Raw genomic sequence first — 226,563 nt, forward strand, 5'->3', positions numbered from 1 at the left:
AGCGGACCACCAGCACCACCCGGCAGCGCGCCGGCGGCTCGACCGGCAGACCGGTCAGCGCCTCCGACGGGGCGCCCGCGGCCGTCGCCACCAGGGCGTCCAGGAACCGGGCCCGCTCGCGGGGGTCCCGGCACCGGGTGTGCAACTGCTCCCCCTGGTCGACCACCAGCACCGGATCCCCGCCGGACGGCCCGGAACCGCCGCGCGCCGCCTCCCCGACCCGCTGCCCGAGCCGGGCGAGCGCGAGCGCGAACGCCTCCATCGGCCGGTCGCCGGGTGACAGCAGCGCCACCGGCGCCCCGGTACCGGGCACCGGCCGGACCGCCGCCCCGCCCCGGCCGGACGCGGCCGCCTGGCCCGGGAGCCCGCCGGACCCAGGGCCACCGGCGCGGACCGCCCCGGCGCCGGACCCGGCCGGCACCCCGAGCCGGGCCAGCAGGCCGGCCCTGACCAGCGAAGACTTGCCCACGCCGGACGGACCGGTGACGACCACCAGCCGCCGTTCGTCGAGCAGCCCCACCAGGCGGTCGAGCAGCACCTCGCGCCCGAAGAACCGCTCGACGTCGGCCGCCTCGAACGCCGCCGCGCCCGGATAGGGGGCCCGCCCGGCGTCCTGGGCGCGCCGGCGGGCGGCCGTGTCGGCGGCGATCTCGGCGGCGAGCAGCTGCCAGCGGTGCTGCCACTCCCGCACGTCCCCGCCGCAGGCCTGCACGTAGGCGAGGGTGACGGCGAGACTGGGCAGCCGGCGGCCTCCCGCGGCCACCGACAGACTGGCCGCCGAACAGTGCGCCCGAACGGCGAGTTGACGGTACGGCGGGCTCCCGGCCCGCTCCCGCAGGGCTCGCAGATCACCCGCGAACCGCAGCAGCGGTCCGTCCCCAGGGTCCAGTGGACTCTCCCGACGCGGCACTACGGCCCCCTTCTCCGTTGAAGCGGTGTCCTGACCACATTTGCGCGCCCACGCGTCTCACGCGTGTCTCCTGTCCATCCCCCGTGATTCATCATGCACAGGGCGGTTGGCGCCGAACAATGGTGCCTGCGGGTCGGTTGTTCCGAGTTGATGTTCAATGTCCAGCCCTGCGGCGCCGAACAATGGCGGTGGGATAGAACCGGGACCCGCAGCCTTCGCTGACTTCGGAGACATCCATGAAGTTCACGCGGTACTGCCGTTCCCTCCTGTCCACACCCGCGATGGCGGTGGAGCGGTACACCAAGAGCCACCAGTCCGGGGCCGACATCGCCATGGTCGACCTGGAGGATTCGGTCCCACCCACCCGGAAGGAGGAGGCCCGCCGGCTGGCCGAGGAGTTCTTCACCCTCCCGTCCACCAAGCTCGCGCGCAGCGCGGTCCGCATCAACACCCTTTCCGGGCCCGACGGTCTGCGCGACCTGATCGCCATCACCCGGTACCGGGTCAAGCCGGACATCGTGCTGATCCCGATGGTGGAGTCCGCCCGGGACGTCGAGATCGCGGCCGGCGCGCTCGGCGCGGACTGCCCGGACACGGCGTTCCTCGCCGTCGTGGAGACGCCGCTGGGCATCGAGAACGCCACCGCCATCGCGGCCGCCGGGCACCGGCTGCGCGGGCTGGTCTTCGGATCGGCCGACTACGCCTTCGCGGTCGGTGCCAGCCGTTCCTGGGCGGCCCTGGCGCACGCCCGCGCCCGGGTGGTCAACAGTGCCCGAGCCGCCGGGGTGGAGGCGATGGACGCCCCGTTCTTCGCCGTCGCCGACCTGGCCGGGCTGCGGCAGGAGGCCGGGCTGGCCCGGGACTTCGGCTTCAGCGGAAAGATCGCCGTGCACCCGAGCCAGCTCCCGCTGATCAACGAGACCTTCAGCCCCGGCGAGGAACTGCTCGCGCACGCCCGCCGGGTGGTCGCGGCGGGCCTGGAGAACGGCCGCTCGGTCACCGTGGTGGACGGGGTGATGGTCGGCATGCCGTTCTTCGAGGCCTCGCAGCGGCTGATCGAGGAGTTCGACCCGCCCCGGCCGGACGGCCCGCTCCGACCGGACGACTCACCCTGACCGCACGACGCGCCCCGACCGGGCGGCCCGCCCCGACCCCACGACGCGCCCCGACCGGGCGGACGCCCCCGGCCGGGCCCCGCTCACCGCACCATCCGCAGGACCGCGCCGAGCGCGGCCGACACCCGAGCCACCCGAACCACCCGACGGAGAAGTGACGATGACCGAAGAATCGATCCTGGGCCCGCGCCGCTACCGCAACGCCGAGGCCATGCTCGCCACCGCCGACCCGGTCTGGCAGGCGGCCGCCGCCCACGGCCTGATCGGCATCACGGTGGACTCGGAGTCCAACAACCGGCTGATCGTCCGCGAGACCGGCCACGAGTTCGCCAACATGGTCTCCTGCGCCTACCTGGGCCTGAACAACCACCCGACCGTCGCGGCCGGCGCGGTGGACGCGCTCGCCGAGTCCCGCAGCACGTGGCTGGTCACCTCCACCACCCGGATCCGGCACAACCTGCTGGTGCGCCTGGAGGAGGAGCTCGGCGAGCTGTTCGGCGCGCACATCCTGCCCGGCGCGTCCTGCACCTCGCTCACCGCCGGCATCCTGCCGCTGATCGCCTCCGGCCACCTGGACGGCACCTGTCAGGGCGGCGGCGGCCCCCGGGTGATGGTCTTCGACCGCTTCTGCCACTTCTGCATGGCGTACGTGAAGCCGATCTGCGCCGACGAGTCGATGGTGCTGACCTGCCCGCACAACGACCTGAACTACCTCGAGGACATCTGCCGCAAGTACCCACGGGTCGCCTACGTGGCCGACGGCGCCTACTCCATGGGCGGCGCCGCGGCCCTCGACGGCCTGCTCGAACTCCAGGACCGCTACGGGCTTTTCCTCTACATCGACGACTCCCACTCGCTCTCCATCATGGGCGAGCGCGGTGAGGGCTTCGTCCGCTCCCGGCTGGAGATGAACCCGCTCACGGTGATCGTGGCGAGCCTCGGCAAGGGCTTCGGCACCGGCGGCGGCGTCGCGATGCTCGGCAACCGCCAGCAGTTCGAGTTCCTGCACCGGCACGCCGGACCGGTCGGGTGGTCGCAGAACGTCGCGCTGCCGCTGGTCGGCGCCTCACTGGGCGCCGCGTCCATCCACCGCTCTCCCGAACTGGCCGATCTCCAGGCCCGGTTGAACCGCAACATCGACCTCTTCGACGAGCTGCTGCCGACCACCTTCGCGGGCAACGGCCTGCCGGTGCGCCGGGTCGACGTCGGCGACGCCGACCAGGCCGTCAAGCTGTCCGCCCAGCTCTTCGAGCGCGGCTTCTACAGCTCGGCGGTCTTCTTCCCGATCGTGCCCAAGGGCGAGGCCGGCCTGCGCCTGATGATGCGCGCCGACATGGACGAGCGGCTGATCCGCGAGTTCGCCGGCCACGTCAAGGAACTCACCGCCGACCTCTAGAACCCGGGAGACCCACCATGGACGGATCCGAGTTCGCCGGGTACCGGCGGATCGGCGAGCACCGCTACCGCGAGGTGGTCGGGCGCTACTACGAGGAGTTCACGGTCGGCGAGGTGGTCGAGCACCGCCCCGGGCGGACCGTCACCGAGCTGGACAACGTCCTGATGAGCATGCTGAGCATGAACGACGCCCCGCTGCACATCGACGCCGCCTACAGCGAGCACACGCCGTGGAAGCGCCCGATCGTCTCCAGCCTGGTGACGCTCAGCATCGTCGGCGGGATGACCGCCCGCTCCACCAGCGGGCGCACCATCGCCAACCTCGGCTGGGAGAACATCCGCATGACCAACCCGGTGTTCACCGGCGACACCCTCTACGCGGAGACCGAGACCCTCGCCACCCGGCTCTCCGGCAGCCGTCCCGGACAGGGCATCGTCAGCTGCCGCACCACCGGGACGAAGTCGACCGGCGAGGTCGTGGTGGTCTTCGAGCGCAGCTTCCTGGTGCCGCTGCGCGGCCACGGCCTGGACGAGGTCGCCGGGTACTGAGCCCCGCAGGGCGACGGGCCGGGCCTTCCGCTCGCGGTCGGACGCGGTAGGACGCGGTCGGACGCAGAGGCGTCGGGCCCGGCACGGAGCTCCGTGCCGGGCCCGGCCCGCGGCGACCCGGCGGACGCGCCGCCGAGCCCTCAGCCCTCCCGGTGCACGTTTACCAGCACCTTGCCCATCGTCTCCCGCGCGGCCAGCGCCCGGTGCGCCCCGGCGACACCGGTCAGCGGCACCGTGCGGTCGATCCGCGCCACCAGGCGCCCCTGCTCGGCGAGCCCGAACAGCCGCTCGGCGATGCCGGCGAACAGCACCCGGTCCGCCAGGACGTGCTCGAGCCAGAACGCCAGCACCCCCGCCGAGCGGTCCGCCAGCTCGTCCACCGCGAAGCTCTCCTCCGGGCCGCCCCGCGCACCGACGGACAGCACCCGGCCGAACGGCGCCAGCCGGTCGAAGCCGGTGCGCAGCAGCGGCCCGCCGACCAGGTCCACGAACAGGTCCACCCCGCCCGACTCGGCGAGCTGCTCGGGCAGCCCGGGGTCCGCCGGGTCCAGGGCCCGGTCCGCGCCCAGCGAGCGGACGAACTCCCGCTTGGCCGGCGTGGAGGCGAGACCGACGACCCGGCCCGCCCCCAGCTCCTTCGCGAGCTGCACCACCAGGTGCCCGACCCCGCCGGCCGCCGCCGTCACGGCGACGGTCTCGCCCGGGCGCAGCCGGCCCAGCAGGGTCAGCGCGCCGTAGGCCGTCGCGCCCTGTTCCAGCAGGGCCAGCGCCTGCGCGTCCCCGACGGCGTCCGGCACCTCGACGGTGAACGCCTCCTCGACGCGGGCGACGCGGGCGTACCCGCCGCCCTCGCGCAGCAGTGCGGCGACCCGCCGGCCGTCCCGGCGCCGCCGGCCCACCACGTCCGCGCCGAGCACCGCCGGCAGCGGGTACCGCGCGTACTCGCCGGTGCGGCAGTGCAGGTCGGCGTAGTTGAGCCCGGCCAGGGTGACGTCGACCAGCGCCTGACCGGGGCCGGCCACCGGTTCCGGCAGGGTCTCGGTGCGGAACTCCTCGGGCCCGCCGTAGCGGTGGATCACCGCCGCACGCATCCCACCGGGGGCCGCGGGGCGTGCGTCGTGCCCGTCGTGCTCATCGTGCTCGCCGCTCGCGGTGCTCTCGGCGCTCCCTGGGCTCACGGGGCCGTCGGGGCTCACCCGGTCCACGCGGTCCGCCCCGTCCACCCCGTCCACCCCGTCCACCCGGCTCACGCCGCGAACAGCGCGAGCAGCCGCGCCTCGAGGGTGCGGGCGGCCTCCGGGTCCTCGGCGATCACGCAGTACATCACCGAGCCGTCCGCCGGGGAGAAGTCGCAGCTGTACACCACGCCGGTGCCGGTCCGCGCGTCGAAGGCCAGCCCGGCGTCCCCGATCGCGGCCACCGCCCCGGCGAAGGACGGCACCTTCAGGCCCGCCAGCTCCAGCAGGTAGCGCGAGCCGCGGTGCTCCGGGCGCAGCAGGCGGCCGACGTAGGCGTCGTGCAGGTGGCTGGAGCCGGTGAGCCGCCCGTTGGTCTCGTGGAAGTAGATCTCGCCCTTGGGCGTCAGCACGGCGTCCGCGCTGACCGTGCCCCGGTAGCCGATCGTCCGCAGCGACTCGCACAACCGGGCTCCCTGGTCGACCAGTTCGGCCAGCGTCGCGGGGTCCGGGGTGACCGGCGGGGTGATCTCGCCGATCACCACCGGCTGCATCACCATCTCGCCGCAGCCGGCCAGCACCACGGCCTCGTCGTCGAGGTCGAACTGGGCGTACAGCGGCGCGGAGTCGGCGAAGAACCGTTCCACCACGACCCGCTGCCCGCGCCCGCCGGTGAGCCACTCCCAGCGCTGCGCGACGTAGCCGGCCACCGCGGCCCGGTCCGGCAGCGGCACGACCCGCTCCGCGCCCGCCGGGTCGACCCGTTCGTCCCGGCTGAGGATCTCGTTGCCGAAGCCGCCCGCCTGGTACTCGACCTTCACCATCACGCTGTGCCCCTGCGCCAGCAGGCCCTCGACGGCGGCCTCGACCTCGGCCGGCGAGCCGGCGACCGTCCCGGGCGGGATCGGCACCCCGGCGCCGGCGGCCAGCGCCCGGAACCCGGCCTTGCTGTTGACGATGGCGTTGCCGCCCTGCAGGGCGAAGGCCTGCCCCGGCATCGCGTGCGCCGCGCCGAGCGCCGCCGCCAGCTCGGCCACGGCCCCGTTCGGAGAGATCGCCAGCACCCGGTCGAGGGTGCGCCCGTCCAGGGCCCGGCGCAGCTCGGCCCGGAAGTCCGGGTGGGTCAGGCGGTCCGTGGTGAGCACCTGGTCCCCCTGGGCGCCCGGCGGCGGCACCACGAAGGTCAGGCTCCCGGCGCGCACGCCGGTCAGCCCCGTGACGTACGCCAGGTACTCGGGGTCGGGCCCCCAGGGCAGCACCAGCACGTCGCCGTCCTCGGCCCACCAGAGCATCCGCTGGGCCCCGCAACCGGCGAACAGCTGCTCCAGCCGCTCCATCCCGGTGAGGTCGCCGACCATTTCCTCGGTGCGGTTGTTCGCGATGCAGAGCGTCGTCATCTGGTGAACTCTCCCGGGGTTCGGCGCTGTTGCGGCCCTGGTCCGTCGCACGTCACGGGTGGGGCGTGCGCTACAGATGTAGCGCACCGGGGTTGTTCTGGTTCGGCCCTCGGTCATTGAACAAAAACGCCGAACAACCGGGCCGCCCCTCCCCGGGCCGATTCCGGCGCGGGCGTCTGCACGTCGGTCGGGAGGTTGACGATCGCCCCGATCACGTGGGACCACTCATGGCTCGCAGCGGTCGGCGGACCATGACGTCGGTTCGGGCCAGCCGCGGGTTCCATCCGGGAGGACCGCTCAGCGGTGTCTGGAAAGCCACCCGAAGCGCCACCGTCTGCCACCGTCCGGAGCGCGCGGCGTTGGGGGACGAGGCTCCGCTGTCAGGGCTCGCGCTCCGTGCACCAGAGCCAGCCGGGCCGCCTGCTCCGGCCGGCCGAGAGCCGTGTAAGCCGATACCAGGTTGTCGACCACCTGGGCCCGGATGGCGTCGTTGCCGGCCTCCGCGGCGCAGTCGGCGGCCTCGCACAGAATCTCAACTGCCTGATCGTGATGACCAAAGCTCCAAGTGGCACAACCGTACACGTTCAGCGTCGCAGCCAGACCCACCAGATTCCCGTGCTTGCGGAAGTGCTCACTCGCCCGGTGAAGGTAGAGGGGGGCTGCCGGATTGCCCAGAGTGAACATGGCCGAACCGCGACACAGCAGTGCCTCGGCCTCCGAGACCTCGTCCCTCACCACCCGATCGAAACAGTCCGCGGCCTCCGCACTGAACTTCTCTGCTTCCTCATACCGTCCCAACCGCAACAAGACCTCACCGAGGTCCTTCAGAGCGTGGGCCCTATTGGTCATCCCTCCGCCGCCTTCCTCCTTCAACCGGTCCACGGTGTTCCGAAGGATCCGGGCGGCTTCCTCGTACTGGCCCTGATCCGCCAGAATCGCGGCGAGGTGGCTCAGTGCGGCGTTCTCCCGGAATTTCTCGCGCGCCTTGCGGAGCGACTTCACGGCGCGACGTGCCGCGACGGCTGCTTCCTCCAGACGCCCCTCCTGCTGTAAGGCGAGGGCAAGAAGATCGAGTGCGATGCCGGTGGTGTCCACCTCGCCGAGTGACTTCCCGGCCCGAACTGCCCGTTCCAGGAGTTCGGTCCACTGGGGCAGGACTCGACGAAGCCGAAGGTAGCCGCCCAACGCGACCGGCAGGATCAGGGAGAGCCCAGCGTGTCTGTCCGCGTTGGCACGGACGGCCGCGGCCAACAGGTTGAGGTACTCATCGTCCAGCCAGGCAATGCCCCGGTCCGGTGCGCCCAGGAAGCGTGTAAACGGGCCGTCGTTACTGGTCGCGACGGTGTCATTGAGGTTGAGCGCGGCCGCCAGGGCCGTTTCCACGTAGTAGGAGTTCAGCCGGTTCCGCGCCTCGGAGAGTTCTCCAGCGGGAGCGTTGACGGCTCGTTCCTCCGCGAAGAGCCGGACCAGGTCGTGGAAGGCCCAGCGACCCCACCGTGGAGCCTCGATCAGGTGCGCCCGGGCAAGCGACTCGAGCGTCCGGTCAGCTCGCGTGCCCGCCAGTTGCCCGGCCGCCTCAGTGGATATGTCCGGGCCCGGATTGAGCGCCAACAGCCCGAACAGCCGGGCCTGTTCGCGGTCCAAGCGCTGGTACGAGAGGTCGAAGGCGGCCCTGACAGTGCGCTCGTCGCGCGCCAGCGCGTTGAGTCGCTGGTGGGCCTCGGCGAGTTGGGCGGCGAACTCCGCGAGTGGCCTGTCGGAGATATCGGCCAGCAGGGCCGCCGAGATCCAGAGTGCAAGCGGCAGGTAGCCGCACAGGTCGGCGATCCTTTCGGCCGAGGCACGGTCACCGTCCACCCTCCGGTCGACCGGTTTGATCTCCTGCAGGACACGACGGATCAGCTCGACCGCCGAATCCGTGTCGAGTGGCCGCAGGTGCAGACGTGTCCCGCTGAGCACCAGCTTGTGCCGTGAGGTAACCAATGCGCCATGGTAGTCGTCGTTGGGCAGCAGCGGACCGACCTGGTCATCGTCCGAGGCGTCGTCCACCACGACCAGCAGGCGCCGTTCCTGTTCGGCGTAGGCCGCTAGCACCGAGCGGTAGAGCCTGGTCAACTCCTGTTCGCTCTTCGGGTCCTTCGAGATGTGCTCGTCCGGAATGCTCAGCGCATGGAGCAACTGCACCAGCGCCTGGTGGGTCGAAACCCGGTGATGGTCGTCGTAGCCGTGCAGTTCGACGAAGAGCACTCCACCGGAGAACAGGCCCTTGTCCTTCCAGGCCCGCCACGCGGCCTCCACTGCCAACGCGGTCTTGCCTACCCCGGGCATCCCGACGATCGACGTCACCGGAACGCGTTGCAACTCTTGGACGACCTCAGCAAGTTCGTCACTTCGCCCGGAGAACAGCTGGCCACGCCTGGGCAGCCCCTGCAGCGAAGGGGTGATCACACGCGGAAGGGTGATCTTCACTCGCCGACCCTGCACGACCGTACCGAAGAAGATCCCGCCACTGATGTGGTTGTCCATGAGTACTCCCTCCCCGACGCCCACGCTAGGCCAACGGGCAGGCGGTACGTGGCCATTTCGCGAGTACCCCGGCACGGTCGGCGGAGCCCAGGTGCTCCGTCCGTGAGGTCGGGGCTCTCGGATTCACCCCGCTCGACGGCTTCATGGTGCTGCGGCCCGGCGCGGGCGGGTGGTAGCGCTGAGCCGCGCCGCGGCGGGCGACGGCCCGTCCGGCGGATCCTGCCGGTCGCGGTGGTCCGCTGCTCCTATCGTCGGGGCGTGACGATCCGTCCGCAGGGTCGCCGGAGAGGAGTGGATCGACGATGTGGCCGCGGGTGAACGGCATGCGTTCGATGGAGCTGGGTACGCCGGACGGGATGCGGGTCGAGCTGAACGCGCTGGTGCTGGAGGGGAGGAAGACGACCACCACCGGGCTGCTGGCGGACTACGCCGCGCAGGCCGAGGACCTGGAGCACCCTGGTGAGCGGCTGGCGCTGCTGGACGTCCGGGGGCGGCTCGTCGCCGTCATCGAGATCACCGGCATCGAGGTGACGTCCTTCGCGGCGGTGGCCTGGGAGCACGCCCGGGCCGAGGGCGAGGGCTTCACCTCGCTGGACGACTGGCGCGCCGGTCACCGCCGCTACTGGGGCCGCCTGGGCAGCGTGGTCGAGGACGACACCGAGGTGGTCTGTCTGGCCTTCCGGCTGGTCGACGGCGACAAATGTTGATTCTTCAACTATGATCAAGGGGCACCGACCAGGCGGTCAGCCGCACCCGAGGAGGAACCATGGAGCAGTCCGTCAACGACAACGCCGCGCAGTCCCGGTTCGAGATCACCGACGACGGCGAGCTCGCCGGCTTCGCCGAGTACCACCGCTCCGGCGACGAGATCGCCTTCATCCACACCGAGATCGACCCCCGCTTCGAGGGCCGCGGACTCGGCAGCCGACTCGCCCGCGCCGCCCTCGACGCCGCCCGCGACCAGCAGCTCGCCGTCCTGCCCTACTGCCCCTTCATCCGCGGGTGGATCACCAAGCACCCCGAGTACGCCGACCTCGTCCCCGCCACCCACCGCGCCCGCTTCGGCCTCTGACCGCCGCCCGGCCCCTGCGCCCGGGGCTCAGGCGGGCGGCAGGGACCTGGCCAGGTCCTCGGCCTCGCGCAACTGCTCGACGCCCAGCCGCCGGAGGTCCCGGAGCAGCAGGGCGGTGTCCCGGACGGCCTCGCCCGGCGCCGGCGCGTCCTCGGGCAGCGGGAGGCCGAGGAGCGCGGCGAGGTCCGCCGCGGGCAGGGCCAGGACGACCGCGAGGTCGGCGACGAGGTCCGGGGTCAACTCGGTCTGGTCGGCGGCGATCCGGCCGTAGACGGTGGCCATCCGGGACCGCCCGGTCAGCAGCTGGACGGCCTTCGCCGTGCCGTTCCAGCCGAGGTTGCGGGTGGCGACCATCCGCATCAGTACGTTCCCCGGCGTGTGCCGGTACGGCACGGAGGCGGGCAGGCCCTCGATCCGTCCGCGCTGCCGGGCGGACGGCAACCCCGCCACGTGGGAACGGAGTTCGGCCCGCGCCTCGGGCGGCAGCGCGAGGGCGAAGCGCATCACGCCGGTGATCGACGTGGTGGCCATGCCGCCGGCCGGGGCGAGGTCCTCCGGCAGCGGGAGGGCGGCGAGCTCGAAGAGGTCGGCGGCGTCCAGGCCGAGCGCGGGCGCGAGCCGGCGCAGCAGCACCGGATCGGGCCCGGCGCCGGCGAGGAGCGCGGCCACCTCGGGCTCGGCGGCCCCGGCCTGCCCGGCCAGGTCGGCGGGCGCCAGACCGCGGTGGTCCAGCAGGCGGGCCAGCAGGGTGGCGAAGCCGGGGAACTCGATCACGGCCGCCAGCATAGGCGCCCCGCCGGCGCCGCCCGGACACGACCGGGGGCGGACCGGGGCGGGTGCCGGCCCCACGGGGCACCACGGCCGCGCCCTCCCGTCCGCGGCACCCCGGCGGTCGGCACCCGGCACCCGGGACCCGGCGATCGGCACCCCGGCGGTCGGCACCCGGTAGCACGTTCGGGTGGGCCCGGCGCGCCGGGACGGCGACGGGTCGGGAGGATGGGGGGATGGCGCGCAGGAGGTCGGCATGAGCAGCAGGCAGGCACGGGCCACGCTCCTCGCCCGGATCGCGGTGCTCGCGGCGGTCGCGGCCCTGGTCGTGCTCGTCGCGACACCGGCCGGGGGTCTGGTCGTGCTGGCGACCGGCGTGGTGGGGCTGGCCCTGGCGGCGGTGGGCGTGTGGTGGGCGGTCGCGCACCGGCGGGCGCTGCGGATGCTCGGTCTGGTGCTGGCCGTCGCCGCGCCGCTCTGCGTGTTCGCCCTCTACACGGCGCACGGCCTGTGGCTCGACGCCTTCGGCGGGCTGGTGCTGTGGGGCGCCGCGCTGCTCTGCGCGCGGGGCGTGATGCGCGAGGTGCGGCCCGCGCACGGCATGCGGACCCGGGAGAGCCCGCCGCCGGCGCACCCGGTGCTGATCATGAACCCGAAGTCCGGCGGCGGCAAGGTCGGCCGCTTCGACCTGGTGCGGAAGGCGGAGGCGCTCGGTGCACGGGTGGTGCTCCTGGACACCGCGCAGCACCAGGACGTCGCCGCGCTGGCCCGCCGGGCGGTCGCCGACGGGGCGGACCTGCTGGGCGTCGCGGGCGGCGACGGCACCCAGGCGCTGGTGGCCGACGTCGCGGCGGAGCGCGGAGTGCCGTTCATGGTGGTCTCCGCCGGCACCCGCAACCACTTCGCGATGGACCTGCTCCTCGACCGCGACGACCCGTCGACCTGCCTCGACGCGCTGACGGACGGGGTCGAGCTGACGGTGGACCTCGGCCGGGTGGCGGACCGGCCCTTCGTCAACACCGTCTCGTTCGGGGTCTACGCACAGATCGTGCAGAGCCCGGAGTACCGCGACGCCAAGGCGAGCACCGCACTGGGCGCGCTGCCCGACCTGCTGCTCGGCAGCACCGGGCCGCGGCTGGCGGCCGTCGCCGGCGGCACCCGGCTGGACAACCCGCAGGCACTGCTGGTGAGCAACAACCCGTACGCGGGCGCGGACCCCCTCGGCGCGGGCCGCCGGCCCCGGCTCGACGGCGGGGCGCTGGGCGTCCTCGGCCTGCGGGTGGACGGCGCCGCCCAGGCCGCGGACCTCGCGCTGCGCGGGGCCCGGTCCCCGGCGGTGAGCCTGCTGACGGCCGGGCGGGTCACCGTCACCGCCGACGCCGCGACCGTCCCGGTGGGCGTCGACGGGGAGGCGGTGGTGCTGCCGACCCCGGTGGTCTGCGAGATCCGCCCCGGCGCCCTGCGCGTACGGGTGCCGCGGCACCGCCCCGGGGCCCCGCCGCCCGCCGCCCCCGCGGACTGGCGGCTGATCCTCCGCCTCGCGCTCGGACGCCGGACGGGGATCCAGGCCGGGGTGTAGGGCGTGTCTTTCGGATCACGCCAGGCGATCGCCGCCGGGGCACGCACCTCGCCGGCTTCTCGTCAGTCGCCGATGCTCCGCATGGACTCCCTCCTCGGCGCCGCCGATGCACGCACCCCAACGACGCCCGCTGATCCGACGTGATCCGAAAGACACGCCCTAGACCCCGCGGGCAGGGCGCGCCGCCTCACGGCGTCACGGCGCGGTACGGCACGAAGCTGCTGGTGTGCTCGTCGACCGCCAGCGGCCGCCCGATGGCGGGCGCGGCGCGCTGCGGGCAGGCCGGGCGTTCGCAGACCTTGCAGCCCAGGCCGATCGGGGTCGCGGCGCTCTCGTCGGTGAGGTCGAGGCCGGTCGAGTAGACCAGCCGGGAGGCGTGCCGGATCTCGCAGCCGAGGCCGATGGCGAAGGTCTTGCCGGGCCGGCCCCAGCCCGCGGGCGAGCGGGTGACGGCCCGGGCCGTCCACAGGTAGCGCCGGCCGTCGGGCATCGCGGCGACCTGGACGTGTACCCGGCCGGGCGCCGCGAAGGCCTCGTAGACGTTCCACAGCGGGCAGGTGCCGCCGGTGCGGGAGAAGTGGAAGGGCGTCGCGGACTGCCGCTTCGAGACGTTCCCGGCCCGGTCGACCCGGACGAAGGAGAACGGCACCCCGCGCAGCCGCGGCCGCTGGAGGGTGCTGAGCCGGTGGCAGACGGTCTCGTAGCCGACCCCGAAGTGGTCGGCGAGGTGCTCGATGTCGTACCGGGCCGACTCCGCCTCGGCGTGGAAGGCGGCGTACGGCAGGACCAGCGCGGCGGCGAAGTAGTTGGCCAGGCCGATCCGGGTGAGCGACCAGGCGGTGGAGGCCTCCGGGCTGTCCTGGGCGGCCAGTTCGGACAGCAGCGGGTCGTGTTCCAGGTAGGCGAGCTGGGTGGCCATCCGGAAGGCCTGCTGGCCGGGGCGCAGCCGGTCCGACAGCCGCAGGATCCGGGCGTCCGGGTCGTACTGGTGGAGCTGCTCGCCGCCGGTGGCGATCCGTACGCCGTGCCCGCCGGCCAGTCGCTCTGCCAGCACCTCCCGCACGCCGCCGCGCCGCAGCCGGATCCCGGCCGCCAACTCCTCCGCGGCGACGTCGAGTTCGTGGACGTAGTTCTGGCGGCGGTAGAAGAACTCGCGGACCTGCTCGTGCGGCGTCAGCCCGTCGGGCGCCGGGCCGCGCTCCCCCGCGAGGACGGCGAGCTGCTCGGCGACGGCCCGGCGGCCGCGCCCCAGGTCCGTCAACAGCCGTGCCACGGAGGGCAGTCGGGCGGCCAGTTCGTCGAGGTCCCCGGCGGTGACCCGCCCGGCCGTGAGCTCCTCCCCCAGGGCGTCGCGGAGTTCCGCGGTGAGCCGGGCGCTGTCCGGTGGGGCGAAGTAGCCGACCTCGACGCCGAACGCCTCGGTGAGCCGCAGCAGGACGGGGACGGTGAGCGGGCGGGCGTCGTGCTCCAGCTGGTTGAGGTAGCTGGGCGACAGGTCGATCAGCCGGGCCGTCGCGGCCTGGCTGAGTCCGCGCTCCTCCCGCAGCCGGCGGAGCCGGGCGCCGGCGAAGGCCTTTCCCATGGTGCCGCTCTCCCTCCACGAACCCGCCCGCCGACCGCGTGGGGCGCGGACCGGGTGGGGGCAGCCTAGCCCGGGAGCCTCCGCCCGGGCCTTCGCAGACTTCGCGGATTCGCCGTGGAAGGTTCGCAGAACGTGGCACCCGTCCAGCGGTGACGGCCGCGGCGCGAGCTGCCAGAGTCGGTGGTGCGGCCGGGAGGCGCACAGGACAGCGGTGAACGGCCAGGTCAGCCTGGTTCCCGCCGCTGTCCGGGCGACCACGTCCCGCGGTGTCACACCGCCGCCCGGCACCACCCGGCCGCCCACCCACCCCGTGCGGTGAGGTGCCTCACACCCTTCGCAACGAGCACTCTCGGGAGCAGACCATGACGACGTCCGTCCGGCAGCAGCAGGAGCAGCAGGCGGCGGCGCTGACCGCCCGGTGGGCGTCCGACCCGCGGTGGGCCGGCATCGAGCGCACCTACACGGCGGCCGACGTGGTGCGCCTGTCGGGCACCGTCCGCGAGGAGCACACGCTGGCCCGGCGCGGCGCCGAGCGCCTGTGGAAGCAGCTGCACGAGCAGGACTACGTCCACGCGCTCGGCGCGCTGACCGGCGGTCAGGCCGTGCAGATGGTGAAGGCCGGGCTGCAGGCGATCTACCTGTCCGGATGGCAGGTCGCGGCCGACGCCAACCAGGCCGGGCAGACCTACCCCGACCAGAGCCTCTACCCGGCCGACTCGGTGCCGCAGGTGGTGCGCAGGATCAACAACGCGCTGCTGCGCGCCGACGGGATCGACGCCGCCGAGGGCAACGACGGCCCGGACTGGCTGGTGCCGATCGTCGCCGACGCGGAGGCCGGGTTCGGCGGCCCGCTGAACGCCTTCGAGCTCACCAAGGGCATGATCGAGTCCGGCGCCGCCGGCATCCACTACGAGGACCAGCTCGCCTCCGAGAAGAAGTGCGGCCACCTCGGCGGCAAGGTGCTCGTGCCCACCGCCCAGCACGTCCGCACCCTCAACTCGGCCCGGCTGGCCGCGGACATCGCCGACGTGCCCACCGTCATCGTGGCCCGCACCGACGCCCTCGCCGCCAACCTGCTCACCAGCGACGTGGACGAGCGCGACGCCCGCTTCTGCACCGGCGAGCGGACCGCCGAGGGCTTCTACCGGGTCGAGCCCGGCATGGCGCCGGTGATCTCCCGCGGCCTCGCCTTCGCCCCGTACGCGGACCTCATCTGGGTGGAGACCGGCACCCCGGACCTCGCCCAGGCCCGCGAGTTCGCCGAGGCGCTCAAGGCCGAGTACCCGGACAAGATGCTGGCCTACAACTGCTCGCCGTCCTTCAACTGGAAGGCGGCCCTGGACGACGACCAGATCGCCAAGTTCCAGCGGGAGCTGGGCGCGATGGGCTACCGCTTCCAGTTCATCACGCTGGCCGGCTTCCACGCGCTCAACCACTCGATGTTCCAGCTCGCCCGCGGCTACGCCGAACACGGCATGACGGCCTACGTCGACCTGCAGGAGGCCGAGTTCGCGGCCGTGCCGGACGGCTACACCGCGGTCAAGCACCAGCGCGAGGTCGGCACCGGGTACTTCGACCTGGTGTCCACCGCGCTCAACCCGAACGCCGAGACCCTCGCGCTGACCGGCTCCACCGAGGCCGAGCAGTTCCACTGAGCCACCCCGGTGGTCCCGTTGGGGACGGGCCGCCTTCCACCCCCCGCCCGGGGCCTCGTTGAGGGACGAGGCCCCGGGCCCACCTTCCTGGAGAACCGGATGAGCCTGCCCAGCCGCATCGAGATCCTCGGCGCCCACGAGGACCGCTTCGAGGAGGTCCTCACCCCCGAGGCGCTCGCCTTCCTCGCCCGCCTGCACGACCGGTTCGCCGGCCGCCGCGCCGAACTGCTCGCCGAGCGCGGGCGCCGCGCCGCCGCGCTGGCCGCCGGCGGCACCCTGGACTTCCTCCCCGAGACCCGCGCCGTCCGCGAGGACCTCGGCTGGCGGGTGGCCGGCGCCGGGCCCGGCCTCGAAGACCGCCGGGTGGAGATCACCGGCCCGCCCGAGCGCCGGATGACCGTCAACGCGCTCAACTCCGGCGCGAAGGTGTGGCTGGCCGACTTCGAGGACGCCACCTCGCCCACCTGGCACAACCTGGTCTCCGGGCAGCTCAACCTGATCGACGCGATCGAGCGCCGGATCGACGAGACCACCCCCGACGGCCGGCGGTACCGGATCGGCGCCGCGCCCGCCACCATCGTGGTCCGCCCGCGCGGCTGGCACCTGGACGAGCAGCACCTGCTGATCGACGGCCGCCCCGCGGTCGGCGCCCTGGTCGACTTCGGCCTCTACCTCTTCCACTGCGGAAAGCGGCAGATCGAGCGCGGCAGCGGCCCCTACTTCTACCTGCCGAAGCTGGAGAACCACGTCGAAGCCCGGCTCTGGAACGACGTCTTCACCCTCGCCCAGGCCGAGTTGGGCATCCCGCACGGGACGGTCCGGGCCACCGTCCTGATCGAGACCATCACCGCCGCCTTCGAGATGGACGAGATCCTCCACGAACTGCGCGAGCACGCCGCCGGGTTGAACGCCGGCCGGTGGGACTACCTGTTCAGCCTGATCAAGAACTTCGCCCAGCACGGCCCGCGCTACGTCCTGCCCGACCGCGCCACCCTCACCATGACCCAGCCGTTCATGCGCGCCTACACCGACCTGCTGGTGCGCACCTGCCACCGGCGCGGCGCCCACGCCATCGGCGGCATGGCCGCCGCGATCCCCCAGCGCGACCCCGCCGCCAACGAGACGGCGCTGACCAAGGTCCGCGCCGACAAGGAGCGCGAGGCCGGGGACGGCTTCGACGGCTCCTGGGTCGCCCACCCCGGCCTGGTCGACACCTGCCGGAGCGCCTTCGACGCCGTCCTCGGCGACCGCCCGAACCAGCTCGACCGCACCCGCGAGGACGTCGAGGTCAGCGCCGCCGACCTGCTCGGCGTCCAGCGGCTCACGGCCGGCCTGCCCACCGAACAGGGCCTGCGCTCCAACGTCGCCGTCGCCCTGCGCTACCTGGTCGCCTGGCTGAACGGCTCCGGCGCCGTCGCCGTGTTCGGGCTGATGGAGGACGTCGCCACCGCCGAGATCGCCCGCTGCCAGCTCTGGCAGTGGCAGCACCACTGCACCCGCCTCACCGGCGGCTCCCTCGCCACCCCCGACCTGGTGCGGCGGCTCATCGACCGGGAGCGCAGCACGCTGCTCGCCGAGGGCGCCGACCCGGCGCCGGTGGACGACGCCGTGCGGATCCTGGAGGAGACCGCCCTCGGCGCCGAGCTGCCGCCCTTCCTCACCACCGACGCCTACGCCCGCCACCTCGTCCGAATCCGCACGGCGGCCTGAACCGCCCCAGCACGGAGGCACTGACATGAACGAGATCCGACGGGTCGCCGTGGTCGGCGCCGGGCAGATGGGCTCCGGCATCGCCGAGGTCCTCGCCCGCGCCGGGCTCGACACCATCGTCTGTGAGAACGGCCCGGCCGCACTGCGCGCCGCCCGCACCCGCATCGACCGCTCCCTGCACCGCGCCGTCGACCGCGGCCGGATCAGCGAGCAGCAGCGCACCGACGCCTGGGCGCACCTGCTGTTCGCCGACGACCTGGAGACCCTGGCCGACCGTCAGCTGGTCATCGAGGCGGTCGTCGAGCACGAGGACGTCAAGGCCGAGGTGCTCCACACCCTGGACAAGGTCCTCGTCGACGAGGGCGCCGTCCTGGCCACCAACACCTCCGCCATCCCGGTCACCCGGCTGGGCATCACCACCGGGCGGGCCTCCCACGTCCTGGGCCTGCACTTCTTCAACCCGGCGCCGGTGATGCCGCTCGTCGAGCTGGTCACCTCCCTGCACACCGACCCCGCCGTGGTCGGCCGGGTGGAGGCCTTCGCCACGGACGTCCTCGGCAAGCGCATCGTCCACTCCCGGGACCGCGCCGGCTTCGTCGTCAACGCCCTGCTGGTGCCCTACCTGCTCTCCGCGATCCGCATGGCCGAGGCCGGGCACGCCAGCCCCGAGGACATCGACGCCGGCATGGTGCACGGCTGCGCCCACCCCATGGGCCCCCTCGCCCTCGCCGACCTGATCGGCCTGGACACCGTCGAGGCGATCGCCCGCTCCATGTACGAGGAGTACAAGGAGCCGCTGTACGCGCCGCCGCCGCTGCTCTCCCGCATGGTCGAGGCCGGTCTGCTCGGCCGCAAGACCGGCCGCGGGTTCCACACCCATCGGGCCGCCTGACCGGCCCGCACGCCCACCGCCCCGGGAAACGCGCCGCCCGCGCGTCCCCGGGGCGTCCGGCCGTTCCGGAGCACCGGCTCGGCCGTCTCAGGAGGGCGGCACCCCGGCGGGCGCCCCGGCCGGAGTCCCGGGGGCGGCCGGGGCCTCGAAGCGCACGGTGGGTTCGAAGTTGGCGCGGCGGGCGGCGCGGCGGAAGACGGTCAGGACGGCCGGGCCGACGACGAGGACGGCGGTGAAGGTGGTCACGGCGCGGCCGGTGTCCCAGCCGAGCGAGGTGGCCAGGTCGAACAGCAGGTAGCGGTGCCACTGCTCGGTGAAGGGCAGGCCCGGCAGGTAGGCGATGGAGCTGTTCGGGTCGGTGGAGAACGGCCAGAAGGAGAGGTTGAGCAGGAACCCGAACAGGTAGCCGGAGAAGGCCCCGTACGCGGCCAGCACCGGGACCTCCCAGCGCCGCCGGGCCCTCGGCAGCAGTCCGGCGAGCATGCCGACGAAGGCGCAGCCGAACATCTGGTACGGCATCCAGGGGCCGACCCCGCCGGTGAGCAGGGCGGAGGCGAACAGCGAGGTGCAGCCGAGGGTGAAGCCGAAGCCGGGGCCGAAGACCCGGCCGGCCAGGACGAGCACGAAGAACACCGTCTCCACGCCGGCCGTCCCGGCGCCGAGCGGGCGCAGCCCGGCGTTGACGGCGGACAGCACGCCGAGCATGGCGAGCGCCTTGGCGTCGATGCCGCCGGCCGAGATCTCGGCGATGACGACGGCGAGCACCAGCACGAGCAGGGCGCCGAAGATGAGCGGCGGCGCGTAGGTGGAGCCGAACGTTCCGGGGGCGACGACGAACGGCCAGGTGAAGGCGACCAGGCCGATGAAGGCGGCCAGGGCGATGACGATCCGGGCCCGGCCGGGGATCCGCAGGGCGGTCATCGGGCGGACTCCGCGGGTGCGAGCGCCTCGGCGACCTGACGTGTCGTCAGATAGACCAGGGGCGCCAGGATCTTGGCGGTCTGGGGGGCGAAGGTGGGAGAGGCGACGATGACCTCGGCGGTCGGTCCGTCGGCGACGACCTCGCCCTCCGCCATCACCACGACGCGGTCGGCGGCGCGGGCGACGAACTCGACGTCGTGGGTGGAGACGACGACGGTCCGCCCCTCGGCGGCGAGGGCGTCCACGATGCCGGTGAGCGCCTCCTTCGCCTGGTAGTCCAGCCCCCGGGTGGGTTCGTCCAGCAGCACCACCCGCGGTGCGGCGGCCAGTTGGATCGCCAGGACGAGCGCCAGCTTCTGCCCCTCCGACAGGTCCCTGGGGTGGGTCTCGTCCGGGATCCCCGGGGCCAGGCGGTCGAGGATCCGCCGCGCGGTCGGCCCGCCCGCGCCATCGGCCTCGAGGTCGCTCTGGGCGAGCTCCTGGGCGACCGTCTCCAGGTAGAGCAGGTCGGTGGGGGTCTGCGGGACGAGTCCGACCAACTGCCGGGCCCGGGCCGCGGACAGGCGCTTGGGGTCCTCGGCCTTCCCGCCCCCGGCTCCGGCGACCCGGACGCTGCCGCCCTGGCGGGGGCCGGAGCCCTGCAGGGCCCACAGGAGGGAGGACTTGCCGGAGCCGTTGCGGCCCATCAGCGCCGTCACCTCGCCCGCGCGCAGCGTCAGGTCGACCTCCCGCACGGCGGCCACCGGACCGTACCGGACGACGACCCCGCGGGCTTCCAGAACCGGCTCCCCCGCCACCGCTGCCCGGCGCGGCGGGGGAACCGGTCGATCGGTGAGCCGCTCGCGCAGCGGCGCGGCGGCTCGGCGGGCGTCCCGCACCGACAGCGGCAGCGGCCGCCAGCCGGCCAGTCGGCCGAGGTCGACGACGGGCGGCGCGATCGCCGTCGCCCGGAACACCTCGGCGGGCGGGCCGTGCACGACGGTGCCGTCGCCGGGCAGGTAGGCGACCCGGTCGGCGTACTGGACGACCCGTTCCAGGCGGTGCTCGGCGAGCAGGACGGTGACGCCGAGGTCGTGCACCAGCCGGGTGATCGCGGCGAGCACCTCCTCGGCGGCGGTCGGGTCCAGCGCGGAGGTCGGTTCGTCCAGCACCAGGACGCGCGGGTGCGCGGTGAGCACGGAGCCGATGGCGACGCGCTGCTGCTGCCCGCCGGACAGCTCGTACAGGGCGCGGTGGCGCAGGTCGGCCAGACCGAGCAGGTCGAGGGTCTCCTCGACGCGTTTGCGCATGACCTCCGGCGGAATCGCCAACTGCTCCATGACGTAGGCGAGTTCCTCCTCCACCGTGTCGGTGGTGAAGCCGGCCAGCGGATCCTGCCCGACCACACCGACCACGTCGGCGAGTTCGCGCGGCGGGTGGTGCGCGGTGTCCCGGCCGTCCACCGTGACCCGGCCGCGCAGGGTGCCGCCGGTGAAGTGCGGCACGAGACCGTTGACGGCGCCGAGCAGGGTGGACTTGCCGGCGCCGGTGCGCCCGACCACCAGGCAGAGCTCGCCCTCCGGGACGTGCAGGTCGACGTCGCGCAGGACGGGCTCGCTCCCGCCGTCGTACACCACGCCGACCTGGTCGAATCGGATCACGTGCTCACCTCGGGGGTCGTGCGGTCGGTACCGGTGCCGCGGGTGGTGCCGGCCCCGCGCCGGTCGCCGGCCGGCTCGGGCGTCCGGCCGGGCGGCGGCGAGACGATCCCGGCGGCGCCCGCCAGCAGCAGGGCGAGCACCGGGACGAGCGGCAGCGTCGGCCAGGTCAGCGGGTAGAGGGAGGGGTTGAGGTCGGTGGCGTCGTAGCCCACCGTGGCGAACAGCAGGACGGCGGCCGTCACCCCGCAGCCGGCGACGCCCCATTCGGCGGCCCGCCACCGATCCGGCCGGTACGTGGTGCGCCGCACCCGCCGGCCGCCGAGCAGCAGGCCGGCCACGCAGAGAACGGCACCCGCGAGGAAGGCCGGCAGCCCGAGCGCGGCGGGAGCCGTGCCGTCCAGGAGCCCGTACACCCCGGCGCACAGGCCGCACATGCCGAGCAGCATCAGGGCGCCGGTGAGCCGGCGGGAGCGGCGCGAGGCCGTGCCGGAGCGCCCGTAGCCGCGCGAGTCCATGGCCGCGGCCAGACTGAGCGAGCGTTCCAGCGCGTCCTCCAGGACCGGCACGACGATGCTGCGCAACGCGCGGACGCCCTTGGTCCGTCCGGCGCGCAGGCGCCGCGCCCGGGCGACGCGTTGGACGCTCTGCACCAGCTGCGGCGCGACGCTCAGCGAGACCGTCACGGCGACGCCCAGCTCGTAGAGGGCGCCCGGCAGCACCCGCAGGGCCCGCTTGGGGTTGGCGAGGGTGTTCGCCGCGCCGATGCAGCAGATCAGGCAGGCCAGCCGCAGCCCGTCGAAGGCCGCCGAGAGCGTCGCCTCCAGCGAGACCGGGCCGCCGATCTCGATGCCCGCGTACCAGGCGGGCGTGGGGATGTGCGGCAGCGAGAAGAGCAGGTGGTCGTGCGGGGTGATGCCGGTGGCGAAGACGCACCGGAAGACCACCCGGATCGCCACCACCGTCAGGGCCACCCACAGGTAGTAGGTGAACCCGCGGGCCCACGGGGCCTCGGTGCGGCGGGCGGTCACCACGTAGCCGAGCACGGCGAGGACGAGCAGGAGCAGCAGCGGGTTGGTGGTGCGGCTGGCCGCCGTCGCCAGGGCCAGCGCCCACGCCCACCACGCCAGCGGGTGCAGGTTCCGCGGGGCGCGCCGGCCGCCCGGGCCCGGCCCGCGGACGGCGGGCGGGGCCGCGACGCGTTCGTCGAGCACGGTCACGCGATCACTCGGCCCGTCGGCGGCGGCGCCGTGCGGTGACCACCGTCGCCACGCCCAGGGCCACGACGAGGACGGATCCGACCACGGCGGGGAGCATCGAGCCGGAGTCGTGCGGGGCGTCGGCCACCGGGTCGGCGTTCACCACGCCGCCGGGCACGGCGGGGGTGGCCGTCGGTGCGGCCACCGCGGGCTCCACGGCCGGCGGGGCCGACCGGTCGGTCGGGGTGTCCGTCGGTGCCGGGGTGGACGGCTCGACCGGCACCGGCGTGGCGGGCACCGGCACCGGCTCGGGGGCGCCCGGCGGGGTGATGCCGTCCTGCGGGGTACCGGCCGTGCCACCCGTCGGGGGTGTGGCGGGCGCGGGCGGACGGGCCCCGCCCGCCGGGGGCCGGGCGGGGGCCGGGGCACGGCCGGTGCCGCCGGTCCCGCCGGTACCGCCGGTGGCCCCGGTGCTGCCGGTGGCCCCGGTGCTTCCCGAAGCCGCAGCGGCGCCGCCACCGCCGGTCGCACCGCCGGCACCCGTCGACCCGCCGCCGGAGCCGCCCGAAGCGCCCGAGGCACCCGAGCCGCCCGCGGCACCGGAACCACCGCTCGACCCGCCCGCGGCGCCGCCGGAAGCACCCGCGGAGCCCTGGCCCGGGTCGGCCGGCTGCCCACCCGGGTCGGCGCTGTGCGCCCGGACGGTGTCCGGCGAGAAGCTCGGACGCCCCTCGGTGCCCTCGATGTCGGTGCCACCGAAGATCCACAGGTCGACGCTGCCCGGCTTCGGGTGGTAGCTCATCGCGCCGAGCTGGCTGTAGGACCACTCGTTCTGGCCCGGATCGGCGTGCCAGTACGACCAGTAGGCGGTGGCCGGCGGCGTGAGGACACACTTCTCCTGGTCCGGGGTCGGGAACTGCTTGCCGCCCTGGTAGCCGCTGTAGCCGATCCGGCAGATGAACGCCGGGCCGTCGTGCCCGGTGCCGGCGGTCTTCCAGCCGCCCTGGTTGAGCAGGGCGTACCCGGTGGTGGGGGTGCTCCCGCAGGAGCGCAACAGCGGGCCGCCCCACCTGCTGAAGTCCACGGCGAGCACGACGCCGGAGGTGGTGGTGCACTGGTCCATCGGCAACGGCGCCGCGGCGGCCGGGGCGGTGTCCACGGCGACGCCGCCGAGGGCGAGGGCCGCGGTCAGCGCCGTCGCCGCGAACAGCCGGCCGAGGCGGGCGCCCGGTCCCCCGGTCATCGGTGACGTCCAGGGGCCGCGGTCCGGCGGCGGCGGGCGACGAGGACGGCGGCGGCGCCGAGCGCGGTCAGCGCACCGGCCCCTGCCGTCAGCGTCAGCGCCTGGCTACCGGTGCCGGCCAGGCTGCCGGAGCCGGTCGACACCGGCACGCCCCCGGACGGGGCGACACCGGCACCCGCCGGGGCGTCGACGCCTCCGGCCGGACGGACGGTCGGGCCGCCGCCGGCCGCGGGGGTGTCGGTGACCGGGGCCGGTGCGGTCGTGGTCGGCGAGCCTGTCGGGGTGCCGGCCGGGGTGGTCGGCGTGCCCGTCGGGGTTCCGGTGGGGGTTCCGGTGGGCGTGCCCGTCGGCGTACCGGTCGGGGTTCCGGTGGGCGTGCCCGTCGGCGTACCGGTCGGCGTCCCCGTCGGCGTCCCCGTGGGAGTTCCGGTCGGCGTCCCCGTCGGCGTCCCCGTGGGAGTTCCGGTCGGCGTCCCCGTCGGCGTCGGCGTCGGTGTGCCCCCGAGGGGGCGGCTCAGCGTGCCGAAGGAGATCCCGGTGGCGCCGCCGACCACCTGGGTCGAGGCACGGACGTCCGAACCCTGCTGCCCGGCGGAGGCGACGTTGAACCCGCCGTCGCCGTTCTGCTGACCGGCGAGGAAGTCGAGCGCCTTGGCGATCTGCGCACCGTAGTCGGCCTTGCGCAGCGTCATGCCCTGGACGGCCAGCGCGGCCGAGTTGGTCGAGTCACCGGCCGCACCGGGGAAGCCACCGTCGGGCAACTGCCGCGCGGCGAGCCACCCGAGGCCCTTGTCGACCGCCTGCGCTGCGGCGTCGTCGCCGGGGACGAGCGCGAGGGCCATGGCGGCGATCGCCGTGCTGTCGACGTCGGAGTCGCCGGTGGCCGGGATCAGGCTCGGCCAGGAGCCGTCCGGGTGCTGGAGGCCCTTCAGGTAGGCGACCGCGGGGGCGGCGTTGGCGGCGTCCCCGGCGCGGAGCTGGGCCATGACGGCGAGCGCCTGGGAGAAGACGGAGGTGGCGTAGCCGTAGTTCCCGGCGGCGTCGCAGCCGGTGTTGGTGTCGGCCTTGGTGCACACCATCGCGGCGAGGGCGGCGATCAGGTCGTGGCCGCCGAAGTTCCGCGGGTCACGGCCGACGACCTCGGCGAGCAGCGCCTCCTTGCCGATCGACCCGCCGCCGGCGTACTCGGTGCCGATCGCGGTCCAGTCGTCGACGGTGCGCTCGCTGGCGTCCTTGCCCCGCTGGTCCAGGAAGTCGACGATCCGGCGCAGCGCGGCGTCGTCGGTGCCGGTGGCGGCGAGCGCGTAGGCGCCGTCGATGGTGAGTCCGAAGTCGGCGAAGGCCGGGAAGCCCTCGTAGTAGTGACCGTCGATCAGGCGGGACGGGTCGGCGAGGTAGGCGGCGCCCCTGGCGACGTCCGGCGTCCGGCCCGCGGCGGGGACGGCCGCCCCGGCGAGCGAGACGGCGGGCCGGCCGACAAGCGCCGTGCCGCAGGCGGTGACCGCGAGTGCTGCGGCGGCCAGCAGGGACGTGGTGCCCCGGCTCCTGTGGCGCGTACGACTGCTGCTGACCCTCACCGGCGTCTCCCTGGTCGGTCGACGCGGGGCGCAACGGCGCAGCCGACGGCTGCCGGTGGAGCGCGTGGCCGTCGGAACTGCGTCGTAGTCCGCGACGACGCGAGTGCTCTCTGAACAGACCCCGGTTCAGGCATTCCGGCTCATCCGCCCTGGGCGGATCTACGGTTGCGGGTCAGCGCCGGAGTTGGACCGGCTTCCCCTGAGGACCGAGGTGAAAAACCGGTTCATCAGACCACGTCAGCGGAGTGGGAGTCAACGGCCCGTCAGATGGTCCGCTCACCCTGACGGGACGGGCCGCGCGGATCAGGACGGCCGGGTGCCTCCTGCCGCACCGCAGGGCGTGCCGGAGCTGCCGGCACCCCTCCCCGCGGGGCTCCGGGGTGCCGGCAGGTGCCTCCGGACGTCAGGGCGCCGTGATGCCCGGCTGGGCGCCGGCGCCGAAGGACCAGCCCTCGACGTCGCCGGGGGCCGGGTTGTAGCTGCCCGCGCCCAGGCTGCTGTACGACCAGGGCCCGCCGTGCTGGGCGTGCCAGTAGGACCAGTAGGCGCTGCCGGTCGGGTTGGTGCAGGTAGCCGGCAGCGCGTTGATCTTGCAGACGAAGCCGGGGAACCGCGGGTGGAAGGCGTACGTGAATCCGGCGCCGGTCAGCGCGGCGAGCCCGGTGGCCGGATCGCCGGGTGCGCAGCCGGTCTCGACGCCGCCGCCGACGGCGGTGAAGTCGACCACGACGGTGACGCCGGTGGTGCCGCTGCAGGCGGCCGCGTGGGCCGCGGGGGCCTGGACGGCGGAGGCGCCGAGCAGGCCGGCGGTGAGGGCCGCGGCCGCGGCGATCGAGCCGAGCGCGCGGCGGGCCGGTCTGGCCGGGGTGAGGGTGTCGGTCATCGGAACTCTCCTCGTGGGCTCAGGGGTTCGGTGGCTCAGGAGTTCGGTGGCTCAGCGGGCGGCGGGCGCCGGGCAGGCCAGGGTCGGGGCGGCCGGACGCGCGCCGGCGGCGGAGAGGGTGGCCAGCGGGGTGCCGGCGAGGCCGAGCGCGGCCTGCGCGGTGGCCCGGGCGCCGTTGGCCGGGTCGAATCCGGTCGCGTCGTAGGCGACGGCGCCGCGGACCGCCGGGTCGGCGGAGCAGCCCTGCTGGAACTTCACCAGCCGGCTCCAGCCCTTGAGGCCGGCGCCGAGGCGTCCGCCGGCCAGCAGCGCCTGGGTGGCCAGGCCCGTGGTGTTGGCGTTGGAGGCGGTCGCCCCGGCGGCCGCGAAGCCGCCGTCGGCGTTCTGGTGGGCGGTGAGCCAGCCGAGGCCGGCGTTCGCCTTGGCGGTGCGGCCGGTGGCGGCGAGGGCCTGGGCGGCCAGCGCGGTGGCGTCCGGGTCGCTGGTGCAGGTGGTCTGGCCGAAGGAGACCGGGTAACCGCCGTCCGCGCACTGGCTGTTCGCCAGGAAGTCGACGGCCGCGGCGGGGGCGCCGCCGGGGGTGCGGTGCAGGGCGATCAGGGCGAGCGACTGGCCGAAGGCGTTGCTGTAGTCGCCCCACTGGGAGCGGTCGGAGAAGCGGCCCTCGGCGGTCTGCAGGGAGCGCAGCCGGGCCGGCAGGTCGACGCCTCCGAAGGCGGTCGGGTTCGCGCCGCGGACCTCGGCGGCGAGCAGCAGCTTGGCGGTGGCACCGGCGTAGGCCTCGGTGGTGCCGTCGCCGAGGTAGCCGCCGAGGATCTCGGGCTTGGCCAGCCAGGCGGTGGCCCGGGCGGCGGCCTCGTCGGAGCCGTGGGAGGCGGCGAAGGCCAGCACGGCGTCGACGGTCAGGCCCTGGTCGGGGTAGGCGGTGCCGTTGAACACGGACTCGAAGTGGTCGCCGTCGACGAGCTGGCGGGCCAGCCAGCCGCCCGCGGCGGCGTCGGGGCGGATCGTCGGGGCCGCGGTCGCGGCGGGTGCGGCGGCGGGCGCGGCCTGGGCGGCGGTGGCCGCCGGGAGCGCGGTGGCGAGGGCGAGGGCGGGTATCGCGAGCAGACCGAGAGTGCGGCGGAGGGCGGGCATGGCTGCCTTTCCGGGCCTGGACGCAGGGGCCCGGAGGGCGCCGGCGGCACGCCGGGCAGCCCTCGGAGCTCCGGCCCGCAGACCACGACGGGAGGAGGGGGTGACACACCTCCGCCGCCGGGTACTCGGGCTCGCCGCCGACGGGACGTCGGCGGCCTACCGTTGCGGGTCAGCGCCGGATTCGAACCGGACTTCCCCCGTCGGCGGAGTCACAACATGACGGCCCATCATGGCGAAGACGCGAAGATCCGGTCAAGGGACGGTGCGCCACGTCACGGTTCCGGCACCGGAACACGGCACCGCGGGCCGCGCGCAAGGTGCCGGAACCGTACGGGTCAGCGGTGGCGGAACTCCGGCAGGCGCTTCTCGGCGAAGGCGGCCATGCCCTCCTTCTGGTCGGCCGTCGCGAACGTCGCGTGGAACAGCCGCCGTTCGAAGCGCACGCCCTCGGCCAGGGTGGTCTCGAAGGCGCGGTTGACGCTCTCCTTGAGCATCGCCACCGCCGGGGCGGACATCGCCGCGACGGCCTCGGCGGTGGCCAGCGCCTCGGTCAGCAGCTGGTCCGCGGGGACGATCCGGGAGACCAGGCCGGCCCGCTCGGCCTCCTCGGCGCCCATCATCCGGCCGGTCAGGCACAGCTCCATCGCCTTGGCCTTGCCGACGGCCCGGGTGAGCCGCTGCGAGCCGCCTATGCCCGGGATCACCCCGAGCTTGATCTCCGGCTGCCCGAACTTCGCGGTGTCGGCCGCCAGCAGGACGTCGCAGAGCATCGCCAGCTCGCAGCCGCCGCCCAGCGCGTACCCGGCGACGGCCGCGACGACGGGCTTGCGCAGGGCTCCGAAGCGGTCCCACGCGGCGAACCAGTCGCCGAGGTAGGCGTCCACGAAGTCCAGGGACTGCATCTCCTTGATGTCGGCGCCGGCCGCGAAGGCCTTCTCCGAGCCGGTGACCACCAGCGCGCCGACCTCCCGGTCGCGGTCGAACTCCTCCGCGGCCGCCACGACTTCGTTCATCAGCGTGGTGTTGAGGGCGTTCAGCGCCTTGGGGCGGTCGAGCGTGATCACGCCCACCCGGCCCCTGCGCTCGACCAGGATCGTCTCGAACGTCATGCGTCGTCCTTCCTGAGGGTCGTGATGATGGCCGAGAAGTCCAGCCCGGCGCCCACCTCCTCGGCGAACGCCGCGTACAACTCGGCTGCCCTGCCGCCCAGTTCGGCGGGGACGTCGGAGGATGTCGCCGCCGCGGCCGCGAGTCCGAGGTCCTTGGCCATCAGGGCGGCGGCGAAGCCTCCGGCGTACCCGCGGTTGGCCGGGCTGGCCGGGACGGGCCCGGGGACGGGGCAGTTGCTGGTCAGTGCCCAGCACTGCCCGGAGGCGGCGGAGGCCACGTCGAACAGGGCCTGGTGGCTGAGCCCGAGGCTCTCCCCGAGCACGAAGGCCTCGCTGACCGCGATCATCGAGATGCCGAGGATCATGTTGTTGCAGATCTTCGCGGCCTGCCCCGCCCCGGACGTCCCGCAGTGCACGACCCGGCGGCCCATGGCGGCGAGCACCGGCTCGGCCTCGGCGAAGTCGGGCCCGTCCGCGCCGACCATGAAGGTCAGGCTCGCGGCCTCGGCGCCGGGCACGCCGCCGGAGACCGGCGCGTCGACGGCCCGGTGCCCCGCGACCCGGGCGAGGTCGGCGGCGACCCGGGCGTCCCCGACCGCGATGGTGGAGCAGTCGACGAACAGCGCTCCCGCTGCCGCCTCCGTCAACTCGCCGTAGGAATCGAGGACATGGCGTCCGGTCGGCAGCATGGTGAGCACCACCTCGGCCTCGCCGACCGCTTCGGCGGCGGAAACCGCGATCTTCACTCCCCGGGCCGCAGCCCGTTCCCGGGCCTCCGCCGAGAGGTCGTAGCCGGTCACCCGGTGTCCGGCGGCGACGAGGTTGGCGGCCATCGGGCCGCCCATGTTGCCCAGTCCGACGAATCCGATGCGGTGGGTCACCAGCGCTCCAGGGGTGTGGTGGCGGCGAGGCCGAGTTCTCCGTCGCCGAGCGGGGCGAAGTAGCGGGCCACGGTGGCGGGTTCGACGGCTCCCAGGGAGGCCGGCGTCCAGCGCGGTGACCGGTCCTTGTCGATCACCTGGGCCCGGATCCCCTCGGCGAGGTCCGGAGTGGCGAGCGCCGCGCAGGAGGTCCGGTACTCCTGGTCGAGCACGGCCTCCAGCGGGCCCAGGGCGCGGGCCCGGCGCAGGGCCGCCAGGGTGGCCTTGACCACCGTCGGGGAGTTGGCGGCGATGCGCTCGGCGGCCTTCTCGGCCTCGGGTTCACCGCTGTCGCCCAGCCGCGCGAGGATCTCCTCGACGGTGCCCGCCGCGTAGCAGCTGTCGATCCACGCCCGCCGGCCGTCCAGCAGACCGGCCGGCGTGGGCTCGACATGCCGTTCCAGGGCCTCGTGGACGGGCAGTTCGGCGAGGTCGTCGAGCAGCACGGGCAGCCGCTCGGCGGGGACGTAGTGGTCGGCGAGCCCGCAGAGCAGCGCGTCGGCGGCACCGACGGAGCCCGCGGTGAGGGCGAGGTGGGTGCCCAGCTCGCCCGGCGCGAGGGCGAGCAGGTAGGTGCCGCCGACGTCGGGGACGACGCCGATGCCGGCCTCCGGCATGGCGACGCGCGTGTTCCCGGTGACGATCCGGACGCTCCCGTGGGCGGAGACGCCGACGCCGCGGCTTCCCTGACACCGCGGACCTGCCGTCGACCATATAGTCGGACGTCCTAGTAAGTCCAGGTCCCGTGACGAACCGTCACCGCGCCCTCCCCCGACCGGCGCAGGACGACGCGCAGCCCGCCCCCCGTGCGGGGAGCGGGCTGCGGGTCGGCGGCGCGGGCGCTACCGGGCGGCGACGGCCTGGGCCGGGGCCTTCACCGCGGCGGGCTCGGGCTCGAGCACGCGCTTGGCGAGCTCGCCGAAGACCAGCCCGAAGGAGGTCCACAGCACGAGCTGGATGGCGAGCGCCGCGAGGCGGAACTGCCAGAGCAGGGTGGCCGGGAACTCCTCGGGCACCTCGTTGATCACCGGCAGGAGGGCGTAGGCCAGGCCGACGGCGACGACGAAGCCGCCCCCGGCCGCGACCGCGGCGTACCAGTTGCCCAGGCGCGGGGCCAGGCGCTTGCCGATGATGACCGCCGCGACCGCGAGCAGGACGCTGAGCACCATCATCAGGAAGTACAGGACGGTGCGCTTGCCGATGGTGTCGGGGTTGCCGATGGACGGCGGGTTGGCCGGGTACTTGAGGAACGGCACCACGTACACGGTCACCAGCGCGGCGAGCGAGACGACCAGCGCCGTCGCCCGGGCGCCGAAGCGGCCGATCCGCCCGAGGGCGAAGCAGTACGCGAGGGCGGCGATGCCGCCCATGGCCACGGCGAACAGCAGGATGCCGGTGGCCAGACCCGCCGTGGACTGCAGGGAGCGGCTGACCACCTCCATGCCGTGCTCGGCGGAGTGCGCCTCCTCGAACTCGATGGCGGCGTCCACCTTGGACTCACCGAGCAGGTAGGCGGTGACGAGCGCGAGAACGCCGGCCGCGAGGCCGGCGATCATCCCGCGCACGAGCAGGGTTCTGACGGTTGCGGAGTTCACTGTGCGGTCTTCCCCGTCCTCAGTGGCAGGGGAAGCCGAGCAGGTGACGACCGTCGTGCACCCATTCGTGGACGTCCTCGCCGGAGATCAGCGAGGTGGCACCCTGCTCGGCACCGACGAAGTAGATCGCCAGCAGCATCAGGACACCGAAGAAGACCGCCCAGGGCAGGACGGCCCGGACGGGAATGGTGGCGAGGCCACCCTCCTCGGGAGAGGAAATCGGGGAAGCGACGGACGAAGCCATGGCTGGGAACCTCCTGGGGGAAAGTACGCGTCCCGGTCGTTGGAGCATCGACGACGGCTCGGGGTCTGACTCACCCGGCCCGCGCACCCCGGGGGGAGCGCACGGAACCGTTCCGGCATACAGTGGCGCGACCGTGCCGGAGTCTCACCGGCTTCCTCGCACCGTCGTCACATCGCCGAGGACCGTACCGCCTGGTGACGGACCGGCCAAGGGCGTGCGTGGGGCGCGAATTCCGGCCACGTACGCCCCGCACCGGCGGGTGGCCCGAAACCGACTGCCAGGCAGAGGAGTTGGCGTTCACCGTGGAGCGGAGCGGCAGGCGATGACGGTACGAGTGACCTTGGTCTCACCCGCGATGAGCAGCGCGGTCCGCGAGGCGCGGTTCGACGACGACGCACCCCTGGACGCCTCCGGACTCGCCGCCGCCCGGTCCGCGGCGGGCACCCTGCCGGCGCCGGGCACGGCCCTCAGCTCGCCGTCGGCGCGCTGCCGGCAGACCGCCGCCGCCCTCGGCCTCACCGCCGCCCCGCACGAGGCGCTGCGCGGCTGCGCCATGGGCTCCTGGCGCGGGCTGCGCCTGGACGAGGTCGCCGCCGAGCGCCCCGAGCAGGTCGCCGCCTGGCTGGCCGACCCCGCTGCCGCCCCGCACGGCGGGGAGTCGCTGCAGCAGCTGGGCGGGCGTGTCGGCGGATGGCTCGACGGCCTGGCCGCGGAGAGCGGCCGGGTGGTGGCCGTGGTGGAACCGGACGTGGTCCGGGCGGCCGTGGTGCACGCCCTCGATCTGCCCGCGCCGGTGTTCTGGCGCCTCGACGTCCCGCCGCTGGCGTTCACGGTGATCACCGGACGCGCCGGGCGGTGGAACCTGCGGCTGGGCGGGGCGACGGCCGGGGGCTGACCGGGGCCGGGCGCCCCCGGGGCACCGGACCGGCGGGGCCGGGCCGGCCGAGCCGTCGGATGAGCCCGGGGAGGCGGGGACGCAGGGACTCGGGCACGCGGGGCGCGGTGGTGGGACGGGGGCGCACCAGGGCCGCCTCACCACCCCTCGCACTCCTGTGCGCCCGATGGAGCGTGACCGTGGGGCTGGGCGGGCGGGCGGTGCTCTGGGACCGTGTGGGCTCCGAGGACGGCAGGCGGGGACGGGGGCGCGGGATGGCACGCGGCTGGCTGGTGACGGGGTGTTCGTCCGGGCTGGGACGGGCGGTGGCGGAGGCCGCGGCCGCCGCCGGGGACACGGTGATCGCGGGCGTCCGCAGACCGGAGGCGCTGGCGGACCTGGCCGACAGGTACCCGGACCGGATCGTGCCGGTCGTCCTGGACGTCCGGGAGCCGGCGCACTGCGAGGCCGCCGTCGGCGCCGCGGTGGAGCTGCTCGACGGGCTGGACGTCCTGGTCAACAACGCCGGCAACGGCCTGTTCGGCGCGGTGGAGGAGGTCGGCGACGCGGAACTTCGGGACCAGCTGGAGACGCTGGTCGTCGGCCCGTGGCGGCTGGCCCGGCTCGCCCTGCCGGTGATGCGCGGCCAGGGCGGCGGCCACATCGTCAACGTCTCCTCACTGGCCGGGCGGATGGCCTTCCCCGGGCTCGCCGCGTACGTCACCGGCAAGTACGCGCTGGAGGGCATGACGCAGGCCCTGGCCGTCGAGGCGGCGCCGTTCGGGATCCGGGTCACCGCGGTGGAGCCCGGCGGCTACGCCACCCGTTACGGCTCCTCGCTCACCGACGCCGCCGACCGCTCCGCGCACTACCGCGAGCTCACCGAGCCGATGCGCGACCAGCTCCGGGTGCTCGCCGAACTCCCCGGCGTCGGGCGGCCCGAGGACTTCGCGAGGCTGCTGCTGCGGATCGTCGCCGAGCCCGGCCCGCTGCCGGTGCGGATACCCGTCGGCCCGGACAGCCTCGCGTTCGTGTCGGCGGCCGGGGAGGCCGCGGCGGCCGAGCTCGAGGCGGTCCGGACGCTGCTGCGGGAGCCGTCGGCGCCGCACTGAACCGGCGCCGCACTGAGCCGGGGCCGCACTGAGCCGGGGCCGCACTGAGCCGGCGCGAGGCCGGGTGCCCATCGGGTGCGGGTGTCGGCCCGTGCCGGTCAGTGGCCGCCCTTGGGCTCGGTGCAGCCGCCCTCCAGGTAGGGCCCGTGGGCCTCGATCGTGGGGGGCGTGGTGAGCACCCCGGTCACGCACGGGCCGGCCTCCGGGATCCAGAGCGAGAAGCCGAGGGAGCCGCCGTCGGTGGACACGTTGGTCTCCTCGGCCCGGTAGCCGAGGCCCTCCAGCAGCGCCCGCAGGCCGGCCCGGTCGAGGCCGGCCGTCCGTCCGTCACGCCGGAGGGCGTCCGCGATCCGGGCCCGGTGCGCCTCGCCCCGGCACCTGCCGTCGGCGAGCAGCGTCGCGGTCGTCCTGAAGCCGTGGTTCTCCGCGTACTTGTCGGCCCAGGGGTCGCGCGCTCCGGTGGGCGGGGCGATCGGCGTGGGCAGCGGGGTGGCGGCCACGCCCGCGCACTCCGCCGCGACCTGCGGGAAGAGCCGGTCGTGCCGGGCCCGGGCCTCCGCCGGACCGGGCGGCGGGGTGGGGGTGGGCGAGGGCGTCCCGGTGGCGGTCCCGCCGGCGGCGGAGGTCACGGAGGTGGCCGCGTTCCCGGGCGAGCCGCCCGCGTGCACCGAGCCGCACGCGGCCGACGCCAACGCCACGGCCACCGCCGCCGCGCCCGTCCCGAACCGGACTCCCGCCCCTGCGCGCCGCATCGGCGTTCCCCCTCGCCCCTCGGTCTCCCCGGCCGGGCCGTGCGTCCGCACACCGGCCGGGTCGATTGTCGTACACCGCCGCCGCGGGGTCTCCTGCGGGTCAGCCCGCGAAGGCGCCCGCGGGCCCGAACGCCAGGTCGGCGAAGTGCTCGGCGATCCGGCGGTGGCCGGCCGGGTCGGGGTGCAGCCCGTCGGGCAGCGGGTGCTCGTCGTGGTCGGCCCGGCCGTAGAGCGAACGTCCGTCCAGGTAGTGGAGGTTGGGATCGGCACCCGCCTCGGTGCGGGCTGCGGCGAGACGGGCGAGCTCGGTGCGGATCACCTCGAGCGTCAGGCGGCCCGCGGCGGTCTCGGCCGGGTCGCCGGTGGCCCGGAAGCGCAGCGCGCCGGTGCTGAAGTCCGGGGCCAGCGGGCCCGGGGTCTCCTCGTGGGTCGGGCAGAACACCGGCGAGACCAGCAGCAGCGGGGTGGTCGGGTGGCCCTCGCGGACGGTGTCGAGGAAGCCGTGGACGGCGGGGCCGAAGGCGCGCAGCCGCATCGCGTCGGCGTTGACGAGGTTGATGCCGATCTTGAGGCTGATCAGGTCGGCGGGGGTGTCGCGGATGGCCCGGGCGGTGAACGGGTCGAGCAGGGCGCCGCCGCCGAAGCCGAGGTTGACCAGGTCGACTCCCGCCCCGGCCGCCACCATGGCGGGCCAGGTGCCGGTCGGGTGGGCGGCGTTGGAGCCGTGGCTGATCGAACTGCCGTGGTGCAGCCAGCGCCGCCGGGTGGTCTCCGGCTCCGGGGTGACGGGGGCGTCGGTGTCCAGGGCGATCAGTTCGGTGGTCTCGGTGTGCGGCAGCCAGATCTCGACGGTCTTGTCACGACCGGGCAGACCGGTGAACTCGGCGGCGCCGGGCGGGCCCTGGCGCAGCTCCACGCGGCCGGTGGCCAGGTCGACGGTGCGCAGGTTCCCGCCGGCGGCGGTGGCCTGGGCCGCGAGGCGACCGTCCACGAGGAGGTCGTACACGCCGTCCGGCGGGGTCGGCACGCCCGGGTAGGCGCGCTTGGTCGGGACGGTGTGCAGGGTGATCGCGGTGGCGCGGGTGCGGAACACCAGCCGGACGCCGGAGGGCTGGGACTCGGCCATCGCGAGCTGGTCGTCGGGGATCTGCCGGCGGGCCCGGGCGGGCAGGCGGTGCGGCAGCAGCCCGCGCCCGGTGTGCTCGACGTCGAGGTGGCCGCGGAGCAGCTCCTCGGTGACGGGGGTCGTGGTGGTGGCGGTGGTGCGGGGGGCGCTCATGGCCGTTTCCTCGGTGCTGTTCACAGGGCCCGGCGCTCACGGGGCGTCAGGCGTTCGGGTGGGCGGGGCGTTCACCGCGTCCCGGGGCTCGCCGGATCCCGACGCTCGCCGGATCCGGCGCTCGCGGGGTCCGGCGTTCACGAGGTCCGCGGGGCGCCGCCCGAGCGCAGCAGGGCGTCGAGGGAGTCGATGATCCAGTCCCAGGACTGCTGCGCGTCGACGGCGGTGTGGCTGAATCCGCCGGCCGCCTCGAGGCTGATGTAGCCGTGGAAGACGCTGCCGAGCATGCGCACGGCGTGGGTCTGCTCGGGTTCGGCGAGGTCGTAACCGCGCAGCAGCGCCCGGGCCATCTGGGCGTGCCGGACACCGGCGCTGGCGGCGGCGGTCGCGGCGTCCAGGCGCAGCCGGGTGGCGTCGTAGCGGCCGGGGTGCCGGGCCGCGTAGTCGCGGTAGGCGTCGGCGAAGGCCGCGAGGGCGTCCCGGCCGGCCCGGCCGGCGAGGGCGTCGGCGACGAGGTCGGCCAGCTCCTCGAGCGCGTACAGGGCGATCCGGGTCTTGAGGTCCTGGGAGCTCTTGAGGTGCGAGTAGAGGCTGGCGGTCTGGACGGAGAAGCGCCGGGCCAGGGCCGCGACGGTCACCTGCTCGAAGCCGACCTCGTCGGCGAGCTCCGCGCCCGCGACGACCAACCGCTGTGTGCTGAGTCCTGCTCGTGCCATGGCGTTCCTCCCGTACCGGCTGAACCCAGTATGGAATTACCTACACCATTTAGGCAAATGGCTTCGCCGCGCCAAGCCGCCGGCCTTCCACCGGATGTCGGTGGTGGCGGGCGACGGGCCGCGGCGACCACCGGCGCCCGCGGGCCGCCGCGGCGGGCCGGGCCGCCCTCAACCCGCCAGGATCACCGTCTCCGCCGGGCCAGAGAAGCCGGGCTGCTGCGCCGGGGCGCCGCTGGCGGCCAGCCGGCGGTGCTCCTGCGGGCTGATGCCGCGCACCCGCTTGAACGCCGCGGACAGGGCGAAGGCGTTGCTGTAGCCGACCTTGCGGGCCGCGAAGGCGATGGTGCACTCGGGTTCGCGCAGCAGGTCGGCGGCGACGGCCAGGCGCCAGCCCGCCAGGTAGGCCATGGGCGGTTCGCCGACCAGGGCGGTGAACCGGCGGGCCAGACCCGCCCGCGAGACCCCGACCTTCTGCGCCAGGTCGGCGACCGTCCAGGCGGTGGCGGGGTCGTCGTGCATCAGCCGCAGCACCGGCCCGACCACCGGGTCATGCTGGGCCCGGTACCAGGCGGGGGCGCCGGAATCGGGGGCGGCGAGCCAGGCCCGCAGGACGGAGACGACCAGGAGGTCGAGGATGCGGTCCAGGACGAGCTCCTGGCCGGGCTCGTTGCGCCCTATCTCGGCGGAGAGCAGGTGGACAAGGGTGTCGTCCGCGCCGGTGCCGACCGGCCGGACCAGCAGCGCGGGCAGGCAGCCGAGCAGGCGCTGGCCGATCTCGTGCTCGGCCTGGTAGGTGCCGGACAGCACCACCGAGGAGGCCTGGTCGCCCTCCCGGCCCTGTCCCCAGGTGCGGACGCCCAGCGACATCACCTCGGAGACGTCCACCCCGTCGCGGGTGCAGACCTGGCCCGGCCCGACGATCACGTCCACCGGGGTGTCGGGGTCGTCCGCCACGGTGTACGGCTCCGGGCCGCGCACGATGGCCACGTCGCCCGGGTGCAGCAGCAGGGGCGTGCCGCGCTCGGGCAGGATCCAGGCTTCGCCGCGGACCATCGTCACCACCGACAGCGGCGCCCGGTCCTCGATCCGCAGCGACCACGGCGGGGTGAGGATCGAGCGCAGCAGGAACGCGCCGCGGGCCTTGGGCCCGTCGAGGAGACCTGTCAGAGTGTCCATGCCGCCAAGTGTAGACGGAGGGACATTATTTGACGGCTCGTCATTTGAGAGAGTCTTGAGCGATCGAGGTGGCCCGGGCGCCCCGGATGCCGGATGATCGGTACACGGGGGACGGACCGACAAGCAGATGCAGTGCAGAGACAGTGAGGGGCTACGAAGATGGAACTGGCACGCACACTCGTACTGGTGGCGGCCACCGTCACCTGCGGCCTGACCGCCGGGCTGTTCTACGCCTACTCGTGCTCGGTCATGCCCGCGCTCGCGCAGGTCGAGGACCGCACGTTCATCGAGGTGATGCAGCGTGTCAACGTGGCGATCCTGAACGGCTGGTTCGTCCTCGGCTTCGTCGGCGCCCTCCTCACCACCGGGGCCGCGGTCGCCCTGCACCTGCCCTCGGACGGCCACCACGCGCTGCCCGCCACGGTGGCCGCGCTCGTCCTGTACGTGGCGGCGATCGGCGTCACCCGTTCGGTGAACATCCCGCTGAACGACGAGCTCGAAGCAGCCGGCGACCCCCGGCGGATCGCCGACCCGGCCGCCGTCCGCAGCCGCTTCGAGGCCCGCTGGGCGCGCTTCAACGTGCTGCGCACCCTGCTGTGCACCGCCGCACTGGCCTGCCTCGGCTGGGCGCTGATCCTGCACGGCCAGGCCTGACGCACCCGCCGCACGCGGCGCCGGCCCGGGACTCCGTCCGCCCGGGCCGGCGCCGCGTCGTGCCGTGTGCCCCGGCGGTGGTGCGCCGGGCACCGTGACCGTCCGCCGCCACCCTCCGCACGCCGCACGGAACCTGCCTCCCGCCACCCGCCTCCCGCCGGGGCCGCCGCCACCCTCCGGGGTCAGCCGCAGAGGGTGGCGAAGCCGTAGCCGCGGGCCTTCAGGGTGGACAGGATGTCCGGCAGCGCGGCCGCGGTCTGGCTGCGGTCCCCGCCCCCGTCGTGCAGCAGGATCACCGAGCCCGGGCGGACGGTGCCCAGCACCCGCGACCGGATGGCCGCCGCGCCCGGCCGGGACCAGTCCGCCGGGTCCACCGACCAGAGCACCACCTGCTTGCCGAGCGCGGCCGCCCGCGAGCGCACCGTGCCGTTGACCGCGCCGTACGGCGGGCGCAGGCAGGTCGGGGTGCGGCCGGTCTGCGCCCGGATCGCCTTGTCGGTGTCGGCCACCTGGGCGCTGACGGCCGCCCCGGAGAGCCTGCGCAGGTCCGGGTGCGACCAGGAGTGGTTCTGCACGCTGTGGCCCTGCCGGGCGACCTGCCGGGTGAGCCCCGGGTTGGCGGCGACGTTCTGCCCGATCTCGAAGAAGGTCGCGCGCACGCCGTAGCGCGAGAGGATCCCGAGGATCCTCGGCGTGTAGGCGGGGCTGGGGCCGTCGTCGAAGGTCAGGTACACGACCTTGCCGCCCTGTCCGCCCGCCGCCTCCGCCGGAGCGGCCGGCACCGCGACCGCCGCCGCGGCCGTCAGGGCGGCGGCCAGCACGCCGACCGCCGTCCGGACTCGTCCAACTGCCGTGCGCCTGCCGGTACGTGCTGCCATGCCCGCCCCCTGCCGTCGGAACTCCGCTGCCTGCCTGCGTGCAGTCTGCGCCCGACCGGCGCACCGGCGCGACCGCCCGGGGGCGGATCCGGCCAGCCGACCGGCGGGTCGACCGGCCGGCGGGCACGGCGCACCCGCGGCGCGCGGCACGACCGACGGGCCCCGGCGCGCGCCGCACCGCCCCCGGTGCGGCGCGTGCCACCGGGGGCGGCGCGGCGGGCCCTGCCCGGGGCGGGGCCTTCCGGCCCCGACCCCCTGACAGGACACGGTCGTTCAGCGCTCGGAACGCCCGTGCAGGACCAGCGCCCGGGCCAGCGCACCCAGCCCCGCCGTGCAGAGCAGCGTGCGGACCATGTTGGTGGCCACCCAGGTGCCCTCGAACTTGGCGCGCACCGCGGCGAAGTCGCTGATCTGCGACGGGTCACCGGCCGCCGCGAGCTGGTTGTTGAGCGGGATGTTGACGCCCATCGTCACCATCAGCGCCACCACGTACAGCAGCGTGGCGGCGCCCGCCCACAGCGCCGCCTGGCGCCGGCCGGCCTTGTGCTGCAGCCAGGCCGCCACGCCCGTCGCCACGAAGGCGCCGACGAAGACCAGGCCGAACATGCCGTTCTCGATCGACTTGTTGATGTGCTGCATCGCCGTCACGTACGTCCGGTCGTCGCCGGCCGCCAGGCCCGGCATCACGGACACGTCGAAGGCGAAGAAGAGGCCCGCCATCAGGCCCATGGCGACGGTCGCGCCCACGAGGACGGGCCCGGCTGCCTTGCTCCGCACGGCGGGGGCGGCCTGGGCCGCGGCACCCGCGCCGAGGCCGCCGAAGGCCGGTGGAGCGGTGGAGGAAGTGGTCGCGGTCTGGTTCGAGCGCATCGGTAATCCTTCGGTTCTCTCCCCGGCCCCCGCCCTGCGCGGGGGCCACCCCGGTCCCGGGCCGCGACCTCCGCCACCCCGCCCGGTTCCGGCCCGGGTGGGTGGTCAGGAGGCCGGCGAGGCCCGGTACCGACGATCAACGGACATGACGGGCAGGCGGATCGGCCGCTGCCGCCGGCTCACACGTCCCAGACTCCGGTGGCGGCGGCCTCCCGCGCGTAGTCCGCGAAGTCCCGCGGCTCCCGCCCCAGCGCCCGCCGCACCCCGTCCCCCAACGAGGCGTTGCGCCCGTCCAGGATCACCGAGAACAGCTCCGCGAAGTCCTCCGGCAACCCCGCCTGCGCCAACACCCCCCGGTACGCCGCCTCCGACACCGCCTCGAACCGCACCACCCGACCCGTCGCCCGCGACAACTCCCCCGCCACCTCCGCGAACGACAGCAACCGCGGCCCCGTCAACTCGTACACCTGCCCCGCGTGCCCCGCCCGCGTCAACGCCGCCACCGCCACCTCCGCGATGTCCTCCACGTCCACGAACGGCTCCACCGCACCCCCCACCGGCAACGCCAACACCCCCGCCCGCACCGGCTCCAGGAAGAAGCTCTCACTGAAGTTCTGGTCGAACCACGCACACCGCACCACCGTCCACGCGGCCCCCGACTCCATCACCGCCTTCTCCCCCGCCTCCGCGGCCTCCTCACCACGCCCCGACAGCAACACCAGCCGACCCACCCCACGCGACGCCGCCAACCGCGCGAACGCCCCCACCGCCTCCACCGCACCCGGGAACGCCAGATCCGGGTAGTACGTCAGATACGCCGCACTCACCCCCTCCAACGCCCCCTCCCACGTCCCCTCGTCATGCCAGTCGAACGCCACCGCCCCCGACCGCGACCCCACCCGCACCCCGTACCCCAGCGCCGACAACCGCTCCGCCACCCGCCGACCCGTCTTACCCGTACCACCCACCACCAGCACCACACCGGCATCGACCGGAAGGTCCACAACATCCTTGGCAACCACGGTGACCACTCCCCTCGGAGACGTCGAATCAACCTGCGGACCCGGGCCCGTCCGTGCGTCCCGTGCGTCCGTCCTCGTGTCCACCAGTCAATTCCACCGCGGGCCGGCGAGCCATAGCCCCCGCACTCACGTCCATGCGCGAGCGTCTACGTCCCTTCCGCAGCCCCGAAGTCCGAGGCCACCGCCCCTCCGCCACCCACCAGAACACAGCCGACCCGCCACGAACCACCGTGTTCCACCCGCTCTCCAGCGGCCCTCTAGCGCCCGCACAACGCCCCCACACACCGCCGCGCGCGGCCGCGACCGGCGGGCCCCGGCGCCGACTCCGGGCAGCCCGGGCGGACTCGGCGCGAACCCGGTGCCGCGGCCACGCGCTCCGGCCACGAACGGTCGACGCCCCACCGCGGCAGGTGGGCCCGGCGGCGGCACCGGGCCCACGACCCTTCCTCCCGTCGAGGTAAAGCCCTTCCGGGGGCGGGCCGTCGGCGAACGCCGGCGGTCAGTGGTGGGCCAGGACGGCGAGGTCCGCGCCGAAGCCGACGGCGAGCCGCCCGTCCGGGGCGACGGCCAGCCCGCGGATCCCGGCGGGGAAGGCGTACCCGCCGATCTGCCGGCCCGTGCCGGCGTCCCACACCCGCACGGTCCCGTCGTCCCCTCCCGCCGCGACGACGGGGCGGCCGTCCAGCAGGCCCACCGCCCCCGCCCGCACGTCACCGCCGGGCACCGCGAAGGACGGGCCCGCCGGCTCGCCCGTGGCCACGTCCCACAGCCGGACCGCCTCCGTCCTGCGCCCGGTCAGCAGGACGGAGCGGCCCCCGAGCGACTCCAGGGCCATGGCCCCGGACTGCTTCGGCCGCTCCCCGACCCACCGGCTCTCCACCAGGTCCCACACCCGCCCTTCCCAGGTGACGCCGACGAAGCGCCCCTCCACCACGGCGAAGAAGGTGATGGACGGGCTGGTGTACTCGCTCGTCGACCGCCCGTGCAGCGGTTCCCGGGTGGCGAGGTCCCAGATCCGCACCGTCTCCACGGAATCGCGGGCCAGGAGGGCGGGCCGCCCGTCCACCGCGCCCACCGCCAGCAGCCCCACCGCGGTGTCCCCGGCGGCGAGCGGCTCCCCCGGCTCCCCGCCGTCCAGGTCCCAGCACCGCACCCGGGCGTCCGCACCGCCGCTGAGGACGACGGGGCGGCCGTCCACGACGGCCGTGGTGACCGCGTGCACGGGGCCCGCGTGACCGGTCGACCAGGCACCCGCCCGCTGGTCGCCGTCGAGGTCCCAGACCCGGACCGATCGGTCCTCACCGCCGGTAAGGGCGAGGTGGCGCCCCTTCGCCACCGCCGTCGCCACTCCCCGCACCGCGCCCTGGTGGCCGATCAGCGGCAGGCGCAGGTGCGTGCGGGCAGACAGGTCCCAGACCTGGACCGGCCCCCTGCCCTCGAAGGCCACCACGGCGGCGGGGCGGCTCCCGAGCGTCGTCACGGCCGCCGCCGCCACGTACGCCGGGCCGGGCTCGCCCACCGGCTCGCCCGTGGCCAGGTCCCGGACGGCGGAGTCGAAGGTGGTGGCGCTGACGGCCAGCGGGACGGCGGCCTCAGGGTCCGTCGCCAGCAGGTGCGTCCTGGCGTTGAGCTCCATGGTGACGCAGCGGCGGTACCCCCCGCCGTCGCCCTCGTCGTCCTCGTCGTCCGCGTGGTCCTCCCGGTCACCCTCGGGCGCCTCGACGTGGTCGCCGCCGGCGCTCAACTCCCGCCCGGACAGCAGGTCCCACCGCCGGACGACCCCCTCGTCGTGACCGGTGACGGCGACGGGGCGGCCCTCCAGCACCGCCAGGGCCAGCGCGTGCACGCTTCCGGTCCGCACGGTCAGGAGCGCACCGCCGCCGGTGCGGTCGGCCAGGTCCCACACCCGCAGCATTCGGTCGGTGCCGCCGCTCACCACGACCGGCCGGCCGTCGACCAGTCCGGTGGCGAGCGCGTTCACCCACGAGTCGTCCGCGCCCCGGTGGGTGGCGACCAGTTCGCCCCCGGCGAGGTCCCAGACCAGGACCGTCCCCCGGGAGTGGCCGGTGACCGCCACGGGGCGGCCGTCCACCACCGCCGTGGCCAGCGCGCGGACCGCGCCCATGGAGCCGGTCGTGACCGCCCCGGCCTTCCCGCCGGTCACCACGTCCCACCAGGCCAGCGTGCCGTCCTCGCAGCCGACGACGGCGAGGGCTCGATCCGCCGCGACCACGCCCGCCACCGCGACCACCCCGGCCGGCGCGGGCACCGCGTACCGCAACCGGGAGTCCAGATCGGTACCGGTCGCCCACCGCACGCCCCAGGCCTCGCCGGGCCCGCCGGGCTCCCCGCCGGCCGTCACCGCGGCCAGGCTCCTCGCCAACTCCCGTCGTCCGTACCGGGCGGCGTCCAGCGCCAGCAGCTGCCGCCGCACCCGCGCCCCGGACTCCCGGTGCACGTGCCCAGACGCCCGGTACACGGCGGCGGCCGCCAGCTCCTCCGGCCCGACGGCCCCGTCCAGCGCCGCCACCACCTGCTCCGGATCGCCGTTCACCAACCACCCCGGATCGGCCAACCGCCCACCCGTAGCCCCGCCTTCACGGCCCGCGCCGTCCCCCGGAAAGTCATCGGTCATGCCCCGCACCCTACGGCCCGGCCCCGGGCCGCGCCCTGGCCGCACCCGGCCGCACCCGGGCCGCCCGAGGGAGGTAAAAGCAAAAGATTTGCTTTAAGAGCCCAGCGGACCCTACAGTCCACTAACGCAAACATTTCGCTTTTGTGGCGAGAGGGCTCCGCTGCTCCCGCCTCGACCGAAAGGAACGACCCGCCATGTCCACCGCCGGACTCACACCGCCGGAGGCGGCCCGCTGGGCCGCCCTCGCCGGTCTCCCGCTCGCCGCCGACCGGCACACCGCCGTCGCGACCACCGCGAACCACATCCGGTCCGTCGTCGCCGTCCTGCGCGAGCTGGACTTCGAGGACACCCCGCCCGCCGCCGCCTACCGCGCGGAAGGAGGAGGCCGCCGTGCAGCCGTATGAGCTCTCCCTCACCGCCGCCTCGGACGCGATCCGCTCCCGGCGGCTGTCCCCCGTCGAGCTGGTGGAATCGGTCCTCGCCCGCGTCGACCAGGTCGAGCCGCAGCTCGGCGCCTACGTCGCCGTCACCGCGGACCGGGCGCGCCGGGCCGCCCGCGCGGCCGAGCACGAGGTGGCGCACGGCCGGTACCGGGGGCCGCTGCACGGCGTCCCGATGGGGCTCAAGGACCTGATCGACATCGCGGGAACGCCCACCACCGCCAGCTCCCGGGTCCGTGCCGGCCACCGTGCCCGGGCCGACAGCGCGGTCGCCGCCCGGCTGGCGGACGCCGGCGCGGTCCTGGTCGGCAAGACGCACACCCACGAGTTCGCGTACGGCCTCACCACCCCGCAGACCCGCAACGCCCGGGCCCACGACCGGATCGCCGGCGGTTCGAGCGGCGGGTCCGCGGTGGCCGTCGCCTCGGGAACCGCGACCTTCGCCCTGGGCACCGACACCGGCGGGTCGATCCGGGTGCCCGCCGCGCTCAACGGGGTCGTCGGCCTCAAGCCGACCTACGGGCTGGTGCCCCGACACGGCGTCACGTCGCTGTCCTGGTCGTTGGACCACGTCGGCCCGATCACCCGCACCGTCGAGGACGCCGCCACCGTCCTGACCGCCCTCGCCGGGCACGACCCGCGCGACCCGGCCTCGCTGGACGTGCCCGCCGCGGACTACCGGCCGGCGGACGACCCGGACCTGACGGGCCTGCGCATCGGCCTGCCCCGGACCCACTACTTCGACCACGTCGACCCGGAGGTGGAGAGCGCCGTCCGGCACGCCGTCGGGCACCTGGAGGCCCTCGGCGCGCGGCTGGTCGAGGTCGACGTCCCGATGACCCGCTACCTCCAGGCGACCCAGTGGGGCCTGATGGTGCCCGAGGCCACCGCCTACCACGAACGCACCCTGCGCACGGTGCCCGAGCTCTACCAGGCCGACGTCCGCGTCCTCCTGGAGGCCGGCGAGCTGCTGACCGCCGGGGACTACCTGCGGGCCCAGCGCTCCCGGACCCTGATGCGGCAGGAGTGGGCCCGCCTGTGGGAGACGGTGGACGTGATCGCCGCCCCGGCCGTCCCGCTGACCGCGGTGCGGGCGGGTGAGGAGACGGTCACCTGGCCGGACGGCACCACCGAAGGCGTCTCCGACGCCCTGGTGCGCCTCTCGGCACCCGCCAACATCACCGGGGTACCGGCCCTGACCGTCCCGGCCGGCCAGGACGCGGCGGACCTGCCGATCGGCCTGCAACTCCTCGGCCGCCCCCTCGGGGAGCACACCCTCCTGCGCGTCGGCCACGCCTTCGAGCGCACCCGCCCCACCCCCGCCCCGACACCGGCGGCCTGAACGCACGGCGGCGTCGGCCGCTCCGGCGCCGGGCGCCCGCCGCCCGGTGCCGTCCGCGTCAGGCCGGCAGCCAGGACGGCCACCACGGCGGGACGTTGCTGTCCGGGCAGAGCCCCGAATCGCCGTGGTACCCGCTCGGCGTCCCGAGCAGCGCGAAGCACCCGTCCGTCAGCACCGCGAGCGAGAGCAGCACCAGAGCCGCCGGAACGACCCCCCGCCAGACGAGGGGCCACCCGGCCGTCAGCCGCCTCGCACCCGCCCAGGCCGCCACCGCCCCGGCCAGGAAGAGCAGTTCCATCGCCGGCCACTCGACGGTCGAGAACGCGAACCGGTGCTGCGGCTCCCAGGCCGCGTCGCAGAAGCTCCGCGCCGACACCACGAGGACGGCCGCCCCGTACCCACCGGCCAGCCCCAGGACCACGACCCCGACCACCGCGGCCCCCCGCAGCACCCACGGCCCCCGAACCCCCGGCGCCGGCCCGGACCTTGCGCTCACAGGAACACTCATACGCCCGCAGACGCTCCCCACCGCCCTGGCGGTTCTTCCCGCCCCACCATCCGCATGCCGAAGAGGAGAACCCAAGGAGAACCTGCGCCACGCCGCGCCCGGGCCGAGTCCGGCGCCGACCGGCCGCGGGGCGGCTTCCGGTGGGAGCCGGATAGCCCACGAAGGACTCCGGTGGCAAGGGCGGACCCTACAACCGCGGCGGGGATCCTCCGTCGTGCTCTGGCACGGGCGGCGGTCGGCGGGGCGAAATACGATCACCGACGACGCACACCCCGGGCACGGTCACGGGGTCGCCGGCCGCGCCCCGCGTGCGGCCCACGGCGCCCCGTCATGCGCCCGGACGTCGCCCGTCCCGGGCGAGCAGGTCGGCCACCGGCGCCCCGCCGGCGGCCCGGCGGGCCTGTTCGATCGGCACGGCCGCACCCCACTGGAGAGGGCACCACCGCGTGAGCATGCAGCAGATCACCCCGAAGCAGCGGGGCTACCTGATCGTCAACTCCCACCCCACCGGCAGCGCGGCCGGTGTCGAGGAGCTCTGGGGGTCCATCGCCCCGGCCGCTCCCGCCGGGCGGGCACCGGTCGTCCTGGTGCTCGGTTCGAGCGCCGGGTACGGGCTGGCCATCCTGGTGGCGGGGCTGCGGCGTCTCGGCGTCCGCGGTGTCGGTGTCGGCTTCGAGGCGGCCGCCAACGAGCGGCGCACCGCGACCGCCGGCTGGTACCGCACCGCCGCGACCGCCGGGCTGGTCGAGCAGGCCGGCGGCGACTTCACCTTCGTCAACGCCGACGCCTACGCGGACGCCACCCGGGCGGAGGTGCTCGGGGTGCTGGCCGAGCACTACGGCCCGGTCGACTACCTCGTCTACTCGCTCGCCTCGCCGCGGCGCACGGACCCGGCGACCGGTGAGGTCCACCACTCGGTGATCAAGCCCGTCGGCGCGGCCTACACCTCCCCCTCGCTGCTCTTCCCGGACGGCCTCCCCGAGGTCGGAGCGGTCGACCTCGCCCCGGCCGACGAGGCGGAGCGCGCCGCGACGGTGAAGGTGATGGGAGGTGAGGACTGGCGGCTCTGGGTGCAGGCCCTCGCCGACGCGGACCTCCTGGCCGAGGGCTTCACCACCGCCGCGCTGTCCTACGTCGGCTCGGAGATCACCGCGCCGGTGTACCGGCAGGGCACCATCGGCGCCGCCAAGGAACACCTGGAGGACACCGCCGGGCGGCTGCAGCGCGACGTGCTGGGCGACCGGGGCCGGGCGTTCACCGTCGTCGCCGGGGCGGCCGTCACCCAGGCGTCCACCGCCATCCCGTCCATCGCCCTCTACACCTCCCTGCTGCGCAGCGTGCTCGGTGCGGACGGCTGGCGGACGACCGCCGACCAGGCCGTGGACCTGTGGGAGCAGCTGAGCGGGGCGAAGGCGCCGGTGCTGGACGAGCGGGGCCGGATCCGGCTGGACGGCTGGGAGCTCGACGCCGACGTGCAGGACGGGGTGCGGAAGCTGTGGGCCGACCCCGCGGCGGCGCTGGCCGCCGATCCGGACGCCCCGGCCTGGTTCTACAACCAGTTCCGGCAGCTGTACGGCTGGGACGTGCCCGGCGTCGACTACTCCGTCGAGGCGGAGGCGGTCGTCCCCTGGCCCGCCCGGCGGCGTTAGGACCTCGGCCGGGGTGGGCCGACATCAGCACCCGCCCCGGCCCACCCGAGCCCACCCAGGCCCACCCGAGCCCGCCCAGGGCCGCCCAGGCCCGCCGCGGCCGGACGAGCCCCGGGTCACAGCCTCACGGCCCCGGGTCACAGCCTCGCGTGGGCGCCGATGTCGGCGCGGAAGGCCTCGACCATCGCGGCGGTGACCGTCGGGCGGCTGGCGCCGATGGCGGCGAGGTGGTCGGCGGTGGTCGCCCCCGGGACGGCGTCGTCCCGTTCGAAGGCGGTCTGTGCCGCCATGCGCGCGGCGTGCTCGATGTCGGCGGGTGAGAAGCGGTCGCTCGCGGCGACCAGCGCGGGGACGTCCACGTCGGCGCGGTCGGTGTCGAGCGCGTAGCGCGACCAGATGGCGGCGCGGGCGTCCGGGTCGGGCGGGCCGATCGGGATGACGTAGTCGAAGCGGCCGGTGCGCAGGAAGGCCGGGTCGAGCGAGCGGACGGAGTTGGTGGCGCAGACCAGCAGGCGGCCGTCGCGTTCGCGGAAGCCCGGGATGAGCTTGAGCAGTTCGTTGGTCACCCCGTGCATCGCGCCGGCCTGCCCGGCCTCGCCGCGGACGGGGGCGATCTCCTCGACCTCGTCGATGAAGACCAGCACCCGTTCCAGCTCGCCGATGCGCGCGAACGCGCTGCGCAGGGCGGCGGCGAGGTTGCCTTCGTCGGCGAGGCGGGAGGGCAGCAGTTCGACGAACGGCCAGCCCAGGCGGGAGGCGATGGCCCGGGCGAAGGTGGTCTTGCCGGTGCCGGGCGGGCCGAAGAGGGTGATCGCGCGCGGGGGCCGGACGCCGTGGCGGGCCGCGCGCTCGGGTTCGGCGAGGGGGAGCACGATCCGGCGTTCGATGAGCTCCTTCTCGGCGGTCATCCCGGCGACGCGCTCCCACAGGTCTCCGCCCAGGAGCCGGCCGCCGAGTTCGTCGAGGGTGCCGGCCGCGGGGCCGGCGGCGGGTTCGGTCTTCTCGAAGTAGGCGGCGGCGGGCCGTCGTTGGTAGCCGGCGTTGTGCAGTCCTTCGCCGAGCAGTTCGTCCTCGGGCAGCACGTAGGCGATGCGCCGGACGCGGGCCTCGACCAGCCGTCGCTCCAGTTCGCGCAGGAGTGCGCTGGCCAGGCCCCGGCCGCGCCAGGGCGGGGCGATCGCCACGCGCATCACCCAGGCCCGCTCGCCCGTCCCGGCCAGCTGGGCGAGGGCGGCCCCGATCGGCGTGCCGTCGTGGACGGCGACGACGGCGGGCTGGCGCGCGGTGAGCGCGGTGATGCACTCGGCGAGCGAGAAGACGGATTCCTGCCCGAGGGCGGCGGTGCTGTCGATCAGGTGGACGACGGCGGCCAGGTCGTCCTCGCGGTAGTCGTGGATCAGCCAGTTCACGTGCGGCGCTCCCTGCGGCGTCCGGTGGTGCGGGTTGCGGCGAAGGTAGGCGGGCCCGGGCGGGCCCGTCGTGCGCCGCCCGGGACAACACGGTGTGGACGAACCGTACGGGGAGGCGTCTTGCGTTCGGGTGCGGTGGACCCCGTCCGCCGCACCCGGGCGGACCGCGGGCGACGCTCCCGTCAGCTCGCCTTCGGCCCGTCCTGGAACACCGCCTTGACGAGCTTGTCCATCACCTTCGGGAACACCTCCGCCGGGTTCAGCTCGGCGTCCCCGGTCGTCACCCCGGCGGTCAGCGTCCTGCTGCCGTCGGGGCTGCTGTACATCAGCGCGCCGTACCCGCCCGGGGCGCCGCCGTTGTGGTGGTAGACGGTGCCGCCGGTGTCCGGGCCCAGGTCCTGGACGAACAGCCCGAGGCCGTAGCCGAGCGGCCCGTGCGGCGTGCGCATCTCGGCCAGCAGCGGCGCCGGCAGCAGCGTGCCGCCGTTCAGCGCGGAGATGAAGGTCTGGAGGTCCCGGGTGGTCGAGTACATGCCGCCGGCGCCGAACAGGAGGGAGAGGTTCTGGCGGGAGACGTCGGCGACCTTCCACTCCTCGCCGTCCTGGTAACGGTAGTAGCCGTGGGCGTGCGGCTCCGGGAGGTCCGTGACGTCGCCCGACAGCACGGTGTCCCGCAGTCCGAGCGGCCCGAGGATCCGCCGCTGCATCTCCTCGCCGTAGGGGCGGCCCGCGAGCCGCTCGATCAGCAGCGCGGCCAGCGTGTAGTTGGTGTTGGAGTAGCTGAAGCCCGCCCCCGGCTCGAACCGCGCAGGCTTGGAGAGGGCGAGCGCTATCAGCTCCTGCGGCCGGTAGCTGCGCAACCGGGTGTCCACCCACTCCTTGCCGGTGGCGGGGACGCCCAGCACGATCGTGCCGTCCTCGTAGTACTCGCCGGTGTAGTTGAACAGCCCGCTGGTGTGCTGCAGCAGCATCCGGACCGTGATCCGCCCGTCCAGCCCGAACTCGGACAGGTGGTCGGCCACCGGGTCGTCCAGGCCGATCCTCCCCTCGGCCACCAGCTGCAGCACCGCGGTCGCGGTGAAGGTCTTGACGACGCTGCCCGTCCAGAACCGGCCGTCCGTCGGCGGTTCGGCACTCTCGCCGAGCTCGCGCACCCCGGCGCTGCCGACCCACTCGCCGCGCTCGTCGTGCACCCTCAGCTGCACCCCGGCGAAGCCGGCGTCGACCGCTTCCTGGATCGCCTGCTGCAGTTCGGGGCGGGGGTCGATCGTCTGCATGATGCTTCTCCCGTGCTTTGCGCTTCGTGTTTCTGACAACGGAAAAGCTACGTTGCTTTCCAGATGCCAACAACCCACTCGTTGCGCAAAACTGACATACACGCAAGTCATAGCCGTGAAATCGTTGCAGAGGCTCTAAATCTAACGCAACGACAGCTGGCGATTCATTGCAATGGATGAAGACTGAACGCTCTGCGTGAAGCGGGCCCTCCCACTCCGGGGCCGAACAGCCCTCCGGCTCCCGGCGCGAGCGCCGGGAGCCGGAGGGCTGTTGCCGCGGTGCCGCCGCTACCGCGACCTCCTCCTGAACACCACGAGTCCGAGGCCGAGAGCCGCGGTGACCAGCGCGATGACGGCCAGCCGGGTCCCGTCGGTGGTCGTCCCCGTCCCGGGCAGCGGTCCCGGGTGCGGGGACGTGCTGGGGTGCGCCGGGTGTGAACCGGAGTGGGAGTGCGTCGGAGTCGGGTGGGGCGAGGGGCTGGGCGACGGGCTCGGCGACGGGCTCGGCGAGTGCGAGTGCGTCGGCGACGGGCTCGGCGAATGTGAGTGCGTCGGCGACGGCGACGGGCTCGGCGACGGCGACGGCGACGGCGACGGACTCGGCGACGGCGGGTTCACGGGGAACTCGTTGGTGAAGGTCACCGCCCCCTGGTCACCCACCTGGACCGTTCCCGCGGGTGTCCCCGGGTCGGTGTCCTCGACGGTGACGACGGCGTTCGCCGGCGGGTCGACCTCGGTCACCGTGCACCGCGCCCCGGCGGGCACCCCGATGGTGCGGTGTCCGTCCGCGTCGAGGGTGAACCGGGCGTCCTCCGGCGGCAGGGTGACGGGCAGTTCCCGGCCGTCGGCGTCGAGGAGCACGCAGGTGACCGCGAAGGCGTACGGGCCGGAGCCGGTGCCCTTCACCTTCTTGTCGACGGTCAACCGGGCCCGGCGGAAGGTGTTGACGGCGGTGACGGCGACGGTCCGGCCGGTGCCGATGACGACCGCCGTGTCCGGCGAGTGGTGGTCGACGACGTGCGTCGTGGCTCCGCCGGTGCGGCTCTCGGTGGCCCAGCAGCGGGCCCCGGCCGGCAACGGGTACCCGAGGTCGTCGATCTCGCGCTCGCCCGCGCCGTCGAGCGTGTACGGGCGCCGGTCCACGAGGGTGCGGACGGAGCCGTTCCCGGAGGCGACGGTGCAGGTCAGGAGCAGGGTGAAGCTGCGGTCCCGGGCGAACTCGGCCGCGTCGCCGGTGACCTGCTTGACCAGCTTGAGGCCGCCGGTGGTGAAGGTGTTGGTCGCGGTGACGGTGATGTCGGGGTTCGCGGTGGTGACGACCGCCGCGTCGGCGAAGCCGCCGTGGTCGACCGCGGCATCGGTCGCACCCGCCTTGTCCGGCTCCTCCGCCCAACAGCGCGCCCCGATGGGCAGGTCCGGGATGCGGATGCTCCCGCCCGCCTTGAGGTCGTAGCGCTTGCGGACGACGAAGGCGACGGCCGGTGCGCCGTCGGTCCCCTCCGCCTCGCGGACGCAGGTGACGCGGAGGCTGAAGACGGCGTCCCGCACGTACGGGGCGTCGGCAGGGGCGCCGGTGACCTCCTTGGTGACGGTCAGGGTGCCGAGCGAGAAGGTGTTGGTGACGTCGACGACCACGGTGTCGACCGGGCCGCCGCCGGGCCGGACGGTCACCGGGCCGACCGGGGGCGGAGTGCTGTCGGCACCCGCGGTGTCGGTCTCGGTGACGGTGCACTCGGCGCCGGCGGGCAGGTCGTCGACGGTCCCGGTGAGGCCGGGGGCCTTGAGGGCCAGGCCGCGGACGACCGCGTCCGGCTTCCCGTCGAAGGAGCAGGCGATGCGGAAGCGGAACGTGCGGTCGGCGTACCGGGTGCCGGGGCCGTCCAGCTTCTTGGTGACGCGCAGGGATCCGGTCGGGAAGTCGTTGGTGACGGTGAGGCCGGCGGCCTTGCCGGGGACGGAGTCGACGACGGCGGTGCCGGTGCCGCCGCCCGCGGAGTCGGTGGCGCTGACGGTGACGGTGGTGGCGCCGCCGGCGGCGGGTTCGGTGGCGGTGCAGCGCGCTCCGCCGGGGACGTGGTCGAGGGACTGGAGGCCCTCGCCCGCGAAGACCAGGTCCTTGGGGAAGCCCGTCAGGGGCTGTCCGGCGAGGGTGCAGTCGACCCGGACGGTGAAGGGGCCCTTGCCGACGTCCTTGGCGGCCGCACCGGTGACGGCCTTGCGGATCCGCAGGCTCGCGGTGCGGTACTCGTTGCTGATGACCAGGTGCTGCCCCTCCTGGTCGGGGGTGGCCGGGGTGATCACCACCTGCTGGGCGTTGGCCTCGCCGAGGCTGGGGCTGGTGGCTCCGGCGGGGTCGGTCTCCCAGACCCGGCAGGTCGCTCCGGCGGGCACGCCGACCAGCGCCATGGGCGTGTACGGGGTGATGTCCCAGGTGCCTTCGCGGACGGTCCGGGCCGGGCCGCCCTCGGGGGTGACGGTGCACCGGTAGGCGAGGGTGTAGGGGCCGGGCGGCAGGCCCTCGGGCAGGCCGGTGACGGCCTTGTCGACGCGCAGGTTGCCGAAGCGCATGCCGATGCCGACCTTGGGCGGCTCCGTGGTGGGGAGGTCCTCGGGGGCGCCGTCGCGCACGACGGTCTCGGAGTGCGCGAAGGAGTTCCAGGCGATCGACGGGTCGTGCGGCTGGGTGAGGTCGACCGGCGCGGACATCGGCAGGCTGATGAACACCTCCGCGCCGGGCTTGAGCAGCGGGTCGAAGCCGATGCCCAGCTCGATCCCGGTGGCGTCGGGGGTGAACGCGTCCTGCCAGTTGCCGGGCTCGCACGCACGGCCGGGCGTCCGGACGGTGGCGCCGCAGGGGCTGGTCACGGTGGAGTACCGGGTGGTGAGGGCGCCGGGGCCGGTGAGGACGGGGGCGCCGGCGAGGGCCGGGCGGGGCTGCCACTCGGTGCCGCGCTGCTGGTCGCCGAGGAGGACCCCGGTGTCGCCCTGGTGCGGGAGGACGTCGAGCAGCCTGATCCGTTCGGCCGGCTCGGTCCCGGTGTTGACCGCGTGGATCAGGTATTCGTACTTCTGGCCGGGCAGCACGAGCGCGGTGCAGGGGTACTGGGTGTAGGTCCGACCGCCCTGCCGGAGGACGGGGCAGCCGGGTGAGTCGGTGGCCGCGTAGCTGCGGGTGGCCGCGTTGTAGAAGCCGAGGCCGGGATCGCCGGTGACCCACTTGGCGGCTTCGAACGCGGTGCCGGCCAGGGTGCTGATCTCGGCGCGGGACGTGCAGTAGGTGCCCGGCCCGAAGTCGGCGGTGTCGTCGACCGCCTTGCCGTCGCGGTCGGAGTCGTGTCGGCAGTCGAGGTCGGGCCGGGCTCTGGAGCCGGCCCCGGCGGTGTTCTGGACGACGGTGTCGCCCGGGACGCCGGGGGCGAGCCGAACCTGGAAGGTGATCCTGATCTCGGCGCCGGGGAGCAGCGTGAATCCGCTGAAGTCCCAGACGGCCTTGGTGATGCGGCCGGTGGCGTCGCGCTGCGGCTGGTAGGCGGGTGCGGGGGGCGGGTTGGTGCCCGGTCCGCTCGCGGTGATCCGGAAGGGCAGTCCACCGGCGCCGGCGTAGGTCTCGTCGAAGCGCAGCAGCGCGGGGACGGGGTCGGCGACGACCGGGTCGGGCAGCGGGCCGGTGCCGGTGTTGCGGACGGTGATGGTGAAGGGCGCGCTCTCGCCGGGGCCGATCCGGCTGTCGGGGGTCTTGGTGACGGCGATCCTGGCCGTGCCCTCCTCGAGGGTGAGGGTGGCGGTGCTGTCGCCGAAGGGGAAGAGGGTGCCGGGCTGCTGGAGGCTGCTCTCGCCGGCGGCGCGGGCCGTGTCCCGGAGGGTCCCGGGCACCTGGGTGGCCGGGTCGGAGCGCAGGGTCGCGCGGGCGGCGACCTTGAGGCAGACGGTGGCCTGCGGGCAGGGGCCGTCGGGGTGGTAGCCGGCGCCGGGGGTGAGCACGTGGCCGCCGCCGGATCCGGTGAAGGTGAAGCGCAGGCCCCTGACGTCGCCGGCGTCGACGCCGGCGGGCAGGGCGGGTGTGGTGTCGCCGGTCGGGGTGCCGGTGGTCCAGCCGGCGGCGGGTGTGTCGCAGGCGGCGGTGCAGGCGTCCACCCGGACGCGGTCCGCGCCGGGCGGGAAGCTCACTCCGGCGATCCGCAGGAGGTCGACGGCGTCGAAGAAGTCCGCGTCGGTGTCGGTGACGACGAGCTGCCGGAGGTTGGTGTTGCCGGTGTTCTCGGCGCGGATCCTGAGGTCGACCTCCGGCCGGGGGACGCCGGGCAGGGTGCGGGCGACGGTGGAGGGGGCGAGGCTCTTCTGGACGGATCCGCCGGTGCGGGCGGGGGCGGTGGTGGTGTCCTCGTGGGTGCAGGCGGGGCCGCCGACCGGGTTGCCGCCGCTGGTGATCTGCATGCAGTTGCGGAAGCTCCGGCCGTCCGGCACGCCGTCGCGGCGTACGACGGTCACGGTGACGATCAGTCGGCCGTGCGGGGCCAGGTCACCGTCCACACGGGCGCGGACGCCCCGGGCGCGGTCCAGCAGGGCCCGGTCGGCGGCGTCGTACGGGACCCACCCGCGGGCGGTGGGGTCGTACACCTCCAGCTGGACGGGCAGTCCGTAGGGGTAGCGGTAGGAGACGGTCAGGTCGGTGAGCCCGGCGGCGTCGAAGACGGTGCCGCTCGCGGTGGGGTCGGCCGGGTCGGTGATCGCCGGCCGGGCCATCGGGCCGTTGCCCTCGTTCGCCAGGTCGAGGGTGAAGGTCACCGGCTGGCCGGGCGGCAGGTCGTTCTGGCTGGCCGTCTTGGACTGGCGGACGTCCGTCCTCGGGTCCTCGACCGGCAGGGACCGGCAGGCGGTGGAGGTCCCTTCCCCGGCCCCGTTCACGGGGTTGCCCGCGGTGGCGTCCACGCAGTTGCGCACGCCGTCCCTGGTGTCGTCGGCGGTGACCCGGTCGTTCAGCGTGCCGTGCAGGGCCAGGCCGGCGGCCGCGTTCGGCGCGATGGTGCCCAGGCCGGTGGCGTCGGTGCCGGTGAAGGTGGCCGACACCCGGCTCGGGGGGCTGCCGGGCGGGCACCCGGTGGCGGGGAGGTCCTGGGTGGTCGGCGGCTGGGCGAGGCTGACGGCGGCGGGCGTGCTGCCGTCCCGGCAGGTCACCCGCACCGTGGCGGCGCTCGCGCCGGCGGGGAAGGTCACCCGCAGCCTGCCGACGTCCACCTTGTCGAACGCGCTCGGGGTGTGCGTCGAGGGCTCGGTGACGGTGATGGAGGCGACCGGGAAGGAGGCGGTGTTGCGGCCGGTGGCGAGCACGGTGACGGGGGCCCGGGTGCCCAGGACGGCGCTGCCGTCGGCGGTGAAGTCACCGTCGGTGTCGGAGAAGAACTCCTTGCCCGCCTCGACGGTGGCGATGTTGGGCAGGATGTCGTAGTCGGCGCAGGCCTGTTCACCCGTCACCTTCCCGGCGACCGGGTCCTCGGCCGTGGTGGTGGCGCAGTTGCGGACGCTCTGGCGGGTGGTGGGCGCGAGCGGCTGACCGGTCGAGCGGACGGTGTCCCGCAGCTTCAGGTGCAGCGGCACCTCCCCGCCCTCCCGGTCGTACGGGAGCGGTGTGCCGCCGGAGCCGGTGAACTCCAGCCGCACCCCGGTCACCGAGCCGGCCGGGGCCTGACCCGGCAGCTGGAGGTCGGGGCCCGCGGTGGGCGGCCCGGCCAGGTACTCGTCCGCCGCGCACGGCGAGCCGACGGGCTTGGTGCACACCAGGACCCGCACCCGGTCGGCACCGGCCGGGAACCGGGTCACCGGCCCGACGCCGGTGAGGTCGAAGTGGTCGAACGTGGCCGGGGTGTCGTCCTCGACGGTGAGCCGGGACACCGCCGCCGAGGTGGACGATCCGTTGCGCACCCCGAGCGTGACGGTGCTGTCGGCGCGCGACTGCGCCACGGCGGACCCGTCGGCCCACTTCTTGCTCGTGACCGGCCGCACGACCCGCGGGATCCGCACCGTGACGTCGGCGCCGTCCTCGGCCGGGGAGGCGTTGTCGGCCTTGATCGTCGCCGTGTTCCGGACGGTCGCGCCGTCCTGCAGGGTGGTCTCCTTCGGCACCCGCATCCCGATCGGGAGGTTGCGGCTGGCGCCGGCGGGCAGCCCGGTGCTGCCGGCCGGCGCTGGCGGGCTCGGCAGCGGTTCGGCGAAGGTGATGGTCAGCTTCCGCGTCGAGGCGTCGTAGACGACCGTGCGGGTGTCGGTGGTCCTCGGCAGCGAGGTGATGTCGAACTCCGCCGGCAGGACGTCCTCGATCACCGGGTTGACGCAGGAGGTGGTGAGCGAGGAGCAGCTCGCCGTGAGCTCGTAGGAGAACACCCCGCCGGCCTCCACCGGCATCGTCGCGCCCGTCACCCGCTTCTGGATCCCGACCACCGCGTCACCCGCGGCCCGCGCGGCGCCCGCCCTCTCCCCGCCCGACGGCCGCCCGCTCGGCGGGGGCCCGGCGGACGCCCCACCCGCCAGGGTGACGGCGAGGAGCCCGCCGATCGCTGATGGAACGACCACTGGCCAGAGCCTGGCGAAAGCCGGTCGAACGAACATGGGACCCCTCATCGGCGGTGGCACGACTCACACGGACGGGGCACATGATGTAACGGTCCAGTGACATGATGTGACTAATGCACGCGTGTCGCGCCCTTGATCAACCGATCAGCCGCCCACCCTCAGCCATCCGGCACCCCGCCCGCGACGCCCGCCACTCCCCTGAGCCACCCCCGGTGGCACCGCCCCCGAGAACCACCCGAGACACCCTCACCGCGGGAAGGCCCTGCCCGCCCCTCCCCCGTCCTGTCTCATCCCGCGCGTTCCGGACCAGCATCCGGGGCGGACAGCACGTCGAGCGCGTGGCCGATCGCCTCGCGCAGGGCGTCGTGTTCGGGGCCGAGCGCGCTCGCCGGGTCGCGCCAGTTCTCCGCGGGGTACCGCCACACCGGGTGGCGCACGAGGTCCGGGCTCTCCCATTCGAACCGGGGCCACACATGCGCGTGCAGGAAGCCGTCGGTGTTGCCGAGGATCTCCAGGTTCACGCGCCGGAACTCCGGGTCCAGCCGCCGGCAGGCCCGCTCCACGGCCTCACCCAGCCGGTCCATGTCCGCGAGGAAGGCCAGCCTCTTGCTCCGCGGCAGTTCGGACAGGCGCTGCACGTCGGGCTCGTCCACCAGGAGAACCGAATACCCCGGCAGGAACTGCACGTCACCGATCACCGCGAACCCGGCGTCGAGCCGCCGCAGCACGGTGGGGTTCGTGCCGTTCAGCGCACTGCCGATCCTGTCGTCCCGCCAACTCTCGACCATGACGGAAGACCCTAATCCGCGCGTGGCCGGAGAGGACCCGGCCGGTCGGCTCGCGATGCTCGCCGCCGCCGTACGGGTCGAGTGCTGAACGCCGAGTGCCGAGCAGAAGTGGCGTGCAGCGCCGACCGGGGCGGCGGCCCGGGCGTCGTTCCCACCGAAGGGCTCCGTTTCGGTCCGGCCCGTCAGCCTGCCGCCACCGATGCCGCAGGAGCGGCCCGGACGGGCGTGGTGCGCAGGTTGACGAGGCGCAGCCCGCCCGGCTGGCGGGCGGGGGGGCGGCGCGAGGGCGCCGGACGGCGTGAGGGCGGCGGACGGCCGGGGGATCGCCGTCGTCGGCCAGGACGTCCTGCGGCGCGACGTGCTGCGGGAGCGCGACGTCGCGGGTGGGGCGAACGTCGGCCTGATCGACCTGGTCGCCCGTCACGCCCTCGACCACGGCTTCCACGTCGTCGTCGAGGGCATCCTCGCCGCCGACCGCTACGGCCCCATGCTGGCCCGGCTCGTCGCCCCCCGGCGCCGGGGGGCTTGCGCCTGGGGCGCGCGGAGCTCGGGCAGATCGCGCGGAGCCCGTGGTGGTGCCGGCACCGGTGATCTCGGAGAACCGCGTGCGTTCGGTGTCAGAGTTTGAACATCGTGGCGTAGGGCTGGGCAATGCGTTCCTGCCGCGATCCGAAGTCGACGAGCACCGCGATGGCGCTGTCGCCTTCGACACCGATCGCCCGGCCGAGGCCGTACGTGTCGTGGGTGACGCGGTCACCGACGGCGAAGTGCTTGCGCGGTGCTTCAATCGGGGCTTTGAAGGGGCTGGCGGGCAGGACACGGCGGACTGCTGGAGATTTCTTCATCCCCCGCAGTATGCGCCGAAAATCGCGGGAGCGTGCCTTCTTCGCCCACTCGATTCCGGAGTGCCTCCGGCCGGCCGGTGGGCGTGGCACGTCGCTTTCGCGGGCCCGCCGCGCCGGGGGGAAGGACCGGCGCCTACGCGGCTCGCCCTCCCCGGGGAGCGACCGACCGGTGCCCGAAGGTGGCGGATGATATTCCCAACTAGGTTGCCAGGTAGTCACTTTGAAAGCACTACTACCTAGTGACCAGCGCCTCCCGGCAAGGGCGGCCGCAGAACCGGGGTCGGAACATCCACCCACGGCGGGCCCGGGCCTGCTAGAGTCGTTGTAGTTGCAGTAGTGGTTCCCATGAACTTTGTGTGCGCCTGCTGATGTATTCGCAGGCGCATTTTTGTGTCCCGGCTCTTCCCCGGGTGGGTGCTCATCGCGGCGACTCGGAGCGCGCACTGTGCGCGCTCCGGACAGCCCCTCTAAGGAGATTTCTTTATGGCTAATGGCACTGTGAAGTGGTTCAACGCGGAAAAGGGCTTCGGCTTCATCGAGCAGGAGGGCGGCGGCGCCGACGTCTTCGCCCACTACTCGAACATCAACGCCAACGGCTTCCGTGAGCTGCTCGAGGGCCAGAAGGTCGAGTTCGACGTCACGCAGGGCCAGAAGGGCCCGCAGGCCGAGAACATTCGCCCGCTGTAGTACTTCTGCCACGGCACCCGCCTGGTAGCGAGGGGCCCGCACCGCGTACACGATGCCCGGTGCGGGCCCCTCGGCATTGCTCCGCCCTGCACGTCCCCGGCCTTTCAGGCCCCTTGGCTCCGCCACCGGCGGCCATCCCCACGCGAGACGAGCAGCGCCGCGTCCGGACCGCCGCCCCTGCCGTGACATCCCACGGTTCGAGGATCTCCGTTCCCGCCCCGGCGGTGAGCGCCGACCCGAAGTGACGTGCCGAACGGGTTTCACCGTCCACGCCCCGCGCTCCACACTCTTCGGCCCGTTCCTCGCGACCTCCTGCCGGCGCCCCGCGCCGCGGATCCGCCTCGCGACGTGCCACCCCCAGGAGGTTTCCCGTGAACCGCTCCCACCGCTCCCAGTACCAGAACGCCGACTTCCGTTCCTCGGCCTCCTCCCGATCCGCCGGCGCCGCCTACGGCTCCCGCTCCCGCGGCGGCTCCTTCTACGGGGACCGGCCGTCCGGTGGCGGCCGGAGCAGTCGTCAGGGCGGCGCCCCCCAGGGCGAGTTCTCGATGCCGGTGAGCACCACCCCGGCGTTGCCCGCAGTCGAATCGTTCGACGAGCTGGACATGCCCGAGGCCCTGCAGTCGGTACTGATCCGCCAGGGCGTCACCACGCCGTTCCCGATCCAGGCCGCGACACTGCCGAACTCGCTGGCCGGACGTGACGTCCTCGGACGCGGACGAACTGGATCCGGCAAGACCATCGCGTTCGGTCTCGCGGTCCTGGCCCGCGTCGCCGGCCATCGCGCCGAGCCTCGCCGCCCGCTGGCCCTGGTGCTGGTCCCCACCCGCGAGCTCGCGCAGCAGGTGACCGACGCCCTCACTCCGTTCGCGCACGCCGTGCGGTTGCGGATGGCGGCCGTGGTGGGCGGGATGTCGATCAGCCGCCAGGCTCAGGCGCTCAACCGCGGGGCGGAGGTCGTGGTGGCCACCCCCGGCCGGCTCAAGGACCTGATCCAGCGCGGCGACTGCCGGCTCGACGGCGTCGGCGTCACCGTACTCGACGAGGCCGACCAGATGGCCGACATGGGCTTCCTGCCCCAGGTCACCGAACTCCTCGAACAGGTCGCCGCGGACGGGCAGACGATGCTGTTCTCCGCCACCCTGGACCGCAACGTCGACCGCCTGGTGCGGCGCTTCCTGAAGGACCCGGTCACGCACTCGGTGGACCCGTCCGCGGCTGCGGTCAGCACCATGGAGCACCACGTGCTCCAGGTGCAGAACTTCGACAAGAACGCCACGATCGCCCACATCGCCTCCCGCGAGGGCGGGGTGATCATGTTCACCGACACCAAGCACGGCGCGGACAGCCTGGTCGAGGACCTGCTCGCGAACGGGGTCAAGGCCGCGGCCCTGCACGGCGGCAAGTCCCAGCCCCAGCGCACCCGCACCCTGGAACAGTTCCGCACCGGCCAGGTGACCGCGCTGATCGCCACCAACGTCGCCGCCCGCGGCATCCACGTCGACGGGCTCGACCTCGTCGTCAACCTCGACCCGCCGAGCGACCACAAGGACTACCTGCACCGCGGCGGCCGCACCGCCCGGGCCGGCGAGTCCGGCACCGTCGTCACCCTCGTCCTGCCCAACCAGCGCCGCGCGACGGCCCGCCTGATGGCCACCGCCGGCATCACCCCCGTCACCACCAGGGTCACCGCCGGCGACGAGGAGCTCGCCCGCATCACCGGCGCCCGCGTCCCCACCGGCGTGCCCGTCGCCATCCCCGACCCGGTCGTCGAACGCCCCCGCCGCAACGCGGCCACGAACCGCGGCCACCGCGGACGCCCCGCCCCCACCGGCGGCGAGACTCGCGCCAACGGTGCGAGCCGCGGCGCCCGGGGCTCCTCCGGCCGCCGCCGGACACCCAGGCGCATCGCCCTCGCGGCCTAGCGGCTTGTCTGACGATTCGCGTCGCATCAGCACGCGGCGGGAAGTGTCAGACAAGCCCTGGCGGACAGGCCCGGGCCGGACCGCTCCCGCGGTTCGGCCCCGGCGGACCAGGCGGCCGTCCCGCCGCCCGTACCCCGACCACCGCCGGCCCCGGCGAGAACGACACGACACCACGGAGCCCCCATGGCCCTCACCCTCCAACGCCCCGCGACCACCACCACGGTCCACGACCTCATGACCGACCCCGAGCTCCAGATCAGCGACGACGTCATGCTCGACATGGCGATCCACATCCTCGACGGCTCCGGCGCCGACCACCTCCTGGTGCGCGACGACGACGGCCGCTGCGCCGGGCTGCTGACCCGCCGGCACCTCGCCCCCTTCCAGGTCCGCACCCGGTCCACCGAGCGCACCCCGGTCCGTGGCATCACCTTCGACCGTGCCCCGTTCGCCACCGGCGACATGCTCGCCGCCACCGCGGCCTCCGCCATGCGCGCCCGCGGTCTGGCCGTGTGGCCGGTGGTCGACCCCGACGGCCACGCAATCGGCCTGCTGAGCTTCTAGACCGGCGGCCCGGGCGCGCCGGGACGACCGGGCGGCACGGGATCCTGGAATCGCGTGCCGCCCCGGCTGGTGTGCCGGTCGGCCCGGGCGGTCCCGGCCGAGTGACGCGGGTGCGGCCGGCCGGGCACTGCCGACGACGGCGGGCCGCACCCGCGGACGGCTACAGGGTGCGGGCGAGGCGGTCGGTGAGCAGACGGGTGAAGCGGGCCGGGTCGGGCAGGTCGCCGCCTTCGGCGAGCAGGGCGCTGCCGTGGAGGAGTTCTGCGGTGTCCGCGAGCGCCGGGTCGTCGGGGTTCGCCTGGTGGGCCTGGTGCAGGGCGGTGACGAGCGGGTGGCCTGGGTTGAGTTCGAGGATGCGCTTGACCTGGGGGAGGTCCTGGCCCATGGCCCGGTACATCCTCTCCAGGGTCGGGGTGAGATCGTGGGCGTCGCCGACGAGGCACGCGGCCGAGGTGGTCAGGCGGGTGGAGAGGCGGACCTGCTTGACGTGGTCGGCCAGGGCGGTCCGGAGCCACGCGAGCAGAGCGGCGAAGTCCTGTTCGCGCTGGGCCTTCTGCGCCTTCGCCTCCTCGCCGCCGTCGCCGTCGGCTTCGTCGTCGAGGTCGACCTGACCCTTGGCGATGGACTGGAAGCGGTGGCCGTCGAAGGCGGGGATCTGGTCGGTCCAGACCTCGTCGACGGGGTCGGTGAGGATGAGGACCTCGTAACCCTTGGCGGTGAAGGCCTCCATGTGCGGGGAGTTCTCCGCCATGGCGCGGTTCTCGCCGGTCAGGTAGTAGATCGCGTCCTGGCCGTCCTTCATCCGCGCGACGTACTCGCGCAGCGTGGTCGTCTTCTCCACGTCGTGGGTGGAGGCGGCCGAGACGAGTTCGAGGAGGGTGTCGGTGTTGTCGCGGTCCTCGAGCAGGCCTTCCTTGAGGACCCGGCCGAACTGCTCCCACACCTTCGTGTAGGTCTCGCTGTCCTTGGTCTGCATGGTCTTGATGGCGGCGAGGACCTTCTTGACCAGGCGCCGGCGTACCGCGGTGATCTGGCGGTCGTGCTGCAGGATCTCACGGGAGACGTTCAGCGACAGGTCGTGGGCGTCCACGACACCCTTGACGAAGCGCAGGTAGTTCGGCATCAGCGCGTCGCAGTCGTCCATGATGAACACGCGCTTGACGTACAGCTGCACCCCGCGCTTGGTGTCGCGGGAGAACAGGTCGAACGGGGCGTGGGCGGGGATGAACAGCAGCGCCTCGTACTCGAACGTGCCCTCGGCGCGCATGTGGATGGTCTCGGCCGGGTCCTGCCAGTCGTGGCTGATCTGCCGGTAGAACTCGTGGTACTCGCCCTCCGTCACCTCCGAGCGCGGGCGTGCCCACAGGGCCTTCATCGAGTTCAGCGTCTCCGGCTCCCCCGCGGCCTCGTCCCCGGAGGCGGACTCGGCAGCGCCCTCGGCCTCGCCCGTGGCGCCGACGGGCTCGGGGGCCATGCGGATGGGCCAGCGGATGAAGTCCGAGTACTGCTTGACGACCTGGCGGATCTTCCACGCCGCGAGGTAGTCGCCGAGACCGTCCTCGCCGTCCGCCGGCTTGAGGTGCAACGTGACCGAGGTTCCCACCGGCAGACCGTCCGCCGGCGCGATGGTGTAGGTGCCTTCTCCGTCGGACTCCCACACGGTGCCCTGATCGGTGCCGGCTCGGCGGGTGTGGAGGGTGACCTTGTCGGCGACCATGAAGGCCGAGTAGAAACCGACGCCGAACTGCCCGATCAGGTGCTGCGCGGCGTCCGCGTCCTTGGCCTCCTTGATCTTGGCCAGCAGGCTCGCGGTGCCGGACTTGGCGATGGTGCCGATCAGGTCGACGACGTCCTCGCGGGTCATGCCGATGCCGTTGTCCCGCACCGTCAGGGTGCGGGCCGCCGCGTCGACCTCCAGCGTGATGTGCAGGTCGGAGGTGTCGGCTTCGAGGTCGGTGTCGGTGAGGGATTCCAGGCGGAGCTTGTCCAGGGCGTCTGAGGCGTTGGAGATCAGCTCCCGCAGGAAGATGTCCTTGTTCGAGTAGATCGAGTGGATCACCAGCTGCAGCAGCTGGCGTGTCTCCGCCTGGAACTCCAGCGTCTCGGTCGGGCTGGCCACGGGAGGCGTCTCCTTCAGTCGAAAGGCTATCGGGCAGTGAGGGGTTCGAGTCTGGTTGTCGGGCCGTGCGGGCGTGCCGCGCGGCCGGCCGCGGGCATCTCCTCGGTGGCGGCGCCAGCGGGGCAGGGCCGCCGGCATCGGTGACGGTCCACCACCGTTGCCAGCCAGGGGACACGGGGGCCGCACGGCGTCGACTCGCTCAGGCCCCGACCTGGCCGGCGCCGTCACGCACCGGCCGGGGCGTGCGGCGGTGCCGACCGCTGTCGGCGCGCAGTCGGTCGGTGCGGACGGTGAGCTCATCGAGGCGGCCGGCGATGGCCGGGTGGGCCGCTTCCAGGAAGGGCCGGGTCGCAGCGAGCGGGGCGAGCAGGTGGACGGCGTCGTTGTCGCCGAGCGCGTCGAGCAGTCGTTCCATGACGGGCGCCGCCGAGGCGTTGAGGCCGTCCAGAGCGCCGATCTGTCCGGCGAGACGGCGCAGGTCCGCCGCGTTGTCGCGGGCCCAGGTGGTCACCGCGCGGTCGGCGGCGCGCTGATCGCGTGTGGCCTGGACGCGCTGCTCCCCGGTGCTGCCGGCCTCGGTGCCGGCGTCGGCGTCGGGGCGCATGCGCAGGTAGCGGCGTTCGGCGGCCTGGCGGCTCTGGACGCCCATCGGTTCGGCGAGGTCGGCCCAGGTGGCGCCGGCGCCGCGGGCGGTCTCGATCAGACCGGTCTCCCAGCCGGCGAGTTCCTCGCGAAGATGGCGCAGCAGCAGGAGCGCGGACAGGGCCTGGGCCGGGTCCTGGTGGCCTGCGTCGTCCGGGGGCGCGTGGCGGGCGGTTCGGGCGGCGGCGTCCATCGCGCCCAGCGCGGCGGCGGCGGCCAGGAACGAGGCCGGCCCCACCCTGGCGGCGCCGACGTCCGGAGTGTCCATGTCGTCACTCTTTCGCTGACTTGATGTGTGTCATCGTCCGGATGACAGATTACAACATCCGGTGCCGCGCCACACCGGTGAGAACCACCCGGAAGGCTCGACCTGCCCGGCGCCCTGCCGGAGACCGGCGAGGCCGACCACCTGTGCCGGGTCCCCAGAAGCGAGAACGCGCTGGGCAGGGGATCGAAGCGCAATCGATGCGGCACCGCTGCGACTACGCCCCTGGGCTCATCTGGCCGAGTCTGCAGAACGGGCCGCACGGTGCGCGCCCACCGGTTCCTCCCGAGATGGAGCACACCATGAAACTGCACGATGAACTGCCGGTCGACCACCGACTGTCCCAGGTCTACCGCGTCGGGGCCGGTCTGTGTGGTGCGGCCCTCCTCGTGTTCGGCTGCCTCGGATTCGCGGACGGGCTGTCCTTCTTCAGCACCTCCGGGGAGACCGTCGCGGGCTTGTCCAGCAACGGTCTGCTCAGCCTCGTGTCGGTGGTGACGGCCGTCGTACTCGTCGGCGGTGCGGCCGTCGGCGGGAACACTGCTTCCACGATCAACATCACCGTGGGCGCGCTGTTCGTCCTCAGCGGCTTCGTCAACCTGGCACTGCTGGACTCGTCGGCCAACGTCCTGGCCTTCCGCATCCAGAACGTGCTGTTCAGCTTCGCGATGGGACTGGTGATCGCCACCTTCGGCATGTACGGGCGGGTGAGCGGCAGGCTGCCGCTCGACAACCCCTACTGGCGCCACCGCCACGCGCGGTCGACTGCTCGCAACCGGCCTGCGGGGGTACCCGGCGTGGTGGCGCGCTCCGGCCTTCCCGGGCGGCCGGCGTGAGCGGACCGCTCCCGCACCCGGGTGTTCGCCGATCAGCCCGGGCCGCGCTTCCCCGCCCCGGGGAAGGGCGGCCCGGGTTCGGACGCCCGGTGCTACTGATCGAGGCCCGCCCGGTGCTGCGCGCCGGCGGGTCGTGGAGCCGCCGCCGTACGCCGCCTCCCTCGGCGGGAGCTCACCCATCGCCTTCCCGACCTGCACCGGCCGGGTCCGTGCGGCACGTGGCCCGGTAGGCGTCCGCGAGGGATGCCGCCACGGCGTCGATACCGAACCGCTCCCGCACCGTCGCAGCCCCGGCTGCCGCCATGGCCGCGAGCTCGGCCGTCGGGGTGAGGACGAACGAGCGCAGGCCCTCGGCAAGCGCGTCCGCCGATTCAGTGGCCAGCAGCCGCCCGTTGACTCCGTCGTGCAGATAGTGGGAGGCCCCGCCGCGCCGGGGGGCGGCCACGGGCAGACCGGCTTCCATGGCCTCGAGCACGGCAAGGCCGAACTCCTCCTTCGCGCTGGGGCACACGTAGAGCGCCGATCCCGGTCCGCGCCGTGCCAACGCCTTCTCCAGGAGACGGACACGCCGGTTGGGCAGGGCGGGCCACAGTGCCGCCCGGCTTCGTGCGACCGGGTCCGCGGCCAGGAGTTCGGTGACCCTGGTGCTGACCGCCGTTTCGATGGTGGTCGGGTCGGTAGGCGACCCACCGACCAGCAACAGGGTCGTGCGGTGGTGCAGGCCGGCGAGCAGCCAGGCCTGCACCAGCCGCTCCTGCTGTTTGACGGGGTGAAGCCGCCCCACGCAGAGCAGGAGGGGGAGCTCACGATCGGTGGCGTCCAGGCCGCCGCCGTTGCCACCGCCGCGGAACAGGCGTGCGAGCATGCTGTGTCCGGTCGCGGCGTCGTCAGGAGCGGGCCTGAACGGCGCAATGCCCTCGGGCTGGACATGGACCGACCTTCCGTCCAACTGCGGGAAGTGTTCCGATAGTTCCTTCACTCCGTTCCGCCCGGGCATGGCGACCAGCAGGTCGGCGCGGTCCACGAGGCGGTCGGCGACGAAGATCCGGTGCATGTCCAGGCGCAGCGTGCGGCCTGCATCAGTGGTCTGCTCAGGGGCCAGGCCGGCGTGCCGTTCGTCCATCGTCCGGTGCGGATCGGGGGTGACCGTGAAGGCGAGCTTGGCGCCGTAGCGGCGTGTGGCCTGGGCGATGGCGAGGGAGGCGTCGTCGGCGAACCTGACGTGAGTGATGTCCGGTCGGGCGCCCGGGAGTTCGAAGACTCGGGTCGTCCACCATGCCAGTGCGGGCTGATGTGCGGCTGCGTTCTGCGGGTCGAGTGCCTCCGGTGAGTCCACGGGCAGTCGCACAAGCAGGTGCGCCGCGCTCAAGCGGCTCACCTGTTCCGAGCATTGGGCTTCCGAGGGCTGGGCGGCCGTCAGGGTGAGGACCCGTGCCGCGCGCGCGTGGGTCGTCAGGGCTTCGCCCAGAGCGGTCAGCAGCACGCTCATGCCACCGCTGAGTCCGGCACCGGGTTCCTCCAGGCGGCCCAGCAGCATCGACTGCGCGACGACCGGATAGGCCGTGAAGGGCTTCGTCAGCGAGTCGAACGCCGCCCTGAACCGCTGTCCCGCCGACGACCCGGGGCGGGCCCGCTCGTGGCATGCGGCGAGGAGCAGTTGCTCGTAGGCGTCCAGGCCGATGTCCGAACCCGGCAGCACGAGGTCCCCGTCCGGCACTCCCGAAAGGTAGCGCCAGAGCGCATGCCTCTGGAGCCGTCCGGTGGGCTGCAGTCCGGCGGCCTCCCTCGCGGAGAGGGGGCGGAGGCTGTTCGCGTCCGCCACATCGAGCAGGAAGGCGGTTCCGGCGGGACCGGGAGTCGCGAGCAGCCGTCGGCGGATCTCGGCGCTGGCGCTGAGGCCGCCGTCGGGATCGCAGCTGCGTTCCCATGCCTCGGCGAGAGCGGTCCGTTCCCACGGTTCCAGGTCCGGGATTGCGCCTGCGGCGGCCAGCACCCTGGTCGGCATCGCGCGCTCGCGCCTGGCCAATCGCCTGAGCCGTGCCGCACGGCGGTCCGAGTGGGACAGGAGTGAGTCCGGACGGGCCCGGGTTCCCCCGTACTCGGCCCGCGCCAGGCGTCCGAGCAGATCACCACCGGTGACGGCGCCCACGCCCTGGGTCCAGTGGAACCGCCGCCAGGCGGCGAGAGCCCCGGCGCCCGCGGCACCGGGCCGTCGCGCTGCGGCGGCCGGACCAGGCGTGACTTGGTGTGTCATCGGTCTTCCTCCCATACCTCCGAACGGTCACCGGCACGTTCGGAGGCAGGTAGTGGAACGGATTGGACACGGTGCGTCGGGTCCCGGCACCACGGCATCCGCCCTGCGCCGCACGGCCCGGCCGCGTCGTCCATCCGTGGCTCTCAGGGGATTCCTGGCATCATCGGAAGCCGCACGCGATCCGAAGCCCTTGACGGAGGACACCATGGCCCGCGTCGCCGTGATCAGCCCGCCTTTCCACTCCCATGCTCGGCCGCTCGCCGCGCTCGGTGCCTCACTGGCCCACCACGGCGCACGCGTCGACTTCGCCTGCACCCGTGCCTTCGACGACCTCGCCACCCGGAGCGGGCTCGGTTTCACCGAACTCGCCGTCACCCGCAACGCCAACCACGGCATCGCCGAATCCACCCGCCAGGACGACGCCGAGGCCCAGCGCCTTCGCGAATTCCTGGACGCGACGTTCGACGGGCCGACGGCAACCCTCCTCACCCAGGCGCGCCACCGCGGCGACGACATGCTCGCCGAACCCGAACGCGTCCTGCGCGACCTCGCGGCCCTTGACGCACAGCTGCGCCCGGACTGGTACCTCGTCGACCAGCTCTCCTACTCCGCAACCCTCGCCCTGCACTGCCTCGGCCTGCCCTACGCCACCTTCTGCCCCGGCCACCCCAGCTATCTGCCGGCCCCCGACGCCTACTTCGGGCTGCCGTACGCGTGGCCCGAAACGCTCCGGCCCGCTCCCGCCGATCTCGACCGACTGCGCGCCGCGGTCGCGGCCAACGACGCCGCCTTCACCGCCGTCTTCAAGGCGATCGCCCGCCTCCACGCTCCCGGCAGGCCCGAGCCCGACCGGGCCTTCACCCTGTGCTCACCGCACGCGGTCGTGTTCAACTACCCACATCTGCCCTGGCTTCCCCCCGCCCCGCGAGGCCCCAAGGCCTTGTACGCCGGCCACCTGCTGCCGCACCGCGGCACCGCGGTGCCGGACGCGCCGTGGCGGGCCGTGCTAGCGCGCATGACCGCAGACGGGCGCCCCGTGGTGCTGGTGGCGCTGGGCACCTTCCTGTCCGCCCGCCACGACGTCCTGGCTACCGTCACGGCAGGAATCCTCCGCCACACCTCGGCCTCCGTCATCGTCGCCGCCGGCAACCGCGTCGCCGATGTCACGGGCCACGCGTTGCTGCACGACGCCCCGCCCGAACGGCTGCACGTGGCCCCGGTCATCCCGCAGCAGGAACTGCTCTCCCATGCCGCCGCCATGGTCCACCACGGAGGCAACAACTCCTTCACCGAATCCGTGCACGCCGGCGTCCCCGCACTCGTCCTGCCCTTCTCCAGCGATCAGTTCGCCATCGCCCACGACGCCGAGCGCGCCGACCTCGGCCGCTGCCTCGACCCCAACACGCTCACCCCGGAATCCGCCGGATCCGCAGTCGCGGACCTCCTCGCCGGAGGCGTCAGCGGGGCCGCCGAACTCAGCAAGCGCATCCGCGCCCGTGGCCCCGACTGGACCGCAGCCGCGCTCCTGACACACATGCCCGCAAGCCGCTGAACACACGGCTCGGGCACCGCGGGCGAGCGAAACGCTGCGAGTGGCGACCGGCTGCAGCCGACGGACGCTGGAACTGCACCGACGGGTCGAAGGAGCCACCACCGTGAACGGACCCGGCTGCGGGCGGGCCGGCTGCGGGCGGGCCGGCTGCGCCCGCGGCAGCTGTCTGGGCGATCGTGCTCGCGCTCGTCCTCCGCCGGCTCGCCTCGCGCACCGTTCCTGCGGGCGGGTTCGGGCGCCTCGCGGACGCGGTGACGCTCCCGATCCCCCGGGTGCCGGCGGGAGCATGACCAACAGGGGTGCGCGATGGTCGCCGGGCCGCTCGCCGCACACCGCGAAGGCCCTGGATCGGCCGGCCACGCGGGTCGGCCCCGGTACCTGCTGCCGTGGTCGCGACGTCATCGCGGGCCCAGGTCAACGTCGTCCACGTCACGGATCCGTCCCGGCGGGCGGCCACGACGGGGGAGGTGTGCGGAGGTGTTCTGAAACAGCGTCAGGGCAGGTCAGCGGTGGTTTGCGGGACGGCGTGGCGGGTGGCGGCGCGGGTGGTTCCCGGCCGTACATGTCACAGCACTGTCCTGGCCGCGGCCCGGGCGGAACGGTTCGCCCGGCGGAACGGTCCCGATCTTCGGAAACCCGCTCACACCGAGCACCGAGCACCGCCCGCCCCACCTGGAGGAAACACCGTGCGCGTCCACAAGCTCGCCTTCGCCACCCTGGCCGTCACCGCCGCCCTCTCGCTCACCGCCTGCCAGAACGACGAGCCGGGCACCGCCCAGGGCGCCCCGACCACCGCCCCGGCCGCGACCACCGGTGCCGCCCCCGGCGGCGCTCCGGCCCCCAACGGCCCGGCCTCCAACGCTCCGGCCCCCAACGGCCCTGCCTCCAACGCCCCTGCGCCGAGCGGACCGGGAAAGACCGCCACGCCGCCCGCCGCCGCACCGGCCGGCTCCACCGCGGCCGGGGGTCCCGCCAAGTGCCGGACCGCGGACCTGACCCTCACCGCCACGGACCACACCATCACCGGCGACCCCGCCAACACCGTCGTCGTCGAGCTGAAGAACCACAGCGGCAAGGACTGCACGCTCTCCGGATACGCGGGCGTCGACCTGAAGACCTCCGCCGGCACCCTGTCCGCGAAGCGCTCCGGCGAACCGGTCGTCGCGGGCACCGTGAAGAACGGCAAGTCGACCTACTTCGGCATCACCTACCCGGCCAACACCACGGGCGGCTCCGGCGTCCGGATCACCGGCCTGGTGGTGACCCCGCCGGACGAGACCCAGTCGGTCACCCTGCCCTGGCCCGGCGCCGGCTCGCTCCCCGTCACCGACACCGCCGGATCCCCGGTGAAGATCGGCCCGATGGGAAGCGCCGGCCAGGGCGAGTGACCACGGGCGACCGGCCCCACCCGAAGGCGCAGCGCCGTCCGGCGACAGCCCGCCACGGCAGCCCGCCACGGCAGCGCGACACGGCAGCGCGCGGCGCCACCGGGAGCAGGCGCCCGGACGGCGGCCGGGGCAGGATGTCGAGAACGCCCCACCGGCTCCGTCCCGGGGACATCGGTGGCCACCACCGGCTGCACGAGGGAGAAGGAGGAACCGGCATGGCGGTTCAGCGGATGGACAACGTCGGCATCGTCGTCGAGGACATGGACGCCGCCGTCGCGTTCTTCGTGGAACTCGGTCTGGAACTGGAGGGCAGGGGGGAGGTCGAGGGCCTCTTCGCCGACCAGTGCACCGGACTCGACGGCGTCCACTGCGAGATCGCGATGGTCCGGACCCCGGACGGCCACAGCCGGCTCGAGCTCGCGAAGTACCGCAGCCCCGCCGCGACCAGCCCCGGACCACGCAACCGGCCGCACAACGTCCTGGGCACCCACCGCGTCATGTTCGCCGTCGACGACATCGAGGACACCGTCGCCCGCCTGCGGCCGCACGGCGCCGAACTCGTCGGCGAGATCGCCCGGTTCGAGGACAGCTACCTGCTCTGCTACCTCCGCGGCCCCGAGGGCATCATCGTCGGCCTGGCCGAACAACTCCACTGAGCAGCCGCGACCGGCCCACCCGACCGCCGAGCGGGACGCCGACGGCCACGCCCGGGGTGCGTCCCGGACCGAAGGCCGTGCACGCACAGGTCAGACGGCATGCGCCACCAGGCATCAGCGCACGCGCGAACCCGCGCACGATGATCCGGCACACCGGAACACGCCCGGAGGGCGCCTCGGCGTTCCCCGGGACATCATCACCAAGGAACCGCGTTGAAGAAGAACACTGCCGCGCTGCTGTCACTCTCGGCGGCCACCGCTCTCCTGGTCTCCCTCGCGGGCACCGCGTCCGCGGCGCCCGCCCTCACCGGCACACCCGCCGCAGGGAGCCGGCCGCAGTCCGCCGCCCGCGCCGCAGCACTCCAGAGCTGGCCCATCATCGACTGGGACATCACCGACATCACCTCCGGCGCGGGCCAACACGCAGCCCGCTACTGGAACCTGATCGACGCGATCCACCGCAACACCTACGGCGACGCGACCGGCGCCGACAGCGGACTCGTCCAGCAGACCACCCGCAACGAGAACCGGCTGATCCAGATCCGCGTGATGAACGGCGGGGCCCACCTCGTCTCCGTCTACCTGTGGGCCGACAACCTCTACATCGCCGGCTTCTACTCCCCCGGCGCCAACCAGCACTGGGCCTTCCAGGACGGCCGCCAGCAGCAGTTCCAGACCGACCTCGGCATCACCGCACGCCTCATGCCGCGCACCGGCAACTACAACGGCATCACCGGCGGCAGCACCCGCGAGAACCTCTACCTGGGCGCCACGAACATCTTCGACGCGCTCTACGGACTCCACAACGTCGGCCAGTGGAGCGAGACGACCATCGACCGGGGCATGCTGATGGCGATCACCATCTTCTCGGAAGCCGCCCGGTTCGGCCCGATCTTCAACCGGGTCTACGGGAACATCAACGGCTGGACCAACTACCAGCTGAGCGTGGACTACCGGGACATGGAGAACCAGTGGGGCAGGCTCTCCCAGGCCGCCCACGCCTGGCGTCAGGGCCGCGCCGCCTCCGTGCGGCTGATCGGCAACAACGTCACGAGCTTCGACCAACTGCGGCGCGTGGTCGGCTTCGTCGAGCTCCACGGCTCGGAGGCACTCCTGTAGCAACGGCCGGCTCGCCGGGGCACCGGGGCCGCCCGGACGGCAGGCCGCTGCGCCGGTGGACGGGCGGCACCGGGAAGCAGTGGGGCGCGCCGGGCAGCGGCCATGGGCCGACCGGGTGACCTGCCCGTACCGCTCCCCCGCCCTCCTCGTTCAACCCCGATATCCGCCGCGACCGACCCGGCGGTCCCACCCACGGGGAACACGAAGGAGGGCCGGATGCACCCGGTCATCACCAGGGCCTGCGCACTCGCCACCGCGGCCGCGGCCGTCCTGCTCGCGACCGCCGCCCCGGCCGGCGCGGCCACCGGGCGGCGCAGCAGCGACGCCTGCACCCACAACTGGTCCGGTCCGCAGGTCTGCATCGCCATCGACGGACACGACGACTGGGCGCGGCGCCTGACGGTCACCTGGACCAACCCGGGCGCCACCGCCAGGTCCACGGCACTGCTCCACGAGGGCGACCGGCAGGTCGAGGTCCACGAGCGGATGACCGGCACCGCCCGGGGCGGGAGGATCACCGCCGAGTGGACCGACATCGAGGTCGCCTGGGGCCACCTGTGCGGGTCGTTCACCGACACCCCGAACGTGTGGGCCTGCGTCGACATCCACTCCGGCGGCGTCTACTCCCGCTGAACCCCTGCCCCGTTAGCCCCGGCGCTCCGCCCGTCCGAGTACCGCCCCGTGGAGGCGCAGCACCACGGCCCTGGGCTACAGCGCCTGGTCGGGGGCCGCCAGGAGTACGCACTGCTCGAAGTTCATGCAGCCGCACGCCATGCAGTCCGCGACCGCCCGGCGCAACGCCTGTGTCTGGCTGATGTGTTCGTCGAGCTCGGGGAGTTTGCGGGCGGCGAGTTCGCGCCACTGGCGGGTGACGCCGGGTGAGGTGTCGCCGTTCAACAGCTCGGCGATCTCGGCGAGGGTGAAGCCGGCCCGCTGCGCCATCCGGATCAGCGCGACGCGCCGGACCGTGCTGGTCGGCCAGACCCGCCGGCCCGCCTCGCGACGGGCGCCCGGCAGCAGTCCGCGCTCCTCCCAGTAGCGCAGCGCGGACGCCCGCACCTGTGCCGTCCGGGCCAGTTCGCCGATCCCCAGATACCTCACGCCGACGCTCCATCGAACCGGGTTGACTTCACGCGCGCTTGAAGCACGAGTGTGACGTGCATGTTCTCATCTCCGGGGCGCCTGCTGCCCGGCGCCTACCGCCCGTTGTTCGCCGTCCGCCCGTTCCGCCGGCTGTTGCCCGTGTTCGCACTGTCGGACCTGGGGGACGGCATGAGCACCGTCGCCGTCGCCTGGCTGGCGCTCTCACTCGCCCCGCCCGGTGGGCAGGGCACGCTGGTCGGGGTCAGCGTCGCCGCGTACACGCTGCCGGGTGCGCTCGGCGCGCTGGTGCTGGGCCGCTGGCTGCGGCGGCTGCCGGCGCAGCGGCTGCTGGTCGCCGACGCCGTCCTGCGGGCACTACTGCTGGGCGCGATCCCGATCGCGCACCTGGCCGGGGTGCTCGGCCCGACCGGCTACGTCGTGCTGCTCGGCGCCTCGTCGCTCTTCCACGCCTGGGGCAAGGCGGGCAAGTACGCGCTGTTCACCCCGCTGCTGGACGACGGCCTGCGGCTGGCAGCGAACAGCGTGCTGAGCACCAGTCTCTCGAGTGCGACCGTCCTCGGCCCCGCGCTGGCGGGCCTGCTGGCGGGCACGGTGTCACCGGCGTGGATCATCGGACTTGATGCCGCCACCTTCGCCGTGCTCGCGGTGCAGGCCGGCCGGATCGCCCTGCCGACGGTGCCGACCGGAGCCGGCAGGACGGCCGGGGCAAGCAGGACGGCCGGGACTCCCGGCACGGCCGGTGCCGGTGCCGCGCGGCAGGGGCTGGCGGTGCTGCGGCACCACCCCGAGCTGCTGGGACTGCTGGTGCTGACGTGGCTGTTCAACTTCGCCTACGGGCCGGTCGAGGTCGCGCTGCCGCTGTTCGTCGGGCACTCCCTGGACGACGGCGCGGGCCTGCTCGGTGCCTACTGGGCAGTGTTCGGCGCCGGAGCCGTCCTCGGGGCGCTCGGCGCGGGAGCGGCCAGGAGGCTGCCGCTGTGGCCGACCATGATCGCCATCGTCGCGGGGCACGGCGTCGGACTGTTGCCCTTCGCGGCCGCGCACACCGCCGTGCCGTCCCTGATCGGCTTCGCCGCCGCGGGGATCGTCTACGGGCCGTACTCGGCACTGTCCCTCGCGTTGCTGCAGGACAGGACGCCGAGCGGCTCGCTCACCACCGTGCTCGCCGCCCGCAGCGCGGTGCTCATCACGGCCTCGCCGCTGGGTGCCACGCTCGGCGGACTGCTCCTCGACCGGGTGTCCGCGCCGGTCGTGCTGTGCGGCTGCGGCGTCGCCATGATCCTCATAGCCGCCCTCGCCGCCACTTTCCGCGCCTTCCACCACTTCCGCCCAGTGCGGCGGACCCTGCACCCGTGTACAGGCGAACACCACCTGGCCATCCCCCTCGACGACCCTCCGAAGAGCCCCACGGACCCCGCGGACCCCGCGGAGCAGCACCGGAGCGGTATGCCCGCGCCCGGACGGTGAGATGCCCGCGAGCACGACCCGGGCGAGGGCCGCCGGGCCCGACCGGCGACCGGATGCCGGGACGGATGCAGTCATCCGGCTGATCCTCCACCCCTCCCCCGGGACCACGGTTCACCGTCGGATGACGGATGCCCGGCCCGCGGCTGCCGGGGACAGTGGAGACGTTCCGCGAGCAGACACACCATCACCACACCACCGGAGTCATCACCGTGAACAACCTGTCCGGCAAGCTCATCCAGACGGCCGGCGCCCTGGGCCTCGCCGTGGCCGCGCTGACCACCCTCTCGGTCTCCCCGGCGGCGGCGGGCACCGCCGCCACGGCCGGCTGCACCAAGGCCTTCCGGTTCGACAACGTCCAGGTCGAGGTGGACAACTGCTCCGACGGATGGGTGTGGATCAAGGTCGGTGACGGCACCTACTACAAGGGATCCGTCCGCGCCACCGACGAGTTCGGCTCCGAGAAGACCGAGCTGGCGGTGGACCAGGGCAAGGACGTCGCGACGAAGTACATCGGGAAGATCAAGAGCATCAAGATCTGTGGCACCAAGTACCTCGGCTGGGCCCCGCCCCGCCCGTTCTGGACCTACTGCAGCAACCAGATCAACGTCTACTGAGCAGCACCCCGGGCTGCCGGACCGCATGGTCCGGCAGCCCGGGACCCTCGGCGCAGCAGGCGCGGCGCAGCACCTTCCGCCCCCTCGTCGCCACGGCCCTTCCGGCACCACCAACACACCCAAGGACGGTGGTTCACGCATGTTCACCTCGAAGACGATGCTCCGCGGCGCGGCCGCAGCGGCGACCGCGGTCGCGGCCCTGATCGGCCTCGGCGCCGGACCGGCGCAGGCCGCCGGCTGGCCGCCGCTCCAGCCGGGCGCACACCTGTACACCGGCACCGGAGGGAGCGGGACGGCCACCACGGTCGACCTGGGTGACCTCGGCACCTGCCACACCCTGTCGGCGCCCGCCCGCTCGGTCCAGATCGCCGACGGCTCCGCCTCCGTGACGCTGTACCCGGGCCCGGGCTGCACGGGTGCGGTCCCGTGGGCCACCGGCTCGCTGGCCCAGTCCAACCTGCCCTGGGCGATGCTGAGTTACCGGGTGGTCCCGGCCTGACACAGGCCGCGGCGGCTTCGGACGTGCAGGCGGTCGGCCGCCAGGAGGCCGGCAGCCCGGCGGCGGCGAGCCGTTGCTCCGCCACCGCCGGGCGCGCCGCGGCGGCCTCCCGCTCCGGCGATCAGCGGTGCTCGAACCCGGTGACCATGGCCTGCAGGCCCGCGTCGAACCACCGCTGGTAGTAGTCGAGCTCGGCCTGGTCCTGCGCCGCTTCGGCCCCGTCGCCCTCACCCCCCTCGGCCCGCTCCCCCTCCGCGCCCGGGCGCGCTCCCACCTGCGCCAGGGCGTGGCCCAGCGTGTAGACGCCGACGGACTGGATGCGGATCAGCGCCTCGTCCTGCGCGACGCCGGCGGCGGTGAAGCGCTCGAGCAGCACGGCCAGGACCGGGACGGCCGTGTCCGGGTCGACCGGGTGGGTGGCCAGGAGGGGCACCGCGTTCGGGTGTTCCAGCAGCATGCGGCGGTAGGCGGCCGCGAATCCGGTCAGTGCCCCGCTCCAGGTCGGCCCGGCGTCCAGGTCGGCCAGCGCGGTGGCGAACAGGTGGTTGACCACCGCGGACAGGATGGCGTCACGGCCCGGGAGGTGGCGGTACAGCGACATCGCCGCCACCCCGAGGTGCGAGCCGATCCGCCGCATCGTCAGCGCGTCCAGCCCCTCGCGGTCGAGCACCTGGATCGCCGCGGCGGTGATCTGGTCCACGCTGATCTGCGCGGGGCGGCCTCCCCGGCCGGGTCGTGATGCCTGGTTCATGCCCTCAGCGTGACAGAGTCACCCGGCCAGGGTGACGGCGAGGGTGCTGGCCGTCATCGCCAGGGTGAGGACACCGACCACCATGTGCTGGACGTCGGGCACCACCGCGCGCCCCTGCGTGGGCAGGACCTTCAGCGTGCGGGCGTAGTCCCGGGCGTAGGAGTCCCGCTGCGCCGCCGTGCTGATCCCCGCGTAGGGCAGCCACCAGCTGGCCACGTGGCCGACGGTGACCAGCAGGCACAGCACCAGGGCCGCGATCCGCGAGGCCTGGTGGTCCAGCGCGACGCCGCCGGCGATGAGCAGCGGGATCGGGTAGTTGACGGCCGCGTCGCCGAGCCTCTCGCGGCGGTTGTCCCCTCTCAGGTCGTTGAGCGGGAACATCGGCACCCACTCGGTGAGCATCAGCCAGGCCAGCCAGACCAGCGGCATCGTGACGGCGATCGTGTGCATGGACATCCCCCTGCGGGTCGAGGCGTTCGCGTGCGGCTGCAGCATTTGAGTACAACGTAAGCTTACGTGGTAAGCATACATGCGGGAGATCGCACCCCACCGCCCCAGCAGCCCACCGGCCCCTCCGACGCCGGTGTCCGAAGATCGGGCTAGGGTGGTCGGGACCGCGATCCGACACGCCACGGGGGGACCATGACCACGCTCGCCAACCGGCCGAACAGCGCCGTGATCGTCATCGACATGCAGAACGGCGTCGTGGCGGAGGCCCACGACCGCGACCGGGTCATCGCCACCATCGCCGCCCTGGTCGACAAGGCGCGCACGGCCGGCGTGGACGTCGTCTGGGTCCAGCACAACAGCGACGAGCTGCCCCGGGGCAGCGAAGCCTGGCGGTACGTGCCCGGGCTCGTGCGGCGGGACACCGAGGCCCTGGTGCACAAGACGTACGGCGACTCCTTCGAGGAGACCGACCTGGAGTCCGTGCTCGCCGAGCGCGGCGTCGGCCGGCTCCTCGTCTCGGGGGCGCAGACCGACGCGTGCATCCGCTCGACGCTGCACGGCGCCATCGCCCGCGGCTACGACACCACGCTGGTCGCCGACGCCCACACCACCACCGACCTGAGCCGGTTCGGCGCCCCCTCCCCCGACCAGGTCATCGCCCACACCAACCTGTACTGGCAGTACCACACGGCCCCCGGCCGGACGGCGGGCACCGTCACCACCGCCGACGTCACCTTCACCACCGCCTCCCCCGCCTGACGAGCGCCGGAGCCGGCCCCCGGCAACCCGGCGAGCCGGCCTGGCCCCGGGCGCCAGGCCGGCTCGCCTGGCTCCGGCGCCCGGACCGGCGTGCCGCCGCCCGACGTCACCCTCCACGGGCGGCGCGACGTCGGTCGACGGTGACGGAGAGCTGCGACGTCGGCCGGGCTTGCTCCCCCCTCCCCGGATCGGCGCGAGCTCGACGATCCGGCGGGGGATCGGAGAGCCGACACCCGGGCCCGGTGCCGCAGGCCGTCAGCTCGCGGCCTGCTCCGCGGGGAAGTCGGTGCTGAGAGTGACCTCCCGCCAGCCGTCGAAGGCGGCCCCGAGCGCGTCGAGCTTGGCGGTGGCGATGTCGTAGGCGGCCTTGCCCAGCAGCAGGCGCAGCGGCGGCTGTTCGGCCGTGACCGCGTCGATGACCGCCCGGGCGGCACGGGCCGGATCCCCGGGCTGGTGACCGTGGGTGGCCAGGGTGCCGGCGCGCCGCGCGCCCGCGGTGGGGGCGTAGTCGTCGATGGCGGTGGCGGACTGGCGCATCGACGGCCCGGACCGGTCGGTGCGGAACGCGGCGGGCTCGACGATCGTCACCTTGATGCCCAGGGGGGCGACTTCCGCGGCGAGCGCCTCGGAGAGGCCTTCCACGGCGAACTTGGTGGCGTGGTAGTAGCCGGTCGCGCCGAAGCCGACCAGGCCGCCGAGCGAGGAGATGTTCACGATGTGGCCGGCGCGGCGGGCGCGCATGCCCGGCAGGACGGCCCTGGTGGTGTCGACCACTCCGAAGACGTCGGTGTCGAACAGGGCGCGGACCTCCTCGTCCTCGCCCTCCTCGACGGCGGCGAGGTAGCCGTAGCCGGCGTTGTTGACCAGGACGTCGATCCGTCCGAAGGCGGCCTGCGCCCGGGCGACCGCCGTCGCGATCTGCCCGGGGGCGGTGACGTCCAGCGGCAGCGCGAGGGCGCGTTCGCCGTGCCCTCGGACCGCCTCGGCGACCTGGCGGGGATCCCGGACGGTGACCACACGGCCGGATGCCCTGGTCGGCGGTCCGGCAGTGCCCGTCGGACGGCCGGCCGGGTGTCAGCGGGAATAGAGCGCGATGCCGTTGGGGACGCGGCGTTCCTGTCCGTGGTCGAGGGAGTTGCGGACGTCGACCCGCCCGGTCGCGTGGTCGCGCGTGACGAGGGTGCTGGAGGCACCGCCGTCGAGGTAGACGCCCTCCTCGCAGGCCAAGGTCCCGAGCAGGTCGGCGAGTTCGGCGAGTGTGAGTCCGGTGGACGTCCCCTCCCGGCCGTCGGTGACCACCAGGTACAGCCGGCGGCCGCCGTCGGCGATGCCTGCGGCCGTCCGGGGTTGCACGGTGGCGGTGTCCAGGTCGGGCAGGAGGCGCCCGCCCCTGAGCAGCGGGTAGGCGCCCAGGGCGAAGACGAAGGGGACGCGACTGGTGGAGGCCAGCCGGTACTCCACCGTCACGGGGGTGCCCGGGGCGAGGGCCTTCAGTGCCCCGGCACCGGCCTCGCGTCCCAGCAGCACCTCCGATCCGGATGCGATCGGCCCCTCGCCCGGGGCCTCGGCCGTGGCGTCGACCCGACCATGACTGACCGTCAGTTCGAAGGTGTCGTGGGTGCAGGGCGCCGCGCGGTCGTGGTCGCGGCCGCACGCGGCACGGGCGCGTGGGGTGCTGCCCCACTGCGGGGTGAACACGCCGATGGAGCCTTCGGGGAGCGCGTACTGGTTGAGGCCGCCCAGCGGTACCGGGCCGGCGGGGGTTCGCAGGACCCCGTCGAGGGTCAGGCGTGCGGTGCGGGCCCGACCGTCCACGCCGACCCCGATCACCTCCTGGCCGGTGGCCCCCGACGGCAGGGCCCCACCGAACCGCTGGCCTTCGGGGACGGCCGCCTTCAGCGGTCGACCGTCGAGCACGGCCGCCCCCACCGCGGCTCCGGTGGCCGGGATGCCGGGGTGCTGCTCCTCGGTGATGTCGAAGAAGTCCCCGTTGACCGCGGCGACCGCCCCCTGACGCTCGGCCATCGAGGACACCGGAGCCCGGTCGGCCACCGCGCCGGGATACAGCAGCCCGACCCGTACCCGCGGGTCGTCCAGGTCCACGCTCAGCACGTGGACCCTGGTGGCGCCGTGCCCGGTGGCGAAGGAGAAGGCCCGGTAGTCGATCCCCGGGGCGACGTCCTCGACCACACCACCCGGCGACGGATCCGCGGCGCGCGCGGGACGGCCCGCCCCCACGGTCAGGACGAGCAGGACGACGGCGGCGACGGCACGGACCCGGTTCACGCCCCCACGGTCCCGTCCGGGCGTCCCGGGGCAGGGCAGGCACAGCACGAGCCCGACGGACGTCACCTGGACGGCGCCCGGTGTGCCGGGGCGGCCGCCGAAGGCGCGTCAGGGGGTCGCGCCATCCGGGGCACCCTCGGCCGGGCCCGAGCAGGCCGCTCCGCCGGGGCGATCGGTCAGCGGCCCGGATCCGAGGGGCTCCCCATCGTCGCGGGGACACCGTCCGGCAACCGCACCGCGTTCGTGCACGGATACCCGGCCACGACGTGCTTGGCGTACTTCAGTGCTATGCCGAGGACGGCCCGGCCGACCTTCTCGGACGCCGGGTCGGTGAGTTCGCCGGCCCTGACCGTGATCGCCACGTACGGCTGGCCCATGCGCACACTGTCCGGGTTGTCGCACCGGAACCCCAGCGACACCCGCTCTGGCCAGACCCACCCCTGCACATCCGCGCCGAAGTCGAGCCGGCTCGGCCCGTCGCGGCGGCGCGACGCATCCGGGCCCAGGGTGTCGGTCATGACGGCCTGGTCGATCGACAGCACCTGGATCCACACCAGGTCCTCGGCCGTCTGCTGCCCCACGTCGCACTGGTGCGCCTCGCGGGCGGGGTGGAGCTCGGTGTGGTCATCGTCCGACTGGTACTGCTCCATCAGCTTCCCGTGCACGTGATCCGCCAGGGGCAGGAGGTCCGCGCGGGTGAGCACCGACCAGCAGGCGCCGGCCGGCAGCTCCACGGGCGCGGGCTCCGATCGCCACCATGCGACTCCCGCCCCGACCCCGCCGAGCACCACGGCCACCCCTCCTGCGGCGAGCCACCGCCGCCGGCGCCGCCCGCCCTCAGCCATTGACAGCCCGCATGAACAGCCCCGAACTGTCGGCCGCCCCCACCCTCACCTGGTTCGCAGCCGCCGTGGGAAGAGCCACGGATTCACCCGTCGCTCGAAATCCAGATCAACCATCCGAACCCCCCAGTTGCGCGGTCTGCCTGTCATGAAGCCCCCGGTCGACCCCGATCATCAGGGCGACTCTCCAGCAGCGTACTGATGGATCCCTGTCAATCACGTGAGTTGAGCAAGCCTTGAGGATGGACGCCTTCGCGGGGAGGGCGAAGCGTACGGGCTTGCTCGCACGCATTCGCCCAGCCCGGCTGCCACCACCGCAAGCCTGAACGGGCACGCCGCTCGTCCGGATGCCGTACCGCGACGTCGGCGTCAGAGTGTCAGTGCCACCCGCTAGCGTCAGGCCGGGCGTGGGAGACACCCCCGCCCACCGCAGGCCCCCGGACCCGCAGGCTCGAAGACCCGCAGGAGGAGGACCACCATGGCCACCTTCACGCTCGTTCCCGGTGCCGACGGCCATGCCTGGTTCTGGCACCGGCTGGTGCCCGAACTCCGGGCGCGCGGGCACGACGCCATCACGATGGACCTGCCGGGCGAGGACTCCGCGGGGCTGGAGGAATGCGCGCAGGCCGTCGTCTCCGCCGTGGAGCAGCACGGCGGCCTCACCGGGCCGCTGGTGGTGGTGGCGCAGTCGCTGGCGGGCTTCTCGGCCCCGCTGGTGTGCGGGCGGCTGCCGGTGCCCGTCGCCCAGTTGGTGCTGCTCAACGCCATGGTCCCGGTGCCCGGGGAGACCGCCGGGCAGTGGTGGGAGAACACCGGCCAGGCCGCGGCCAGGTCCGCCCACGCGGCCGCCACGGGCCGCGGTGCCGATCCCGCGTTCGACATGCAGGCCGACTTCTTCCACGACGTCCCGGCCGAGGTGACAGCGGAGGCGCTCTCGCTCGGCGGCTCGGCTCCGCCCGCCGCGCTGTTCGCGCAGCCGTGGCCGCTGACGCACTGGCCGCAGGTGCCGACCAGGTTCCTCCAGGGGCGGGACGACCGCTTCTTCCCCCTGGAGTTCCAGCGCAGGATCGTCCGTGAGCGGCTCGGCCTGGAGGTCGAGGAGGTCCCCGGCGGCCACCTGGCCGCACTCAGCCGGCCCCGGGAACTGGCCGACGCGCTGCTGCGCGCCCGGCCCGCGTAGCGGCGAGGTCGTCGCGGCTCCACGCGGCCCGGTCCGGCCGCTACTCCCAGTCGGTTCCGCGCTGGACGAAGCCCTCATCTGCCCCTTGGCCCGGTTCTGCGACGACACGCCCCAGCCACGACGACGTGTAGCGCGGGGGCGATCCCCGTCGTGACCCAGACGTCCCCCCCACCTCGACACGGCGCCGACCTGAACGCCATGGTGTGATCGAAAACGAGGTGACCGCCACCCGCCCCGGTGGCGGTCACCCTGCTCGGCAAGACCCTGCGGCACACCATCGATGTACTGCCCGCCTGGGCAGACGTGCAGCTGCCCGCCACACCGTCGACGAGCGGGAGGACGCCGGCGCCCGAGCCGCGCCCCGCCCACCCCGGGGCGGACCGCGTCACGGCTTGGCGGTCCCCCGCGACGCTCGACGCCGGCGCCGTCAGTCGGTCGGCACCTTGGCCAGGGCCGCCCGGACCGTGGCGGCCAGGTCGGGGACGTGCACACCCAAGTCACGGAGGTGGCGGGCGGTCCGTGTCACCGGCAGGTCGACGCGCCGGGCGATCCGGACGAGTTGGGCGAGCCGCATGGGCGACTCGGTCAGGTCGGGCAGCCGCTGGTCGTCGACGGTCAGCAGGCGCAGGGCCTCCCGCTGGGTCAGGTCCGCGGGGACGTCGTCATGGGACACGCGCAGTCCGTAGGACCGCAGCCGGACCACCAGCTCCCGGGGGCGCCGGCCGAGGTCCCTGGCGGCGAGGAGCAGGACGAAGAACGGGATCTCGTCGTCCGGGCCGAACCGGAACCACCAGACGTCGTCCATGTCGTCCGACGTGCTATGGAGCACGTCGTCGTAGCGGAACAGTTCGCGGTCGAGCTCGGTCGGCCGTCGGGGCAGGACCATGGTCCTGACGTGGTACGCGGCCAGCTTGTCGGTCAGGGCCCGAAGACTCAGGCCCTGGGTCTGAGCCACCTCCAAGAGCTGGTGGAAGCTGGGCGCGCTGTCCGTTCGAAACGGCGACCAGTCGACCTCCCAGCGGCCTGAGAGCAGCTCGAAGTCGTCCGGCGACTCCTGACAGGCTGCCCGGGGCGGGAGGGCGAATCCGAGCCGCTGGTACTCGGCGCGCACCTCTTCGGCGGACAGGTCCAGCCATCCCTGGGCTGCCACCAGTTGCCAGGGAGGCAGCGGTCCGACGGCGCTCGCCCAGGGCCACCGGCCGTCGTGATCCCGGCTGAGCCAGTTGACGTACGTCTGGTCGACCCCGTCGGGGAACTCGAACGGCTCCACGGCCAGGCCGTAGTGTTCGAGTCGCCGCCGTACCTCGGCCGGGCTCAGCCCCGTCCGCAGAGCGGCCTGGGCCACGTGTCCGGGAGGCACGGGACCGTCCATCCAGACGGCCCGGTGGTCGGCGATCTCGCCGTCCCGGTGGAGCAGCCGGAGATCGACCTCGTCGGGCACGCCCTCCGGCAGCCCGTCCGGCACGGAGGGGAGACCGTAGACCCGCAGCTGCTCGGCCGCCTGCCCCGGAGTCACTCCGAGTGCAGCTCCGATCTCCAGCAGGTCACCGACCGTCGCGAACGAGCGGCGATGGCCGTACCTCCCGTCGAGCCACGTCATGTCCGAGGTGTCCTGCCCGTCCAGGGCGGCGGTGTCGGCACCGATGACGAGGTCATCGACTCCGAACAGCCGTCGCCGCTGCGCCGGGCCGGCCGGATCGCAGCCGAGGCGCCGCGCTACCGCGAACACGTCGGAGCGCCTGGTGTGCCCGAACGCACCGCGGTTGCCGGTGAGCGCTTCCAGATCGGATGGGCGAGCCCTGACGACCTGGCGCGGCTCCTCCAGCTCCGGCACGAGCTCGGCCAGTTCACGTGCCAGGTCGGTGCCCCCATGGGCCAGCATGCGCCAAAGCAGGATGTGGTCCGGGAGAGAGAGGAGCGCGCCGTCCGTCAAACGTGTCGTGCGACGGTTCGCCGCCAGCAGGCTGTCGAGAATGGCCTGGTCCCAGGGAAAGCAGCCGGCCGTCGCGGGAAGCGGAGGCCGGCCGCGGTCCCCGAGTCCGCGGCCGGCCTCGAACGCCGCCTCCGCCACGAGGTCCGCCGTTCGCGGGCTGCTCTTTGCCACCTCCCGCATCCATTCCAGGGTGAGGAACCGCGCCCCGCTCGCGACCAGGTCCGGCGCCGCCGCCACGAGCAACGCCTCCACGTGGGCCGCCACGTCGTCCAGGACGGTGAGACGGTCGGTGCTTAGGTGGCGTGGCGCGTGGTCTCCGCTCAGGTTCACCACGACGCCCCGGAGCCCCGACAGCACACCGACGTTCCGGCCCGCCTCGGTCCGGAGGCCGTCCACCAGCAACATGCCCTCGGCCTCGCACCAGATCACCTGCACGCCGGGTGGACTGTCCGCCCACTCCACCAACTCCTCGCGGTCCCGGCCGATCGTCCTGCCCGTGTCCCGGGGGGCGAGGACACCGGGCTCCCACGCCTTCCGTCGCCCGCCGTGCTCAGCCGTCGTGGCGAACTCGGCGATGCGCAGGACGCCGTCCAGGGCGTCCAGGGCCGACCAGGCGCGGCGCCTCTCCCGCAGGTACAGCCGTACCCGAGTGCCCGGCCGCGTGCCCCGTTCCTCCTGCTCGACGATCCGGAACAGGTGGTTCGGCCCGAGGATATGGGCCTCGACCAACGGGCCGGGCACGCTGTCCAGTCCCATCCGGCAGGACGTCACGCGGATCTCGTCCGCGAGCATGAAGTAGGACAGCACCCCGATTCCGAACCGGCTGTTGGGGTGGAGCCGCACCGGGGGTCGCACCCGCTCCCAGGCTTCCTGCTCGAGCAGGAAGTCGGGCTGTTCAGCGAAACGGTCGCCGGCATGGGAGAACACGCCGCGCAGCTCCGCCTCGCCCATGCCGATGCCGTCGTCCGTGCACTCGAGGTAGTCACGGCCGTCCTCGTCCACCCCCTGGACGAAGTCGATCCGCCCTTCGTACGGGTGGAAGGGCCGGCCGGACCGCTCCAGGTACTGGGTCCTGGCACGCCGGTAGCGGCACGCGTCGAGGGCGTTCTGGTAGAGCTCGCGCACCGCCAGGCCGTGGTCCTTGTAGAGCTGGGTGCCGATCAGCAGACCGCGCACCCGGCGGTCGTTGAGCCGGAACCGAGCACCGCTGGTGAAGGTTCCCGGCGCCGGGACGACACCGTCGGCGGAGATCCGCGCGGGCAGCGGCGGCATCGGCTGGGTGACCCTCTCGGGTACGGCACGCCCGACGGCGAGGAGCAGGCCGTCCAGCCGTTCCGCGTGCTCGCGCAGGGCCTCGACCACCGCCTCGTGTTCGCAGACCGCTTTGAGGACGGGCAGTTCGGGCGAGCCGCCCCATGCCATCGCGCGCACGGTCCGCCGCACCCCGTCCAGGTCCACCGCGTTCGGGACGCCGATGTGCTCGACCACCGTCTCGGGGAGGACGACGGGCTCGACCGCGGCGCCGTACGCGACGGCCAGTAGCAGGCTCGCGCGCCGCTCCCGGATCCGCTGCCGTCCCGGGCCCGGCAGCAGCTCGTCGGCTTCGAGCTGACCGAGGTGCTCGGGGTGACAGATGTCCGCGCCGATCCGCAGGCCGGCGAGGAGCCGGGCCAGCCGTCGCGCGCTCAGCACCTCGGTCAGTGGACCGCCCTCCCCGGCGAGTTCGGCGGCCAGACCGGCGAGGACGTCCGCCCCCTTCCCCTCCTCGGCGAGCCAGCGGTGGTACAGCCACCAGCCGATCACCGGTGCGGCTTCCGGCCGCAGGTCGGCACGGCTGAGCAGGAGGTCGTGGCCGCCCAGGGACGACTGGTATCCGGCGCGCGGCCCGGACGCTCCGGGCCGGGGGCGCAGGTCGGCCGGGTCTGCCTCCAACCGGGAAGCCGTCATTAGGAGTTGATGGGCCTGGTAGAGGTAGGGCAGCAGAACGAGCAGGCCGGCCTCGGCGGGGTAGAGGTCCAGCGCGCCATCGGGCTCCCCAAGCAACCATTCCACCCGGTCCGCGAACCGCGGCGCGAACTCGGGATCGGCCCACGGGTCGTCGGCGATCCGCTGCTCGGCGGTGTCGCGCAGGGCGGCCAGCCGCCCCGCCAACCGGGCCGCGTGCCGGCGGTGGGGCTCGGCGTCACGCGGCGCAGTGTGAGCCCAGACACCCGACTCCCACACAGCCCTGGTCCACGGTTCAGTCGGCGGAACGGGCTCTGCGGGCGCCTGCACCGTGACCGAGGCCGCCTGGATCACCGGCGCCTCGTACGTCCCCCCGTTGATCGTGTTCGTGACCACGTGCCGATCCACCCGCTGTCCTCCCCAGTCACTGCGTGGGCAAAGTGTAGGGGTCGGGCCGTACCAGGGTCGTGCGGTGCGGGGATCGGCGACACCGGGAACCGGTCGGACAGGACGCGACATCACTGCCGCTTCCACCGGCCCCGACCACGACGAGGCGGCCCGGGCCCTCGCCACAGCGCTCATCCGGCCAGAGTGTTCCACACGACAGGATGTCAGGCCGGCTCCGCGGCCTGGCGCAGGAGCACCGTCGACGAGACCGCGGCGGCGTACCAGGTGTTCGCCGTCTCGTCCGCGGCCGGGGCCCAGGCGGCCACCACCGGGAGTGCGCAGTGGTCGCCGGCCTCCAGGGGTGGCAGCGTCCAGGAGAGGTCGTGGTGGCGGGCGAAGTCGACGCCCCACCCGTTGAACGCGTTGGCGTGCACCTCGTCGATCAGCGCCGCCCACCGCCGGGGCGCCTCGCCCGTTTCGGCCGACCAGCAGATCGCCTCCTCGTCGTTGCCGCCGACGGTGAGGCGGGTCGTCTCGTCGTCCACCGTGATCGCGGCCAGGCCCTGGCCGCCGTCCCAGCCCGCGTCGGCGGTCTCCGGGAGCCGCAGGGGCAGCCCCGCCGAGAACCGCACCCGCCGGAGCGGCCGGACGGCGTCGATCCGCCAGACCGCCGCACGGCAGCCGGTCAGCGGGCCCCAGGCCTCGGGGTCGAGCCGGGCGTCGTACGGGGTCAGCAGCAGCTCGACGCGCGCCGCGGGGCGGGTCCAGCGGGCGACGCTGCGGCCTCCCGCCAGGTCGAACCGTTCGTCGGGCAGTGGCGGGAGGCCGTCGTCGCCGATGGCCGTGGCGAAGGTCAGCGGGCCGAACGGCGTGTCGACGGACGGCCGGTCGGACGGCCGCACGCGGGTGCGGGGAACGGTGGGGAGCAGCACCGCGCCAGCCTAGGGGGCCCCGGCACGGGCTGCGCGCCACTACCCCGCCGGGGTCCCGCCGGTCCTCGCCCGGCTCCGCTGCGGCGGCAGGCAGGGCCCGCTGCGCGGCGCCGACTCGGCCAGGTGCCGTCGGACGGAGCCCATGAGGCCCGCGGCCTCCCGCAGGTGCAGCGCCTCCATGGACGGGGCCCCGGGGCACGGCCGGCTCGACCACCGGTGGGCCGCTTCGAGGGACCGCAGTGCCTGCGCCAGCAGGTCTCCGCATCCGCGCATCGAGGTGACCTGGGCCAGCTCCCGGACGGTGCGGCCGAGCAGGATGCCCAGGTCCTCGGCGTCCGGCCACGCCCCGTCGCTGAAGTCGTGGCCCCAGAACGAGAGCTGCGAGGCGCACGCGCCGAGATAGACCGAGGACCTCTCCTGCCAGAAGGGTGAACGCGACACGGGTGGCGGAGACTGGTCCGGGGCTGTCAGCACCCGGACATGATCGACCCAACTGCGCTACCCCGCAGGCGAATCCGCGAATCCTGTAGACGTCCTGATACACACGCGCCCCGCCGACCACCACGCGAGGGGCCGGTGAGGGAGAAGTGTCGCGTGTGGTGCTTCGGGTCGCCGCGGTGCCCATCGGCAGCGGTTCCGGAGCCGAGCCGCCCGAGTCGCCCGCTTCAGGGCTTCGGTCCGCCGTTGTCACCGTCGTCCGACGGCGCACCGCCCGCGCTCCCCCGCGAGCGGTGCCGCCGCAGGAACCAGACCAGCAGGGCGACGGCGACGATCCCGGCGATCGCGATGGCGGCGACCCGGCCGACGGTGCCCTCGACCCTGGTGTAGGCGGCTCCGGCGAAGTAGCCCAACAGGGTGAAGCCGACACCCCACGCGACACCGCCGAGGGCGTTGTAGAACAGGAACCGGCGGTACGGCATCCGGGACATCCCGGCCAGCGAGGGCACCAGCGGGCGGAAGAAGGCGACGAAGCGGCCGACGAAGACGGCCGCCGGCCCGCGCCTGCGGATCAGGTCCTGCGCCGTGCCGACCCGCTCGACGTGGCGCCGCAGCGGGCGGGTGCGGAGGATGGTCGGGCCGAGGTGGCGGCCGATCTCGTAGCCGACGGTGTCGCCGAGGACGGCCGCGCAGACCACGACGAGGACCATCCAGGCGAGGGAGACGCTGCCCCGGTGGGCGAGGAAGCCGCCGAGGACGGCGGCGGTCTCGCCGGGGATGAAGAAGCTGAAGAACAGGGCGTCCTCGGCGAGGACCATGCCGCCGATGGCCGCGTACACGACCGGACCGGACAGGCTGCGCAGCCAGTCGGTGATCGCGTGCATCGGCCACACCTCGTCGGCGATCGTGCCTGTTTCCGCCCCAATGTAACGCTTGCCCCCGTGTCACCTCCGCCAGAACAGGTGGTGCGTCACCCCGCTCGGGCTGGGGACGACGTCCAGGTGGAAGCGGTCGAGCAGCTCGTCGGGGGACTCCCAGAGACGTACGCCGGATCCGAGCTTCACCGGCGAGACCGCCACGTGCAGGGTGTCGACGAGGTCGGCGTCGAGGAACTCCCGGATGGTGGTGGCCCCGCCGCCGAGCCGGACGTCCTTGCCCTGGGCGGCCTCCCGCGCCCGTTCCAGGACGGTGGCCGGGTCGCCGTCGACGAAGTGGAACGTGGTGTCGCCGAGCGTCAGCGAGGGGCGCTCGTGGTGGGTCAGGACGAACACCGGGGTGCGGAACGGGGGCTCGTCGCCCCACCAGCCCTGCCACTCGTGGTCCTGCCAGGGGCCGCGCTGGGGACCGAACTTGTTGCGGCCCATGATCTCGGCGCCGATGTTGCGGGCGTAGTCCCGGGTGAGGTAGTCGTCGAGGCCGCGACTGCCCCCGGGGTCGGTGCGCATGGGCCAGCTCGCCGTGGCGCCGGCCCAGGAGAAGAGCCGCCCGGGGTCGACGTGGCCGAACGGCCGCTCCAGGGTCTGGTCCTCACCGGCGCCGATCCCGTCGCTGGAGACGTTGAAGTTCTGGACTCTGAGCAGTTGAGCCACGTGGTGCTCCTCCTGTGTCGTCGACGGCACGGTCGGGATCCGCCGTCCCGCCGAGTGTTGCACCCCCCACTGACAATGGCGGACGCACCGTCAGACCGGCGGCCCGGCCGACGCGTTCAGGCCCCGTCCCAGGTCCGGCAGGCCGGTTCGTGCCAGGTCCTCCGCACGACCTGGCCGGCCCGGGTGAGGTGCTCGCTGGACCAGGTCCGGCAGCATCCCGCTCCGCTCCGCCGGGGCGGCGCCGACGGCTTCTGGACGCGCAGCGGGACTGGGGCCGCAGGCCCGGCGGCGGGGGTGTGGACGGCGGCGGCGGTGTGTGCGGCGGGGGTGCGCACGGGGGCGGTCGGACGGTGCTGCCGGCGCCGGGAGTGCCTGGCCGAAGGAGTCGTCATGCCGGAGGCTCTGCCCCGTACCCTGCCCCGCCGAACCAGTCCACCACCCGGACGGCCCAACGCCGGCACCGGCCACCGGCCGCTGACCTGCTGGTTCGCCCGACCCTACGCCGCCGCCGCCGGCCGCGGACCCGGCGTGCGCACGGCGGCTGCACGCCCCCCGCCGCGCGGTGGATCCCGCCTCCGTCACCGGGGATCCACCGCGCACGGCCACACCGCCGGGCCCCGCGCCGTCACCGCGTCCGCAGGTTCAGAACGAGGTCGCGCGGCAGGCCGTGGGTGTCGTGGAGGTAGTGGAGGTCGTCCTCGGTCAGCGGGCCGCGGAAGCGGGGTCGGGAGAGCACCTGGCGGCCGCGTTCCAGGAGACGGCCGAACCGGCGCTCCTCGTCGAGCAGGACCTGGCGCACCTGCTCCGGGTCGACGTCCTGGCGGAAGCGGTCCAGGGTGTGCCGGACCAGTTCGACCGGCAGGTCGCCGAGGCCGCGCTGCGGGTCGTCCCGGCGGAGCACGGTGAGCACCCGGCGCACCAGTCGGCGCAGCACGTAGCCGCGGCCGGTGTTGGTCGGGCGGACGCCGTCGCCGATGACGACGACGGCCGAGCGCAGGTGGTCGCAGACCAGCCGCAGTGACGGTTCGTCCAGCCGCCACACGGTGGGGACGTGGTGGCGCCAGGGGTCGAAGACGTCGCACTCGAAGACCGACGACCGGCCCTGCAGCAGCGAGGAGAGCCGTTCCAGGCCGAGTCCGGTGTCGATGTTGCGCTGGGGCAGCGGCACGAGCGTGCCGTCCTCGAGGCGCCGGTGGCGCATCATCACGTGGTTCCACACCTCCACCCAGCGGTCGTCCTGGGTGGGCGTCGACCGCGGCGGGGTGTCGCCGGTCCACAGGAAGATCTCCGAGTCCGGGCCGCAGGGGCCGGTCGGCCCGTTGGACCACCAGTTGTCCTCGACGGTGAGCTCGACGGGCACGCCGCGGTCCTGCCACAGCTCCAGCGAGCCGGTGTCCGGACCGACCTGGTCGTCGCCTCCGAAGACGGTGACGTGGAGCAGGCCGGGATCGATGCCGAAGCCGTCGGTGAGCAGCCCGTAGCCCCAGTCGAGGCTCTGCGGGCCCTCGTAGTCGCCGAGGGACCAGGTGCCGAGCATCTCGAAGACGGTCAGGTGGGTGCGGTCGCCGACCTCGTCGAGGTCCGTGGTGCGCAGGCAGCGCTGGACGTTGACGAGCCGACTGCCGAGCGGGTGCGGGCGCCCCTCCAGGTGGGGCGTGAGGGGGTGCATGCCGGAGGTGGTGAACAGCACCGGGTCGCCGGGCGGGGGCAGCAGGGTCGAGCCCGTGATCCGGTGGTGGCCGCGCTCCTCGTAGTACTCGATGAAGGTGCGGACGAGTCGGTCGGTGTTCATGGGGGTGGCTCCTTCGCGTGGGCCGTGGTGGGGCGCCGGAGGACTGGTCCACGCGATCATCGGGGCCGAGGAGGGAACGCCTCGGGGCCACCACCGGCGGACCGTGTCCGGTCGCCGGGGGGTGAGGGGTACGTCAGGCGGCGGCAACCGGCGAGCTGGTCGCTCGCGCGGTAGCGGTGTTCGGGCCGGTGACGTTCATGGGACCGAGGGTAACGCGCTCCGCTCCCCCGGTGCACCCGGTTTTCCGCCCAGCACTCCCGGAGCCCCCGGAAGGCCGCTCCTCGCCTCGCGCCGACGCCCGGCCCGGGGCGAGGACGCGCCGCGCCGCCGTCACCGCCGGTACGGGCTCGGCTCCCAGGCCTTGCCGCCGATCGGGTAGACGTACTGCGGCCGGCCCTTGATCGCGCTGGTGTGGAACGGCGTGCCGTGGCCCAGGTCGACGGGAAAGGTCCCCTTCCGGTTGCCGCTGGTCCACTCCAGTTCCAGGTACCAGGTCACGTCGTGGGCGGTGGTCTCGGCGGTGACCTCGATGACCTCCGGGTCGCCCTCGCTGACCTTGACCGGCAGGCCCTTGCTGCCCTCGGTGACGACCGGACGGGGGCGGGCCGCGTCCAGGTCGAGGTCGTAGGAGTGGACTTCGACCCCGCCGCCGCAGCCCTCGCCCATGGAGTAGGCGTTCCAGGCGAGCGGGGCCGCGCTCCGGACGATCCGGACGTTGAGGGCCGTCAGCACCACGGTGTCCTTGCCGGTGCCCTGCACGGTGAGGTTGATCGCCTGGTAGTGGCCGGGAACGGCACCGACCCCGGCGGCCCAGCCCTTCACGTCCTGCACGGCGGGCGGCCGGGGGACCTCGGACGGCGGGCGGTTCACCACGTACTGGTCGCAGGCGGAGTCCCAGCCGGCCGGCGCGACCGAGACGGTGATCGGGGCCGGGTCGGTCCCGCCGGCCGGCCCCGACGGGAGCACGTCGGCACCGACGGCGGGCGGCGGGGAGCCGGGGGCGGACGGCACGTCGTGGACGCCCGGGGTCGAGGGTCCGGCGGAGGGCGTGACGCCCTCGGCCCGGGCCGGCGGCGTGGCGGCGTCGGTGTGCGCCTTCAGACCGGCGGCGACGGCTCCGACGGTGGCCAGCACCGCGGTGGCCGTCACCGCGGCGAGCACGCCCCGGTGACGGACGTGCCAGCGGCGCGGTACGACGGGGCCGCGGCCCGGGTCCGCACCGACGACGGCCGGGGCGTCGACGGGCTCGGTGCCGGAGGCGGGCTCGACCTCCCCCACGCCTCCCCTGCCCGCGGCCGCCTCCGCGGGCTCTGCCGCTGTGACCACTCCCGTCGTCGCCCCCGCGTCCGCCTCCCGGGCCGCCGGGCCCTCGTCCGCGTCCACCGCCGCCGGCACGGGGGCGGCGCTGGGCGCCCTGTTCCCCCGCATCGCATCGGCGACGACCCAGAGGCGGTACAGCTCGACGAGTTCGGCCGGCGTCGCCTTGCACAGCCGCGCGAGCTGGTCCAGCGGGGCGAACTCCGTCGGCGTCACATCGCCGTTGCAGTAGCGGTGGAGCGTCGAGGTGCTCAGGTGCAGCTTCTTCGCCAGCACGCCGTAGCTGAGCCCCGACCGACTCTTCAGCTCCTGGAGCAGCTGCGCCGGCCCGTTCGTCTCCCTCAACTCCGCGATCCCCTCTGGCACTGTTCCCCCGCCTCGCTCTTGATCCCCGGGAGGGAAGTACGCCGTGTACGGTCCGGCGGTTCCCGCTCCGGTGCCCGCGCGGGCGGCGGACCAGCGCGCCGGGGGCGTGTCCGTCACCCGTCACGCCGCCCGTTCGTCCCACGGACGCGTCCCAGGAAGGTTACGACCTCCCAGGTCACGGGAGGTAACGGCGGTCCGGTGTCCCTGATCGACCGTCCCCGGTCGCGGCCGGGGCGAGCCGGCGGAGAAGCTCTCGACGGGCGCCGGGAGGAAGCTGCCGTGCGCGCTCTCGGGGCGCCCGCCTGCGAACACGTTCGGCCGGAGGACCCGAGGGCACTCCTCGGGTCCTCCGGCCGAACGGCCGACTCAGCGCGTCGACTCAGCCCGTCGACTCAGCGCGTCGACTCAGCGCGTCGGCTCAGCACACAGACTCAGCACGTAAAGCTCAGCGCACAGACTCACCACGCCGGCTCAGCGCCGCCGGCCCGCGTAGGCGGGCGACACCAGCGCGATCAGCACCGCCGCCACGCCGACCTGCAGCAGGTGCCGGATCCAGTCGATGCCGCCGGTGTGCCGCACCCCGAAGTAGGACGCCGCGGCATTGCCGAGCACGGCACCCGCGGCGCCGACGAGGACGGTCAGCCACAGCGGGACGGGCTGACGGCCCGGCAGCACGAGCTTCGCCAGCAGACCCACCACCAGGCCTGCGACCAGGGCCCACAGGATCGTCACGGTCTTCTCCCCTCGTTCGACTCCGACCCGATCGGACTACCGTGTGCCCCCGCCCCCGGACTTCATGCCTGCCCGCGTGCCGCGCCGCCGTCGGGCGGGCCGGCCCTCCCCGGCGGCCGAGGGTCACGGGACTCAGGTCGCCGTCTGGTCGGGCCTGGTCAGGTCTCCGGCTGGTCGGGCCTGGTCAGGTTGACGCCGTTGCGGGGGTCGAAGACGTGCATGCGGGAGGCGTCGATCCGCAGGTCCAGCCGGGCGCCCTCGGCCGCGCGGGTGGCGGGGTTCAGCCGGGCGACGACGTGGTGCTCGCTCATCCCGGTGTCGGCCCGGCCCGAGTCGGCGGCGAGCTCGGCGAGTTCCTCGGCGTGGGCGGGCCCGCCGGTCTCGGCGAAGTGCACGAACACGTCGGAGCCGACGGACTCGCGCACGTCCACGGTGACGGTGAAGTGCGGGCCCGCACCGTGGTCGTCGACGAGGTCGGCGTCCTCGAAGTCCTCGGGGCGGATCCCCACGATGACGTCCCGCGGCGCGTCCGCCCGTTCCAGGACGCGGCGCGTGCGGTCGTCCAGGGGGAGGTCGCCGAGGGAGGTGCGCAGGGCGCCCTGTTCGACGGTCGCGGCGAGGAAGTTCATGCCGGGCGAGCCGATGAAGCCGGCGACGAAGAGGTTCGCCGGCGCGTCGTAGAGGTGCTGCGGCTCGCCGACCTGCTGGACGACGCCGGCGCGCATGACGACCACCCGGTCGCCGAGGGTCATGGCCTCGACCTGGTCGTGGGTGACGTAGACGGTGGTGGTGCCCAGGCGTCGCTGGAGGGCGGCGATCTGGGTGCGCATCTGGACCCGGAGCTTGGCGTCGAGGTTGGACAGCGGCTCGTCCATCAGGAACACCTTGGGGTCCCGGACGATGGCCCGGCCCATCGCGACCCGCTGGCGCTGGCCGCCGGAGAGGTTGGCCGGACGGCGCTCGAGGTGCTGGGTCAGGTCGAGGATGCCGGCGGCCTCCTCGACCTTGGCCGCGATGGTCGCCTTGTCGACCTTGGCGAGGCGCAGCGCGAAGCCCATGTTCTCCCGGACGGTCATGTGCGGGTAGAGCGCGTAGCTCTGGAACACCATGGCGATGTCGCGGTCCTTGGGGGCGCGGTCGTTGACGACCTGTCCGCCGATCCGCAGGGTGCCCTCGGTGATGTCCTCCAGCCCGGCGATCATGTTCAGGGTGGTGGACTTTCCGCAGCCGGACGGTCCGACCAGGATGACGAACTCCCCGTCGGCGATGGTGAGGTCGAAGTGGTGGACGGCGAGCGCGCCGTCGGGGTAGCGCTTGGTGATGCCGTCGAGGACGATCTCGGCCACGGTCCGCCTTCCTGGTCCGCCCGGTGGGGCGGTCTCATCCCTTGACTGCGCCGGCGGTGAGGCCGGCGACGATACGGCGCTGGAACAGCAGGACGAAGATCACGATCGGGATGGTGATGACCACCGCCGCGGCGGCGATGGATCCGGTCGGCTGCTGGAACTGCGAGCTGCCGGTGAAGAAGGCGATGGCGGCCGGGACGGTCCTGGCCGAGGTCGTCGAGGTCAGCGAGATCGCGAACAGGAAGTCGTTCCAGCAGAAGATGAAGACGAGGATGCCCGTGGTGAACACGCCGGGCGCCGCCAGCGGGGCGATCACCAGCCGGAAGGCCTGCCACGGGGTGGCGCCGTCCACCTTGGCCGCCTTCTCCAGGTCCCAGGGAATCTCCCGGAAGAACGCCGACAGCGTGTAGATCGCCAGCGGCAGCGAGAAGGTCATGTACGGGATGATCAGGCCCGCCCAGGTGTCGAAGATCCCCAGCACGCGCTCGATGTTGAACAGCGGCGAGACCAGCGAGATCGGCGGGAACATGGCGATCAGCAGCGAGACGCCGATCAGCAGCCGTTTGCCGGGGAAGCGCAGCCGCGCCACCGCGTAGGCGGCCATGGTGCCGAGGACGACCGCGATGGTCGTGGCGATCACCGAGATGCCGATCGAGTTGATCAGGGCGCGGGTGAACTCGGACGTCTGGAAGATGCCCCGGTAGTTCTCCCAGGTCCACTCGCGCGGGATGAAGTCGCCGTCGGTGAGCGTGCTCGGCGTCTTGAAGGAGAGCGCCACGATCCACCACACCGGGAACAGCGCGTACAGGACGACGATCAGGTTGGCGACGCCCCAGCTCGACAGGGTGCGGGTGTGGCTGCTCATCTGCGCTCCGGTTCGCCGCCCGGCGCGGCGGCGCCGAAGACCTTGATGAAGACGACGGCGATGACCACCACGCAGAGGAAGATCAGGACCGAGATCGCCGACCCGATGCCCAAGTTCAGAGCCGTGAAGAGGTTGTCGTAGCCGAGGATCGACACCGAACCGGTGTCGTTGGAGCCGCCGGTCAGCACGTAGATGTTGTCGAAGACGCGGAACGCGTCCAGGGTGCGGAAGAGCAGGGCGACCAGGATCGCCGGCTTCATCAGGGGCAGGATCACCAGGCGCAGCCGCTGCCAGAACGTCGCGCCGTCGACCATGGCGGCCCGGACGGTCTCCTCGGGGACCAGCGCCAGGCCCGCGAGCAGCAGCAGGGCCATGAACGGCGTGGTCTTCCACACCTCCGCCAGGATGATCAGGCCGATCGCCTGCCACTGGTCGGTCAGCGGGGCGCTGCCCTCCGGCAGGAGTGCGGCGAGGTAGCCGACACCGGGCGTCCAGGCGTACTGCCAGGAGTAGGCGGCGACCACGGTGACGATGCCGTACGGGATCAGCACCGCCGTCCGGACGGTCCCGCGGCCGAACACCGTACGGTGCATCACCAGGGCGAGGGCCATGCCGAGCACCAGCTCGATCACCACCGAGACCGCGGTGATCAGCACCGTCACCCACAGCGCCTGCCACCAGAACGGCGAGCTGAGCACCGCACCGTAGTTGGACAGCCCCACCCAGTGGGCCTGCTGAGGGAAGCGCAGGTCGTAGCGCTGGAGGGAGAGGTAGACCGCGTAGGCGATCGGGTAGGCGGTGACCGCCAGCATCACGACGGCGGCGGGCGCGCACAGCAGCAGTCCCAGCCGGCGCTCCTGGCGGGCGCCCTCGGAGTGCCCCGCGCTCTTCTTCTTCCCGGCCTGGTCGCCGAGTGCGGTGGCAGGTGTCACGGGATCAGCCCCTTGGAGCCGAGGGCGGCCTCGATCTGCCCGCGGAGGTCGGCCACGCTGCTCTCCGGGCGGATGTCGGCGGGCGGTGAGAGGGTGTGCGAGATGGCGATGGACACGTTCTGGTAGGCGGGGGTCTGCGGCCGGACGCTGGCGTTGTCCAGCGCGGTCAGCACGTCGGCCGCGAACGGGTAGCTCTCGGTGAGCTCGGCCGCCTGGTAGAGGCTGCGCAGCGACGGCGGCAGGCCGCCCTTCAGCGCGTTGGTGAGCTGGTTCTCCCGGTCCCGCAGGCACAGGGTGGCCTCGAACGCGAGGTCCGGGTGCCGGCTGTACGCGCCGACGGCCAGGTCGATGCCGCCGATCGTGACGGTCGCCGGCCGGCCGGGCAGCACCGACGGGTAGGGCGCCCAGCGGAAGTGCTGGAACAACTCGGGCTGGTTGCTCTTCATGGACGGGTAGACGAACGGGTAGTTGAGCTCGAACGCGGCCGTCCCCGACTCCATCGCCAGCCGGTTCTGGTCCTCCATCTGGTTGGGCAGCGAGGGGTCGGCGGCCGCCGAGGTCGCGGTGTCGTGCATCACCTGTGCGGCCTGCACCGCCGGCGGACCGAGCGAGGGGGCCTGCGCGTCCGGGGTGAGGATCGACCCGCCCGCGCTGGTGATCAGGGTGTTGAACCAGACCGTCAGGCCCTCGTACTGCGCGCCCTGGATCTCCACGTAGTGCGGCTTGCCCTGCTTCGCCAGCGCGTCCGCCTGCGCCAGCATCTCCGCCCAGGTCTTCGGCGGGTCGGGGACCAGGTCGTCCCGGTACCAGAGCAGTTGGGTGTTCGAGTTGTACGGCGCCGCGAACAGCCGCCCCTGCCAGGTCGCGGTCCGCACCGCCGCCGCGAGGGTGTCCGCGGTGGCCCGGTCCTTCATCGCCCCGGTCCACTCCCGGATCCAGCCCGCCTGCGCGAACTCCGCCGGCCAGGTCACGTCCAGCCCCAGGACGTCCACCTCGGCGTCGTGCGCGGCCATCCGGCGCACCAGTTGCTGCCGCTGCCCGTCGGCGCCGCGCGGCAGCTTGTTGTACTTGATGCTGTACCGGCCGCCGGACTGCTGACCGCAGCGGTCGGCGGCCTGCTGCAACGCCCCCGAGTCGTCGGGGAAGTTGTACCAGTTCAGCGTGACCGGGCCGCCCTGCGCGCTGCTCCCGCAGCCCACCAGGCCCGACGCGAACACCAACAGGCCCGCGGCGGCGGTGAGCCACCGTGAGCGGAAGCTGCGGATACCCGGCATCACTCTCCCGGAACGGGGACGAACGGGACGGGACGGACCGCACCACGGTAGCCCGGCACGGCTCCGCCCGACCCCGCCCTCCGGCCCGCCACGCCGCGAGGTCCAGCCGAACGGCCCCGTCCACCGACCACGGGTCCCGGCCGGTCGGACCCGGTCGCGGGGCCGGTCAGACCTGGTCGCGGGGCTCGGCGACGGGGGCGGCGACGGGGGCGGGGTCTGCGGGTGCCGCGGCGGGAGGGGTGTCGTCGTCCGTGCCGAGGCGGTCGAGGAGGCGGAGCCCGTCCTCGGCGGGGCTCCCGGGGGGCGCGGACAGCACCACCACCTCCATGCCCGACTCGTCCGGGAGCGTGAAGTTCTCCTGGTGCAGTTCCAGCAGACCGACCAGCGGGTGCCGGTACGCCTTTCGCCCGTGGGTGCGGGCCCGCACGTCGGCGCGGGCCCAGAGGCGGCGGAAGCGCTCGCTGCCCATGGCCAGCTCGCCGACGAGCGAGGCCAGGCGGGGGTCGTCGGGGTACTTGCCGACGGCCAGGCGCAGGTGCCCCACCACGTCGAGGGTGCAGTTCTCCCAGTCCGCGTAGAGACCGTGCTCCGCCTCGTCGAGGAAGATGTGCCGGGCGATGTTGAGGCCCGGCATCGGCCGGCCGAAGAGGAGCCCGGCGAGCCGGTTCCCGGCGAGGGCGTCCAGGCGGTGGTCCATGATCAGCGCGGGTGCGCCGGTGACCAGACCGAGGACGCGCAGCAGCTCCGGCCGGACCCGGCCGCCCGGCGTCCTCGCCCGGCGGCGGCGCTGCCGGGCCAGCCGGTGGAGGTGTTCGCGCTCGGTCTCGTCGAGGTCGAGGACCCGGGCCAGCGCGTCGAGGACCTGCTCGGACGGCTGGGTCGCGCGGCCCTGCTCCAGGCGCACGTAGTAGTCCACGCTCACTCCGGACAGGTGCGCGACCTCCTCGCGGCGCAGCCCCTCCACCCGGCGGCGGCTGTCGACGGGGATGCCGACGGCCGCCGGGTCGACCCGGGAACGCCTGGTCCGAAGGAAACCCGCAAGATCGTCCATGCCCCGAGTATGGCGGCGGCCGCGCCCCGTGAGGGTGGTCCTGCCAGTACCAGGAAGTCCGGTCCTACGGAAGTCGCGGCCCTGAACACCGGGCCGCGGGGCGCCCAGAATCGGGGCATCCGATCCGAAGGAGTTCCCGTGAAGACGCTGATCGTCCACGCCCACCCGGAGCCGAAGTCGCTCAACGGCTCGCTGAAGGACCTCGCGGTGTCCACCCTGGAGACCGCCGGGCACGAGGTGCGCGTCAGCGACCTGTACGCCATGAACTGGAAGGCGGTGGTGGACGCCGCGGACTACGGCCCCGAAGCCTCGAACCCCTTGAAGGTCCCGCTGGACTCCGGCCGCGCCTTCGAGCGGGGAACGCTCGGCCCGGACGTCCGCGCCGAGCAGGAGAAGCTGCTCTGGGCCGACACGATCGTCTTCCAGTTCCCGCTGTGGTGGTACACGATGCCCGCGATCCTCAAGGGCTGGGTGGACCGGGTGTTCACCTACCGCTTCGCGTACGGCGTCGGCGAACACAGCGCCACCAAGTACGGCGAGCGCTTCGGCGAGGGCACCCTCGCGGGCCGGCGGGCCCTGCTGTCGGTGACCGTCGGCGGCCCGCAGTCCCACTACGGCGCCCGCGGGATCAACGGCCCCGTCGACGACCTGCTGTTCCCGTTCCAGCACGGCATCCTCTACTACCCGGGCATCGAGGTGCTGCCGCCGTTCGTCGTGTACGGCGCCGACCGGATCACCGACGAGGACTACCCGGCCGTCGCCGGGGCCTGGGAGCAGCGGTTGCTCACCCTGGAGTCGACCGAGCCGATCGCGTACCGGCCGCAGAACTTCGGCGACTACGAGATCCCCTCGCTGCACCTGAAGGAGGGCCTGGAGCCCGCGGGCCGCACGGGCTTCGGCCTGCACGTGCGCGGCTGACCGCCGCCCCGGCCCGGAGCGGCGGCGCGCGCCGGGCGGGGCGTCAGCCGATCAGGGCGGCGGCCTGCTCGCGCGCCTGGCGGAGCCAGTCGGCGCGTTCGGCGGCGGGCGCGTCGGTGACGGTGCGGAACACCGTCCGCCGGACGTCGGTGACGCCGACGTACGGCAGCACGCAGGCCGCCCACACCCGCTCGAGCGGGTCGCCGAACTCGTCGCGCTCCCGGGCCTCGGGCGTGTCCGAGGTGTTCAGCACCAGGGCCCGCCCGGCCCGCAGGAGCCCGGCCGGTTCGCCGTCGGCCGTGCCGAGCTTGTAGGCGACGCCGGGGGCCAGCACCCGCTGCACCCAGCCGACCAGGACGGCGGGCGGCATGCCCCACCAGTTGGGGTGGATCAGCACGAGGCCGTCCAGGGTGGCCACCTCGGCCCGGTGCAGGGCGAGCACGGGGTCGGCGGACGGGTCCGCCGCGTCCACCGTGCCGGTCTCCTCGGCGGTCAGCAGCGGCGGGAAGCCCTCCGCGTGGAGGTCGTGGGCCCGCACCTCGCAGCCGCGCCCCCGCAGTTCGTCCACCACCGCCTCGTACAGCGCGTGGTTGAAACTGCCCGGCCGCGGATGCGCCAGGTAGACCCCGATCGTGCTCATGGCCCGTCCCCCTCCGAGTGGTCGCCGACCGCGATCGTACGTCGTGCGCGCGGCGGGGCCCCGGCGCGGGCCGCCCCGCCGCCCACGGGCGATCCACGGGACGCCCGCGGAACGCCCCGCTCCGGACCAGGGGTGCTCCGCGGCGCCTGCCTGCGGGTGAACGGGACGGCGGGGCCCGGCGCGTCGTCCGGGGCCGGCCGCGGCCGAGGGGATAACGGCGGGGACGGGTCGGCGCGGTGCTGACCGAGAACCTGCCGGGAGCGGCCATGAGCACGATCATCGGGACCTGGAACCTGGAGAACTTCTGCCGCCCCCTACCGGCCGGCAGCCCGCCCGGCGCGGGCACGTGCGCGGCCAAGGACCAGGCGACGTACGACGCCAAGGTCGAGGCCCTGGCCGGCGTCATCACCGAGATCGGCCCGGACCTGCTGGGGGTGCAGGAGGTGGGCGGCCAGGAGCCGCTGGACGACCTGGTGGCCCAGCTGCCGGGCACCTGGCACACCTCCCTGTCGGACCACCCCGACCCGCGCGGCATCCGGGTCGGCGTCATCAGCCGCTTCCCCCTGCTGGACGTCCGGCAGCGCAAGGACTTCCCCGGCCACCTCCGCCCCGTCCAGGTCGAGGACGACGGCGTGCCCGGCAACGAGACCGGCGAGATGGGCCGGGGCGCCCTGGCCGTACGGGTGGAACCCGCCCCGGGCCGGAGCCTCCAGGTGGCCGTCTGCCATCTCAAGTCGAAGCTGCTGACCTTCCCCGACGGGCAGCACAGCACCGCCGACGAGCGCCTGCGGGCCCGCTACGAGGCCTACGCGCTCTTCCGCCGCACCGCCGAGGCCGTCACCGTGCGCGCCCTGGCCGACGAGCTGCTCCAGGGCGACGGCCGGACCCACGACGTCGTCGTGCTGGGCGACCTCAACGACGAGTGGCAGGCCGCCACCACCCAGATCCTCTACGGGCCGCCCGGCTCCCAGCTGGGCACCGGCGGCTTCGACCGCCCCGACCGGGGCGACGCCGAGCGCCTGTGGAACCTCGCCCCCAGGATCCTCGAACAGGGCGGGTTCTCCCGCGTCTTCGAGGGCCAGCACGAGCTCATCGACCACGTCCTGATCAGCCACTCGTTGCTGGCGGGGTTCCGGACGGTGTCCACCGGTGGCGGCAAGCTGCCCAACGTCCTGGAGGCCCGGCCGGCCGCGCCGCACGACAGGCCCTCCGACCACTCACCGGTGGTGGCGGCCTTCGACCTGTAGCGGCGGCGGGGCCGGGGAGAGCGCGGCGGGGGAGGCCGGTCGGTGCCGGACTCCCCCGCCGGGGGTGACGGAGCGGCGTGCGGCCCGGACGGCGGGGTCCGTGCCGCGGAGCGCCGCCCGCGCCGTCAGCCCTGCTTGATCGCGGAGATGTCGAACTCCAGGACGACCTTGTCGCCGACCAGGACGCCGCCGCCCTCCAGGGCCGCGTTCCAGGTCACCCCGAACTCCTTGCGGGAGATGGTCACCGAGCCCTCCAGGCCGACCCGCAGGTTGCCGTACGGGTCGACGGCGTTGCCCGTGTACTCGAAGTCGATGGAGACCGGGCGGGTGACGTCCTTGATGGTGAGGTCGCCGGTGACCCGGTACTCGGTGTCCGAGTGCCGCTCGACCGCGGTGCTGCGGAAGGTGATGTCGGGGAAGGCGGGGGCGTCGAGGAAGTCGTTGGTGCGCAGGTGCTGGTCGCGCTGTTCGACTCCGGTGTCGATGCTCTCGGCCTTGATCACCACCTGGCCGGTCGAGCGGGACGGGTCGGAGCCGTCCAGGTGGGCCGTGCCCTCGAACTGGTGGAACGCACCGCGGACCTTGGTCACCATGGCGTGGCGGGCGACGAAGCCGATCCGGGTGTGGGTGGGGTCGAGGACGTAGTCCCCGGTGAGCGCGGCGAGGCCGGCGGTCGTGGTCACGATGTCTCCGTAGGGCCTGGATCCCGACGGCGGTCCCGCCCGGATCGGTCCCGGGTCACGCTAGGGCGTGATCCGTTCGCGGCCCCGCCGAACGCGCGGTGCGCCGCCGGAGTGCACCCTGACCGGTGACCCCACGAGCACCCGCGGCGATCGTCCGACCGGATGATGTTCGGCCCACACGCCGTCACCGTGCCCCGGACAGCCCGGACCACGACTCCGGCGTCCCTACGATTCCGCCGTGAGCGCCCCGGCGTCCGTGCCCGGGGCCTGCGGCCCGCGCGCCGCGGGCCGCGGGCCGGCGTCGGGCCCGGTCCGACAGCCCGGGGCCGCCTCCTCGACCCGGGGTTCCACGACCCCAGAAACGGCGGAACGCATGAGACCGACGATCCGAGGCCGGCCTGCCCGGCGCCGGCCTCACCCCCGAGAACCCGCTCGCCGGGCTGAACCAGATCGCCCGGCAGGTGCACGACGCGGGCATCACCCGGGTCGACGGCGACGTGATCGTCGACCCCCGGCTGTTCACTCCCCCGGCACTCGACCCGCAGCCCACCCCGATGATCATCAACGACAACCTCATCGACCTGCTCACCACCCCGACGGCCGCCGGGCAGCCCGCCCAGCTGATGTGGCGCCCGCAGGTGGCGCCGTACCAGGTCAGCTCCACCGTCCGGACGGTGGAGGCCGGCGGCCCGACCGACGTCCAGGTCTCCGCCTCCCCCGACGGCACCCGGATCGCCCTCTCCGGCACGATCGCCGCAGACGCCCAGCCCCTGCTGCGGGTCTCGAACATCCAGGACCCGAACGCCTTCGCCCGCACCGCGCTGATCGAGGCGCTCGCCCGCGCCGGCGTCACCGTCACCGCCGACCCGACCGGCCCCAACCCGCAGGACGCCCTGCCCGCCGACTACACCGGCGACCCGCAGGTCGCCGCCTTCGTCTCCCCGCCGTACAGCCAGTACGCCAAGCTGATCCTGAAGATCAGCCACAACCTCGGCGCCAACCTGGCCCTGTGCAACATGGCCGTCGTCCATGGCAGCCGCAACTGCTTCGACGCCTTCGGGATCGAGCACGGCTTCCTCACCGACGTCGCGCACCTCGACCCCAAGCAGTTCCAGCTCGCCGACGGGCGCGGCGGCGTGGCATCGGACCGGGCCACCCCGATCGGCCTGGACCAGCTCCTGGCCTACTGGCTCGGCACCCCCGACGCGGACGCCTTCCGGCCGTCCCCGCCGATCCTGGGGGTCGACGGCAGCAACGACATCTCCTGCACCACCGACTGCCCGGCCAAGGGCAAGGTCTTCGCCAAGCCGGGCACCACCCTGGGGATCGACGAGCTCAACCAGCAGATCGCGGTCGGTGCCCAGGAGGAGGCCGGCTACCTGCAGACGGACGACGGCTGCCTGCACCTCTTCTACATCGGTGTCACCGGCGCGGCCAGCCCGGACATCCCGAGCTTCATCGGGATCTTCGACGACGTCAACCAGATCTCCGCGCTGCTGCAGGAGCAGGCCTCGGCCGCCGAGCACCGGGCCCGCTGACGGTCGGACCGCCGGACCGGACGGGCACCGGGCTGCGAGCCCGTCCGGTCCGGCGCACGCCGCTCAGCGCTTGGTGCCGTCCACGATGACGGGCGTGCCGTTGGCTCCGCAGGGGCTGGCGTAGACGGGGTTCTTCTCGGCCGCGGCCTTGAAGGCGTCGATGCACTGGCTCAGCAGGATCTTGTCGGTGAGCGAGTTGGCGATCGCGGCGTTGGCGGCGGCGGTGCTGTCCGCCTCGATCTTGCGCTTGTCGGCCTCGGCCTTGGCCGTGCGCACGGCCGCCTCCGCCTGGGCGGTGGCCTGGTCCTGCTGGATCTTCTGGTCGATGGCCTTCTGCAGGCCGTCGCTCGGGCGGACGTTGCGCAGGTTGACGCCGTTGACGAGGATGCCGCGCGGGGCCAGCCGGGCGGTGATCAGCTTGTCGATCTCGGAGCTGATCGCCTCCCGCTGGGAGGAGTAGCCCTCGACGCTGGTGTGGCGGGCGAAGACGTTGCGGACGATCTCCCGGCTGTCCGGGTAGACCAGGCGCTGCTGGACGGCCTCGGCACTGCCGGCCAGCCGGAACAGCTCCGCAGTGTGCTCCGGGTCGATCGACCACTTGACGGTGAGGTCGGCGTACAGCACGCCGCCCTCGGAGGAGCGGACCTCGACGGTGGAGTCACCGGTCAGGTCGAGGTCGGCGGGGCGGGTCGAGAAGGTGGTCACGTCGGTCAGCGGCGACTTGAAGTGGAGCCCGGGCTGCCAGGTGCGGCCGACCTTGCCGAGGCTGGTGGGCACCGCGACCTCGGTCGGCTCGACCACGTGCACGAAGGTCGTGAGCCCCAGCAGCAGCCCGAGGACGCCGGTGAGGATGCCGCCGAGGGCGACCGGCCAGGAGCCGATCCTGCGCCACCGCAGGATGAGCAGGCTGATGCCGACGGCCAGGAGCAGCAGGGACAGGATGAGCATGGTGGGGTCTCTCGGGCTGGAGTGATCGGGGCGGACGGCCGCAGCCTAGGGAGCCGTCACCCACCATGACGCCGCTTCAGATGATGTTCATACGATCGACTCCGCGCGTTGGCCGGAGGGGTTCGGCCGGGGAGGCGCAGTCGGAGGGATTCAGCCGGAGGGGTGCGCCGGAGGGGTGCGGCCGCCGGGACTCGGCCGGGCCCGGGCCTGGCGCTCGGACCGCGGAACCCCCGCGGCGCCCGCGACCTCAGCCGTCGGCGAGGCGCTGGATGGCCGCAGCCAGCCAGGCCCGCAGGTCGTCGGGGTCGCCGAGGTCGGAGCGCAGGATCCGGCGGCGGGTGGAGACGCCGAGGACGAAGGCGTCGATCGCCGCGGCCCGGCGGCCCGCCTCCGCGTCGTCCAGACCACTGTCACGCAGGTAACGGTGCAACGGCTCCAGGGAGTTGGCGTCGAGGAAGGCGGCCAGCGCCTCCGCCGCCGCCGGTCGTTCACCGGAGGCGCGGTGCAGCACGAGCAGCGGGTCCTCCCCGGCGGCGCCGAACCAGCGCCGGACGATGTTCGCCGCGAGGCGCTCGCCGAGCCCGGACCGGTCGCCGTCGAAGGAGTCGGGGACCGGGATCCCCACCTCGGTCGCCGCCAGGAACAAGCCGTCCTTGCCGCCGCTCCACTCCCGGGCCGCGGACGTGGCCGCGGTGATCTGGGAGGCGCGGCGGCTGACCACCCCCCAGCTCGCGGAGGTCCGGCTCACCTCCCGTCGGCTGGCCGGGCGCTGACCCGCGGACCTGCCCGGGGCCGGGGGACGACGGCGACGGCCGCGGGAGGTGGTGGGGAAGCGGAGGGCAGGGGCGCGGGGCTTCGCGCCGGCGCACGCCCCCTCGGTGTGACCGCCGACCAGCCGGGGCCGCGGGGACGGGGAGAACCCGGGGCCCCGGCTGTGGGAGGCACCGGCCGTCATGGGGGGGACGCGGCCGGTCTGCTCGGCAGCCGATCGAGGGGGTGAAGGGGCTGCCGTGACGGGAATGCTAGACCCCCTGCGCCCTCCGGAAAAGGCCTTTTGACCTGCGATTTTCCGGCCGCGGACATGCCAGGCGATCCATCGCCCGGCCGGGTGGTGCGCCTGGCGGATAATGGCGGGGCACGGCCCGGCTGCGCCGGCGCACGACCCATCGATCGAGAGGCAGCGGACGGATGACCCTGGAGGAAGGCCGACGCGTCAGGCTGGCCGAGGACATCGGGATCGGCGAGGCGTTCGCCGCCGGCCCCGGGGAGGCCGGGGAGAGCGGCGAGACCGGGGGCGTCGTCGGGTTCCTGTCGCTGGGCGCCGGGATCGAGGGCACCGTCGAGCGGGTGGACGGGGAACTCCCGGAGAGCCACGAGGTCCTCGAGTACCAGCGGCTCAGGTCGCTGTTCGAGGACTACGGGCACACCATGCCGGCCGCGAGCCGGGAACGGCTGGAGGCACAGATCGCCGTCCTGGAGCCGGAATGGGCCGCCCACCGGGAGCGGGGCAGGCGGGTGACCGTGCGGGTCCGGTGGGACAACGGCTTCGTCCTCGACGGCGCGCACCAGGACGTCCTCACCCCGCTGTGAGGCAGCACGGCCCCATCGGCGGGGCCGCGGCCCGCGGGCGGGCGCCCGGTCGCGGTCTCAGCCGCTCAGCGCGGTGCGCAGCCCGTCGAGCCGGGCGGCGGCGCGGGCGGCCCAGCCGTCGCGAAGGTGCAGCGGCACGCTGACCGTGACCCCGCTCTGCACCGGGTCCCGGATCTCCACCACGAACGGGTCGGCGGCGTACAGCCGCAGGTAGGCGCTGCGGCCGGCCTGGGGCCAGTCGGTGGCGGAGCCGCCCGGCAGGGCACCGCTCTCCTCGGCCGCGGCGCGGGTGGCCAGGAAGTCGGCGAGGTCCGCGAGGTCGGCCCCGGTGAGGGGCAGTGGCAGCTGTGCGGTGACGAAGCCGGTCCTGATGACGATCTCGGCCTCGTGCCAGCCGTCGCGGCGTCCGCGGCCCGGCCTGTCCTCCAGCTCCACCGTCACGCTCTGCGTGCGGTCCGCGAACCTGATCACCTCGGCCGCCATCTGCGCCCCCTTCGTCCGGACCCGGTCGGGCCGTGCGGCCGGCCCGGTACCGGCATCCTGCCAGGTGCCTCCGACACGGTGCCGCGTGGTCCGTCGGAGGCACCCAGGGCCCCGGTTCCGAGGTCCCGCGTCCGGCGCGGGCGGCGGGTTTGCCGAGCGCCGGGCGAGGTACCTCTGCTGGGTCCGCCCCGGGGGCGCTCGGTCTCCGGGGCTCCTGCTCCGCCGCGGGCGCTCGTCCCGGCGGGACGCTCCCCCACTCACCCGGCCGACAGACGGAGATCGTATGAACGCCAGCCCCGCAAGCGTCGTCGAGGCGGCGTTCCGCTGCTACCGGTCGCAGGACCGGGAGGCCGCCCTGCCGCTGTACGCCGACGACTTCACGTTCACCAGCCCGCAGGACGACCGCATCGACAGGGCCGCGTTCTTCCGGCAGTGCTTCCCCACCGCCGACCGGTTCACGGAGCAGCGGCTGCTGCACGTCACCCCCGCCGACGGGGAGCTCGTCTTCGTCCAGTACGAGTACGAGCTCGCCGACGGCGGACGGTACCGCAACGTCGAGGCGATCACCGTGCGGGACGGCCTGATCCGGGAGGTGCAGGTCTTCTTCGGCGGCAGGGTCTGAACGGCAGGGGTCTCGGCCACGGTGTCGGTCACGGTCCCGGTCTCAGGCCCCGGTCTCAGGCCGCGTCCGCCGGGGGTTGCGGGAGGCGGGCCTCGATCGCCTCGAGGACCGGGCGGTAGGCCTCCTCGGCGGCCCTCATCCGGGTCAGGCACTCGGCGAACAGCCGCCGGGAGCGGGCCTTCCGGTTGGGCATCAGGTCGTAGCGGCGCAGCCGCACCGAGCGGAGGTCCACCATGAGGCCGCTCCTGCAGCGCACGCCGTGGGCGTGGCGCACGACGTCCTCGGCCTCGCGCAGCAACGCCCGGTAGGCGTCGTGGGCCGTCTTCCAGCGGGCGGCCTCCTCCGGGGTGCCGGGCACCTCGACGCCGCGCAGCACCGGGTCGTCGACGTCGTACAGGGTGAACTCGAGCCCCTCGGGCGCCTGGGCCCAGGAGATGACCCGCCACGGCCACGGGATCAGGGTGTAGGTGCGGTGGTGTACGCGTATCACGTGGGCCCCCCGGGGTCTGCGCGCGCCGGCGCCGGGCGCGGTCTGCGCCCGGCGACAGCGTAGAGGCCCGCGGCTCGGCCCGGGCCCGATCACTCGACCAGGCGCAGCCAGGCCTCCGCGAGGGCGGCGTGGCCCGCGGGCGTCGGGTGGACGCCGTCCGCGGCCCAGTGCTCCGGCTCGGTCGTGGTGGCGAGTTCGGCGAACATGCCGTCGGCGGCGAGCAGACGGGCGCCGTACCGGCGGGCGAGCCGGCGGACGGCCTGGATCTTCGGGTCCAGGTCGGCGCGCCACGCGTCGCGCTGCTCCTCCCCGATCCGCACGGCGTCTCCGCCGGGACCTTCACCGGCCTCGACGACGGCCCGGATCGGCAGCAGGAACGGTTCGACGAGGATCAGCCGGGTGCCCGCCTCGGCGAGCGGTGCGAGGAGGCGGTCGTAGTCCGCCTCGAAGCGCTCCGCCGGGATCACGAAGCCCTTCGGGTCGAAGGTGTGCCAGCCCATGTCGTTGACCCCGACCAGGACCGACAGCACGTCCGGGCGCGCGTCGAGCACGTCCCTGCGCCAGCGGGCCTGCAGGTCCATCACCTTGTCGCCCGCGTTCGCGGTGTTCAGCCAGGTCACCGGGCGGTCGGGGTGCCGGTGCCCCCAGGCTCCGGCGACCAGCAGCGGGTAACCGTAGCCGAGGCCGTCCTCGCTCTCGCGGCGTCGGCAGTCGGTGATGGAGTCTCCGGTGAACATCACGGTGCTTCCCGGTCGGATGGCGATCGTCATGCGCGCTCTCCTTCGGTTCGGGGGTGCGGGGGTTCGGGGGTGCGGGCGGTCGGCCTCGGACGGAACCGGGGCGGGGCCCCCGGAGAACATGCCGGACCTCGCCGTCACGGCACCGACGGCCACCGTCACGGCACCGACGCCCGCCGTCACGGCGCTGGCAGTCCCCGGCGGAGCGCCGTCGCCGGACCGACGGCCGTCGGCGGACGCCCGTGCCCGTCACCGCGCCGACGGGCCGCGGTCGGCGCCCTGCACGGACTCAGACCGGAAGGGTGGCGCGCAGGCGCTTCCTGTCGGGTTTGCCCACCGGGGTGAGCGGGATCTCGGGCACCACGTGCAGGGCCTCCGGGGCGTAGATCCGGCCCTTGTGGGCGGTGACGAAGGCGCTGACCTCCGCCAGCTCCGGGTGCCGTCCGGCGGCGGGGACGACCGCGGCGTGGACGTGTTCGGCCTGCTGGGCGTCGCGGACGCCGAAGACGGCGCACTGGGCGATGGACGGGTGGGTGACGAGCAGGTCCTCCAGCTCGGAGGGGTAGACGTGCCCGCCGACCACGATGATCTTGTCGGAGAGGCGGTCGGCCAGGTAGAGGTAGCCGTCCTGGTCGAGGTAGCCGATGTCGCCGGTGTTCAGCCAGCCGTCGCGCAGCACCTCGGCGGTGAGGTCCGGCCGCTTCCAGTACCCCGCCATCAGGGTGCGCGAGCGGACGTGGATCCCGCCCTGCTCACCGGTCGGCAGCTCGGCGCCGTCGGCGGAGCGGATCACCACCTCGACGCCCGGCACCGGGCGGCCGACGGAGATCTGACCGCCGTGCCCGACCCGGTCGTGCTCCTGCGGGCCGAGCACCGCGATGTTCTGCGCCTCCGACATCCCGTAGCCGCTCGCCAGGATCGGCCCGAACACCTTGAGCGCCTCCCTGATCCGGCTCGGCGAGGAGGCGCAGCCGCCGTACAGGACGCGCTGCAGGCTGGACAGGTCGGTGCGGGCGATCGCCGGGTGGTCCAGCAGCCGGTAGAGCAGCGGCGGCAGGACCCACAGATCGGTGATGCGCTCGCGCTCGACCGCGGCCAGCACCTCGCCGGGGTCGAAGGAGCGGTGGATGAACACCCTTCCGCCGTGGTGCAGGGTCAGGTCGGAGAGCACGCCGGCGAAGTGGGCGAGGGAGGTGGCCGCGAGGAGGCGGGGCTCGTCGCCCTCCGGGCCGAAGGGGACGTCGAAGGCCCTGCGGTAGGAGCCGTGCAGGCTGAGGATGCCCTTCGGGACGCCGGTGGTGCCTCCGGTGTGGCGGATGCCGAGGTGGTCGTCCGGGCCGATCCGTACGGCCGGCGGCTCGGCGGGGTGGCGGGCGGAGGCGGCGATCACGTCCTCGCCGATCACGGCCGTGGCGGTCGCGGCCCCGGCGGTCGACGTGGAGGTGGTCGCGGCCCCGGCGGTCGGCGCCGGTCCCGGGCCCAGGGTGAGGACGGTCGGCACGTCGACGAGGGCGAGCAACTCGGGCGCGTCCGCGTACCGTTCGGCGTCCACGAGGAGGACGGTGGTGTCGACGCTGGTGACGATCCGGGCGAGGACCGGCACGCTCATGCCGTCGTACAGGTTGACCGTCCGGGCGCCCGCGATGCCGACCGCGTACCGGGCGCTGAGCGCCTCGGGGGTGTTGCCCGTGAGGAGCGAGACGGTGACGCCCCGGGTGACGCCCCGGGCGACCAGTTCCTGCGCGAGGCGGTAGGTGGCGGCGGCGAACTCGCCGGCGGTGATCGTGACGCCGTCGGCGGTGGTGACGGCCGGCCGGTCGGGGTCGCGGGAGAGGGAGCGGAGGATCAAGGCGGGGGCGCTGATGAACTCCGCGTCGTTCATGGCCACTTCTTCTTTGTAGTTTGCAACCATGTCGACAGGCTAACCCCATCTCCCGCGCGGCGCCGCCATGTTCGGGTCAGAGCGGCACGGGTGGGCCGGCCGGGCCGGCCGGGCCGCGCCGGGCCGCGCCGGGTGGCGCACCGGCCGGGCCCGGCCCCGGTCTCAGTGCTCGTTCTTGATGACGAAGAAGGAACCGCGGATGGTCCCGGCGAGCTTCGACTTCTGGCGCGCGAACTTGAACCGGGAGGCGAGCTCCTCCGGGACCTCCATCCCGTCCGAGAGCTTGAACCCGACCGCGCGCTTCCCGCCGTCGTCGAGGGTGTACATCACGTTGACCGACAGGCCGCTCTCGTAGAAGACGTAGGCCATCCGGATGCCCGCGACCTCGAACCCGGTGGCCTCCAGGGGCGTGGACGCGATGACGATCTCGCGCTCCTCCCGGAGGATCCGGTGCACCCACTCGACGACGTCCGCGGCCTCGGCCGCGGGCTCCACCGTGAAGACGTGGTCGTACTTGGTCTTGAAGTAGCGGGCCTCGTTCGCCCGCAGACCGGCGAGAGCCTCCGCGACGGGCGACGACTCCAGACCGACGGTCGACACGGTGGTGAAATCCACGGCGTAGGTCATGGCGGATCCCTTCTCTTGGGCGTGGACGGACGACGGGGCCTCCGGCCGTGCGCCGGACACGGAGGCCGGGATCGCGCCCCCGCCGCGGCGCGCCGCGGCACGACGGCTCAGTGGGCTCGACGGGCTCGGCAAGCACGACGGATCGACGGGCTCGGCGGGCTCGGCGGGCTCGACGGCTCACCCGGGCGGGGGTGCCGTGCGGTGATCCTATGCGGCATCGGCGGGGCCGGCAGGCCGCCGGACGGGGCGTCGCCCGCCTTTCCTCCCCGCGGCTGCCCGCTCCCCCGAGCTCAGCGCCGGGCCAGCGCCAGCACGCTCAGGCCGAACATCAGGACGCCCAGCGGGAGGTGCACCGACGGGACGTGCGCCACCCCGAGCACGACCTGCACGGAGGCCAGGGCCAGGAACCCGGACGCCTGCCAGACGGGCCGCGGCGAGCCGCCGCCCGGCTTCCAGGCCAGCACCGCCGCGAGCACGTACAGCATCGACGCCCCGTACATCACCCGGGCGCCGACGCCGTGCAGCGTCTCCCCGTAGGACGAGGTGAGCAGCAGCCCGGCGGACACCGCCTGGAGGAAGATGGTCAGGGTCTGCAGGGTGACGGCGAAGCGCAGGAACGGGAAGCTGCGCTGTTCTGTCGCCTGGACGGCCATGTCACGGTCCCCTCTTCCCGCCCGCGGGCGGGAGATCGGTAAGGTCTCACCGGTCCGACGAGACGGGCCTGCGAAAGGTCAGACGGGGAGGCGGTCCGGCATGGGGACGACGGGGACGGGCACCGATCCGGTCGCCGGCGAACGGCGGCAACTGATCAACGTCGCCTACCGGCTGCTCGGCTCGCTCACCGAGGCCGAGGACGCCGTCCAGGACGCCTACGCGCGCTGGTACGCCCTGCCGCGGAGCCGGCGGCAGGAGATCCGCTCCCCCGGCGCCTGGCTGTCGACGGTGACCGGCCGCATCTGCCTGGACGTCCTCGGCTCCGCGCGCGCCCGGCGGGAGCGCTACGTCGGCACCTGGCTGCCCGAGCCGCTGCCCGACCTCCGCGAGTGGGACCACCGGCAGACCGCCGACCCCGCCGAGCAGCTGGTCCTGGACGAGTCGGTGGCCATGGCCTTCCTCGTCGTCCTGGAGTCGATGACACCCGCCGAACGGGTGGCGTTCGTCCTGCACGACGTCTTCCGCTACCCCTTCGCCGAGATCGCCGCCGTCCTCGACCGAACCCCGGCGGCCTGCAAGCAACTGGCGTCCTCCGCCAGGCGGCGGGCGGGCGCCACCCGCACCACGGGCGCGGCCGGGCCCACCGGGGCCGGGCGGGGCGACGCGGTACCGGGCGACGTCGTACGGGGCGTCAAGGCGGCCTGGGAGAGCAGGGACATCCCGGCCCTCGTCGACCTCCTCGACCCGGCCGCCGTCATGACCGCCGACGGCGGCGGCATGGTGGGCACCGCCCTGCACCCGATCGAGGGCGGCGCGTGCATCGCCCGGTACATGGTCGCCATCGCCGACCGGGCCCCCGGCCTCGAACTCCTCGAACGGACGGTCAACGGCGCGCCGGGCCTGGTCGCCCACCGCGCCGGCGCCGTCCTCACCGTCGCGGCGTTCGACGTCACGCACCACCGGGTGACCCGGATCTGGGTCGTCCGCAACCCGGAGAAGCTCCGCCCCTGGGCGAGGAACGGCTAGGCAGAGCGGGGGCCCGGACACCGGACCCGTCCAGCGCCCAGTGGTCCAGGGCTCCCCCCGAACCGGCCGGGCCCGATCCTGCGCCGAACCCCCACCGTTTATCGACCGTGTAGTCGGGTCCGCCATGCTCCCGCCCGGCAGCTCGATCCCGAGGGGGCACCTTGTACTACCACTGTGACCGTTGCGGGTACATCCACCGCCACACCGGCGCCCTGGACCAGCACGGCCAGCCGTGCCGCGCCTGCGGCTCCGGCCACCTGCGCCGGGGGCACCCGGACCGCGGCTACCGCCTGACGGACAGCTTCCACGCCGAGCCGTTCAACCTCCCCGTCCCCGCCTACCAACCGGTCCTCACCGGGCAGATGGGCACGCCGGGCGACTTCAACTACTTCTCCGGCGTCGCGGGCCAGTCCTTCCTCCAGTTCGTCCGCCAGCGCACCTGCTACGTCGGCCGGCTCACCAACCTCTCGGTGCCGCGGGCGAACCAGTTCGGCTGGCTGTCGCCGTACACCGGCAACAAGCACAACCGCTCGCACTTCACGCAGTTGGTGCTCGCGCACGTCGCCCGCGCCAAGTTCGCCGACAACAAGGGCCGGCTGCCCCGGCTGATCGAGCCGTTCGTCGGATCCGGGCAGATCTTCCTCAACTCCTCCTGCTGGGGCCAGGCGATCAACGACGGCATACCGCTGTTCCGGTCCGTCCTGGCGGGCGACCTCAACCACTACGTGGTCGTCGCGTACCGGCTGATGCAGCAGTACGGCTCCTCCTTCGTCACGCGCTACGTCAAGCAGGCGGTGATCTGGGACTGCAACGACCAGGCCCTGATCTACCACCAGCTGATCACCGACCTCCACGAGGGCAAGGCGGTGCTCCGCGACCCCGACGCGGACCCCGCGCACGTGCTGAAGACCGTCTTCAAGTACATCTGGCTGGTCAACCGCTGCGTGCACGGCACCAAGCTCACCGACACCGGCGGCCTGGTCGGCACCCCCCGCGGCCTCTCCGAGGACCAGCTCGACGAGCTGCGCGAGCGGGAGCGGGCACGGCTCGGTGCGGTGGTCGCCCAGGTGCTGGCCGTCGACTTCTCGGTCGAGTGGCAGGACTTCCGGCTGACCTGCGCGGAGGCGGAGCCGACCGACGTCGTCGTGATGGACTGCCCGTTCCCGGCGTTCACCACCCTGGTGCCCCCGCTCGGCCACCCCTCGCCGGAGACCTTCCACGCGCAGGCCGCGCACACCTACGGGGTCGGGGACGACGGCGCCGCGCTCCAGAAGGCCATCCTGGAGGCCGCGGCGGCCCTGGTGGCGAAGGGCACGACCGTCATCCTCTGCAACTTCGCGAACCCGGGCCTGATCCGGGCGTACTCCGAGCTGGTCCAGAACGGCGTGGCGACCGAGGACCTCAAGTACTTCACCTACACCTACCGTTCGCCCAGCACCACCAGCGAGGCGTACCAGCTGACCATCCTCCCCGGCCTCGGGAACGCCAACGTCACCCGCGTCCCCACCACCCTGCTGCCCGCCTGGCTGGCCTGCGGCGGCGACGACGTGGCGCAGCAGGAGTTCTTCGTCCCGCGGCAGCGCGTCCTCACCGCCGCGGACCGGGCCTACCAGGACGCACACGACGCGTCCGAGGAGGAACGCCAGAACGAGGGCTCGGACTACGAGATGAGCCTGGAGGACTAGGGTCTCATTCCGGCCCGGGTTCCGTCCGGGTGGTCATGTGCGGAGCCGGATGACGAGGGGTGCTGCGGTGCCGGTGCCGGGGTAGACGTAGCAGGGTGCACCGTCCGGCGCATGCCTCGGCGGGGCCGGGGCAGGAGCATGCCGTCGCCGACCGCCGCCACCGCGTGCGCCGGGGCGTCCCTGCGCGAGCGGGCTCGGGCGGCGTGGACTCCGGTCCCGCCGTCCGAGCCCGCTCGCCGGAACCGTGCTTCGAACCGTGAACACTGCGAGGAACCATGACGGCCTTCCCCTTCTCCCTCTCCTGGCTCGTGGCCGTACTGCTCCTGCTGCTCTTCGTCCAACGCTTCCGCGGTGACCAGCGCCGTTTCGGGAACGGAGTCCTGCTGGGCCTGTGCACGCTGGTCCTGCTGGTCGGCGCGGCCCTCGAGCTCGACCGCCTCCCCCGCCCGGTGGCCCGGGCGGTGACGGGCGGCATCGTCGTCGGCGCGGTGCTGAGCGCGGTGGTCGTCTCCGGGCTCCTGCTGGCGACCGGTGTCCGGATGGTCCGCGCCGAAGGCGGCCGGCTGGCGAACCTGCTCTCCCTCCTGGCCGGGTCGGCGATCCTGGCGGCCCTCGGACTCCTGGTGGCGTGCGCCCGCGCCGAGGACGGCCCCTTCCGCGCCGTGGCCACCGCGGCCCTGCTGGTGGCCGGCTACCTGTCGTTCCTCCTCGTCTGCTTCGTCGGGTACGCGCTCCTCTACCAGCGGGTGGCGACGCACCGCCCGGTCGACTTCGTGGTCGTGCTCGGGGCCGGGCTGACGAACGGATCCACCGTCCCGCCGCTGCTGGCGGCGCGGCTGGACCGGGCCCTGGCCCTCGTCCGCTCGCAGGCGGCGCGCGGGCGGACGCCCGTCCTCCTGGTCTCCGGCGGCAAGGGCTCGGACGAGCGGCTCTCGGAGGCCGAGGCGATGGCGGAGTACCTGACGGCGCGCGGCGTACCGGGCGAGCGCATCGTGCAGGAACGCTCGTCGACGAACACCCGGGAGAACCTGGAGTTCAGCCGGGCCATGATGGAACGGCTCCGGCCCGGCTACCGCTGCGTCGTCGTCACCAATGACTTCCACGCGCTGCGGGCCGCCATCACCGCGCGCCGTGCCGGGGTGCGGGGCGAGGCCGCCAGCGCCCCCACGGCGGCCTACTACTGGCCCAATGCGACGCTGCGGGAGTTCGCCGCCGTCCTGACCGCCTACCCCGTCACGAACCTGGCGGTCTGCGCGGTACTCGCCGTCGCCGGGGCGCGGGCCGCCTGGAGCTGACCGGCGCCGACACCGGACCGCCCGTCCCGGGCCCCTGCCCGGACCTCGTACGGCCGCACGGCGGTACCCGGATGCGCACGCGGCGGCGGCTCCCTTCACCGGGCGCACCCGTCCGGCCTCCCGCCTACCCGCGGCGGAGGGAGCCCACCACCGCGGACAGGTCCCGGTCGGCGATCGACGGGTCCGCCAGGAGCACCGCGCGGGCCGCCGACAGGACCGGACCGCCGCCCGCCAGGGCGAGGTCCTTGGCGGCCAGGCGGACCGGGAAGTCCGCGTCCGTGCTGAGCGCCCGGGCCACCACCCCCGCGAGCGGCCCGGCTGCCAGCACCCCCTGCGCCAGCTCCTGCGGCACGCCCAACTCCTCGGCCACCGAAAGGACTTCGGCGACAACCGTGACCGAGGCGACGATCGCGCCGATCACCACCACCTTCAACGCCGCGCCCGACCCCGGCCCGCCGCAGCGCCGCACCCGGCCCAGCAGCTCCAGGACGGGCTGCGCGACGTCGAGGTCGGCGTCCGTGCCGCCCGCGAACACCACCAGGTCGCCCGTCGCCGCCGGGCCCACGCTGCCGACCACCGGCGCGTCCACCAGTCCGACGCCGTCGGGGAGTCCTGCACGCAGCCCGGCGGTGGCGTCCGGGCCGATCGAGGACATGTCGATCCACAGCGTGCCCGGCGCCAGCTCCGGCACGAACCGCCCGGCCACGTCGGCGACGGCCTGCGGGTCGGACAGCATGGTGACGACGACGTCCGCGCCCCGCACCGCCGCTGCGGGCGTGGCGGCCTCGACGAGGCCGTCGGCACGGCCGGGGGAACGGTTCCAGACGGTCAACGGGTGTCCGGCGGCGGCGAGTCGGCGGGCCATCGGCAGGCCCATCCGGCCCAGCCCCAGAAAAGCGATCTTCTTCATGGCCACCACGCTAGGCAGTCACCACCCAGGCGACAAACGAATGTCTCGCATGGTACCCATGCCGGATGGACATGGCTTGGCTGGACGTCTTCCGCACCGTCGCACACCTCGGCTCCTTCACCGCCGCCGGTGAGCGGCTGGGCTTCACCCAGTCCGCGATCTCCCGCCAGATCGCCACCCTGGAAGCCGAGTTGGGCACTCCGCTGTTCGACCGCCTGCCCCGCGGCGTACGGCTCACCGAACACGGCCACGCCCTGCTGCCGCACGCCGAAGCCCTGTTGGACCGCCTCGACAGCACCCGGCGGGACCTGGCCGCGCTCACCGAACTCACCGCCGGACGACTCCGGGTGGGCGCCTTCGACAGCGCCAACGCGGCCCTCGTCCCCGGCGCCCTGGCCGCGTTCCGCACCGCGCACCCGCAGGTGGCGATCAGCCTCACCGAAGGCCTTTCGGCGCACCTGCTCGACCTGCTCGGCACCGGCACGATCGACCTCGCGGTCGTCGCCTCGTACGCGGAGGACGCCTACGACCGCGAACGGTTCGAGCTGCAACCGCTGCTGGCGGATCCCGTACTGGTCGCACTCCCCCGGGGCCACCGCCTCGCCCGCCGACGGCGCCTGCGCCTGGTCGAACTCGCCGACGAGTCCTGGATCGCCGCCAGCCGTCACGCCGAGTCCACCCTCCTCGCGGCGTGCCTGCGCAGCGGCTTCCAGCCCCGGATCGAGTACGCCGTCGCCGCCTGGACCGCCAAACTCGGCCTGGTCGCCGCCGGGCTTGGCCCGACGCTGATCCCCTCCCTCGCCGCCCGGGCCGCCCGCGCCGACCTCGCCCTCGTCCCCCTCCACCCCGACGACACGCCCGTCCGGCACGTCTACACGGCCACCCGGCGCGGGCAGCGCCCACCGCCCGCGGCGGCGGCCTTCGCGGACCTCCTGCGGGCGGCGGCGGAGGCACGGCAGTAGCGGAGCTCCCGGCCGGCGGCGTTTCGCGAGGTCGGGCTTGGCCTGCACGGGGCGGGCTGAGACGATCGGCGGAGCCGTGTCGACCGACACGACGGAGACGGGAAGAAACATGATCAGTCTCGTACTGGTGGGCGCCCTGGTGCTCGCCGTCGGCGGGTGCGTGTGCGTGGTGTGGGCGGAGCGCGGCGGGCCGCCGTGGGTCCGGACCGTGGCGACCGTGACCCTCGCCGCTGGCGAGTTGGTGCGCCTGGTCGGCCGGAACCGGCGGCGGAGCATCAGGCGGAACACCAACAGTGGCGGCGGTGACTAAGGCTGTGGCTGAGGGGCGCTGAGGCGGACCGGACCCGCGCGCCCGGGGAACGCCGGCGCCGGGGGCCATCCCGGGGATCCCGCGTGGCGTGTCGGGCGGCGCACCGCGCGGCACCGACGGGGCGGCGAGGTCAGAATGAGGCATGCGAGCAAGCCCCGACCCGGCCGGTCCGCCGCCGGTGGCACCCGGTCAGGCCGCCGAGCGCGGCGAGCACTGGTGGCCTGTGGCGTCGGCCGTCACCGCCACCGCGCTCCTCCATGTGGCCCTGCCCACGACGTACCGGCTGGACCCCGTCTGGGTGGTCCCGGTGGTCATGTTCACCCTGCTGGTGACACTGATCGTCGGCGACCCGGGGAGGATCGACCGTCAGAAGGTCTGGCTGCGGGTGGTCACCGAGACCATGATCGCCTTCGTCACCGGCTCGAACCTGTACGCCGGGGTCCACCTGGTCTCCGACATCCTGACCAACAACAAGCTGTTCGCCAACAACGCCACCGGCCTGCTGGCCACCGGCGGCGTGACCTGGGCGACCAACGTGATCGCCTTCGCGCTCTGGTACTGGGACCTGGACCGCGGCGGCGCCGCCGCCCGCGCCCACCGGCCCTCGACGAAACCGGCGTTCGTGTTCCCCGAGATGCAGCACACGGGCCACGCGCCGGCCGACTGGGTGCCGCGCTTCGTCGACTACCTGTCGCTGTCGTTCTGGACGGCGACCGCGTTCAGCCCGACCGACGTCTCCGCGATCAAGCCGTGGGCCAAACTGCTGATGATGGTGGAGGCCGCGACCTCCCTGATCGTGGCCACCCTGGTGATCGCCCGCGCGATCAACATCCTGCAGTGAGCGGGACGCGGCCCCGGCGACGGAGGCCGGGGCCGTCGGCCCGCGAGCCGACCTGCCGGCCGGACTCCGGCACCTCAGGGCAGCAGGAGCCCCCAGTAGCCCGCCCACGGGACGAACACCGCGCTGGACAGCAGGAGCAGGCCGAGCCGGGCCCGACAGCCGGACGACAGGGCGCGGTGCCCGCGCAGGCCACCGACCGCGGCGAGGCCGGACGCGCCGACGGCGAAGACGGCGCACAGCTGCAGGGCCGCCCAGACGACGGGGCGGCCGAGCAGCACCGGCCCGGTCAACTGTGCGGCGGTGACCGCCAGGAACAGCAGGTAGCCGAGCGCGCCCACGGTGGCCGCCGATCCAGCCAGCGCCCCCACCCAGGCCCCCTCCGAGCGCCCCCAGAGACCGACCCGGGACGGCTGGACGCCCGGACGGGAGCGCAGCGCCGCGACGGCGGCGAGGGCGTCGTCCGCGAGCTTCCCGTAGTCCCGGCGGGTGGTCGAGTAGCCGGCGGTGCGCTTGTCGTAGACCAGCGTCGTGACGCCGCGCCGCGCGTACGCCGCCGCGGCGTCCTCCAGGTCGGTCACCGTACCGGGGCCGGCTCCGCCGACCATCACGAGGCCCGGCCCACCGGTGCCGGAGGGTGCGGGCGGGGCCAGCACGACCCCGTGCAGCACGGTGCCGTCGGCGCTCGCGAACGAGACCTCCGACCGCGCCGGATCACCCGCCCCGGCTGCCGCGACCGCCGGGGCCGCCGGGGCCGCCGGGGCCGCCGGGGCCGCGGACGGTGCAGCGACGGCTGTGGGTGCCAGGAGCGCCAGGAGCGCCGCCAGCAACCCGAGTAGCGGGAGCAGCGCCCGCAACGGGAGCAGCGGGAGTGCCGACGGCCCGGTGGCTCCGACTCTCCGGTGTCCTTCCCTCGTCCGAACCGCCCGCGCGTGGATCCCCGTACCTGTCACCCTGTCCTCCAGCACCGTGTCCGGGCCCCCATGGCCGGTGTGTCAGTGCTCCGATCCTTCTCCCGCACGGGGCCGACGGGCATGGCGACGGCACCCGGATCCGGGGTGGGGACAACCTCCGTAGCGTGGTGCCGAAGCCGCGCGGTCAGCGGGCAGTCGCGGTCAGGGGGCGGCCGCCGTCAGCGGGCGGCCGCCGTCAGCGGGCGGCCGCCGTCAGGGGGCGACCGCCGTCAGGGGGCTGCGAAGAGGCGGGGGAAGGCTGGGGCCAGCCAGGGGCGGCGGCCCCAGGCGAGGACCTTGCCGCGGGTGAGGGCGGCGGTGGCGGTGTAACGGCCGAGGGCGATCAGGAGGAAGGCGACCGGCTCGGTGAGGATCGTGCAGTCCGGCCGGCGCGGCGGCTCCTGGGTGACCACGGCCGCGCCGTCGGTGAAGGTCACCGCGAATCCGCGCAGGCCGCGGATCCGCAGCCGGTAGCAGGCGTTGTGACCGGCCGCGGTGCGGGCGTCCGTGACCCGGGGCATGGCGGTGCGCAGGAACGGCAGGGCCAGCTCGACCCGGTGCCGGTCGATCGGGTGCGGCCGCCCGAGGGCGACGGCGATGTCGTAGAGGTGGCCGAGCATGTGGGTCAGCAGGTAGGCGCCGAGGGTGTCCAGGTCCATCGGGCCGAGCGGGGTCCGCACCGGCTCGGTGCCGGCGCGGGGGCCGGCCGCCGCCGTGAACTCCCGTGCCCACCGGGCGATCTGTGCGCCGAGCAGGTCCGGGTCCCGCTCCGGGCGGGCGGCCAGCGAGGCCTCGTTCGCCGCGGCCAGCGAGCCCGGGGTGCCGTCCCCGTAAGGGCGTTCCTCGCCGGCGGCCAGGGCGGCCATCAGCTCGTTGGCCATCGCGAGGTGGGCGGCGGCCTCGGCGACCGTCCACTCGGCACCGGGTATCGGGGTGTCGCCGCGGCAGCCGGCGAGCAGGGCGACGGTCTCGTCGCCGACCGCGGTGAGCGCCTCGAAGAGCGCGACGCGCGCGTCGCCGGGGCGGCGGCCGGGGCCGTGGGGCGGGAGCGGGAGGGTCATGGTGGTGAAGACTGACCGACTCCGGCGGCCCTGTCCAGAGCCGTGGCGGGGCGGGGCGGCCGTGCGTCGTCGCTGCTCCGCGTGCGGGACACCGGCCGGTGTCCCGACGCCCGTCAGACGTCGTCGAAGGACTCGTCCTCGTCGCCGCTCACCACGTACTCGGTCTGGGCCTCCTGGCGGAGCTGCTCGCGCCGGGCGTGGCGGACGTCGTCCTCGTCCTCCTCCATGGCGAAGACGCCGGTGTCCCGGAAGAACTCCTCGTTCAGCGCGTCGTCGCCGCCGGCGCGCACCCAGTCGGCCAGGATCCGCTGCGGGCTCAGCGCGACCGCCGGGTTGCCGCGGCCCGGCAGGAGGGTCAGCTGGTAGGCCTCGCTGGTCGTGGTGGGCGAGCGGTAGGTGTACGTGTAGTGGCGGGCCTCGGCGCCGTCCGGGAGGCGGCCGAGGAGTCTCGCGTAGGCCTGCACCAGGCCGGGGTTGGCGAAGTTGCAGACCAGGACGGTCGTGCCGCGCTCGACGAGTTCGCGGACGGCGGCGACGATGCTGGTCTGGAACGCGGCTCCGTCGTTCCCGGTGCCGTAGGTGGCGGCGGACTGGGAGCCGAAGGTCTCGGGGCTGGCCAGGAAGCCGGGCGGGACGGAGTTGCTGAACTTGGGGAACGGGCAGTCCAGGAAGACGACGTCCTCACGGCCGGCGAGGTCGCACGTCGTCCGGAAGTCGCGGCAGGCGAAGTCCTCGATGCCGGCGGTGCCGCAGAGTTCGGCGATCGCGGTGAGCGTGGCCGTCTCGCGGGCGCGGATGGCGGCGAGGCGCCGGCCCGCCTCAGGGTTGAACGTGCCCTGCACGCCGCCGCCTTCGGAGAGCTTGGTCCCGCGGGTGCAGCGGTTGACCAGCCAGATGTAGGCGCTGACGGACCGCCGGGCGGAGACCGGGTAGGCGTCGGTCTCGGCGATCTCCCGCCGGCCGTTGGCCTCCAGGTGGTCCAGCAGGCGGCGGTAGGTGTCCGCCGGCGCCTCGTCCCACCGGGCCGCGCGCTCGCCGTACTCCCTGACGAAGTCGCCGCCGTGCTCCACCAGCGCCCGGTAGGCGCCGAGCACGTACGGGTTGAGGTCGCCGGCGACGACCGAACGGAACAGCCGCATACCGTCGTTGAGGCCGGGGCCGAAGGCGGTGGCGTTGAGGAAGACCTGCCCGGAACCGACGAACGGCTCGATCAGCCGCGGGAACCTCCCGCCGTTGTCGGTGAACTTGGCCCGGGCGACGCGGGCGATCACGAGCTGGGTGAAGTGCGCCCGGTTGTGCATGTTGCCGGTGTACGGGGACAGCCAGGCGAAGCGCCCCGGTTCGGGCATCCAGAGGTTGGTCATCCGGCCCACGTAGCAGCTGTTGGCACGGACGAACGCCTCGTACGCCCGGCCGTTCCCGGCGGCGAAGTAGTGGAAGCTCGTCGGGTCGTCCATCTCGCCCGTCCCGAACGGGACGTACGGGACCTGCATGTCGCGCGGGACGGGGACGCCCTGGACGACGGTGAAGCCGCGCGCCGGGACGCCGTTGCGCATCCGGCCGTGGACGCAGACGGCGCACGGGACGCCGTCCTGGTTCATCGCCCCGGTGTAGTCGCGCTCGAAGCCGCAGCGGTCGCAGTGGATGTGCATGATCCCCCTCAGGAGTCCGAACCCCGGTCATGCGTGGGAGACGACCCGAGGGTCCGTCTTCGGACCCGCGTCCGCGGGGCGACGGGGGTCCGAGGACCGACCCTAGAAGCCGCGCGCGCGGAGCGGAACGGGTATCACGGCACCGGCCGGGTGGACGGGGGCCAACGGCTCCCGCGTGCGCGGAAGGGCGCGCGCCGGGGCATACTCCAGCCTGTTGTCACGAGCCGTGGGGGGACTGTGCAGGAACGTTCGACCGGTCCGAGGTCGGGTCAGCCGTGGGACGGCGCGGAGGACGCCCGGCTGCTGGAGGGGGCGCGGCAGGGCCTGGGCCTCGACGGACTCGCCGCCCGGCACGGCCGCACCGTCGGCGCGATCCGCGCTCGGCTGGCCCGGCACGTGCCGCTCGCCGGGGCCACCGACGAGGAGCTGCTGCGGTGGGTGAGGTCCTCCTCCCCCGGGCCGGACGCCGCCGGCGCGGGCCGGGGCGGCGAACCGGGCGGCACGGACAGGGACCGCGAGCCCGGCGGCACGGACTGGAACCGCGGGCCCGGCGGCACGGACCGGGACCCCGGGCCCGGGCACGACGCGCCCGCCGCACCGGACCGGCCGGATCCCGCCGCGGCCGAGGTCCTCGCCCAGTGGCAGCAGCTGACCGGGCACGCCCTCGCCCCCGAGCGCCGGGCCGTCTTCCTCGCCCGCCCGGCGCTCGCAACGCTCGCCGTCGTCGACGAGGCGGTCCGCCTGGACGCCGGACGGCGCCTGTGGCGGGAGACCGGTCAACTGCTCCTGGAAGACTGGTCGTTGGAGTGCCGATGCCCGGGCGCCGCCACGCTCGACCCGCCGTGGAGCGCCGTCGCCGGGCACGACGAGGACACCGCACTGATCCTGCGCGAGCTGCTGGCCGCGGCCGTCGACGAGATCCCCGGGGAACGCGACCGCCGGATCCTGGCCCGCCGGTTCGGCGTGGGCGACCACGAGGCCCAGAGCCTCGGGCAGATCGGTGCCGCCCACGGGCTCTCCCGCGAGCGCGTCCGCCAGCTGCAGAACAGGGCCGTGCGCGCGATGGCCCGCAGCACCGCTCCCGCCATCGCCCGGCTCCGCGCCCTCCTCGCCGGGCTCGGACGGCTGGACGGACCCCTTCCCGAGGACGACGGTCCGTCCGGTGCCGAGCGGATGCTCGACCTGGCGCAGGTCCTGGTGCCGTCCTTGGCACCGCGCCAGGCCGTCGCCCTGCTGGCCGCCCTGGCCGGGGTCCGCAGGGCACCCGCCGACGACCTCGCGGCGCGGGCCGTGGCAGTCCGTGCGCTGCGCCACGACGCACAGCGCCGCGAGGCCACCCTGCAGAAGCGCGTCGAACGGGCCTTCGCCCGGTGGGAGCGCCTCGCGGAGTTCGTGCGGTGGTTCGGCGCACCCGGGAGCGCTCCCCCGCGCAGCGAGCTGACCGCACTGCGCCAGGCCCACGACGAGGACCCGCGCTCCGGTTCCTGGCACTGCCCCAAGCTCGGCCGGGACGTCGCGTACGAGTCGGATCCCGAGCTCCAGTTGATCCAACTCCTCTCCCACGCACCGCAGATCGCCTACTACCAGGAGCAGCCGCTGGCCATCGGCTACGACTTCGACGGGCGCGCCCGCACCTACTTCCCCGACCTGCTCGTCGCCACCGCCGACGGGCGCTGCGTCCTGGTCGAGGTCAAGGCGCTCTTCGAGATGGCCACCGCCGTCAACATCGCCAAGTACCGCGCCCTGGAGGGGCTGTGCCGCGAGCGCGGCTGGGGCCTGCTGGTCACCGACGGGCACCGTAGCCGTGCCCTGATCGAGGAACACCGACCGGACCCGGTCCTCGTCGACCGGATCGGCCCGCTGCTGACGGAGGGAGCGGTGCTGGGCTGGCCGCACGTGGTCGCCGCGGTCGGCGGGCAGCGCCCGCCCTGGCTGGACTTCACCGCCCTGGTACTGAGCCAGGGATGGGACTGGCGCACCCGGCCGTTCCGGCTGAGCGCCGGTGCCGCCGCGACGGCCACGACCGGCACGCCTGCCACCGCCGGCCGGGGCTCCGGAACCGACTCGATCGTCGACGCCCCCGCCACCCGCCCGACCCGGCCCCTCCCGAACTGACCCCCGTCCCGCTCCCCGTCCCCCGCTCCGCGTAACCCGCGCCCGCTCCCCGTCCCCCGCTCCGCGTAACCCGCGCACCGTCACCCCGGCACCGGCCTCCGACGGCCCGACCGCCCTCCCGCCCCGGAAGGGCGGTCGGGCCGTTTCCAGGTCCGCGCCACCCTGCCGCTGGACGGATCCGTCCAGTACCGCTTCCGTCCAGTCGGAGGCCCTTCCACCCGCGCTGAGCTGCGACGACAGTAGTCATCGCCACCAGGGCCCACCGCCCGGGCGGCACCGGGCGAGGCGTCAACCGCGCGAATGCGGGCGCCTCCGCCACCCCTGTCCCCCCTCCGTTCCGGGAGCCGTCATGCCCGCACGCCCTCGACGCTCGACCTTCACCGCCGTGTCGTCGGCAGCCCTGGCCCTGTGCACCGCCGTGGTGGTGGCCGGCTGCGCCGCCGCCCAGGCGGACACCCGCGAGGCCGCGGTGTCCGGCGTCGGCGCTCCCGTGGCAACCACGAACGCCGCGGCGGACGGAAGGACGGCGGCGGATCCGACCGGGGCCCCGGAACCCACGACCACCCAGACGCCTCCGGCCACCACGCCGTCGTCGGCACCGACACCGGCACCGACCGGCACTGCGGCTACGGCCACGGCACCGTCGGCCGCACGGCCGTCGGCCCCCGCACCGAAGACCGCCACACCGACGCCCCCGGCCGCCGCGGTACCGGTGCCGCAGGGCCCGGCCGGCACCGCCGCACCACTCACCGCCGCCGTCGCCCCGGCCGGCCTCGCCGCGCTGCCCATCGCCCCGTCCTTCGGCTGGAAGCCCGACGGCCCGTTGGCCAGCCAGGACGTGAAGGGTCGCACGATCACCCTCAACGAGTGCACGAGCGTCTCCGGCGCCGTCACCTGGCAGCAGCAGGGCTACCTCAGCGCCGCCCGCAATCCCGCGGGGCAGCAGCTGTTCGCCTTCCCCACGCCCGGGGCCGCGCAGGCCGCCTACCGTCAGCTGCTGGCCGACATGGGCAGCTGCCAGGACGCATCCCGCCGCCTCCAGGCCGAGCGTGGAGTCGCCCAGGACGCGACCGTCGCCCGCACCGCCCAGACCCCCGACGGCACCTCCTGGTCACGCCGTTGGACGGGAGCCGGCGGGCTGTCCGCCCCGGACCTGCAGACCAACCACGTCTACGCCCTCCAGCAGGGCGCCGACCTCACCCTCTTCCAGTTCGACGAGCTGCAGGAGCGGCCCGGCCCCGCCCACGACACCGGCACCGACGCCTCGGTGATCGCCGCCGTCGCGGCCCTCGGGCCCAAGGGCTGATCCCGTGCGCAGCCGCCCCTCCGTCTCGTCCCACCGCGTCACCACCCGACCCTCCACCCAAGGACTCCCCATGTCTGTGCTCAAGTCGACCTCCCGCCGCACGGTCGGCGTGCTCGCCGCCTCCTGCATCGCCTCCGTGGTGCTGGCCACCGTTCCCGCCCACGCCGACAGCGTCCAGGGCATCTCGTTCAGCTCGACCTCGACGGGCGCGCTGGGCAAGAACGCGGCCCCCGGCGGTCAGGTCACCCGCAGCCAGGTGATAGCCCGGGCGCAGGACTGGGTCGACCAGTACGTCCCGTACAGCTCCAACGGCCTTCAGGCGCCGTACAGTTGGTGGTCGGACGCACAGACCGGCGGCCGCTACCGGCAGGACTGCTCCGGACTCGTCTCCATGGCCTGGCAGCTGAAGGACAGTCCCAACACCGGCGGCCTGCCGTCGTACGCCAACGCGATCAACAAGTGGGACATGCAGCCGGGTGACGTGCTCAACAGCGACCAGCACGTGGTGATCTTCGCCGGCTGGCGCGACAAGAACGCCGGCACGTTCAACTACTACCAGGAGAGCAGCCGCAGCCGGCCGACCAACTACAACACCGACGGCAACCTCAACGCCTCGACGCTCTCCTCCCACCCGATGAGCGGCTACACCGCGCTGCGGTACAAGAACATCGTCGACGACCCGACGACGCCGCCGCCCGCGCCGTCGGCCAACAACCGGACGGTCGAGGCGATCGTGGGCGGCGCGCTGCACGAGATCTACACCGACGCCAACGGCTGGCACGACAGCGCCGTCCCCGGCGTCGGCAACCTGACCACCCTGGGCTTCGCGTACAACCCGGCCGGTCAGCGGGTGATCGAGGCCGTCGAGAACGGCGCCCTGCACGAGATCTACACCGAAGGCGGCACCTGGCACGACAGCGCCGTGCCCGTGTCGGGCACCATCGACACCCTGGGCTTCGCCTACAACCCGAACACCGGACAGCGGGTGATCGAGGCCGTCGAGGGCGGTGTGCTGCACGAGATCTACGCCGACGGCAACGGCTGGCACGACAGCGTCGTCCCCGGTGTCGGCGGCAACATCAGCGCCCTGGGCTTCGCGTACACCACGTCCGGCGACCGCGTCATCGAGGCCGTCGAGAACGGCGCGCTGCACGAGATCTACACCGACACCAACGGCTGGCACGACAGTGCCGTCGCCGGTGTCAGCGGCAACATCAGCACCCTCGGCTTCGCCATCAACCACGCCACAGGCCAGCGGGTGATCGAGGCCGTCGTGGACGGCACGCTGCACGAGATCTACAGCGACGGCACGACCTGGCGCGACAACGTCGTCCCCGGCATCAGCGGCACCATCACCTCGGTCTCCGTCAAGGTCAAGAACAACACCGGCGACCGCGTCATCGAGGCCGTCATCGACGGCACGCTGCACGAGATCTACACCGACGCCTCCGGCTGGCACGACGGCGTCATCCCCGGCACCCCGGGCGGCGCGACCGGCGTCTCCTTCGACCTCACCATCTGACCCACCCCGCCCCCACCCCGTGTGCCCGGTACGGACCCCCGTACCGGGCACACCGGCACATCCGGACGGCCGCCCCGGGCCCGGGCCGTCGAGGCTAGGCTCGGGGGATGATCGACGGCGATGGCGAGGTGACGGCGCCCCCACCGGGCCTGGTCGAGGCCGGAGATCGCCTCTGCGCGGCGCTCGAGCGCCACCTCGCCGCCCCCGACGGCCCCGGCGTCGAGGCCGACCTCGAACGCGCCCTGGACGAGCTGGACCTGGCCGTCTCCCGCCACCCCCGCCACACCGCACCCGAGGAGTGGCGGGCCCGCTACCTGAGGGTCCGGGACGTGTCCTGCTCGATCCGGCACGAGTACGGCCTGGGGGCGACGCCCGCCGACCTCCGCACGGCCCTCGCCCGACTCGACTCCCCCTGAGGGCACACCGGTTCGGACCCCTGTGTCCACCGGACACAGACCCCGCCGGGACACCCGTGCGCGCGGGCCCGGATCCGGGCTGTGGCGACCCGGTCTGCCGCCCGGAGCCGCCCGGAGCCGCCGCCGGGTGGCGGCTCCGGGTGGGCGGGGGTCAGCCGACCATCGCCGCCAGGACGCTGCGCCAGTCCTCCCCGGGCTCCGGGGTGAGCGCTGCGGACAGGGCCTCGGCGCGGTAGTGCCAGGGGCGGCGGAGCTCCGGGTCGGCGTCGGGCCGGAGGTCGAGCGGGCTCGCGGAGCCGAGCAGGCGGACCAGTTCGGTGCCGAAGTCCGTCCAGGAGACGTGCCCGCTGACGGCGTTGACGATCCGCCCGGCCGCCGGGTTCGGCTCGCCGACGCAGGCCGCGAGGGCGCGGGCGAGGGCGGCCGCGTGCACCCAGGACGCGCCGTACCAGCCGGGGCGGCCGTCGGGCGCCGGGGTCGGCAGGGTGATCGGGCGGCCGGCCAGGGCGGCCTGGTAGAGGGCGCCGGTGGAGCCCCAGCGGAGCTGGTCGCGCAGGCGCTGGTGCGGGCCCCAGACGATCGGGGCGCGCACCACGGTGGCCGGGCCCCGGTCGGGGGCCGCGGCGGCCTCGAACAGGATCCGCTCGCAGTCCAGCTTGGCCTGCCCGTAGGGGCTGACGGGCTCGCCGGTCGGGCCGCCTTCGGCCACGTCGGTGCCGGCCGGCCGCCCGTAGGCGTCGATGCTGCTGACGAAGACGAACGGGCCGCCGCGCCAGCCCTCGACGAGGGCGCGCATCGCGGCGAGGTCGACGGCGTGCTCGGTGAAGGTGCAGGCGGCGTGGATGACGGCGTCGACGCCCTCGACCGCGCGGCGCAGGCTGTCCGGGTCGGCGAGGTCGCCCTCGGCGAGTTCGGCGCCGTGCAGGGCCGGCAGGTGTGCGGACTCGGGGCGCACCAGGGCCCGGACGGGGCGGCCCTGGGCCATCAGTTCCTGCAGGACGGCGGCGCCGACGCCGCCGGTCGCGCCGGTGAGCAGCACGGTGCCGGCCCGGGAGCGGGCGCTCGCGCCGGGGCGGGCCCCGGTGCGGGCGCGGGCGGCGCGGCGCTCGTCCTCGCGGGTGGCGAGGAGCGCGGCGAGGGCGCGCGGGGTGCGCTGTTCCAGGACGTCCAGGCCGGTGAGCGGCAGTCCGGTGCGGGTGCGCAGGCGCTCGGCGAGCTGGACGGCGACCAGGGAGTGGCCGCCGAGGGCGAAGAAGTCGCCGTCGGCTCCCGGGGTGGTGCCGAGGAGTTCGCCGAAGGCCGTCCGGACGGTGTCGAGCGGGCCGCGGGCGTCGGGGGCGGCCGGGGTGGCGCCGGGCAGCCGGCCGCGGTCGGGGGTGCCGTCGGGCAGCCGGGGCAGCGCGTCCACCAGGGTGACGGCGCGCGGGAGTCGGCCGGGGGCGAGGTGGCGGCGCAGGGCGGCGCGCAGCTCGCTGCCGGTGGGGGCGACGGGGCCGCGCACCACGGCGTAGGCGAGCGGCGGGCCGTCGGCGGCCTCGACGACGGCGGCCTCGACCACCCGGGGGTCCGCGGTCAGCGCGCTGACGACGGGGTGCGGGGCGCCGGCCAGCAGTGCGCCGGGGAGCGCCGAGAGCGGCCGGTCGGCGTCCTCGGCGACGGCGCCGAGCAGCCGGGCGAAGGCGTCCAGCAGCCGCCCGGCGGTGGCCTCGTCCAGGGCGTCGCGGTCGTGCTGGACCAGGCAGCGCGGCTGCGGGCCGTCCTCGACCAGCAGGGCGAGGCCGAACTTGGCGAGCCCCAGGTCGAGTTCGACGTTCTCGCTGGTGAGCCCGGGCAGCGTGAGCGGCTCGGCGGGGTGGACGAGGTCGCAGCTGACGGAGAGCAGCGGGGTGCCGTCGGCCCCTCGGGCGGCGCTGCCGAGGCGCTCGACGACCAGGTCGAAGGGCACCTCGTGGTGCTGCTGGGCGTCGAGCAGGGCGGCACGGACCAGGCCGAGGGTGTCGGTGAAGGTCGGGTCGCCGGCGAGGTCGGTGCGCACCGCGAGGGTGTTGACCCCGAGGCCGACGGTGCGCCGCAGTTCGGGCCGCAGCCGCTGGCCGCTGGCGCAGCCGAGGGTGAGGTCGGTGCGGCCCGCGGCGGTGGCGAGGGTGGCGAAGGCGGCGGCCAGGACGACGGCGAACAGGGTGGCGCCGTGCCGGGCGCCGAGCCGGCGCAGCCCCTCGACGGTGGCGGGGGTGAGCGGTGCGGTGTGCAGGGCGGCCCGGCGTTCGCGGGCGCCGGCGGGGACGGGGCGCAGCAGCGGCAGCGGGCGGGCCCCGGCGAGCCGGGCGGCGCGGGCGTCGGCCGCGGCGGTGAGCTCGGCGTCGCGGGCCCGCTCGCCGCGGGCGTACTCGGCGTACGTCGGCCCGGGCTGCGGGAGTCGGGGGGCGTGGCCGTCGCGTGCGGCGGCGTAGAGGGCGGCGAGGTCGGCGGCCAGCACCGGCAGCGAGCCGCCGTCCACGGCGATGTGGTGGATGGTCAGCAGCAGGGTGTGGTCCTGCGGCCCGTGGCGCAGGAGCAGGGCGCGCAGCACCGGCCCCGCGGCGAGGTCGAAGGGGCGGGCGGCCTCGGCGGCGAGCAGGGCCGGGGCGTTGTTGCCGGCGCCGTCCTCCCAGGTGGCGTCGACGGTGCGCAGCGGCACGGGGGTGACCGGGTCGGTCTGCTGGTGGGGCTGGTCGCCGTGGCTGCCGTACCGGGTGCGCAGGACGGCGTGGCGCTCGGTGAGGCCGGTGAGGGCGGTGGCGAGCGCGGCGGGGTCGAGCGGTCCGCGCAGGCGGGTGGCGAGCGGGACGTTGTAGAGGGCGCCGCCCTGGCCGAGGTGCTCCATCAGCCACATCCGCTGCTGGGCGTGGGAGAGCGGGGCGGGGCCGTCCTCCGGGGCGGCCGGGCGCGGCGCGGCGGCGGGGCGGTTGCGGCGGGCGCGGCGCAGCAGGTCCGCCTGGTCGGCCTGGTCGCCGGCGGCCTGCGGGGCCGGGGACGGCGTGGTGTCCGTACGCGGCGTGGTCGCCTGACCATCGACCGGCTGACCATCGGCCGGCTGCCCGTCGATCGGGTACCCGTCGGCCGGCTGCCCGTCGGCCGGGTGCTCGGTGGCGTTCATCGGGCGGCTCCTTCCGCAGTGTGGTCGTGCGCCGCGCGCAGGGCGCGTTCGAGCAGGTCGGCCTGCCCGGCGACGGTGGGGTGGCCGAGGAAGTCGGCGAGCGAGAGCTCCACGCCGAGGTCCTCGCGCAGGTCGTCGACGACCCACATGGCGAGCAGCGAGTGGCCGCCCTCGGCGAGGAAGTCGGCGCCCGGGTCGGTGATCGGTCGCTCCAGGGCGCGGCTCCACGCGTCGGCGACGGCCTGCTGGATCGGGGTGAGCGGGGCGGCCGTCCGACCGCCGGCCGGGGTGTCGCCGTCCGCGGCGGCCAGGGCCCGGCGGTCGATCTTGCCGCTGCCGGTCAGCGGGAGCGCGTCGAGGACGTGCCAGGCGGTGGGCACCAGGTGGGCGGGGAGCCGGTCGGCGAGGCGGGCGCGGAGCGTGTCGGCGGCGGCGCGGCTGCCCTCGGCGAGGACGAGGCAGGCGGTGAGGGCGGCGTCGGGGTGGCCGGCGCGGCGGACCACGACGGCGGCCTCGGCGACCTCGGGCAGGAGCAGCAGGGCGTGTTCGACCTCGCCGGGCTCGATCCGGAACCCGCGGACCTTGACCTGGTCGTCGGTACGGCCGTGGAACTCCAGGGCGCCGTCGGGGCGTTGGCGGACGAGGTCGCCGCTGCGGTAGGCGCGGCCGGTGCCGGGGAGGTCGCGGAAGCGCTCGGCGGTCAGCTCGGGCCGGTCGAGGTAGCCGCGGGCGAGCCGGTCGCCGGCGATCCACAGTTCGCCGACGGTGCCCGGCGCGACGGGGTCGAGCCGCTCGTCGAGGACGAGGGTGCGGGCGCCGCCGAAGGGCCGGCCGATCGGGACGGGCCCGCCGGTGCAGTCGGCCGGGGTGATCCGGTGCAGGGTGGTGAAGGTGGTGGCCTCGGTCGGCCCGTAGACGTTGAGGAGTTCGAGCCAGGGGAAGGCGCGCAGCACCGCTCCGGCGTACTCGGGGGACAGCGCCTCGCCGCCGACGGCCAGGGTGCGCAGCACGCCGAAGATCCGGGACTGCCGGGCGGCCAGGTGGTGGAAGAGCGCGGTGGTGATGAACAGCGTGGTGACGCCGAACCGTTCGACGTCGCGCACGAGGTCCTCGGCGGTGGGCCGGTCGGCCGGGGAGACGGCGACGGCGGCGCCGCGCGCGAGCGGGGCCCACACCTCGAAGGTGGAGGCGTCGAAGCTGACGGTGGAGTGGAAGAGCACCCGGTCGCGGGGGCCGAGCGGCACGGCGTCGGCGGCGGTGACCAGGTCGGCGACGGCGCTGTGCGGGACGAGGACGCCCTTGGGCCGGCCGGTCGAACCGGAGGTGTAGAAGAGCAGGGCGGTGGTGTCCGGGTCGGCGGCGTCGGGCGCGCTCACCGGGCGGGCGGCGGTCTCGGCGCCGTGCTCGGTGAGCACCAGGGTGCGCTCCTCGGGCAGCCCGGCCTCGGCGAGGAGGGTCTTGTCCCCGAGGACGAGGTGGGCGCCGGCGTCTCCGGTCATCTCGGCGATGCGCGGGCGCGGGTAGCCGGGGTCGAGCGGGACGGCGTGGGCGCCGGCCCGCCAGATCGCCAGCTGGGCGACGACCAGGCGGGTGGAGCGGGCGCAGAGCAGGCCGACGGCGCTGCCGGGGCCGATCCCCCGCTCGGCCAGGGCGGCGGCCAGCCGGCCGGACGCGTCGAGGAGCTGGCCGTAGGTCAGGGCGGTGTCGCCGTCGGTCACGGCGAGCGCGTCGGGGCGCTCCTGGGCGTGCCGGGCGACGAGTTCCGGGAGGGTGGCGGTGGGCATGGTGGTTCCCTTCCGGGCGCCCCGGCCGGTGAGCCGGCCGGGGCGCCCTGCGCAGGAGGTGCTTGCGGGCGGACGGTCAGGCGGTGGTGGCGGGCGTCGGCCGCCGTTCCTCCACCAGCCGGGCGACGGCCCGCAGGTCGGGCTGGCGCAGCACCAGGGGTGCCCGCAGCCGGACGCCGTACTCGGCCTCCAGGGCCTCCAGCAGTCGGGCGGCGGCGAGCGAGTTGCCGCCCGCGGCCAGGAAGTTGTCCGCCGGCCCGAGGTCGGCTCGGCCGATCAGGTCGCGGCAGAGCCGCAGCACGGTGCGCTCGGTGGGAGTGTCGCCGTCCTCGGTGTCCGGCGCCGCGGCAGCCCGCTCCTCCTCCAGGGCGAGCAGGGCGGCCCGGTCGACCTTGCCGTTGGCGTCCAGCGGGAAGGCGTCGACGATCCGGACGGCCGAGGGGACGGCCTGCTCCGGCAGCCACGGCCGCACCGCGGCGAGCAGGTCCTCGGCGCCGCCCGCCGGGGATCCCGCGGCGGTCTGGACGTAGGCGAGCAGGCGGGTGACGCCCGCCGAGGTCGCGGCGGCGACCACGGCCCGGCGCACCCGCCCGTCCCGTTCGAAGGCCGCCTCGACCTCGGCGGGCTCGATCCGGACCCCGCTGACCTTGACCTGGTCGTCGAGCCGGCCGTGGAACTCCAGGACGCCGTCGGCCCGCATCACCACCCGGTCGCCGGAGCGGTAGAGCCGGTCGACGCCCTCCACGCCGGCCGGCACGCCGACGAAGCGGCGGGCGGTCAGCTCGGGGTCGAGGTAGCCGGCGGCCAGGCCGCGGCCGCCGATGCGCAGTTCGCCCGCCTCGCCGCGCGGCACCGGCCGGCCGTCCGGGTCGGTGACCAGGACGACCGCGCCCGGGATCGGCAGCCCGATCGGCGGGGCGCCGGTGCCGTGGTCGCCGCCGGGCGCCATGGTGTGGACGGTGGTGGTGACGGTGGCCTCGGCGGGCCCGTAGGCGTTGTGGACGGTCGCGGTGACGTCCGGGCCGGGGGCGCGGCGCAGCCGGTCGCCGCCGACGGTGAGGTGGCGCAGCGCCAGCCCCCGCGGCCAGGGCCGGGCCAGCAGGGGCTCGGCGAGCGGGGTGGGCAGGACGGCGGCGGTGATGCCGGCCTCGCGCCACCAGTCGGCGAGCGCACCGGAGTCCCAGCGGACGGCCTCGGGGGCGACGACGAGCGCGGCGCCGGAGGTGAGGGTGGCCCACAGCTCCATCACGTGCGGGTCGAAGGCGACGCCGATCAGCAGGCTGTGCCGCTCGCCGGGGCCGAGGCCGGCCAGCTCGCGGTACCACTGGAGCAGCGCGCCGAGCGCGGGCTCCCCGACGGCGACGGCCTTGGGCGTGCCGGTGGAGCCGGAGGTGAGGACGGCGTAGTGGGTGCCGGCCGGGACCTGCACCTGCTCGCCGGGGACGAGGGCGACGGCGACGGGGGTGTCCCCGAGGTCGAGGTCCAGCGTCCGGTGCTCGCCCTCGGGCAGCACCGCCGGGTCGCCGACCAGGCAGGCGGGCCGCAGCTGTTCGGCGACGGCCTGCAGCCGGCGCTCGCCGGGGCGGGGGCCGAGCGGCAGGTGGACGGCGCCGAGCTTGGCGGTGGCCAGGGTGACCGCGGCGAGGGCGGCCGAGTGGCCGAGGCAGACGCCGACGAGGTCGCCCGGGCGGACCCGGTCGCGCAGTTCGTCGGCCACGGCGTCGGCGAGGCGGTCGAGTTCGGCGTAGCTGTGGGTGCGGGCGCCGTCGATCAGGGCGGGGGCGTCCGGGGTGCGGTGCGCCCAGGTGGTGAACAGGTCCAGGACCGCACCGTCCTGGTGCGGACGGCCGTACCCGATGCTCAGGTTTTCCATCATCGTCTCCAGGTCTCGACGGTTCGTCAGTTCAGGCCCATGGCCCGGGCGACGATCACCTTCTGGACCTCGGAGGTCCCCTCGATGATCGTGGTCATCCGCACGTAGCGGTACAGGAACTCCAGCGGGTGGCCGCGCACCCAGCCGGTGGCGCCGTGCACCTGGAGCGAGCGGTCGACCGCGCGGACGGCGGTCTCGGAGGCGGTGAGCTTGGCGAGCGCCGCGTTCTCGGGCGCCTCGGTGCCCTCGTCGACGAGCCGGGCGCAGGCGAGGGTGAGCAGCTTGGAGCACTCCACCTCGGCCCGGGTGGCGACCAGGTGCTCCTGGACGTGCTGGTACTCGCCGATCACGCGGCCGAAGGCGCGCCGCTCGCGGGCGTACTCGAGGCCGACGCGCAGCGCGTACTCGGCGATGCCGTTGCACATCGCGGCGACGACCAGGCGGCCCCGGGAGAGGCTGTCCATGGCGAGGGCGGTGGCCGCGCCGACGCCCTCCTCGCCGCCGATCACGGCCTCGGTGGTGACGGTGACGCCGTCGAGCAGCAGCTCGAACAGCGGCTCGCCGGACATGCCCTCGTAGCGCTGGCCGAGGCGCAGGCCCGGCTGGTCCATGGGGAGCACGAAGGCGGTGGCGCCGGCGGTGGGCCCGGCGCCGTCGCCGAGGTCGGTGGCGGCGACGACCAGGGCGATGCCGGCGTGGCCGGCGTTGCTGACGAAGGTCTTGCGCCCGTTGAGCACCCAGCCGTCGGCGGTGCGCACGGCGGTGGTGGTGAGGCGGAACGCGTCGGAGCCGGCGTGCGGCTCGGTGAGGGCGAGGCAGCGGGTCTGCTCACCGCGCACCAGCGGGACGAGGTGGCGCTCGATCTGTTCGGGCGTGCCGTGCCGCAGCAGCGGGCTGGGGCCGTCGGAGCCGGCCAGGGCGTACGGCGCGAGCGGGCAGCCGCTGCGTCCGGCGGCGTGGTGCAGCAGCACGACGGCGGTGAACGGCATGTCGGCGCCACCGAGCTCCTCGGGGTAGTCGCCGGCGTAGAAGCCGAGGGCGGCGGAGCGCTTGCGGACGTAGGCCCGCAGGTCGGACGGGATCTCGTCGGCGGTCTCGGGGAGTTCGGCGGCCAGCGGGACGAGTTCGCGGCGGACGAAGCTCTCGAAGGCCTCGACGAGTTCGCGGTGGCCGTCTTCCAGGACGGCGGAGGGGGCGGTCACGGGGACGCTGCCTTTCAGTTCTGGCCGGTGAGGGCGCGGGCCTGGTCGGCCAGGACGGCGTGGCGGAACAGGGTGCGCAGCGGCGGGCGGCTGCCCAGGTGCGGCTCCAGCCAGGCGGCGAGCTGGGCGGCGAGCAGCGAGTGGCCGCCGACCTCGAAGAAGTGCGAGTCGGCGGTGAAGCGGTCGTGGCCGAGCACCTCGCGCCAGGCCGCGGCGACCAGCTGCTGGCCGGGGTCGGTGAAGGCGCTGGTCGCGGCGGACTCGGGCTCGGGCTCGGCCGCGGCCTCGTCGGCGAGGCGGGCGAGGGCGGCGCGGTCGGGCTTGCCGCCGGGCAGGGTGGGCATCGCCTCGACGGCGGTCCAGGTGGCGGGGACGAGCCCGCCGGGCAGCCGCTGGGCGAGGGCCGCGTGCAGGGCGGCCTGGTCGGGGCGGTCGGCGCCCTCCAGGAAGCCCACCAGGCGGGGGCCGGACTGCGGGTCGGTGTGCAGGACCACCGCGCAGGAGCGGCCGCCGAGTTCGGCGGAGGCGGCGGCCTCGATCTCCTCCAGCTCGATCCGGTGGCCGCGCAGCTTGACCTGGTTGTCGGCGCGGCCGAGGAAGGAGAGCCGGCCGCGCAGGTCGCGGTAGCCGCGGTCGCCGGTGCGGTAGACGCGCTCGCCGCCGAGGGCGGGCACGGTGACGAAGCGGGCGGCGGTGGGCTCGGGCAGGCCGAGGTAGCCGTCGGCCAGCAGGGCGCCGCCGACGGCGAGTTCGCCGACGCAGCCGGCCGCCAGCGGGCGCAGCGTCTCGTCCAGGACGTGCAGGCGCACGCCGTCGAGCTCGGCGCCGAGCGGGATCTCGCCGTCCTCGGTGAGGTCGGCGGCGCCGACCTGGTGGACGGTGGAGGTGACGGTGGCCTCGGTGACGCCGTAGGCGTTCAGCACGGTGGTGGCCTCGGTCAGCCCGGCCAGCGCGCGGGCGGGCAGCCGCTCGCCGCCGAGGACGAGCAGCCGGGGGTTCCACCGGCCGTCGCGCAGCGCCTCGCGCAGGTCCTCGCGGACGGCGAGCAGGTAGCTGGTCGGCAGGTTGGCGACGGTGACGCCGCGGGCGGCCAGCACGGCGACCAGCTCGGGGCCGGTGGGGACCTCGCGCTGGGGCACCACCAGGGCGGCGCCTGCGCAGAGCGCGGGCAGCACCTCCTCGAGGGCCACGTCGAAGGAGGGCCGGGCGAACAGCAGCACCCGGTCGGCTGCGGTGAGCTCGTAGCGGTCGGTGATCGCGGCGACGTACCCGGCGAGCGCCTCGCGCCCGACCAGGACGGGCTTGGGCACGCCGGTGGAGCCGGAGGTGTGGATCAGGTAGGCGGCGCCGTTCAGGACGGCGGCCGGTTCGGCCTTGGGGAAGGCCGGGCCGTCCAGCAGGGCGGGGGTGACGCCCTCGACGGGCAGGGCGAGCGCGCTCTGCCGGGTGGCGAGCACCAGCGCCGGGGCGAGCCGCTCCAGGAGCAGGCCGAGCCGGGCGGCCGGGTCCTCGGAGGACAGCGGCGCGTACACGGCGCCGTGGCGCAGGCAGGCCAGCAGGGCGACGACGCTGTCGGTGCCGCGCGGCAGGACGGTGGCCACCGGCTGGCCGGGCTGCACCCCGGCGGCGCGCAGCCGTTCGACCAACTGGTTGACGCGGCGGTCGAGTTCGCCGTAGCTGATGCGCTCGGTGCCGGCCAGCAGGGCGAGCGCGCCGGGGTCGTGGGCGGCGGCCGGGTCGAGACCGGCGGGCGTCACGGCGGTGGCGGGCGCGGCGGCCGGGGCGGGGTCGAGCGCGGCGAGCGGCGCGTCCGGCGCGTCGAGGTAGCGGCGCAGCAGTTCGAGCAGGCGCTCGGAGAGCAGGGTGGCCTCGGCCTCGCCGAAGAGGTCGGCGTCGTAGTCCCAGACCAGGGTCATGCCGGCGGCGCCGTGCTTCTCGCCGACCACCCGGCGGTCGTCGGGCAGCAGCACCAGGTCGAGGTCGAAGCGGGTGGTGCCGGTGTTGAAGCCCTCGTACAGCGAGACGTCGAGGTCGGGGGCCTGGACGTCCGGCAGGGCGGCGTCGTGCGCGCTGAACATGACGTTGAACAGCGGGTTGTCGGCGCCGCCGGTGTGCAGGCCGAGCCGGCGGGTCAGCTCCTGGACCGGCAGGTCCTGGTACGGGAGGGCGCGCAGCAGGACGTCGGTGACCTCGTCCACGGCCTCGGTGCCGGGGGCGGCCGGGTCCAGCCGCAGGCGCAGCGGGACGGTGTTGACGAACATGCCGACGGTGCCCTCGAAGCCGGCCGGGCGGTTGCCGACGGCGGTGCCGACGACGAGCTCGCGGTGGCCGCTGTGGCGGCGCAGCAGTTCGGCGAAGAGCGCGAGCAGGGTGCTGAACGGGGTGTGGCCGTCCTCCTTGCTGCGGGTGCGCAGCCGCTCGGCGAGGTCGGCGCCGATCGACTGGCGCAGCTGGCCGCCGCGGTGGCGGCGCACCGCGCCGGGCCGGGCCAGTCCGGGCAGGGTGACCTCGCGCGGGGCGTCGGCGAGTTCGCGCAGCCAGAAGGCGAGGGCGCGCTCGCGGGCGTCCGGGTCGACGGCGGTGCGCGCGTGCTCCTCGTACGAGGGCGCGGCGGGCAGCTCGTAGGTCTCGCCGAGGACGTGGGCTCGGTAGACGGTGAAGAGGTCGCGCAGCAGGATCGCGAAGGAGTGGCCGTCGTGGACGAGGTGGTGCTCGACGTGGATCAGCCGGTGGTGGTCGTCGCCGAGGCGGACGAGGTGCCAGCGCAGCACCGGCGCCCGGTAGGTGTCCAGCGGCTCCTCGGCCTCGGCGGCCAGCAGGGTGCGGAACGCGCCCTCCGGGTCGGCCTCGGCGGTGAAGTCGCTGCGGCGCAGCAGGGGTTCGCCGGGTGCGGCGACCCGCTGGCCGGGCAGCCCTTCGGCGCGGGCGACCAGCTCCAGGCGCAGGCCGGGGTGGTGGGCGAGCACGGCGGTCAGGCCGGCGTGCAGCGCGTCCTCGTCGAGGGTTCCCCAGAGGTCGAGGACGGCGGTGAAGTTGTACGCGCGACTGCCGGGCAGCATCTGCTCGTGCAGCCAGACGATCTCCTGCGAGGAGGAGAGCGGGAACATCGGGGACTCCCTTGTGTGGTGGGCGTGGTGGTACTGCGGTGGCGGGGCGGTGTGGGGTGGTCCGCCCCGGCCGGGGCCGGGCGTGCCGGGGTGGTGGCGCGGTCCGGCGGTCGGTGGCGTGAGGGTCCGGGACGGTCGGGGGTCCGTCGGGTCGGGTCCGGCGGGTCGGGGTCCGGGACGGTCGGGGTCCGTCGGTCGGTGGGCGGCGGCTCTCCGGTCGCGGTCCGTCGGTCGGTGCGCGGCGGGTCTCCGGTCGGGGTCGGGTCAGGCCGCGTGCAGGTGGCGGCGCAGCGTCGCCAGCAGGTCCTCGAAGGCGGCCCGGGCGGTGGCCTCAGGGAACCGTTCGCGGTCCCAGGCGAGCCTCACCAGCAGGTCGTCGCCGTGCGAGGCGGCGACGGCGAGCGGTGCGGCGAGCGGCCGCCCGGCGAGGTGGGTCTCCCGGCCGGGCACCCCGCCGAGCACCAGCGGCGGCCGGCGGTGCAGGTCCTCCAGGGTGAGCATGCCGTCCAGCGCGCCGGTCCAGGGCGCGCCGGCCGTGCGGGCGGCCCGGACCAGTTCGTCGAACGGGGTGTCGGCGTGGTCGAGGTCGTCCCACCAGGCGTCGGCGAGGTCGTCGAGGGCGGCGGCCCCGGGGTCGGCCGGGTGGACGAGGGTGTTGAGGAAGCAGCCCAGCACGGGCGCTGCGCCCGGCGGGCGGCCGCCCCACGGGTAGCCGAGGGCGAGCGGCCCGACCGGGCCGTGCAGCCGGTGCGCGGCGACCGCGGTGGCGTCCAGCAGCGCGGGGAAGACGGCGCTGCGGGCGGCCCCCTCGGCGGCGGGCAGCCGGTGGCTGAGCATGCCGGTGGTGGGGGCGGCGCCGCCGCCGGCACCGCTCAGGCCGCCGAGCCGACGGCCCCAGTGGGCCTGCGCGGCCGCCCCGGCGGCGGCGTCCTCGGCCGCCAGCTGGCGTTCGACGGCTTCGCGGTAGCCGTCCAGGGCGGCCCGGTCCGGCGCGGTCGCGGGTGCCTCGTCGCGGGCGTAGGCCTCGGTGAGGTCGGCCGTCAGGATGCCGAGCGACTGCTCGTCGCAGGCCGCGTGGTCGACGGCGACGGCGAGCAGCTCCTCCTCGCCGTCCGGCTCCCGGGCCACCAGCAGGCGCAGGGCGGGCCCGTCGGCGGGCCAGTCCAGCAGGGCCTCGCGCAGGGCCGAGCGGGCGGTGCCGCCGGGGGCGACGGGGACCGCCCCGGCCGCGGCGGAGGGGCCGCCGACCCGGAGCACGGGCGTGCCGCGGACGGTGGCGAAGCCCCCGCACAGGGCGGGGTGGCGGGCCGCCGTGGCGGCGGCCGCGCGGCCCAGCCGGTCAAGGTCGAGGGTGCCGCGCGGGTAGGCGAAGAACAGCGGGACGACGTCGGGGCGGCCCGCGGCGGCGAGGCGGCGGGTGATCAGGAAGCGCCGTTGGGCGCCGGTGAGCGGGAGGAGGTCCGTCGTGGCGTCGGCGGCGGCGGAGCGGTACCGGGCGAGGTAGGCGGCAGTGATGCTGGCGGGCACGGAACGGTCTCCGGTTTCCGGTGTCGGTTCGGGTCGGGGTCAGGGGGCCGGGCGCGCGGCGGGCTCCTGCTCGGCCGCCCCGGCGGCGGTGGCGGACCCCGTGGTGGTGGCCCCGGTGGTGGCGGCCGGGTCGGCCGCGGTGGTCGCAGCGGCCCCGGTGGCGGGCGCGGCCGCGGTGGCGGCGTCGGCTCCGGTGCTCGGGTCGGCTCCGGTGGCTGCCCCGGTGGTCGCGGCGGCCCCGGTGGTCGGCAGGTCCCGCATGCCGCGCAGCGGTGACAGCAGCAGGGGCACCGGGACGATCAGGAAGCCGGCCGCGCAGAGCCAGAGCGCGGCGCGCGGCCCGGCCGCGTCGGCGACGGCGCCGCCGACCAGGGCACCGAGCGGCAGCGTGCCCCAGACCAGGAAGCGCATGGTGGCGTTCATCCGCCCGAGCAGCTCCGGCGGGCACAGGCTCTGCCGGAAGCTGACCTGGGCGACGTTGTAGGCGACCGCGCCGAACAGCACCACCGCCGAGGCGATGCCGAACAGCAGCACGCCCGCGCCCCGGCCGGACAACGGCCACAGCACCGCGAACGGCGCCGTCACCACGGTGGCCAGCCAGATCAGCCGGGCCTGGCCGACCAGGGCGGCCAGCCGACCCGCGCACAGCGCCCCGGCCAGTCCGCCGACGGCGGAGGCCGACAGCAGCACGCCGATGGCACCCGGCGCCAGGTCGAGCACCCGCACCCAGAACACCGTCTGCACGGCGGCCAGGACGGCGCCGAACAGGTTGGACACCGCCGTGGCCGTGGCGATCGCCCGCAGCAGCGGGTGTCCGAGCACGAAGCGGACGCCCTCGGCGACCTCGGCACGCAGCGAGGCGCCCGGATCGGGCTCCGGGCGCGGCTCCTCGACCCGGATCCGGGCGAGCAGCAGCGCGGAGGCCAGGTAGCCGACGGCGTCGGCGACGATGGCGATCGACGCGCCGAGCAGTTGGACCAGCCCGCCGCCGAGCCCGGGCCCGACGATCTGGGCCGAGGAGCGGACCGTCTCGATCGCGCCGTTGCCCCCGACCAGCTGCTCGCGCGGCAGCACCGACGGCAGGAAGGACTGGTGGGCGACGTCGAAGAAGACCGTGGCCACCCCGGTGACCAGCGCCACCAGGTAGAGCTGGGCCATGGTCAGCACGCCGAGCGCCGCGGCCGGCGGGATCGAGCCGACGGCCAGGCAGCGCACCACGTCGGCGCGGATCAGCACCGGCAGCTTGCGCATCCGGTCCAGCCAGGCCCCGGCCGGGAGGCCGACCAGCAGGAACGCGGCGGTCTCGGCGGCGGTCAGCAGGCCGACCTCGAAGGGGGTGGCATCGAGCACCACCACCGCGACCAGCGGCAGCGCCACCAGGGTGACCTGACTGCCCGTCTGGGCCGCGGCGGCTCCCGTGAGCAGGAGCCGGAAGTCGCGGTGTCCGAACAGGCGGGTCGGGCTGGGGCTTGGCGTCTCGTTCATCAGTGCGACTCTCGGCCACCCCTTCACCGCCGGGCAACCGCCGGGTCCGTTTCCGGACGAACCGGGGATCGGCCGGATCACGCCAGCCCTCCGAGCTCCGCCCACGACCCCGCGGCGGCCCCCGACGAACCCGCCGGACGCCCCGGGCAGCCCGTCTGCCAGCAGGAATCCGCCCGGCCGCGGGGCGCCTCGGCCGGGCGGCGGCACGTCCAGACGGGAGTCCGCTATCCGGGCATCGGCATTCCGGCCATCGGACGCCCCCGCTCAACTTGGCCGGATTACGTGAAGCGCTGACCCTCCGTCATCTGATCGTGATACCGGCCGCGCCGCCGCCGGCCGTCAAGGACTACAACCCACCGATTCCGCGGACGGCGCGGTGACCTGCCCGAACGCCCCGGCCGGGCGCCGCCAGCGGCACGCCCCGCCCGGCCCCGCCCGGTCCGCCCGGCGCCGCCCAGTCCACCCGGCGCCGCTCAGTCCGCCCGGCGCCGGGTCACCGCCAGCACCGCCATGTCGTCGTCCCGCGGACCACCCACCCACCGCTCGACATCCGCCACCAGCGCGTCGACGACGCCCTGCGGACCGTCGAACGGACCGAGCGGCCCCAGCCCGTGCAGCGGCTCGTAGAACTCCCCCGCCGCGTCCCGGGCCTCGGTCACCCCGTCCGTCACCAGCAGCAGCGTCCGGCCCCGCGGGAACGGCCACGCCTCCGGAGCCGGGCGCGCCACGCCCAGCGACCCCATGCCCAGCGGCAGCCCCGGGTCCGCGGCGTCCAGTCGGCGCATCGGCTCCCCGCCGCCCAGCAGGTAGGGGCCGGGATGCCCGCAGTCCAGGGTGCGCACGACGTCCCCGCCCGGCGGGAACTCCACCAGCAACGCGGTGATGAACCCCTCCAGCCGCACCTCCTCCGCCAGCAGGCCGCTCTCCCGCACCAGCGCGCGCTCCAGGCCGTCGGCCAGCGCCGCGAGGTCCGGCGCGCGGTGCGCGTCCTCCCGGAAGGCACCCAGCAGCACCGACACCGCCCCGACCGCCTGCAGCCCCTTGCCCCGCACGTCCGCGATCAGCACCCGCACGCCGAACGCCGTCTCCTGCAGCGCGTAGGCGTCGCCGCCGATCAGCGCCTCGGTCTGGGCGGCGCGGTAGCAGGCCGCGACGGACAGCCGCCCCACCCGGGCCGGGGGCTCCGGCAGCACCGCCCGCTGCGCGGCCTCGGCCACCGAGCGCACCCGCTCCAGGCGTCGCCCGTACCGGTCCACCACGCGGTTCACCCAGACCCCGAGCAGGGCGGCGAACACCGTGTTCGCCAGCTCCAGGTACCCCGCCCGGGTGCCGATCGTCCCGTCCTGCACGCCCAGCACGAGGATGCCGGCCACGTTGGCGGCGCCCACCGCGAGGACGTCCCGCAGCGTCAGCAGCGCGCCGGCCAGTACGGCGGCGGCCGCGAGCATCGGATCGCCCCAGTAGTCGGCCGGGTCGAGCGCGTTCCAGACCAGCCCGGCGAGGATCAGGCACCACGGCGCGAACCGCACGTACGGCGGCCACTGCGCGGACCTCGGGCCCGGGGCCATCGGCGACCTGGCTTCCGTCTCGGCGACCATGCGGACATTCGGAAGATCTCCTTCCGATCGTAGGGCCTGTCCGAGGATTCCCGCCGGGCGTGCCGCACCGGGGCCCGGCCCGTGCGCCGGGCCGGCCGCCGTCCGGGTGACGCCGGGCGGGCGCGGCCGGCGGGGGCGGACGCGACGGGCGGGCCGGGCCCCGGCGCCCGCCGACCCGGGTCAGCCGACCCGGGTGAGCCGGGTGCCCCGGACCGGCGCCGGGTCCGGGGAGGGCACGGGGGCCACGGGGGCGTCGACGGCCGCGGGGCGTTCCTGGTCGGCGCGGTCGGGGCCGGCGAGCAGGATGGAGCGCTGCAGCCGCCGCAGTCCGGCGGAGGGCTCCATGCCCAGTTCCCGGACGAGGGTGTTGCGCAGGCGCTGGTAGGCCTCCAGCGCCTCGCCGCGCCGGCCGGAGCGGTGCAGGGCGATCATGTACTGGCCGTGCAGGCTCTCGTGGGTGCGGTAGCGGTCCACCAGCACGGTCAGTTCGGCGAGCAGCACCCGGTGCCGGCCCAGCCGCAGGTCCGCCTCGATCCGCTGGTCCAGCGCACAGAGCCGGGTCTCCTCCAACCGCTTCGCCTCCACCCCCAGCTGACCGCCGAGCGGGACGTCGGCGAAGGCCGGGCCGCGCCAGTGGCCCAGCGCCTCCGCCAGCTGCCGGGCGGCGAGCGGGAAGTCCCCGCCGTCCATGGCGCGGTAGCCCGTGCCGGCCAACCGGTCGAACTCCCGGAGGTCGACCCGCCCGCCGTCGCTGTTCAGCCGGTATCCGCCCGGCAGGGTGGTCAGGACGTCCTTGGCGCCCAGCCCCGCCGGGGTGTCGCAACTCCGTTCCAGCGCACGGTCGATGAGGTCGCGCAGCTGGAGCACGTAGGTCTGCACCGTGGTGCGCGCACTGCGCGGCAGCCGGCCGGACCACAGCTCGTCGGCGAGGGCGCGCGCCGGCACGACCTGGTCGGCCCGCAGGGCCAGCAGGGCGAGCACCTGGCGCGGTTTCGGCGCCGACGGCACCACCGACTGCCCACAGACCCGGACCTCCAAGGCCCCCAGCACCCGGATCTCCATGATGACCACCCCTATCCAGACGGATCGGCGACCCCGACGGCCACCGGCCGGCCGGTACTCCGCCGCCGTGCGACCGGCCGGCCGCGGGGGTGGAGCACCCGCCGCACATCCAAAAACAGGACGGGCGGTTTGTCAATACAAAACCGAACGCGCTGTTTGTTTTTGAACGGAGGATCGGCCCCCACAGCGCCCGGAGCGGGCGGGGAAGACTGGGGCGCAGAGAGCAGCGGGGTCGCCGGGGCGGCGAGCGGGAGGCGCCGGGGCGGCGGCCGGCCTCAGCCCTCGACGCCCGCACGGGACGAGGCCAGTTCGGCCGCCACCCGCCCGCCGCGGTCCGCCGCCAGGTCGAGAGTGGCCAGCACCCCGGGCACCGCGATGCTCGGCATCAGGTGCTGGTAGAGCGCCGCCACCCGGCGCTCCAGGTCCGCCCGGCCGGACATCTTCTGGGACTGGATCTGCACGCCCGTCCAGGCTCCGGTGACCAGCCAGGCCGTCTCGTCCGGCTGCACGTGCGGCAGCAACTCGCCCCGCTCGCCCGCCGCCGCCAGCACGGCCTCCGCCCGACTGATCCACCCGGGGGCGGCCCCGCCGCCGAGGTCGCCGAAGTCGTCCTGGCCGAGCGAGAGCCGGGCCCCCGCACTGAGCAGCGGGTCGCGCGGCATCAGGTGCGCCACGACCATGCCGAGGTCGACGAACTCCTGCAGCTTGCAGTGCCGTTCGGGGATCTCGTCACTGCCGAACTGCTCCTCGACGACACCCTGGGCCAGCTCCCGCTTCGACGCGAAGTGGAAGTACACCGCGCCGCGGGTCACGCCCGCGCGGGCGACCACCTCGCCGATGGTCGCCCCCTCGTACCCGTACTCATCGAAGACCGAGGCCGCCGCCTCCAGGATCAGCCGACGCGTCCGGACCGCCCGTTCCTGCCGCACCACCGCCACCACCCCGCCCGCAACGCTCGGCAAACAAAACCAAACACCCCGTATCTTACCCGCCGGTCAGTCGCCGATCCCTCGAGGCGGAGTCGCGTCCACCACCCCGGGGCGAGGGAAAACCGCGTGGACGGTATGGGACTCCCAGGCGACCGGCGCCACTCCGCGGGAAGGCAGAGACGGAGGACACCCCCTCACTTGCGGTCGCCCTTCACCCGGAACACCCTTTCGTGATAATGAACCTGTCACGCGATCCACACCCACTCCCCCGCAGGTCAGGACAGGTGAACCGACCCCCCGGCCGAGGCCTGCGACCACCGGCCGCCACTCCGAGCCACCGCGCGGGCACGCTCGGCCGCCAACGAACCTTCGTTCGGGCGCCTTGAAAACCAAACCGGAAGGTACGTATCTTACGAGCCCTGAGCAGCCCACCCCGCCCGTCACGGCCTTCCGGAGCGCTCCCATGACTCTGCTTGCCTACCGCGCCCCCGCCGACGCCCGCGCCACCGGCGCGACCCCCGGCAGCACGCCCGGCCTCACCGCCGACCCGGCCGCCCCGGCCGGCGAGACCGCCCCGGCACCGCGCCTGACCACGACCGTTGCCAAGGAGTACGTCCACCGGGCCTGCCACGCCGAGGTCTTCCTCACCGGCAGCGAGCAGTTGAACGAGACCACCTTCACGGTCAGCGCACAGTGGCCGCGCGCCCACACCTTCTTCAGTACCCCGGACGGCACCCACCACGACCCGCTCCAGGCCGCTGAAACGATCCGCCAGGCCGGCATCTACCTCGCCCACACCCGGTTCGGCGTGCCCCTCGACCACAAGTTCATGATGTGGAACCTCGACTACACCACCCGCCCGCGCCACCTGTTCATCGGCTCGACGCCCACCGACCTCACCATCGAGGTCAGACTGGTCCCGCGGGCCCGCCGGACCGGCAGCACCGTCGACTTCACCCTCAACACCGTCCTGCGGCGCGGCCCCCAGCTGGCCGCCGCCGGCCACGCCCGGTTCACCACCGTGCCCGACTCCACCTACCGGCGGCTGCGCGGCGCCCGCCGCGAGGCCGACCGGGCACCGGCACCCGCCGTCACCACCGAGCCGCTGGCTCCCGGGCGGGTCGGCCGGCTCCGCCCCTGCGACGTCGTGCTGACCCCGGCCGACACCCCCGCGACGTGGCACCTCACCCCCGACCTGCGCCACCCCATCCTCTTCGACCACGCGAACGACCACATCCCCGGCATGGTCCTGCTGGAGGCGGCCCGCCAGGCGGCCAACGCGCTCGTCTCACCGACCACCGTCACCCCGGCCTCCGCCGCCACCACCTACCACCGGTACGCCGAGCACGACGCCCCCACCACGATCACCGCCCGCCACACGCCCGGGCCCGACCGGGACGCCATCACCACGACGGTGAGCGGCTACCAGCACGGCGAGCCGATCTTCACCACGGTCCTGACCGGCCACGCCGACGGGCACTGACCGCCCCCGGCCGGGAGGGGCGCACCGCCCGCCGCTACCGCTCCGTACCCGCCCGACCGGCCCGGCGCCGCCGACGGCCCGCCCGGCCGTCCGTCCCCTCCGGCGCCCCCGACGGCCCGCCCGACCTCCCCGGTCGGACGGGCCGTCGGCGCATCGGGGACGAACCCCCGCCACGGACTGGCACCGGGCGAACGCCTGCGCGAGGATGTCAGCCCTTGGATCCACTGTTACCGGGAGTAGACAGTGCGTGAAGTCGCTTCGCAGCAGCACGAGTTGATCAGACTGGCCGACCGGCCGGGCACCGACGACGCCCCCGGCAGGGAGGGGCGCACCGGCGGCCGGAGCGTACGGGTCCGGGTACTGGGGCGGCACGCCCCCGGCTCGCTGCTCGGCCACGACTGGCTGGACTGCGAGATCACCGTGACCGCCGACGCCGCCCGCGGGCACTTCGTCACACTGGTGACGCGACGTCAACTCCTGGACTGGGAAGCATCACTGGAGCGTCTCGCCCGGGGTGAGGCGGTGCGCTGGCTGGACGAGGAGCACGGGCCGGAGCTGCGCATCGAGCCCGGCCGGCCCGGCGGCGTGTGGGTGACGGTCTCCGACGCCGAGGAGTCCGGCGTCACCCTCCGGGTCGTCCTGTCCCCCGCCCCGGGCTGGCTGGACGAGCAGCACGCCCTGCTGGAGCGCGTCCGGGAGGCCTACCCCTCGGAGGTGGTCGAGGTCGCCCCCGGCGTGCGGGCCTGGCGCGGGCGGCGGGCCGACACACACTGACCGACACGTACTGACCGACCGTCAACCACCGGTGGCGGGGACGGGCGGGCGACGGCCCCCGCCCGCCCCCGATAATGGCGTCATGATCGACAAGCAGCTCCGCGTCGTGCTCGCCGAGGACTCCGTGATCCTCCGGGACGGAATGGTCGAACTCCTCACCGCACGCGGCTGTGCCGTGGTCGCCACCGCCGGGACGGCGCCCGACCTCCTCGCCGCCGTCACCGGGCACCGGCCCGACGTCGCCGTGGTCGACATCCGGATGCCCCCCACCCACACCGACGAGGGCATCCGCGCCGCCGTCGAGATCCGCACGGCCGCGCCCGAGGTCGGCATCCTGGTCTTCTCCCAGCACGTCGAAACCGCGTGGGCGGCCCGGCTGCTCGCCGGTGGAGCCTCCGGCATCGGCTACCTGCTCAAGGAACGCGTCGCCCGCACCTCGGAGTTCGTCTCCGCCCTGCAGCGGGTCGCCGCCGGCGGCACGGCGCTCGACCCGGAGATCGTCAACGGGCTGCTGCACGGCGGGCGGCGCAGCCGGGTGGACACGCTCACGCCGCGCGAGCGCCAGGTGCTGGAACTGATGGCGCAGGGCCACTCCAACCGCTCGATCGCCGGCCTGCTGGTGGTCTCGGAGCGGGCGGTGGAGAAGCACGTGGCCGCCGTGTTCACCAAGTTCGACCTGCCGGCCACCGACGCCGACAACCGCCGGGTCAAGGCCGTCCTGACCTACCTCGCCGAGAGCGGCGGCTGAGGACGTCCGGCGCGGGGCGTGGTCCGGCACGCACCACGGGTGCGGGTCCGCCACCGACACGGGTCCGTCACGGATGCGCGTCCGCCACCGCTGCGGGTTCGTCACAGACGGACGGGCAGTTCGGCGGTGACGGTCGTCGGACCGCCCGGCGGGCTGTCCACCCGCAGCACGCCGTCCACCGCCGAGAGCCGCTCCGCGAGGCCGGCCAGCCCCGATCCGGCCGTCGGCGCGGCGCCCCCGCGGCCGTCGTCGTGCACCGACAGCCGGACCCGCCCGCCGGTCGAGCCCGCCGTCAGCTCCGCCGCCGTCGCGCCGCTGTGCTTGGCCACGTTCGTCAGCAGCTCGGCGGCGCAGAAGTAGACGGCCTGTTCGATCGCCGCGTCGGGCCGCTCCCGCAGGTCCAGCCGTACGGCGACCGGCACCGGCGACGTGGCGGTGAGACCGGGCAGCGCCTCCGCGAGGCCGCCGTCCAGCGCCACCGGGTGGATGCCCCGGGTGAGCCTGCGCAGACCGCCGATGGTGTCGTCGGTCTGGCGGCGGGCCCGGTCGACCAGCGTCCGCAACCGGGCGGCGTCCGGCACCCCGGCCCCGGCGGCCCCGGTGATCCCGTCCGGGACGCCGGTGAGGCCGTCACCCGCCGCGCCGGTGCCCGGGGCCGCCGCGCCCAGGGCGTCGTCGGCGAGCGAGAGGGTGATGGCGAGCGCGACCAGCTGGGCCTGGGTGCCGTCGTGCAGGTCACGCTCGAGGCGGCGCAGGCGGTCCGCGTTCTCCGCCAGCAGGGTGGCCCGGGCGGCCCTCAGCTCGCCCACCCGCTGCTGCGAGCGCACCGGGCCGAGCAGCAGCCGGGCCAGACCACGATCGGCGGCGCTCACGCCGCGCAGTGCGGCCGGCACCGCGGCCAGCACCGCGAGCCCGACCGGCGCCGCCGCCACGTCCAGGAGGTCCACCGCCCTCGGCCCCGGTTCCAGCAGCCGCACCCAGAGCGGGAACCCCGTCAGCCAGAGCGCCGCGAGCGGCAGACCGACCACCACCAGGAAGCCGAGCACCCCGAGCGGCAGCCGCAGCAGCAGGTAGAGCAGGGCCCGCCAGGCCACCGGATCGGCCAGCACCGCCCCGCCCCTGGCGAACACCCCGGATCGCCGGGGCCGTGCCCCCGGGGCGGGCACCCGCTCGGCGAGCAGGCGCCCGACCAGCCGCCGGTGCAGCCCGCCCAGCCCGCGCGCGCCGAGCAGCGCCACGACCACGAACGGCAGCCCGACCACGGTGAGCGAGAGCAGCGCGCCCGCGTAGAGGACGGCGACGGCGTACACCCCGCCCAGCACCCCGATCGGCAGCCCGAGCAGCGCGAACGCCACGTCCCCGCCCCGCGCCGACAGGTACCGCCGTCGTTCGGCCACCAGCCACCTCACCGCTCCTCACCACTCCTCACCGCTTCGTCGGCCCACCATCGGCGAGCCGACCCGCCGCGCCGCCCGCCTGCGCTCACTCCCGCTCACCGCCGACCGCCTCCGGCACCCCGCCGCCGACGGCGCGCAGGCCGGTGCCCAGGATCCCCGGGACGGTCAGCGCCGCCGCGCCCGCGAGGACCCAGGCGCAGGCCGCGATCGGGACCGCCGGCACCACCGAGCCGGTGACCGAGCGGGCGAAGGCGCCCGCGGCGGTGGCCGCCACCGCCGAGCCGAGCAGCACGCCCACCGCGGTGGTCAGGACCGCCTCGACGGCCAGCATCCGCAGCAGCTGGCGCCTGGTCGCCCCGACCAGCCGCAGCAGCGCGAACTCACGGCGCCGGTCGGCCGTCAGCGCGACCAGCGTGTTGACGGTCGACACCGCGGCGAAGCAGACCAGCATGCCCAGTTCCGCCCCGCGCAGCCAGACGTCCGTGGCCCGGGTGACGCCGGTGGCGATCCCGGCCGCCCCGGCCGCCCGCTCCGCGGTGCTCGTCATGATCAGCATGGTGCCCGACAGCCCGACCAGGAGCGCGACCGGCACCACCGCGGAGGACGACCGGGCCGCGTAGCCGCGCAGGTTGGCGTCGGCCAGCCAGCCCACCCGCGGGGCGAGCACCCGCACCGGCGCCCCGAGCACGGTGGCCAGGACCCGGGCGGCGAGCGGCCCGAGCAGGGCCAGCCCGACGAGCAGCACCAGCGCGCCGAGCATCGTCGCCTGCCCCGCCTTGTCCACCTCCCCGGGGGCCCTGGTGGCCGCGAGCCTCAGCAGCAGCGTCCCGCCCGCGAGCACGGCCACCCCGGCGAGCAGCCGCAGCACGCCCGTCCGCCGCTGCCCGGCCGTGTCGGCGGTCAGCGCCGCGGCCGGGGTGGGGCGGGTGATCCGCCGGGCCCCGAGCGCGGTGGCGGCCAGGCCGACCAGCAGCGCGACGCCCAGCGCGACCGCCATCGCGACCGGCGCGCCGGGGATCCGCAGGCCGGGTGCGGCCATCCCGCGCCGCTGGAGTGCGCCGAGGAAGCCCCGCGCGGCGAGGGCGCCGACCGCCCACCCGGGTGCCGCGACCAGCAGGACCGTCGCCGTGACCTGCGCCCGCAGCAGCCGGCGCACCTGCCGCGGAGTGGCCGCGACGGTGCGCAGCAGGGCGAGGTCGCGGAACTGCTGACGGACGGTGAAGCCCAGCGCGTTGACCACGACGAACAGGGCGACCAGCACGGCGATCTCGCCGAACGCCCCGGCGATCAGCATCACGCCCGGGCCGTCGACGGGTGTCCGGGAGACCGCGGGCGGGGCGGCGGCCTGTGCGGCGACCAGCGAGCCGAACAGCGTCAGGGTGGCCACCGCCAGCAGCAGTGCCACCGCCAGCCCGACGAACGAGGCCGGCCGGCGCCGGATCTGACCGACGGCCAGGGGCAGGACGGTACCCATCGCGCTCACCCGCCCAGCCGGGCGAGCCGCTCGGCGACCCGTCCGGGGCTCGGCCGGTCGAGTTCGTCGACGAGCAGTCCGTCGGCCAGCAGCAGCACCCGGTCCGCGTAGCCGGCGGCCACCGGGTCGTGGGTGACCATCACGCAGGTGCGCCCGTCCTCGTCCACGCCGGCGCGCAGCAGGTCGAGGACGTCGTGGCCGGTCGCCCGGTCGAGCGCGCCGGTGGGCTCGTCCGCGAACAGCACGGCGGGGCGGGTGACGAGGGCCCGGGCGATCGCGACCCGCTGCTGCTGCCCGCCGGAGAGCTGCCCGGGCCGGTGCCGTTCGCGCCCGGCCAACCCGACCCGGGCGAGCGCCTCCAGCACCCGGGCCCGCTCCGGCGGGGCCCCGGCGAGCCGCCCGGGCAGTGCCACGTTCTGCGCGACGGTCATCGCGGGCATCAGGTTGAAGGCCTGGAACACGAAGCCGACCCGGGTGCGGCGCAGCGCGGCGAGCCGTCGCTCGGGGAGCCCCGACACCTCCGTCGCACCCCACCGGACGGTGCCCCGGGTGGGGCGGTCCATGCCGGCGAGGCAGTGCAGCAGGGTCGTCTTGCCGGAGCCGGAGGGGCCCATCACGGCCGTGAACGTGCCCGGCGCGAAGGCCACCGTGACCCCGCGCAGCGCCCTCACCGCGGCCGCGCCGCGGCCGTACTCCCGGTGCAGCCCCTCACCGGTCAGTGCCGCGTCCGCGGCCTCGTCCCGTGCCGCCCCGACGGCGGCTGTCGTCATTCCGTTCATGCCCTTCATCCTGGGCATTCGGGGCGGGGGGATCGATGGGGCCGACCCCCGGATCCGGGGGTCGGGAAACCGAACCCCGGGTGGCCCTGGCGGCTCCGGGCGGTGCCGCGCGCGGCGCCTCGGGCGCCTCGGGCCGCGGGTCCGCGGTCCCGGCTCGGGCCGTGGGTCGGGCCGCGGCTCGGACCGGGCCTCGGGCCGTGCCTCAGGCCGCGATGAGCTCGCGCAGGTCGATGCCGCGGTGCAGGGCGCGCAGGTCGGCGTGGAGCGTGGACGGCGGCACGGCGAGCACGCTGCAGCGCGCCCTGCTCAGGCAGTGGCGGGTGACCGATCCGCGCAGCAGCCGGCGCAGCGTGCCCCGAGCGGCGCCCTGCCGGCCGGTGCTGATCACCAGCAGGTCGTCCGGGCGGTCGGCGAGCGCGGTCAGGGTCGGGCCGGCCTCGCCGCGCAGCACCAGCGGCTCCACCCGGACGCCGACCGGCAGGCCGCCGAAGGCCTGGTCGAGCGCGCGGTCCAGGCGGGTGCGGGCCGCCTCCTCCCAGGCGCGCAGCAGCGGCGGGCACGGCTGGGCGCGGTAGTTGCGCTCGCCGCCGACCGGGGTCCAGGCGAACACCGGGACGAGGACGGCCTGCCGGGCCCTGGCCTCCTCCGCCGCGCGGTGCAGGGCGGTGAGGCTGTGCAGCGAGCCGCTGACTCCGACGATGACGCGTGCGCCGTCCGACATGATCCTTCGCTTTCAGGTGTCCAACTCAGCCAATGTCTGCGAATAGATTGGCACACTTCACATGCAGCCTGCAAATCCAAGGCCGATGACGTTTTCGACCTTGCATCGCTCGCAGTGGCGACCCGCTCCTCCCCCGGATCCCCGGAACCGGGCCCGGGAGCCGGACCCCGGGCCCCGCACCCCGCGGACCGGACTCAGAAGCCGCGAACGGCCGCACCCCCGCGCAGCAGGGCGAACGCCTCGACCGTCTCCGCGACGGCCACCCGGCCGACCTCTTCGACGCCCTCCCCCGCCGCGAGCCGGGACCAGGCCGCGTGGGCCAGCACCTGGCGGACCGCCGAGTACTGGGCGGCGACCAGCCGGGCGGCCGTGCTCCCGTCCGGGTCCAGCGCCTCGGCGAGCGCGCGGGTGTCGGCGGCGACGTAGTCGAGCAGCGCCGCGGAGAGGCTCGGCGTCTCGTAGACCAGGCGGAGGAAGGCGAGCACCTCGGGGTGGTCGGTCAGCCCGGTGTTGGGGTCGCGGGCCGCGAGGCCGTCCAGGTGGTGGCGCTCCAGTGCCTCCAGTGGGCTGAGGCCGGCCGCGCGGTCGCGCACGACCCGGCCGGCCTCGCCGAGGTGGTCGGCGAAGCGGTGCAGGACCAGCTCCTCCTTGCTCCCGAAGTAGCGGAAGAGGGTGGGCTTGGACACCTCGGCGGCGGCGGCGATCTCGGCCACCGAGACCTGGTCGAAGCCCCGCTCCAGGAACAGGGCGATGGCGACCTCGGCGATGGCGCGCCGGGTGCGCTGCTTCTTGAGGGCCCGCAGGCCCGTCTCGGACTCGCTCGTACTCATACGCCGATCATAACCGGGAAACGTTTGTTACTCAGTTGCTTTTGTTACTCGGTTGCTATTCCATGGAGTCCATCGACGGAGCACAGCGACGACCGGAGGACGAACAGACATGACCACCGTGCTGATCGTGGGAGCAGGGCCGACCGGACTGACGCTGGCGTGCGGGCTGGCGCGCCAGGGAGTCGCGGTCCGGGTGATCGAGAAGGCCGACGCGTTCCACACCGGCTCGCGCGGCAAGACGCTCAACCCCCGCAGCATCGAGGTCCTCGCCGACCTCGGCCTGGGCGAGCGGCTGGCCGCCGCGGGCCGCACCCACCTGCCGTTCCGCAAGTACTACGCCGGCGAGTTCGTCAACGAGACCGAGCCCTTCGCCGACGCGGGGCCCACCGCCGCCGTCCCCCACCCGGCGAGCATCTGGCTGCCGCAGACCCGGGTCGAGCGCCTGCTGCGCGAGCGGCTGGCCGAACTCGGCGGGGCGGTCGAGCTCGGCACCGAGCTCGTCGACCTGAGCCAGGACGACGGCGGCGTGCGGGCGCGCCTCGCGGACGGCCGGACGATCGCCGCCGAGTACCTGGTCGCCTGCGACGGGGGCCGCTCCACCGTGCGCAAGCTGCTCGGCACGGCCTTCATCGGCGTCGGCGACCCGGAGCCGATGATGGTCTGCGGCGACGTCGAGGTCGACGGCCTGGAGGGGGGCGCCTGGCACCAGTGGTTCGGGCCGCAGGGCGTGTTCATGCTCTGCCCCTTCGAGGGCACCCGGCGCTGGCAGCTGCAGTCCAGCCCCGAGACGGACGCCGAGGGCCGGGCGATCGCCCCGTCCCTGGAGAGCTTCCAGCGGCTGGCCGCCCTGCACACCGGCCGCGCGGACCTCAAGCTCTCCGACGCCACCTGGCTCTCCACCTGGCGGGTCAACGTCCGCAGGGCCGAGAGCTACCGCACCGGCCGGGTCTTCCTCGCCGGCGACTGCGCCCACGTCCACCCCACCGCGGGCGGGCTCGGCATGAACACCGGCATCCAGGACGCCTGGAACCTCGCCTGGAAGCTCGGGTACGTGCTGCGCGGCCTGGCCGCCCCGGCCCTGCTGGACACCTACCAGGAGGAACGGCTGCCGATAGCCGCCTGGACGCTGGAGGTCAGCACCGCCGGCATGGACGCCGTCTCCGAGGGGATCAACACCCCCGGCATCGGCGTCGAGGCGGGCCGGGTGGGCGACTTCACCGGTCTCTCCCTCGGCTACCCGTGGAGCCGGCTCGCCGTCGACCGCCTCGCGGGCCCGGTGCGCGCCGGCGACCGGGCGCCCGACGCGGTCTGCACCGGCCCCGACGGCCGGCCGGGCCGCCTCTTCGACCACTTCGCCGGCGACCACTTCACCCTGCTCGGCTTCGGCGCGGCCGCCGCCCCCGCCCTCACCGGCCTGCCCGACCACGTGCGACCGGTCCTGCTCGACGACCCGGACGGCACCACCCGCCGGGACTACGGGATCACCGGCGACGCCCTCGTCCTCGTCCGGCCCGACAACCACATCGCGCTCACGGCCCCGGCCGACGCCCGCGAGGAGGTCCTCGACTACCTCGCGGCCCTGCGGTAGGCCCCGGCGGCCCGCGGGACACCGCAGCGCGGGGGAAGGGACGCCACGGAGCGGGACGTCGGCCGGGCCGACCTCCTGCTCCGGCGCCGCGGACCCGGAGGAAGGCCCCGGACCAGCCCGGGGGATCATGGTCCGGTGAGCCCGTCCCTCCGGCCGGCCGCGGCCGGCCGGCGATCCGACCCCACGCCCCAGGAGCTCGACATGACGACCACCCCCACGACCCCGCCGCTGCGCACCGCCGTCCTCGGACCGGGCGGTGTCGGCGGCCTGCTGGCCGGCCTGCTCGCACGGGACGGCCACCGGGTCGTCTGCCTCGCCGGCGAGGCGACCGCCACCGTGCTGCAGCGGGACGGACTGCACGTCCGCAGCGGGCGGTTCGGCACGTTCACCGCCCAGGTCGAGGCCGCCACCGAGCTGCGCGAGCCCGTCGACGCCCTGTTCGTGACCGTCAAGGAGACCGCGCTGGAGGCCGCGCTCGACCGGGTGCCGGCGCAGGTGCTCGGCGACGCCGTCGTGGTGCCCCTGCTCAACGGGCTGGAACACGTCGAGGTGCTGCGCCGGCGCTACCCGGACGGGCGGGTCGTGGCCGGCACGATCCGGATCGAGGCCACCCGGACCGCCCCCGGCCGGATCGAGCACAGCAGCCCCTTCGCCGCCGTCGAACTCGGCGCGCCCGTCACCGGGTTGGCCGAGCAGCTACGGCACACCGGCCTCGACGTCACGCTCCGCGAGGACGAGACGGCGATGCTCTGGAGCAAGCTCTCCTTCCTCGCCCCGTTCGCCCTGCTCACCACCCGGCACGCCGCCGAGATCGGCGTGGTCCGCACCGAGCACCGGGGCGAACTCGCCGCCGCCGTCACGGAGATCGCCGCCGTCTCCGCCGCGGCCGGCGCACCGGTTGACGCCGACGCCCTGCTCTCCGCCTTCGACCGGGTGCCCGGGCCGATGAAGTCCTCGATGCAGCGGGACGCGGAGGCCGGCCGACCGATCGAGCTGGACGCCGTCGGCGGCGCCGTCCTGCGGGCCGCCGCCGCGCACGGGGTCGCGACCCCGACCCTCACCCGACTGGTCCGCGAACTCTCCTGACCCACCCTCCCGTGCACCACCATCCCGTGAACCACCCTCCCGACCAGCAGGAATGACGATCCATCAGTTCGTCGACCGTGCCGACGGTCAAGGTTCACCCATGATTCACCCGCCGGGGCGGAACCGCCGGCCGCCGATCCGGCGTTGATCCCGGCGGGAGGGATACAGACATGACAAGGAAACCGTACCGAATGGCCGCCGCCGCGCTCGCGCTACTGGCCGCCGCCCCGCTGCTCAGCGCCTGCAAGGACGTCGACCAGGCGCTCGACTGCGGATCACGGGCCGTCAGCCTGGCCGGAGACGTCCAGGACCTCGCGTCCTCGGCCGTCAACGTCGGGCAGCTCAGCGACCAGGAGCGCCGCAAGCACACCGCCGACGCGCTGAAGAAGGTCGGCGACGACATCAGGAACCTGCGCGACCACAACAGCGGGGACAAGATCGACAAGGCCACCGACAAGCTGACCAAGGCCGTCGACAACGCCCAGAACGCCGTCTCCAACGGCAAGGTGCCCGACCTCGGGGCGATCACCGACGCCGCCGGCGACGTGACCAAGGCCTGCGCCGACTCCTGACCGACCCACCGGGGCGGGCGGACGACCACCTCCGCCCGCCCCGGCCTGTCGCCACGGCGGGCACCCCGCCGCACGGTAGGAATGGGCACCGGACCCGCACCGCACCCCGGAGGCACCGGTGAACGACCCGATCCGCGACCGGATCAGTGACCTGCGCGCCGAGCTGGCCCCCGGCGACGCGGCCCCCACACTCGTCACGGCACTCGCCGACGGCACCGCCCCGCTCGGCGCCCTGGCCGAACTCGCCGCCCAGCAGCAGCGGATCATCACCTCGGACCGGCGCAGCCTGCTGCTCCTCGCCACCCGGTGCGCCGACCGCCCGCTCGGCGCCTGGTTCGCCACCCTCGCCGAGGGCGAGAGCGCCGCCCTGCGCACCCTGCCCGACCTCGCCGCCGCCTGCGGCCTCGCGCCCGCGGAACTCCCGGCCCGCCCCCCACTGGCCGGCTGCCAGGCCTACCCGTCCTACCTCGCCTGGCTCGCCCTGAACGGCGGTCCCGCCGCCACGGCCACCGCGCTGGTCGCCAACTTCGCCGCCTGGGGCGGCTACTGCGCCACCGTCGCCCGGGCACTGCGGCGCCACTACGGCTTCTCCGACCAGGCCTGCGCCTTCTTCGACTTCTTCGCCCAGCCCGCCACCGCACTGGAGCAGCAGGCCGCCGAAGCCCTCAGTCCGGACGCACTGGACCAGCCGGCCCTCGCCGCGGCCCGCGAGCACGCCCTGCTCCTCCAGGCCTACGAGCACCTGTTCTGGGACACCCTCGACCGGCCCAGACCGTAGGGCACTCCGCCGTGGCCGACGACCGGTCCGGTCCCCGCCGCCGAACCCGGCGCCCACGCGCCCCGACCGGGCGTCCGGACCCGCCGGCAGCCGGAAGCACCCCACTGCCCACTCCGGAGGAACCCCCGTGCCCCACCTCCCCGTTCACCCCGCCCGCACCCAGCGCCGTTCCGGCGGCTGCCTGTGCGGAGCGATCCGGTTCACCGTGACCGGCGAGCCCGAAGACCCGCACATCTGCGGCTGCGCCCACTGTTCCCACCGGGCCGGGAGCCCGTTCCAGTGGTGGACCGGCTTCCCGCTGGCCGGCCTGTCCTGGACTGGCGACCACGGCGAGCCCACCTGGTACGACACCCACGCCGGAAGGACCATGCGCGGCTTCTGCCCCGTCTGCGGCAGCCACATCGCCGCTCTCGACCACGGCGACACCGCCCTCGTCGGCATCCTCGTCACCGCACTCGACGGCTACCGGGGCGACCCCGCCCACGTCCCGCTCAACCCGAACCGCCTGCCCGAAGCCGCCCCCTGGCTCGCGCCCGCCGCACACCGCACCGGCGACCCGTCGACGTCCGTCTGATCCTGCGCCGGGGGGCGCTCGCCCAGGCTCTGAACGGCGATGAGCTTGGACGCTTCGGTGCTGCTGATGCCGATGGCCGAGTTCGTCCCGCCCGACGGGCGAGCAGCTCGGCGGCTTCCCGAGGGTGTTCACCCACCTCGCGCCGATCAGCGCCGCCCTCGACCCCGACCGCGCGCCGGGCAGACCCGGCATCGCCGTACTCGGTGGGACCACCGCCGCCTGCGTCCGGGTCGGCGCCGACGGCCGGCTGGGTCGTGATCCGGCGTGTGAGCGGTGGGGACCGCGCCGGATGCGGGAGCCGGGCGCCGCCGTGGGAGAGCATGCCGTCATGGACATCGAATCGCTTGTACGCACCCGCCGTGCCCTGCACGCGGTCGCGGAGCTGGTCCTCGCCGGACCGCAGTTCCGGACCAGTGGCACGATCAGGCTGCGCGCCTCCGTCGGAGGTTTCGCCACCCGGGCCGAGCCGAAGGTCCAGGTCGTCGGCGCGGATCTGGTGGCGCCCGGGCAGCGCCTGTTCCTCGAGCGGACCACGTGCGCCGCGCTGGCGGCTGCGATCGGGGTCACGGCCGGTGCACCCGCGGGGCTCTACCAGGACGGATCCGGTGTCGGCCCCGAGGACGTGATCGAGGCCGATCCGCAGTCGGCGCACCGGATCGCGCAGGGTTTCGCGGTCGGCGACGCCGCGCTGCGCCGGATGTTTCCCGGGGCGGATCCGGTGATCTGGCCCGAGCACTTCGACATCGGCGTGACGGTGGACGCGGTCAACTACGGGGTCTCCCCGGGCGACGGCTTCCAGGCGGAGCCGTACGCCTACGTCGGCCCGCACACCCGGCAGCAGGGGAAGTACTGGAACGCGCCGTTCGGCGCGGTGGCCACGATCCGCGAACTCGGCGGCGTGGACGACGTGTTGGCCTTCTTCGAGCAGGGCCGCCGGTCGGTCGTCTGATCGCCGCTGCCGGCCGTAGGCCCGGGGCGGGCGGAGGGTGGTGGGGACCGGGCGAGGACCCGGCCCCCGGCAGGCTCAGGCCTGCCAGTGCGGCTTGCCGCTCACCATCCGGCAGTAGATCATCCGGCCGTTGGCGTCATGGGTGCTCCGACCGAGGTCGGCCTCGCGGCAGAACTGCCCCGCCGCGTAGCAGTTCCCGGCGTTCGAGCGGATCTCGCACCCGGTGGCGCCGGCCGCGGAGGTCTGCTGCGGCTCCGGGTCCGTCGGCGGCTGCGCCGTGGTGACCTTCGGCTGCGGTGCCTTGGGCGCGGGCGCCGAGGCGTGGACGCTGGGCACGGCCGACGGCGGGGCGGCGGTCCTGGTCGGGGCCGGGTCCGGCGCGGTCGGGGCGGCACTGGTCGGGGGCGCGACGGGCGGCACCGCCGCGGGGGTCGTCGGCGCGGCGGGCGGCGTGGCCGGGGCGGCGGGCGGCGTGGTCGCCGTGGTCACGGCGGCCTTCGGCGAGGGCGGCGCGGTGGTGCCGTCGGTGGCCGACGGGTCGCAACCCGTCAGCGCCAGGCCGACGGTGAGGACGAGTCCGGCGAATCCGGCCAGGCCGGCGCGCCGGCGCCCGGATATGCGTGAGGGCATGGGTGGAGCACGCTCCGTTCCGTTGGGATGAGGTGCGTGATTCAAGCAGAGCCCGCACACCTCCTGCGCACGGATCCTCCACTCGTTGGCAGATCGAGATGTTCCCGCTACCCGGCGTCACCGCCCCGGGGCCACCGTCACCCTGCGCCTCCGCGGCGACCGCGCCCACCAGCGCCCGCCGTCCGGCCCACCGCCACCCCGCCCGATCCGCCGTCACCACCCCCGGGACGGCCAGGTCGACCCCTAGGCCAGGTCGGTCGCTACGGCGGGCCGGTCCCTACGGCAGGTCCACCCCTCCCCCTACGGCAGGCCGGACGTGCGGCGTTCGAACACCTCGGGGCGGGCCGTCTCCAGGGCGGTCGCGACGGCGCCCAGGAGCACCGCCTCCTCCCCGAGCAGGCTGGGCGCGAGCGTCGGACGCATCGGGGTGATCCGGTGCAGGGCGCGTTCCAGCGGCTCCAGGAGGAGGTCGGCGCTGCTGCCGATGCCCCCGCCGAGGACGACCAGGTCGGGGTCCAGCACGGCGGACAGCACGGCCACGGCGTAGGCGAGTTGCCCGGCCTCGTGGTCGACCGCCCGCAGCGCCGCCGGGTCGCCGGCGCGGGCCAGCTCGAACACCTGCTTGGCGGTGCGCGCGCCGTCCAGCCCGAGCTCCGTGGCGGTGCGCACCACGGCGTCGGCGGCGGCCTGCTGCTCGATCGTCGCGGCGGGTTCGCCGGACCGCTCGGGCAGCGGCACCAGGCCGATCTCGCCCAGGGCGCCGTGCGCGCCGAGCAGCGGCTCGCCGTCCTTGACGACGCCCACGCCGAGGCCGGTGCCGACCAGCAGGTAGGCGAACATCCGGCTGCCCCGGCCGGCGCCCAGGGTGTACTCGCCGAGCGCGGCGAGGTTGGCGTCGTTGGCGACGGTGACGGCCGCGCCGAGGCCCTCCCCGATCCGGTCGAACAGCCCCGGTCGGCCCCACCCGGGCAGGCTGGTGGCGTAGCGGACGCCGCGCCGCTGCTCGTCCCACACGCCGGGGGTGCCGATCACCGCGTGCACGATGTCGGCGGGGTCCAGCCCCGCCTCGGCGGTGGCGTCGTGGGCGGCGGCGACCACGGCGTCGGCGACGGCGTTCGCCGAGCGGCCGCGGTTGGCGACGTCCCGGCGGGCGACGACCGTCCCGGCGAGGTCGGCGACGGCGACCCTGAGCCGGGCCCGGCCGATGTCGACGCCGAGCACGTGCCCGGCGGTCGGGTCGACCTCGTACAGCACCGCGGTGCGGCCGCGCTCGGGGGCCAGGCGGCCGGCCTCGCGGACCAGTCCGGCCAGTTCCAGGGTGGCCAGGGCGGCGGACACGGTGGGTTTGGACAGCCCGGTGTCCCGGGCGAGTTGGGCGCGGGAGGAGCCTCCTCCGGTGCGCAGCAGTTCGAGCAGCAGCCACTCGTTGTTGCTGCGCAGCCGCTGCCGGTTCCACGGCACCGCCGGGGCCCCGGCCGCCGGGCGGTGGGTCGGCAGGTGGCGGCTCATCGGTTCCTCCGGGGTGAACGGACCGGCGGGTGGGCCGGACTGCGGGTGGGGCGGGCGGGGCCGCGCCTGGCACCGCCCCCGGCGCCCGGTGTCGGGAGCCGCCGCCCAAGTATGACCGGTGATCATTCCGTTCTCGCCCCGGATACCGGACGTCGCCCGCCGCAGGCCCGGCGGCCGGACGGGCGCGACGACGCGCGACCCGGTCCGACCGCGCCCGGCCGGGCCGGCCCCGCACCCGCCACGGAAGCGCCTGCCGCCGGGCCGGGCCCCGCCCGCCACGGCCGGGCGGCCGACCGGCCCGGCTCCACCGTCCCGACCAGCCGTCAGGCCACCCAGCCGCCCGTCATCGTCTGCACCGCCGAGCCGTCCAGGTCGGCGAGCTTGGCACCCACGAAGGCGCGGGCCCGCTCGGAGGTCTGCACCCGCGCCGGCGGCCGCTCGGCGGTCAGCGCGGCGACGATCGGCTCGGCCGCCTCCTCCGGGGTCTGGGCCTGGCCGAAGGCCTTCATGGTCCGGTCGACGTACGCCTGCAGGGCCGGGGCGTACGGACCGGCCGCGGCGAGCAGTGCGGGCAGGTCGATGGCCTGGTTGCCGATGAACTCGCTGGCCACCGCGCCCGGTTCGACGACGGTGACGTGCACGCCGACGGTCGCGGCGACGGGGGCGAGCGCCTCCATGAAGCCCTCGACGGCGAACTTGGCCGCGCAGTACGCCTCATTGAAGGGCTGCCCGACCACGCCGCCGACGCTGGTCACGGTGATCACCCGGCCGCCGGTGGCCCGCAGGTGCGGCAGGGCGGCCCGGGTGACCTCGACGACGCCGAAGAAGTTCACCTCCATGGTGGACCGCACGGGCGCCATGCCGTCCTGCTCGATGGTGCCGACGTATCCGGCGCCCGCGTTGTTGACCACCGCGTCCAGCCGGCCGTGCCGGGCGAGGACGGTCTCCAGGCAGGCGGCGACGGACGCCGGGTCGGTGACGTCCAGCCGCTCGATCTCGATCCGCTCGCCGACGCCGGCCTCGACGGCGGCGTGGCGCAGCGCCTCGGCCCGCGCGGTGTCGCGCATGGTGGCGACGACGCCGTAGCCGGCCCGGGCGGCGGCCACGGCGGCGGCGAGGCCGATCCCGGAGGAGGTGCCGGTGATGAGGACGATCGGGGTGGCGGCGGCGGTGTCCATGCGGGTCTCTCCTCGGGCGGCCCGGGGTGCGTCGCCCCGGGCAGGGATGTGTGCGTGTGCACGCACTCTACATTTGTGTGCGCGCACACGCAAACACCTGTGCCGCCCCCTACCGCGACGGCCCCGGACGGTCAAGGTTTCACCCTCTTGTGGGCGTGGCGCGCCCCGGCGCGTGATCATGGGCGTATGCAGTCCCGGCACGGCAACCGAGCAGAAGGCGCCCAGTCCGCGACACCGGACACCCGGTCACTCACGGCAGCGGCGGCGCTCGCGGCGAGCCACGGCGCGATGACCGACAGCGACAGCCCGGACCTCCTCCGCGACCTCCTCGCCACCGCCCCGATCGGCGTCGCCCTGCTCGACGACGAGCTGCGCTGGCAGTACCTCAACGCCGCCTTCACCGCCGTCACCGGCCTGCGCCGCGCCGACCTGCTGAGCCGCCCCGCCGGCGCCACCCCCTTCGGCCCGGCCGCCGCGACCCTGCACGGCGCCCTCACCGACGGACGGGACCGCGAACACGCCACCGGCGGCCCCGACGGACCCGGCTCCCCCGTACCGCCCGGCCTGCGGGTGCGCTACCGGGCGCTCGAACGCGCCGGGCGGACCACGGGCGTCGTGGTCGTCGTCCTCGACGACCCGGACCCGGCCCGCGAGCAGCTGCGCGAGCTCGAACGGGCCCGCGCCCGGCTCGCCCTGCTCGACGCGGCCGCCGAACGCATCGGCACCACCCTCGACGTCGGCGCCACCTGCGCCGAACTCGCCGCGTTCGCGGTGCCCGCCTTCGCCGACCTCGCCACCGTCGACGTCCTGCCGCCCGACGCGGAACCCGCCCGCCCCGGCCACGGCGTCCCGCGGCGCCTCCACCGGGCGGCCGTCCAGTCCGTCCCGGCGCTGGGCCCCGCCCTCGCCGACCTCGCCGGGCCCGGCGAGTCGGTCCGCCAGCCGGAGGGCTCGGCGGCCGCCCGCAGTCTCGCCGGCGGCATCGCCGTCCTCACCGAGGCCGGGCCCGCCGATCCCGCCCCGGCCGGGATCGGCTCGCTGCTCGTCCTCCCGCTGTCCGCCCGCGGCCGCCTCATCGGCCTGCTCACCCTCGGCCGCACCGCGGCCGGGCCGGCCTACACCCCGGACGAGGCCGCGCTGCTCGGCGACCTCGCCGCCCGCGCCGCCACCGGGATCGACAACGCCCGCCGCTACACCCGCTCCCAGGGCATCGCCCTGGAACTCCAGCGGGCCCTGCTCAGCGAGCCCGGCAACCCCCACCAGAACCTGGGCCTCGCCTCCCGCTACCTGCCCTCCGGCAGCAGCTCGGTGGTCGGCGGCGACTGGTACGAGACGGTCCGGCTGCCGTTCGGCCGCACCCTGCTCGCGATGGGCGACGTCATGGGGCACGGCGTCGAGGCCGCCGTCGACATGAGCCACTACCGCTCCACGCTGCGCGACGTCGCCGGGATGGACCTCCCCCCGCACCGGATCCTGCGCCAGCTCGACACCGTCATCTCCGCCATCGAGAGCGCCCGGCCGGCCACCTGCCTGCTGGTCCTCGCCGACCCGGGCCGCGGCCGCTGGACGCTCTCCAGTGCCGGCCACCTCCCGCCCGCCCTGATCACGCCCGACCGCCCCACCGAACTGCTGGAGGTCCCGACCGGCCCGCCGCTCGGCACCGGCCTGGGCGGCTACGAGCAGACCACCCACCCGCTCACCGCCGACCAGACCCTGCTCCTCTACACGGACGGCCTGGTGGAACGCCGCGACGAGGACATCGACACGTCGCTGGAGCGCCTCGCCGCCCTCCGTCTCCCCGCGGCCGGCGACCTCGACGACCTCCTCGACGCCGTCCTGCAGGCCCTCGCGCCCCCCGCCACCGGCGCCCCGGGCGGCAATGCCGAGGACGACATCGCCCTCCTCGCCGCCCGGCCCAGGCCCCGCTGACTCCGCCCGGGGGCGGCGCCGGGACGCCGACCGCCCCGGCGCCGTCAGAGCGGCACCGGGGCGGTGGGGGGCGTCAGCGCGTCGACCTGTCGACCCGTCGACGCATCAGCGCATCGACGCATCAGCGCATCGACGCATCAGCGCATCGACGACTCAGCGCGTCGACGTCTCGACGCGGGAGCGCGCCGCCGCGCCGTGACGTCGGCGCACCAGTCGGCGCACCAGTCGACGCACCTGCACGTCACTTGCGACGGCCGAAGATCCGCTTGGCGGCGTAGACGACGCCGACGATCAGCAGGACGAAGAAGAGGATGATCAGGATCACCACGACGATCAGGAACTTGCCGAGCTTGGCGAAGAAGCCGGACTTCTTCTTGTCCTTGGCGGCGAGGTGCGCCACCGGCGCGGCCTGAACGCTGCGGGCGCCGGCGGCCACGGCCTGGACGGCGGGGGCCGCGGGCGCGGCGGGGGCCGCCCGGCCCGCCGCCGGTGCGACGGGTGCCTGGACGGGGGCGGTGGCCGCGACGGCCCGGGGTGCGGCCACCGCCGTCGCGCTCGACGCCGCGGCGGTGAGGCCGGCGGCGGCCAGCAGTGCCACCAGGGCGCCGGCTATCGAACGTGCGATCCGGTGAGTCATCGTGCTCCTCGTACGTGTTCCGAGCAGCGCGGAGGAGCCCGGCCGACCGAATCCGTTGGTCTGACCAGGTGGTTTTCTCATCTGCGCCTAGTATGCTCCACTGAAGTTCTACAGCGGTGTAAAAGTTTAGCGACGGGCCTGCCCGGATCGGCTCCGGCCCCGGCCACGCACGCCCGCCGCTCCGACGGGGGTCTCGTGGCAACTGTGGAGGATGACGACGTGGCTGGTCGCAGGGGTTCCCGCGAAGCCGAAAAATCGCCGCGCCGGGCCACCGACAGCCCACCGCGCCGCTCCGGCGACGGCCCACCGCCACCCCGCCGGTCCACCGAGGGCCCCCCGGCGGGCCGCCCCGCGAGCCGGGCGAAGCCGAAGCCCGGGCGCAGCACCAAGCAGAAGGTGCTCTGGGTGACCGCCGGCTGCACCGCCCTCCTCGTCCTCGGCGGCTGCGCCGTCTACTACAGGCTGAACGGCAACATCACCACCTTCGACGGCGACGCCGTCAGCAAGGACCGCCCGGCCGCCGCGGCCCCGGACGCCCAGGGCCGCACCCCGGTCAACATCCTGCTGATCGGGTCCGACAGCCGGGGGAACGGCAACAGCGACCTCGGCGGCGGCGGGGACGGCGGCGCCCGGTCGGACACCGCGATCCTGCTGCACGTCTACGCCGACCACCGGCACGCGACCGGTGTGTCGATCCCCCGCGACTCCCTGGTCACGATCCCGCCGTGCAAGCTCCCGAACGGCAAGTGGACCAAGGAGCAGACCAATGTGATGTTCAACAGCGCCTTCTCGGTCGGCGACACCGAACAGGGCAACCCCGCCTGCACCCAGAACGCCGTCGAGAAGTTGACCAACCTGCGCGTCGACCACACCATCGTGGTGGACTTCAACGGCTTCGCCTCGATGACCAAGGCGGTCGGCGGCGTCGAGGTCTGCCTGCCGAACGACGTCCACGAGGGCGACCTCAACCCGAACCTCGGCCGCAAGGGCAAACTGCTGTACCCCAAGGGCAGGCAGAAGGTCGAGGGGCAGTCCGCGCTCGACTACGTACGGATCCGGCACGGCATCGGCGACGGTTCGGACATCGGCCGCACCAAGCGCCAGCAGGCCTTCCTCTCCTCGCTCATCAAGCAGGTCAAGGCGGGCGGCATGGACCCGACCACGCTGCTCCCGCTGGCCGACGCCGCCACCAAGTCGCTGACCGTCGACCCGGACCTCGGTTCGGCCGCGAAGCTGCTCTCCTTCGCCATGTCCGTCAAGGACGTGGACCTGCACGACGTCAAGTTCGTGACCACACCGTGGCGTTACGAGGGCCCCCGGGTCGCCCTGGTCCACCCCGACGTGGACCAGCTCTGGGCCGCGCTCAAGGCCGACCGCACCCTGGACGGGCAGGACGCCAGCGCCGCCGCCCCGGCCGCCGGCGAATCGGCCGCGCCCACCGCCCCGGGCAGCGCGACCCCCGACGCCTCGCCGGACGCCGCCGCCGGGAGCGGCGAGGTCAAGCCCGCCGAGGTGAAGGTCACGGTGCTGAACGGCACCGGCGCGGCCGGGCTCGGCGGCAAGGCCGCGGAGACCGTCAAGGGCGCCGGCTACACCGTCACCACCGTCGGCAACGCGCCCGGCCGGCCGCGGGCGGCCACGGTCGTCGAGTACGGCACCGGCGAGCACGCCGCGGCCGACGCCGTCGCCAAGCTGTTCCCGGGCGCGACCGTGCAGCCCGGCGGCAAGGGGATCAGCCTGGTCCTCGGCCACGACTTCGCGGCCGCCAACCCGGCCGGCACCGCCACCGCGCCGACCACCGGGGCCGCGTCGGCCCCGGCCCCGGTGCCCAGCAGCGTGGCCGGGGCCGCCCGCTCGGCGGACGACGACCCGTGCGCGAACGTCTCGTACGGGTGACGGACGGCTGACCCGGCGAGTCACCGTCGACCGACCGGCGACCGACCGGAAGCCGGGGCGCCCCCGAAGGGACGCCCCGGCTCGAGAACGGACCCGCTTCGGACCGGCTCAGCGCCTGGCGCCGCAGGTCGGACAGAAGGCGGCGCCGTCCGGGACGTTCTGGTGGCACTGCCCGCACTGCACCGGCTGGGCCAGCCGGAAGCCGCAGCCCGGGCAGAACGGCGTGCCGTGCGTCTCGGTCGAGCACTGCGGGCAGACCAGCTGGCGCGGCGTCCGCACGTCGAACTCCGCACCCGACTGCTGGCCCTGCTGGTAGGCGCGGTCGGACACCATGTCGTTGAGGCCGCGCCGCTGCGCCACCACCGCCTCGGCCGCGGTGTCCGGGGCGCAGGTGTGGCACAGGCCCTGGCCCGGGTCGAAGCAGCGGCCGCAGACGTAGTGGGTGCAGCGGGCGCAGCGGTTGAAGTGGCTCTGGGCGTTGCCGATGGCGTGCTGGAACGCGGCGTCGCGCGCGTTGCCCCAGGTGTGCCCGGCCAGGCCGTCGGCGGCACTGCTGATGGTGCTGGCGTTGCCGCCGATGAGGTTCCAGGCGGCGCTGACGCCCTTGCCGATCCAGCCGGCCACCTGACCGGTGGTGAACGCCTCGAAGGGCGAACGCCAGGTGTCGGAGCAGCGGGAGCAGTAGAACTCGAACTGGAACCCCGCACCGGTGCCGTGCTGCTGGCACAGGTCGCGGTAGTTGCTGCTGAAGTAGATCTCGGAACTCACGTCGTCCCCGGTGGCTGAAGTGGCGCGTCGGCGGTCCCCGGGCCCCCGGGTCCCGACAAGGACGGCGGGTCACGAGGCGCTGCACAGAATCGCACACGCCTTCATCCGTTGTGAATCTCGTACGGGTAAAGCCGTCCGCGGCAGCGTCTCGCGATCGCCGCTCCAGGGGACGCACGCGCCCGCCGGCCCGGTTCCGGCCCCGCGGGGGCTCCCCGGCGGACCGGTCACCGCCCGCCCGGACCCCGGTCGGCCCGGCCCCGATCGACCCGGCCCGGCGCACGGGGCCCGGGCCTGCCCCGGTCCGCACGGTGGTTCAGAGCCCGGCCACCGGCAGCAGCAGGACCCGCGCCGGGTCGAAGCGCTCCCAGCAGGCCGGCCGGCCGCTGCGGCTGACCCTCAGCCGGCACCACCGCTCCCCGGCGTCGTCCCGCCACCAGCCGCTGATCCGACCGGACGCCCAGGTGCCGCCGCCGAGGTCCACCTCGACCGGCTGGTACACCCACTGGACGTCCGGCTCCGCCGGCTCCCCGGCGGGCGCAGGACTGCGCCGACTCTCCATCACGGTTCCGCCTCCCGACCCGGCCCCGGCCGCGGCCTCCCCGGTCGGGCGGCCACGCGACCGCGCGTACAGCTCACCCCGGGACTCTACAGGCGTGTAGAGGATCACGGAGGGGGTTTCGCCACGGACGGTGGGGCGGCCCGCGGCCCGCGGCCGTCTCAGTCGCGCCCCCGACGGGCACTCAGCACCGAACGCGCCCGGGAGACCGGGGACGGAGCGGCACCCCGGCGGCGGCGCCAGAGCGCGACCGGCAGCACGGCACCCAGCGCGACCGCCCCCGGACCCGACGGCGTCGCCGCCGGCGCGGCGGCGGCACCCGACGGCACCTTGTCGAAAGTGTCCGGGACGGGCAGCGTGGACCAGTCCGAGAGCGGCCAGGCCACCACGAAGGCCCGGCCCACGACGTTGTCCACCGGCACGAAGCCGTCACCCGTCTCGTTGTGGTGCGGCCGGGAGTCCCGGGAGTTGTTGCGGTGGTCGCCCATCACCCAGAGCTTGCCCTTGGGGACGGTGACGGTGCCCACCGGGTCGTTGTCGCAGGGCGTCGAGCCGGGGAACAGGTACGGCTCGTCGAGCGCGGCGCCGTTCACCTTCACCGGGCCGCCCGCCTTGCACTCCACGGTGTCCCCGCCCACCGCGATGACCCGCTTGATGAGGTCCTTCTCGTCCGCCGAGGGCATCAGACCGACGGTGCTCAGGGCCTTCTGAACGGTGCTCATCACCGAACCGCCCGAGTGCGTCGGGGCGCCCTCCAGCCAGCCGCCCGGGTCGCGGAAGACCACCACCTCCCCGCGCTCGGGCTCGGCGCCGAACCACGGGGTCAGCTTGTCGACCAGGACCCGGTCACCGATCTCCAGGGTCTGCTCCATCGAGCCGGAGGGGATCGAGAACGCCTGGACGAAGAAGGTCTTGATCCCGAGCGAGAGCAGCAGGGCGATCACCAGCAGGATCGGCAGCTCCTGCCAGAACGGACGCTTCCTGCGCCCGGCCTTCCCGCCCGGCCCCGGCGACCCGGCCGCCGCGGTCCCCACCCGCTCCCCGGCTCCACCGCTCTCGCCGGACTCCGTGCTCTGCTGCACACTCATAATTCGCGGCCCCTCCCGACGGCCTGACGGGAGCCCGGAACGGACTCCCTGTCAGGGAACGAACCTACCGAACAGAGGTTCCCGGGCGCGCCTTGACGTGGATCCGCTCCCCCTGCGGGCCGAACAGGCTGAGGAACTCCACGGGCTGCGGCCCGGCGTTGCCGAAGGCGTGCGGGGTGCGGGTGTCGAACTCGGCCGCCTCACCCGCCGTCAGGACCAGGTCGTGCGAGCCGAGCAGCAGGCGGAGCCGGCCGGACAGCACGTACAGCCACTCGTAGCCCTCGTGCACCTTCAACTCCAGCCCGGGCCCGGTGCCGTGACCGGGCGGCATGATCTGCTTGTAGGCGTGCAGGCCCCCGAGGTGACGGGTCAACGGGACGACGGTCTGGCCGTTCCTGGTCACCGGGCGCGCGTGGATCCGGGGATCGCCGGTCGCCGGTGCACCGACCAACTCGTCCAACGGCACCCGGTACTCCCGCGCCAGCGGCAGCAGGAGCTCCAGGGTCGGCTTGCGCTGCCCGGACTCCAGCCGGGAGAGGGTGCTGAGCGAGATCCCGGTGGCGGCGGCCAGGGCGGCGAGCGTGGTGCCGCGTTCGCGCCGCAGGGCGCGCAGCCGGGGGCCCACCGTGGTGAGGACGTTCTCGAAGTCTTCGTCGGCCATGTCCGCCATTCGCCGCTACGGCAAGGGCGTTTGTCAAACCGGCACACCGTGCGCGCCGCCGGGCCCGCCCCGGGCGCCCCCGTCGGCCGGTCCGCGGCCAGTGCCGGTGCCGGTCGGCCGACCGGATGACGTTCGCCGCGCACTCCGGCCACCCGGCGCGGCCCGCCCCGCCGACCACCGCCCGCCTCCCTACGATGCGGCGGTGACCGCCCGGGCAGCCTCCGGGCCCCGACTCCAGAACGGCTGATCTCCCATGAGACTGACGACCCCCGGTCGGCTCCGGACCTGGGCCGCCGCCGGCGCGGCGCTGCTGGCCGTCACCGGGCCGGCGGCGACCGGGACGGCCGCCGCCGCACCGGCCCCCGACCCCGGCGAGCGCCTCTCCCCCGCCATCCGGGCCATCATGGCCAAACCCGCCTACCAGCACGCCCAGTGGGGCCTGCTGGAGGTCGACCCGGCCACCGGCGAGACCATCCACGCGCAGTTCCCGGACCAGCGCTTCATCCCCGGCTCGACCGCCAAGGTGGTGACGATCTCCGGCGCCTGGCACGCCCTCGGCCCCGACCACCGCTTCACCACGCCGATCCACGCCATCGGCCGGCGCACCGGCTCCACCCTCACCGGCGACCTCTCCCTGGTCGCCCAGGGCGACCTCACCATGGGCGGGCGCACCAAACCCGACGGCTCGGTCGACTACACCGTGATCGACCACACCTACGCCAACGACCTCCCGGGCGCCACCCTCACCCCGGAGGACCCGCTCGCCGGCATCGACCAGCTCGCCCGGCAGGTCCGCGACTCCGGGATCACCCGGGTCAACGGCGACGTGATCGTCGACCCCCGGATCTTCACTCCCCCGGCACTCGACCCCCAGCCCACCCCGCTGATCATCAACGACAACCTGATCGACCTGCTGGCCACCCCCACCTCACCCGGGCAAGCCGCCCGGCTGGACTGGCGCCCGCAGGTGGCGCCGTACCAGGTCACGTCCACCGTCCGGACCGTGGAGGCGGGCGGCCCGACCGACGTCCAGGTCTCCGCCTCCCCCGACGGCACCCGGATCACCCTCTCCGGGACGGTCGCCGCCGACGCGCAGCCCGTCCTGCACACCGCCCCCGTCAAGGACCCGAACGCCTTCGGGCGCACCGCCCTGATCGAGGCGCTCGCCCGCGCCGGCGTCACCGTCACCGCCGACCCGACCGGCCCCAACCCGCAGGACGCCCTGCCCGCCGACTACGCCGGCGACCCGCAGGTCGCCGCCTTCGTCTCCCCGCCGTACAGCCAGTACGCCAAGCTGATCCTGAAGATCAGCCACAACCTCGGCGCCAACCTCGCCCTGTGCAACATGGCCGTCGCCACCGGCAGCACCGACTGCGACGCCGGCTACCCCGTCGTCCACGCCTTCCTGGCCGACGTCGCCCACGCCGACCCGGACCAGTTCCAGCTCGCCGACGGACGCGGCGGCGACCCCGTCGACCGGGTCACCCCGCGGGGGCTCAACCAGGTCCTCGCGTACTGGCTGCGCACCCCCGACGCGGACGCCTTCCGACTCTCCCTGCCGATCCTCGGCGTGGACGGCTCCGGTGCCACCACCTGCACCACCGACTGCCCGGCCAAGGGCAAGGTGTTCGTCAAACCGGGCAGCGCGATCGGCGGCGACCGCCTCAACAACCGGCTCGCGGTGAGCGGCCAGGCCGTGGCCGGCTACCTGCTGACCAACAACGGCTGCCTGCGCACCTTCTTCGTGGCCGTCAACGGTGCGGCCACCCCGACCATCGAGACCTTCTTCGACGTCAGCGACGACGTCTTCCAGATCGCCGCGCTGCTGCAGGAGGAGTCACCGTAGGCCCGGTCCCACGACGGCCCGGGGCCGGTGGCGGATCCGTCCGCCACCGGCCCCGCGGGCTGTCCGGCCGAGCCCGAGTGCTCCGTCGGCGCGCGGTGCTCCGCCGGCGCGCGGCTCTTCGGCACCCGGTTCTTCGACACCCGGTCCGGCGGGCGCTCGGGCACCCGGTCCGGCGCGGGTCGTGCGCCCCGCGCGCGGGGGCGTCAACACCCTCCCGGACCAGGCCCGTTCGTTCGGCCGGCCCGCCCACCGGCCCCGTCAGCGCCACTACGCTACGTGTCATGACTTCTTCGGACAGGGGCCCCGGGCGGGGCACGGCGGTGGTGATCGGCGGCGGGCTCGCCGGCACGGTGGCGGCCTGGGCGCTGCGCGGGCACGCCGAGCGGATCGTGGTGGTCGAGCGGGACCGCTACCCGGCGGAGCCGACGTTCCGGGCCGGGGTGCCGCAGGGCCGGCACGCGCACCTGGTGCTGGAGGCCGGCCACCGGGCGCTGGAGGAGATGATGCCCGGCATCAGGCAGCAGCTGGCCGACGCGGGCGCGACCAGGGTCGCCGTCTCGGGTGACCTCAAGTGGCTCAGCTCCGCCGGCTGGATGGCGCAGTACCCGGCCCAGCTCGGTTTCCTCTCCTGCACCCGGCCGGTCCTGGACAAGGTGGTGCTGGACCGGGTCCGCACCGAGCCCTCGATCGAGTTCCTCGAGGGCGTGGACGTGGTCGGCCTGCTCGGCTCGGCGCGGGCCGTCACCGGGGTGCGGATCCGCGAGCGCGGCCCCGAGCGCGGCGAGGTCCGGGAGATCCCGGCCGAGCTGGTGGTCGACGCGGCGGGCCGCTCGACCTCGGTGCCGCAGTGGCTGGCCGAACTCGGCCACCCGGCGGTGCCCGAGGAGCGGGTCGACGCCGGCGCCTCCTACTCCTCCCGGATCTTCCACCGCCCGGCCGGCGTCGACCTCGGCCACCGGGCGATCTACCTGCAGACCAAGGCCCCCGACGCGCCGCGGCTCGGGGTGCTGCTGCCGGTCGAGGGCGACCGGTGGATCGTCAGCGTCGCCGGCATGCGCGGCGCCGAACCCGAGCCCGGCGAGGCCGGGTTCACCAAGCAGGTCGGCCTGCTGCGCGACCAGAGCATCCGCGAGGCCCTCCGGAACGCCGAACCGGACGGCGAGGTGCGCGGCTTCGTCCCCGGCCCGGGCGTGCGCCGGCACTACGAACGCAGCTCCCCCGACGGCCTGGTGGTGGTCGGCGACGCCGTCAGCACCTTCAACCCGGTCTACGGCCAGGGCGTCACGGTCGCGCTGTTCTGCGCCCAGGCGCTGCGCCGGACCGCCCTGCGGCACGGCGGCATCGGCCACGCCACGGCCCGGGACGCCCGGCGCGAGATCGCGACCGCGTCGAAGAACCCGTGGGTGATGTCCTGCAGCGAGGACGCCCGGTTCGCCGCCACCACCGGCGCCCCCTCCGGCGCCCTGCTCAAGCTCCAGCACCGCTTCCTGGACAAGGTGCTGGCCGCCTCCGTGAACGACCCGGCGGTCACCGCCGCCTTCCACGAGGTGATGTCGCTGGTCGCACCGCCGACGCTGCTGTTCCGCCCGTCCGTCCTGGCCGCCGTCCTGCGGAGCTGACCGCCGCCGGGGGCCGGCCCGGCGGCGGTGCCCTGCGGCGGTGCACCGGGGGGCGGTGCGCCCGGGGCCGGCACAACTGGCCGTACAGCTGGGGCCCGTACGGCTGGGGCAGTGCACTGCGCCCGGGGCCGGTCGGCGGCGGTGCCGGGGCCGTGCCCCCGGGGCAGGTCAGGGGCGGTGCCCGGGCGTCAGGTGCGCGGCCACGTACGGCACGGCGACCTGCTCCAGCGCGCCGTCACCGAACGCCGGGTGGACGTTGACCTCGAACACCACACCGCCGCTCTCGGCCGCCAGGTCGACGCCCGCCAGCGGAAGGTCCAGGGAGGCGGCCGCCCGGATCGCCAACCGGTCCAGGCCGGCGGGCAGTCCATCGGTCGCGAGCACGGTGGAGACCGCGCCCCGGCTCTCGTTGCAGGGGGCGTCCGGGTCGGCCTGGACGTGCTCCACGGCGCGGACCACCCTGCCGTCGAGCACCACCACCCGGTACTGGTGACGGACGCCCTCCGGGGTGAAGTTGCGGGCGTCCCGGGCGATCAGCCAGTCCAGTCCCGCCTGCTCGTAGTACCGCGCCGCGGCGGCGAGTTGGGCGTGGCTGGTGACGTGGAAGACGTCGTCGCCGCCCATGCCGACGCAGGGGCGGGCCCAGACGTCGCCGCCGAGGCGCTCGAAGGCCGCGGCGACGGCCCGCGCACCCGGCCGGGAGAACGCGACGGTGGGCATGTGCGGGACGCCGTCGCGCACGAACCGTGCCACGGTCGCGTCCTTCTCGGTGGCGGCCCGCCAGGAGCGCGGGTCGGTGCCGAGCGAACGGGCTCCGTGCGCGCGCAGCAGGCGCTGGCAGGCCGCGAACTCCCGCCGCCGGTGCGGCGGGATCTCGTAGACCACCACGGTGTCGGCGGCCACGACGCGCCCCTCCGCCTCCAGGCGCAGCCCGAGGCCGTCGGAGCGGATCCGGCCGCCCCCGCCGGCCATGAAGCACCGGGCGTCGAGCAGCACGGGCGCCCGGCCGGTGACGGCCCGTGCGGCGTCGGCCAGTACCTCCCGGCTGCCTTCGGTCGAGCTGTGATCGGTCAGGATGACGAGGTCGTCTCGGCCCATGCGGCCATCGAAGCGAGCGGCCCGGGGCCCGGCAAGACGGCCCCGCGCGCCAGTCACCCACCGGGGTGGCCGAAACCCGCGCGCACCCCCACGCCCCCGGCCGACGCCCCGGTCCGACCGGACACGCCCGCAGGCCCCGTACGTCCCACGCGCTCCGCGCCCGCCGTGCCCGCCGTACTCCGTGCCCGCCGCGCTTCATGCCCGCCGCTCCACGCCCACCGCCGGTAATCCGGATGCGTACCATCCGACCGGCCCGCTACCCTGGGCCGCATGTCGACGCCCCGAATCTCCTAGCTGACGGACCCACTCCCACGCCACCCGTGTGTCCGTTCGCTGTTTCGGAGCGTTACCTGATGATCACCACCCGTGGTGTCGACCTGCGCGTCGGCGCCCGCCTCCTGCTGTCCGACGTCACCCTGCACGTCGCCCCCGGCGACCGGATCGGCCTCGTCGGCCGCAACGGCGCCGGCAAGACCACCCTGCTGGCCACCCTGGCCGGGCAGCTGCCGCCCGCCGCAGGCACCGTCACCCGCACCGGCGCCGTCGGCTACCTCCCGCAGGACCCGCGCGCCGCCGACCCGGCCTCCACCGTCACCGACCGCATCCTGTCCGCCCGCGGACTGGACACCGCCGTGCGCACCCTGCGCGGCGCCGAGCAGGCGATGGCCCGGGCCGAGGAGCCGGCCGACCAGCGCCGGGCGATGGACGCCTACGCCCGCGCCGAAGCCGAGTTCCAGGCCCGCGGGGGCTACGCGGCCGAGGCCGAGGCCGCCCGGGTCGCCGCCGGCCTCGGGCTGCCCGGCCGGGTCATGGACGCCCCGGTGGGCACCCTGTCCGGCGGCCAGCGCCGCCGGGTCGAACTGGCCCGGATCCTCTTCGCCGACCACGGCACCCTGCTGCTCGACGAACCCACCAACCACCTCGACGCTGACTCGGTGGCCTGGCTGCGCGACTTCCTGACCGCCCACCGGGGCGGGCTCGTGCTGATCAGCCACGACCCCGTCCTGCTCGCCGACACCGTCAACCGGGTCTTCCACCTGGACCCGCAGCGCGCCGCGCTCGACGTCCACAACACCGGCTGGCACGCCTACCTCGCCCAGCGCGCGGCGGACGAGCGCCGCCGCACCCGCGAGCGGGCCAACGCCGAACGGAAGGCCGCCGCCCTGCACGCCCAGGCCGACCGGATGCGGGCCAACGTGGCCACCGCCACCAGCGCCCGCAGCATGGCCCGCCGGGCCGACCGGATGCTCGCCGGGCTGGAAGCCGTCCGGCAGGCCGACCGCACGGCCCGCATCCGGCTGCCCGAACCCGCGCCGTGCGGCCGGACGCCCCTCGGCGCGGTCGGACTCGCCAAGTCCTACGCCGGTCGCCCGGTGCTCGCCGGCCTCGACCTCGCCGTCGACCGGGGCAGCCGGCTGGTGGTCCTCGGGCTCAACGGCGCCGGCAAGACCACCCTGCTGCGGATCCTGGCCGGCCAGGAGGCCCCCGACGCCGGCCGGGTCGTCCCCGGCCCGGGACTGCGGCTCGGCTACTTCGCCCAGGAGCACGACACCCTCGACCCGGCGCGCAGCGTCCGCGACAACCTCGCGCTCGCCGCCCCGGGCCTCACCGACGGCGAACTGCGCCACGTCCTGGGCGCGTTCCTCTTCCGCGGCGACGACGCCGACAAACCGGCCGGAGTGCTCTCCGGCGGCGAGAAGACCCGGCTGGCCCTGGCCGCCCTGGTCCACTCCGGCGCCAACGTCCTGCTGCTCGACGAGCCCACCAACAACCTCGACCCGGCCTCCCGGGCGGAGGTGCTCGCCGCGGTCGGCACCTACCCGGGCGCGATCGTGATGGTCACCCACGACCAGGGCGCCATCGAGGCCCTGCGCCCCGACCGCGTGCTGCTCCTGCCGGACGGCGACGAGGACCTGTGGCACGACTCGTACCTGGAGCTGGTGACCCTGGCGTAGCCGACGGGCCGGGGCCGCTGCGCGCGGGGCCGGGGCGGAACCCTGCCCGGCTCAGGGCTCCCGCCCGCCGAACTGCCACCGGTGCACCTCGACGTCCGCGTACGGCTCCGGGCCCAGCACGGCGCGCGCCTCCGCGGGGCCCGCGGCGCGTACCAGCGCCGCGGTGCCCAGCCAGTCGGCCCCGTCGTCGGACAGCAGCGGCCCGTAGGCGATCAGCTCGTCCCGCGGCAGTCCCGCGGGCAGCCCCACGGGCGCTGCTGCGGAGCCGGCCGGCCCGGCCGGGCCCAGCCCGAGCACCAGGAACCGGCTGCCGCCGGTCCGGCCTCCGGGGAAGTCCCACATCGTGCGGCCCAACAGGTTGCGCCACCGCCGCAGCAGCAGGTCGCGGTACACCCCGGCCTGGTAGCCCGGCTCGTCGAGGGCGAAGGCCCGGGCGGCGGCCGGGCCGGGCAGGTCGAGGACGTGCACGCTGCCGGTCGGGGCTCCGTCCGGGCCGGACAGCGTCGGCCCCCGGGCGATCATCTCCGCGGCGTACCCGTCCATGTAGGACCAGTGCCGTTCGAGCAGCTCCTGCCGCAGCTCCAGGGAGCCGGGCCGATCACGGTGGTAGCAGAAGAACTCCATGCGCGGCAGTCTCCCGGCCCGCACGGCCCGGGTACAGCGAATACCCGCGCCGAGCGGCCCCGGGCGACCCCGCCGACCCCGCGACCCCGGCCACCCGGGCGATCAGCCGCGCACGACTCCGACCGCCGGCACGGTCACCGCCCGGCCTCTGGCTTGCGGGCCTCGATCAGGAAGCGGGCCGAGTGGGCGACGAAGGGCCCCTCGGCCCGGATCAGGGCGTCCAGCTCGCGCAGCCGGTCCAGGTGGGCGTCGACGGTGAAGCCCGGGACCATCCAGATCACCTTGCGCAGGAAGTAGACCACCGCGCCGATGTCGCGGAACTCCATCCGCAGGCGCTCGGAGCGCAGGTCCACCACCTCCAGGCCGGCCTCCCGGGCGGCGGCGCTCTCGTCCTCGGGCCGGCGGGCCTGCCGGGCCTGCGGCTGCGGGCCGAGGAAGTACTCGACCAGCTCGAAGCCGGACGCCGGGCCGACGTGCTGGGCGAAGTACGTGCCGCCGGGCCGCAGCACCCGCTCGATCTCCGACCACCAGGCCTTCACCGGGTGCCGGCTGGTGACCAGGTCGAAGGCGCCGTCGGCGAAGGGCAGCGGCGGCTCGTCCGGGTCCGCGACGACGACCACGCCCAGCGGGTGCAGCAGCTCCGTGGCGCGGGCGACGTTCGGCGGCCAGGACTCGGTGGCGGCCAGGGCGGCCGGCAGCGCGCGGGGGGCTCCGCTTCCTGCCCCGGCCCCTGCTGCAGAGGCACCGGAGGGACCGAACGCCGCGGTCGCCAGCCGTGCGGCGCCGGCCAGGACCTCGCCGCCGCCGGTCTGCACGTCCAGGGCCGCCGAGGCCGTGCCCAACCGTTCGGCCAGCATCCGCTGGTACCCCCAGGACGGCCGTTCCTCGGTGGCACGGCCGTCCAGCCAGGAGAAGTCCCAGCCGTCCACGGACACGGCCCCGGCCTCGGCGATGAGCTCTTCGAAGGTGCGCATACCGGCATCATCCCGGCACCGCCCCGCCCTGACCAGCCGATTTCCCGCGACCCGGGCCACGCCGCACGGCCGCACCACGGGGTACGCGTCAGCCCCTTCCCCGGCTGCTCGCCGCCGCCGGGGGACAACCGCGTCAATCGGGCCACATCGTGAACAAGTAGGATGACTCAACTTCCGCGCTACGCGCGGAGACTTCCATAAATGTTCCATTTGCCCGATTCATCTCCCGCTTCACACGCACGGAGCCACCCTCATGGACAACCCGTCCGCCGTCGACGTCGACGGCGCGATCGAGACGCGCGGTATCGAACCCGTCCCCGACCACGAGCGCCAGGGCAGAGTCCGAGAGCTCTTCCCGACCTGGGTCGCGGCGAACATCAGCGTCCTGCTGCTGACCATGGGCGCTGCCCTGGTGGTGTTCAACCAGTTGAACTTCTGGCAGGTCCTGATCGTCGCCGCGTGCGCCGCGCTCGTCTCGTTCGGCATGGTCGGCGTGCTGTCGGTCTCCGGGAAGTGGGGCGGTGCGCCCGGCGCGACCCTCTCCCGGGCCACCTTCGGGGTGCGCGGGAACCTCTTCCCCGGCGCGATCCTGTGGATCGCCCGGTTCGGCTGGGAGACGATCAACGCCGTCACCGGCGCCTACGCCGTGCTGACCGTCCTCGACCTGCTCTTCGGCGTGAAGAGCAACACCGCGCTGATCGTGATCACGCTCTTCGCCTTCGTCGCCTGCACCTTCCTGGTCTCCGGCATGGGCCGGAAGGCGCTGAACGTCTGCAACACCTGGTCGACGTACCTCTTCGGCGTCTTCAGCGTCCTGGTACTGGGCTACCTGGTCGCCACCATGCACTGGAGCGAGGTCTTCTCCAAGCCCGCGGGCACCACCGCGATGATGATCGCCGGCATCGGGACCATCGCCGCCGGCGGCATCAGCTGGGTCCCCACCGGCCCGGACTTCGCCCGCTACCTGCCGCACGCCGCCTCCGGCAGGAAGATCGTCGGCGTGACGGTCTCCGGCGCCGGCCTGGTGATGGTGCCGATGGTGCTGATGGGCGCCGTGATGGCGGTGGCCTCGCCCGGCCTGGCGGACGCCGCCGACCCGGTCTCCTTCCTCGGCGACCTGCTGCCGACCTGGCTGGCCGTGCCCTACCTGCTCACCGCGATCGTCGGCATGCTGCTGATCAACAGCCTCTCCATGTACTCGGCCGGCTTCACCGCGCAGACCATGGGCGTCCGGCTGTCGCGCGCCCTGGCAGTCAGCATCAACGCCGTGATCTCGCTGGTCGGCGGCCTGCTGCTGATGCTGGTGGCCAAGAGCTTCCTGGGCTCCTTCATCACCTTCCTGATCCTGCTCGCCGTCTCCTTCTCGGCCTGGATCGGCGTCTACGCGGTGGACATGTTCCGCCGCCGCACGCGCGCGGTGCGCTACGACGCCGCCGCGCTGATGGACACCGGCAGGAACAGCCGGTACTGGTACGTGGGCGGCTTCTGCTGGCAGGCGATGGTGTCCTGGGTGCTCGCGCTCCTGAGCGGGCTCGCCTTCACCAAGTGCGACTGGTTCGCCGGACCGCTCTCCGACACCCCCGTCGGCAGGTACGGGCTCGCCTGGGCGGCGACCATCGTCATCTCCGCCGCGATCATGGCCGTGCTCCCCGCGCCGCGGGAGAACACCCCGGCCGCCGAGCGGACCACCGGCCCCCGGGCGGAGCGGACCGAGACCGTCACCGTCTGACCCCGCGGCGCCGACCGCGCACGCCCCGACGCACCGGACCGCCCGGTCGCCCGCTCGACCGAGCCGGCGGCCGGGCGGTCCCGTTGCGACCGGACCCTCCCGTTGCGACGCCACCGTCCGTCCCGGTCGGCTGCACCCGGCGAGCACCGCCGGGCGGGCACCATCGGGCGCGCCGTCGCCTCGGTCGCTCAGGTCACCCCGGCCATCGGGCCGGGCGGCCCTGGACCTCGGCGACGGCCGGGTGGCGAACGGCCTCCAGGACGTCGTCGGCGAGCAGCTCCTCGATCAGGGCGGGCGGGCCGAACACCTCGGTGGCGCTGAGGTCCCAGTCGGTGAGGACGAACCAGGAGCCGTCCAGCGGCCACCAGTGGGCCGGGAACTGCAGTCCGCTCGCACGGGCCGGGCCCTCGCAGGCCTCGTGGTGGGCCACGGCCTCGCCCAGCCGGCCGCGATGGGCGGGGACGGGCGCCGACAGGTCCTCGATCGCCGCCTGCGCCCAGTAGCACTCCGTCGCCGTCCCGTCGGCTCCGTGCCGGGCCAGCAGCTCCACCAGGCGGGTCAGACAGTCGCGGTCCGGCACGCCGATCCACGGGTACTCGACCCCGCCGGGCAGCGCGGCGTGCACGGCCCCGTCGAGCAGCAGGGAGGAGAGCGTGAACGGCCAGTCCGCGAGCCGGCGGCCGGCCGCCGCGAGGGCGTCGGCCCAGCGCACCCGCCGCCCGTCCACCCGCAGGGTGTGCAGTACCCAGCAGCGATCGGCGAACCCGTGCCCCGGGCCGACCGGTTCGTAGCCCAGCACGGCGTCGCCCGCCTCGAGGAACGGGCGCATCCCGCCCAGCGGGTCCTCGTCCGGTATCCGTTCCACCGCTCCGCCGTCCTCCGTCCGTTCTCCGCCCGCGCTCTGCCAGTCCTCCGCCCGCGCTCTGCCCGCCCCTTCCGTGCCCCGCGTCCGCCGCGTCCGCCTCGTCCGCCGCGTTCCCGGACGGGCCCCGGCCCGGGGTGGTCGACGCGGGGTGACGCCGTCGGCGCGGGGTGATGCACCGTCGGAAAACCGCTGTCCGGCCCGGCTCGACCTGGGCGAGGATAGCCGCACGACGACCGGGCGGACCGCCGGGGTGCCACGTCCGGTCGGTCCCACCGCCCGCCCCGCCCCGCCGACCGTGGAGGCCAGACGCCATGACCGACTTCCCCGCCGACACGGCCGACGCCGCCGGCTTCCCCGGCCCCGCCCGTCCCACCGGCCCGGTCGGGCACTTCTACGACGGGCTCGCAGCCGGCTACCACCTCCTCTACGCCGACTGGTCGGCCTCCGTCGGCCGGCAGGGCGCCGCCCTGGACGCCCTGATCCGCACCGACCTCGGCGACCGCCCCGGCGAACCACCGCTGGACGTCCTGGACTGCGCCTGCGGCATCGGCACCCAGGCCATCGGCCTGGCCGGCCTCGGCCACCGCGTCACCGGCACCGACCTCAGTCCGGTCGCCGCCGCCCGGGCCGCGGACGAGGCCGGCCAGCGGGGCCTGCACCTGCCGACGGCCGCCGCCGACATGCGCCGGCTCCCCTTCCCCGACGCCCGGTTCGACGTCGTCGTCTGCGCCGACAACGCCCTCCCCCACCTGCTCACCCCCGAGGACGTCGACGCCGCGCTCGCCGAACTGCGGCGCGTCCTGCGGCCCGGCGGCCTGCTGCTGCTCAGCACCCGGCCCTACGACGAGCTGCGGCGCACCCGCCCGGCGTCCACCCCGCCGCAGACCGTCGACCGGGACGGCCGGCGATCGGTCGTGTTCCAGCTCTGGCACTGGCACGAGGACGGCGAACGCTACGACCTGGAACTCTTCCGCCTCGTCCCGGACGCCGCCGGTGCCTGGCAGGTCGACGTCCACCGCTCCACCTACTGGGCACTGACCGCGCCCCGGCTCACCGCCTTCGCCACCGCGGCCGGCTTCACCACCGTCCGCTGGCGACAGCCCGCCGAAACGGGCTTCTTCCAGCCCGTCCTGATCGCCCGGGCCCCCTGACGCCGGCGAGCGCCACCGGTGACGTCCGCCGGGAGCGGACCGAGCTCCGCGGGCGGTGCTGCCCCTCAACGTCGGCCGCACCGCCGCCCACTCGGGGTCGTCCTCAAAGGTCAGATCCAGAGCAGGATCGAGGCGATGGTGACGGCCGTCTGATCGGACTCGCGGGTCCTGCCGTCACCGGTCCCCAGGCCGCGCCGTCGTCCGAGCCGGTCGATGTCCCAGGCGGCGACCACTACCTGTGCGGACGTCAGATCAAGCACGCCGTTGCGGAGTTCCAGGACCCGCGCTCCGACCGGCAACGCTGCGGCGACCGAGGTGGTCGGCCGGCGGGCTCGACGAGCTCGCCCGTCTCCTCCACGGGACCGTCACCGTGGCGCCGATCCGGCCCCGGCTCCGTGGATAGATCAAGTATCCCAATCGCCGGATGCGCCTGTCACCGCCCTCGCGGAGGAGATTTTGTCGCATTCTGCACACTTAGGGTTGCGGATGACCAACGGGAACGTCGATCTGATCTGGAGTAGGGATGGCATCCGACCGTGCCGCAGTGGCCGCGGAGCTCAACGTGATGGCCGCGGCAGATCACCAGGCCGCGCGCAAGGCGAACAGTGACGACCCGGCGGAGCAGTTGGCGTGGCGTCGTTTGACCGCGCAGCACGCGGACCGCCTCAGCGAGATCATGGCCGCGCACGGATGGCCGACCGCCGAACTTGTCGGTGACGACGCGGCCCGGGCCGCGTGGCTGATCGCACAACACGCCGACCGGCAGCTCGACGTTCAGCGGCGCGCGCTGCGGCTGATGGAGCAGGCCGTGGCCGACGGCTCCGCCAGCCCTCGCGATCTCGCCTTCCTGCGGGATCGCACGCTTGTGAACGAAGGGCAGAAGCAGATCTACGGCACGCAGATCGCCGGGGTGAGGGACGGCTCGCCGGTCCCGTGGCCCTGCGAGGAACCCGAGCTCATGGACGAGCGACGGGCAGAAGTCGGAATCCCACCGTTCGCCGAATACATCGCTCGGTTCTCGGCCTGAGTCACTCCGCCTACCAGGTGCCCTGCCGCCGGGGCGCCGTCAGTCCCACCAGAGGACCACGGCCAGGCCCCGCCGGGCGGCCTCGGCGTAGAAGCCGAGCAGTGCGGCGAAGTGGGTGGCCGCGTAGCGCCGGGCGCCGCCCGTGATGCCCTGGGAGAGCGGGCCGAGGTCCTCGGGCGAGACGGACTCCCACAGAGCCGGCAGGTCGATCCCGTGGAGCAGCCCGGCGACCCGGGCCACCTCCGCCGGGGCGAGTGCGGTCGGGGTGCCGCCGAACGCGGCGATGGCGTGCGGGTACCGGTTGAGGAAGGCGAGGTCGGAGGCGGGATCCCCGTCGAGGGCCAGGTGCAGCGCGGCCAGCGGGGCCTGGTCGAGGCCTCCGAGTTCGGCGACGCGCTTGAGGAGGAAGGGCGCCCAGTCGAGGTCGAGGCAGTCCGCGGCCGGCGGGTCGAACCCGTGGTCGCCGTCGGCCCGCTCGGCGGCCAGGGTGCGGCAGCGCTCGAGATAGGCGACGGGGACGCGGGCGAGTTGTTGGGTGACGGCCATGCCCACCAGTGTCCCGAGCGTGTCCAGCGCTTTTCGCGACCCTGAGCGGCCCTGAGCGGCCCGACCGCTCGGGCCGCTCAGGCCGTCAGGGGGCCCGGCGGCGGCCCGGTCAGGTTTCGCGCTGCGGGTGGTACTCGGATTCCGGGACGCCGAAGGTCCAGGCGACCCCCGCGCGGGCGGTGCGGGTGCTCGGCGGGACGCGCAGCCAGTAGGTGCGGAAGGTGCCGTCGGGCTCGGCGGTCGAGTTGACGACCTCGACCATCACCACCGGCTCGTCGTCGGGCAGGGTGATCCGCCAGAGCACTCCGGTCTCGTCACGGTGGACCGGGACGGCGCCGGAGTCGGCGAGGTAGCGGTCGTAGCCGTAGTGCTCCAGCAGGACGCGGCGCAGCTCGGCGTTCTCCTCGGTGCGGATCCGCTCGGCGGTGACGTCGCCGAGCCCGGCCAGGAACTCGGCGGGCACCGGCATGCCGCGCCAGGCGTGCAGGGCGAGGCCGTCGGCGTACTCCAGGGCGGGGCCGTCCGCCCGGTCGAGCCGCCCGGCCTCGTCCCGGTGCAGGGCGACCGGGCGTTCGCTGACCAGGGCGACGTCCTGGTACGGCCACCACCAGCCGGCTTCCCGGGCCACCGCGGCAAGCGGCTCGGCGGCGCCGGCACCCGGCTCGTCGGTGCCGAACGCCGCCTCGAAGGCGGCGAACCAGGGCGCGTCGTGCTGGCCGCGCACCGCGTCCAGCAGGGCGAGCCGGGCGGCGGTGCGGCGGGCGCGGGCGGCGTCGGCCGCCCCGCCCGGGGCCTGCGCGCGGTCCGCCTCGGGGGCGAGCCGGTCCAGGACGGCGTTGCGGACGCGGTCGGCGAGCGGGGTGGTGACCGGGCCGAGTTCGCCGCCGGTGACCGCCCAGTGCGCCGCCCACCCGGCGGCGCCGACCCGGTCGACGGCCCGCCGCCGGTCCCGCTCCCAGGGCCCGGTGCGCACGGCCTCGCGGACGCTCACCGCACCGGCGGCCCGCAGCTCCAGCGCCGCCTCGGCGGCCGCCAGCGGCGAGCCGAACCAGCGGACGGCCGCGGGTTCGGCCAGCCCGGCCGCCCGGTACGCCGCGCGCACGGCCCGCTCTGCCGCCGCCCGGTCGGCCGGTCCGGTGGCCGCGGCGACCGCCCGCCAGCGGGCCGTCACCCCGGCGGGACCGTCCGCCGTCGCCGCCCCTGCCGCGTCGTCGGGAATCACCGTCTGCATCGTCCTGCTCCGTTCCCGGCCGGGCTCCCCGCCCGGCCGCATGCTGCCGTTCCGTTCCGAGTTCCGGGCTGCCTGTCGTGCCGCCCGCCGCACCGCCCGCACCGACGCCGCCCGACCGCCGGTCGCTCCCGACGCCGGTCGGTCCGGGCACCGGTGCCGGCGGGCCGGTCGGTCCGCTCAGTCCGCGACCATCCGCACCGCGCCCGGGACGTACTCGCGCTGACGCACCACCCGGTACCAGCCCCTGGGCAGCGGTATCGCCGCGTGCTCCTCGTGCACCACCCGGCCCCCCTCGGGCAGGTGCAGCCAGCCGGCGCCGAACGGCCCGGCCTCCCGCCGGAGGGCGCCGGGGCCGACCACGGCGTGGGCGTGCCCGGTGACCTCCCCGAGCGCCAGCACCATCCGGCCGCGCCCGTCCCGCGGCTGCTCGGCCAGCGCCGCGACCCGGCCCGGCACGGCGCCCTCCTCGACCGGCACGATCAGCACATCGCCCTGGCGGTACATCAGTCTCCCCTCACCGTGGACCGGGCCCGGCGGACACCGGACCCCGCGGCTCCGCCGTGCCCTGCGCGGTCACGTTCCGGAGCCAGGACCCGAACGTAGGGCACGGGTCCGACAACCCGCCCCCGCCCGCCACCCGGGCACCGGACTGTCAGACCCTGCTGGTAGACATCTGTTCGGCCCCGACCCCAGAGGAGCAGCGCATGACCGTCAACCACCACATCGAGCAGTTCCACGGTCTCCCGGTCTTCGACTTCGTCCAGGCCGTGGACGCCGCCGCGGAGGCCGGCGGGGCGGTGCTCCCCGACCTCCCGGAGCCCACCACCGTCGCCTGGCGGATCGGACTGAACTACGAGTCCGAGGAAGCCTTCACCGAGCGCTGGGAGCAGTTCCTCGACACGGTCGACGCCGAGCGCGTGGCGGCCGTGGTGATCGGCCCGTGGTTCTCCGAGGAGCCGGAGGGCCTCGGCTCGGCCCTCGAGGCCATCACCGGCGCGGCGGGCCGGCTGCCCGCCCTGCGCGGCCTGTTCGTCGGCGACATCACCTACGAGGAGAGCGAGATCTCCTGGCTGGAGATGGAGGACGTCACCCCGCTGCTGACGGCCTTCCCGCGGCTGACGGAGCTGGTGGTGCGGGGCGGTACGGGCCTGCGGCTCGAGCCGGTGCGCCACGAGGCGCTGACGGCGCTGCGGTTCGAGACCGGCGGGCTGCCCGTCGAGGTGGTGCGCGCGGTGGCCGGCTGCGACCTGCCCGCCCTGCGGCGGCTCGAGCTCTGGCTCGGCGTGGACCACTACGGCGGGGACGCCGGCGTCGTGGACCTCGCCCCCTTCCTGGACGGCACCCGCTTCCCCGCGCTGCGCCACCTGGGCCTGCAGAACAGCCTGCTCCAGGACGACATAGCGGCCGCGGTGGCCCACGCCCCGGTGGTCGCCCGGCTGGAGTCGCTCAGCCTCTCCATGGGCGCGCTGACCGACCAGGGCGTCACCGCCCTGCTGGAGGGCCAGCCGCTGACCCACCTGCGCACCCTCGACCTCCACCACCACTTCCTCACCGAGGACGTCCAGCAGCGGTTGCGGGAGGCCCTGCCGGAGGTCGGGCTCGTCCTCTCCGGCGCCGGCAAGCCCGACGACCGCCGGCGCTACGTGGCAGTCTCCGAGTAGCGGCGGCCGCCCGGCACCCGTCACCGGCCGCCGCACCCGGCCGGCCGTACCCCCGCCGACCGACGACCCGACCGACCCGCAGCCCTACCGGCCACAGCCCGACGGCCGGTTCCCGCCCCACCCCGCACCCCCGCCCGCCCGCCGAACTCCCCGCCTGGACCGAACATGACCGTCTCGCAGCACCCCGACCGCTTCCACGACCTGCCGATCCACCCCTTCGACCCCACCGCGGCCGCCCGGCCCGCCGCGGGCGAGGTCGCCTGGCGGCTGGCCCTGGAGTACGACACCGACCACGACTTCGACCGGCTCTGGAAGGCCTTCCTGGACGCCGTCGACCCGGCCGGGGTCCGGGCCGTGGTGATCGGCCCCTGGTGGCAGGACGGCTACGTCTCCGTGGCCGCCGCCGTCGCCGCCGTCACCGCCGACGCCGCGCGGCTGCCCGCCCTGGAGGCGCTCTTCCTGGGCGACGTGACCTTCGACGAGTGCGAGATCTCCTGGATGGAGATGGACGACGTCACACCGTTGCTGACGGCGTTCCCCGGGCTCACCGAACTGACCGTCCGCGGTGGCATGGACCTCGTCCTCGCACCGGTGCGGCACGACCGGCTGACGGCGCTGCGGTTCGAGGCCGGTGGGCTGCCGGCCGCCGTGGTGCGGGCCGTGGCGGCCTCCGAACTCCCCGCGCTGGAGCGGCTGACGCTCTGGCTGGGCACCGACGAGTACGGCGGCGACACCACGATCGACGACCTCGCGCCCTTCCTCGACGGCGCGCGCCTGCCGAGCCTGCGTCACCTCGGACTGGCCAACAGCGACATCCAGGACGAGATCGCCTCGGCCGTGGCGCACGCGCCCGTGGTGGCCCGGCTGGAGTCGCTCGACCTCTCCATGGGCGTGCTCTCCGACGAGGGTGCGGCCGCCCTGCTGGAGGGCCAGCCGCTCACCCACCTGCGCAGCCTCGACCTGCACCACCACTACCTCGGCGAGGAGATGCAGCAGCGGCTGACCGAGGCCCTGCCCGGGGTCGCGGTCGACCTCGGCGACGCCGAGGACGACGACGATGACGACGGCTGGCGCTACGTCGCGGTCGCCGAGTAGGCGGGTGGGGGGCACGATGACGCCGCAGCTGACCGTCCTCGGCAATCCCGGGCACCGGCGGGTGACGCTGTTCGCCGCCGCGGCCCGGGCCGCCGGGCTGCCCGAGCCCGCCGTCCTGCCCTGGCTGGACGTGCTGCGCGGCCAGTACCGGCCGCCCACGGGCGGCCTGCTGCGGATCGAGTCGCCGGGCGAGGACGCCCGGGTCGACGAGCTGCTGCGCGGCCCGGCGCTCGGCCCCTCCTACGCGCCGACCAGGGTCGAGGGCACGGCAGCCTGGTACGCGGGCGTGCTGGCCGCGCTGCGCGGGCTGGCCGCCCGACCGGGCGTGCGGCTGCTCGGCGACCCGGAGGAGATCGGCGTGATGTTCGACAAGCGGCGGTCGCACGCGCTGCTCGCGGCCGCCGGGGTGCCGGTGCCCCGGGCGCTCGGCGGGGAGGTCACGGGCTGGGAGCAGCTGCGCGGCCGGCTGGCCGAGGCCGGGCTGCACCGGATCTTCGTCAAGCCCGCGCACGGTTCCTCCGCCTCCGGGGTGCTCGCCCTGGAGTTCGGGCCGCGCGGGCAGGTGCTGGCCACCACCTCGGTCGAGCTGGCCGACGGCCGGCTGCACAACTCGCTGCGGGTCCGCCGCTACCGCGACGAGGCGGAGGTCGCCGCGATCGTCGACCGGCTGGCGCCGGACGGCCTGCACGTCGAGCAGTGGATCCCCAAGGCCTCCCAGTCCGGCCGCTCCGCCGACCTGCGGGTGGTGGTCGTCGCAGGCCGGGCCACCCACGTGGTGGTGCGCACCAGCGCCCAGCCCATGACCAACCTGCACCTCGGTGGCGCCCGGGGCAGCGTCGACCTGGCCCGGGAGGCCGCCGGGGCGGCCTGGCCGGTCCTGCTGGAGACGGCCGAGCGCGCCGCGGCCTGCTTCCCCCGGGCGCCGATGGTCGGTGTCGACGTGCTGCCCGCGGCCGGCTGGCGGCGGGCGCTGGTCGGCGAGGTGAACGCCTTCGGGGACCTGCTGCCCAACCTCACCGGTCTGTCCGGAGGCCCCGCCGAGGGCCTGGACACCTACGGCGCCCAGCTCGCCGCGCTCACCCGGCCCGCCGCCTTCACCCGTTCCACGGGAGGGGCCCCCGGCCCCGCCCCGACGACCCACCAGATGACGGAACACGCACCATGAACCACCGCTCTCCCGACCGCACCCCCGCCCAGGCCCCGGCCCCGGTACGGCCGCGGGCCAGCCGGGTTCCGGCCCCGGAGCCCGCTCCCGCTCCGGCGCCCACGCCCGCTCCGGACATGAACGCCGTGGTCGGTACCCACGACCTCCTGCTCGTCACCCTGGACACGCTCCGCTACGACGTGGCCGAGGAGCTCGCCGCCGCCGGCCGGATCCCGCACCTGGCGGCGTTCCTCCCCGGCGGCCGCTGGGAGCGCCGGCACGCGCCCGGCAGCTTCACCTACGCCTCCCACCAGGCCATCCTGGCAGGCTTCCTACCCACGCCGGCCTCCCCCGACGGCCCGCACCCGCGCCTGTTCGCGGCCCGCTTCGCCGGTTCCGAGAGCACCGCCCCGCGCACCTGGGTGTTCGACGCGCCCGACCTGCCGACCGCTCTCGCCGGGGCCGGCTACCGGACGGTCTGCATCGGCGGCGTCGGCTTCTTCAACAAGCAGGGCCCGCTCGGCTCGGTACTGCCCGGCCTGTTCCAGGAGAGCCACTGGGAGCCCGCGATGGGCGTGCCCTCACCGACGTCCTTCGAGGAACAGGTCGCCCGGGCCGAGCGGGTGGCCGCCGAACAGCCCGCCGGGCAGCCGCTGTTCCTCTTCCTGAACGTCTCCGCGCTGCACCAGCCCAACTGGTTCCACCTGCCCGGCGCCACCCGCGAGCACGGTGACTCCCGGGACAGCCACGCCGCCGCGCTGGAGTACGTGGACGCGCACATCGGGCGGCTGTTCGCCGCGATGAGCGCCCGCCGGCCCTGCTTCGCGATCGTCTGCTCCGACCACGGCACCGCGTACGGCGAGGACGGCTACACCGGGCACCGGATCGGCCACGAGGTGGTCTGGACGGTCCCGTACGCCCACTTCACCATCCCGGCCCGGCCCGGAGCCGGTACCGCCGCCACCACCACCGACCCCGCCACCGCCACCGAGGAGCGCGCATGACCACCGCACCCCCGCGCCCCGACTCGCCCTACCGCTCGTACGTCTACGCCTACCCGCACAAGACCGCCTACCGCCCGCTGCCCGAGCGCCCGGCGCTGCGCGAGCTGTGGGCCGGCGAGGCGCAGCACGCGCTCTCCCTGTACCTGCACGTCCCGTTCTGCGAGGTCCGCTGCGGCTTCTGCAACCTCTTCACCCGGATCGGCAGCCCCGAGGGCCTGACCACCGCCTACCTGGACGCCCTGGAGCGCCAGGCCGTCGCCGTCCGCGCGGCGCTGGAGGAGGACGCCCGGTTCGCGCTGGCCGCGTTCGGCGGCGGCACGCCCACCTACCTGACGGCCGGCGAGCTGGAGCAGCTGTGCGACATCGCGGAGCGGCGGATGGGCGCCGACCTGCGGGCGGTGCCGCTGTCGGTGGAGGCCTCCCCGGCGACCGCGACCGCCGACCGGCTGGAGGTGCTGGCCGCCCGGGGCGCCACCCGTCTGAGCCTGGGCGTGCAGTCCTTCGTCGACGCCGAGGCCCGCTCCGCCGTCCGCCCGCAGCGGCGCGCCGAGGTGGAGGCCGCGCTCGGCCGGATCCGCGCGGCCGGGTTCCCGGTGCTCAACATCGACCTCATCTACGGCATCGACGGCCAGACCGAGGCCAGCTGGCTGCACTCGCTGGACGCGGCGCTCGCCTGGCAGCCCGAGGAGCTCTACCTCTACCCGCTGTACGTCCGCCCGCTGACGGGCCTGGCCCGGCGCGGCGAGCAGGAGAGCCCGTCCGCCTGGGACACCCGCCGGCTCGCGCTCTACCGCGCCGGCCGGGACCACCTGCTGGCCCGCGGCTACCAGCAGGTGTCGATGCGGATGTTCCGCCGCGCCGCCTCCCCGCAGGCCGGGGCCGGCGAGTACGCCTGCCAGACCGACGGCATGGTCGGCCTGGGCTGCGGCGCCCGCTCCTACACCTCGCGGCTGCACTACTCCTTCGACTACGCGGTGAACGCCACGGAGGTGCGCGGCATCATCGACGACTTCGTCGCCACCGAGGACTTCCACCACGCGGAGGTCGGCCACCGGATGAGCGGCGACGAGCCCCGCCGGCGGCACCTGGTGCAGTCCCTGCTGCAGGCCGCGGGCATGCCGCTGGCGGACTACCGCGCCCGGTTCGGCAGCACGCCCACCGAGGACTTCCCGGTCGAGCTGGCCGAGTTCGCCGCCCGCGGCTGGCTGGCCGAGGACGGGGAGCGCCTGCTGCTCACCCCGGAGGGACTGGCCCACTCGGACGCGGCCGGGCCGATGCTGTTCTCACCCGGGGTCGCCGCCCTGATGGCCGCCTACGAGGCGAAATGACCTTCCTCGGCCTGCCCGTCGTCCGGCCCCCGCACGCCGCCCCCGTGCCGGGCCTCGCCACCGCGGCCCCGGTGGAGCCCGGTCCGCGGGCTCTCACCCTGCTCTACCGCGGTCCGCTCGCCTCCTGTGACTACGACTGCCCCTACTGCCCGTTCGCCAAGCGCCGCGACACGCCCGACCAGCTGCGCGCCGACCGGGCGGCGCTGGAGCGGTTCACCGGCTGGGCGGCCGGGCGGGCGGGCAGCGGCGACACCCTCTCGGTGCTGTTCACGCCCTGGGGCGAGGGGTTGGTGCGCTCCTGGTACCGGCAGGCCCTGGTCGGGCTGAGCCGGCTCCCGCACGTGCGCCGGGTGGCGATCCAGACCAACCTCAGCTGCCGCACCGGCTGGCTGGCGGAGGCCGACCTCGACACCCTCGCGCTCTGGGTGACGTACCACCCGGGCCAGGTCTCCCGCGAGCGGTTCCTCTCCCGGTGCCGGGAGCTGGACGCGCTGGGCGTGCGGTACAGCGTCGGGGTGGTCGGCCGGCCCGAACACCTCGCGGAGGCCCGCCGGCTGCGCGCCGAACTCGCCCCTGAGGTCTACCTCTGGATCAACGCCGCCGAGGGCCGGACGTACTCGGACGCCGAGGCCGCCGACTGGACGGCGCTCGATCCGCACTTCGGCTACAGCCGGCACGCCCACCCCAGTGCCGGCCGCCCCTGCCGCACCGGGGAGTCCGTGCTCTCGGTGGACGGCGACGGCACCGTGCGTCGGTGCCACTTCGTCCGGGACGTCCTCGGCAACCTCTACGACGGCTCGTACCGCACCCGGCTGGGGCCGCGCGACTGCCCGTTGCGGGTCTGCGACTGCCACATCGGCTACGTCCACCTGGAGACCCTGCCGCTGTACGAGCTGTTCGGCGCGGGCGTGCTGGAACGCGTCCCGGCGGCCTGGCCACCCGGTTCCGGCTGAGGGCCGGCCACCGACCGAGGACCGGCCCGGGGAGGGCCCGTGGCCCACGTTTCCCCGAGCAGGCCGGCGCGGACGTACCTAGCCTGGTGGTAGGAGGCGATGGACATGCTTGGAGACGCACCCCTGATAGCCATCATCCCGGCCGCCGATCTGGCCCGCGCCAAGGCGTTCTACACCGACACCCTCGGTCTGAAGCTCACCGAGGAGAACCCGCACGAACTCGTCTTCCAGTGCGGCGGCACCGAGGTCGGCCTCTACGAGACGCCCAGCGCCGGGCAGGCCGCCCACACCCTCGCCAGCTTCAAGGTCGCCGACCTCGACGCCGAGATGGAAGCCCTCCGCAGCCGCGGCGTCACGTTCGAGGACTACGACTTCCCCGGTCTGAAGACCGTCAACGGCGTCGCCGACGACGACGGCATGCGCGCGGCCTGGTTCAAGGACAGCGAAGGAAACATCCTCTGCGTGAACGAACGCACCACCGGATAGCACCGCACCCGCCCGCCCGATTCGGCGGAGGCAGGATCGGCGCCGCACTGCACCGGGGCGGCGGCCGCTGAGGGAGGCTGCCGGGGCCGGCGCTCGACCGGCCCCGTGCTGGGCCGCGCCCGGCTCCGGGGGTGGACCCGGTCCTGAGTCCGGCGGGGTCAGCGGGCGGAGGAGACCGCGAAGGGGGTAAGGCCGTGGCGTCGCGGGGGGGCGGGGGATCACGAGGCATGGCCCCGGCGGTGCGGGCCGTGGTGATGCCGCCGAGTTCCTCGACCTGTACGGGCTGCCAGCCGCGGTCGCCGAGCAGACCGGTGACGGCTGCCAGCCGCGGTCGCCGAGCAGGCCGGTGACGGTCTGCTCGGCGTCGGTCGCCACCCGGGAGATACGCGGCCCCGGCCTCGATCGTTAACAACGAGTGCATGCCACGCACTTGTAGAGTTCCCTCCATGCAGCTGGATCTGAACCTGCTCACAGCACTGGACGCATTGCTGGAGGAAGGCAGCGTCGCCGGCGCCGCGGCACGCCTCCACGTCACCTCACCGGCGATGAGCCGCTCCCTGGGCCGCATCCGCAGGGCCACCGGTGACCAGATCCTGGTCCGCACCGGCCGCAGCATGGTGCCCACCACCCGCGCGCTGGCCATGCGCGCCCAGGTCCACGCCCTCGTCGAGCAGGCCCACCACCTCCTGTCGGCCCATCAGGAGCTCGACCTGGCAGCGCTGGACCGGGTGTTCACCGTGCGCTGGCACGACGCCCTGACCGCCGCCTGCGGCACCGCCCTGACCACGGCCGTCCGCCGGCAGGCCCCCGGCATCCGGCTGCGCCTGTCCGCCGAGCCCGGGGCGGACGACGCCGAGTTGCGCCGGGGCGAGGTCGACCTCGAATCGAGCTCCCGCGCCCCGGAACTCCCCGACATCCGCCACCGCCTCGTCGGCAGCGATCGGTTGGTCGTCGCCGTCCGGCCGGGCCACCCCCTCACCGAAGGCCCGTCGGACCTGGAGCGCTACGCGGCCGCCGAACACCTCACCGTGTCGCGCCGCGGAAGCCTGCGCGACCCGATCGACGACGCGCTCACCACGCGCGCTCTCACACGACGCGTCGTCGCCGCCGGGCCCACCGCCGCCTTCGCCCTGCAACTCGCCCTCGAATCCGACCTGGTCGTCACCCTCCCCGACGCGGTCACCCGCACCGCCCGGGAACGGCTCGGCCTGGTCACGCTGCCGCTGCCACTCCCGCTGCCCGACGTCCCGCTGTACCTGCTGTGGCACCAGCGCTACGACGACGACCGCGCCCACGCCTGGCTGCGCGACCTCGCCGCCGAGACCGTCCGGGCCCTGTTCGCCCCGCCAACCGCTGCCGGAGCACCGCCCGTCCCGGAGCCGGCCGCGCCCGGGGCGGGCGGCTGACCTCGGACTCCCCGGCGGCTCCTCGAAGGCTTGCCCACGGCTCGGGGCGGTGGTTTGCTGCTCGTGTCAACTCCCGTCACCACGACGGGAAATGAACGGGGGAGGCAGCACATGCCGGAAGTGACCGGCGGGCTCGCGAAGATGGCCGTCACCAGCGCCGTCGTGGCGAGCGCCGCGTTCGGCTTCGCGACACCGTCACACGCCGCCGCGCCGCAGGCCCCGGTGTCCGCGGCCCACGCGGCCGACGCGACCCACCAGGCCGACAGGGCCCTCGGGGCCGACGGAGCCACCGACACCGCCGCGCCCGTGCACCCGGTGGTGGACAGGCAGAACCAGGGACACTAGCCGGAGGTGACGGGTGCCCCCCGGGCCCGCGACGGCGCGCCCGGGGGCATCATCAGCCTTCGCCTTCACTCCGCCTCGTGCTCGTGCCGGGCACGCCCGGCGCGCCCGGCACTCCGCCGCGGGCCCGCAGCGCGGCCCGGGCCGCCTCCGCGAGGCGGTGGGCACCGGGCAGGACCTCGTCCATCTCGGGCACCCGCGGCTCCACGTGCGGGCCGACGGCCTCGATGGCCACCGCCGCGTCCTCCGCGGCCTGGTCCGGGTCCTCGGCGAGGACGGCCTCGCCCCGGTGGACCCGCAGCAGGGCCACCGCGTGGCGTCCGATCAGCGTGTCGCGGTGCGTCGGGCCGAAGACGCGCTCCTGCTGGGGCCGCAGGGCCTCGGCGAGCTTCAGCGCACGGGCGACCTCTCCGTTCGTGGCATAGGCGTTGACCAGGTTGGCCGCGGAGACCAGGGTGTCCGGGTGGTCCCGCCCGAGGACCCGGGCCCGGGCCGGCAGGACCCGTTCGGAGAGCTCGACGGCCTCCCCGCGCCGCCCGGTCCGGCGGCAGGACACCGCGAGGTTCGCCAGCGCGGTGAGGGTGTCGGGGTGCTCCGGGCCCTGGATCCGGGTCAGATCGGCCGCGGCCTGCCGCTCCAGGACGATCGCCTCCTCGGCACGGCCGCTCCGGGCGTAGGAGACCCCGAGCTCGACCTTGGTGTTCAGGGTGTCGCGGTGGTCCGGGCCGAGCGCACGGGTCCTGGCCGGCAGGACGGCCTCCAGGATCGCGATCGCCTCGGCGTACCGCCCTGACGCGTTGTACCCGACGGCCAGGTTCGCCCAGGCGCTGAGGGTCTCGGGATGCTCCTGGCCGCCTTCCGCGCGCCGGCCGTCGAGCTGCACGCGCTCGGCCACGACCCGTTCAGCGAGCGCGACGGCCTCCTCCGACCGGCCGGCGTCGTGGTAGGCGCGCACCAGGCTTCCCCGCGCCCGAACGGTGTCCTGGTGGAACGCTCCGCGGACCCGCTCGTGAGCCTCCAGCACGCGTTCCCTGAGCGCCAGCGCCTCGCTGTAGCGGCCGGCATCGCTGTAGGAGCCGGCGAGACCGGCCAGGACGGTCAGGGTCCCGGGGGCGTCGGCGCCGTGACGGCGCTCCGTGGCGACCGCGACCTGCTTCTGCAGGGCGATGGCCTCGGCGGTGCGTCCGGCCTGTCGGTAGGCGGCGGCGAGGTTGGCCCGCGAGGCGAGCGTGCTGTCGTCGTCCACGCCCAGTTCACGGGTGTCCCCCTCCACCTCCTCCTCCCAGTGGGCGATGGCAAGCTCGTGCAGGCCGGCGTGGAGCAGGCTCATCCCCGCCTTCGTCCGCAGGACGAACCCGGGGAAGAGCCGCAGCACCTCGCTGCCGACCGTGTCGCGCAGGATCGCGGTGTTGGCCCGGAGGCTGGCCGCGAGGCGGTGGTCGGTGTGGTCCTCCTCGGGCCAGAGGAGGTACATCGCGAACATCACCGCGGACTGGACGGGCGTCGGTTCCGGGGTGGTGTCCCTGGCCGCGCGGGCGGTCAGCGCGTGGACGGAGACCTCCCGGTGGGCCGGGACCGCTCCCCGGTGGGGGAGGTCGACTCCGGCCGGGTAGCTGCTGAGCAGGTTGTAGCTGTGCAGGACGGCGAGGGCGGTGAGGGCGTCGTCGGCGCTGACCGGCGGAGGTTCGCCCGGTTCGGCGGGCTCCGCGCCCGGGACGCCGGTCGGCGACGGCCGACCGGAAACCGCGGCAGCGTCCGCGGCGGCGCGTTGCTCCGTGAGGTAGTCGGTCACCGATGCGGTGGTCCAGAGGTCCCTGGGGTGTCCGGCCGGGTCGAGCAGGGCCGCCAGCCGGATCGCCGGGACGGCGAGCCCCCGGGGCTCGGTCCGCTGGGCGGCCTCCAGGGAGATCAGCAGCGCGGCCGCGACGGGCCTGCCGTACAGCTCCGTGTCCGCCTCGGGCGGCAGCAGGGCCTCCAGGGTCCGGGTGCGCTCCCGGAAGAGATCCAGGTAGGCGGTGCAGGTCCGCTGCTGGTTGACCATGTAGGCGGCGGCGTGGGCGAGGGCGAGCGGCAGGCGTCCGAGCGCCTCGGCGAGTTCGCCGGCCTGCGGGTCGAGCAGGTAGGGGTAGCCGGCGGTGGTGAGGCGTTCGCGCAGGTAGGAGACGGCTTCGGCCGCGTCGTAGACGTCGACCGGGACGATCGCCCGACCGCCGCCGGAGGCGTGGGCACCGCGCTGGCGGGTGGTGGCGAGGACGCGGCCGTTGCCCCGGCGGGACCGCCCGGGCCACAGCGGTCCGGTGGCGGTGAAGTCGGTGACGTCGTCGAGGACCACCAGCCAGCTGCGCTCGGTGCTGCGGAGCCAGCTCAGGAAGCGCTGGGCGTCCTTCTCGACCCGGTCGGTGGCGTTGGTGGCACCGGGCAGCTGGACGGCGGCGGCCGCCTCGGCGTACGCGAGGAGGACGGTGACCGGGTCGGCGGCCGCCGCCCAGACCACCACCTCGACGCCGTCCTCGAGGGCCTGCCAGGCGTAGTGCGCGGCCAGTTGGCTCTTTCCGACCCCACCGCCGCCGGCGAGCACCTGGGAGAGCACCACGGTCTCGCTGCCGGCCCGCACCCGGTCGACCGCCTCGCGCACGGCGGTGCGCGGCTGGAAGGCGCTGGCCAGGATCGGGATGGCGCCGATCGAGACCGGCCACTCCGGCGGCGCCGGCGGAGGCAGGTGGACGGTGCCGCCCTGGACCACCGGGCCGTTGACCGTCGAGTTGGCGATCACGTTGACGACGTTCAGGCCCCCGCCCGCCTCCGCGTCGTCCCCCGACCGCGGCGGCGGCGTCACTTCGTTCATGATCTGATCCTCCGTCAATCATTCGACGGCGCACATCCTTGCGCGCGGGGCCGCCGCTCGGAAGCCGTTTGCCCGAACCACCCCGCGACCCGGCGGCCCCCAGTGCCCCCGGCGTCCCGCGCCGACGCCCCACCCCGGTGACGGTGCGTCAGGCCCGCCGGGAGCCCTCGTCGGGGCGCTGTCGCGCACGACGGGCGCGAGCCGCCTCCGCGCGCGACTCCCGAGTGCGCCGGTGCGTCCCAGATCCTCGAAAGGCCAGGTGGGGCGGCCTGCCTGCGGGAACGCGGAGGTGGTGCACGACCCACCCCCGGGCGCGGGTTCGGACGGCCTCCGGAGCGGGAACCCGGCCGTCCACGGCCGCGTCGATGGCAACGGCCGCAGCACGGGCGGCGGCCCGGAGCCGAGGGGGTCGGGATGCACGACGACGCGTCACAGGACACCGCACGGGACACCACCGGCTGGGAGCTGCCGGGGTACCGGCACCAGCGGGAGCTCGGGGCGGGGGCCGGCGGCCGGGTGGTGCTCGCCCTCCACGAGGCCACCGGCACACCCGTCGCGATCAAGTACCTGCACGACGGCCTGGGCGGCCCGGCGCTGCGCCGGGAGGCCGAGATGCTGGCCAGGGTCGACTCGCCGCACGTCACCCGGCTCTACGAGTACGTGGAGGGCGGGCCGTCCCCGGCGCTCGTGATGGAGCTGGTGGACGGCCTCTCGCTGCGCACCCTGCTGAAGGAGCTGGGGGCGACCACCCCGCAGGCGGCGCTCACCGTGCTCAAGGGCTCCCTGCTGGGCCTGGCCGCCGCCCACGAGGCCGGGCTGGTACACCGCGACTACAAGCCCGCCAACGTCCTGGTCGACCGTCAGGGGGCCTCCAAACTCGTCGACTTCGGCATCGCCGTGCCCGGCGGCGACGACCGCGACGTCTCCGGCACGCCCGCCTACCTGGCGCCCGAACAGTGGGAGGGCGCCCCCGCCGCGCCCGCCGCCGACGTGTACGCGGCCACCGTCACCTTCTTCGAGTGCCTGGTCGGCCACCGCCCGTTCACCGCCGAGGGCATCGGCGCGATCGGCGAGCAGCACAGGTTCGCGCCCGTCCCCGAGGAACTGGTCCCCGAGCCGGTCCGGCCGCTGATCCGCGCCGGGCTCGCCAAACGACCCGCGGACCGGCCCGCGGGCGCGGCCGAGTTCGTCCGCCGGCTCGACGCGGTCGCGACGGCCGGGTACGGCGAACGGTGGGAGGAGCGCGGGCACGAGGACCTCGCGGCCCTGGTGGCCCTGCTCGCGGCGCTGCTGCCGTGGCCCGGGCCGAGCCCGGCCGCCGCCGGGACGACCGCCCTCGCCCGCACCGTGCTGACCGCGGGCACGGGCACGGCCACCGCGACGGCGGTGCGGCGGCCCGTACGGCGGCGGGCATCGCGAAGACCGGCCCGGCTGGGCATCGGGGCGGTGACGGGTGCCCTCGTCCTGGCGTCGATCGCCGGGATCGCCCTGGCCGGGGTCACCGACCGCAACGAGCGCACGGTCGCGGGCGATCCGATGCCGCTGGCGACCACCACGCTGTCCGCGGCCGGGGGCACCACCGGGGAGCCGTCCGGCCGCGCCGCTCCGCCCACCGTGGCCGCCGACCACGGCACGGCGTCGCCCTCACCGTCGCCCACCGCACCGCACTCGCCGTCGCCGTCCCCCTCGCCGTTCACGTCCCCCTCGCACGGCTCCTCCGGCAGCAACGGCGGTACCGGCGGCGGCAACGGAGGCACCGGCGGCAACACCGGCCGGCCGACCTCCGGACCGCCGCACCCGCCCACCACCCCGCCGACGACACCCCCGCACCCGCCGACCGTCCCCACCCCGCCCACGACACCGCCGACCACCCCACCGAGCACGCCGCCCACCACCCCGCCGACCAGCAAGCCCCCCACCACCAGCCCGCCGCCGGTTCGCGTCACCTCGCTGAACATCGACTCGATCGCCTGCGACGGCGGCTACGGCGTCCAGGCCAACGTCACCGTGGTCACCTCCGGGCCGCCCGGCGCCACCCTGGAGATCAACTGGATGCACAACTCCGCCCCGCGCGACCCGACCTCGACGGTGGTGGCGAGCGACACGGTCAAACTGGCCGTCGGCCGCTCCACGGTGACGGTCCGCCACCAGTTCGGCACCGGGGACAACTGGCTGCAGTGGGGGTTGCAGGTGGCCACCGCACCCTTCTCCGAACGCGCCTCGACGACCTACCGGGAGCTGTACTCCCCGGGCTGCCACGAGCCCGGCTGATCCGCCCCGCCACCACCCGGGCCGGGCAAACGGCCCGGCGGAGTCCCTGCCACCCGCCCCGTCAGAGCCTGGAGGACCCCGTGCCCCGTACCGGACCCGCTCCCGACGACGAACCGACCGAACGCCTCACCCCGGGCGGACCCGCGCCCGCCCACCCCTCCCCGGCCACCGGCCGCCCGGGCCCCACCGACCGGGCCGAGGAGGCTGCAGTCGCCACCGCCCTCGACCCCACCGCCTGGGCCACCCCACCCAACCGAGACCACACCGACCACCCGAGCCCCGTCGACCGGGCCGAGGAGGCTCCGGTCGCCACCGCCCTCGACCCCACCGCCTGGGCCACCCCACCCACCACCACCGCCACCGTGACCGCCACCTCCGAGGCCGGCCCCGGGCCGGCCCCCCGACCCGTCCCCCAGCCCGCCCCCGCGCCGACGGCCCCCGAGCTGCGCCGTTTCGGCCCCGGCGTCCCCCCGCGGGCCGCCGCGGCCTGGCGCGGTACCGCCGCGCCCGTCGATCCGCCCCGACGGCCCGCCCGGCGCCGGGCGGCCGGCTGGCTGGTCTGGGCGGCCGTGCTGCTCGCCCTGCTGGCCCTGCTCCTCAACCGCTGCCGCACCGACCCGCCGCTCACCGTCACCGGCGTCACCGTCGCCGCCGATCCGGCGGCCGGGCCGTCCTGCGGCGGGACGGCCGTCATCACCGCCACCGTCACCACCGACGGCCACCCGGGCACCATCCGCTACCACTGGCTGCGCAGCGACGGCACGACCTCCGGCGAGCTGTCCCAACCGGTCCGCTCCGGGGAGCGCCAGGTCGGCCTGGTGCTGCGCTGGACCTTCGACGGCCCCGGCAGCATGCGCGCCGACGCCGTCGTGGAGATCCTCGCCCCGCAGGCCCTCCGGGCCGACACCACCTTCACGTACTCCTGCACGCGCTGACCTCACCAGGCCGACCGGCGGCGGAGACACCGGCCCGGAGAGGTGGCGACGCGGACAGGTGAAAGGCCTGACAGGAGCGGGCAGTTGGCGACGACCGCACGGTCCCGAGACCTCGCCGCCGGCAGGCCTCACCTCCCCGCAGGCGCCGCGCACGCCGCACCACGGCCACCGCCTGGCGGGCGCCGGACGTCCGTCGAGGCCACCGCCGTCCCGAACGGGCTCCCCCGGTGGCGGAGCGTCCCGGCCTCGCCTTGACTGGTGCCGATCGTTGCCCGGCTGTGGGAGGACCGAGGGATGGTGTCGGCGAGGGAGGTGGCCGCCCGCTGGCAGGCGCGGCTGGTCCGGGCCCGCACCCGGTTCGAGCACGGACGGGCCGAGGCCGAACGGCGCTTCCCGGTGATCACCGAGCTGACGGCCCGCCTGCTCTCCCCCGGCCTGCTCGACGCCGCCACCCGGATGGCCTCCCAGGTCTTCCTGACCTCCGTCCCGCTGCTGTTCGCGGTGGCCGCGTTCGCCCCGGACGGGGTGCGGGACCAGCTGGTCTCGTCGGTCCGCTCGCTGTTCGGCATCTCGGGCTCCGCGGACCAGCAGCTCCACCAGTCGCTGTACGGCACCGGGGACCTCCGCGAGACCAGCGGGTACATCGGCCTGGTGATGGCCCTGCTGTCGGCCACCAGTTGCAGCAGGGCGGTGTCCCGGGTGTGCGAGCGGGCGTGGCGGCTGCCGAAGGCCGCCACCAGGGTCGCGGCGTGGCGGTGGGTGCTGTGGATCGTGGGCTGGGTGACCGTCCTGATGTTCCAGGGCCCGCTGCGCAGCGGCTTCGGCGCGGGCCTGTGGCTGGGCCTGCCGCTGACCTTCCTGGTGTCCCTGATCGTCTGGTGGTGGACCACCCACCTGTTGCTGAGCGGCCGGGTCCTGTGGCTCCCGCTGCTGCCCGGAGCCCTGCTGACGGCCACCGCGGTGACCACGATGGCGCTGAGCGCCCGGATCTACATGCCGGGCGCGCTGAACCGCGCGCTGAGCCAGTACGGCTCCCTGGGCCTGGTCCTGATGATCCTGTCGTGGCTGATCGCGATCTGCGTCGCCGTCACCTTCGCGATCACGGCGGGGGCGGTGCTCGCCCAGGAGCCGCCGCTGAACGCCTACCTGACCACGCCCGCCCCGGAGGAGCGGCATCCCGGTTCCCCGGAGGAACGGCATCTCCGCTGAGCCGCCCGACCACGCCGCTCGCGCCGCACCGAACCGCACCGCGCAGACGACGCCGCACGGCGCGTCACCCGGGGCTCCGCCACGGCAGCCGCCGCAGGAGCAGGCGGCCGGTGGCGACCGGGTCGAAGGAGCCCGGCCGCCCCCGGGTGATCGGGTAGCAGGCCAGGCCGATCAGCACCGCGCTGAAGTGGCCGACGCTGGTGTAGTCCCGGCTCTGCACCACCCCCAGGGCGTAGAACCCCAGCACGCCCGCGGCGTACAGGTACCGCCACGGCCGCACGATCAGGTAGGTGAGCACCGCGACGACCCCGGCGAGCGCGTAGCTGACGCCGTAGTCGAGGGTGTAGACGGCCCGTGGCGGCGCGAGGCCCCGGTGGATCGCCCAGCCGAGGACGCCCTCGCTGAGGTAGGTCGCGCCGACGTGCGCGGCCGCCGCGACCGAGATCCAGCGCAGGGTCCCGAGCCAGCGCTCGGCGGGCACGTGGAAGACGTTGTAGAGCAGGAAGTAGCTCGGCCAGCCCCCGCCCGCGATCCACAGCGCGCTGGTGATCAGCACGCGCACCGGCGAGGTCTGCAGGTGGTGCAGGTTGGTCGAGCGCCGTTCCAGGATCCGGTCCGCGGTCAGCGGGTCGACGTGGCGGATGACCTGGGTGGTGACGAGCAGGATCGCCAGCCAGACGTAGGTGCCCGGGGCGCGGCGTACGTAGGCCCAGGCGGCGTGCGCGAGGCGGGCCCACCAGGGGCGCCGGTGCAGCTCGCCCGCCCGGGTGGTGCTGCCGCTCATCGGTGCCTCCTCCACGGTCCGCGCGCGGTCCCCCCGGGCTTCACCCTCTCCCGGGGCGCGGCGCGGCGCGAGGGCGCGTTCGGCCCTCCGGGTGAGGGCTGGATCAGTCCTCGGGCAGCGCCAGTTCGGTCCAGACGGTCTTGCCGCGGGTGCCGTACCGGGTGCCCCAGCGCTCGCTGAGCTGGCGCACCAGGAACAGTCCGCGGCCGCCCTCGTCGGTGGCCCGGGCGTGCCGCAGGTGCGGTGAGGTGCTGCTGGAGTCGCTGACCTCGCAGATCAGCCGCCGGTCGCGGACCAGTCTCAGCCGCACCGGGCCCTCGCTGTACCGGATGGCGTTGGTGACCAGTTCGCTGACGATCAGCTCGGTCTCGAAGGCCGGCCCGGTCAGCTCCCAGGCGGCCAGCTGGTGGCGGACCAGCTCGCGGGCGGTGGCGACGACCGCCGGGTCGTGCGGCAGCGTCCAGCTCGCCGTCCGGTCGTCCGGCAGCCCCCGGGTGCGCGCCAGCAGCAGGACGGCGTCGTCCTCGGCCCGGTCGCTGGCGAGCGCGTAGGCCACGGCGTCGACGAGGTCCGGCAGGGGGCGGTCGGGCTGGGCGAGGATGCGGCGCAGGGCGGCGGGGGCGTTCTCGTCACCGGACACCAGGCCGTCGGTGTACAGGCCGACGACGGTGCCCTCGGCGAGTTCGATCGTGAGCGCCTCGTACGGGTCCTCCCGCTGCCCGGGCGGGGCACCGAGGGCGGCTCCGGGCGGCAGGTCGAGCCGGGAGACGGTGCCGTCGGGCGAGACCAGCAGCGGCTCGGGGTGCCCGGCCCGGGCGGCGGTGAGCTGCCGGGTGACGGGGTCGTAGACCGCGTACGTGCAGGTCGCGATGGCCGGGACGGTGGACCGGTCCGCCGGGTCCGGCCGGGCGGTGGTCCCGTCCAGTCGGGCGGCGGTCTCGTCGAGCCGGGCGAGCAGCTCGTCCGGCGGCAGGTCGAGCACGGCCAGGCTCCGGACGGCGGTGCGCAGCTGGCCCATCGCCGCGGCCGCCTCGAGGCCGTGGCCGAAGACGTCCCCGACGACCAGGGCGGCCCGGGCGCCGGAGAGCGGGATGACGTCGAACCAGTCCCCTCCCGCCGTGGCGGGCAGGTAGAGGTGGGCGGTCTCGACGGCGGAGAGCTCGGGGGTGCGGCTGGGCACCAGGTGGCGCTGCAGGGCGGTGGCGGTGGTCCGCTCGCGCAGGTAGCTGCAGGCGTTGTCGATGCTCAGGGCGCCGCGGGAGGCGACCTGCTCGGCGAGGTCGAGGTCGTCCCCGGTGAAGGCCTCCGGGCGTGCGGCGCGGTAGAGGGTGAGCACGCCCTGGACGGCGTCGGCGGTGGTGAGCGGCAGCGTCATCAGCGAGTGGACGCCCGCGGCGGCGAGCCGGTCGGCGCGTTCGGCGCCCAGGGCCGCCCGGGCACCGTCGTCGTCCAGCCGCGCCATCAGGCGCGCCTGGCCGTCCTCCAGGGCGCGGCTGAACGGGGTCGCGAACGGCAGCGTCTCCAGGGCGTCGCCGGCGAGGGACCAGCCGGGGCCGGCGGTGCGGACGGCCGCCCGGCGCAACGGGCGGTCGGCGGCCACCGGTCCGGGCCGGCGGCGCTCGCCGCGCAGCAGCTCGTCGAGCACGTGCACCACGGCGGCGTCGGCCAGCGCGGGCACCACGACCTCGGCGAGCTGCTCGGCGGTGGTGACGGCGTCCAGGGTGGTCCCGATCAGCCGGTGGGCCTCGTGCAGAACGTCGAGGCGGTCCCGGGCGGCCTCCCGTTCGGTGACGTCCTCCACGGCGACGGCCAGTCCGTGGCGGTCCGCGGCGAGGCCCTCCAGACGGAACACCGAGACCGAGACCGCCGCCTCGCGCTCCGGCGCGTCCGGCAGCCGGCCCCGCAGCGGGTAGCCGCGCAGCGGCCGCCCGGTGGCCAGCACCTCACGGGCGAGCGCGGCGAGTTCGGTGGTGCGGAAGCCCTCGACGAGCTCGTCCAGGCGCCGGCCGAGGACCTCCTCGACGGGGAGGCCGCGCAGTCCCCGCGCGGCGGTGTTGTAGCGCAGGACGCGCAGGTCCCCGTCGAGGACGTACAGGCCCAGGGGCGCCGAGGTGAACAGCGCCTCGAGCACGGCGGAGGTGAACCCGCCGTCCAGTCCGTCGCCGTCGGCGTCACGCATCCGGTCCGCCTCCCTTCACCGCCCTCCTCCCGACCCTCCGTGCTGCGGCCCGTACCTGCCAGGCCCGCTGCTGCAATCGGGGGACGGGGGCGCCCGCGGCCGCCCTGCCGGGGTCGGCGGCTGGCGTACGCTGGCGATCCGACCGCCGGGGCGGGCCGCCGGGGACCGGCCGGGCGCCAGCACCGGTCACCACCACCCGGGGCAGCACCGGGCAGCGCACAGCGGGGGCGACGGGCACGATGAGGCAGCACGGCGGAACGATGGCCCCCGCGGACCGGGGCGCCGGTACCGGCTCGGGACCCGACACCCGCCACCCGGCGCTGCGCGTGGCGGCCCGGCTGCGGCTGACCACCGCGTACGTGCTGCTGCTGACCGTGACGGCCTGGTGGCTGGCCGGTCAGGGCCACGCGGCGCGGGCCCGGTTCGTCCGGCACAACAGCAGCAACGTCCACCACATGGAAGTGGGCAAGTGGTGGACGATGTTCACCAGCGGCCTGGTGGTCGACGGGGTGCCGGCCTGGGCGGGCATCGCGGCGGTCGCGGTGGCGCTGGGGCTGGCGGAGTGGCGCTGGGGGCCGGCCCGGGCGGGCGCGGTCTTCGTCGCCGGTCACCTGGGGGCGACGCTGCTGACCGAGGGCGCGATGTGGGTGATGCTCACCGCCCGGATCCCGGGGGCGCTGTCCCGCGCCCGTGACGTGGGGATCAGCTACGGGCTGGTGGCGACGGTCGGCTGCCTGGTGGCGCTGGGCCCGGCACCGCTGCGCCGGTACGGCCCGCCGGTGCTCGCGGCGGCCCTGGCCGTGGCCTGGGCGCTGGACCAGCAACTGGCCGACGCCGGGCACCTGGTGGCCCTGGGGATCGGCGTGCTCGCGGCCCGGACGGCCTGGCTGCGCGCCCGGGTGCCGGCTCCTCGGACGTCCGTACCCGCCGCACGCTGAATCGGTCACCACGGGTCCTGTCCCGGCCCTTGCCCATCTCCGCACAGCGAGTAATGCTGATTACATGATTACAACCTCACCCGAAGAACTCCGGGGATGGTTCACCGGCCGCCTCCCCGCGGACCTCTACACCGAGATCGTCGAGATCACCGCCGACCGCGAGGAGATCACCGTCGTCGGCCGCATCCCCGAGCCGGACCTCGACGGCGCCGCGCCGGACGCCGAACGCGAGGCGGCCTTCGAGGGCCGGATCGCCGAGTTCCGCGACCGGACCAGGGACGCCCGGATCGGCGTCGCCCGCGAGGCCGAGCGCCGCTACGGCCGCAAGGTCTCCTGGGGCGCCGAGTGCGGCGACCTGCGGGGCATGTTCACCACCGTCTCCTCCCCCGTCATGACCCGGCTGCGCCAGCCCGAACGGCAGGTGCTCGACACGCTGGTGGAGGCGGGCGTCGCCCGCAGCCGCAGCGAGGCGCTCGCCTGGTGCGTCCGCCTGGTGCAGCGCCACTCCGACAGCTGGCTCACCGAACTGCGCGAGTCGCTGGAGCACGTCCGTCGCCTGCGCACCCAGGGCCCGGACGCCGACCCCACCCCCTGAGCCCGCCCCCCGACCTCGCTCCGACCACCCCGTTCCCGACCCCGACCGCCCGGTCCCCGCCCCACGACCGACCACCTCGACCCCGGAACCAGCCCGACCGGAAGCCGACGGCCGGCCCAACACGACTGCGAGAAGGCCGGATTGACACCGCCGGCCGCGGCGGGCGGCGGCGTCCCGAGCGACCGCCCCCGCCGTACGCGATCGTATTCTCTTGCGTTACTCTGCAAACCTATGCCAAAGTGCGGGGCATCGGATACGCCGAATCCCACTCACACGTCGCTAAGTCAGGAGCCCGCGCCGCGCGGGTCAAGGGTGCATTCATGTCGAAGGTCTTGAGCAAGCTGCCGGTCGGTGAACGGATCGGCATCGCATTCTCCGGTGGATTGGACACCTCCGTCGCGGTCGCGTGGATGCGCGAGCACGGCGCCGTCCCCTACGCCTACACGGCCGACATCGGCCAGTACGACGAGCCCAACCTCGCCGACGTGCCGGCCCGTGGCCGCGCCTACGGCGCCGAGCAGGCCCGCCTGGTGGACTGCCGGGCGGCCCTGGTCGAGGAGGGCCTCGCCGCGCTCGCCTGCGGCGCCTTCCACATCCGCTCCGCCGGGCAGACGTACTTCAACACCACCCCCCTCGGCCGCGCCGTGACCGGCACCCTGCTGGTCCGCGCGATGCAGGACGACGAGGTCTCCATCTGGGGTGACGGGTCCACCTACAAGGGCAACGACATCGAGCGGTTCTACCGCTACGGCCTGCTCGCCAACCCCAACCTGCGGATCTACAAGCCGTGGCTGGACCAGGCGTTCGTCGACCAGCTCGGCGGCCGCAAGGAGATGTCGGAGTGGCTCGCCGAGCGCGACCTCCCCTACCGGGACTCCGCGGAGAAGGCCTACTCCACCGACGCCAACATCTGGGGCGCCACCCACGAGGCCAAGCGGCTGGAGTACCTGGACGCCTCGCTGGAGATCGTCAGCCCGATCATGGGCGTGGCCTTCTGGGACCCGGCGGTCGAGATCCCGACCGAGGACGTCACCGTCGAGTTCGAGTTCGGCCGCCCGGTCCGGATCAACGGCCAGGAGTTCGCCGACGCCGTCGCCCTGGTCCACGAGGCCAACCGCATCGGCGGGCGCCACGGCCTCGGCATGTCGGACCAGATCGAGAACCGGATCATCGAGGCCAAGAGCCGCGGCATCTACGAGGCCCCGGGCATGGCGATGCTGCACATCGCCTACGAGCGGCTGCTCAACGCCATCCACAACGAGGACACCCTCGCCACGTACCACACCCAGGGCCGCCGCCTCGGCCGGCTGCTCTACGAGGGCCGCTGGTTCGACCCGCAGTCGCTGATGCTCCGGGACAGCATGCAGCGCTGGATCGGCCACCCGGTCACCGGCAGCGTCACGCTGCGGCTGCGGCGCGGCCAGGACTACTCGGTCATCGACACCCAGGGCTCCAACTTCAGCTACCACCCCGAGAAGCTGTCGATGGAGCGCAGCGTCGACGCCGCGTTCGTCCCGGACGACCGCATCGGCCAGCTGACCATGCGCAACCTGGACATCGCCGACTCGCGCAGCAAGCTGGAGCAGTACGCGGTGCACGGCCAGCTGGCGCCGTGGAGCGGCCTGATCGGCGAGCTGTCCCCGGGCGGGGCCGCACCGATCGCGGCCGGCAGCTCCGACGCTGACCCGGCGGAGTCCACCGCGCTGGACAACGCGGCGATCGAGTCGGGCAACGACTGATCGCCCGGGTCCCCCGCGTGACGAGTGACGAGTGACGAGTGACGAGTGACGAGTGACGAGTGACGAGTGACGAGTGACGAGTGACGAGTGACGCGCCCGAGGGCCGCCGCACCGGTGAGGTGCGGCGGCCCTCGGGCGTTCGGCGCGGGCGCCGCCCCGGCTGCGGGCCCGACCGCCTGGCCCACCGCGACGCCCCGGCTCGACCCCGACCCGGCCCGCCCCGACCGGCCCCGACCCGACCCGGCCCACCCCGCCCCGACCCGGCGACTCACCCGGACGGCGGCGGAGCCCGTGCACGGCGGCCCCGGCCGTAGCTGAATGGGCGGGACGCGCGTCGGGCGACGGAACGGAGCACCGGTGCCGACGGACCCGGTCGGGCGGCCCGGAGGCGGGAGTGGGGATGGGCGAGGCGGTCGGCGCGATGCTGGTGTCGGCGGTGGGCATCGCCATCAGTCCGCTCGCACTGGTCACCGTGGTCCTGATGCTCGCCACGCCGCGCGGGCGGGCCTGCGGCGCGGCCTTCACGGCCGGCTGGGTGGCCGGCCTGGCCGGGGTGGTGGCGGTGGTGGTGCTGGCGGGCGGCGGCACGGGCCCGGGCGGCGCCGCCCCGACCTGGTCGTCCTGGCTGCGGCTGGCGCTCGGCGCCCTGTTCGTGCTGCTGGCCGCGAAGCAGTGGCGCGACCGCCCGCGCGAGGGGCACGTCGCCGCGCCGCCGGAGTGGATGCGGGCGGTCGACCGCTTCACCCCGGGACGGTCCGCCGGACTGGGGGTCGTGCTGGTCGCGGCCAACCCGAAGAACCTGGTGCTGGCCGTCGGCGGGGCCGCCTCGATCGCGACCAGCGGCGCCGGCCCCGGGGGCGAGGCGGCGGCCGGCGCGCTGATGGTGCTGGTCGGCTCCCTGTGCACGCTGGTTCCGCTGGGGGTCGACCTGCTCGGCGGCGACCGCTCGGCCCGGGTGCTCGGCGAGTGGAAGGCCTGGATGGCCGCCCACAACACGGCGATCACGACCACGGTGCTGGCGGTGCTCGGGGCGAAGTACCTCGGCGACGCCCTCACCGCGCTCGCCTGAGGCCTCCCGTCCGCCTGCGCGCCCACCTGCGGGCCCGGGGCCGGGCGGGCGGCCCGCGGGCCCGCCGCCCACCCGCCTCAGCGGATCCGCACCACCCCCCGCCCGCGCACCGACCGCAGGCCGAGGCGCGGCCCGTCGTCCGCGCCGGGGCGCACGTCCAGCACGTCCCGCAGCGTCAGCAGGATCTCCCCGTCGTAGTCCTCCGCCAGCGTCCGCGCCAGCCGCGCAGCGCCGGCCGGACCGGCCTCCGGGGCGAGCGCGGGCAGCCGGCCCGGGGCGCTGAGGTCCTGGGCCTGGGCGGCCCAGCGGGCCGCGTCCCGGGCCTCGCCCTCGGCCGTGTAGTGCACGGCCAGGCAGTGCACGGCCAGCTGGTCGCCGTACTGGGCGGCGATCCGCCACCAGAAGACGCCGTCGGCGGCGCGGCCCATGCCGTAGAGCAGGCAGCCGAGGGTGCGGAAGGCGGTCTTCTCGGCCAGCTCCAGGTCCAGCGCCAGCTCCCCCGGTTCCGCCGCTCCCGCCACGGCGGCGCACAGGTGCCGCAGGTCCCGGCGGAGCTCGGCCCGCCCGCCGGCCCCCGGGGCGCGGTCGTGGGCGTGCGGCGGACGGGCGGCCGCGGGCGGGCGGGCCGGCCGCTCGCGCGCGGTCGGGGCGGGTCGGCGGGCGGCGGCCAGGCGCTCGGCCAGCCGGCGGGTGAACGCCGCCGGGTCGTGGTCGCGGAGCTCGCGCTCGAGCACGGCGGCGTCCGCGCGCAGCAGCTCGGCGACCTTCACTGCGCCGGCCCGTCGTCCGGGTGCTCCAGCAGGTACTCCAGGTGGCGCCGGCCGAGGCTGTAGTACGTGCGGGCGGTGGTGTGCGCGATGCCGAGGGCGTGGCCGATGTCGGGGTAGGACAGGCCGGACTGGCGCAGCCGGACGACGTCGGCCTGGACGGGGGCGGCGCGGGTGAGCTCCTCCATGGCCCAGTCCAGGGCGTCGAGTTCGGCGAGCCGCTCCAGTTCGTCCTGGCTGGTGTCGGGCCGGTGCTGGGCGATCACCCGCAGCCGTTTGCGTTCGGCCCGGCGGCGCTCGCGCAGCTGGTCGACCACCGCGTCCTTGACGACCTTGAAGGCGAAGGCGCGCGGGTCCGCGCTGGCGAGGGCGCGGCGCCAGTTCTTGTACAGCGTGGCGCCCGCGTTCTGGACGGCGTCCTGGGCGTCCTCGCGGTGGCGCAGGCGCTGCTGGGCGTACCGGAGGTAGCCGGGGTTCTCGCGGGTGAAGAAGGCCTCGAAGTCGGCCGGCAGGTCGTCGAGCGGGTCCGCCCGCAGGCCCCGCCTCTCGCCCGGCCCGGGGGTGTTCAGCACACACGCCCCCCTTCCGTGGGTCAGCTGGCCGGCCCACCGGGTGGCACGCCGACGGCCCCTTGGGGGCTCGTGGTGTAACCGTCCGGGGGATGCGGGTTGTCGACCGGATCGGGCGGACAATTGGCGACCGTTTCCGGTCACTTCCGAACACCACCGCTGACCTGCCGGTTCGCCGCCGGGGAGCGCCGCACCGCGCGGGCCACGTGACCCACGTCACACCTAGCGGGCCGCCGACTTGACAGCCTCACGGCACCGGCCACCCCACCCGGCCCCGCGACGCGGGGCCCGACCCCCGGGCACAGGCCCCGCCCCTACGGCACGGGCTCCACCGCCGAGGAGTCCAGCGCGACGGTCACCCGCTCCAGCAGCACCCGCAGTGCGGCCAGGTCCTCGACGGGCAGCCCGGTCGCGGAGAGCAGCCGGCGCGGCACCTGCCCGGCGCGCTCGCGCAGCGCGGCGCCCTCCGCGGTCAGGGCGACGGTGACGGAGCGCTCGTCCTGCGGGCTGCGCTCGCGCCGGACCAACCCGGCCGCCTCCAGCCGCTTCAGCAGCGGGGAGAGCGTGCCGGAGTCGAGCCGCAGGCGCTCGCCGATCCGCTTGACGGGCAGCTCGCCGTCCTCCCAGAGCACGAGCATGACGAGGTACTGGGGGTAGGTGAGCCCGAGGTCCTTGAGGAGCACCCGGTAGACGCCGCCGAAGGCGCGGGAGGCCGCGTTCAGCGAGAAGCAGATCTGCTGGTCGAGGCGGAGCAGTTCCTCGTCCGCCATGCCGGGGAGCGTGGTCATGCCCCCATCGTACCGATCGCATCCGCGCGATTGAGTTGTGCGCAATTGAATTGCGTGCTCTACTTGATGGCGAAGGGCGGCCCCGCGGCCGCCACAGGAGACGAAGGGAACGGACCATGGACGCGCTCTACACCGCAGCCGCCACCGCCAACGGCCGGGAGGGCCGCGCCGTCAGCTCCGACGGGCAGCTGGACCTCGCGCTCGCGATGCCGGCCGCGCTCGGCGGCAACGGCCAGGGCACCAACCCCGAGCAGCTCTTCGCGGCCGGCTACGCGGCCTGTTTCGCGAGCGCGCTGGGCCTGGTCGGGCGCCAGTCGCGGGTCGACACCAGCGAGGTCTCGGTGACCGCCGAGGTGTCCATCGGCAAGGACGGCGCCGGCTTCGGCCTGGCCGTCGTGCTGCGGGTCGAGCTGCCCGAGGCGCTCGCGGGCGAGACCGGCGAGCTGCTGGTCAAGCAGGCCCACGAGGTCTGCCCCTACTCCCGCGCCACCCGCGGCAACATCCCGGTCGAGCTCGTCGTCGAGTAGTCTCCGCGCCCGGCCCGGGCGGCGTCCCGGCGTCCCGGCGTCCGGCGGCCGACTCCCGCCGGACCCGCCCCCGCCCGGGCCGTGCCGGGCCGCACACGGACCTCCGCGACCGACCGCCGAAGGTCCGCTCCCCTGACGGCCGACGGTGCCGCGCGGACCGCGCACGGGCCCGCCGCACACCCCGGTGCGGCGGGCCCTCCCCTGCCCCCGGGTCACCGGCCCGGGTCAACCACCGCCCGGCCCGTCCGCCGAGCGGAGCGTGTCGAGTCTGTGCCGGTACTCCTCCGCGTCGATCTCGCCGCGCGCGAACCGTTCCGCGAGCACCTGCTCGGGCGTCGGGCCCGCCGCCGACCCGTGGGCCCCGCCCCAACCCGGACCCGCCCGGCCGGCACCCGGCGCCGCGGGACCCGCACCCGCGGCCGGCGCCCCGTACGGGACCGGCCGCCGCGAGCGGGTGATGTACCGGAACAGGGCGATGGCGGCGAGCACCAGGACCACCAGGACCACCAGCGAGCCGATCACCGCGATCGCGATGCCCCAGCCGCCCAGCCCGTGGCCGTGGCCGTACCCGTTCGTGTGCCAGTGCCTCATCAGGACCTCCTCCTCCGGCCCCGCCGCGGGGCCCGTCGAGGCGATGAGCGCCTTACCACCATCGTGCGCCCGCGACCGGCCGAAGCGTCGTGAGGAAAGTCTGAGAAAACGTTCCGGCGCCCGGTGCGCCGCCACCGGGGTAGCGTTGCCGCCCATGAACCACCACCCGCCGGCCGACCGCCGCTCACCCGAGCAGCTCGTCGCGGCCGGGGTGCTCCGGCGCCACGGGGACCCGCACCCCCACCCGGCCCTCGGGCACTCCCCGGTGGCCTACGTGTCCACCGCGCTCTGGGACGAGCTCACCGCGCTCGCCATCGCGCCGGACGCGGCCGAGGCCACCGCCACGGCCCTGCTGCACGCGCTCGCCGAACGCGCCGTGGACGCCGCGCTGTCACCCGGCAACGAGCGCGCCCCGCGCGACGACCTGTACGTGACGCACCCCGCCCACATCGGCCCGCAGCGCCGGACGGTCTGGTTCCAGCGCTCCGGACCGCGCGGCCCGATCACCGCCGGGTTCGCCCCCTGAGACCTGCCGACTCCCCTCGGCCCCGTCCGCTCGGCCACGCCCCCTCAGCGCCCGACCCCTCAGCGCCCGACCCCTCAGTGCTGGACCTCTCAGTGCTGGACCTCTCAGCGCTCGACCCGCAGACTGTGACACACCCAGCTCAGCCGGTCCGGCCCGCCCAGCGGCGGCCGGTCGTGGTACGTCCCGTCCGCGACCGACAGGTTCACGATCAGGTACGCGTGCCAGCCCGGGCCGACCCCGTGCAGGTCCGCGTAGACCAGCTGGCCGTCGACGTACCAGTCCACCGAGTTGGCGCCGAGCACGACCCGCAGGTCGAAGGTGGCGCCCGGCGCGATCCCGGCGCCGGCGCCGTGCCAGTAGCGGAAGCCGCCCCGGACGTGGTTGGAGATCTCCAGCAGGTCCGGGTTGTCGGGGTGGTACTCGAAGAGGTCGACCTCGTTGCCGCCGTCCCGCCAGGTCCAGATCGCCGGCCAGGCGCCCAGCTGGAGGGGCAGCGTGACCCGGGCCGACACGACGTCTCCGGTGTGCACCTGGAAGCCGTCCGGGCTGCCCTCGGTGGTGAGCAGACTGCAGGTCCACAGCCCGCCGGTCAGTCGCCGGACGGCCGTGAACACGCCGCCCGGGCAGTAGGCGCGGCCGAGGTAGTCGAGTTTGTGGTCGCTCCGGTTGGTCGGCCCCATCCGGGGATAGGCGCTGCTGCGCCCCGCGATCCACTGCCTGGTCGAAGTGAAGTCTGCGTCGAACACGACTGCCACGGCCGCCTCCCCTGGGCTCCGGCGCCCCGGGGGTCCGAACCGCCGGGCACACAGAGTGAGTTACCCGATACGCTCCGCAGTATGCGAACCGGATCGCCCCGGTCCGTGCCGGGCAGCTCGAACGATCGGCGGATCAGCCCACCGGTGCGGCCGCTCCCCCGGCCTCCAGCCGGTCGGTGACCGACACCACGCCGTCCACCGAGCGGCACAGGTTGAGCACGATCGGCACCAGGTGCTGCTCCGGCACCGTCCCGCTGAGCACCACCCGCCCCTGGTCGACCTCGACGCCTACCTCCGCCGGGCTCACCCCCTCGACCCGGCCGAGCACCTCCTCCACGATCTCCCGCCGGATCACCCGGTCCTCGCGCAGGAACACCCGCAGCAGGTCCCCGCGGCTCACCATGCCGATCACCCGCCCCTCCTCGTCCAGCACCGGCAGCCGCTTCAGCCCGTGCCGGCTCATCAGCCGGGCCGCCGCCACCACGCTGGTGCCGGGGGTGGTGCAGACCGGCTGCCCGGTCATCAGGTCCGCGGCGGTGACGGCCCCGCCCGGCCCCGGAGGCGGCGCCGCCTCCGGGGCCGGCAGCAGGGCGCCCGGATCCTCCTGCGCGGCCAGGGTGCGCAGCAGGTCCGCCTCGGACACCACGCCGAGCGGCCGCCCCTCGGCGTCCACCACCGGCACCCCGGTGATGTCGTAGTCGGTCAACAGCGCCACGATCTCCCGGAAGCCGGTCTCGGGCGCGACCCGGACCACGGGGCTGGTCATCACTGATTCGACGGTGGCATGCCGCACGCCGGTTCACCTCGTCCACGACGCTACTCCGCCCGGGCACGGATCGTCCCGGCCGTACCGGCAGCATCGCTCCCGGCCGCGCGGACCGCCAGGGGCCAAGGGGCTGAACGGGAGGGACCAAGGCCCCCGCCCGCCGAACACCCCTCCGACATCCGCTCGCACGTTCCCGGCGACACCCGGGCGCGGCCGCACCCCCGACCCCGCACCCCCTCGCCCCCGACCCCGCACCCCCTCGCCCCCGCCGCCGCAGCAGCGGGCCCGCGGGCGGCCGGCGACCCCGGACGGCGCAACCATCACATGATCGACTCGTTGGACCGTCCACCACGACAGCACCGACGACTCCGGGGAGGGCCCGTTGGCAGAACGGACGGTGGACTCGGCGGCGCCCGCCCGGGGTACCGCCGCGCGCCCGGTGGCCCGGGCCGAGGCCGCCCTGGTGCGCCACTACCGCAGGCTGGTCCGGCTCGCGTACCTCGCGCTGCCCGCGGACCGCGACCGGCACAGCCGCGTCCTCGCCGCCCACACGGCCGTCCAGCGCGCCCTGCCGTCCCGCTGGACCCGCCCGGTCGACCCGGCGCCGGCCGACGAGGACCCGGTCTACGCCGCACTGCGGCTGCGGGTGCTGCGCGACGCACTGCGCCCCCGTCCCGCCCGCCGGCTGCTGGCACCCCGGGTCTGGGGCCTGCGGCTGTTCACCCCGCACGGCGGCGAACAGGACGCCGCACTGGACCACGCGCTCGCGGCGCTCGACGCACCCGCCCGGGCCGCGTTCGCGCTGCGCGCCGTGGAGGGGCTGACCGGCGCGGAGGCCGCGGAAGTCCTGCGGCACGCCGGGGTCGAGCAGCCCGAGCAGGCCCTCCACGCGGCGGCCGGCGTCGGCTCGGAGGCGGAGCCGGACCCGTCCGCCCCGGAGCCGGGCGCCTTCGACCCGTCCGCGTTCGACACGAGGAGCTTCGACCCGTCCGCGTTCGACCCGTCCGCGTTCGACCCGTGCGCCGTCCGGGTCCAGCCCACCGACCTGCTGCGCCGCCGCCGGGCGCTGACCGCCGTGCTGCTGGTCGGCGCGCTCGGCCTCACCACCACGGCCGCCGTGCTCACCGGCACCGGCCCCGCCGCCTCCACCACCCGGCCGGCGCCCGCCCCGCCCGCCAGCGCCACGGCCGATCCGGCGCACCTGGTCCGGGTGCCCGCGGACCTGTGGCAGCACACCGCCCGGGTCGACTTCACCGCCTGGCCGGCCCGCGGCGACCGCCGCGAGGACGCCGCGCTGCTCGGCCGCGCGCTGACCGCCTGGGAGCGTCCCGGCCCGCAGACCCGCGCCGAACCGGGCGCGGACACCGCGCCGCCGGTCACCGCGCCACGGCTGCTCTACGCCGGGACGGTGGACGGCGCCGCCGTCGTCCTGCTGTACGACGGGCAGCGGCTGGCCCGCTACACCGACGGACGCGGCGGCGGCCTCGACCTCGCCCGGGCCGACGACTCGGACGTCACGACGGCCGGCGCGGTGGTGCTGCGCCGCCAGGGCACCTCCGTGCGCTACCTGCTGGCCCCCTGGGTGGAGGCCGCCGAGACCCGCCGGATCGACCAGCCCGACACCCCCGCCCGCCCGTTGGAGCACCCCGACGGCCTCACCCCGGCGGCGCCGGGCGGCGTGCTGACGGACTGCCGGGGCGCCACCGTGCTCCAACTGCACTCCTCCCCCGTCATCGCGGAGAAGCACGCCTTCCTGCTGGCCGACCTCGGCGGGCTCGTCCCCGCCCACCTCAGCTACACGCCGCCCCCGGACCGCAACCAGCCGGCGCGCGAGCCGCGCGAGGCCACCGGCCCGGACGCGCTGCAGGCCTGGGCCCGGGCGGGCTGCGCGGCTCCGGACGGCACTCCCGGCGTCAAGCAGCTCAACCTGTGGGCCTTCGCGGTGCAGCCGCTGCCGCAGAACGCGGGCTCGGCGTCCTGGGTCTGCCTGCGCGCCGACCGCTGGACCGGCGAGGGCAGCGCCGCCACCGCCGTTCTGCTGCCCGCCGCCCGGGGGCCGCAGCGCACCGGCGGCGGCCCGGGCCGGGCGTGCAGCCGGTTCGAGCAGGACACCGTGGGCTGGGCCTGGTGGCGTTCCCCGCAGGGCAGCGAGTTCCTGCTGGCGGCGGGCAGCCGGCGGGTCGCCCGGCTCGCCGTCAAGGGCCCGGACTGGTCCGCCGACCGGCCCGCTCCGGACCACACCCTGGCCGTGGAGCGCCCGGTCCGGGCGAACGTCCAGGTGGAGGGGGTGCTGGACGGCGGCACCCGGATCAGCCCGCAGCACTGACCCGGACGGACGGCTCGCGCCCGTAGTCGGGCAGCTCGACGCTGGACACCTCCTGACCCAGCTGCAGCATCCGGTCCAGGATCCAGCGCCGGTTCAGCAGGCCGTTGCGCACCCGCAGGCCGGCGGCGGTGCGCGGCGCCAGGAACGGGCCGGTGCGGTCACCGCCCTTCTGGCAGCCCCGGGCGTAGTCGCGCAGCAGCGCCTCGTACCGGCCGAAGGCGGTGCGGTGGTCGCCGCCGGAGCGGGCCAGTTCGCCGGCCAGCACGTACGCGGCCACCACGGCGGTACCGGTGCCCATGCCACCGATGGTGGCTCCGCAGGCGGCGTCGCCGAGCAGCGCGATCCGGCCGGTGGACCAGCTGGGGACGTCGGCGCGGCTGATCGAGTCGAAGTACAGCTCGGGGGTGTCCCGCAGGCTGTCCAGCAGGCGGGGCGCCTCCCAGCCGAGGCCCGCGAAGGCCCGGTGGACCAGGGCCTTCTGCTGGTCCTGGTCGTGCCGGTGGTAGCTCAGCTCGGGCGAGGCGAAGAGGCAGAAGGCGCCCGCCCTGGTCGGGTCGCGGTGGTCGCCGCCGAGCGCGGCCAGCCGGCCGGGGACGTTGAGGCCGAGGGAGCCGGGCGGCAGGCCGAGGTCGTTGGGCAGCTGCCAGGTCGCCGCGTAGTAGCCGAGGTGGCGGACGAAGCGCTGCTCGGGGCCGAAGGCGAGCCGGCGGACGGTGGAGTGCAGCCCGTCGGCACCGATCACCAGGTCGAACTCCCGCGGCGCGCCGTGCCGGAAGGCGACCCGCACCCCGCGAGGGGTCTCCTCCAGGGCCGTGATCGTGTCGCCGAAGACGTACTCGGCGCGGTTCCGGCTGTGCCGGTGGAGCAGCTGGGCGAGCTCGCCGCGCGGGATCTCCAGTTCGCCGCCCGCGAACTCGGCCGGCAGGTGCAGGATTCGTCGCCCGTCGGGGCCGAGGAAGGTCATCGGGGAGCCTCCGGTGTCGAGTGCGCGCAGTTCGTCGAGGACGCCCATCCGCTCCAGCACGGTCAGGTGGGTCCGGCCGCGGAAGTCGACGTTCTGGCCGCCGCCGCGCAGCGCGGGGGCGATCTCGACGACGGTGACCTCGAATCCGTAGCGGCCCAGCCAGTGCGCCAGGGCGGGGCCGGCGATGCTCGCGCCCGAGATCAGGACCTTGGTGCTCATGGGAGTGCTCCGTTCGATAGGGACGATGAACTGTGTCCACCGGACACTGTTTGCTTGCTGTGTACGGTAGACACAGTTCAAGCCGAGGGCAACCCCCGGACCGGGGGCGACCACAGGAACAGGAGCGGAACGTGAGCGAGGCGGCGAACCCCGCAGGGCCGGCCAACCCCGCAGGCCCGGCGGACGCGACCGGCGCGGCGGACACCACCGGCCCGAAGGGCACGGTCGCTCCGAAGGGCGCGGTCGGGCCGGACGACCCGGCGAACGCCGTGGTGCGACTGCTCTGGGGCCCCGCCCCCAAGCCGACCCGGGGCCCGAAGCCGGCCCTCAGCCTGGAGCGGATCGCCGCGGCGGGCGTCGAGATCGCCGACGCGGAGGGCCTGGGCGCCGTCTCCATGCAGAAGGTCGCCGGGCTGCTGGACTTCACCAAGATGTCGTTGTACCGGTACGTGCCGGGCAAGGCCGAACTCGTCGCCCTGATGGTCGAGTCCGCCGCCGGCGACCCGCCGACCGCCGGGCCCGAGCTCGGCTGGCGGGATCAACTCACCTCCTGGGCCCGGATGTTGGCCGAATCGTTCGACCGCCACCCCTGGCTGCTGGACGCCACCGTCGGCCCCCGGGTCATCGGCCCGAGGGAACTCGCCTGGCTGGAACGGGTGGTGGCCGCCCTCGACGGTTACGGACTGACCGGCCCCGAGCGCATGGACGCCGCCGTGCTGCTCGCCGGGCACGTCCGCAGCATCGCCGAACAGTCCCGCGCCGCCGGCCCGGACGGCTCCCCCGAGGCCGACCTGCTCGCCGCCCTGGGCACGGTGGTGCACCGGCACGCCGACCGCTACCCCGCCGTCGCCGCCGCCATGGCCGAGCCCGGCGGCCGTGACCAGGCCCTGGACTTCGGCCTCGAACGGATCCTGGACGGCCTCGCCGCCCTGATCAGCCGCCGGACGGGCGCCGCGTAGCCGGACGCGCCCTCAGGGACGGCCCGGCGGATCGTGCCGAGCGCGCGACGCCGGACACGCCCTACGGGCGGCGGCCCCAGGCGGAGACCATCGGGGCGGTGGCCAGGTCCAGCCGGCCGGCGGCGACGTTCGCGAGGTGGCGGTCGATCTCCTCGTCGGTGGCCAGCCCCTGCCCGGTCAGGTGGTGCCGGATCTGCCGCACGGTCGCGTCCTCCAGCACGGCGCAGGCCGGCGAGGTGATCGGGAAGTACGCGTCGGCCCGGACGTCGACCAGGCCCGCCTCGCGCAGCACCCGCGGCAGCGTCCGGCCGTAGGAGAGGTCCGCACCGCGGGCCGCCATCAGGGTCCGGAAGCCGGCCCGCAGACGGTTGGCGAGCCGCTGCTCGGGGCCCGACTCGTCCGGGCACAGCAGCGGCTGCAGGGCGGGGTCGGCGTCCTCCAGCAGCAGCCGGCCACCGGGGCGCAGTGCCCCGACCATCCGGCGCAGGGCCTCCGCACGGTCGGCGACGTGGACCAGCACCAGCCGGGCGTGCACCAGGTCGAAGCCGCCGGGCGGCGGCGGGTCGGCCGCCACGTCGTGGGCCAGCACCCGGATCACGCCGCCGGCCGCACCGGCGGTCCAGGACACGTCGATGTCGGTCGCGACGACCTCACCGGTGGGGCCGACGCGCTCGGCGAGTCCGAGCGGGACGGAGGGGCCGCCGGCACCGACCTCCCAGCAGCGCATGCCGGGGCCGATCCCGAGCCGGTCGACGTGCCGGAAGGTCACCGGGTCGAACAGCTCGGCGAGGGCGCCGAAGCGGGCGCCGGCCTCCGACTGCCGGTTGTCCAGCAGGTAGCCGTCCTCGCCACGATGCTCAGCCATGCGGCGATTCTGGCAGACGGCCACGGCCACGGCCCGGGCCGTGGCCGTACGGGGCGGCACCGGGAAATCCCCTCGCGCCCCGCCCGGACGAGGCCCTAACGTCCCCCTCCATGGCGATGTTCGTGCACCTGACCGCCGCGGCGAACGCGCCGCGGATCCGCCGCGCCGGGATCCGGGCCGACAGCCGCGGGCAGGGCGGCGCACGCGGGCTGTACTGCTTCCCCGTGCTGCCGTCCTACCCGCTGACCCACCAGTGGCTGCGCGAGCTGGCCCGGTTCGGCGCCCGGGGCCCGCTGGTCGCCGTGCACCTCCGGCTGGACGACGCGCAGCCGGTACTGGCCGGGCACTACCGGGACCGCGCGCAGGCCGCCCAGCAGCGGCTGCCGGCCGCCGAGGCGGTGCGCCGGATCGGCGCACTGGCCGATCCGCGCGGCTGGGAGGTGTTCGTGCCGCGGGCGGCGGGCCCCCGCGAGGTGCACCGGATCCGCCCGGTGCCCCAGGTCGCCGGCTGGCGCTACCGGCCGGACGCCCACGGCACCCGGCCCTGCACCTGCTACGGCTGCCGGATCCGCGGCGAGTACGGCGGCCGCCGGCTGCGCGAGCGCCTTCCGCACCCGCTGGACGGCCCGCCGCCGCCCGTGCCGGTGCTGCTGGCACGGCTGGACGCCGCCGGCGAGCCGGGGAACGCCGCCGAACTGCGGGCCGCCCTGCACTGGTTCGGGATGCGCCGCCGCGGGCCGGTGGACCGGCTCGCCCGGCTCGCCGCCCATCCGGACCCGGGGGTGCGCACCGAGCTGGTGTGGGCCGTCGGCGGCTGGTCCACCCCCGGGGTCGCGGCGCTGCTGGCCGGCCTCGCCGGGGACCCGCATCCGGACGTCCGCGAGGCCGTCGAGGCGGTGCTGGACCGCTGAGACCTACGGGTGTCCGGGCCTGCAGCGGTCGGGCCGGCGGGAGCCCGCCGCCTCCCGACGGGCGTCAGGAGACGCGCTTGAGCTGCCAGGAGTTGTCGTTCAGGCTCGGCACCGCGGAGTACTTGCAGCCGGCGCTGTAGAAGCTGCTGACGATGGTCCAGCCGGCCGGCGGCCAGGTGGAGCCGCAGGCGTTGACGACGGTGCCGACGGGGTAGCCGGTGAGCTGCATGATCTTCTTGGTGTTCGGGTTGAAGCCGGAGCCGCAGCCGCCGCTGTTCCACCACTGGACGTCCACGTAGCCGCTGGGGGTCAGCGAGGATCCGCACATGGTGGTGGTGTCGCCGGGCGCGGCCTGTGCGGTGCCCATGGTCAGGGTGAGGGCGGCGGCGGTACAGCCGAGGGTCATGACGGCAGCGCGGAGTCGACTCACGGGGGGCTCCTCTCGGTGACGCGGCGGGTCCGCGCCAGGCACATTCCTATCGGCGCCCGCCCCTGACGGACAGTGGGTTTCCGGCCCGCTCATCGGCGCGTTTTCGCTCCCCACACGTCACCGCCACATGATGTTTACCGTGGCACACCTCGCTGACCTGCGGGTCTTCGCGCCGACATGCCCAGCGGGCGGAACCGGGCGATCATGGGACGAACCGTGTCTTCGGCGATGCGGCGCACCGGTGCCCCTCCGGCCGCGCCCGGAAGGTGGACCGCGATGTTCCAGCTCCTGTGGATCCTGATGATCGGCTTCGTGCTGGGCCTGCTCGCCAAGCTGCTGCTGCGCGGCCCGCAGTCGATCCCCTGGTGGCTGACCATGCTGCTCGGCGCGGCCGGAGCCTGGCTCGGCAACGCCGTCTCCGGCTGGATCGGCGTGCGCCACACCTCGGGCATCGACTGGATCCGCCACCTACTCCAACTCGGCTTCGCCGTCGCCCTGGTGGCCTTCGTCGCACCGGCCTGGAGCCGGTCCCACCCGAGGCGCTGACCACCGGGCCGCACCGGCCGCCCCGCCGCGGGCCCTCGGGACACCTGGCCGTGGCGACGCCGTCAGCCGACGTGCACCGCCGGACGCCGCCCGCGCTCCGGTTCGGCCTCCCGCAGCACCTCCCGGGTCACGGGCGCGATCTCGCCCTGCCCGAACAGGAGGAACCGCAGGAACTGGGCGAAGGGGTTGCCCTCCGTCCACTCGAAGTAGATGTGCGGCTGCTGCCCGGTGAGGTCGCGCACCCGCAGCAGCAGCGCGGCCAGCGCGTTCGGCACGCTGGAGCTCTCCAGCGAGAGCACCCGGTAGCGCTCGTGCAGGACCTCCCCGCGCACCGTGAGCTCGGCCTCGAAGTCGGACGGGTCCAGCACGGTGACCTCGACGAAGACCAGGTCGTCCTCGGCCGGGATGTCGTTGTCGCGCCGGATCTGGTGGATCTTGTCCCGGTACTCGGCGAGGTCCCTGCTGTTCGGCTCGTTGGCGATCAGCCGCAGCGGGCGGTGCATGTAGTCGCGGACGAAGCGCTCCGCCACGTCGTCCAGCACCACGTCGGTGACGCGCAGTTCGAAGGCCCGCTTGAGCCGGGACAGGAAGGAGACCAGCATGATCCCGGCGATGAAGCAGGCGCCGATCTTGACGCCGTCCGGCCGCTCGGCGATGTTCACGGCGGTGGTGTAGAGGAAGACCGCGGCGATCACCGCGAAGCCGGCCGTCCAGCGGCGCTGGGCGGCCTTGTGGGCGGCGATGGTGACGGCGATGGCGGCCGAGCTGATCAGCACCAGGACACCGGTGGCGTAGGCGCCGCCCTGGGCGTCGACGTTGGCGTCGAAGAGCCAGGTGACCAGGAAGGCGATCAGGGTCAGCACGATCACCGTGGGGCGCACGGCCCGGGCCCAGTGCGGGGCCATGCCGTAGCGGGGCAGGTAGCGGGGCATCAGGTTGAGCAGTCCGGCCATCGCGGAGGCGCCGGCGAACCAGAGGATGGCGATGGTGGACAGGTCGTAGACGCTGCCGAAGGCGCTGCCCAGGTTCTCGTGCGCGAGGTAGGCGAGCGCCCGACCGTTGGCCGGGCCCCCGGTCTTGAAGTCGTCCGGGGGGATCAGCAGGGTGGTGATGAAGCTGGTGGTGATCAGGAAGCAGCTCATGATCACGGCCGCGGTGGTGAGCAGCTTGCGGGCGCCACGGATCCGGCCGGTCGGCTTCTCCTCGGTGTCCTCCGGATCGCCCTCGATGTGCGGCATCACGGCGACGCCGGTCTCGAATCCGGACAGGCCGAGCGCGAGCTTCGGGAAGACGATCAGGGCGACGCCGATCACGGCGATCGCGTTGCCGTGCTCGGCGATGAGCGCGTCCGTCCAGTCGGCGAAGAGGTGCGGGGCCTTGAGCACGTGCCAGAGACCGTTGACCACCACCACGACGTTGAGCGCCAGGTAGATCCCGACCAGGACGACGGCCAGGCCGATCGCCTCGCCGAAACCCTTCAGGAAGACCCCGCCGAGCAGCGCGATCAGGATCAGCGTGATCAGCACCTGCTTGCCGTCCAGCGCCGTGTGCAGGTGCGGGTTCTCCACCAGGTGCGCGGTCGCGTCGGCGGCCGACAGGGTGATGGTGATCATGAAGTCGGTGCCCGCGAAGCCCAGCAGCGTCAGGACGAAGAGCTTGCCCTGCCAGAACGAGAGCAGCCGCTCCAGCATCGCGATGGAGCCCTCGCCGTGCGGACTCTCCTGCGCCACCCGGCGGTAGACCGGCAGGGCGCCGAGCAGGGTGACGACCACCAGCACGAGGGTCGCGATCGGCGAGACCAGGCCGGCCGCGAGCGCGGCGATGCCGGGCTGGTAGCCGAGCGTGGAGAAGTAGTCCAGACCGGTCAGGCACATCACCCGCCACCAGCGCTGGCCCTTCACGTGCGGGGCCTGCGCGTGCGGACCGGGGTGCTGCTTGGCCATGTCGGACAGGCCTTCCAGCAACCACGCCCGGAACCGCGAGCCGCGGTTCACGGGCGCCGACCCAGCTCCGACCGAACCCGACGAGACCACGCGCACCCCTGTCCACGGTCGGCCGGGCACACGGCGCCGGACCCCCTGACCGCCGGACGGCGGGCCTGGTCAGGCTAGGTGACACGGCGCCACGGCCGGGCGGCCGCGGGCCCGGACACGCCGGGGTACCCCCGGACGGCCCCGGGCGCGGTGCACGGCGAGGCGGGGCCGCCCCGCCGGCGGACGGCCACCCGGCGCGGCGGCCCGTAGACCTCACCCCCGAGGGGTAAGGATGACCGCGCGCGTTGACCCGCCGTCTTGACCACCGTCTTGACCCGCCGTCGGTACCCACCCGCCCTGACGCGGCGTCGTGACCCACCCGTCGTGACCCACCGTCTCGGCCCGCCGTCCCGGTCCGGCGTCCGGACGCGGCGCGGCGGCGCAGCGAGCCGTCGCACCCCGGCGACGGACCCGATCGGACACCAGGGAGGCCACGATGGCGGAACCGAGCCGGCGCGGCGTACTGGGCCTGGGCCTGATGGCCGCGGCCCTCTCCTCCTGCGGCACCGGACCGCCCCACCCCGCCCCCGCACCGCACCCCTCCCCCGACGCGGGCGGCCCGGGCACCGCCGAACACGTCGGCCTGCGCACCGAGCAGTCCCTCCCCGGCGACCCGGACTGGGAGATCACCGACCCCGGCCCCGCCGACGCCATCGAGGGCTTCGCCGACCGCGTCAGCGTGCTGCCCGGCGAGCAGTTCGGGCTGCACGTCTCCACCCCGGCCACCGCCTTCACCGTCTCCGCCTACCGCGCCGGCTGGTACGGCGGCGCCCGCGCCCGCCTGGTCTGGCGCCGCGAGCACGTCCCCGGCGGCAGACAGCCGGCGCCGCACGTGGACCCGGCCACCCGCACCGTGCTCACCGGCTGGCGGCGCACCCTCGCCGTGGACACCACCGGCTGGCCCGAGGGCGCCTACCTGCTGCGGCTGGACGCCGAGGACGGCACCGGCCGGCGCTACGTCCCGCTCACCGTCCGCTCCGCCACCACCGCCGGCCGGACGGTGGTGATGAGCGCCCCGGCCACCTGGCAGGCCTACAACGAGTGGGGCGGGCACAGCCTCTACAACGGCCCCACCGGCGGGCTCGCCACCCGCTCGCTGCGGGTCGTCTTCGACCGGCCGTACGACTACGACCACGGCGCCGGGCTGTTCCTGGTCTACGAGGCCCCGCTGGTGGCGCTCGCCGAGCGGCTCGGGCTGCCACTCGCCTACACCACCGGCATCGACGTCGCCCGCGAACCCGGGCTGCTGCACGGCGCGAGCACCGTCGTGTCCCTCGGCCACGACGAGTACTGGTCCCCCGAGCAGCGCGCCCACGTCACCGCGGCCCGCGACGCCGGGACCAACCTGGCCGTCCTCGGCGCCAACTGCTGCTACCGCCGGATCCGCCTCGAACCCTCCGAGCTCGGCCCGGACCGCACGGTGGTCTGCTACAAGGGCGCCTGGGCGCAGGACCCGGGCCACCTGGCCGGCGCACCCGCCACCACCGACTTCCGGGCCGACCCCGGCGCCGACCCCGAGAGCTCCCTGCTCGGCGTCCTCTACGACGGCTACCCGGTGGACGCCCCGTACGTGGTCCGCGCGGCGGACCACTGGGCCTTCGAGGGCACCGGCGTCGCCGCCGGGGCGTCCTTCCCGCACCTCGTCGGCGTCGAGTACGACCGGGTGGACACCGCCTTCCCCACCCCGCGCCCGATCCAGGTGCTCGCCCACTCCCCGGTGGTCTGCGAGGGCCGGCCCTCGCACGCCGACACCGCCTACCACACCCTCCCCGGCGGCGCCGGGGTGTTCGCCACCGGGACGATGCGCTGGGTCGAGGCCCTGGACGCGCACGGCCCCGGCGGCACCGGCGCCGACCACGGCATCGACGCCCGCGCCGGCGCCCTCGTCCGCAAGGTCACCGAGAACGTCCTGCGCACCTTCGCCGCCGGCCCCGCCGCCCGCACCCACCCGGCCACCGACGACCTGGCCACCGTCTACGGCCCGGCGTAGGGCCCGGTCAGGTGGTCGCTCCCGGGGCCGGGGCGGCGGCGAGGAGCCGGGGGGCGACGGATCTTCACAAGAGGTCTCCATGTCGGTCGGTCGGACGGCAGCGGCAGCCTGGCATGGACACGCATCGAGGTCGAACGGTCTTCCGACGGGCCGTCAGCCGGGTCGGCCGGGACGCCCGGGGCGGGGGGAGCCCCGTGGCACGGATACACTCACACGGTCCAATCCAGCGCAGGTCGTCCAGACAGACCGACCGGTGCGGCACGGGTGCCGGCCGGCGAGGGCACGAGGGAAACAGAACATGGTCGAGGCCTCCCCGAAGGTCGTTGTCGTCGTCCCCACGTACAACGAGCGGGAGAACCTCCCGGTCCTCGCGGGGCTCCTCGCGGACCTCCCGGTTCCCGACCTGCACCTGCTGGTCGTCGACGACAACTCCCCGGACGGCACCGGCGAACTGGCCGACAAGCTCGCCGCGGACTCCGGCGGCACCGTCGGCGTGCTGCACCGCACCGAGAAGAACGGCCTCGGCCGCGCCTACCTGGCCGGCATGGCCCGGGCGCTGGACGAGGGCGCGGACGTCGTGGTCCAGATGGACGCCGACCTCTCGCACCCCGCCTCGGCGATACCCGCCATGGTGGAGGCCCTGCTCGCCGACGAGACCGCCGTGGTGCTCGGCTCCCGCTACGTCCCCGGCGGCTCCACCGCCGCGGAGTGGCCCTGGCACCGCAAGGCCCTGTCCGCCTGGGCCAACCTGTACGTCAACACCATCCTCGGCCTGGGCGTCCGGGACGCCACCGCGGGCTTCAAGGCCTGGCGGGCCGCCACCCTTCGGGCGATCGACCTGCCGAGCGTGCAGAGCAGCGGGTACTCGTTCCAGGTCGAGATGAACTACCGGGTCGTCCAGCGCGGCATGACGATCCGCGAGGTGCCGATCCGCTTCGAGGAGCGGATCGAGGGCGCCTCGAAGATGAGCATCGGGGTACAGGTCGAGTCCGCGCTGGCGCCCTGGAAGCTGCGGCTGAACCGCTGAACCGCCGGGCCGCTGGGCCGCTGGGCCGCCGAACCGTCGGCCCCGACGAGTCGTCGGCCCGGCTGGAGCACGGGGACGCGCCGCGGGGTGGCTCCGTAGGGCGCCGGACGGCTCCGGAACGGGCATACGGGTGCCCGTCGGGCCGCCCGGCGGTGTGGACGGCGGCTGTGGGGAAAGAAGGGCCACATGTCCCTTCTCCCGGAGTCCCTGACGGCCCTCGTCCGCCGCGGCGCCCGAGAACCCTTCGTCGTGCAGACCGTACGGGCCACGGTGGCCGCCACCCTCGCCTACGCGGTGGCGACCAGGCTCAGCAGTGAGCCCGCCCCGCTGACGGCCCCGCTCACCGCCCTGCTGGTGGTGCAGGTCACCGTCTACTCGACGCTCAAGACCAGCATCCGCCGGGTCAACTCGGTGGTGGTCGGGGTCCTGATCGCGATCGGCTTCAGCGCCGTGGTCGGGCTCTCCTGGTGGAGCCTCGGGCTGATCATCCTCGCCTCG

General features: G+C 74.8%; 197 protein-coding genes, 2 pseudogenes and 3 riboswitches (2 of these 202 only partly in view). Of the genes and pseudogenes, 87 read left to right on the plus strand and 112 right to left on the minus strand.

The genetic code is table 11. The features are described from left to right. Window positions 1-763 carry the 5' end (the start) of a hypothetical protein gene (locus ACIA8Q_RS00260; RefSeq protein WP_396316480.1) on the minus strand. It extends 1,190 nt beyond the left edge of the window, so 763 of the gene's 1,953 nt are visible here — the first part of the coding sequence; the start codon lies at window positions 761-763; its stop codon lies off the left edge, out of view. Window positions 764-1,146: 383 nt separating this feature from the next. Here ACIA8Q_RS00260 and ACIA8Q_RS00265 point away from each other — a divergent pair, with 383 nt between their 5' ends. The 3 genes from ACIA8Q_RS00265 (at window position 1,147) to ACIA8Q_RS00275 (ending at window position 3,969) form a co-directional block, all read left to right on the plus strand. Further along, entirely contained in the window at window positions 1,147-2,025 is an 879-nt protein-coding gene (locus tag ACIA8Q_RS00265; RefSeq protein ID WP_360217265.1) for a CoA ester lyase, read from the plus strand. A 160-nt stretch (window positions 2,026-2,185) separates the two neighbouring features. Beyond that, window positions 2,186-3,421, plus strand: coding sequence for an aminotransferase class I/II-fold pyridoxal phosphate-dependent enzyme (locus tag ACIA8Q_RS00270; RefSeq protein WP_360217262.1), 1,236 nt, complete (start codon window positions 2,186-2,188; stop codon window positions 3,419-3,421). 17 nt (window positions 3,422-3,438) lie between these two features. Continuing rightward, on the plus strand, window positions 3,439-3,969 hold the full coding sequence (locus ACIA8Q_RS00275) for a MaoC family dehydratase (RefSeq protein WP_360217259.1): 531 nt from the start codon (window positions 3,439-3,441) through the stop codon (window positions 3,967-3,969). Window positions 3,970-4,109: 140 nt separating this feature from the next. Here the strand turns inward: ACIA8Q_RS00275 and ACIA8Q_RS00280 are convergent, their stop codons facing one another. The 3 genes from ACIA8Q_RS00280 to ACIA8Q_RS00290 form a co-directional block, all read right to left on the minus strand. Further along, entirely contained in the window at window positions 4,110-5,219 is a 1,110-nt protein-coding gene (locus tag ACIA8Q_RS00280; protein WP_396316481.1) for a zinc-binding alcohol dehydrogenase family protein, read from the minus strand. Then, window positions 5,216-6,541: a peptide ligase PGM1-related protein gene (locus ACIA8Q_RS00285; RefSeq protein ID WP_360217253.1), complete on the minus strand. Its 1,326-nt coding sequence runs from the start codon at window positions 6,539-6,541 to the stop codon at window positions 5,216-5,218. The genes ACIA8Q_RS00280 and ACIA8Q_RS00285 overlap by 4 nt, the downstream gene beginning before the upstream one ends. 297 nt (window positions 6,542-6,838) lie before the next feature. Beyond that, the gene (locus tag ACIA8Q_RS00290) at window positions 6,839-9,067 is read right to left on the minus strand and encodes a tetratricopeptide repeat protein (RefSeq protein WP_360217250.1); all 2,229 of its coding nucleotides are present in this window, start codon (window positions 9,065-9,067) and stop codon (window positions 6,839-6,841) included. A 323-nt stretch (window positions 9,068-9,390) separates the two neighbouring features. On the opposite strand from ACIA8Q_RS00290, the gene ACIA8Q_RS00295 reads away from it, so the two are divergent. Together ACIA8Q_RS00295 and ACIA8Q_RS00300 are read left to right on the plus strand one after the other, a co-directional pair. After that, entirely contained in the window at window positions 9,391-9,774 is a 384-nt protein-coding gene (locus tag ACIA8Q_RS00295; RefSeq protein WP_396316482.1) for an ASCH domain-containing protein, read from the plus strand. 59 nt (window positions 9,775-9,833) lie between these two features. Then, on the plus strand, window positions 9,834-10,139 hold the full coding sequence (locus tag ACIA8Q_RS00300) for a GNAT family N-acetyltransferase (protein ID WP_360217245.1): 306 nt from the start codon (window positions 9,834-9,836) through the stop codon (window positions 10,137-10,139). Window positions 10,140-10,166: 27 nt separating this feature from the next. Here the strand turns inward: ACIA8Q_RS00300 and ACIA8Q_RS00305 are convergent, their stop codons facing one another. Then, a complete protein-coding gene (locus ACIA8Q_RS00305) occupies window positions 10,167-10,913 on the minus strand; it encodes a hypothetical protein (protein WP_360217242.1) in 747 nt (248 codons plus the stop codon). 250 nt (window positions 10,914-11,163) lie between these two features. Here ACIA8Q_RS00305 and ACIA8Q_RS00310 point away from each other — a divergent pair, with 250 nt between their 5' ends. Then, entirely contained in the window at window positions 11,164-12,486 is a 1,323-nt protein-coding gene (locus ACIA8Q_RS00310) for a diacylglycerol/lipid kinase family protein (RefSeq protein ID WP_396316483.1), read from the plus strand. A 187-nt stretch (window positions 12,487-12,673) separates the two neighbouring features. Here the strand turns inward: ACIA8Q_RS00310 and ACIA8Q_RS00315 are convergent, their stop codons facing one another. Further along, entirely contained in the window at window positions 12,674-14,068 is a 1,395-nt protein-coding gene (locus ACIA8Q_RS00315; protein WP_396316484.1) for a short-chain fatty acyl-CoA regulator family protein, read from the minus strand. Window positions 14,069-14,430: 362 nt separating this feature from the next. Here ACIA8Q_RS00315 and aceA point away from each other — a divergent pair, with 362 nt between their 5' ends. The 3 genes from aceA to ACIA8Q_RS00330 all read left to right on the plus strand — a co-directional run bounded on the left by aceA (window position 14,431) and on the right by ACIA8Q_RS00330 (window position 18,325). Beyond that, window positions 14,431-15,723 (plus strand): isocitrate lyase, encoded by a 1,293-nt coding sequence (gene aceA, locus ACIA8Q_RS00320; RefSeq protein ID WP_360217233.1) that lies wholly within the window; start codon window positions 14,431-14,433, stop codon window positions 15,721-15,723. A gap of 99 nt (window positions 15,724-15,822) precedes the next feature. Next, window positions 15,823-17,433, plus strand: coding sequence for a malate synthase A (gene aceB, locus ACIA8Q_RS00325; protein WP_396316485.1), 1,611 nt, complete (start codon window positions 15,823-15,825; stop codon window positions 17,431-17,433). 25 nt (window positions 17,434-17,458) lie between these two features. Next, window positions 17,459-18,325 (plus strand): 3-hydroxybutyryl-CoA dehydrogenase, encoded by an 867-nt coding sequence (locus tag ACIA8Q_RS00330; protein WP_360217227.1) that lies wholly within the window; start codon window positions 17,459-17,461, stop codon window positions 18,323-18,325. An 87-nt stretch (window positions 18,326-18,412) separates the two neighbouring features. Here the strand turns inward: ACIA8Q_RS00330 and ACIA8Q_RS00335 are convergent, their stop codons facing one another. The 12 genes and pseudogenes from ACIA8Q_RS00335 to ACIA8Q_RS00390 form a co-directional block, all read right to left on the minus strand. Further along, window positions 18,413-19,246, minus strand: coding sequence for an ECF transporter S component (locus tag ACIA8Q_RS00335; RefSeq protein ID WP_360217224.1), 834 nt, complete (start codon window positions 19,244-19,246; stop codon window positions 18,413-18,415). Continuing rightward, on the minus strand, window positions 19,243-20,886 hold the full coding sequence (locus ACIA8Q_RS00340) for an ATP-binding cassette domain-containing protein (protein ID WP_360217221.1): 1,644 nt from the start codon (window positions 20,884-20,886) through the stop codon (window positions 19,243-19,245). Before ACIA8Q_RS00340 ends, ACIA8Q_RS00335 begins: the two co-directional genes overlap by 4 nt. Beyond that, entirely contained in the window at window positions 20,883-22,103 is a 1,221-nt protein-coding gene (locus tag ACIA8Q_RS00345) for a CbiQ family ECF transporter T component (protein ID WP_360217218.1), read from the minus strand. The genes ACIA8Q_RS00340 and ACIA8Q_RS00345 overlap by 4 nt, the downstream gene beginning before the upstream one ends. Before the next feature lie 4 nt (window positions 22,104-22,107). Next, window positions 22,108-23,325, minus strand: coding sequence for a hypothetical protein (locus tag ACIA8Q_RS00350; RefSeq protein WP_396316486.1), 1,218 nt, complete (start codon window positions 23,323-23,325; stop codon window positions 22,108-22,110). Further along, on the minus strand, window positions 23,322-24,902 hold the full coding sequence (locus ACIA8Q_RS00355) for a prenyltransferase/squalene oxidase repeat-containing protein (RefSeq protein ID WP_396316487.1): 1,581 nt from the start codon (window positions 24,900-24,902) through the stop codon (window positions 23,322-23,324). Before ACIA8Q_RS00355 ends, ACIA8Q_RS00350 begins: the two co-directional genes overlap by 4 nt. Window positions 24,903-25,009: 107 nt before the next feature. After that, window positions 25,010-25,139, minus strand: a riboswitch (cobalamin riboswitch). Window positions 25,140-25,305: 166 nt separating this feature from the next. After that, entirely contained in the window at window positions 25,306-25,785 is a 480-nt protein-coding gene (locus ACIA8Q_RS00360; RefSeq protein WP_360217212.1) for a flagellar hook-length control protein FliK, read from the minus strand. Window positions 25,786-25,836: 51 nt separating this feature from the next. After that, the gene (locus ACIA8Q_RS00365; RefSeq protein WP_360217209.1) at window positions 25,837-26,922 is read right to left on the minus strand and encodes a peptidase; all 1,086 of its coding nucleotides are present in this window, start codon (window positions 26,920-26,922) and stop codon (window positions 25,837-25,839) included. 98 nt (window positions 26,923-27,020) lie between these two features. Beyond that, window positions 27,021-27,161: riboswitch (cobalamin riboswitch) on the minus strand. A gap of 96 nt (window positions 27,162-27,257) precedes the next feature. Then, window positions 27,258-28,031: an enoyl-CoA hydratase gene (locus tag ACIA8Q_RS00370; RefSeq protein WP_360217206.1), complete on the minus strand. Its 774-nt coding sequence runs from the start codon at window positions 28,029-28,031 to the stop codon at window positions 27,258-27,260. Next, complete coding sequence (gene mmsB / locus ACIA8Q_RS00375) at window positions 28,028-28,912, minus strand: 3-hydroxyisobutyrate dehydrogenase (protein ID WP_360217203.1); 885 nt, start codon at window positions 28,910-28,912, stop codon at window positions 28,028-28,030. The genes ACIA8Q_RS00370 and mmsB overlap by 4 nt, the downstream gene beginning before the upstream one ends. Further along, a pseudogene (locus ACIA8Q_RS00380) lies at window positions 28,909-29,628 on the minus strand (enoyl-CoA hydratase/isomerase family protein); the annotation flags it as partial. The gene mmsB and the pseudogene ACIA8Q_RS00380, both read right to left, overlap by 4 nt. 165 nt (window positions 29,629-29,793) lie before the next feature. Continuing rightward, window positions 29,794-30,546, minus strand: coding sequence for a CbtA family protein (locus tag ACIA8Q_RS00385; protein ID WP_360217200.1), 753 nt, complete (start codon window positions 30,544-30,546; stop codon window positions 29,794-29,796). 19 nt (window positions 30,547-30,565) lie between these two features. Beyond that, a complete protein-coding gene (locus tag ACIA8Q_RS00390; protein ID WP_360217197.1) occupies window positions 30,566-30,790 on the minus strand; it encodes a CbtB-domain containing protein in 225 nt (74 codons plus the stop codon). A gap of 63 nt (window positions 30,791-30,853) precedes the next feature. After that, window positions 30,854-30,946: riboswitch (cobalamin riboswitch) on the minus strand. 166 nt (window positions 30,947-31,112) lie between these two features. Here ACIA8Q_RS00390 and ACIA8Q_RS00395 point away from each other — a divergent pair. Together ACIA8Q_RS00395 and ACIA8Q_RS00400 are read left to right on the plus strand one after the other, a co-directional pair. Continuing rightward, the gene (locus ACIA8Q_RS00395) at window positions 31,113-31,685 is read left to right on the plus strand and encodes a histidine phosphatase family protein (RefSeq protein WP_360217194.1); all 573 of its coding nucleotides are present in this window, start codon (window positions 31,113-31,115) and stop codon (window positions 31,683-31,685) included. Window positions 31,686-31,939: 254 nt separating this feature from the next. Beyond that, a complete protein-coding gene (locus tag ACIA8Q_RS00400) occupies window positions 31,940-32,776 on the plus strand; it encodes an SDR family oxidoreductase (RefSeq protein WP_360217191.1) in 837 nt (278 codons plus the stop codon). A 98-nt stretch (window positions 32,777-32,874) separates the two neighbouring features. Here ACIA8Q_RS00400 and ACIA8Q_RS00405 read toward each other — a convergent pair whose 3' ends face one another. The 4 genes from ACIA8Q_RS00405 to ACIA8Q_RS00420 form a co-directional block, all read right to left on the minus strand. After that, window positions 32,875-33,528 (minus strand): hypothetical protein, encoded by a 654-nt coding sequence (locus ACIA8Q_RS00405; RefSeq protein ID WP_360217188.1) that lies wholly within the window; start codon window positions 33,526-33,528, stop codon window positions 32,875-32,877. Window positions 33,529-33,628: 100 nt separating this feature from the next. Beyond that, entirely contained in the window at window positions 33,629-34,807 is a 1,179-nt protein-coding gene (locus ACIA8Q_RS00410) for a GDSL-type esterase/lipase family protein (RefSeq protein ID WP_360217186.1), read from the minus strand. A gap of 137 nt (window positions 34,808-34,944) precedes the next feature. After that, complete coding sequence (locus tag ACIA8Q_RS00415; RefSeq protein ID WP_360217183.1) at window positions 34,945-35,523, minus strand: TetR/AcrR family transcriptional regulator; 579 nt, start codon at window positions 35,521-35,523, stop codon at window positions 34,945-34,947. Window positions 35,524-35,691: 168 nt separating this feature from the next. Next, the gene (locus ACIA8Q_RS00420) at window positions 35,692-36,699 is read right to left on the minus strand and encodes an AraC family transcriptional regulator (protein WP_360217180.1); all 1,008 of its coding nucleotides are present in this window, start codon (window positions 36,697-36,699) and stop codon (window positions 35,692-35,694) included. A 159-nt stretch (window positions 36,700-36,858) separates the two neighbouring features. On the opposite strand from ACIA8Q_RS00420, the gene ACIA8Q_RS00425 reads away from it, so the two are divergent. Beyond that, entirely contained in the window at window positions 36,859-37,353 is a 495-nt protein-coding gene (locus tag ACIA8Q_RS00425) for a DUF1772 domain-containing protein (RefSeq protein WP_396316488.1), read from the plus strand. Window positions 37,354-37,535: 182 nt separating this feature from the next. Here the strand turns inward: ACIA8Q_RS00425 and ACIA8Q_RS00430 are convergent, their stop codons facing one another. The 4 genes from ACIA8Q_RS00430 to ACIA8Q_RS00445 all read right to left on the minus strand — a co-directional run bounded on the left by ACIA8Q_RS00430 (window position 37,536) and on the right by ACIA8Q_RS00445 (window position 42,677). After that, window positions 37,536-38,231 carry a polysaccharide deacetylase family protein gene (locus tag ACIA8Q_RS00430; protein WP_360217174.1) on the minus strand — a complete coding sequence of 232 codons (696 nt, stop codon included), beginning with the start codon at window positions 38,229-38,231 and terminating at the stop codon, window positions 37,536-37,538. Between the two features lie 273 nt (window positions 38,232-38,504). After that, window positions 38,505-39,101 carry a DUF1772 domain-containing protein gene (locus tag ACIA8Q_RS00435; RefSeq protein ID WP_396316489.1) on the minus strand — a complete coding sequence of 199 codons (597 nt, stop codon included), beginning with the start codon at window positions 39,099-39,101 and terminating at the stop codon, window positions 38,505-38,507. Between the two features lie 179 nt (window positions 39,102-39,280). After that, the gene (locus ACIA8Q_RS00440; RefSeq protein ID WP_396316490.1) at window positions 39,281-40,123 is read right to left on the minus strand and encodes an NmrA family transcriptional regulator; all 843 of its coding nucleotides are present in this window, start codon (window positions 40,121-40,123) and stop codon (window positions 39,281-39,283) included. Window positions 40,124-40,622: 499 nt separating this feature from the next. Further along, a complete protein-coding gene (locus ACIA8Q_RS00445; RefSeq protein ID WP_363363947.1) occupies window positions 40,623-42,677 on the minus strand; it encodes a hypothetical protein in 2,055 nt (684 codons plus the stop codon). A gap of 275 nt (window positions 42,678-42,952) precedes the next feature. Between ACIA8Q_RS00445 and ACIA8Q_RS00450 the strand changes: the two genes are divergently transcribed. After that, window positions 42,953-43,162 (plus strand): hypothetical protein, encoded by a 210-nt coding sequence (locus ACIA8Q_RS00450; RefSeq protein WP_360222319.1) that lies wholly within the window; start codon window positions 42,953-42,955, stop codon window positions 43,160-43,162. Continuing rightward, on the plus strand, window positions 43,149-44,540 hold the full coding sequence (locus ACIA8Q_RS00455; RefSeq protein ID WP_396316491.1) for an amidase: 1,392 nt from the start codon (window positions 43,149-43,151) through the stop codon (window positions 44,538-44,540). The genes ACIA8Q_RS00450 and ACIA8Q_RS00455 overlap by 14 nt, the downstream gene beginning before the upstream one ends. A 58-nt stretch (window positions 44,541-44,598) precedes the next feature. Here ACIA8Q_RS00455 and ACIA8Q_RS00460 read toward each other — a convergent pair whose 3' ends face one another. Beyond that, window positions 44,599-44,991 (minus strand): hypothetical protein, encoded by a 393-nt coding sequence (locus tag ACIA8Q_RS00460; RefSeq protein WP_387900461.1) that lies wholly within the window; start codon window positions 44,989-44,991, stop codon window positions 44,599-44,601. 509 nt (window positions 44,992-45,500) lie between these two features. Here ACIA8Q_RS00460 and ACIA8Q_RS00465 point away from each other — a divergent pair. After that, entirely contained in the window at window positions 45,501-46,697 is a 1,197-nt protein-coding gene (locus ACIA8Q_RS00465; RefSeq protein WP_396316653.1) for an enoyl-[acyl-carrier-protein] reductase FabV, read from the plus strand. Between the two features lie 137 nt (window positions 46,698-46,834). Here ACIA8Q_RS00465 and ACIA8Q_RS00470 read toward each other — a convergent pair whose 3' ends face one another. From ACIA8Q_RS00470 to ACIA8Q_RS00485, 4 genes are all read right to left on the minus strand, one after another. Then, window positions 46,835-48,106, minus strand: coding sequence for an ATP-binding protein (locus tag ACIA8Q_RS00470; RefSeq protein ID WP_387900459.1), 1,272 nt, complete (start codon window positions 48,104-48,106; stop codon window positions 46,835-46,837). A gap of 182 nt (window positions 48,107-48,288) precedes the next feature. After that, window positions 48,289-49,383, minus strand: coding sequence for a serine hydrolase domain-containing protein (locus tag ACIA8Q_RS00475; protein ID WP_396316492.1), 1,095 nt, complete (start codon window positions 49,381-49,383; stop codon window positions 48,289-48,291). A gap of 288 nt (window positions 49,384-49,671) precedes the next feature. Continuing rightward, complete coding sequence (locus ACIA8Q_RS00480) at window positions 49,672-55,818, minus strand: DUF5979 domain-containing protein (RefSeq protein WP_396316493.1); 6,147 nt, start codon at window positions 55,816-55,818, stop codon at window positions 49,672-49,674. Window positions 55,819-56,237: 419 nt separating this feature from the next. Beyond that, complete coding sequence (locus ACIA8Q_RS00485) at window positions 56,238-56,738, minus strand: diadenosine tetraphosphate hydrolase (protein ID WP_360222334.1); 501 nt, start codon at window positions 56,736-56,738, stop codon at window positions 56,238-56,240. Between the two features lie 301 nt (window positions 56,739-57,039). Here ACIA8Q_RS00485 and ACIA8Q_RS00490 point away from each other — a divergent pair. Beyond that, window positions 57,040-57,255: pseudogene (locus ACIA8Q_RS00490) on the plus strand (kinase); the annotation flags it as partial. A gap of 100 nt (window positions 57,256-57,355) precedes the next feature. On the opposite strand, the gene ACIA8Q_RS00495 reads toward ACIA8Q_RS00490, so the two are convergent. Then, window positions 57,356-57,583, minus strand: coding sequence for a hypothetical protein (locus ACIA8Q_RS00495; RefSeq protein ID WP_360222337.1), 228 nt, complete (start codon window positions 57,581-57,583; stop codon window positions 57,356-57,358). A 483-nt stretch (window positions 57,584-58,066) separates the two neighbouring features. Between ACIA8Q_RS00495 and ACIA8Q_RS00500 the strand changes: the two genes are divergently transcribed. The 3 genes from ACIA8Q_RS00500 (at window position 58,067) to ACIA8Q_RS00510 (ending at window position 60,759) form a co-directional block, all read left to right on the plus strand. Next, on the plus strand, window positions 58,067-58,270 hold the full coding sequence (locus ACIA8Q_RS00500; protein WP_035850027.1) for a cold-shock protein: 204 nt from the start codon (window positions 58,067-58,069) through the stop codon (window positions 58,268-58,270). 371 nt (window positions 58,271-58,641) lie between these two features. After that, entirely contained in the window at window positions 58,642-60,195 is a 1,554-nt protein-coding gene (locus ACIA8Q_RS00505) for a DEAD/DEAH box helicase (RefSeq protein ID WP_363363940.1), read from the plus strand. A 183-nt stretch (window positions 60,196-60,378) separates the two neighbouring features. Continuing rightward, window positions 60,379-60,759 carry a CBS domain-containing protein gene (locus tag ACIA8Q_RS00510; RefSeq protein WP_360215641.1) on the plus strand — a complete coding sequence of 127 codons (381 nt, stop codon included), beginning with the start codon at window positions 60,379-60,381 and terminating at the stop codon, window positions 60,757-60,759. Between the two features lie 160 nt (window positions 60,760-60,919). On the opposite strand, the gene htpG is transcribed toward ACIA8Q_RS00510, so the two are convergent. After that, the gene (gene htpG, locus ACIA8Q_RS00515; RefSeq protein WP_387900454.1) at window positions 60,920-62,878 is read right to left on the minus strand and encodes a molecular chaperone HtpG; all 1,959 of its coding nucleotides are present in this window, start codon (window positions 62,876-62,878) and stop codon (window positions 60,920-60,922) included. A 199-nt stretch (window positions 62,879-63,077) separates the two neighbouring features. Continuing rightward, window positions 63,078-63,788 carry a type III effector protein gene (locus tag ACIA8Q_RS00520; protein ID WP_396316494.1) on the minus strand — a complete coding sequence of 237 codons (711 nt, stop codon included), beginning with the start codon at window positions 63,786-63,788 and terminating at the stop codon, window positions 63,078-63,080. A 299-nt stretch (window positions 63,789-64,087) separates the two neighbouring features. On the opposite strand from ACIA8Q_RS00520, the gene ACIA8Q_RS00525 reads away from it, so the two are divergent. Continuing rightward, the gene (locus tag ACIA8Q_RS00525; protein ID WP_360215650.1) at window positions 64,088-64,621 is read left to right on the plus strand and encodes a DUF4383 domain-containing protein; all 534 of its coding nucleotides are present in this window, start codon (window positions 64,088-64,090) and stop codon (window positions 64,619-64,621) included. A gap of 172 nt (window positions 64,622-64,793) precedes the next feature. On the opposite strand, the gene ACIA8Q_RS00530 is transcribed toward ACIA8Q_RS00525, so the two are convergent. Further along, window positions 64,794-66,770, minus strand: coding sequence for a glycosyltransferase family 4 protein (locus ACIA8Q_RS00530; protein WP_396316495.1), 1,977 nt, complete (start codon window positions 66,768-66,770; stop codon window positions 64,794-64,796). A gap of 310 nt (window positions 66,771-67,080) precedes the next feature. On the opposite strand from ACIA8Q_RS00530, the gene ACIA8Q_RS00535 reads away from it, so the two are divergent. From ACIA8Q_RS00535 to ACIA8Q_RS00555, 5 genes are all read left to right on the plus strand, one after another. Next, on the plus strand, window positions 67,081-68,427 hold the full coding sequence (locus tag ACIA8Q_RS00535) for a glycosyltransferase (protein ID WP_396316496.1): 1,347 nt from the start codon (window positions 67,081-67,083) through the stop codon (window positions 68,425-68,427). A 686-nt stretch (window positions 68,428-69,113) separates the two neighbouring features. After that, window positions 69,114-69,815: a DUF4232 domain-containing protein gene (locus ACIA8Q_RS00540; protein WP_360215659.1), complete on the plus strand. Its 702-nt coding sequence runs from the start codon at window positions 69,114-69,116 to the stop codon at window positions 69,813-69,815. A gap of 215 nt (window positions 69,816-70,030) precedes the next feature. Continuing rightward, window positions 70,031-70,471 carry a VOC family protein gene (locus ACIA8Q_RS00545; RefSeq protein WP_360215662.1) on the plus strand — a complete coding sequence of 147 codons (441 nt, stop codon included), beginning with the start codon at window positions 70,031-70,033 and terminating at the stop codon, window positions 70,469-70,471. A gap of 213 nt (window positions 70,472-70,684) precedes the next feature. After that, window positions 70,685-71,590: a ribosome-inactivating family protein gene (locus ACIA8Q_RS00550; RefSeq protein ID WP_360215665.1), complete on the plus strand. Its 906-nt coding sequence runs from the start codon at window positions 70,685-70,687 to the stop codon at window positions 71,588-71,590. Window positions 71,591-71,806: 216 nt separating this feature from the next. After that, the gene (locus tag ACIA8Q_RS00555) at window positions 71,807-72,223 is read left to right on the plus strand and encodes a hypothetical protein (RefSeq protein WP_396316497.1); all 417 of its coding nucleotides are present in this window, start codon (window positions 71,807-71,809) and stop codon (window positions 72,221-72,223) included. Between the two features lie 75 nt (window positions 72,224-72,298). Here ACIA8Q_RS00555 and ACIA8Q_RS00560 read toward each other — a convergent pair whose 3' ends face one another. Then, on the minus strand, window positions 72,299-72,691 hold the full coding sequence (locus tag ACIA8Q_RS00560; protein ID WP_360215671.1) for a MerR family transcriptional regulator: 393 nt from the start codon (window positions 72,689-72,691) through the stop codon (window positions 72,299-72,301). A gap of 60 nt (window positions 72,692-72,751) precedes the next feature. On the opposite strand from ACIA8Q_RS00560, the gene ACIA8Q_RS00565 reads away from it, so the two are divergent. From ACIA8Q_RS00565 to ACIA8Q_RS00575, 3 genes are all read left to right on the plus strand, one after another. After that, complete coding sequence (locus ACIA8Q_RS00565) at window positions 72,752-74,161, plus strand: MFS transporter (RefSeq protein WP_360215674.1); 1,410 nt, start codon at window positions 72,752-72,754, stop codon at window positions 74,159-74,161. Between the two features lie 209 nt (window positions 74,162-74,370). Next, window positions 74,371-74,775 (plus strand): hypothetical protein, encoded by a 405-nt coding sequence (locus ACIA8Q_RS00570; protein WP_360215677.1) that lies wholly within the window; start codon window positions 74,371-74,373, stop codon window positions 74,773-74,775. 139 nt (window positions 74,776-74,914) lie between these two features. After that, window positions 74,915-75,274 carry a hypothetical protein gene (locus tag ACIA8Q_RS00575; RefSeq protein ID WP_360215680.1) on the plus strand — a complete coding sequence of 120 codons (360 nt, stop codon included), beginning with the start codon at window positions 74,915-74,917 and terminating at the stop codon, window positions 75,272-75,274. Window positions 75,275-75,395: 121 nt separating this feature from the next. On the opposite strand, the gene ACIA8Q_RS00580 is transcribed toward ACIA8Q_RS00575, so the two are convergent. After that, a complete protein-coding gene (locus ACIA8Q_RS00580; protein ID WP_360215683.1) occupies window positions 75,396-76,025 on the minus strand; it encodes a TetR family transcriptional regulator in 630 nt (209 codons plus the stop codon). An 18-nt stretch (window positions 76,026-76,043) separates the two neighbouring features. Beyond that, window positions 76,044-76,520: a hypothetical protein gene (locus ACIA8Q_RS00585; protein ID WP_396316498.1), complete on the minus strand. Its 477-nt coding sequence runs from the start codon at window positions 76,518-76,520 to the stop codon at window positions 76,044-76,046. A gap of 147 nt (window positions 76,521-76,667) precedes the next feature. Here ACIA8Q_RS00585 and ACIA8Q_RS00590 point away from each other — a divergent pair, with 147 nt between their 5' ends. After that, on the plus strand, window positions 76,668-77,234 hold the full coding sequence (locus ACIA8Q_RS00590) for an isochorismatase family protein (protein WP_387900435.1): 567 nt from the start codon (window positions 76,668-76,670) through the stop codon (window positions 77,232-77,234). Window positions 77,235-77,489: 255 nt separating this feature from the next. On the opposite strand, the gene ACIA8Q_RS00595 is transcribed toward ACIA8Q_RS00590, so the two are convergent. The 3 genes from ACIA8Q_RS00595 to ACIA8Q_RS00605 all read right to left on the minus strand — a co-directional run bounded on the left by ACIA8Q_RS00595 (window position 77,490) and on the right by ACIA8Q_RS00605 (window position 80,254). Further along, complete coding sequence (locus ACIA8Q_RS00595) at window positions 77,490-78,251, minus strand: oxidoreductase (RefSeq protein WP_396316499.1); 762 nt, start codon at window positions 78,249-78,251, stop codon at window positions 77,490-77,492. A gap of 57 nt (window positions 78,252-78,308) precedes the next feature. Next, entirely contained in the window at window positions 78,309-79,520 is a 1,212-nt protein-coding gene (locus tag ACIA8Q_RS00600) for a phosphodiester glycosidase family protein (protein ID WP_360215695.1), read from the minus strand. A gap of 176 nt (window positions 79,521-79,696) precedes the next feature. Next, window positions 79,697-80,254 (minus strand): hypothetical protein, encoded by a 558-nt coding sequence (locus tag ACIA8Q_RS00605; protein ID WP_360215698.1) that lies wholly within the window; start codon window positions 80,252-80,254, stop codon window positions 79,697-79,699. 586 nt (window positions 80,255-80,840) lie between these two features. Between ACIA8Q_RS00605 and ACIA8Q_RS00610 the strand changes: the two genes are divergently transcribed. Then, complete coding sequence (locus tag ACIA8Q_RS00610) at window positions 80,841-81,542, plus strand: alpha/beta fold hydrolase (RefSeq protein ID WP_360215701.1); 702 nt, start codon at window positions 80,841-80,843, stop codon at window positions 81,540-81,542. Window positions 81,543-81,969: 427 nt separating this feature from the next. On the opposite strand, the gene ACIA8Q_RS00615 is transcribed toward ACIA8Q_RS00610, so the two are convergent. The 13 genes from ACIA8Q_RS00615 to ACIA8Q_RS00675 form a co-directional block, all read right to left on the minus strand. Then, the gene (locus tag ACIA8Q_RS00615; RefSeq protein ID WP_396316500.1) at window positions 81,970-85,815 is read right to left on the minus strand and encodes an ATP-binding protein; all 3,846 of its coding nucleotides are present in this window, start codon (window positions 85,813-85,815) and stop codon (window positions 81,970-81,972) included. Window positions 85,816-86,030: 215 nt separating this feature from the next. After that, window positions 86,031-86,738 (minus strand): hypothetical protein, encoded by a 708-nt coding sequence (locus tag ACIA8Q_RS00620; protein ID WP_360215707.1) that lies wholly within the window; start codon window positions 86,736-86,738, stop codon window positions 86,031-86,033. 39 nt (window positions 86,739-86,777) lie between these two features. Further along, window positions 86,778-87,179, minus strand: a complete 402-nt coding sequence (locus ACIA8Q_RS00625) for a hypothetical protein (RefSeq protein WP_360215710.1) — start codon at window positions 87,177-87,179, stop codon at window positions 86,778-86,780. Between the two features lie 224 nt (window positions 87,180-87,403). Beyond that, window positions 87,404-88,060, minus strand: coding sequence for a DedA family protein (locus tag ACIA8Q_RS00630; protein ID WP_360215713.1), 657 nt, complete (start codon window positions 88,058-88,060; stop codon window positions 87,404-87,406). A 60-nt stretch (window positions 88,061-88,120) separates the two neighbouring features. Next, on the minus strand, window positions 88,121-88,765 hold the full coding sequence (locus ACIA8Q_RS00635) for a dihydrofolate reductase family protein (RefSeq protein ID WP_360215716.1): 645 nt from the start codon (window positions 88,763-88,765) through the stop codon (window positions 88,121-88,123). A gap of 625 nt (window positions 88,766-89,390) precedes the next feature. Continuing rightward, a complete protein-coding gene (locus ACIA8Q_RS00640; protein WP_360215719.1) occupies window positions 89,391-90,557 on the minus strand; it encodes an alanine--tRNA ligase-related protein in 1,167 nt (388 codons plus the stop codon). A 330-nt stretch (window positions 90,558-90,887) separates the two neighbouring features. Continuing rightward, window positions 90,888-92,219 (minus strand): helix-turn-helix transcriptional regulator, encoded by a 1,332-nt coding sequence (locus ACIA8Q_RS00645; protein WP_360215722.1) that lies wholly within the window; start codon window positions 92,217-92,219, stop codon window positions 90,888-90,890. Window positions 92,220-92,711: 492 nt separating this feature from the next. After that, on the minus strand, window positions 92,712-92,972 hold the full coding sequence (locus tag ACIA8Q_RS00650; RefSeq protein WP_360215725.1) for a GlsB/YeaQ/YmgE family stress response membrane protein: 261 nt from the start codon (window positions 92,970-92,972) through the stop codon (window positions 92,712-92,714). Window positions 92,973-93,130: 158 nt separating this feature from the next. Beyond that, on the minus strand, window positions 93,131-94,318 hold the full coding sequence (locus tag ACIA8Q_RS00655) for a sn-glycerol-3-phosphate ABC transporter ATP-binding protein UgpC (RefSeq protein WP_360215728.1): 1,188 nt from the start codon (window positions 94,316-94,318) through the stop codon (window positions 93,131-93,133). A gap of 34 nt (window positions 94,319-94,352) precedes the next feature. Continuing rightward, window positions 94,353-95,183, minus strand: a complete 831-nt coding sequence (locus ACIA8Q_RS00660) for a carbohydrate ABC transporter permease (protein WP_360215731.1) — start codon at window positions 95,181-95,183, stop codon at window positions 94,353-94,355. Further along, window positions 95,180-96,115, minus strand: a complete 936-nt coding sequence (locus ACIA8Q_RS00665; protein WP_396316501.1) for a carbohydrate ABC transporter permease — start codon at window positions 96,113-96,115, stop codon at window positions 95,180-95,182. Before ACIA8Q_RS00665 ends, ACIA8Q_RS00660 begins: the two co-directional genes overlap by 4 nt. After that, complete coding sequence (locus ACIA8Q_RS00670; RefSeq protein ID WP_360215737.1) at window positions 96,112-97,389, minus strand: ABC transporter substrate-binding protein; 1,278 nt, start codon at window positions 97,387-97,389, stop codon at window positions 96,112-96,114. The genes ACIA8Q_RS00665 and ACIA8Q_RS00670 overlap by 4 nt, the downstream gene beginning before the upstream one ends. Window positions 97,390-97,555: 166 nt before the next feature. Next, window positions 97,556-98,440, minus strand: a complete 885-nt coding sequence (locus tag ACIA8Q_RS00675) for a helix-turn-helix transcriptional regulator (protein ID WP_360215740.1) — start codon at window positions 98,438-98,440, stop codon at window positions 97,556-97,558. Between the two features lie 138 nt (window positions 98,441-98,578). Here ACIA8Q_RS00675 and ACIA8Q_RS00680 point away from each other — a divergent pair, with 138 nt between their 5' ends. Further along, window positions 98,579-99,358, plus strand: a complete 780-nt coding sequence (locus ACIA8Q_RS00680) for an NAD(P)H-dependent oxidoreductase (protein ID WP_360215742.1) — start codon at window positions 98,579-98,581, stop codon at window positions 99,356-99,358. Between the two features lie 43 nt (window positions 99,359-99,401). On the opposite strand, the gene ACIA8Q_RS00685 is transcribed toward ACIA8Q_RS00680, so the two are convergent. Further along, on the minus strand, window positions 99,402-99,998 hold the full coding sequence (locus ACIA8Q_RS00685; RefSeq protein WP_360215745.1) for an NAD(P)H-dependent oxidoreductase: 597 nt from the start codon (window positions 99,996-99,998) through the stop codon (window positions 99,402-99,404). 266 nt (window positions 99,999-100,264) lie between these two features. Between ACIA8Q_RS00685 and ACIA8Q_RS00690 the strand changes: the two genes are divergently transcribed. Continuing rightward, a complete protein-coding gene (locus ACIA8Q_RS00690; protein WP_360215748.1) occupies window positions 100,265-101,245 on the plus strand; it encodes an endonuclease/exonuclease/phosphatase family protein in 981 nt (326 codons plus the stop codon). Window positions 101,246-101,370: 125 nt separating this feature from the next. Here the strand turns inward: ACIA8Q_RS00690 and ACIA8Q_RS00695 are convergent, their stop codons facing one another. Further along, the gene (locus ACIA8Q_RS00695) at window positions 101,371-101,928 is read right to left on the minus strand and encodes a YceI family protein (protein ID WP_360215751.1); all 558 of its coding nucleotides are present in this window, start codon (window positions 101,926-101,928) and stop codon (window positions 101,371-101,373) included. Window positions 101,929-102,377: 449 nt separating this feature from the next. Between ACIA8Q_RS00695 and ACIA8Q_RS00700 the strand changes: the two genes are divergently transcribed. Then, entirely contained in the window at window positions 102,378-103,466 is a 1,089-nt protein-coding gene (locus ACIA8Q_RS00700; RefSeq protein WP_360215814.1) for a D-alanyl-D-alanine carboxypeptidase, read from the plus strand. A gap of 63 nt (window positions 103,467-103,529) precedes the next feature. On the opposite strand, the gene ACIA8Q_RS00705 is transcribed toward ACIA8Q_RS00700, so the two are convergent. Then, entirely contained in the window at window positions 103,530-104,414 is an 885-nt protein-coding gene (locus ACIA8Q_RS00705) for a prohibitin family protein (protein ID WP_360215754.1), read from the minus strand. A 247-nt stretch (window positions 104,415-104,661) separates the two neighbouring features. Further along, a complete protein-coding gene (locus ACIA8Q_RS00710) occupies window positions 104,662-105,162 on the minus strand; it encodes a TetR/AcrR family transcriptional regulator (RefSeq protein WP_360215757.1) in 501 nt (166 codons plus the stop codon). Between the two features lie 440 nt (window positions 105,163-105,602). On the opposite strand from ACIA8Q_RS00710, the gene ACIA8Q_RS00715 reads away from it, so the two are divergent. Then, a complete protein-coding gene (locus ACIA8Q_RS00715) occupies window positions 105,603-106,004 on the plus strand; it encodes a hypothetical protein (protein ID WP_360215760.1) in 402 nt (133 codons plus the stop codon). A 57-nt stretch (window positions 106,005-106,061) separates the two neighbouring features. On the opposite strand, the gene ACIA8Q_RS00720 is transcribed toward ACIA8Q_RS00715, so the two are convergent. Further along, window positions 106,062-106,487, minus strand: a complete 426-nt coding sequence (locus ACIA8Q_RS00720; RefSeq protein ID WP_396316502.1) for a DUF5959 family protein — start codon at window positions 106,485-106,487, stop codon at window positions 106,062-106,064. 283 nt (window positions 106,488-106,770) lie between these two features. Between ACIA8Q_RS00720 and ACIA8Q_RS00725 the strand changes: the two genes are divergently transcribed. Next, window positions 106,771-107,109: a nuclear transport factor 2 family protein gene (locus ACIA8Q_RS00725; protein WP_360215766.1), complete on the plus strand. Its 339-nt coding sequence runs from the start codon at window positions 106,771-106,773 to the stop codon at window positions 107,107-107,109. Window positions 107,110-107,164: 55 nt separating this feature from the next. On the opposite strand, the gene ACIA8Q_RS00730 is transcribed toward ACIA8Q_RS00725, so the two are convergent. The 5 genes from ACIA8Q_RS00730 to ACIA8Q_RS00750 form a co-directional block, all read right to left on the minus strand. Continuing rightward, window positions 107,165-107,599: a hypothetical protein gene (locus ACIA8Q_RS00730; protein WP_360215769.1), complete on the minus strand. Its 435-nt coding sequence runs from the start codon at window positions 107,597-107,599 to the stop codon at window positions 107,165-107,167. A gap of 89 nt (window positions 107,600-107,688) precedes the next feature. Further along, window positions 107,689-108,369 (minus strand): SGNH/GDSL hydrolase family protein, encoded by a 681-nt coding sequence (locus tag ACIA8Q_RS00735; RefSeq protein WP_396316503.1) that lies wholly within the window; start codon window positions 108,367-108,369, stop codon window positions 107,689-107,691. Between the two features lie 256 nt (window positions 108,370-108,625). Next, a complete protein-coding gene (locus tag ACIA8Q_RS00740) occupies window positions 108,626-110,248 on the minus strand; it encodes an AMP-binding protein (RefSeq protein ID WP_360215775.1) in 1,623 nt (540 codons plus the stop codon). Between the two features lie 132 nt (window positions 110,249-110,380). Beyond that, window positions 110,381-110,845 (minus strand): phage tail protein, encoded by a 465-nt coding sequence (locus ACIA8Q_RS00745; RefSeq protein WP_360215778.1) that lies wholly within the window; start codon window positions 110,843-110,845, stop codon window positions 110,381-110,383. 290 nt (window positions 110,846-111,135) lie between these two features. Then, window positions 111,136-111,498 (minus strand): hypothetical protein, encoded by a 363-nt coding sequence (locus tag ACIA8Q_RS00750; RefSeq protein ID WP_360215781.1) that lies wholly within the window; start codon window positions 111,496-111,498, stop codon window positions 111,136-111,138. A 100-nt stretch (window positions 111,499-111,598) separates the two neighbouring features. Between ACIA8Q_RS00750 and sigJ the strand changes: the two genes are divergently transcribed. The 3 genes from sigJ (at window position 111,599) to ACIA8Q_RS00765 (ending at window position 115,505) form a co-directional block, all read left to right on the plus strand. Continuing rightward, window positions 111,599-112,525 carry an RNA polymerase sigma factor SigJ gene (gene sigJ / locus ACIA8Q_RS00755; protein ID WP_360215784.1) on the plus strand — a complete coding sequence of 309 codons (927 nt, stop codon included), beginning with the start codon at window positions 111,599-111,601 and terminating at the stop codon, window positions 112,523-112,525. A gap of 161 nt (window positions 112,526-112,686) precedes the next feature. After that, complete coding sequence (locus tag ACIA8Q_RS00760) at window positions 112,687-114,210, plus strand: hypothetical protein (RefSeq protein ID WP_360215787.1); 1,524 nt, start codon at window positions 112,687-112,689, stop codon at window positions 114,208-114,210. 275 nt (window positions 114,211-114,485) lie between these two features. Further along, the gene (locus tag ACIA8Q_RS00765; protein WP_360215790.1) at window positions 114,486-115,505 is read left to right on the plus strand and encodes a YdcF family protein; all 1,020 of its coding nucleotides are present in this window, start codon (window positions 114,486-114,488) and stop codon (window positions 115,503-115,505) included. 124 nt (window positions 115,506-115,629) lie between these two features. Here ACIA8Q_RS00765 and ACIA8Q_RS00770 read toward each other — a convergent pair whose 3' ends face one another. After that, window positions 115,630-116,415, minus strand: coding sequence for an NAD(P)-dependent oxidoreductase (locus tag ACIA8Q_RS00770; RefSeq protein WP_396316504.1), 786 nt, complete (start codon window positions 116,413-116,415; stop codon window positions 115,630-115,632). Between the two features lie 65 nt (window positions 116,416-116,480). On the opposite strand from ACIA8Q_RS00770, the gene ACIA8Q_RS00775 reads away from it, so the two are divergent. From ACIA8Q_RS00775 to ACIA8Q_RS00785, 3 genes are all read left to right on the plus strand, one after another. Continuing rightward, entirely contained in the window at window positions 116,481-117,377 is an 897-nt protein-coding gene (locus tag ACIA8Q_RS00775) for a LysR substrate-binding domain-containing protein (RefSeq protein ID WP_360215796.1), read from the plus strand. Window positions 117,378-117,486: 109 nt separating this feature from the next. Beyond that, entirely contained in the window at window positions 117,487-117,687 is a 201-nt protein-coding gene (locus ACIA8Q_RS00780; RefSeq protein WP_360215799.1) for a hypothetical protein, read from the plus strand. Between the two features lie 142 nt (window positions 117,688-117,829). Next, window positions 117,830-118,528, plus strand: a complete 699-nt coding sequence (locus ACIA8Q_RS00785) for a hypothetical protein (protein ID WP_387900384.1) — start codon at window positions 117,830-117,832, stop codon at window positions 118,526-118,528. Between the two features lie 74 nt (window positions 118,529-118,602). On the opposite strand, the gene ACIA8Q_RS00790 is transcribed toward ACIA8Q_RS00785, so the two are convergent. The 3 genes from ACIA8Q_RS00790 to ACIA8Q_RS00800 all read right to left on the minus strand — a co-directional run bounded on the left by ACIA8Q_RS00790 (window position 118,603) and on the right by ACIA8Q_RS00800 (window position 122,191). Beyond that, window positions 118,603-119,355 carry an alpha/beta hydrolase family protein gene (locus ACIA8Q_RS00790; protein ID WP_396316505.1) on the minus strand — a complete coding sequence of 251 codons (753 nt, stop codon included), beginning with the start codon at window positions 119,353-119,355 and terminating at the stop codon, window positions 118,603-118,605. Between the two features lie 353 nt (window positions 119,356-119,708). Then, window positions 119,709-120,539 (minus strand): maleylpyruvate isomerase family mycothiol-dependent enzyme, encoded by an 831-nt coding sequence (locus ACIA8Q_RS00795; protein ID WP_360215808.1) that lies wholly within the window; start codon window positions 120,537-120,539, stop codon window positions 119,709-119,711. 113 nt (window positions 120,540-120,652) lie between these two features. Continuing rightward, complete coding sequence (locus ACIA8Q_RS00800) at window positions 120,653-122,191, minus strand: DNA adenine methylase (protein WP_360215811.1); 1,539 nt, start codon at window positions 122,189-122,191, stop codon at window positions 120,653-120,655. Window positions 122,192-122,428: 237 nt separating this feature from the next. On the opposite strand from ACIA8Q_RS00800, the gene ACIA8Q_RS00805 reads away from it, so the two are divergent. The 4 genes from ACIA8Q_RS00805 (at window position 122,429) to ACIA8Q_RS00820 (ending at window position 127,550) form a co-directional block, all read left to right on the plus strand. Then, the gene (locus ACIA8Q_RS00805; RefSeq protein WP_363363913.1) at window positions 122,429-124,306 is read left to right on the plus strand and encodes a TnsA endonuclease N-terminal domain-containing protein; all 1,878 of its coding nucleotides are present in this window, start codon (window positions 122,429-122,431) and stop codon (window positions 124,304-124,306) included. Window positions 124,307-124,691: 385 nt separating this feature from the next. After that, on the plus strand, window positions 124,692-125,612 hold the full coding sequence (locus ACIA8Q_RS00810; RefSeq protein ID WP_396316506.1) for a hypothetical protein: 921 nt from the start codon (window positions 124,692-124,694) through the stop codon (window positions 125,610-125,612). Window positions 125,613-125,682: 70 nt separating this feature from the next. Further along, window positions 125,683-127,134 carry a hypothetical protein gene (locus tag ACIA8Q_RS00815; protein ID WP_360221547.1) on the plus strand — a complete coding sequence of 484 codons (1,452 nt, stop codon included), beginning with the start codon at window positions 125,683-125,685 and terminating at the stop codon, window positions 127,132-127,134. A gap of 107 nt (window positions 127,135-127,241) precedes the next feature. Continuing rightward, window positions 127,242-127,550: a hypothetical protein gene (locus tag ACIA8Q_RS00820; protein ID WP_396316507.1), complete on the plus strand. Its 309-nt coding sequence runs from the start codon at window positions 127,242-127,244 to the stop codon at window positions 127,548-127,550. 151 nt (window positions 127,551-127,701) lie between these two features. Here the strand turns inward: ACIA8Q_RS00820 and ACIA8Q_RS00825 are convergent, their stop codons facing one another. The 10 genes from ACIA8Q_RS00825 to ACIA8Q_RS00870 all read right to left on the minus strand — a co-directional run bounded on the left by ACIA8Q_RS00825 (window position 127,702) and on the right by ACIA8Q_RS00870 (window position 145,286). Next, window positions 127,702-130,686, minus strand: a complete 2,985-nt coding sequence (locus tag ACIA8Q_RS00825) for a condensation domain-containing protein (protein ID WP_360221556.1) — start codon at window positions 130,684-130,686, stop codon at window positions 127,702-127,704. Next, window positions 130,683-132,470, minus strand: coding sequence for a non-ribosomal peptide synthetase (locus ACIA8Q_RS00830; protein WP_360221559.1), 1,788 nt, complete (start codon window positions 132,468-132,470; stop codon window positions 130,683-130,685). The genes ACIA8Q_RS00825 and ACIA8Q_RS00830 overlap by 4 nt, the downstream gene beginning before the upstream one ends. 76 nt (window positions 132,471-132,546) lie before the next feature. Next, on the minus strand, window positions 132,547-134,343 hold the full coding sequence (locus ACIA8Q_RS00835; RefSeq protein WP_360221560.1) for an AMP-binding protein: 1,797 nt from the start codon (window positions 134,341-134,343) through the stop codon (window positions 132,547-132,549). Between the two features lie 26 nt (window positions 134,344-134,369). Continuing rightward, on the minus strand, window positions 134,370-135,545 hold the full coding sequence (locus ACIA8Q_RS00840) for an acyl-CoA dehydrogenase family protein (RefSeq protein WP_360221562.1): 1,176 nt from the start codon (window positions 135,543-135,545) through the stop codon (window positions 134,370-134,372). Window positions 135,546-135,559: 14 nt separating this feature from the next. Then, window positions 135,560-138,652, minus strand: a complete 3,093-nt coding sequence (locus tag ACIA8Q_RS00845) for an amino acid adenylation domain-containing protein (RefSeq protein ID WP_360221565.1) — start codon at window positions 138,650-138,652, stop codon at window positions 135,560-135,562. 264 nt (window positions 138,653-138,916) lie between these two features. Further along, entirely contained in the window at window positions 138,917-140,179 is a 1,263-nt protein-coding gene (locus ACIA8Q_RS00850; RefSeq protein ID WP_360221568.1) for a non-ribosomal peptide synthetase, read from the minus strand. A gap of 39 nt (window positions 140,180-140,218) precedes the next feature. Continuing rightward, window positions 140,219-141,664: an MFS transporter gene (locus ACIA8Q_RS00855; RefSeq protein ID WP_360221571.1), complete on the minus strand. Its 1,446-nt coding sequence runs from the start codon at window positions 141,662-141,664 to the stop codon at window positions 140,219-140,221. Between the two features lie 473 nt (window positions 141,665-142,137). Continuing rightward, window positions 142,138-143,262, minus strand: a complete 1,125-nt coding sequence (locus ACIA8Q_RS00860; RefSeq protein ID WP_360221574.1) for a PP2C family protein-serine/threonine phosphatase — start codon at window positions 143,260-143,262, stop codon at window positions 142,138-142,140. A 180-nt stretch (window positions 143,263-143,442) separates the two neighbouring features. Beyond that, a complete protein-coding gene (locus ACIA8Q_RS00865) occupies window positions 143,443-144,324 on the minus strand; it encodes an AfsR/SARP family transcriptional regulator (protein WP_363363907.1) in 882 nt (293 codons plus the stop codon). 275 nt (window positions 144,325-144,599) lie between these two features. Beyond that, window positions 144,600-145,286 carry a ScbR family autoregulator-binding transcription factor gene (locus ACIA8Q_RS00870; protein ID WP_360205993.1) on the minus strand — a complete coding sequence of 229 codons (687 nt, stop codon included), beginning with the start codon at window positions 145,284-145,286 and terminating at the stop codon, window positions 144,600-144,602. Window positions 145,287-145,716: 430 nt separating this feature from the next. Here ACIA8Q_RS00870 and ACIA8Q_RS00875 point away from each other — a divergent pair, with 430 nt between their 5' ends. The 3 genes from ACIA8Q_RS00875 to ACIA8Q_RS00885 all read left to right on the plus strand — a co-directional run bounded on the left by ACIA8Q_RS00875 (window position 145,717) and on the right by ACIA8Q_RS00885 (window position 148,258). After that, complete coding sequence (locus tag ACIA8Q_RS00875; protein ID WP_360205996.1) at window positions 145,717-146,736, plus strand: ScbA/BarX family gamma-butyrolactone biosynthesis protein; 1,020 nt, start codon at window positions 145,717-145,719, stop codon at window positions 146,734-146,736. Window positions 146,737-146,979: 243 nt separating this feature from the next. Continuing rightward, window positions 146,980-147,510, plus strand: a complete 531-nt coding sequence (locus tag ACIA8Q_RS00880) for a DUF5959 family protein (protein ID WP_396316508.1) — start codon at window positions 146,980-146,982, stop codon at window positions 147,508-147,510. Between the two features lie 82 nt (window positions 147,511-147,592). Continuing rightward, the gene (locus ACIA8Q_RS00885; protein ID WP_360206002.1) at window positions 147,593-148,258 is read left to right on the plus strand and encodes a response regulator transcription factor; all 666 of its coding nucleotides are present in this window, start codon (window positions 147,593-147,595) and stop codon (window positions 148,256-148,258) included. A 101-nt stretch (window positions 148,259-148,359) separates the two neighbouring features. Here the strand turns inward: ACIA8Q_RS00885 and ACIA8Q_RS00890 are convergent, their stop codons facing one another. The 5 genes from ACIA8Q_RS00890 to ACIA8Q_RS00910 form a co-directional block, all read right to left on the minus strand. After that, a complete protein-coding gene (locus ACIA8Q_RS00890; protein ID WP_387900352.1) occupies window positions 148,360-149,667 on the minus strand; it encodes a sensor histidine kinase in 1,308 nt (435 codons plus the stop codon). A gap of 73 nt (window positions 149,668-149,740) precedes the next feature. Next, window positions 149,741-151,129, minus strand: a complete 1,389-nt coding sequence (locus tag ACIA8Q_RS00895; RefSeq protein WP_396316509.1) for an FtsX-like permease family protein — start codon at window positions 151,127-151,129, stop codon at window positions 149,741-149,743. A 5-nt stretch (window positions 151,130-151,134) separates the two neighbouring features. Beyond that, a complete protein-coding gene (locus ACIA8Q_RS00900) occupies window positions 151,135-151,899 on the minus strand; it encodes an ABC transporter ATP-binding protein (RefSeq protein ID WP_360206565.1) in 765 nt (254 codons plus the stop codon). A gap of 211 nt (window positions 151,900-152,110) precedes the next feature. Further along, window positions 152,111-152,629, minus strand: a complete 519-nt coding sequence (locus ACIA8Q_RS00905) for a universal stress protein (RefSeq protein ID WP_360206011.1) — start codon at window positions 152,627-152,629, stop codon at window positions 152,111-152,113. 194 nt (window positions 152,630-152,823) lie between these two features. Further along, entirely contained in the window at window positions 152,824-153,459 is a 636-nt protein-coding gene (locus tag ACIA8Q_RS00910; protein WP_360206013.1) for a TetR family transcriptional regulator, read from the minus strand. Window positions 153,460-153,568: 109 nt separating this feature from the next. Between ACIA8Q_RS00910 and ACIA8Q_RS00915 the strand changes: the two genes are divergently transcribed. The 6 genes from ACIA8Q_RS00915 (at window position 153,569) to ACIA8Q_RS00940 (ending at window position 159,006) form a co-directional block, all read left to right on the plus strand. Continuing rightward, complete coding sequence (locus tag ACIA8Q_RS00915; RefSeq protein WP_387900348.1) at window positions 153,569-155,047, plus strand: FAD-dependent monooxygenase; 1,479 nt, start codon at window positions 153,569-153,571, stop codon at window positions 155,045-155,047. A gap of 201 nt (window positions 155,048-155,248) precedes the next feature. Further along, a complete protein-coding gene (locus tag ACIA8Q_RS00920) occupies window positions 155,249-156,133 on the plus strand; it encodes a 2-dehydropantoate 2-reductase (RefSeq protein ID WP_360206018.1) in 885 nt (294 codons plus the stop codon). A 170-nt stretch (window positions 156,134-156,303) separates the two neighbouring features. After that, complete coding sequence (locus ACIA8Q_RS00925; protein WP_396316510.1) at window positions 156,304-156,705, plus strand: hypothetical protein; 402 nt, start codon at window positions 156,304-156,306, stop codon at window positions 156,703-156,705. A gap of 118 nt (window positions 156,706-156,823) precedes the next feature. Beyond that, the gene (locus ACIA8Q_RS00930) at window positions 156,824-157,483 is read left to right on the plus strand and encodes a transcriptional regulator (RefSeq protein ID WP_396316511.1); all 660 of its coding nucleotides are present in this window, start codon (window positions 156,824-156,826) and stop codon (window positions 157,481-157,483) included. Between the two features lie 127 nt (window positions 157,484-157,610). Beyond that, the gene (locus ACIA8Q_RS00935; protein ID WP_396316512.1) at window positions 157,611-158,057 is read left to right on the plus strand and encodes a GFA family protein; all 447 of its coding nucleotides are present in this window, start codon (window positions 157,611-157,613) and stop codon (window positions 158,055-158,057) included. Between the two features lie 328 nt (window positions 158,058-158,385). Then, on the plus strand, window positions 158,386-159,006 hold the full coding sequence (locus tag ACIA8Q_RS00940) for a hypothetical protein (RefSeq protein WP_396316513.1): 621 nt from the start codon (window positions 158,386-158,388) through the stop codon (window positions 159,004-159,006). Window positions 159,007-159,081: 75 nt separating this feature from the next. Here the strand turns inward: ACIA8Q_RS00940 and ACIA8Q_RS00945 are convergent, their stop codons facing one another. The 3 genes from ACIA8Q_RS00945 to ACIA8Q_RS00955 all read right to left on the minus strand — a co-directional run bounded on the left by ACIA8Q_RS00945 (window position 159,082) and on the right by ACIA8Q_RS00955 (window position 162,323). After that, on the minus strand, window positions 159,082-159,636 hold the full coding sequence (locus tag ACIA8Q_RS00945) for a hypothetical protein (RefSeq protein WP_360206030.1): 555 nt from the start codon (window positions 159,634-159,636) through the stop codon (window positions 159,082-159,084). 300 nt (window positions 159,637-159,936) lie between these two features. Continuing rightward, the gene (locus ACIA8Q_RS00950) at window positions 159,937-161,145 is read right to left on the minus strand and encodes an ROK family protein (protein ID WP_396316514.1); all 1,209 of its coding nucleotides are present in this window, start codon (window positions 161,143-161,145) and stop codon (window positions 159,937-159,939) included. A 323-nt stretch (window positions 161,146-161,468) separates the two neighbouring features. Continuing rightward, complete coding sequence (locus tag ACIA8Q_RS00955) at window positions 161,469-162,323, minus strand: SDR family oxidoreductase (protein ID WP_360206036.1); 855 nt, start codon at window positions 162,321-162,323, stop codon at window positions 161,469-161,471. A gap of 288 nt (window positions 162,324-162,611) precedes the next feature. On the opposite strand from ACIA8Q_RS00955, the gene ACIA8Q_RS00960 reads away from it, so the two are divergent. Beyond that, window positions 162,612-164,252 carry a SpoIIE family protein phosphatase gene (locus ACIA8Q_RS00960; RefSeq protein WP_396316515.1) on the plus strand — a complete coding sequence of 547 codons (1,641 nt, stop codon included), beginning with the start codon at window positions 162,612-162,614 and terminating at the stop codon, window positions 164,250-164,252. A gap of 241 nt (window positions 164,253-164,493) precedes the next feature. On the opposite strand, the gene ACIA8Q_RS00965 is transcribed toward ACIA8Q_RS00960, so the two are convergent. Next, complete coding sequence (locus ACIA8Q_RS00965) at window positions 164,494-164,889, minus strand: hypothetical protein (protein ID WP_360206041.1); 396 nt, start codon at window positions 164,887-164,889, stop codon at window positions 164,494-164,496. A 405-nt stretch (window positions 164,890-165,294) separates the two neighbouring features. Here ACIA8Q_RS00965 and ACIA8Q_RS00970 point away from each other — a divergent pair, with 405 nt between their 5' ends. Continuing rightward, on the plus strand, window positions 165,295-166,785 hold the full coding sequence (locus ACIA8Q_RS00970; protein WP_396316516.1) for an LCP family protein: 1,491 nt from the start codon (window positions 165,295-165,297) through the stop codon (window positions 166,783-166,785). 108 nt (window positions 166,786-166,893) lie between these two features. Here ACIA8Q_RS00970 and ACIA8Q_RS00975 read toward each other — a convergent pair whose 3' ends face one another. From ACIA8Q_RS00975 to ACIA8Q_RS00990, 4 genes are all read right to left on the minus strand, one after another. Beyond that, window positions 166,894-167,553, minus strand: coding sequence for a zinc ribbon domain-containing protein (locus tag ACIA8Q_RS00975; RefSeq protein ID WP_360206046.1), 660 nt, complete (start codon window positions 167,551-167,553; stop codon window positions 166,894-166,896). Between the two features lie 313 nt (window positions 167,554-167,866). Continuing rightward, the gene (locus tag ACIA8Q_RS00980; protein WP_396316517.1) at window positions 167,867-168,115 is read right to left on the minus strand and encodes a hypothetical protein; all 249 of its coding nucleotides are present in this window, start codon (window positions 168,113-168,115) and stop codon (window positions 167,867-167,869) included. A gap of 155 nt (window positions 168,116-168,270) precedes the next feature. Beyond that, entirely contained in the window at window positions 168,271-169,197 is a 927-nt protein-coding gene (lepB, locus tag ACIA8Q_RS00985) for a signal peptidase I (protein ID WP_396316518.1), read from the minus strand. 64 nt (window positions 169,198-169,261) lie between these two features. Continuing rightward, a complete protein-coding gene (locus ACIA8Q_RS00990; protein WP_396316519.1) occupies window positions 169,262-169,858 on the minus strand; it encodes a cupin domain-containing protein in 597 nt (198 codons plus the stop codon). A gap of 253 nt (window positions 169,859-170,111) precedes the next feature. Here ACIA8Q_RS00990 and dacB point away from each other — a divergent pair, with 253 nt between their 5' ends. After that, window positions 170,112-171,704: a D-alanyl-D-alanine carboxypeptidase/D-alanyl-D-alanine-endopeptidase gene (dacB, locus tag ACIA8Q_RS00995; protein ID WP_396316520.1), complete on the plus strand. Its 1,593-nt coding sequence runs from the start codon at window positions 170,112-170,114 to the stop codon at window positions 171,702-171,704. 281 nt (window positions 171,705-171,985) lie between these two features. Next, window positions 171,986-173,323 carry an FAD-dependent monooxygenase gene (locus ACIA8Q_RS01000; protein ID WP_396316521.1) on the plus strand — a complete coding sequence of 446 codons (1,338 nt, stop codon included), beginning with the start codon at window positions 171,986-171,988 and terminating at the stop codon, window positions 173,321-173,323. Window positions 173,324-173,491: 168 nt separating this feature from the next. Here ACIA8Q_RS01000 and ACIA8Q_RS01005 read toward each other — a convergent pair whose 3' ends face one another. After that, complete coding sequence (locus ACIA8Q_RS01005; protein ID WP_396316522.1) at window positions 173,492-174,421, minus strand: RimK family alpha-L-glutamate ligase; 930 nt, start codon at window positions 174,419-174,421, stop codon at window positions 173,492-173,494. Window positions 174,422-174,774: 353 nt separating this feature from the next. On the opposite strand from ACIA8Q_RS01005, the gene ACIA8Q_RS01010 reads away from it, so the two are divergent. Next, complete coding sequence (locus tag ACIA8Q_RS01010) at window positions 174,775-176,376, plus strand: ABC-F family ATP-binding cassette domain-containing protein (RefSeq protein WP_360206066.1); 1,602 nt, start codon at window positions 174,775-174,777, stop codon at window positions 176,374-176,376. A gap of 51 nt (window positions 176,377-176,427) precedes the next feature. Here the strand turns inward: ACIA8Q_RS01010 and ACIA8Q_RS01015 are convergent, their stop codons facing one another. Together ACIA8Q_RS01015 and ACIA8Q_RS01020 are read right to left on the minus strand one after the other, a co-directional pair. Then, window positions 176,428-177,000, minus strand: coding sequence for a YciI family protein (locus ACIA8Q_RS01015; protein WP_360206069.1), 573 nt, complete (start codon window positions 176,998-177,000; stop codon window positions 176,428-176,430). Window positions 177,001-177,134: 134 nt separating this feature from the next. Next, complete coding sequence (locus ACIA8Q_RS01020; protein WP_396316523.1) at window positions 177,135-177,974, minus strand: methyltransferase domain-containing protein; 840 nt, start codon at window positions 177,972-177,974, stop codon at window positions 177,135-177,137. A 253-nt stretch (window positions 177,975-178,227) separates the two neighbouring features. Here ACIA8Q_RS01020 and ACIA8Q_RS01025 point away from each other — a divergent pair, with 253 nt between their 5' ends. Next, a complete protein-coding gene (locus tag ACIA8Q_RS01025) occupies window positions 178,228-179,703 on the plus strand; it encodes a purine-cytosine permease family protein (protein WP_396316524.1) in 1,476 nt (491 codons plus the stop codon). Between the two features lie 193 nt (window positions 179,704-179,896). Here ACIA8Q_RS01025 and ACIA8Q_RS01030 read toward each other — a convergent pair whose 3' ends face one another. After that, window positions 179,897-180,568, minus strand: a complete 672-nt coding sequence (locus ACIA8Q_RS01030; RefSeq protein ID WP_396316525.1) for a hypothetical protein — start codon at window positions 180,566-180,568, stop codon at window positions 179,897-179,899. A gap of 311 nt (window positions 180,569-180,879) precedes the next feature. On the opposite strand from ACIA8Q_RS01030, the gene ACIA8Q_RS01035 reads away from it, so the two are divergent. Then, the gene (locus ACIA8Q_RS01035) at window positions 180,880-181,719 is read left to right on the plus strand and encodes a class I SAM-dependent methyltransferase (RefSeq protein WP_360206079.1); all 840 of its coding nucleotides are present in this window, start codon (window positions 180,880-180,882) and stop codon (window positions 181,717-181,719) included. 110 nt (window positions 181,720-181,829) lie between these two features. Here ACIA8Q_RS01035 and ACIA8Q_RS01040 read toward each other — a convergent pair whose 3' ends face one another. Further along, window positions 181,830-181,979, minus strand: a complete 150-nt coding sequence (locus ACIA8Q_RS01040) for a hypothetical protein (RefSeq protein ID WP_396316526.1) — start codon at window positions 181,977-181,979, stop codon at window positions 181,830-181,832. Between the two features lie 263 nt (window positions 181,980-182,242). Here ACIA8Q_RS01040 and ACIA8Q_RS01045 point away from each other — a divergent pair, with 263 nt between their 5' ends. Then, window positions 182,243-182,746 (plus strand): DUF6624 domain-containing protein, encoded by a 504-nt coding sequence (locus ACIA8Q_RS01045; protein ID WP_396316527.1) that lies wholly within the window; start codon window positions 182,243-182,245, stop codon window positions 182,744-182,746. Between the two features lie 39 nt (window positions 182,747-182,785). Here the strand turns inward: ACIA8Q_RS01045 and ACIA8Q_RS01050 are convergent, their stop codons facing one another. From ACIA8Q_RS01050 to ACIA8Q_RS01060, 3 genes are all read right to left on the minus strand, one after another. Next, window positions 182,786-183,292: a DUF1877 family protein gene (locus tag ACIA8Q_RS01050; protein ID WP_360206084.1), complete on the minus strand. Its 507-nt coding sequence runs from the start codon at window positions 183,290-183,292 to the stop codon at window positions 182,786-182,788. A gap of 109 nt (window positions 183,293-183,401) precedes the next feature. Then, on the minus strand, window positions 183,402-184,523 hold the full coding sequence (locus ACIA8Q_RS01055; protein ID WP_396316528.1) for a DUF6745 domain-containing protein: 1,122 nt from the start codon (window positions 184,521-184,523) through the stop codon (window positions 183,402-183,404). A 177-nt stretch (window positions 184,524-184,700) separates the two neighbouring features. Further along, entirely contained in the window at window positions 184,701-185,027 is a 327-nt protein-coding gene (locus ACIA8Q_RS01060; protein ID WP_360206089.1) for a hypothetical protein, read from the minus strand. A gap of 200 nt (window positions 185,028-185,227) precedes the next feature. Between ACIA8Q_RS01060 and ACIA8Q_RS01065 the strand changes: the two genes are divergently transcribed. From ACIA8Q_RS01065 to ACIA8Q_RS01105, 9 genes are all read left to right on the plus strand, one after another. Beyond that, a complete protein-coding gene (locus tag ACIA8Q_RS01065) occupies window positions 185,228-186,184 on the plus strand; it encodes an STM4015 family protein (RefSeq protein ID WP_396316529.1) in 957 nt (318 codons plus the stop codon). A 165-nt stretch (window positions 186,185-186,349) separates the two neighbouring features. Then, window positions 186,350-187,279 carry an STM4015 family protein gene (locus tag ACIA8Q_RS01070; RefSeq protein WP_396316530.1) on the plus strand — a complete coding sequence of 310 codons (930 nt, stop codon included), beginning with the start codon at window positions 186,350-186,352 and terminating at the stop codon, window positions 187,277-187,279. 16 nt (window positions 187,280-187,295) lie between these two features. Then, the gene (locus tag ACIA8Q_RS01075) at window positions 187,296-188,444 is read left to right on the plus strand and encodes an STM4014 family protein (protein WP_396316531.1); all 1,149 of its coding nucleotides are present in this window, start codon (window positions 187,296-187,298) and stop codon (window positions 188,442-188,444) included. A gap of 116 nt (window positions 188,445-188,560) precedes the next feature. Beyond that, window positions 188,561-189,427: an STM4013/SEN3800 family hydrolase gene (locus ACIA8Q_RS01080; protein ID WP_396316532.1), complete on the plus strand. Its 867-nt coding sequence runs from the start codon at window positions 188,561-188,563 to the stop codon at window positions 189,425-189,427. Next, window positions 189,424-190,755 carry an STM4012 family radical SAM protein gene (locus ACIA8Q_RS01085; RefSeq protein ID WP_396316533.1) on the plus strand — a complete coding sequence of 444 codons (1,332 nt, stop codon included), beginning with the start codon at window positions 189,424-189,426 and terminating at the stop codon, window positions 190,753-190,755. Before ACIA8Q_RS01080 ends, ACIA8Q_RS01085 begins: the two co-directional genes overlap by 4 nt. Then, window positions 190,752-191,708, plus strand: coding sequence for an STM4011 family radical SAM protein (locus tag ACIA8Q_RS01090; protein ID WP_396316534.1), 957 nt, complete (start codon window positions 190,752-190,754; stop codon window positions 191,706-191,708). The genes ACIA8Q_RS01085 and ACIA8Q_RS01090 overlap by 4 nt, the downstream gene beginning before the upstream one ends. 99 nt (window positions 191,709-191,807) lie before the next feature. Further along, window positions 191,808-192,194 carry a VOC family protein gene (locus ACIA8Q_RS01095; protein WP_360206108.1) on the plus strand — a complete coding sequence of 129 codons (387 nt, stop codon included), beginning with the start codon at window positions 191,808-191,810 and terminating at the stop codon, window positions 192,192-192,194. Window positions 192,195-192,640: 446 nt separating this feature from the next. Continuing rightward, on the plus strand, window positions 192,641-193,600 hold the full coding sequence (locus tag ACIA8Q_RS01100) for a LysR family transcriptional regulator (protein ID WP_396316535.1): 960 nt from the start codon (window positions 192,641-192,643) through the stop codon (window positions 193,598-193,600). A gap of 111 nt (window positions 193,601-193,711) precedes the next feature. Continuing rightward, on the plus strand, window positions 193,712-193,945 hold the full coding sequence (locus ACIA8Q_RS01105) for a hypothetical protein (RefSeq protein WP_360206113.1): 234 nt from the start codon (window positions 193,712-193,714) through the stop codon (window positions 193,943-193,945). Between the two features lie 52 nt (window positions 193,946-193,997). Here the strand turns inward: ACIA8Q_RS01105 and ACIA8Q_RS01110 are convergent, their stop codons facing one another. Beyond that, complete coding sequence (locus tag ACIA8Q_RS01110; RefSeq protein ID WP_396316536.1) at window positions 193,998-196,787, minus strand: tetratricopeptide repeat protein; 2,790 nt, start codon at window positions 196,785-196,787, stop codon at window positions 193,998-194,000. Between the two features lie 414 nt (window positions 196,788-197,201). Between ACIA8Q_RS01110 and ACIA8Q_RS01115 the strand changes: the two genes are divergently transcribed. From ACIA8Q_RS01115 to ACIA8Q_RS01125, 3 genes are all read left to right on the plus strand, one after another. Beyond that, a complete protein-coding gene (locus tag ACIA8Q_RS01115; RefSeq protein ID WP_396316537.1) occupies window positions 197,202-199,058 on the plus strand; it encodes a serine/threonine-protein kinase in 1,857 nt (618 codons plus the stop codon). Between the two features lie 80 nt (window positions 199,059-199,138). After that, window positions 199,139-199,993 carry a hypothetical protein gene (locus tag ACIA8Q_RS01120; protein ID WP_396316538.1) on the plus strand — a complete coding sequence of 285 codons (855 nt, stop codon included), beginning with the start codon at window positions 199,139-199,141 and terminating at the stop codon, window positions 199,991-199,993. Between the two features lie 294 nt (window positions 199,994-200,287). Further along, window positions 200,288-201,202, plus strand: a complete 915-nt coding sequence (locus ACIA8Q_RS01125; RefSeq protein ID WP_360206123.1) for a ribonuclease BN — start codon at window positions 200,288-200,290, stop codon at window positions 201,200-201,202. Window positions 201,203-201,266: 64 nt separating this feature from the next. Here ACIA8Q_RS01125 and ACIA8Q_RS01130 read toward each other — a convergent pair whose 3' ends face one another. Further along, window positions 201,267-201,986, minus strand: a complete 720-nt coding sequence (locus ACIA8Q_RS01130) for a rhomboid-like protein (protein ID WP_396316539.1) — start codon at window positions 201,984-201,986, stop codon at window positions 201,267-201,269. Between the two features lie 103 nt (window positions 201,987-202,089). Beyond that, window positions 202,090-204,165, minus strand: a complete 2,076-nt coding sequence (locus tag ACIA8Q_RS01135) for a SpoIIE family protein phosphatase (protein ID WP_360206127.1) — start codon at window positions 204,163-204,165, stop codon at window positions 202,090-202,092. A 260-nt stretch (window positions 204,166-204,425) separates the two neighbouring features. Between ACIA8Q_RS01135 and ACIA8Q_RS01140 the strand changes: the two genes are divergently transcribed. From ACIA8Q_RS01140 to ACIA8Q_RS01155, 4 genes are all read left to right on the plus strand, one after another. After that, window positions 204,426-205,103, plus strand: a complete 678-nt coding sequence (locus tag ACIA8Q_RS01140) for a rhomboid-like protein (RefSeq protein WP_360206130.1) — start codon at window positions 204,426-204,428, stop codon at window positions 205,101-205,103. Window positions 205,104-205,167: 64 nt separating this feature from the next. Next, entirely contained in the window at window positions 205,168-205,698 is a 531-nt protein-coding gene (locus ACIA8Q_RS01145) for a hypothetical protein (RefSeq protein WP_360206132.1), read from the plus strand. Window positions 205,699-206,018: 320 nt separating this feature from the next. Then, window positions 206,019-207,437, plus strand: a complete 1,419-nt coding sequence (gene argG, locus ACIA8Q_RS01150) for an argininosuccinate synthase (protein WP_360206135.1) — start codon at window positions 206,019-206,021, stop codon at window positions 207,435-207,437. A gap of 400 nt (window positions 207,438-207,837) precedes the next feature. Next, the gene (locus ACIA8Q_RS01155) at window positions 207,838-208,506 is read left to right on the plus strand and encodes a GAP family protein (RefSeq protein WP_396316540.1); all 669 of its coding nucleotides are present in this window, start codon (window positions 207,838-207,840) and stop codon (window positions 208,504-208,506) included. 77 nt (window positions 208,507-208,583) lie between these two features. On the opposite strand, the gene ACIA8Q_RS01160 is transcribed toward ACIA8Q_RS01155, so the two are convergent. From ACIA8Q_RS01160 to ACIA8Q_RS01170, 3 genes are all read right to left on the minus strand, one after another. Then, window positions 208,584-209,276 carry a hypothetical protein gene (locus tag ACIA8Q_RS01160; RefSeq protein WP_360206140.1) on the minus strand — a complete coding sequence of 231 codons (693 nt, stop codon included), beginning with the start codon at window positions 209,274-209,276 and terminating at the stop codon, window positions 208,584-208,586. After that, a complete protein-coding gene (locus ACIA8Q_RS01165; RefSeq protein ID WP_360206143.1) occupies window positions 209,273-209,845 on the minus strand; it encodes a sigma-70 family RNA polymerase sigma factor in 573 nt (190 codons plus the stop codon). Before ACIA8Q_RS01165 ends, ACIA8Q_RS01160 begins: the two co-directional genes overlap by 4 nt. 311 nt (window positions 209,846-210,156) lie before the next feature. Further along, window positions 210,157-210,630 carry a MarR family winged helix-turn-helix transcriptional regulator gene (locus tag ACIA8Q_RS01170; protein WP_387900288.1) on the minus strand — a complete coding sequence of 158 codons (474 nt, stop codon included), beginning with the start codon at window positions 210,628-210,630 and terminating at the stop codon, window positions 210,157-210,159. 116 nt (window positions 210,631-210,746) lie between these two features. On the opposite strand from ACIA8Q_RS01170, the gene ACIA8Q_RS01175 reads away from it, so the two are divergent. Further along, the gene (locus ACIA8Q_RS01175) at window positions 210,747-211,157 is read left to right on the plus strand and encodes an organic hydroperoxide resistance protein (RefSeq protein WP_360206149.1); all 411 of its coding nucleotides are present in this window, start codon (window positions 210,747-210,749) and stop codon (window positions 211,155-211,157) included. 225 nt (window positions 211,158-211,382) lie between these two features. On the opposite strand, the gene ACIA8Q_RS01180 is transcribed toward ACIA8Q_RS01175, so the two are convergent. Next, window positions 211,383-211,748, minus strand: a complete 366-nt coding sequence (locus tag ACIA8Q_RS01180) for an SHOCT domain-containing protein (RefSeq protein ID WP_360206152.1) — start codon at window positions 211,746-211,748, stop codon at window positions 211,383-211,385. A 154-nt stretch (window positions 211,749-211,902) separates the two neighbouring features. Between ACIA8Q_RS01180 and ACIA8Q_RS01185 the strand changes: the two genes are divergently transcribed. Then, complete coding sequence (locus tag ACIA8Q_RS01185; protein WP_387900284.1) at window positions 211,903-212,274, plus strand: hypothetical protein; 372 nt, start codon at window positions 211,903-211,905, stop codon at window positions 212,272-212,274. Window positions 212,275-212,378: 104 nt separating this feature from the next. On the opposite strand, the gene ACIA8Q_RS01190 is transcribed toward ACIA8Q_RS01185, so the two are convergent. Together ACIA8Q_RS01190 and ACIA8Q_RS01195 are read right to left on the minus strand one after the other, a co-directional pair. Further along, a complete protein-coding gene (locus ACIA8Q_RS01190) occupies window positions 212,379-213,029 on the minus strand; it encodes a beta-glucanase (protein WP_360206157.1) in 651 nt (216 codons plus the stop codon). 133 nt (window positions 213,030-213,162) lie between these two features. Continuing rightward, a complete protein-coding gene (locus ACIA8Q_RS01195; RefSeq protein ID WP_360206159.1) occupies window positions 213,163-213,795 on the minus strand; it encodes a CBS domain-containing protein in 633 nt (210 codons plus the stop codon). Between the two features lie 382 nt (window positions 213,796-214,177). On the opposite strand from ACIA8Q_RS01195, the gene ACIA8Q_RS01200 reads away from it, so the two are divergent. After that, a complete protein-coding gene (locus ACIA8Q_RS01200; RefSeq protein WP_396316541.1) occupies window positions 214,178-216,121 on the plus strand; it encodes a hypothetical protein in 1,944 nt (647 codons plus the stop codon). Here the strand turns inward: ACIA8Q_RS01200 and ACIA8Q_RS01205 are convergent. Beyond that, entirely contained in the window at window positions 216,105-217,304 is a 1,200-nt protein-coding gene (locus ACIA8Q_RS01205; RefSeq protein ID WP_396316542.1) for an FAD-dependent monooxygenase, read from the minus strand. The two genes, ACIA8Q_RS01200 and ACIA8Q_RS01205, sit on opposite strands and share 17 nt — an antisense overlap. A gap of 131 nt (window positions 217,305-217,435) precedes the next feature. On the opposite strand from ACIA8Q_RS01205, the gene ACIA8Q_RS01210 reads away from it, so the two are divergent. After that, window positions 217,436-218,263 carry a TetR/AcrR family transcriptional regulator gene (locus ACIA8Q_RS01210; RefSeq protein WP_396316543.1) on the plus strand — a complete coding sequence of 276 codons (828 nt, stop codon included), beginning with the start codon at window positions 217,436-217,438 and terminating at the stop codon, window positions 218,261-218,263. 61 nt (window positions 218,264-218,324) lie between these two features. Here ACIA8Q_RS01210 and ACIA8Q_RS01215 read toward each other — a convergent pair whose 3' ends face one another. Next, window positions 218,325-219,128: a class I SAM-dependent methyltransferase gene (locus tag ACIA8Q_RS01215; RefSeq protein WP_387900279.1), complete on the minus strand. Its 804-nt coding sequence runs from the start codon at window positions 219,126-219,128 to the stop codon at window positions 218,325-218,327. Window positions 219,129-219,238: 110 nt separating this feature from the next. On the opposite strand from ACIA8Q_RS01215, the gene ACIA8Q_RS01220 reads away from it, so the two are divergent. Next, window positions 219,239-220,039 carry a HEAT repeat domain-containing protein gene (locus ACIA8Q_RS01220; RefSeq protein WP_396316544.1) on the plus strand — a complete coding sequence of 267 codons (801 nt, stop codon included), beginning with the start codon at window positions 219,239-219,241 and terminating at the stop codon, window positions 220,037-220,039. Window positions 220,040-220,103: 64 nt separating this feature from the next. Here ACIA8Q_RS01220 and ACIA8Q_RS01225 read toward each other — a convergent pair whose 3' ends face one another. Continuing rightward, window positions 220,104-220,469, minus strand: coding sequence for a hypothetical protein (locus ACIA8Q_RS01225; RefSeq protein ID WP_396316545.1), 366 nt, complete (start codon window positions 220,467-220,469; stop codon window positions 220,104-220,106). Window positions 220,470-220,745: 276 nt separating this feature from the next. On the opposite strand from ACIA8Q_RS01225, the gene ACIA8Q_RS01230 reads away from it, so the two are divergent. After that, window positions 220,746-221,015, plus strand: coding sequence for a GlsB/YeaQ/YmgE family stress response membrane protein (locus ACIA8Q_RS01230; protein WP_387900275.1), 270 nt, complete (start codon window positions 220,746-220,748; stop codon window positions 221,013-221,015). A 62-nt stretch (window positions 221,016-221,077) separates the two neighbouring features. Here the strand turns inward: ACIA8Q_RS01230 and ACIA8Q_RS01235 are convergent, their stop codons facing one another. Beyond that, entirely contained in the window at window positions 221,078-222,958 is a 1,881-nt protein-coding gene (locus ACIA8Q_RS01235) for an amino acid transporter (protein ID WP_387900274.1), read from the minus strand. A gap of 526 nt (window positions 222,959-223,484) precedes the next feature. Here ACIA8Q_RS01235 and ACIA8Q_RS01240 point away from each other — a divergent pair. The 3 genes from ACIA8Q_RS01240 to ACIA8Q_RS01250 form a co-directional block, all read left to right on the plus strand. Continuing rightward, the gene (locus tag ACIA8Q_RS01240; RefSeq protein ID WP_396316546.1) at window positions 223,485-225,038 is read left to right on the plus strand and encodes a N,N-dimethylformamidase beta subunit family domain-containing protein; all 1,554 of its coding nucleotides are present in this window, start codon (window positions 223,485-223,487) and stop codon (window positions 225,036-225,038) included. Between the two features lie 298 nt (window positions 225,039-225,336). After that, window positions 225,337-226,065 carry a polyprenol monophosphomannose synthase gene (locus tag ACIA8Q_RS01245; protein ID WP_360206184.1) on the plus strand — a complete coding sequence of 243 codons (729 nt, stop codon included), beginning with the start codon at window positions 225,337-225,339 and terminating at the stop codon, window positions 226,063-226,065. 186 nt (window positions 226,066-226,251) lie between these two features. Beyond that, a protein-coding gene (locus ACIA8Q_RS01250) for an aromatic acid exporter family protein (protein WP_387900271.1) crosses the window boundary here: on the plus strand, window positions 226,252-226,563 show its beginning. Its footprint extends 987 nt past the window's final position; 312 of the gene's 1,299 nt are visible here — the first part of the coding sequence; the start codon lies at window positions 226,252-226,254; its stop codon lies off the right edge, out of view.

This window comes from Kitasatospora sp. NPDC051705 (assembly GCF_044453265.1).
GTDB lineage: Bacteria > Actinomycetota > Actinomycetes > Streptomycetales > Streptomycetaceae > Kitasatospora.

Excerpts from the sequence above, each read along its gene's own strand:
- ACIA8Q_RS00265 (WP_360217265.1), top strand. The coding sequence starts at position 1,147 with ATGAAGTTCACGCGGTACTGCCGTTCCCTCCTGTCCACACCCGCGATG.
- ACIA8Q_RS00270 (WP_360217262.1), top strand. The coding sequence starts at position 2,186 with ATGACCGAAGAATCGATCCTGGGCCCGCGCCGCTACCGCAACGCCGAG.
- ACIA8Q_RS00275 (WP_360217259.1), top strand. The coding sequence starts at position 3,439 with ATGGACGGATCCGAGTTCGCCGGGTACCGGCGGATCGGCGAGCACCGC.
- ACIA8Q_RS00285 (WP_360217253.1), bottom strand. The coding sequence starts at position 6,541 with ATGACGACGCTCTGCATCGCGAACAACCGCACCGAGGAAATGGTCGGC.
- ACIA8Q_RS00290 (WP_360217250.1), bottom strand. The coding sequence starts at position 9,067 with ATGGACAACCACATCAGTGGCGGGATCTTCTTCGGTACGGTCGTGCAG.
- ACIA8Q_RS00295 (WP_396316482.1), top strand. The coding sequence starts at position 9,391 with ATGCGTTCGATGGAGCTGGGTACGCCGGACGGGATGCGGGTCGAGCTG.
- ACIA8Q_RS00300 (WP_360217245.1), top strand. The coding sequence starts at position 9,834 with ATGGAGCAGTCCGTCAACGACAACGCCGCGCAGTCCCGGTTCGAGATC.
- ACIA8Q_RS00310 (WP_396316483.1), top strand. The coding sequence starts at position 11,164 with ATGAGCAGCAGGCAGGCACGGGCCACGCTCCTCGCCCGGATCGCGGTG.
- ACIA8Q_RS00315 (WP_396316484.1), bottom strand. The coding sequence starts at position 14,068 with ATGGGAAAGGCCTTCGCCGGCGCCCGGCTCCGCCGGCTGCGGGAGGAG.
- aceA (WP_360217233.1), top strand. The coding sequence starts at position 14,431 with ATGACGACGTCCGTCCGGCAGCAGCAGGAGCAGCAGGCGGCGGCGCTG.
- aceB (WP_396316485.1), top strand. The coding sequence starts at position 15,823 with ATGAGCCTGCCCAGCCGCATCGAGATCCTCGGCGCCCACGAGGACCGC.
- ACIA8Q_RS00330 (WP_360217227.1), top strand. The coding sequence starts at position 17,459 with ATGAACGAGATCCGACGGGTCGCCGTGGTCGGCGCCGGGCAGATGGGC.
- ACIA8Q_RS00335 (WP_360217224.1), bottom strand. The coding sequence starts at position 19,246 with ATGACCGCCCTGCGGATCCCCGGCCGGGCCCGGATCGTCATCGCCCTG.
- ACIA8Q_RS00350 (WP_396316486.1), bottom strand. The coding sequence starts at position 23,325 with ATGACCGGGGGACCGGGCGCCCGCCTCGGCCGGCTGTTCGCGGCGACG.
- ACIA8Q_RS00360 (WP_360217212.1), bottom strand. The coding sequence starts at position 25,785 with ATGACCGACACCCTCACCCCGGCCAGACCGGCCCGCCGCGCGCTCGGC.
- ACIA8Q_RS00365 (WP_360217209.1), bottom strand. The coding sequence starts at position 26,922 with ATGCCCGCCCTCCGCCGCACTCTCGGTCTGCTCGCGATACCCGCCCTC.
- ACIA8Q_RS00370 (WP_360217206.1), bottom strand. The coding sequence starts at position 28,031 with ATGACGTTCGAGACGATCCTGGTCGAGCGCAGGGGCCGGGTGGGCGTG.
- ACIA8Q_RS00390 (WP_360217197.1), bottom strand. The coding sequence starts at position 30,790 with ATGGCTTCGTCCGTCGCTTCCCCGATTTCCTCTCCCGAGGAGGGTGGC.
- ACIA8Q_RS00395 (WP_360217194.1), top strand. The coding sequence starts at position 31,113 with ATGACGGTACGAGTGACCTTGGTCTCACCCGCGATGAGCAGCGCGGTC.
- ACIA8Q_RS00400 (WP_360217191.1), top strand. The coding sequence starts at position 31,940 with ATGGCACGCGGCTGGCTGGTGACGGGGTGTTCGTCCGGGCTGGGACGG.
- ACIA8Q_RS00405 (WP_360217188.1), bottom strand. The coding sequence starts at position 33,528 with ATGCGGCGCGCAGGGGCGGGAGTCCGGTTCGGGACGGGCGCGGCGGCG.
- ACIA8Q_RS00410 (WP_360217186.1), bottom strand. The coding sequence starts at position 34,807 with ATGAGCGCCCCCCGCACCACCGCCACCACCACGACCCCCGTCACCGAG.
- ACIA8Q_RS00415 (WP_360217183.1), bottom strand. The coding sequence starts at position 35,523 with ATGGCACGAGCAGGACTCAGCACACAGCGGTTGGTCGTCGCGGGCGCG.
- ACIA8Q_RS00420 (WP_360217180.1), bottom strand. The coding sequence starts at position 36,699 with ATGGACACTCTGACAGGTCTCCTCGACGGGCCCAAGGCCCGCGGCGCG.
- ACIA8Q_RS00425 (WP_396316488.1), top strand. The coding sequence starts at position 36,859 with ATGGAACTGGCACGCACACTCGTACTGGTGGCGGCCACCGTCACCTGC.
- ACIA8Q_RS00430 (WP_360217174.1), bottom strand. The coding sequence starts at position 38,231 with ATGGCAGCACGTACCGGCAGGCGCACGGCAGTTGGACGAGTCCGGACG.
- ACIA8Q_RS00435 (WP_396316489.1), bottom strand. The coding sequence starts at position 39,101 with ATGCGCTCGAACCAGACCGCGACCACTTCCTCCACCGCTCCACCGGCC.
- ACIA8Q_RS00450 (WP_360222319.1), top strand. The coding sequence starts at position 42,953 with ATGTCCACCGCCGGACTCACACCGCCGGAGGCGGCCCGCTGGGCCGCC.
- ACIA8Q_RS00465 (WP_396316653.1), top strand. The coding sequence starts at position 45,501 with ATGCAGCAGATCACCCCGAAGCAGCGGGGCTACCTGATCGTCAACTCC.
- ACIA8Q_RS00475 (WP_396316492.1), bottom strand. The coding sequence starts at position 49,383 with ATGCAGACGATCGACCCCCGCCCCGAACTGCAGCAGGCGATCCAGGAA.
- ACIA8Q_RS00485 (WP_360222334.1), bottom strand. The coding sequence starts at position 56,738 with ATGGTCGAGAGTTGGCGGGACGACAGGATCGGCAGTGCGCTGAACGGC.
- ACIA8Q_RS00495 (WP_360222337.1), bottom strand. The coding sequence starts at position 57,583 with ATGAAGAAATCTCCAGCAGTCCGCCGTGTCCTGCCCGCCAGCCCCTTC.
- ACIA8Q_RS00500 (WP_035850027.1), top strand. The coding sequence starts at position 58,067 with ATGGCTAATGGCACTGTGAAGTGGTTCAACGCGGAAAAGGGCTTCGGC.
- ACIA8Q_RS00510 (WP_360215641.1), top strand. The coding sequence starts at position 60,379 with ATGGCCCTCACCCTCCAACGCCCCGCGACCACCACCACGGTCCACGAC.
- ACIA8Q_RS00520 (WP_396316494.1), bottom strand. The coding sequence starts at position 63,788 with ATGGACACTCCGGACGTCGGCGCCGCCAGGGTGGGGCCGGCCTCGTTC.
- ACIA8Q_RS00525 (WP_360215650.1), top strand. The coding sequence starts at position 64,088 with ATGAAACTGCACGATGAACTGCCGGTCGACCACCGACTGTCCCAGGTC.
- ACIA8Q_RS00535 (WP_396316496.1), top strand. The coding sequence starts at position 67,081 with ATGGCCCGCGTCGCCGTGATCAGCCCGCCTTTCCACTCCCATGCTCGG.
- ACIA8Q_RS00545 (WP_360215662.1), top strand. The coding sequence starts at position 70,031 with ATGGCGGTTCAGCGGATGGACAACGTCGGCATCGTCGTCGAGGACATG.
- ACIA8Q_RS00555 (WP_396316497.1), top strand. The coding sequence starts at position 71,807 with ATGCACCCGGTCATCACCAGGGCCTGCGCACTCGCCACCGCGGCCGCG.
- ACIA8Q_RS00565 (WP_360215674.1), top strand. The coding sequence starts at position 72,752 with ATGTTCTCATCTCCGGGGCGCCTGCTGCCCGGCGCCTACCGCCCGTTG.
- ACIA8Q_RS00575 (WP_360215680.1), top strand. The coding sequence starts at position 74,915 with ATGTTCACCTCGAAGACGATGCTCCGCGGCGCGGCCGCAGCGGCGACC.
- ACIA8Q_RS00580 (WP_360215683.1), bottom strand. The coding sequence starts at position 76,025 with ATGAACCAGGCATCACGACCCGGCCGGGGAGGCCGCCCCGCGCAGATC.
- ACIA8Q_RS00585 (WP_396316498.1), bottom strand. The coding sequence starts at position 76,520 with ATGCTGCAGCCGCACGCGAACGCCTCGACCCGCAGGGGGATGTCCATG.
- ACIA8Q_RS00590 (WP_387900435.1), top strand. The coding sequence starts at position 76,668 with ATGACCACGCTCGCCAACCGGCCGAACAGCGCCGTGATCGTCATCGAC.
- ACIA8Q_RS00610 (WP_360215701.1), top strand. The coding sequence starts at position 80,841 with ATGGCCACCTTCACGCTCGTTCCCGGTGCCGACGGCCATGCCTGGTTC.
- ACIA8Q_RS00630 (WP_360215713.1), bottom strand. The coding sequence starts at position 88,060 with ATGCACGCGATCACCGACTGGCTGCGCAGCCTGTCCGGTCCGGTCGTG.
- ACIA8Q_RS00640 (WP_360215719.1), bottom strand. The coding sequence starts at position 90,557 with ATGAACACCGACCGACTCGTCCGCACCTTCATCGAGTACTACGAGGAG.
- ACIA8Q_RS00660 (WP_360215731.1), bottom strand. The coding sequence starts at position 95,183 with ATGAGCAGCCACACCCGCACCCTGTCGAGCTGGGGCGTCGCCAACCTG.
- ACIA8Q_RS00670 (WP_360215737.1), bottom strand. The coding sequence starts at position 97,389 with ATGCCGGGTATCCGCAGCTTCCGCTCACGGTGGCTCACCGCCGCCGCG.
- ACIA8Q_RS00675 (WP_360215740.1), bottom strand. The coding sequence starts at position 98,440 with ATGGACGATCTTGCGGGTTTCCTTCGGACCAGGCGTTCCCGGGTCGAC.
- ACIA8Q_RS00685 (WP_360215745.1), bottom strand. The coding sequence starts at position 99,998 with ATGAGCACGATCGGGGTCTACCTGGCGCATCCGCGGCCGGGCAGTTTC.
- ACIA8Q_RS00690 (WP_360215748.1), top strand. The coding sequence starts at position 100,265 with ATGAGCACGATCATCGGGACCTGGAACCTGGAGAACTTCTGCCGCCCC.
- ACIA8Q_RS00705 (WP_360215754.1), bottom strand. The coding sequence starts at position 104,414 with ATGCTCATCCTGTCCCTGCTGCTCCTGGCCGTCGGCATCAGCCTGCTC.
- ACIA8Q_RS00715 (WP_360215760.1), top strand. The coding sequence starts at position 105,603 with ATGACCCTGGAGGAAGGCCGACGCGTCAGGCTGGCCGAGGACATCGGG.
- ACIA8Q_RS00720 (WP_396316502.1), bottom strand. The coding sequence starts at position 106,487 with ATGGCGGCCGAGGTGATCAGGTTCGCGGACCGCACGCAGAGCGTGACG.
- ACIA8Q_RS00725 (WP_360215766.1), top strand. The coding sequence starts at position 106,771 with ATGAACGCCAGCCCCGCAAGCGTCGTCGAGGCGGCGTTCCGCTGCTAC.
- ACIA8Q_RS00735 (WP_396316503.1), bottom strand. The coding sequence starts at position 108,369 with ATGACGATCGCCATCCGACCGGGAAGCACCGTGATGTTCACCGGAGAC.
- ACIA8Q_RS00740 (WP_360215775.1), bottom strand. The coding sequence starts at position 110,248 with ATGGTTGCAAACTACAAAGAAGAAGTGGCCATGAACGACGCGGAGTTC.
- ACIA8Q_RS00745 (WP_360215778.1), bottom strand. The coding sequence starts at position 110,845 with ATGACCTACGCCGTGGATTTCACCACCGTGTCGACCGTCGGTCTGGAG.
- ACIA8Q_RS00750 (WP_360215781.1), bottom strand. The coding sequence starts at position 111,498 with ATGGCCGTCCAGGCGACAGAACAGCGCAGCTTCCCGTTCCTGCGCTTC.
- sigJ (WP_360215784.1), top strand. The coding sequence starts at position 111,599 with ATGGGGACGACGGGGACGGGCACCGATCCGGTCGCCGGCGAACGGCGG.
- ACIA8Q_RS00765 (WP_360215790.1), top strand. The coding sequence starts at position 114,486 with ATGACGGCCTTCCCCTTCTCCCTCTCCTGGCTCGTGGCCGTACTGCTC.
- ACIA8Q_RS00770 (WP_396316504.1), bottom strand. The coding sequence starts at position 116,415 with ATGAAGAAGATCGCTTTTCTGGGGCTGGGCCGGATGGGCCTGCCGATG.
- ACIA8Q_RS00775 (WP_360215796.1), top strand. The coding sequence starts at position 116,481 with ATGGACATGGCTTGGCTGGACGTCTTCCGCACCGTCGCACACCTCGGC.
- ACIA8Q_RS00780 (WP_360215799.1), top strand. The coding sequence starts at position 117,487 with ATGATCAGTCTCGTACTGGTGGGCGCCCTGGTGCTCGCCGTCGGCGGG.
- ACIA8Q_RS00785 (WP_387900384.1), top strand. The coding sequence starts at position 117,830 with ATGCGAGCAAGCCCCGACCCGGCCGGTCCGCCGCCGGTGGCACCCGGT.
- ACIA8Q_RS00795 (WP_360215808.1), bottom strand. The coding sequence starts at position 120,539 with ATGACCCTCCCGCTCCCGCCCCACGGCCCCGGCCGCCGCCCCGGCGAC.
- ACIA8Q_RS00800 (WP_360215811.1), bottom strand. The coding sequence starts at position 122,191 with ATGCACATCCACTGCGACCGCTGCGGCTTCGAGCGCGACTACACCGGG.
- ACIA8Q_RS00815 (WP_360221547.1), top strand. The coding sequence starts at position 125,683 with ATGTCTGTGCTCAAGTCGACCTCCCGCCGCACGGTCGGCGTGCTCGCC.
- ACIA8Q_RS00820 (WP_396316507.1), top strand. The coding sequence starts at position 127,242 with ATGATCGACGGCGATGGCGAGGTGACGGCGCCCCCACCGGGCCTGGTC.
- ACIA8Q_RS00825 (WP_360221556.1), bottom strand. The coding sequence starts at position 130,686 with ATGAACGCCACCGAGCACCCGGCCGACGGGCAGCCGGCCGACGGGTAC.
- ACIA8Q_RS00830 (WP_360221559.1), bottom strand. The coding sequence starts at position 132,470 with ATGCCCACCGCCACCCTCCCGGAACTCGTCGCCCGGCACGCCCAGGAG.
- ACIA8Q_RS00835 (WP_360221560.1), bottom strand. The coding sequence starts at position 134,343 with ATGGAAAACCTGAGCATCGGGTACGGCCGTCCGCACCAGGACGGTGCG.
- ACIA8Q_RS00845 (WP_360221565.1), bottom strand. The coding sequence starts at position 138,652 with ATGTTCCCGCTCTCCTCCTCGCAGGAGATCGTCTGGCTGCACGAGCAG.
- ACIA8Q_RS00855 (WP_360221571.1), bottom strand. The coding sequence starts at position 141,664 with ATGAACGAGACGCCAAGCCCCAGCCCGACCCGCCTGTTCGGACACCGC.
- ACIA8Q_RS00860 (WP_360221574.1), bottom strand. The coding sequence starts at position 143,262 with ATGGTCGCCGAGACGGAAGCCAGGTCGCCGATGGCCCCGGGCCCGAGG.
- ACIA8Q_RS00865 (WP_363363907.1), bottom strand. The coding sequence starts at position 144,324 with ATGGAGATCCGGGTGCTGGGGGCCTTGGAGGTCCGGGTCTGTGGGCAG.
- ACIA8Q_RS00875 (WP_360205996.1), top strand. The coding sequence starts at position 145,717 with ATGACTCTGCTTGCCTACCGCGCCCCCGCCGACGCCCGCGCCACCGGC.
- ACIA8Q_RS00885 (WP_360206002.1), top strand. The coding sequence starts at position 147,593 with ATGATCGACAAGCAGCTCCGCGTCGTGCTCGCCGAGGACTCCGTGATC.
- ACIA8Q_RS00895 (WP_396316509.1), bottom strand. The coding sequence starts at position 151,129 with ATGGGTACCGTCCTGCCCCTGGCCGTCGGTCAGATCCGGCGCCGGCCG.
- ACIA8Q_RS00900 (WP_360206565.1), bottom strand. The coding sequence starts at position 151,899 with ATGACGACAGCCGCCGTCGGGGCGGCACGGGACGAGGCCGCGGACGCG.
- ACIA8Q_RS00905 (WP_360206011.1), bottom strand. The coding sequence starts at position 152,629 with ATGTCGGACGGCGCACGCGTCATCGTCGGAGTCAGCGGCTCGCTGCAC.
- ACIA8Q_RS00910 (WP_360206013.1), bottom strand. The coding sequence starts at position 153,459 with ATGAGTACGAGCGAGTCCGAGACGGGCCTGCGGGCCCTCAAGAAGCAG.
- ACIA8Q_RS00915 (WP_387900348.1), top strand. The coding sequence starts at position 153,569 with ATGACCACCGTGCTGATCGTGGGAGCAGGGCCGACCGGACTGACGCTG.
- ACIA8Q_RS00920 (WP_360206018.1), top strand. The coding sequence starts at position 155,249 with ATGACGACCACCCCCACGACCCCGCCGCTGCGCACCGCCGTCCTCGGA.
- ACIA8Q_RS00925 (WP_396316510.1), top strand. The coding sequence starts at position 156,304 with ATGACAAGGAAACCGTACCGAATGGCCGCCGCCGCGCTCGCGCTACTG.
- ACIA8Q_RS00940 (WP_396316513.1), top strand. The coding sequence starts at position 158,386 with ATGGACATCGAATCGCTTGTACGCACCCGCCGTGCCCTGCACGCGGTC.
- ACIA8Q_RS00945 (WP_360206030.1), bottom strand. The coding sequence starts at position 159,636 with ATGCCCTCACGCATATCCGGGCGCCGGCGCGCCGGCCTGGCCGGATTC.
- ACIA8Q_RS00950 (WP_396316514.1), bottom strand. The coding sequence starts at position 161,145 with ATGAGCCGCCACCTGCCGACCCACCGCCCGGCGGCCGGGGCCCCGGCG.
- ACIA8Q_RS00955 (WP_360206036.1), bottom strand. The coding sequence starts at position 162,323 with ATGGACACCGCCGCCGCCACCCCGATCGTCCTCATCACCGGCACCTCC.
- ACIA8Q_RS00960 (WP_396316515.1), top strand. The coding sequence starts at position 162,612 with ATGACCGACAGCGACAGCCCGGACCTCCTCCGCGACCTCCTCGCCACC.
- ACIA8Q_RS00965 (WP_360206041.1), bottom strand. The coding sequence starts at position 164,889 with ATGACTCACCGGATCGCACGTTCGATAGCCGGCGCCCTGGTGGCACTG.
- lepB (WP_396316518.1), bottom strand. The coding sequence starts at position 169,197 with ATGAGTGTGCAGCAGAGCACGGAGTCCGGCGAGAGCGGTGGAGCCGGG.
- ACIA8Q_RS00990 (WP_396316519.1), bottom strand. The coding sequence starts at position 169,858 with ATGGCCGACGAAGACTTCGAGAACGTCCTCACCACGGTGGGCCCCCGG.
- dacB (WP_396316520.1), top strand. The coding sequence starts at position 170,112 with ATGAGACTGACGACCCCCGGTCGGCTCCGGACCTGGGCCGCCGCCGGC.
- ACIA8Q_RS01000 (WP_396316521.1), top strand. The coding sequence starts at position 171,986 with ATGACTTCTTCGGACAGGGGCCCCGGGCGGGGCACGGCGGTGGTGATC.
- ACIA8Q_RS01005 (WP_396316522.1), bottom strand. The coding sequence starts at position 174,421 with ATGGGCCGAGACGACCTCGTCATCCTGACCGATCACAGCTCGACCGAA.
- ACIA8Q_RS01010 (WP_360206066.1), top strand. The coding sequence starts at position 174,775 with ATGATCACCACCCGTGGTGTCGACCTGCGCGTCGGCGCCCGCCTCCTG.
- ACIA8Q_RS01015 (WP_360206069.1), bottom strand. The coding sequence starts at position 177,000 with ATGGAGTTCTTCTGCTACCACCGTGATCGGCCCGGCTCCCTGGAGCTG.
- ACIA8Q_RS01020 (WP_396316523.1), bottom strand. The coding sequence starts at position 177,974 with ATGCGCACCTTCGAAGAGCTCATCGCCGAGGCCGGGGCCGTGTCCGTG.
- ACIA8Q_RS01025 (WP_396316524.1), top strand. The coding sequence starts at position 178,228 with ATGGACAACCCGTCCGCCGTCGACGTCGACGGCGCGATCGAGACGCGC.
- ACIA8Q_RS01035 (WP_360206079.1), top strand. The coding sequence starts at position 180,880 with ATGACCGACTTCCCCGCCGACACGGCCGACGCCGCCGGCTTCCCCGGC.
- ACIA8Q_RS01045 (WP_396316527.1), top strand. The coding sequence starts at position 182,243 with ATGGCATCCGACCGTGCCGCAGTGGCCGCGGAGCTCAACGTGATGGCC.
- ACIA8Q_RS01050 (WP_360206084.1), bottom strand. The coding sequence starts at position 183,292 with ATGGCCGTCACCCAACAACTCGCCCGCGTCCCCGTCGCCTATCTCGAG.
- ACIA8Q_RS01055 (WP_396316528.1), bottom strand. The coding sequence starts at position 184,523 with ATGCAGACGGTGATTCCCGACGACGCGGCAGGGGCGGCGACGGCGGAC.
- ACIA8Q_RS01060 (WP_360206089.1), bottom strand. The coding sequence starts at position 185,027 with ATGTACCGCCAGGGCGATGTGCTGATCGTGCCGGTCGAGGAGGGCGCC.
- ACIA8Q_RS01065 (WP_396316529.1), top strand. The coding sequence starts at position 185,228 with ATGACCGTCAACCACCACATCGAGCAGTTCCACGGTCTCCCGGTCTTC.
- ACIA8Q_RS01070 (WP_396316530.1), top strand. The coding sequence starts at position 186,350 with ATGACCGTCTCGCAGCACCCCGACCGCTTCCACGACCTGCCGATCCAC.
- ACIA8Q_RS01075 (WP_396316531.1), top strand. The coding sequence starts at position 187,296 with ATGACGCCGCAGCTGACCGTCCTCGGCAATCCCGGGCACCGGCGGGTG.
- ACIA8Q_RS01080 (WP_396316532.1), top strand. The coding sequence starts at position 188,561 with ATGAACGCCGTGGTCGGTACCCACGACCTCCTGCTCGTCACCCTGGAC.
- ACIA8Q_RS01085 (WP_396316533.1), top strand. The coding sequence starts at position 189,424 with ATGACCACCGCACCCCCGCGCCCCGACTCGCCCTACCGCTCGTACGTC.
- ACIA8Q_RS01090 (WP_396316534.1), top strand. The coding sequence starts at position 190,752 with ATGACCTTCCTCGGCCTGCCCGTCGTCCGGCCCCCGCACGCCGCCCCC.
- ACIA8Q_RS01095 (WP_360206108.1), top strand. The coding sequence starts at position 191,808 with ATGGACATGCTTGGAGACGCACCCCTGATAGCCATCATCCCGGCCGCC.
- ACIA8Q_RS01100 (WP_396316535.1), top strand. The coding sequence starts at position 192,641 with ATGCAGCTGGATCTGAACCTGCTCACAGCACTGGACGCATTGCTGGAG.
- ACIA8Q_RS01105 (WP_360206113.1), top strand. The coding sequence starts at position 193,712 with ATGCCGGAAGTGACCGGCGGGCTCGCGAAGATGGCCGTCACCAGCGCC.
- ACIA8Q_RS01110 (WP_396316536.1), bottom strand. The coding sequence starts at position 196,787 with ATGAACGAAGTGACGCCGCCGCCGCGGTCGGGGGACGACGCGGAGGCG.
- ACIA8Q_RS01115 (WP_396316537.1), top strand. The coding sequence starts at position 197,202 with ATGCACGACGACGCGTCACAGGACACCGCACGGGACACCACCGGCTGG.
- ACIA8Q_RS01125 (WP_360206123.1), top strand. The coding sequence starts at position 200,288 with ATGGTGTCGGCGAGGGAGGTGGCCGCCCGCTGGCAGGCGCGGCTGGTC.
- ACIA8Q_RS01130 (WP_396316539.1), bottom strand. The coding sequence starts at position 201,986 with ATGAGCGGCAGCACCACCCGGGCGGGCGAGCTGCACCGGCGCCCCTGG.
- ACIA8Q_RS01135 (WP_360206127.1), bottom strand. The coding sequence starts at position 204,165 with ATGCGTGACGCCGACGGCGACGGACTGGACGGCGGGTTCACCTCCGCC.
- ACIA8Q_RS01140 (WP_360206130.1), top strand. The coding sequence starts at position 204,426 with ATGGCCCCCGCGGACCGGGGCGCCGGTACCGGCTCGGGACCCGACACC.
- ACIA8Q_RS01145 (WP_360206132.1), top strand. The coding sequence starts at position 205,168 with ATGATTACAACCTCACCCGAAGAACTCCGGGGATGGTTCACCGGCCGC.
- argG (WP_360206135.1), top strand. The coding sequence starts at position 206,019 with ATGTCGAAGGTCTTGAGCAAGCTGCCGGTCGGTGAACGGATCGGCATC.
- ACIA8Q_RS01155 (WP_396316540.1), top strand. The coding sequence starts at position 207,838 with ATGGGCGAGGCGGTCGGCGCGATGCTGGTGTCGGCGGTGGGCATCGCC.
- ACIA8Q_RS01170 (WP_387900288.1), bottom strand. The coding sequence starts at position 210,630 with ATGACCACGCTCCCCGGCATGGCGGACGAGGAACTGCTCCGCCTCGAC.
- ACIA8Q_RS01175 (WP_360206149.1), top strand. The coding sequence starts at position 210,747 with ATGGACGCGCTCTACACCGCAGCCGCCACCGCCAACGGCCGGGAGGGC.
- ACIA8Q_RS01180 (WP_360206152.1), bottom strand. The coding sequence starts at position 211,748 with ATGAGGCACTGGCACACGAACGGGTACGGCCACGGCCACGGGCTGGGC.
- ACIA8Q_RS01185 (WP_387900284.1), top strand. The coding sequence starts at position 211,903 with ATGAACCACCACCCGCCGGCCGACCGCCGCTCACCCGAGCAGCTCGTC.
- ACIA8Q_RS01195 (WP_360206159.1), bottom strand. The coding sequence starts at position 213,795 with ATGACCAGCCCCGTGGTCCGGGTCGCGCCCGAGACCGGCTTCCGGGAG.
- ACIA8Q_RS01205 (WP_396316542.1), bottom strand. The coding sequence starts at position 217,304 with ATGAGCACCAAGGTCCTGATCTCGGGCGCGAGCATCGCCGGCCCCGCC.
- ACIA8Q_RS01215 (WP_387900279.1), bottom strand. The coding sequence starts at position 219,128 with ATGGCTGAGCATCGTGGCGAGGACGGCTACCTGCTGGACAACCGGCAG.
- ACIA8Q_RS01220 (WP_396316544.1), top strand. The coding sequence starts at position 219,239 with ATGGCGATGTTCGTGCACCTGACCGCCGCGGCGAACGCGCCGCGGATC.
- ACIA8Q_RS01230 (WP_387900275.1), top strand. The coding sequence starts at position 220,746 with ATGTTCCAGCTCCTGTGGATCCTGATGATCGGCTTCGTGCTGGGCCTG.
- ACIA8Q_RS01235 (WP_387900274.1), bottom strand. The coding sequence starts at position 222,958 with ATGGCCAAGCAGCACCCCGGTCCGCACGCGCAGGCCCCGCACGTGAAG.
- ACIA8Q_RS01240 (WP_396316546.1), top strand. The coding sequence starts at position 223,485 with ATGGCGGAACCGAGCCGGCGCGGCGTACTGGGCCTGGGCCTGATGGCC.
- ACIA8Q_RS01245 (WP_360206184.1), top strand. The coding sequence starts at position 225,337 with ATGGTCGAGGCCTCCCCGAAGGTCGTTGTCGTCGTCCCCACGTACAAC.